Raw genomic sequence first — 230,686 nt, 5'->3', positions numbered from 1 at the left:
GCGCTTTGCGGGCTTCGAAGCCATCATGTTCACCGGCAAAGCACCCAAACTCTCCGTGGCCGTGCTGGCTTCCCAACGGCTGGATCTTTTTGATGTTCACTGGCTCAAGGGGCAGGATGTCTTCGCCACAGGCAAATTGCTCAGACGCGTTGGCAGACAGTCTCATTCAGGGCATCGCAGTATCATGCGCATTGGCCCTGCCGGAGAAAAAGGGTGTGCCTATGCATGCATCAATGTGGATACATACCGCCACTTCGGCCGTCTGGGAGCAGGGGCGGTCATGGGCGCTAAACACCTCAAGGCCATCTCCGTCATAGGGGATGCGGATTACGATCTGGAACCCGGACGCGGCGGCGGCAAGGATTATCCCGCCCTTTTCAAGGACATCTACAAGATGCTCACCGCCACGGACATGATGACCAAATACCACGACCTGGGCACGCCTTCGAATCTCATACCACTCAATGATTTGAAATCTTTGCCCTGGCGCAACCTGCAGCAAACAACCGACCCGGGGGTGGAAGAAATTTCGGGTGAACGTTTTGCGGAACGCATGCTGCTCAGACAATCCGCCTGCTCCGGCTGCCCTGTGGGGTGCATCCACATAGGTCTTCTGCGCCACCAGTACGCCACCCAGCATGAATTCCTCTACAAACAGGTAAACTACGATTACGAATCCATTTTCTCGGAAGGCACCATGCTCGGCATGGAGCGTGCTGCTGACGTTCTCGCCCTTTTGGATGAAACCGAAAAGCAGGGCCTGGACGTCATGAGCGCAGGCGTCGCCCTGGCCTGGGCAACCGAGGCGTTGGAAAAGGGAATTATCACAGAGGACGAAACCCTCACCCGTTTTGCTTTTGGTGATGTCAACGGCTACCTGGCCGGCCTGCACCACCTGGGGCAGCAAACCAGCGACTTTTACGCCGTGCTGGCTAAAGGCGCTTTGGCGGCAGGCAAAGAATACGGCGGTGAGGATTTCGCCTGCGTCCTGGGACAGGAAATGGCGGGATATGCGACCGGCGAAGTATTCTTCACAGCGCAATCCATGGGTTTTCGCCATTCCCATCTGGATACGGGCGGCTACTCATACGACCAAAAGCATAAAGAGCAGGATGTGGACAAGGCCATTTCCTTTCTGGTGGATGACGAGAAACAACGAGTAGCCCTGTGCTCGATGGTTTCCTGCCTTTTTGCCCGCGGCGTATACACACCGGAGCGCATGCAGGAAGCCCTTTCCGTGCTTGGGTATAAAGAAACTGCCGACAATCTGGACAAGGCTTCCGCCCATGTGCAGCGGCTGCGCTGGGTGCTCAAGGCGCGTACCGGCTACAATCCTGCAAAGGTCCGCATCCCTAAACGTTTTACGGAAATAACCACCTGGAAAGGGCCCATCGATACGGAATACATGAACGCCCTCCGAGCTAAATATGCGGAAGCCATCAACCAGATGATTCAGGAAGGTGAAGCCGCATTACAGACCGGGAGTGAAGAATAACTCTATCTATTGTATATAAAGTTTGTTATAAAAAGGGGGCATTTGCTCCCTTTTTTTGTTCCATACCAAGGAGACAACATGGCCGACGTTTCCCGCAGCACTACACGTGTCCAGGGCTTCAATACTCCGGAATTGGATTTTCAATTACTACGCCAAATGGGCAGCGCGGCTTACGGGGGCGCTTCCGTTGGTGAATGTCTTGCCCTGGCCCGGGAACTAGCGGAAGAGAACTTTACGGCCCTGGCCCGTGCTTTTACCAAGCAGGCAGCCGACATCGCCAAAGACGCCGCCCACCGCGCAGACCAAAAGCACGAAATAAGCGCCCGCGATCAATACCTGGCAGCGTGCAACGCCTACCGCGCAGCCGAATATTTCACTGCTCCTGACGATGCGAATCATGCCGCCATGGGCATGAAAAGCCGCGAATGTTTTCTGCATGCCATGCGCCGCATGGCGCAAACGTGCGAACCTTTTTTCATAGACCATGAAAACGCCAAGCTCCCGGGGTATTTCATGGCGCCTGCAGATGATGGCGCCCCTCGTCCTACACTGGTGACGGTAAGCGGCTACGATGGCACAACGGAAGAAAGCTGGTTTCAGATTGGGCGCGCAGCTCTGGAGCGAGGCTACAATGTCTGCCTTTTTGCCGGGCCAGGACAAATGGACACGCTGCGCTTCAATCCGGGTTGCGCTTTTGAGCCGGATTACGAACGCCCTGTGGCGGCATTGCTTGACGTTTTGCTGCAACGTCCTGAAGTCCTGCCACAACAAGTGGCATTATATGGCATCAGTTTCGGGGGGTACTTCGCTTCCCGGGCAACGGCGCATGAACCACGCATCAAGGCGCTTATCGCAAACTCCCCCATTGTTGATCTCTTTTCTTACATGACAAACCTGGCCGGCTTTGATCCGTTGCAAGACCTGAGTGACGATATGGACTTCGGCATTGCCGACCTGCCTTCCATTCCCGATGAAGAGTTCCCCCCGTACCTCAAAGACATGAGCAAATCGCTTATGCTGCGTTTTGACCGCCCTACCTATAAGGCCGTTTTTCGCAGACTCCAGGAATTCACTATCAGAGAAACCCTCGCATCCATCACCTGCCCTGTCCTGGCCATGGTCGGTGAAGGTGAAGGTGAAGGCGCCCTGCAACAATTGGAGGATTTCTGCCAAGGCGTAACCGGCCCTGTGACACGTCGCGTTTTCACTGTCGCCGAAGGGGCGGATTCCCACTGCCAACTGGGCAATTTGCGTTTGTCCGCCGCCGAAGTCTGCGACTGGTTGGATAATTTTTTCAAATAAGAAGGAGAATATAAGGTAATATTTTCTCTTTATTTCACCTCCAGCAACAAAGACGTTCCTTTCCCCACTTTTGTTGCTAAGCAGGTATTCATGCTCATTGTAATTTTCAAACTGAACAGCGTCCAAATACTTTCAGGCAATCAACATCGACAGTAATTTCACTACCCCGCCTCTTTCACGTAAACAACTACTCTCTTTTCCCGCCAGGCACAGAGTACAAATCGACACGACCATTCACTATCCATCCATATAAGTTCACATCCTCATCCAGATACCTTTAGTTGCGATGTACAATATACTTATTTTGGGAATAGTATTTCCATTCTAATAGTATCAGAAAATGAAGGGAATGGAGGAGAGAAGGAAGGAAAGAACGACCAGTTTCTTTTTTGCCTGTTCCAACACCAACAAGACCGTATCAAAAAGGGGCCAAAAGGCCCCTTTTCTATTAGCTATGACAGCCTGTTATTTTTGAGCAGTTTTCAGGTAGGTTTGCGGAATTGCCGCGTACATTGCGCAGGCCGTAACCAGCTCGCTCTTCCAGGTCTTTTCATTGGGCGCGTGGGCCTGATCTTCGTGCCCGGGACCAAATCCGATACAAGGAACGCCCATGCGCCCCATGATACTGACCCCGTTGGTGGAAAAGGTCCACTTGTCCACCAAGGGAGCGCGGTCGTAGAGCGTTTCAAAGGCGCTTACCAGACTGCGGCAAACAGGGTGCTCCTCTTCCAGGACCCAAGCCGGAAAATAACATTCGGTTGGGTACACGAGCCCGGTCCAGGCCGGCTCCGCGTAATTGTACATACTCACAGTTGCGTTGGCGGCGGCAACGGATGGCAAGTTTCGGATTTCCTGCAGCGCCTGCTCGAAGGTCTCGCCCCATGTTAGTCTGCGGTCCACGGAGATGGCGCAGCCATCAGCCACTGCACAGCGCGAAGGAGAAGTAAAAAAGATTTCGGAAACAGTGAGGCTGCCCTTGCCCAGGAACGGATCATTATGGAGATTCGGGTGCAGGGCCCTGAGTTCCATAAGAATGGGCCCCATTTTGAAGATGGCGTTGTCGCCTCGCTCAGGCGCGGAACCGTGGCAAGCCACGCCTTTGACATCCACGCGTATTTCCATGCGCCCCCGCTGCCCGCGGTAGACGTTGCAGGATGTGGGCTCGGTGCTCACCACAAATTCAGGGCGCAGGCCGTCTTCATTTATGATGTAGAGCCAGCACAGCCCGTCGCAATCCTCTTCCTGAACGGTGCCGGTAAACAAGATGGTTGCGCCTGCATCCAGGCCCAGTTCCTTTATGATGCGCCCCGCATAAACCATGGAGGCCATCCCTCCGAGCTGATCACTGGCGCCGCGTCCGAAGATGCGTTCGTCGTCCTCATGCCCCTGGTAGGGGTCGTGCTCCCATTGACTGAGGTCCCCCACCCCCACGGTATCCACATGGGCGTCAAAAGCTATGAGCCTGGGTCCGTTGCCGATAAATCCCAGTACATTGCCCATGGGATCTATCTCTACACGGTCAAAGCCATTTGCAAGCATCTCTTCGCGGATGCGCTCCACCACGCCCTGCTCGCCGCAGGACTCGCCAGGAATGGCGATAAGGTCTCGTAAAAATTTACTCATCTGAGGCTTGTAGCTTTCCGCGAGTTCGAGAATACGGCTTTTATCCAGTTCCATGGCCTGAATGCTCCTTCCATGCCGGTGCATATATGTTCAGAGGGGAAGCCCCCTCGCGAGGCTCCCCCTTTGCATTCGCTCCGACATATTTCGTTCTTAATTCTTACTTGCTTCGTCGATGGCCTGTAAAAAGGCGTCCATCATTTCCACACCGTCAGCACCGAACTTCTCTTCGATAAGCGCCTGCACCTGAGGCATGGCCTTTTCGCGGAACACGGCCTTTTCCTCGGCGGTCAGCGCGTTCACTTCCATATCCTTGGCCAGCGCCGGCAAGCCGCGATCGGAAGCCTCGATGACACGCCCCATGCCGCGACCGGCGACAATGGCGCTCTTGGCCGCATACTCAATCACATTCTGCTGCTGCGGCGTCAGGCTGTTCCAGAAGTCCATGTTCACGGCCCAAACATAAGGGGCGAACAGATGCCCGGAAAGGGTCAGATACTTTTGCACTTCATTGAACTTGGCGAACACGATGATCGGAATCGGATTCATCTGGCCATCTGCTACGCCGGTTTGCAGGGCGGTGTAAAGCTCGCTCCATGCAATGGGCGCTGGCTGGCCACCAAGGGCGCTGATGATGGTCTTGTGGGTATCCAGTCCCATGGTGCGGATCTTGAGACCGTCCATGTCAGCCGGAGTTTTGATGGGGCGTTTGGAGTTGGTAAAATGAAAAAACCCGCCCGAATCGCCAAAACCAAGAATCTTCAAACCGGTTTTTTCTTCCATGTCCTTGGCGAACTTCTTGCCAAAAGGGCCGTCAAAAACGGCATACGTCGTGGAAATATTCGGAAAGGCAAATGGAATGTCTATGATCCCCATCATGGGGTAGACAGAGGCAAAGCCCCCAACAGAGTGGATACCGGACTGGATGACGCCGCCCTTCACCTGTTGTACGACCTCTGCGTCCTTGCCAAGCTGGCCGTTGGGAAAGGTCTGGACTTCGATTTCACCATTGGTGCCGGCCTCAACCAGACTCTTGAACACGGTGGCCATGGCGCCGGTGGGGTTGTCAAAAGGATCATCCTTGTTCAGGTGATGCAGCTTCAACACCGTGGCAGCATCAGACGCAACGGGCGCCATCCCCATACAAATGGCAATGGCCAATACCGCAAGCATCAGTCGCAGGCTCGTTTTCATCCCAACTCCTCCTTGGCTGTTCAGGTTACGGTTCATTTGCCCATACCCAGCAGAATGCCCGGTATAAACATCGTCATATCGCTCCAATAAGCGACCGCAAGCAATACGGCCACCTCCACGATCAAAAACGGCCATAAGGCGCCGGCAATGCGCTCAAGTTTTTCTCCCGTAACGGAAGAAAGCACAAAAAGACACGCGCCGACGGGCGGGGTCATGAGAGATATATTCAAGGCCAGAATAATCATTACACCGGCATGCACCGGGTTCATACCAATACTTTCCGTCAGCGGCGCCAAAACAGGCGCCAGAATGATCAACGCGGCGTTGATATCCATGAACATGCCAATGCCGAGCAACAACCCAAGAATCAGCGCAATGATAACACGGGGGTCATTGGAAAGGGAAAGAAACAAGGTGGCGATGGCCTGCGGAATCTGCATGAAGGTCATCCACCAACTCAAAATCGACGCTGAAGCGATGATCAAAAAAACCACTCCCGTGACACGGGCGGTGCGTATGAGCATATCCACTATATCTGCAAACGTCAGCGCGCGGTATACCACAACGGCGATGAACAACGCATAAAACACCGCAATGGCGGCGGCTTCCGTGGGTGTGACAATACCACCCAGAATCCCGCCCAGAATAATGCCCGGCATGAGCAACGCAAGAAAACTGGATTTGAAGGTCTTGACGATATGACGCAGGCTCGGCCCTCCCTCTCCTTTCGGCAACCCCAGTCGGCGTCCAGTGGCGGCGATGAGCGACATGCACAACAGGCAGATCAAAATCCCGGGCAAAATACCTGCGGCAAACAGACCAGCAATGGAAACCCCCATCAACGAACCATAAATAACCATCAGGTTTGATGGCGGAATGGTAGGCCCGATAATTGAGCCGGCAACTGTAACGGCACAGGCATAGGGGCGCGAGTATCCCTGCTTGACCATGGCCGGCACCAGTGTATTGCCGAAGGCCGCTGTGTCGGAGACGGCAGCGCCCGTCATGCCGGCAAACAGCACAGAGGCCACCATGTTGGAGTGCGCCAACCCGCCGCGCATGTAGCCCACCAGGGATTCGGCAAACAGAGCGAGTTTTTCGGTAATGCCGGAGCGGTTCATTATTTCACCGGCAAGGATAAAGAAGGGCATGGCCATGAAGGTAAAGAGATCCAGACCTTCGAAAAAGCGTTTGGGCGCCATGGTCAAAAACTGCTCTCCACCGATCTGCAGCAGGCCGGCCACGCCTGCAATGCCCAACGTAAAACCGATTGGCACGCCCAGAAGCAAAAGGATGAAAAAAATGGCGATGACAATAATCAAGGGCCTTCCTCCTCGATATGCAGCCAGCTTTCGCCTGGGGGCTCACTGGCGCCCGGGCCATGATGGTAAGCAAGGTCGCGTATGATCAATACTATTATTTGAATGGAGGTGAGCCCGGCACAGGCTGGCACGGAAGCAAAGGGAACCATCATGGTCATGCCAAAGATGGTGGCGTATTGCTGCGCACCGTCTTCGGTCATACCTATGCCGTACACAAACAGGAAAAGGAAAAAGGCCAGGCCAATAAGGTCAAGTCCAAGACGGGCCCAGGGCTTTGCGCCTTCGGGGAAATATTGAAACAGAATTTCCAGGCCAATGTGTTCACGCCGATAAGCGCAAACCGGAACAGCCAGCAAGGCAGCCCAGATCATCACATAGCGTGAGAGTTCTTCGGTCCAGACGCCGCCCTCACCTAGAAAGTAGCGGGAGATGACCCCCCACCAGATTATCAACACCATGACGGCAACGAGCAGCGCACAAAGCCGCTCCACGGTCCAGTTGAGTTTGGAGCCTACGGTGTTGGCTATGGCGGCCGTACGTTGCAGCATGGTGCATCCTCGTCACTCAGGTTACGGGGGTGCTTCGTAGCGTACCAAAAACTGCCTTAATCCGGCACATCGTGCAGGGATAGCCCTTTGCCACGCGAACCCGCCGCAATGGGGCAAGGCCATGTCACCGCTGTATCACTTCAGAAAGCGCCCCCCCTCCGGGACGCTTCTGCTGTTGCCTGGTTCTTATGCGGCAACAATATGAGCATAGAACTCGCAGTCTCAAGCAGTGAAAAGCAGAGCAAAAAATTATCCCGATCACGCCCCTGCCATGGCCCGCGCCGGGAATCCGCCCCGCAAACTTCTGAAAATTAAGCGATGCTTATGTACAATCAAGCTATAAGGCTAGCCACAATGGGCCTACAGGTCAAGCAGCGTAGCGCCAGTGTTGCGACATTACAGCAAGGTCTCGGTATCTACCTTAAAGGAAGTGGGCGGGTAGCTGTTGACGATCTGATACTGGTCGTCAGCCACGCATTTGGGACTTGAGAGATCAAGCTGGTGTGCGGGCAGCCACATGCCCCTGCCCTGCAACAGCGTCTTGATGACAGGGCGCATGGGGTTGGCATCACTGAACCTATTGACCACCCCCAGCACGCCGTTACGCAGTTTAACCATGGTGCCAATGGGATAGACACCGAGAAAACGCACGAACTTGTCCATCAGCACAGGGTGAAAGTCGGTGTTGCGCAGCCCGTACATGACGCTCAGCGCCTTATGCTGTGAAAGAGGAGCATTATACGGGCGCTCACTGGTCAAGGCATCATACATATCCGCCATGCCCACGATGACTGCCAGCCGTGACGTTTGGGAAAACTCAAGTCCTTGAGGGTATCCACTTCCCGAATAACGCTCATGGTGTTCCATTATAATGCGCAAAACCTGCCCATCCAGACCATCTTCACCTGCAAGCATCTCATGCCCGTATTCACAGTGGCGTTTGACGTGGGAAAATTCCTTGGCTGTCAGCTTGCCCGGCTTGTTCAGGACAGAAAGGGGCACCCTGAGCTTACCGACGTCATGAAAAAGCCCCCCCAAACCGAGACAGCGTAACGCATCATCCGGCAGGTTGAGAAAACGTCCAAAGCTCACGGAGAGTACTGACACGTTGAGACTGTGAGCAAACTCGTAATCCGCATACGAGCGCAGCTTTATAAGAGTGGAAAAAGCATGGGGATTCCGCCCAAGGCTATCGAGCACCGTCTCAACAAAATTCATATTTCGTTTCAGATCGATTCGGTCGTTTTGCTTCAGGTTCTCATGCAATTCGCGGATCATATCAAAGGAGGATTCATAAACTGTCAGCATCCGCGGCACTTCCTCATAAAGAGGCACTGCCGCGGCCGCATCTACCTTTCCAGCTTTATTTTGCTGGGGCATCTTCTTGTGAATATGGCTCTGCAGCGGGAAAGGGTCTTCCGAGGCATCGGGCGAACCTTCGTACAAAACCTCGTAAAGAACGTTAACCTTGTTCTTTTCTTCAGGTTTTTCGAAGAAATAGCGCCCCTGACTGGTATCGACAAAGGCTTCTGTAAATCCCCTGTCCAGGATACCTTGCACTTGATGCTCGTCTTCGATTTCACCTTCGACGGAATATATGGAGGAATCGTCGCTCAAGGCCAGCCCAGTATCGATTACATACATGCCTGGCCGAAGCTGGTCGGTAAGAAAACGCTTGATCATGTGCCCCCCACATGTCTAGCGGTTGCATTTGTTTTACTACCATTTGCATCTATAAAGGATTCAAAAGCTGAATCCAACATATAGCACACCATCTTTTTATTTTAAAAGATACATTGTTCTATACGCCCTTCTAAAACAAAGAACAAGCCGCCCCTGCACCAGCAGGCGCCCCTTGGAAGCCTGTAATGCAGATTAAAAAACGCTTGCCGAAACAATCCAGATGGAGTCCACAGGCAAGGCCTCAAAATCTCCCCTGACTTTGACTACCTTCCAGTTGATTTTCTTGGCCACATCCATGCCTTCTACAATGCGGCCAAAAACGCAGTAGCCAAAGCCTTCGTCGGTTTCGTCCTCGTGGTCCAGTGAAGGGTTATCCACCGCATTGAAGAAGAACTCGTCCGTTGCGCTGTCCTTTTCCGGCCCACGCGCCATTGCCACGGTATCCTTTTCATTGGAAAGTCCGTTATCTGCTTCGTTCTTAATCGGCGCACGGGTTTCCTTTTTCATCAGATCCCGGTCATACCCCCCGCCCTGGGTAACAAACCCGCGTACTACCCTGTGAAACAGCGTGCCGTTGTAGTGGCCATCTTCAACATACTGCAGAAAGTTGGCCACTGTTTCTGGCGCCTTGTCGGCATAAAGCTCCAGTAAAATGTCCCCAATTGTCGTATCTAAAAGCACATGAGGATTATCCACACGTGACTCCTTGTTCTTATGATTATTTGTGTCTTTCCTACGAAAAGCACTGGTGAAGAAATTACCACGAGGCACTGTTGCTGTCAGCCAGTATCTGCTTTCCTCACCTATTCATACCTACAGACTCTAAAATATGAAGCAACGTGGCAGCCTTGATCTGCAGAATAGCCGGAACCGCCTGTTTCCTGTCAGCGGAGAACAACCGTCGCCCGCACCATCACCGCGTGCAAGGCATTTTTTGAACATAATTTCGGAAAAACATCTTGACTGCCCTTTTTGGCAGGTTTATTATTTTGAACATAATTTCATTAACAACAATTCGGCAGACACCACACCTGCCGCCAGGAGAAAGAATGGGGCGACGCAAAAAATGCCGCATCGTCAGAGGCCTGCCACAGCAGACCTTTTTCAAGCCACAAGGTGTCCCCATGCACCAACTCAAAGGCGTTACGCTGCCGGTAGAGGGGCTGGAGGCCTTTGAACTGGTGGACGCCCAAGGCTTGAGCCAGGAAGAAGCAGCCGCGCGCATGCAGGTTTCCCGACCGACCCTTTGTCGCATTCTGGCGGAAGCAAGACAACTCGTAGCGACTGCCCTCAGCCAAGGAATGGCCATACGTATCGAGGGCGGAGATTTTGACCTTGCAGACGACGTGGCGATTCTCCCCAAACCAGGACCAGGGAGCGGCAGAGGTTTTTGCCGCCGGAATACACCTGCCTGCATGCGGCTACATGAATTTTTGGATGAAAAGGGCGAATCCTTACGCCCTGAAAAAAAGGAGCAGTAGTATGAGAGGGAAAAGAACTCGTTCATTTCGCTTTGACGACAATGCGCAACAACCGTCCTCACAACCCTCACCTCCCAACAGCGGTCAAGGCCAGGGAAGAGGCCCTTGCGACGGCCAGGGGCGCGGCAGCGGTAAGGGCCAAGGCAGAGGCCAGGGGCGCTGTGGCGGACAAGGTGGCGGTAAGGGACAAGGACAAGGCCGTGGTCAAGGCGGTGGCGGTGGCCAAGGCCGTGGCGGTGGCCAAGGCGGTGGCGGTGGCCAGGGGCGTGGCGGTGGCCAAGGCCGTGGCGGTGGCCAAGGCGGTGGCGGTGGCCAGGGGCGTGGCGGTGGCAAGGCCCAGGGCATGATCCAATGGCAGCAAGCCCCTGGTTCTCAAGGCGCTCAAGGCGCTCAAGGTGGCCAAATGCGTGGACGTGTGGCAACGGCTGCAAATAACGCCCTGGGCGCCATGCGTCGGCTTCGTCTGCGTGACGGTAGCTGCTTGCGGCATACAACGCCCCCTGTGTAAGCCAAGCCCCCCTGAAACGCTTCCGCCTTGTCTCTCTAAATCCATCGTCGGAAAACAACTAAACGGTCAAACCAACATTCCAGGCGGAAGCGAGCAATCAAAAAACCCTATTTTTTACACTGTAAATGATTGACAACCGGTATCAGCAGGCGTAATCGCTCATTCGAGCAAAACAAGGAGTTTTAATGCCCCGTCCCAGAAAATGCCGCCGCATAGAGGAAGCACCCAAAGTTTCCTTTTTCAAGCCGCAGGGCATCCCCATGTTGGACCTAGTAGAGGTTTATCTGCCCGTTGAAGGACTAGAAGCCTTACGTTTGGCAGACCTCGAAGGACTCAGCATGGAACAGGCTGCCTCCCGGATGCACGTCTCCCGCCATACGTTTGGCCGTATTCTGGCAGAAGCGCGCAAAGCCGTGGCAGGCGCCCTGGTTTCGGGGAACGCCCTTCGTATCGAAGGGGGCGATTACGCGCTCAAACACCCGGAACAAGAGCAAACAACACCCACTACCGCCGCGACACGCGACGAAGAACTGGAGAATATCATGACCAAAGTTGCAGTCACGAGTGAAGGCCCCACCCTGCAGGATAGCGTAGACCCCCGTTTCGGCCGTGCCGGCGGCTTTGTGCTGGTGGATACGGAGAATATGAGCTTCAAGTACGTGGACAACGGCTCCTCCCAGGCCATGGCTCACGGTGCAGGTATTCAGGCGGCGGAAAACGTGGCCAACGCTGGTGCTCAGGTAGTGCTCACAGGCTTTGTGGGACCAAAAGCCTTTCAGGCTCTGGCTGCGGCCGGGGTCAAAGTGGGACAAAACCTGGATGGCGTCACCGTTAAGGAAGCTGTGGAGCGCTTCAAGGCCGGACAGGTTGAAATGGCCACCGCTCCCAACAAGTAGAGGCCGTATATGATTGTTTCTATTGCCAGCGGTAAAGGGGGCACAGGCAAGACCACAGTGTCCGCCTCCCTCGTTTCGGTATGGGACACACCTGTTGTGGCCTGTGATCTCGACGTGGAAGAGCCCAACCTGCACCTTTTTCTCCACCCGGAGTGGACTGAAAAAGAAAGCGTAGGCCTGGACATTCCTGTTGTTGATGCCTCGCGGTGCACCCTTTGCCGTGCATGTGTCGAAATATGCCAGTTCAAGGCCATCACCATCATGGGCGACACACTGCTGCCCTTTCCCGAAATGTGCCACGGTTGCGGCGGCTGCAAGGCTGTGTGCCCCGAAGACGCCATTTCATGGGGCAATCGGGTACTGGGCGAACTGGCCATCGGTAATACCGGCGCAGCGCGCTTCATCATGGGGCGTCTGCGCGTTGGCGAAGCCATGAGCCCGCCTTTGATGCGTGTGGCCAAGGCGAGACTGCAGGACATGTTGGCGGAAAAGAACGCAGACGCGATTATTGACGCCCCCCCAGGGGTGAGCTGCCCTGCTGTTGCGTCAGTTATTGACAGCGACTGCATAGTGCTGGTCACAGAACCGACGCCATTTGGCTTCCATGACTTCGCCCTTGCCTGGGAGGCGTTCGCGCCCTTGGGTAAACCCATGGGAGCGGTGATAAATCGTGCTGGCCTGGGTGATGCAACCGTGCAGCGTTTTTGCAAGGAGAAATCCATCCCCGTGCTTGCCGAAATACCCTTTGACCGTACCATCGCGGCTGGCTACTCCCGTGGGGAAGTAGTGGCTTCGCTTACTCCGGAATTAGGGGCGGTTTTCAGGCAGCTTCGCGACGCTGTGCGCGCCTTGCCGCAGCAAAAGGAGGCCGCCCATGTCTAATGCAAACTCCAAACCTCGCGAAATCGTTATCATCAGCGGTAAAGGAGGCACGGGCAAGACTTCGTTGACCGCCGCCTTTGCTCATCTGGCCCAGAACAAGATTCTGTGTGACCTGGACGTGGATGCTCCCGACCTGCACATTCTGCTTTCTCCAGAGCCCAGACACACCGAGCAGTTCATTTCAGGGCACGAAGCCGTCATCAGAAGCGATGACTGTACTGCCTGCGGGCAGTGTCTCGAAGTATGTCGTTTTGGCGCCGTTGTGCAAAGCGATGCAGGTTACGCCATAGACCCCCTGCGCTGCGAAGGGTGCAAGGTTTGTGTAACCCTTTGCCCTGAGCAGGCCATTGATTTTCCCGACCGCCATTGCGGCACATGGTACATCAGCGATACGCGTTTCGGCACCATGGTCCATGCGCAACTCTTTGCGGGGGAGGAAAACTCGGGCCGCCTGGTCACACTGCTCAAGCAGCAGGCCAGAGAGCTTGCCGCTGAAGCGGCAGCCTCGTGCATACTTTGCGATGGTGCCCCTGGCATTGGCTGCCCCGTGATAAGTTCCCTTTCAGGCGCCAGCCTGGCAGTCATCATCACCGAGCCAACCCCTTCTGGGCTCCATGATCTGGAACGCGTTGCAGAGCTTTGCGGCCATTTCCGCATTCCCACCGCCGTGATCATCAACAAGTACGACCTCAACGAAAGCAAGGCCGACGAGATAGCGGCCCTGTGCGAGACAAAGGGGTGGACCCTTGTGGCCAGACTGCCCCATGACGGAGCGGTCACCAGGGCCATGGTCCAGCGTCAGACCATAACCGAGGCTAACGACTCCGGTCTGGGAGCGCAGATACGCGAGGCATGGACAAAAATAGCCCGTCTGGCGGGTATCCCGCAAACCGGCAGTCTTGAAACAAACTATACATTGACAACAAAATAAGCAGCTTCAGGAGAGACAAGATCATGGACACGACCCGTATCGCTATTCCCTCAGAAATGCCCGGTGGCCTCGAAGCCACTGTAGGCGCCCACTTTGGCCATTGCGACGTGTACACCATTGTGGAAGTGGAAAACGGCGAAGTCAGCAAAGTCGGCACCCTGCCCAACGTCCCGCACCAGCAGGGCGGTTGCATGGCGCCTGTTAACCACCTGGCGGAAAATGGGGTTAAGACCCTCATCGCCGGCGGCATGGGCATGCGCCCCCTGATGGGTTTCAATCAGGTGGGCATCGATGTTTTCTACGGCGCTGGCGCGCCCAGTGTCGGTGCTGCTGTGGACGCCTTGCTGCAAGGCAAGCTGCAACGGTTCACCACGGACTTCACCTGTGGTGGCGGCGGTACGCCGCAGTCTCCTTTCTAGAGCGCAAGTAGAGGCCCATGCGCTCTATGCATTCCCTGGATCAAGCATGTATTTTCCAGGGAGACGTCTTGTTACAAGACGAAAATGCGCTGACGCCTGAGACGACAAGTCATGCGGAAGTCCCGTTCCGACTTGCCGCCTTGATCCTCCATGCGAGCGGCGCAGGCCCTTTCGCCAGGCCTGCGCCGTTTACAACGCTGGAAAGACGCGCCGAGGGGGCAATCATACAATTGCGATGCCCTGCGTCATCGCCCTGGCAGTTCGCTACACCTTATAGTATTCAACCAAGGAGAACGCGTATGCCGATCCATGAAATCGTATGCAATGCTTGCGGTTACAGCGGCGAGGTAATCTCACTTTCCGCTTCCAGCGCGCTTAGCTGCCCGGAATGCGGCGCCGCGGCGGAAAAACGCATATCCGCCACCAGCCCCCTTACAGGGCGCACAGGGCAGGCATTGCCCGGCGCAGGAGATACCGGCTGTTGCGGTTCTTCTCCGGGTCATGCAGGCTGTGCCGGCCCCGGCTCATGTTGCGGCAAAGCCTAATGCTAAAATCCCCACTCAATTAACCCGTTTCTCCCACAAGGAGCTTTCATGCGCATCATTCTCGCCTCCCCAGAAGCTGCCGCCATGCAGGATTTTGTTAATGCGCTGGAACAGGAAAGCGCCACGGTGCTGCCGGCGACTTCAGACCAGGAGCTGCTTTCTCTGACAAAGAACAGCGCCCCTCAGGCAGTATTGCTGGACGAACGTCTGCAGGGAGCGCCCTCTCTTGAACTTCTTCGTGAACTGCTGATGATCGACGCCATGATCGGCGTGGCCATCTTCTCAGACAAAAGCGAAGATGACTTTGAGGAATTTTACGAAGGATACGGTGTCCTTATGCCCCTGCCCTTTGCGCCTGGCACAGAGGACGCCACCAGGCTTGCAGCAAAGATTCGCGCCGTGCAGCTCTAACCGGCAACAATTCCCCTCCTGCCGACGCGCTTTTTTTTCTCAAGCTATTGGCCTTCCCATTCTGTTGTGCCATACTGATACAAATATAGGGGCCGTTCCGCACTGCCGCGCCTGGCCATACGGCCCCTATATCTTTGTCTCCATTACTTTTTTGCTATTACGTATGGCAACTTTTCCAGGAGATGGGCGCACCATGAAACGGCTTTTTGTCAATGCTGACGATTTTGGCCTCAGCCCTGGTGTTTGCAGAGGAATTGCCCATGCCATGAGCAATGGCATAGTCACAGGCACCACCGTCATGCCCTGTGTTCCGGGTGTGGCCTCGCTGCTCGATCAATACGGGCCTGAGCTTTCAGGCCGTCTCGGAGTGCATTTGCAGCTCACAAAAGGCAAGCCCTGCCTGCCTAAAGAGCTTGTGCCTTCCCTGGTTGCGCCGAATGGCGATTTTCCCTTGCATGAGACGGAGGTCAGCGCCCCGGACACTGAAGAAGTCATTGCAGAATTCAGAGCCCAGGTGCAAAAGCTGCGCGATCACGGAATCGAACCCAGCCATATCGATGCGCACCACCATATACACAAACTGCCGCAAGTATTTCCCGCCTATTGCCGTTTGGCCCTCGAACTGGAGGTCCCGGCCAGAGGACTCGGCACTGCCCTTTCCATGGCTCTGAGGCAACAAAACATTCCCACGGCCGATGGATTCATCAGAGAATGGTTCAAAAACGATCTCACCGCTGAACGCCTGTTGCTTCTTGTCCAGCAGACCTTTGCCCATCTCAAAGAAAACACCGGTGGCGACGACCTTTTCGTAGAGCTGATGACGCACCCGGGCTTCAATGACAGTTTGCTGTCCTCTCGCAGCTCCTACACCGCCTGGCGTGAACAGGAGCTTGAAATTCTCTGTTCGCCACAGGTCCTGGAGGGGCTCAATGATATGGATATTGAACTGGCGCCTGCAAGCATGCTGGCCTGCAAAATCCGGAACGAGAGCCATGCCTGATGCCGTCTGCCCCGTTTGTGGCAGCAACGAGGTACAATGTGAGAGCAGCGCCAACCTGGCGCAGCGATTGCTTGCGGGATACTGGCGAAAAAGCGCAGTGGCTTGCGTGTTCGTGGCGGCGACATGCGCCGTTTTCATAAACCTGTTTCTCTTCGATGAAGGCAGTATCGACAAGGACATGGCCGCCTCGCAAGCTGTACTGGCGGGCATCATTTCTCTTGCAGCCTGGGGCCTGTACCGCTATGGCAAGGCGGGAGAAAAACGCCCGACCACGTGCCGCTGCATGTTGTGCGGTCGGGAGTGGATAATACGCGGTTCTGCAAAAGATCATATATGAGGGGCGCCTGCCGCCCTGGAGCCAAGGATAATGGAAGATTACGAATACTCTGGTGAATTGCCACCAAAAATCAAGGCCATGATCCGCCAGTTCAAGCTGGCCTTGGTTATCAGCGGCGTTTTCATGGTGGGTGTTTCCGCTTTTTTGGTCTTTGTTATCCCCCGACAAAACCAGGTTGATCCATTTCCCTTTTTGCTCATCCCCCTCGGCGCCATGATGCTCAGTTGGGGCATCATCTACTTTGTTGTCCGTAAAACGATTCTCTCCAAGCTTTACAAGGCCGCGCAGGTCATGCGCATCGCCGAGTCGGAACCAATGGTAATGCGCAACCTCGGCGTTTTCGAAACAAAGGGATACCTTGTCGGCCTCTATGACAGGGATTCAATTCCGGATAATATACCTCGGGCAGAGCTGCCGCGCCCCCGTGTGCTTATCCAGGCGCGAACCAATCGCAAAAACGCGTTTAGTGGCACCAAAAACGTGCCGGTGAATGTCTGGGTAGATCCCCAAAACTCCCCACCATTTGTGGTCTTGGAATCGGAAAAGCAGATATTCTGGGGCAGTATCTCCAACAGGGAAACGCGTCTTAAAAACACACAATCCCTCAAACGCACTATTTTCGCCATCATCACCATGCTGGTCTTGTTGGCCGCCGCTTTCGCCATCTACCAGTGGCAGATGATCCAAGAAATCGACGCCGAAACGTCCCTTGCAATGCAAAGTCTGGAGTGGCCAACCACGGAGGCGCACATCAAGGAATCCTACATTCAAAAGGTGAGGATTTCCAAAGGCAAAAACAAAGTGGATGGCTTCAAGGCTGTGGTTGATTACACCTACACAGTCGGGGGGCGCTCATACAAAGGAAACGCACTTCACTTCTGCTATAATCCTACGGCAAACCCGCAAAATGCCGAGGCAATCATCAGCCAGTTGCCGGCCGGCAGCAACGTACGCGTGGCTTACGAGCCTGAAGATCCAACCGTGGCCACCCTGTTTCCGGGGTATTCCGACGCCTGCGAAGAGCTTGGCAACGAGGCCATGGAAGCGCTGATCGGCGTCTCCCTCATTTGCATAACCATGCTATTATTCATGGGAGTCCTTTTTACTTTCCAATACAAAATCCGCGCAAAGTTGCTGCGCAAGGTTGAAGAGTGGGGGATGCCGTAACACCTTTGCCTGACACGAGGAAAATACCGGTTAAGCAAGGGCGACCAGATCGTACTCCTGAGCTTCCACGATTTCCGCCTGGACCATTGCGCCGGGCGTCACGCCCTCTCCACTGACCCAGGTCACACCGTCGGCCTCTGGCGCCTGAGACCAGACACGCCCCATATGGAGTCCAGGCCACTCGTCATGAGGCGCGTCCACCAGGACCTGCATGCGCTCCCCTACGTTGTCTTCCAGCAGTTCGGCGCTTATTTCGCGTTGCAACTCCATAAGCGTATAACGCCGCTCTTCCTTGACGGATTCCGGGAGCTGTTCAGGCAGTTTTGCTGCTACCGTCCCCTCTTCTGCATGGAAGGCAAAGACTCCCACATGCTGCAGTCGCTGTTTTTCAACAAAACGCAACAGCGTAGCAAACTCTTCTTCCGTTTCACCTGGATACCCCACGATGAGGCTCGTGCGCAGCACCGCATCCGGAAACACGCCCCGTACACGCTCCACCACGGATTCCGGTGGCACCATGGGGCCTTTGCCACTGCGTGCTCCCTGGCCGGGCCGCCCCATGCGCTCCAGTACCGCCGGATGAGCGTGCTGAAAAGGGATGTCAAAGTAGGGAACAAACGGGGGGCCTGCCTGTTTCAGGAATTGCAGCAGCGTATCCGTTAGGCCGGCAGGATACATGTACATCAGGCGCAGCCAGTCGAGCCCGTCAAGCGGGAGCAACCGTTCCAAAAGCTTCATGAGTCCGTTGGGGTCGCCCCTGTCCAGCCCGTGGGCGGTCAGGTCCTGGGCGACAAGGATCAGTTCCTTCACCCCTCTGGCTAACAGTGAGCGGGCCTCGCTTTCGAGTTGTGCGTCGTCGCCTGAACAGAGCCTCCCTCGCAATTTCGGTATGGTGCAGTAACGGCAGGCATGGTCGCACCCTTCACCGATCTTGAGGTAGGCATAGCCAGGGGGGGTGCTCAGCAAACGCATGGCGCCCTCTTCCTTGTCATTCCGAAAAAAACGCTTTTCAAGGAGGGTGCGCCATGGTGCTATTTCTCCCGGTCGCAACCAAAGGCCTACCTCAGGCATTTCCTTGGCCAGTTCCTCACCATACCGAGCCACCAGGCATCCGGCCACCACAAGCAGAGGGCGTTCTTCCGCGGCGATTTCTTCCAGCGCCCCAGCGGCTTCCAGAATGGCGGCTACGGATTCTTCCACAGCAGGAGCGATAAAGCCGCACGTATTGATCAGCACGGCCTCGGCTTCTTGCGGTGCATCTACTGCCTGCACGCCACCGGGTATGGCGCCCAGCAAATATTCCGTATCCACCCTGTTTTTAGGGCAGCCAAGACTGATAGTATGTACTTTCAAAGACTTCACGGTATTCCTATAACCTCTGTCCAAGCTTTGTAACTTCGCCACAGGATGTGCATGCTATTAACTGTGGACAATTTTCGCTCCAGTCAATTACAGTATTAGCCTTGACAAGGCTACACGCCAGTACTCAGACTAACTTCACTTCTCACATGCGAAAAAGTTCATAACAAGCTGAATTACCTTAACAAGATTTCTCGTAAACAACGTATCTGACAGCCAAGATGCCTGAAAAATTTCACACCATACTGGAACGCAAAGGCAGCCATATTCTGCTGGCAGTGACGATCGTACTCATTGCCACGCTTCTTTTTCTCGTACAGTTCAATACAATGCGCGACCAGCTCGAGAATCTCGAGAATTTCGAAAAGCGCTATCAACTGGCCATAAAAACAATAAACAAACTCATACGCCTGGAAGAAACACTGACCTATTCCGTCCGTCTGGCTGCGGCAACAGGAGAGGAATATTGGGAACTCAGCTACCGCGAAGCCAAAAAACAGCATACTGTCCTGCAACGCCAATTCCTGGAGATGGCGCCGGATGCATCTATTCGTGGTTCACTGAAAAACATAGCCCTGGCAAACGACATCCTGGAGAAGGTCGAAAAACAAGCCCTGGATTTTGTCCACCAGGGTAAACTGGAAGAGGCGAAATCATTACTCAATTCCGCCAAATATGAAGCCGGGAAGGGACTTTATCTTTCTGAACTCCAGCAGTTGCAAAGAACAATAGATACGCTTGTCGATGTCTCCCTGGAGACACATTCACAACAGGCAAACACCACCCTTACTACAAGCATAGTTTCCGTCTTTGTCATCCTGATCCTTACCGTGCTGCTTCTGCTTATCCTGTCACGTTACGTCAGAATTCTCAGACGACAACGGAAAATCCTTGCGAGTAATGAACAGGAACTCACCCGTCGCGTGGATGCGGCGACATCCGAACTTCTCACCGTCAATAACAAACTGCGCGATGAAGTAGCTCAACGCGCCTCCATGCAAAAGGCCCTGGCCGAAAGTCAGGAGCGCTACCAGAGCGTCATTGAAAACATGAGCAACGGCCTCGCAATCTACAAAGCGGTGGATGACGGCAATGACTTCGTTTTCACCCATTTCAACACTGCGGCTGAAATTATTGAGAACCGCAAAAGGGAAGAGATTCTGGGGCGTCGCATTACGGAATGCTTTCCCGCCATTAAAGATTTCGGTCTCCTGGATGTCATGCGCGAGGTATGGCTCGACGGAAACCCGCGCGAGCTTCCCGCCACAATTTATCAGGACAATCTGATCATGGGCTGGCGAGAGAATCTCGTGGTCAAGCTTTCCTCTGGCGAAGTGGCCGCCATCTATCGTGACATGACGGAACAAAAACGGGCTGAAGAAGCCCTTTTACGCAGCGAAGAGCGGTTACGCCTTGCCATTCAAGGGGCAAAGCTCGGCTTCTGGGACTGGAACATCAAAACCGACGAAGTTGTCTTCAATGATCGATGGGTGGAGATTCTCGGACTTTCCCGTGAAGATATGGAGCAAGGATTCTCGCTTTGGGAAAACAGACTGCACCCTGACGACAAGGCTAACACCCTGGAAAAACTCCAAGGACACATCGATGGGCGCTATCCTATATTCCATAGTGAACATCGATTGCGTCACGCTAACGGAGAGTGGAGGTGGGTACTTGGCCTGGGATCATTGAACACAAGAACCTCTCCCAACGCTCCCCCTCATGTCAGTGGCGTCATGCTGGACATCTCAGACCGCAAAAAAACACAGGAATCCCTAGAGCAAAGTCTGCGGGAAATGACGGCGTTAAACGAACTGGCCAGGAACATAACCTCCCACCTTTCCATTGAGGCCGTGGCCGAAAAAGCCATCACAGGCATCATCAACGCAACCCAGCCGGACATGGCCCTGATATACCGTCGCAAAGATGACGAGCTACAGCTTGAAAAAATACATTGCCCTGATTGCAGTGAACTCATTCAGGAGACAACAGCTATTGGGGAGTGTATTTGCGGGCTGGCGGCGCAAAACCGCATGCTTTTATTCGTGCAGGACACCGAAAACGATCAGCGTTTGGAACACGATTCCTGTAGAAATGCAGGAATGCGTTCATTGTGCTCACTTCCCATCGTCTTTGAAGGCCGCAATCTTGGGGTCATCACCATTGGCTCACGTACGGAGCGGGACTTTTCACAACAGCACTTTTTCCTGGAGTCTTTGTCTTCTATAGTCGCCTCAGGCTTGAACAATGCGCTCCTGCATCAGGACCTGGAGCGTCATGCCAAAAATCTTGAAAAACGGGTGGAAGAACGTACGCAACTTTTACAGCAGGCCAAAGAGGAAGCCGAATTGGCCAACATGAGCAAGAGCGAATTCCTGGCCAAGATGAGCCATGAAATCCGCACCCCGCTCAATGCCGTCATCAACATGAGCGAATTGGCCCTGCTCTCCCCCCTGACCCAGGAACAGCAGGAATATCTCCTCTCGGTACGCGCCTCCGGCCAGCACCTCCTGGGCGTCATCAACGATATTCTGGACATATCCAAAGTCGAAGCGGGGCGTTTTGAATTCGAGGCGGTCGACTTCGACCTGGTGGAAACCCTGCACGCCACCATCCGCTCCCTGACGACACAAGCCAGCAGCAAAGGCTTGTACCTGGACATGCACGTCAGTGACAATTTTCAGCGCCACCTGAGAGGCGATCCCCTTCGGTTGCAGCAAGTCATCTTCAACCTGGTGAACAACGCCCTGAAATTCACCGAACGTGGCGGCATTGCCATTACAGTTGATTGCACAAGCGGCGCCTGCCATCTTCCCCCAGAGCAAGGGGGCGAAGCACACTTCGAATTGCTTTTCAGCATCAAGGACACCGGCCCCGGCATTCCTGAAGAAGACCGCGAGCGTATCTTCGACTCCTTCACCCAGGCCGACAGTTCAACCACACGACGCTACGGAGGTACCGGTCTCGGGCTGACCATCAGCAAACAGATCGTGGAACTCATGGGGGGGCGCATCTGGCTCGAAAGCACTGTGGGTAAAGGAACCACCTTTTATTTTGCCGTCCCCATGCAGGCCGGAGACCCGGCGCGCATTGTCCATCTCGACATGTCCCCCATTGAAAACGCCCCCTTGCGGGAAGGCCCCTTGCGTGTGCTGCTGGTCGAGGACAATCAGGAAAATGTAAACGTGGCAACGGCTCTGATCACCAGACTCGGCCACAATGTAACTGTGGCAACCAATGGCGCTCTTGCAGTGGAAGCCATGAAGCAGGATACATTTGATATGGTGCTGATGGACCTTGAAATGCCCGTGATGGACGGCCTGGAAGCCACCAGGCGTTTGCGGGCGGGCGAGGCCGGTTCACTGAACAAAGACGTCACTGTGGTAGCGCTCACCGCCCACGCATTATCTGGATACCGGGAAAAATGCCTGGATGCAGGTATGAACCGCTACCTGTCCAAACCCTTCTCCATTGACGAATTGACCTTGCTGCTGGGGCGCGCCACCAACGCTAAAAAACCCGTCCAGGCAGCCAGGGAAGAATACCGTAACGATGATGTCCTGAACATGCGTGAAGCCATCAACCGCTTTGGGGGCGAAGTGGAGCTTTACCGCGAAGTCTGCTTGGACTTTGTAAACAATATAGAGACCAAACTGGAAGCCATGGAAACGCTGGCCAGCGAGGGCAAATTGGACAGACTCGCCCTTCAGGCGCACACTGTGAAAGGAAACTGCGGCACCATTGGCGCCAACTCCTGCCAGGAGGCCGCCGCCTCACTGGAAGACGCATCACGCAAAAACCGCACGCAGGAAATACCGCAACTGCTCGCATTGCTGCGCCAGAAAGTGCGCGAGCTCATGAGCGTTCTCCAGGATGCCGTTCCCGACTTGGAGGGCGATGCCCCCCCTGAAAACCAGAACTCATGAGCCTGCGCAATTCCCGTGATTGCTATTCCTTGGCCTTGGGGCGCACAGTCACCACCGGCACAGGGGAGCTTTTGACGATCTTCTCCGCAACTGAACCAAAGATGAGGTGATTGATGCCGCGACGTCCGTGCGTGCACATCACCACCATATCCATGTCCTGGTGATCGATAGTCTCGAGAATTGCATCAGGGGCATACCCGATTTTCACTTCACCACGCGCCTTCATGCCCTGAAATTCCCGGGTAATGAACGTGTCCATCTGCTCCTGGGCGCCCTTGACGATGGATTTGACCACACGCTGCAAATCACCCGGCTCGACATAAATTTCCGCATACCTGTTCATGGACGGTGCAACATAAAGCACCAGCACCTCTGCATCCAGTTTTTGGGCCAGATATCTGCAATGGGCAGCCAGGTTTTCCGTGACGTCGGAAAAGTCGACAGGACAAAGAATTTTTTTGACTTCTCGCATGATCGGCTCCCTGAGGGTTTCCGGTCCGCCTGTTTCGAAGGAAAGGCCATGGCTGACCGAGATTATTCATAATTACAATAAGTCATGTGTACAAATGGTGCAAGCTTCGAATCATTTGCTCGCTCCCCTTTCTTCTGACCGCACCAGCAAAACATATCATTTTAGTATGAATTTTAACACCTTCTGTTTCATCGCCCTTTTTCCAGGGTAAGGGGCTTCCCTTCAGAGATCATAACGTTTATGTAGTGCTGCTCAAGCCCTGACGGAGGTGGGCCGTATATGCATTTATTCGCTTATTCGACTCTTCTGGTCTCGATGCTTCTTTCGTTGCTGCTGGGCGCGACCGCCTGCATGCAACGCTGGCAAGGAAAAGACAACCTGCTGGTCTGGATGGAGCGCGGCCATCTGCTGCAAAGCTTTCTCATGACCTTAGGCGTGGTCGTGTTGTTCACGGCCCTGGCTGCGCACGATTTCTCGTATTTGTACGTGGCCGAGTACACCGATACGCATTTGCCCATGTTCTATACGCTTACAGCCTTTTGGGCCGGGCAGAGCGGATCGCTGTTATTTTGGGCCTGGGCAGTGGCCTTGTTCGGGGTCGCCTTCCAGCTCACACCAACCTACAAGCGGCTGCATGGGCCTACCAGGCAGTACTACTGGATGTTCTTCTTTTTCGTGATGAGCTTCCTGTTGCTGCTGCTTTCCAACTGGAGCAATCCGTTTGTGGAGTTGGTGCCCCCCCCTGCTCAGGGGAACGGCCTCAACCCGCTGCTGCAGCACCCGGGTATGATCTTCCACCCACCTTTGTTGTTCCTGGGATATGCCGGTTTCACCATTCCTGGATGCCTGGCGCTTGCCCAGGCGCTTTCCGAATCGGCAAACAAGGAATCTTCCTGGCTGGATGGAACGCGTAATTTCACCCTTTTGTCCTGGCTGTTTCTGACTGCCGGCATCATTCTCGGCGCCTGGTGGTCTTACATGGAGCTTGGGTGGGGTGGTTACTGGGCCTGGGACCCTGTTGAAAACGCTTCGCTCATCCCCTGGTTCTCTGCTTCGGCCTTCCTGCACACCGCCGTATTGCAGCGACGCCGCGGCATCATGAAAAAGGCCAACGTCTTTCTCATGGCCCTGACCCTGATGATGAGTTTCTTTGGCACCTATCTCGTGCGCAGCGGCGTTGTGGATTCTCTCCATGCGTTCTCCAGCACAGGTGTGGGAACGCCCCTTTTGATATTCATTCTTTTTGGCGTGGGCATTTCCATTTTGGTGCACTTCGTGGGATTTGAAAATCAGCCTGAAGGACGCACGCTCAGCGGTATTTTCAGCCGTGAGGGCTTCCTGGTCATTACCGCCTGGCTGCTGCTCATTCTGGGCGCAGTGATTTTGCTGGGCACCATGTGGCCTGTTTTCTCCAAGCTCTGGAGCTCCACCCCTGTGGGGCTGGACGCCGGTTTTTACAACCGTGTCTGCCTGCCCTTCTTCTCCTTGCTGGCGGTCATGCTGTTGGTATGCCCCTGGCTGGAGTGGAAAGGCGGCCTGCGCAGGAAAAACGTATTTTTCGGGCTGGCGGGCCTCTTCGTCGGCCTGCTGATTGTGCTGTACATAGTCGGCATGACCATGCCTGTGCCGCTTTTGGCAGCGGCAGCAGCCATTGCGTGTTTGGCCGGCATCATCACCATTTTCACCACGGAAGCGCCCGCCAGAAAGCTCCGATCAGTCTGGGGCGCCTACGGCGTGCACTTTGGCCTTGCCTTGATGATTCTCGGGGTAGCGGCTTCTGGTCCTTATCAGCAAAGCATCCAGGTGGAACTGAACCCTGGCGAAAAGACCGAACTCGGCAGCTACACCTTTGTCTACGAAAAAATGAACGAAGGGCGCGGCGCAAACATGGCGTACGTCGAGGCGGAAATCCAGGTTCTCAAGGACGGAAAGCCCATGGGTTCCATGGAGCCGCAGCGCCGGCAGTATGTGAACAACAATCAGGCATTTGCCGAGGCCGACGTGCTTGAAGACCACATGGGGCTTGGCAACGAACTCTATGCAACGCTTATGGGCTCCAACAAGGCCGGCCGGGTTGCGCTTGAATTGAGTGTACACCCCCTCGTGAACTGGATTTGGATAGGCGGCACTTTGATGTGTCTCTTGCCTTTCGTGGCATTGCGGCGCTCACGCGCCTCCAAGGCTGCCGGAGACGTGTAACGAAATGTTGCTGACCCTGGAAAAGGTCGCCAAGCTCTACGGAAACAAACTGGTCTTCAAAGGCATCAGTTTCGAGCTTCCCGAAGGGGCTGTGGCCATTGTGGCCGGCCCCAATGGAGCGGGAAAATCCACCCTGCTGCGCCTGGTGGCTGGGCTGGAAACTCCCACTGCCGGGGAGGTGACGGCTACGGTTGCGCCTGGCGAGATCGGCTATCTGGGGCACGCGACGTTTCTCTATCCGCAACTTACGGCTCTTGAGAATCTCGAATTCTGGAGCCGCTTCAATGGCCTGCGCCCCACAAAGAAAATGCTGCACAGCGCCCTTGAGCGCGTGGACCTGGCCTATGCCGGTCAAGAACGCGCAGGACGCTTTTCACGGGGCATGGCCCAACGACTGAGCCTTGCCCGGGTCTTTCTGCTCGAACCCAGGCTCCTACTGTTGGACGAGCCCGGCACAGGGCTCGATGTTCGCTCCAAAAGCATACTGGCCCGGGAGATAACCGCCGCCAAAGCTCGTGGCGCAAGCGTTCTCTGGGTGAGTCACTCTCTGGAACAAGACCTCGCCCTGGCCGACATTGTCCTGGCCATTGGTGAGGGGCGCTGCCTCTACTGCGGCAGCGCAGCCGCATACCAGCCGGAGTGCTCATGCTGAGTGGCGCACTGACCATAGCGGCAAAGGACTTGCGCCTTGTGGTGGCAAGGGGGGGCGGTCTGGTGCAGGCCTTGCTCCTGGGCCTGATCCTGCTCTTTCTTTTCAGTCTTGCGCGGGTGCCGGGGCAAGAATTTGCGCCGCAAGCCGCGGCTGCCATCTTCTGGTTGGCCACGCTCTTTTGCCAGGTGCTTTTGAGCAACGCGCTTTACAGTTTGGAAGAAGTCAATGGCGCGCGCATGGGGCTTTTACTTTCCCCCACGCCCATACACGCGGTGTGGCTTGGCAAGGCCATAGCGGGCAGCATATTGTTGCTTGCAGCGCAGGCTCTTTTTATCCCTGCCACAGTCGTCTTTCTGGGGGTTGGGCTTGAAGGCGCCCCCCTGATGGGATTGGCAGGACTACTGCTCGTCGACATGGGGCTGGTGGCCATGGGCTCGTTGCTGGGCGCCCTGGCTCAAGGGCAGGCGGCGCGAGAGTCGCTTCTTTCGGTGATACTTTTTCCTTTGCTGGTGCCCGTACTGCTGGCCGGAGTCCGATTGGGGGCAATGGCGTTTTCGCCCCTTGTGGTCGATCCGGCAGGGCCGTGGCTGGGACTGGCCGCCGGCTTCGATGCCTTGTTTGCTGCGGCTGGATTGATTTTGTTTCCGTTTATCTATAGCGGTGGGGAATAAGTATAAAGCCCCCCTGCAAGGCTCTGGAGACGCAATGTTCAAGGACTGGCTTTCAATCGTGGCCCTACTGGCCGGTCTGGCCGTAGGCGCCTGCCACTGGCTGATCTGGTACTACACACCCGTGGAACTGACCATGGGTCCGGTGCAGAAAATTTTCTATATCCACCTGCCCCTTGCCTGGTGGGGGCTTATCAGTTTTTTCCTGGTTTTCATCGCCAGCATAGCCTTTTTGAAAACCCGCTCCCCAAAATGGGATCAAATAGCGGGCGCGGCAGCCGAAATCGGCGTTCTGTTCAGCACGCTTGCGCTGCTCACAGGCTCCATCTGGGCGCGCAAATCCTGGAACACATGGTGGACCTGGGACCCGCGACTGACCACAACACTTGTCATGTGGTTCATCTATGCCGGCTACCTGCTCGTGCGCTCCATGGACATGGACAAGCGGCGACAAGCCACGGTGTGCGCTGTTGTCGGCATAGTGGCGTTTCTGGATGTCCCCCTGGTCTTTTACTCTGCCAGGCTCTGGCGTAGTATCCACCCCGCCGTGTTCGTCTCCAAAGGGGGCGGTCTGGCGCCGGAAATGAAACTTACGGTCATGGTCTGCGTCGGGGTCTGGTCCCTGCTTTGGCTGGCCTTGACCACCATACGCTTCCGCCAGCTCAAGCAGAAGGAAGCGTTAGAGGCACTGGTCCGCGACGCTGTAAGCTGAGCGGTCAGCTTTTTATGCAACCTGACGCCCTTACCATGCCGGCAAGGGCGTAGATCTACAACGGGAGGTACCCGTGCAACACGCCGACTTCCTCTTTGCGGCGAACGTGGTCGTCTGGATCGGCATCGGCGCCTATGTGGCGTTTCTCGCCATCAGGCAACGCCGGCTGACGCAACGTTGTGAACAATTGGAGCTCATGCGCAATGACCAAGAATAACAAGACCAAAGACGAAGCAGCCGAGAACGCGCCCGCATCATCGCGCCGCAAGCTCGTGCTGGGGGCTGTCTTTTTCGGACTGGCCCTGATGTTCCTGGTCTCTTTTATCTATCGCTCGCAGAACCAGGGCCTTCAGGTCCATCGCCAGGCTCCGGAGCATGGCGACGCCCCACAGGCTAACGCAGGGCAGCAAGGCATGCCCCCTCAAATGAACGATGCCATGATGGGTGATATCGGCAAGCTGATGCAGCGCATGCAGGAAACGCCTGACGATGTGAACCTGCTGCTGGAGCTGGCTGACAAATTCATGGTCATGAAAAGTTGGGAAAGGGCCGAAATGTTCCTGAACCGGGCCATGGTGATCGAGCCGTCGAACCCCTTCGTGCTCTACAACCTTGGCATCGCGGCTTTTCAGCAGGACCGTCCTGAGGACGCATCCCAGTACTTTGAACAGCTCATTGCGGTGGACCCGAACCATGCCCACGCGCATTTCAACCTTGGCATGCTTTACAGCCATTTTCTGAACAAGCCGGAAAAGGGCAAGGCCGAATTTGAGAAGGTATTGGAGCTTCCCAATGTTCCTGAAGATTTGCGGCATGGCGCTGCGGAAGAGCTGGGACGCCCCCATGAGCCACAGCCTGATGCTGGAGCGGCTTCCGGGGAAGGTGCTGGCGATGCTGCCGGAGATGACGCCGGAAGCCAGAAAACAATGCCTCCAGCCGGGGCGGGGTCGTAAGCCGTATTGCCACAGTGGGCAGGCCGTTCGTTGACAGTGCGGGCAGCTTGGTGGCATAAGGCATTTTTGCTTCTTACGTAGGTCGAAACGTGGAGTCGGACTACATTTTTGTCATTTCAGAGGGTTTTTCCACGTATATCGACCTGGCCACAGTTCCATAGCCGCTATTTCGAGATGTCCCTGGCGCCTTGTACGGCAGGTAACCCTTTACTGAACTCGAGAATCTGGAGGAATGAGCATGTATCCCAAAGGTCTTATCACCGCATTAGTCCTCGGTCTGACCATGCTGCTCGGCGCAAGTCTCGCCAATGCCGCTGATAACGTCAAAATCGCGGTGCCCTCCCCTTACACTGGCCCCGCAGCCGCCTACGGCGACAACGTCAAGGCCGGTGTTGAGATGAAGGTAGAAGAAATCAACGCCGCTGGTGGCGTTAACGGCAAACAGATTGCTGTCGAGTACATGGACGAACAGTGCGATCCTAAGGAAGCCGCCACAGTTGCTTCCAAGATCGTTATGGATGACGAGATTGTAGGTATCGTCGGTCACCTCTGCTCCTCCGCTCACCTGGCCGCTCTGCCTTCTTACGTACGCAAGGGTGTCGCCGCCATTTCTCCCACCGCCACCAACGTTACCATTTCTGAAAAGAACAAGGACCGCAAAGGCCGTGTGTGGTCTTTCCGTGATGTTTACCGCGATGACTTTCAGGGCGCATTCCTGGCCTCCTACGCCAAGGATGTGCTGGGCTTGGCCAGCGTAGCCGTGTTCTACGAGAACAACGACTACGGTATCGGCCTGAAGGAAGCTTTCGTAAACAAGGCCAAAGAAATCGGCCTGAACGTTGTTGGTGAAGAAGCCTACGTAAAAGGCACCACCGACTTCACCCCGCAGCTGACTTCCCTGAAGGAAAAAAATCCTGAAGGCCTGTTCATCAGCGGTTACTACAACGAAGGCGCCCTGATCGCCTCCCAGGCCAAAAAGCTCGGCATGGACGTAGCCAAGTTCGGCGCTGACGGTCTGGACAACAGCGACTACATAAACCTTGCCAAGGATGCTGCCGAGAACACCTACCTGACCACCCCCTTCCTGGAAGAAGTTGCCAGTGAAGAAGGCAAGGCATTCGCCGCCAAGTTCAAGGAAAAATACGGTCGTGACGTGGACTACATGAGCGCCAACGCATACGACGCTGCTGGTGTCCTGGTTCAGGCCATTGCCGAAGCAGGCGCTGACCGCGAAAAGGTTCGTGAATACTTGGCCGGCATCGACTCCAAGGACAAGGCCTATCAGGGCGTAACCGGCGCCATCTTCTTTGACGAAAACGGTGACTGCCAAAAATCCGCTTACGTGAAGATGGTCAAAGACGGGCAGTTCATCCCCGCCCCCAAGCAGGTCAACTAAGGGGTTGGAACGGGACTGCTTCTGACAGACGCCATAATGAAGGATACAACAGGCTGGACAAGTTCCAGCCTGTTTCTTTAGGAAGCACGGAGGGCGGCTCACCGCCGCCCCCTTTTCCAGAAGCAGACGACACTTCCTCACCCTCTTTATTCGGAGAATCGTCTTGTTCGAACAACAACTTATCAACGGCCTGACCCTTGGCGTCATTTATGCGCTCATAGCTGTGGGTTACACCATGGTCTACGGCGTCATCGAGCTGATCAACTTTGCCCACGGCGAAATCTACATGCTCGGTGCTTTTTTCTGCGTCACCTATATCAACGTCCTGGGCCTGCCTTTCTATGTCGCAATCGTCGTGGCCATGCTTTCCTGCGCCCTGCTCGGCATACTCATCGACATTATTGCCTACAGACCCCTACGCAATGCGCACCGACTAGCGGCGCTCATAACAGCGATAGGCATGTCAATATTTCTGCAGAACCTGGCCATGATTATCTGGGGAAGCCGGCCCAAGCCTTTTGCCCAGGCTGCGGTGCCCGCCTACTTGCAGGAAACTGCATTCCACCTTGGCAGCGTGACCCTGACCTGGATGCACGTCTTCATTTTCGGCATCACCTTTTCCATGATGATCGGTCTCAACCTCATCATCATGAAGACCAAGGTCGGCACGGCCATGCGCGCGCTTTCGCAAAACCGCACCTGTTCATGCCTCATGGGCATCAACGTGAACAGGGTCATTTCCTTTACCTTTGCCCTCGGGTCCAGCATGGGTGCGGTGGCCGGGATTCTGGTGGCCATGTACTATAACACCCTTTACCCCACCATGGGCTACGTGGCCGGCGTCAAAGCCTTCGCCGCTGCTGTGCTGGGCGGCATTGGTTCCGTTCCCGGCGCAATGATGGGCGGCATTGTGCTCGGTGTGGCAGAGGCCCTGGGCGCTGGTTACGTATCATCACTGTATCGTGATGGCGTTGCCTACGCAGTCATGATCTCCGTGATCATCTTCAGGCCCTCGGGCATCCTGGGCAAAGCCATGGTCGACAAGGCATAGGGGCTTTGATCATGAGCAAAATGAAAACACTATTATTGGCCGGGCTGGTACTGGTCCTGATCTTTCCCATGACCCCGATCTCCAACGAGTATATTCTGCACGTACTCACGCTGATCATGGTCTATATGGTGCTGGCCATGGGTTTGAACATCGTACCGGGCTTCTGTGGCCTGCTGGACCTTGGTTACGTGGGATTTTACGGTATCGGCGCCTATACAGCCGGCCTGCTGACCATCCACTTCGGCCTGAACTTCTTTCTCATAGTGCCTTTGGCCGCCCTGAACGGCGCGTTATGGGGCATTCTCCTCGGTGCGCCGACATTACGACTCACAGGGGACTATTTCGCCATTGTTACCTTCGGCTTCTCAGAACTGGTGGTCCTCTTTCTGACCAACGAGATATGGTTGACCCGCGGTCCGCTGGGACTGCCCGGCATCGATCCGGTCACCTTCGACTTCTCCTGGCTTTCCACCATGCTCAATCCCAACTGGGACTGGTACTACGAGTTTGGCGGCGAAACCCCCTACTTCTATCTCGCCATCCTTATGGTGGCCTTCGTCTACTTCATCATGCGCCGCATAGAAGACTCAAGACTGGGGCGCGCCTGGTTCGCCATCCGCGAAGATCCCCTTGCTGCTGCCAACTGTGGCGTAAACATCCTGAACTACAAGGTCATCGCCTTTGCCATTTCCGCTGCCATTGGCGCGATCGGCGGCTGCTTTTTCGCACGGTGGACCATGTTCATCTCCCCCGACATGTTCAAGTTCTGGGAATCCTTTCTGGTCTTGTGCATGGTGGTGCTTGGCGGCCTGGGCAACATCAATGGCGCGCTTATCGGCGCCATCATTCTTGTGGCCCTTGGCGAAGTGCTACGTAGCGTGCTGCCGCACTTTGGCCTGCCCACAGAGACGCGTTTTCTGGTATACGGGCTGATCATGATTTTAATCATGCGCTTCAAGCCCAGCGGCTTCATCCCCAAGATCGGCGACGTGGGCATGAAGAATCCCATAATAGTCGAACTGCGTAAAAAACTGGAATCCTCCGGGGCCTGATCCGCCATGGAAGCGAAAAACGAAAGCATACTCTCGATTAAGGGACTGACCAAACGTTTCGGCGGCCTGCTGGCCCTGAACGACGTCAACATGGAGGTGCCGCGGGCGCAAATCATGGGGCTCATTGGCCCTAACGGCGCCGGCAAGACCACCATTTTCAACTGCATTACCGGTGTGTACAAGCCCACTTCCGGCAGCCTTACGCTGCACGACGGACAAAACGAATCCACCATTGGCGGGCGCAAACCCGAAAAAGTCGTTGAACTTGGCATCGCGCGCACCTTTCAGAATATCAGGCTTTTTTCCGAGCTCTCAGTACTGGACAACGTCCGCATCGGACGTCACCCTCGCACCAAGAGCAACCTGTTTGGTGCAATCTTGCGCACGAAACAGCACAAGGAAGAGGAACAACAGATCGTCGATGCCTCCATGGAATGGCTCTCATTCGTCGGCCTGGAGAATAAGGCTCTGGACCAGGCTTCCAGCCTGGCCTATGGCGATCAGCGCAGGCTTGAAATATCCCGCGCGCTGGCTACGGAGCCCAAGGTTCTCCTGCTGGACGAACCCGCTGCCGGCATGAACCCATATGAGACCCGGCAGTTGGACGAACTCATCCACCGTATTCTCGGGCTCGACGTGACAGTTATTCTCATCGAACATGATATGAAACTGATGATGAAAATATGTAAAAAACTGGTGGTACTCGACCACGGCACAAAAATCGCCGAAGGCCCGCCACAAGCCATCAAGGACGACCCTGCCGTCATTGAAGCCTATCTCGGGAGAGGGGCGGCCAATGCTTGAAGTCAAAGACATCCACACGTACTATGGTTCGATTCACGCCCTGAAAGGCGTGAGCCTGACGATCAGGGAAAACGAAATCGTCTGCCTTATTGGGGCAAACGGCGCCGGCAAGACCACCACGCTGATGTCAATTTCCGGTGTGTTGCGCCCCAAACAAGGGTCGATCTCGTTTCAAGGGCAAGATATCACCAAGACAGCCACGGACAAAATCGTCAAGCTTGGTGTTACACAAGTGCCAGAAGGCCGGATGATCTTTCCCAGGCTGAGTGTGCAGGAAAACCTCTGGATGGGCGCGTATATCCGCAAGGATAACGATAAGCTCAAAGAAGACGAAGAATGGATATATACCCTTTTTCCGATTCTGAAAGAGCGCCGCAAGCAGGCTGGCGGCACGCTTTCCGGCGGTGAACAACAGATGCTGGCCATAGGGCGCGCCATCATGGCACGCCCAAAGATTCTGTTGCTGGACGAACCCTCCCTTGGGCTCGCCCCCATTGTGGTGGAAAACATTTTTGAAGTTATCCAGGAAATCAACCGGCAGAACACCACGATCCTCCTGGTTGAACAAAACGCCCAGATGGCCTTGCAAATCTCGCACAGAGGCTATGTTGTGGCGACAGGCGAAATCATCCTGGAAGGCAATTCCCAGGAATTGATGGACGATCCCCAGGTCCGCGCAGCGTACCTGGGCATGGAATAAAGACACCACCTTTCCCTGAAAGGTGTTACCAGCGGACTTTGCCTGTGATGCGCCAACTGCATTGCGGCCATCTGCTGTTGTAGTAATTATTAACTGCTTTAGCGGCCGTCAGCGTCGCCAAAATCGGCTTGGCGCTTCGGTCACGCTAATATAAGGGAGGATAACGCCATGCAGAAGGTAAACGGCAAAGGCTTGACCTTCGACGACGTCCTGCTGCAACCCGCCTACTCAGAGGTGCTTCCCGACAGTGTCGATGTCAGCACCTGGCTCACGGCGGAAATCAAACTCAACATCCCGCTGCTCTCTGCCGCCATGGATACAGTCACCGAATCCCGGCTGGCTATCTCTTTGGCCAGGTCAGGGGGCGCCGGCGTCATCCATAAGAATCTTTCCATCGATCGCCAACGCCTTGAGGTCGAAAAGGTCAAAAAGTCCGAAAGCGGCATGATCGTCGACCCCGTGACCATTCCTCCCAACTACACCGTGGGGGAGGCGCTTGATGTCATGGCTGAATATCGCATATCCGGCTTGCCCGTGGTTGAGGGAAGCAAGCTCGTCGGTATCCTGACCAACCGTGATGTCCGCTTTGTCACCGATATGAGCACCCTGGTCTCCGAAGTCATGACCAGCAAAAACCTCGTCACGGTTCCCATGGGCACAACTCTTGAACAGGCAAAGCACCACCTGCACGAAAACCGCATCGAAAAGCTGCTGGTTGTGGATGAGGAGAACAAACTCCGGGGCTTGCTGACCATCAAGGATATTGAGAAAATCAAAAAGTACCCCATGGCCTGCAAAGACGACCAGGGCCGTTTGCGTGTAGGCGCCGCCGTTGGCGTGGGCGCCGAAACGCCCGAACGCGCCGAAGCCCTGCTTGCCGCTGGCGCAGACTTCCTGGTTGTGGACTCTGCGCACGGGCATTCGCGGAATATTCTGCGCACCATCGAGATGCTCAGGAACACCTTTCCAAAAGCCAACCTCATAGCAGGTAACGTTGGCACCTACGAAGGCGCCAAAGCGGTGCTCAAGGCCGGCGCACATACAGTAAAAGTAGGCATCGGCCCTGGCTCCATCTGCACCACACGTATCGTGGCAGGTGTAGGTGTTCCCCAGGTCACTGCAATCATGGAAGCATCCCGTGCGGCCAAGGAAATGGACCGCCACATCATAGGCGATGGCGGCATTAAATTTTCCGGAGACGTGGTCAAGGCCCTGGCGTCCGGGGCTGACACCATCATGATAGGCTCTCTTTTTGCCGGCACCGATGAAAGTCCAGGTGAGACCATTCTCTATCAGGGACGCCGCTACAAGATATACCGAGGCATGGGCTCCATCGACGCCATGCGTGAAGGCAGCAAGGATCGCTATTTCCAGGATACCGACGACGCCGGCAAACTGGTTCCCGAAGGTATCGTGGGGCGCGTTCCCTACAAGGGGCCTGTGCTCGACAGCATTTACCAGCTCATGGGTGGTCTGCGCTCCGGAATGGGCTACACAGGATGCCAAACCGTCAAAGAGTTGCAGGAAAAGGCTCAATTTGTGGAGATTTCTCCTGCAGGCTTGCGTGAAAGCCATGTCCATGATGTGATCATCACTAAAGAGGCCCCCAATTACAGGGTCGAAAACTACTAGCCCAGGGGCTTTGCCATGGAATCCATAGAAAAGGTAGTCATCCTGGACTACGGCTCACAGGTCACGCAGCTCATAGCAAGACGCATCCGCGAAGCAGGCGTGTACTCTGAAATTCATCCGTACACCATTTCCCTGCAGGAACTGGTGGCGCTGCAACCCAAAGCCATTGTCCTGTCGGGCGGTCCTTCGTCAGTATCTGATGCCGGTGCGCCAGATATGGACCCCGGCATCATCGAACTCGGCCTGCCCATTTTGGGAATTTGCTACGGTATGCAGCTTCTTGCCAAAAACCTGGGCGGCAAGGTCATTGCCTCGCAAGACCGTGAATACGGGCGCGCGGAACTGACCATCACGGACGAATCCCTGTTATGGGAAGGTCTGAAGCAACGAGACGACCGCACGGTGTGGATGTCCCATGGGGACAGGGTTCTGGAACCGCCCAAGGGATTCAAGGCCATCGCCTCCACCCCAAGCGTGGATGTAGCCGCCATGGCCGACCCTGAGCGCAAGATCTATGCCCTGCAATTCCACCCGGAAGTGGCGCATACGGATCAGGGTGACCGTATGCTGCACAACTTCCTCTTCAAGGTGGCGGATATCCAGGCAAACTGGACCATGTCCTCCTTTGTGGAAAGCAGCCTTGAAGAAATTCGGGAAAAAGTCGGGGACGACCAGGTTGTCTGCGCGCTTTCCGGAGGCATCGACTCCACCGTTGTCGCCATCATGCTGAGCAAAGCCATAGGTAAGCGGCTGCACTGCATTTTTGTGGACAACGGACTGCTTCGTCTCAATGAAGGGCAGGAAGTCATCGGGTATCTGCGGGAGCATTTCGATCTGAATCTGCACTACGTCGAGGCTCAGGATTTCTTTCTGGATCGCCTTGAAGGTGTGGAAGACCCGGAAAAGAAACGCAAGATCATCGGCCACAGTTTCATTGAACTCTTCGAAAAGGAAGCCAAGGCCATTCCCGGCGTGAAGTTCCTGGCACAGGGCACCCTCTACCCGGATGTCATCGAGAGTGTTTCCTTCAAAGGCGGCCCATCCGCCGTCATCAAAAGCCACCACAACGTGGGCGGACTGCCGGATATCATGCAGCTCGAACTCATCGAGCCTCTGCGCGAATTGTTCAAGGACGAGGTCCGCAAGGTGGCTGTGGAATTGGGACTGCCCGACTTCATCATTTGGCGGCACCCTTTCCCTGGTCCTGGCTTGGCCATCCGTGTCATCGGGGAGATCACCCGCGAACGGCTGGATATCCTGCGCCTGGCAGACAAGATCGTGCAGCAAGAACTGCGCGCCTCCGACTGGTATCGCAAAGTATGGCAGGGTTTTGCCGTATTGCTGCCGCTGAAGACGGTGGGCGTGATGGGGGACGACCGTACCTACGAGCATGTCATCGCCCTGCGTGTGGTAGACAGCGTGGACGCCATGACTGCAGATTGGACACGGCTGCCGTCTGAGCTGCTGGCCCGTATCTCCAACCGTATTATCAACGAAGTCAAGGGAGTGAACAGGGTTGTCCTGGACATTTCCTCCAAACCGCCCAGCACAATCGAGTGGGAATAACTCCAGGCGGCGCTTCTGCGCCCGTTGAGAGAGAGTGTTATGTTCGGCATCGGCACAACTGAACTTATCGTCATCCTCGTTGTGGCCCTTATCGTGGTAGGGCCTAAGAAACTGCCCCAGATCGCGCGTACCCTGGGCAAGGCCATGGGCGAATTCAAACGCGTGAGCACTGACCTGCACAGAACCATCAATACTGAGGTCGAGTTGCAGGAACGCAAAGAGCGGGAAAAAGAAGAAAAGAAGAAAAAGCTCGCTGAAAAAAAGACAGAGGAAGATGCAGCGACTGACAAGGCTGCGCCTGCGGAAAAATCCGAAGAAGATATCGCAGCGGAAAAAGCCTACGAAAGCGCAGTTGCCGCCAATACCCCTGTCACACCTGAAGAGACCGGTGCGACTGAAGCAGCGTCTCCTGACATGGCTTCCGTGGAAGAGGACCTGACTGACAAGGCGCCCGTCATTGATGTTCGCTCTGAAGACGTAAAAGAAACAGAAGCTGAACAACATGAAGCGGCTGAAAAGGTCGTGACCACTTCGGCCCCGGCTGGAGAAAAGGCATGAGCACGGGCGATAAGGACAAAGATTTGACCACGCCTCCGGATTCTCAGGAACCTTCTGAGGAAGCTCCAGAGGAATCTTCTGCGGATAACTCTTCTGCATTGCCCCCAAAGGAATCAGAAGAATCTTCCACTGAAGCTCTTGAAGAAGAGGGTGCGGCTGCGTCAGAGACTTCTTCTGATGATTCCCCAAAAGCTTCTGAACCCCCTTCTGAGGCGGCTTCTGAAGACGCGGGCACATCTTCCGGTACTGCAGGAGAAGACGAACAAGCTCCTGATGACGCCTCTGCTTCGGAGCAATCTTCCGATGATTCTTCCGCAGGGGATGCGCCCATTGCAGTTACGGACGACGATCCTTCTGCTGAAAGTGCGGGGGAAGACGATGCTGCGGCTCCACCGCCTGCGCCGCCTGCCCCACCTTCTGACGGTGCAGTAGCAAAGGGCGATGACGACGACCCGGACGACGACCCGGACGACGAAGATGAAGACGAGGATGAGGACGATGATGGAGAAGGCCAGATGAGCTTTCTCGATCATCTCACAGAGTTGCGCATACGTCTGACCCGGAGCGCCATTGCCGCCATCATTGGCTTTCTTGCCTGCTACGGGTTCTCCAAGCAACTCTTTGAGCTGCTCATGCGCCCCTTGGTTGCGGTGTTTCCTCCGGACACAAAACTTATTTACACCGCACTGCCCGAGGCTTTTTTCACCTATATCAAGGTCGCCCTTGTAGCGGGCGTGCTGCTTGCCAGCCCCTACATTTTTTATCAGATATGGAGCTTCATTGCCCCCGGGCTTTATAAGGATGAACGCAAGTATCTTATTCCTATCGCGCTTTGTTCAGGTATTTTCTTTTCTGTCGGCGCGGGATTCGGATACTCGGTCGTTTTCCCCTTTGCATTTGAATTCTTTATGGATTTTGCTACAGAAACCATCCGGCCAATGCCGAGCTTGAAGGAATATTTCGACTTTTCACTCAAGCTGTTGTTTGCATTCGGCCTGATCTTTGAGCTGCCGCTTTTCATTTTCTTCCTTGCGCGGTTGGGCATTGTCACGTCGCGCATGTTGCGCAAATTCCGTAAGTATGCGTTCCTTTGCTCGTTCGTGGTGTCCGCTGTTCTCACACCTCCGGACGTGGTGTCGCAAACATTGATGGCCGGTCCTTTGATCGTGCTTTACGAACTGTCCATCTGGGTAGCCCATGCTTTTGGCAAAAAGGCCAAACCCACTGCGGAAGAAGAAAACGAAGACGAAGAAACCACTGAAGATGAAAAGGAAGAAGCTTCCTCATAATATTCTCTGCCAGACGCCAGGGAGGCGCATGATCTCCCTGGCGTTAATGGCGGATGGAAGCTGCATCGGTCTTTGAAGAAAATGGGGCCTTGTGCCATACTGGTTCTTTGCTTAATACTCAGTCTGGCGCCATCATATTCGGGATGTGCTCAAACGCCCTCCCCCCGGTGTGCATGAACCATTTTGGCAACGCTCTGGACCTGATGTGAAAAAAAAGGCATAGACAGATTATGGGCCAACGAAACGCAGCATTCTCCCGCGAAACAACAGAAACTCGTATCAAGGCGCGGCTTGAGCTGGATGGCTCCGGTATCGTCAATGTACGCACCGGTTTTGGTTTCGCCGACCACATGCTGACCCTGATCGCCTTTTGGGCCGGATGGGACCTCGACCTTGAAGTCGATGGCGACATGGAAATCGACGCACACCACAGTATTGAAGACGCCGGTTTGTGCCTGGGCGAAGTATTGCGTCAGGCCCTTGCTCAAGGCGACGCCGTAAAACGTGTGGGATGGGCGCGGGTGCCCATGGATGAAGCCATGGCCGATGTGGCTGTGGATCTTTCAGGGCGACCATACCTGGTATACGAAGACGAATTGCTGCCCAGCATCGTAGCCCGGGAAGAAAAGGACCTTTGGCGAGAATTCTTCAAGTCCCTCGCTAATACGGCAAAGATGAACCTACATATAAGATTACTTTATGGAAGGAATGGCCACCACCTGTTGGAGTCCGCCTGCAAAGGACTTGGATTGGCGCTTGCGCAAGCCGCAGCCCTCAAGTCCGGTGACGGAGTCTTCAGTACAAAAGGGAGCTTAGACTCATGAAAACGCTCATGTCTGCGCGCTCTGTCGTTCTCGTTCTGCTCTTCCTGCTGGTGATTACCGGCTGCCACCGTCGCCCTGCCGCTGAGCCTATCGCTGCGGACCTTTCCCTGGCCATTGCCGGCTTTACGCAGCCCACGGTGGACGGTCAGGCCATGGCCAACTACGTGCCATCCGGCAGCGAGACGGTTTCTCCCAAAACGCTTACATATCTGGACAGCATAGTGCTCCAGACAATGTCTTCTGAAACCAAGCGCTCTTTTGCCACTCCTTCCCAAACCCGCGCTTGCCAGCGAGATCTGGACAACAGTTCAGACAACTCCGGCAATTTGGACTACTGGGTAAAAGTGGGGCGCTGCATGAACGCCGATTACCTTCTGGTACCGCAGCTTATGTACTGGCAGGAACGCAAAGGCGGCGCTGCCGGTTCCGACGACCCCGCCAGCGTGATGATCGACATGTATGTTGTGGATGTCAAAGAACAAGGCATTGCAACGCGTTACCGCTTTGATGAAAAGCAGGTATCCCTTGCTGAAAACATGCTGACTTTCTCCAAATTCGTAGACCGCGGCGGCAAGTGGCTGACTGCCAGGGAACTGGCCGCCTGGGGCATCGAAGACGGATTGCGGGTACTGGGTCTGAAATAATATGCAGCTTTTTCCAGCTATTGATATAAAGAATGGTGAATGTGTCCGCTTGCGTCAGGGGCTGGCCGATGAGGTTACGGTGTTCTCCAAGGACCCCGTTTCCATGGCTGAACACTGGATGGACCTGGGCACTTCCTGGTTACATATAGTCGACCTTGATGGTGCTTTCAGCGGCGATCCGGTCAACGCCGAACTCGTTGGCCGCATCTGTTCCGTCTGCGAAGCGCGGGGCGTTAAAGTGCAATTGGGCGGCGGTGTACGCGACAAGGGCACGGCCGAGGCCTATCTCAAAGCAGGCGTCACCCGCCTTATTGTGGGAACAATGGCCATCCTTGAACCTGCTGCGTTTGGTGCTCTTTGCCGTGCGCTGCCTGGTGTCATCGGGGTCTCCCTGGACGCCCAGGATGGACAGCTCAAGACCAAGGGCTGGGTGGAAGACGCCGGTCTTACTGCACTTGATGTGATCCCCAGGCTGGAAGAACAAGGCGCGACGTTCATCATCTACACGGATATCAGCCGTGACGGCATGCAGTCCGGCGTGAACCTAGAAGCACTTGATAACTTGTTGCAGAACACTTCCCTGCCGGTCATTGCGGCAGGTGGCGTGGCCTCGCTTAAAGACATCAAGGACCTTGCCCCCCTTGCTGCCAAAGGCCTCGAAGGCGCCATCACCGGCCGGGCCATCTATGAAGGCACCCTGGACGTTAAGGAAGCATTGGAATGGCTTAGTCAGAACGTGGCAACCGCCTGACACCGGACCTTTGTCCTTTCGCTCCATGAGAATACGTAAGCGCCATGGCCAAGCAGACTCTATTTTGTAAGACCACAGTCTACAACCTGCTCAAGAAGCGCGAGCCGCTCTTTAGCGGCTGGAAGATACTTGGCTTCATTGGAGCCGGCGTTTCCGGCTGTGTCTTCAAGATGCAGCGCGACGACCTGGGTGAAGAGATGTATGCTGCGCTCAAGGTCATTCCCCTTACAAGAAAGCTGGACCGCGAACACCGCTCCCTTGATTCGCTGCAGGCATCCATTGGTCAGGATGCGCGTGAAATCATCCACCTGTACAGTCTGGGCAATCACCAGAACGTTGTAGGCTGGTATAATCACGAAGTCTTCCACGAACGCGACCAGGATTCCATCATCGCCCTTGTGGCGGTAATGATGGAGTACCTGCCCAGTACGCTTTCCAGCAAGATCAAAGGGGGCGCGCTCCCCTGGCAAGAAAGCGTTCAGGTGCTCATCGATTGTCTCAAAGGGCTCGAGCATGTCCACTCCAAGAGCATCCTGCACCGCGACATCAAGCCTGGGAACATCTTTCTTACCCAGGACGGCATAGCCAAGATTGGTGACTTTGGCGTGGCGCGCAAACTCTCGGAAACCACCTTTGCCGAGACCCGCGTGGGCACGCCCCTTTACATTGCGCCTGAAGTGCTGCGCGATCCCTTTGGCAAAGGGTACGACCACCAAGTGGATATTTATTCTCTGGCCCTGGTGGGGTACGAGATGTTGCATGGCAAATTGCCTTTCGAGGACGAATGTGAAGGCAACCGCTCCTGTATGGTGAACAAGCGGATAACTGGGGAACCCATTGTTGTGGACCCGTCTTTGCCCATAGGCATCACTAAAGCCATCCTCGGCGCTCTCTCCTTCCGCCCCTCCCTTCGTTACGCCTCTGCCAAAGAATTTCGCCTGGCCTTGGAACGCACACTGGAAACCGACGGGCGTGAAACAATCATGCCCAGAGTCCAAACCGTAAAGCCTGCGCGCGCCATCAAGGAAGAAGAATTCGGAGAGCTGACGCAGAAGCGTGCGGCGCCTGAGCCCCGTAAGGAAACGCCCCTGAGGACGGAAAAGCCAAAACCCCCCGTGCAGCATTATGCGGGAGAAGATTTCTACGGACCAAACGCCAACTTTGGCCGCAGCAAGGGGCATGTCACGCCTAAACAACCACTGAGCCGTCCGGTGGTGATATTCCTGCTGGCCGCCCTGGCATGTGGCGCCGCATATATGTCAGGCAGGGTACATCTTGGCGCCAGCCCCGCAACGATATACAGCATCGTTTTTTTGTTTTTTTATATTGCGCTGCCTTTGTACTTGATCATCATTGCCCCGGCACGACGCGGCCTGATTGCTGCAGTCTTGTTTTTTGCCTCGTTCGGGGCCAGTCTGGGACTCAAAGCCGGTGTCATGAGCGCTGCAATAGACAATTTTGCCTTTGCCATGGGCGCCATATATTTGAGCATCTGGGCCTTTATAGCCTGGTTCAAGAACCGGGACTAACCCCTCTTTTCCGCTACTCTTCCGCCCCATCCCCATTTGAAGACATGTCGAACTCCGCCACGCGAACGTATTTGTGGAGGGCATAGAAAAAACCGTGTAGCGCCAGTAAAAGACCGGCTCTGCCATCCAGAAAACCAGCCCGCAACAAATATATTTTTGCAAAACGAGCCATCCCGTGGGCAATCCCCCGGGCTACGCCGCCTTTGCGCCCGTCGTGCTGCAGACTGATCGCAGCTTCCTGTGTGTAATAATTGATTTTGGCCACATGCTCCTGAAGTCCCGCATAGGGGCGGTGGACGATATCTCCGGACAGCACCCCAGTTGGCCCTTTGGGGTGAAATGAATAATGCGGCCCCGAAGCTGTCACTTCCATACGCTGTGTATGAAAGACACGTAAAAGACGATCCGGGTACCAACCACAGTGCTTCAGGTAGCGATCATAATAAAATGAACGGCGCGGGCAGGTGAAACCGGCCTTACCTTCCAGTTGCGCAGCGTCACCAAACAAAATTTCCATCTCTCGCCGCAGTTCCGGGCTCAGCCATTCATCCTGGTCCAGACTCACCACCCAGGAATCCCCAACCTGCTCCAAGGCGTAGCGAAATTGCGCTACAGGACCAGGCCACGGGCGCACCAAAACGTCTGCACCCATTTCTTGCGCTATTTCCCGTGTTCTGTCGCTGCTTTCGGAATCCACCACCACGACCCTGTCACAAAAATCCAGGGACTTAAGGCAACGTTCCAGCCAGCGTTCTCCATCCTTGGTCAGCACAAGTCCTGTCACAAACATCCGGTATATCTCCTACCTGATCATTCACCAAAGCATGACTCGCCTTGCATACCACTATCCGAAGCGATACAAGGCTAAATCTGCATGAGCCGCCATTGCGAACACTACTAATAGTCGTAGTGGCGGGCGGCAAGCAAAACATCCAGCTCCACACTGCAACCCCACACATTTTCAGATGCCGCATACACAAAACGCCCCACACACAACCACCACCTGGCAGCTGACGACCCCGTCAGAGGCCAAAGGACAACGCCTCGACGGCTTTCTGGGGCAGGCGCTTGCCGACCAGGGAATATCACGGGGGCGCATAAAATCCTGGATCAAGGAGGGGCGCCTACGCATTAGCGGCGTCACGGTCTCCAAACCTAGCACACTGCTGCAAGGTGGAGAACTGCTCGAGCTGGAAGGCATTTCGGCCGACTCTCCCCTGGCGCCTGAAGATGGCGATCTAAGCATTCTTTATGAAGACGAGCACCTGATCATTTTGGACAAACCACACGGACTGACAGTGCACCCCGCCCCTGGCCTGGAAAGCGGCACCCTGGTCCACAGACTGCTGCACCGCTATCCGGAAATGGCCTCCATGGATTCCGAACGCCCTGGCATTGTGCACCGCATCGACAAGGACACGAGCGGCCTGCTTCTTGTTGCACGCACCGAAGCTGCCCGTCTGGCCCTTGCGCAGGCATTTGAAGACCGCCAGGTGGACAAGGAATACCTGGCCCTGGTGCATGGCGTGCCAGAAAGCCTCCAAGGCGAAATTCAAGAACCCATTGGCCGGCACCCCGTCCATAAGACCAGGATGGCGGTAGTGGCAAAGGGCGGCCGCCCTGCACATAGTGTATGGAGAGTGCTCCATGCCAGCCCTGATGGAGAATGGAGCCTGCTGGCAGTACGTATCCACACGGGACGCACCCACCAGATACGGGTGCACCTGAGCCATTTGGGGCACCCCATTATGGGAGACGGCGTTTATGGCCTGCCAGCTTCCAAGCACCCACAAAACTGTCCGGAGAAATCGTTTAGGCGACTTGCTTCCCGCCAGATGCTGCATGCCTGGAAATTGGGAATGCAGCACCCCATGACGCCAGAGCGCCTCGACTTCAGGCGCCCTCCCCCTGCAGATTTCATGCGTCTTGCGCTCTGTCTGCACAAGCGCGCGCAACGGGTAGTGGTCACAGGCCTGCCCGGCTCCGGCAAATCAACCCTGGCCAGGCTGCTGCATGAAGCCGGCGCCCCTCTTTTCTGTGCGGACGCTGTTGTGGCTGATCTTTACAAACCAGGGCGCGCAGGGTGGAGCTTCCTGTTCCAACGCTACGGTGAGCGCTACCTGCTTGCCACAGAAGATTTGCCATTGGATCAACGCCCCGTTGATAAACGCGCCCTGTTTCAGGATATGCAGGCGTCCCCCTCCCTGCGCAAGGAAGTGGAGGCTGCGCTGCACCCCATGGTATTTGACAAACTGCAGCTTTTCTGGCGCGAGCATGCTGCCAAAAGCATGGCCGTGGCCGAAATTCCTCTATTGTTCGAAGCCTCGGGCGACACCGCGGCAGCGCACCGCACTGCGGCGGACAGTATTGTCGGGGTGTTCTGCCCCCATACCACCCGGCTAGAACGGCTGAAACAGACCAGAGGATGGGGCGAAGAAACACTAGCCGCCATGGATTCATGGCAATGGCCCCAACCTGCCAAGATCAACGCCTGCCAATTGATCGTGGACAATAGTGGAACCAAGCAGGATTTGGAACGCCGTACTCAAGCTCTGTTGAAAGTTCTGCGCCGCCTGCGGGCTTCTGGAGCAGCACGATTCGCGGCTCGCTTACGCAACTTATGGGGTGAAGACAAAACGTGAACGTCATTATCATCATGAACAAAAGGGCAGGCACGGTGTTCCGCGCTTTCCGCCGCACAAGTCCCAAAGCGGTGCGCGAGGCGTTTCAAGAGGCAGGGCTCGATCCCGATATCAGGCTCATTTCCCCAAGCAATCTGCCGAATGCAGTGCGCCAGGCCGTAAAAGAGCGCCCCGACACCATCGTAGTGGCAGGGGGTGACGGCACCATCAACACCGCCGCTGCCATAATCGGCGGCAGCGACATTCCAATGGCCGTCATCCCGCAGGGGTCCTTCAATCTGTTCGCCCGGCATCTGGGCCTGCCATTCAAGGTTGCCGCAACGGCGCACCTGGTGGCCCAGGGCTACAGCAAACTTTTGGATATGGGCGTGGTCAACGACCGCCCCTTCATGTTGTTTTCCTCAATTGGGGCGCACCCGGTCTATGTCAGGGAGCGCAAGCTCCTGCAGCACCGCAAAGGGTGGTGGAAACCCTTTGCCATGCTGTGGGCGGTGAGCAAATCCATTCTGCGTTTCCCACAACTCACTTTGCATCTGGAAGTCGATGGCGAAAAGAAAACGCACCGGACAGCCAGCCTTATTGCGGCCACTTCGCCCGGTGCGTTGAATTTTTTGTATATTGTGGAGGACGGGCAGCGGTTTTTGACCGATAAAACCATCTACCTCTACCTTGGTCGCCAGTCATCCAGGCTGGGCATGCTACGCAGCTTTGTAACCATTCTTTTTTCACGCGCCACGCTGGACAAGTATTTCGAAATGCACACCGTGCAATCCTTCAGCGTGGATACCGGCAAAAAAGGCCGCCACCTGCTAACGGCGCTGGATGGCGAACTGACCAGACTGCGTCTGCCGTTACAATACGGCCTGCTTCCTGCGCATCTGCGCGTGGTGCTGCCACAGCCTGAGTAGCCTTGGCAGCAACGCTAGGCCTGATTCCCCAGCACCTCCGCCACCATGGCGGGAATACTGGCAATATCGGGACAAACACGGATACCAGCAGCGGCCAGGGTCGTCACCTTACCTTCGATTCCGCCCCCGCCTTCCTCGAGAATGGCGCCTGCATGCCCCAATCGTTTGCCTTCCGGTGCTGTACGGCCGGCAATAAAGGAAAATATGGGTTTTGGATAACCGGTTTGACGTACGTGGGCCGCCAACTCCTCTTCTGCAGCACCGCCAATTTCACCCAGAACGACAACCGCCTTGGTGTCTTCATGGTAGCGCACCTGCTCCACAAGCTCGATGAAGTCGACGCCAACAAAGGGATCGCCCCCTACCCCCACACAGAGTGAAATCCCCAATCCGGCGTCTGCCAGACGTGCGGCGGTTTCATAGGTCAGCGTGCCACTGCGGGAAAACACTGCAACCGATCCCGGAGCGTACACATCAGCCGGCATGATGCCCACCTTGCAGCCGCCTGGAACAATCAACCCCGGTGTGTTGGGCCCGACAAGACGACTTTTGGAGGTGCGCAGCGCTTCCCTGACGGCCAGCATTTGCCCCTGAGGAATGCCTTCTGTAATGCACACGATCCACGGCACGTCACAGGATGCCGCCTCCAGTATGGCAGCGGCGGCAAAGGCCGCAGGCACGAAAATAATGGATGCGTCCACGTCCGGATGCTCTTCCATGGCACGGTGCACGGTGTTGTAGACCGGCACGCCCAAAACATCCTCTCCCTCTTTGAAAGGAGTTACGCCGGCAACAACATTGGTGCCGTAATCAAGCATGAGCCTGGTATGCAGTCGTGCAGCGCGCCCTGTTATACCCTGGACCATGACCTTGGATTGTTTCCCCAGCGGAAGCGGCGCCGGACCACCGGTATCCGGTACGGACTCGATGTCTTCCGTGCCTAGCACAGGAGGATCAGGCCTTTTGAAAGCCGGATAATCACCGTCCGGTTTTATGGCTTCCAGGGCCTCCAATGCGCTGGTCATGCCTTCGGAAACATGAATGCCGTGCCCCAGACCTTCTACAATCTCCCGACCGGACTTGGCGTCCGTCCCTGCCATGCGCACTACAAGCGGCTTTGCAGGGGCCTTGCCGTCCAGTGCCTCGCGCAGGGCGCGCGCCACGGCTTCACAGGAAACAATGCCGCCAAAAAGATTCAAGAATACCGCCTTGACCTGGTCGTTGCCAAAAAGCAGTTCCAGGGCAGTGCGCATACGTTTCTCGTCAGCAGCACCCCCCAAATCCATAAAGTTGGCTGCCGGCAAGCCCTTGAAATTCAGCAAATCCATGGTGGCCATGGCCAGCCCTGCTCCATTGACGAGGAGGCCGACCCACCCGTCAAAGGGCACAAAGGACAAACCCGCTGCGCGGGCTGCGTTTTCCTCTGCCGCGGCATGCTCTGGCTGGTAGTATTCCTCTAATTCAGGGCGCAAATCACGGACATTGTCATCAATCTCCACCTTGCCATCAAGAGCTGTCCACACGCCTTGGGCGTCGAGCACCAGGGGATTGATCTCAGCCAGAAGCAAGCCGTTTGCCAGGACAGCGTCATAGAGCTTGCTCACCAGGTCGCGAAACCCCGCGTAGACTTCCTTGTCTGGAGTTTCGGGGGCAAAGAGGTGAAAAAAGGCAGCGCGGATATGCTGCTCACCCAGACCGAGCCCCGCCGGAATGTTTTGCGACAAGGGGCGCTTGCCTGTTACGCCGGAGTCCTCAACATCCACACCACCAGCGCCGGCCGTAAGCACCAGGCTTTCGCGTTTACGCGAAACAGCAAAAGACAGGTAGAATTCCCGCTCGAAACTGGTTCCAGGCTCCACGCGGACCAAAGGCACTGCGTGCCCCTTGATGCGCATGCCAAACAATTTCTTACAGGTTGCCGCCACTGCATCGGCCGTATCCACGCGCAAAATGCCCCCCGCCTTCCCGCGGCCCCCTGTCTGTACCTGGGCTTTACAAAACCACGGGCCTTTACCAGGGAGGGTGAATCCGTCCTCATCACCGGGGTGCAACAACGCGCCTGCCGGCACCGCGATGCCGGCCTTCTCGAACAGGCGCTTGCTCTGGTGTTCGTTCAAAAGCATGCCGCGCTCTCCTCTTTCTGGTCAAAAAGGGATTTGCTGAAACACTCTCTAAATGAACGAAGGCGCAATGGCATGCGCCTTCTCTTGCTCCACAATAAGCCACATACGTTCATTCACGTCGCGACTGCACCCCGGCCGGGAGCCGTCAGCCCCCCGGCAAAAGGCACTTGAATCTTTCTATAGCCCCATGTCCTGATTCACCAAAACAACCGTGATCCTGGCTTTAGGAAAGGATTTCTCGGTGATAGTCCAGGTGTTGCAAATGCGGTCCGGACTCTTGCAGTCATGGCAATAGGCCGTCTTGACGCAAGGGGTTTTCTTGCTGAGCCGCATGGCATTGGTAGGGGCGGCATAACCCTTGATTCTGTTGAAGGCCTCCTGAAGATCGGTAACCAGCTTATTCCTGCCGGTGATCACCACCACATGCTTGGGCCCAAAGGTCAAAGCGCCAACCCTGTTGCCAATCATATCCAGATTGACCAGAGTGCCGTCTTCGGTCAGCGCATTTGTGCCGGTAAAATACAAGTCCACAAGCAAAGCCTGCCGGCGCAGCTCGATGGCTTGCTCCGGAGTAAGGCTCTTGTCAGATGGGTCCAGAACCTTGATGCCTTCTGGGGCGCTTTCGGGGTTGAGGGCTTCATACAAGCCGGTCTCCATGAACGTGGCGGAACCACCCCAGGACAAGCTCGCAGGATTGACGGCGGGAAGAATCTCCGAAAGTATCAGTTCCTTTGCCGCGGCGGCGTCATCCACAATGTGGGCGCCAAAATTATTGGCTTCCAGCGCTTCTTTCACGTCTTGAAGCTTCATTTTCCAAAAATCTTGCACATAATCACTCATGATATGGCTCCTCTTTGCAGTACAGAGCTTGCTGATCTCTAAAAGGTACGGTATCCGCATATGCGGAATGCAGCCGGACCGACCGGGCTGCACGAAGCAAGTTGGTATCACACAGCGGCTTGAGGGGAAAGTCCGCCTGCCGCGACACCTTAAAAACACACTAGGCGCTTGGCATAGCGGTTTTTCCCGGCCCGCAAGTCAGAGGGTGAACGTACATCATGCGTTTTTTTTGCAATCTACTCATTGGCCTGCCCCTCTTAGGGCTTCTGGTCGGTTCCAGCATTTTCCTTTACGACTCTATTTCCTCTTTCACCGCCGGCCCCACGGAATGGGCGCCGTGTTCCAGGTTTCTGCAATGGCTGTTCAGAAAATGGAACGTGTGGGACAGCATGGCGTCCTTCACGGATATGTACTGCGACCTCTCTTTTGGGGCGCACATCGCCATAGCCAGCTTTTTGATCGGCTGCATTACCATCCCCATCGCCTTGGCCCTGGCCCGCCGGCTTGATTAACATCCACTAGGCCTCCCCCATAGGGCAGAGCCCCTACTCTTTTCTTGACCCTACTCTCGCCAGTGTCTAAGGTACGAGTTAATGCTTAGTGTCTTAACTTGAGCCGGATACGGACAGATTTCCAACACTGCAACTTGTTGTTCATTGCCACAGCATCTTTTAGCGTAGACAAAGCGTCTTTATGGCGCTGTTGTCGCAGAACGCTGCATGGATAACACCAATAAGGCAAAAGGAGCGAGGACATGTCAGAGACCGGCGTTGCCGGCCCGCAACAGGCGGGGGGAGTTTTAAACGCCCCTCCAAAGACACTGAAGGGTTTTTACGATCTTATGGCGTTTACACGGCCGCCACGGATGCGCGCCGTTCAAGCCATTCTCGATGACGAGAACGTCACAGCAAGCGACATTGACACGTTGCGCAAATGCCTCAAGCTGTTGCAGGAAATGCCAGGCCAGGGGATGCGACGCACCCTTGCCCTTGAAGATACCCCTCAGGAGAATGCGGACAATGACACCATAGAGCTCGACCTGAGCTATGAGATCGGCGAACTCGAGAAGGACATCCTCTATCTGGAAAAGGGACAGCAGGCGTTGCTGGAGCGCATGCGCGAACTGCATAAGGATTTCGACAGTTATCTGCGCCAAGGCATGGACCTGATCAAGGACATATCCTTCAACAGTTTGATCTCGGACCGCGACGGAACCACCAACAATTACTGCGGTCGCTACCTCTCTTCCATACAGTCGGCGTACAATGCCGTTTTCCTGACGCGGTTCGCCAGGCGCTGGGTGACCAACCCCATGCTGCTGACCTCTGCGCCGCTGCGCGAAGGCGGTATTGTCGATGTCAGTGTTATTCCTCCCCGTACCTTTATTTACGCAGCATCCAAGGGGCGCGAGTGTCTGGATCTGACGGACCGACGCAGAAGTTTTCCCATTCCCGACGACAAGCAGGCCCTGCTCAATACGTTCAACAAAAAACTCGAGGCCTTGGTAGCCAAACCCGGCAACGAAAAGTTCGCGCTTATCGGCTCTGGCTTGCAACGCAAATTTGGCCAGACCACGGTTGCCCGCCAGGATATAAGTGGCGTGGTGCCGCCCGAGGAATCAAAGGGCTTTCTCGATGCTGTCGCTGCTCTGGTGCGCGAAGTGGACCCGGACGAAGAACATTTCCGCATCGAAGATACAGGACTCGACATAGAGATAATCCTGACCATCGAGCATGAAAGCGAGGGATTGAAGGACTTTGACAAGGGTGATGGCGTGGCCTACCTTGATGACACTCTGCTCCTCAATCTGGCCCAGGGGCCGCATCTTGTCTGTGGCGACACAGGATCAGACGTGCCCATGCTGCGAGTAACCCTGGAGCAAAGCCCGGAAACCTATTCAATTTTTGTAACCCAAAAACCGGAATTGGCAGAAAAGGTACGCGGGCTTTGCCAAAACGCTCTCATCGTACCCGAACCGGACATGCTTGTGACCATCATGGGACAGTTGTAAGACTGGCCGTCTATAAATAAATTTCAGCTCCCGGTAGCGAGTTTGAGATGTCTCTACTGCGCTGCCGGAAGCTGCTTGCGAGGATACGAAGAGAAACCGGAAACCCAAACCACAGCATACATTTCTGGCACGACGCTGCACGGGCCCGCAGCGCACGGCCGTACCGTCCGCCCCCGGCCCAGAAACGCCAGACCCTTGAAAGGATATGTATGCAACGGGGGCCATTCCTATGGAAGCACCACTTTATAAAGGCGCCATATTCGACCTTGACGGGGTCCTTACGCGTACCGCGAAAATTCACGCCCTGTCTTGGGAGGCCATGTTCAACGATTTTCTCAAATCAAAGGCCGAACAAGAGGGCAAGACGTTCATGCCCTTTGACCGACAGGACGACTACCTCACTTACGTAGACGGCAAACCCCGCTTTCAAGGGGTTAAAAGCTTTTTGCAATCCCGGGGGTACGAGATGCCCTTCGGCGATCCTGACGATGCACCCGACAAGGAAACCATTTGCGGTCTGGGCAATCGGAAAAATGACATATTCCAGGACAAGCTGCGTGAAAAAGGGCCTGAAGTCTATGAGACCTCCGTTGAGTTCATCAAGGCGCTCAAGGCCAAAGGCATTCGCGTTGCTGTCGCGTCATCCAGCAAGAACTGCAAGCTCGTGCTCGAACTGGCTGAACTCGAGCCCTTGTTCGAGGCCAGAGTAGACGGGAAAGTATCCCAAGAGCTTGATCTCAAAGGCAAACCCGATCCTGACATCTTTGTGGTTGCTGCAAAGCGCCTGGGACTGGAGCCTGGCGAATGTCTTGTCGTAGAAGACGCCATTTCCGGAGTACAGGCTGGTAAAAACGGCAACTTCGGCCTTGTCCTTGGTGTTGCCCGGGAAGTGGAAGGTGAAATGCTCAAGCGCTTTGGCGCCGATATGGTGATCAAAGACTTGGGCGAGGTGGACCTCGACGATTTGGACCGCTGGTTCACCATGGGAGTGGAGCGAGACGGCTGGGAACTCTCCTACCGTGGCTTTGATCCTGGTGAAGAAAAACTCCGCGAGACCCTGTGCACCGTTGGCAATGGCTACCTGGGAACCAGAGGGTGCTTTGCCGGCGAAAACGCCTCCTTCAATTTTTACCCTGGCACCTACCTTGCCGGAGTATTCAACAAACGAACCACAAACCTGCACGGTCGCGACATCGTGAACAACGATTTCGTGAACTGCCCGAACTGGCTTCCCATCGAGTTCAGAATAGGCAAGGGAGAATTCATCAGCCCTCTCAAGATGGAGCTCTTGCACTATAGTCAGAAACTGAAAATGCGCGAAGCCGTCATGGAGTGGACCATCGTCTGCAAGGACAGTCTGGGGCGCATCACCCGTGTGCAGACCAGACGGCTTGCCAGCATGTCCGACCCGCATATCTGCGCTCAAAGCTACGATATTACGCCCACCAACTATTCAGAGCCGATAACGGTTCGCGCCTCTCTAGACGGCAACGTCATCAACGACGGAGTGGCGCGCTACCGTCAGCTGGATTCCCACCATTTGAGCGGGATTGCAGCAGGCCCTGCCATCAGCCCGAAAAAGAATGCCGAACGCGGCGTATATCTGCACATGCAGACCAACACCTCGGGCTATGGCATAGTAATGTGCGCCAAAACCGTACTGCGTGAAGACGGGCAAAAGGTGCAGGGTGAAAAACGCATTTCCCAGGATGCCTGGAAGATCGGTGAAGAAGTGACCTTCCATGCCCAGGAAAACAAAACCTATTCCGTGGAGAAGCTGGTCAGTATCTACACTACTCTGGATACCAGCGACCCAAAGGAAGAAGCCCAGAACGCCCTGGACAAGGTGAAGAGCTTTCAGAGCGTATTTACGCCGCACGCCAGGTCTTGGGAAAACCTTTGGAAAAAGGTGGATATCAGGCTCTCCGGCGATCGCTTCACCCAGAAGGTGCTCAGATTACATACGTATCATTTGCTGGTGACGGCATCGCCCCATAACAAGGGGCTGGACGCCGGCATACCTGCCAGAGGCTTGCATGGAGAGGCCTACCGTGGGCACATTTTCTGGGATGAACTCTACATCATGCCGTTCTTTGAACTGCATCTCCCCGAAGTGGCGCGTTCGCTTCTGATGTACCGCTATCGACGGCTGGACGCGGCCAGGGAATACGCCCGCCAGAATGGATACGAAGGGGCCATGTATCCTTGGCAGACTGCGGACGATGGCGGCGAGGAAACCCAGGAACTGCACTACAACCCTGAAAGCGACAAGTGGGGGCCGGACCTCAGCCGCAGACAGCGCCACGTGTCCATAGCTGTATTCTTCAACGTCTGGCGCCACATGCAGTACAACCGAGACATGAAATTCATGCGGGAGTACGGCGCCGAAATGATGCTGGAAATAGCACGCTTCTGGGCAAGTATCGCCGCGTACGATAAGGAAGACGACCGCTACCACATCTCCGGCGTCATGGGGCCGGATGAGTTTCATGAAAAATTGCCTGGCGCCGACGAACCAGGACTCACGGATAACGCCTACACCAACGTCATGGTGGTCTGGCTTTTGGAAAAGGCCATGGAAAGCCTGAAGGCCTTGCCGCAAAACGCCATGAAGGATCTGCAGGCCAAAACCGGCTTCAGCAAGAAGGAAACCGAGCGCTGGCAAGACATTGCCAAGAAGATGAACGTAATCATCACTCCGGACGAGATCATCAGCCAGTTCAACGGTTACATGGACCTGGCAGAACTCGACTGGGAGCGCTATCGCAAACGCTATTACAGCATCAACCGCATGGACCGCATCCTCAAGGCCGAAGGCGACAGCCCTGATAATTACAAGGTCGCCAAACAGGCCGACGTATTGATGATGTTCTATGTGCTTTCACCTCATGAAGTGGTGCAGATACTCAAACGCCTGGGGCACAACGTCAGCAACGCCGAAAAATTGCTCAGGCAGAACTACGAGTATTACGAGCAGCGGACGTCCCACGGCTCTACCCTGAGCAAGGTGGTCCACGCCGTGATATCCAGCTACATCCACGCTGGCAACACTGTGTGGGACTGGTTCATGGAAGCCATGCGCAGCGACATATACGACACCCAGGGCGGCACCACCATCGAAGGTATCCATACCGGCGTCATGGCCGGCACCGTGGACGTGGTTTTCCGTCACTTTGCCGGTATCGGACTGCACAATGGCGCGCCAAACATCGAACCACAGCTCCCGACACACTGGAACGAGCTGGCCCTGCGCTTTCAGTATCAGAACGTTGAATATGAGGTGGAATACAGCCAGGAAAGCGTGCGCATCAAGTCCAGCGGTAAAAAAGGCAAACCCGTGAAAGTGACTGTGTTGGGCAAAACCGTCACGCTCGAACCGGGGCGCTTCACCACAGTAAAAAAGCCGGTCAAACCGTCCTGATCAAATACCTGACTGCAGAATAACAGAAACGCCGGTGGAGATACTCTCCGCCGGCGTTTTTTTACATCAAAAAAAGTTTGCGCCCGTTGTGCAGGCAGCGCCGCAAAACGGCACTCCCTCTTCCTTCGATCAGAAAGTCAGGTCAGAAGGTCAGGATCGCCTCAAGCGCCCTGCTTGGCCATGGCAAGGGTGACCTTGCTCTTGAGCTCGTCTAGGTCCACACTCTTGACCACGTAATAATCCGCTGCAGCGGATTTGAGGTCATGCTGGAAACTGTCATAGGCAGTGGAAAGAATAACTGGAAGCGACGGGTCTTTGCTTCGAATTTCCTGCAAAAGATCAAGCCCGGAACGCCCGGTTCCAAGATTGATGTCCAGGATGACAACCTGGGGTTCCTCTCTGGCTACGACTTGAAGAATATCTTCGAGACCGTCGGATGTGGCGACTTCGTAGCCTTCTGTCTCGAACTCGCTGCGATACAACAAGCGGATGTGTTTTTCGTCATCCACTATCAGCAGTTTTTTCTTACTCATGGAATCCACCTCGTTCAGCCTTGGTCGCCGGACTTGCGGCAACAGGCAGTCCGGGAAGTGACGGGATCGAAAATACGCAGTAAAACCACTCTACCACGTTTGCCTGTTTTCCCCCACCCTCCTTCTTACGATATATCTTTAGTATACCGATATGACAATTGCAAGGCATCAAAAAACAATCATTGTACCCATTGCGACAAAAAGATACACGGACGACAGCTTGTTTCCTTTTACGTCTCATAGTAGTCTCACTTGGATGAAGACCATGCGTGGTAGAGGAATTGCACCTTCGAATATATGTCTTTTCGCACGTAGCGCCATCCATTCCGGTTTCGGACGCTCGCAAACGCGAATGTAAAACTCAGGATCAAGCGATTCCTGTGCTCTCTTCTCTTTTCCGAAAAAAAAACCTTTGCCCCAGTACGTCGTTGTGGGCGTTATTTCTTGTTCTTTCGCTGTACATGGCGCTATTGCCTGGTTGCGGCGCACACCGCGATGGCCGCGAAGTAGTCCAGGAAATGGCGAACGCCGGCGGGTTCCATGCCATCAACTTTTACACCGATCCCTTCATCCTCCACGGTTTCCTACGTGTTGTGGGGAGCAGCCAGGACAAACCCCTGGTCGTATACGTCGAGGGAGACGGTCGCGCCTACGTCAATCGCAGAACCCCTTCCAGTGATCCCACACCGGAAAACCCCATGGGCATGCGCCTGGCCATGCTCGACCCAGCGCCGAATGTTCTCTATCTGGGGCGCCCTTGCCAATATAACGACCCTGTTGAGGCGTGCCCCATGCGTTACTGGACATTGGAGCGGTACGCCCCTGTGGTGGTGGATTCCATGAACCAGGCGCTGGACCTGGCAAAGGAGCGCATCGGCGCATCAAAACTGCATCTGGTGGGCTATTCCGGAGGGGGCGCCATCGCCCTGCTCTTGGCGGAAAAAAGGCAAGACAAGGGCGACGTGCTGAGTGTCACGACAATAGCCGGCAACCTGGACCATGCTTTCTGGACAGAACTCCACGGAGTCACCCCCTTAGAGGGATCGGACAACCCCGCAGACGCAGCGGCGCTCGTGGGCGACTTGCCGCAGCTCCATCTTGCAGGTGGAGACGATGACATCGTGCCGCCGGCTGTGGCGCGCTCGTTCATGAAAAAACTGCCTGAAGGCGCTCCCGCGGAACTCGTAGTGGTAGATGAGGCAACGCATACCTGCTGCTGGCCTGAAATCTGGCCCGGCATGCTCCGACGTTTCAGTGGCTTTTTAAGGCGCTGACGCCGCTCAACTCCCCGGCTCAGAATACTGAGGTATCGCCGCCTTCACCTTGTCCGGACTCCATCCCGGCATCGAGGACATGCTTGAGGACCGTTTGCAAAGTGTCCAGGGAAAATGGCTTTGAGATATAATCCGTCATTCCCGATTCCAGCAAACGCTCCCTGTCGCCTTTCATGGCGTGGGCGGTCATGGCCACTATGGGCACACTTTCATTGTCACGTCCTGTCTTGCCGGACCGGATAAGGCGCGTGGCCTCTATCCCGCTCATTTCAGGCATCTGAACATCCATGAAAACAACATCAAAAGCCTGTGAGGCAAGCGCTTCCATGGCTGCCTCGCCATCGGCTGCAAGTGAGATTTCACACCCCAGCTTTTGCAGCATCCGTTGTGCAACAAGCCGGTTGACGTCGTTATCGTCTACGACAAGAACATGAATATTATCGGGCAACTCTCTTTCCTCTTCCTCTTCTTGCCACAAGACAGCGGCGACATCGTCAGGAAGTAACCGGAAGCGCGCGTTGAATTTGAAAACGCTTCCCTCTCCTTCTGTGCTTTCCACCCCGATACGGCCCTGCATGAGTTCAACCAGGCGCTTGCAGATGGCAAGGCCAAGACCCGTGCCGCCAAAACGCCTGTTGTAGGAGCCATCCGCCTGGGTAAATTGATCGAAGATACGCAGCGCGTCGTCCTGAGAAATCCCAATGCCTGTATCACTGACCGAAAAAAGAAGGTCTACCGAATCCTTGTCAGCAGCGGTGCCAGTATCCTCACTGAACAGAGCAACCGCTATGGAAATTTCTCCCTGGTCGGTGAATTTAACCGCGTTGCCAGCCAGATTCAAAAGTATCTGGCGTAATCTGGTGGAATCGCCAAGCAGCACTGACGGGACCTCGTCCTCAATATGCCACGTAAGCCGCAGCCCCTTCTTTTCCGCCATATTTCCGGTAATCTCCGCCACATCCCGCACAACTGCCGGCAGCTCAAAAGGTGCGTCCATGAGCTCCATGCGCCTGGCTTCGATTTTGGAAAGGTCAAGAATATCGTCTATAATGGCCAGAAGGGCTCGCGCTGATTTCTCCATTGCCTCGGCATATTCGTCGAGTTCGGGCTCCAATGCCGAAGAACGAAGCAATTCTGCCATTCCAATTATGCCATTCATCGGCGTACGGATTTCGTGGCTCATATTGGCCAGAAACTGGCTTTTTGCCCTGTTGGCCTGCTCCGCTGCGGTTTTGGCCTGGCGCAAATCCTCATCGTAGCGCTGCCGCTGAATAGCCAAGGCATAGAGGGTAGCAAGCCGCTTCACCAGGGCGACATCATATTGCGTATACGGGCGCGCGGCATTCGCCAAAGCTATCTGCCCGACCAGAGCATTTCCGATGTGCGCTGGCACCGACAAAAACGAATCTATGGGGACATGCCCCTCCGGAATGCCGCAGGAACGCGGGTCATTCTTCGCATCGTTTGTCATCAAATCCATTTGCGCGTGCTGTACCCAATTCCTGAGTCCTTTTGGGGAATTACCATCAATGATGCAGCTGTCTTCTAGTTTGCACTTGTCCCAGACATTGTCGGTCATAACCTGGCTGATAGTCTTTCCCGTATCCGGATCAATATTGCCCACAAGACCATAAGCGCTGGTAGTTACTTCCTTTGCCGTTTCAAGCACATGTTTGGCGACATCCTCCACAGTGGCTGTGCTCAACAGCAGGGTGGCCAGTGCGGCAAGGCGAGCCTCCACGTCCTTTTGCCGACGGGCTGATGCAGCAGCGCCTACGACTTCGGAAATATCGCGGGAAATACATAAAATGCCGCTGATCGCCCCCATGGGGTTGCGCAAGGGGACTTTGCGAATGTCGAAATAGCGCTGGGCGCCTTCGACATGAAAAAGCTGGCTTGGACGGTAGGCGGTCTGCCCACGCAGGACCCTGAGATCTTCCTCCCTGTCCAGGAAAGGGTGAGGCGTTACATCGGCCTCTAAACGCTGCAGGGGCGCATGCAACATAGCGTCAGACTCCCCGACGATATCGGAGGGGTGCACCCCAAGACTGTCTGCAAAGACTGAATTCGCAAGAATTATCTTGAAATTGAGATCCTTAGCAAAAATCATATCAGAGGAGGAATCCACGATGGAGCGCAGGAGAGCCTCCGAGGCATGCAGTACATTTTCCACCTCCTTACGCAAGGAAATATCCGTTACAGAAACCTGACATTCAGAGATGTCACCATCATTGCCCATCAGGGGCGCAACATTGAGCTGTGCGGCAAATCCTTTCCCATTTTTGCATATAATAGTGGCTTCGATCTCGAACTTGCGCCCCTTGAAAATCGAGTCGAGCCCTTTAGTGAGCTCTTTTTTGGCGTCGGGATCCAAAAACAGAAAAAACGAATTGCCGATCAGAAACGTGCGCTCATACCCCAACATTTTGGAAAATGTCAGGTTCGTACGCACAATGCGTCCTTGTCTGCCCAGAGAGACATATCCCAGGGGGGCGAAATCGTAGAGATTCCTATATTGCTGTTGCGAACTCTCCAAAGAAACCTGCAGAATGCGCAGTTCCTCGTTCTGCGCCAGCAGTTCCTCCTGGTGCACGCCAAGCTCATGGATTGTGCGTTCCAATTCCGCATTTTTCGTTTCAAGCTCAGTGCTCTTCTCCAACACTTGCTGGTTGAGATGATCGCTCAACTTTTCCAGACGTCGCTTGTCCAGGGCCAAATGCGTGACATCACGACCGACAATGGCCATGGAGTGACCAGCGCCGTCTTCTCCAAAAACAGGGGCGTATATGAATTCATAAACCCGAGTGTCCCCTTCGGGAAAAACTATTTCCCGTTCCACGCGGGTCACACCGCCATGTTTCCAGGAATATTCTTCGCTTTCGGCGCAAAAGATCAGCAAATCGCGATGGTCGGGAACCAGTTCCGCCAACTCCAGCGTTGTCTTACTTTTGTAAGAGGCTACATTCAGGCCGAGCAACCGCAGAAAGGCATTGTTGCCATCTACCCAGCGCCCTTCGCCATCCTGCAGGCAGATGAGGTCCTGCATGGCATTGATGAGCGAACGAAGCTGCTCTTCATGCCTGACCAATTCCGCCTCCACTTCCTTGCGACGGCTGATGTCTAGCATTGTGGTGAAGAGGGCGTCCTGCTTCTGAAAGGTAATGGGGACCGAGTAGAATATGACAGTGAGGGTTCCACCATCCTTTTTTTTCAGCTTCACTTCAAAATTATCGGCAAGCCCTTCCGTGTTGATAAGCTCCAACAACTCAACACGCTGTTCTGGCGTTTCATAAAAGGACCAGGCAGCCTCACCAGACGCAAGTTGGCCGTGAAGATCGAACAGTTCTTCCACGCGTTGGTTATGGTACAAAATACGTGAATCATCACACGCCGTGATAAGCGCCGGCACTGGAGAAGCGTCAAGCAATGAAAATAAGGCTGAGGATTTTTTGACTTCCTGCGAAGAGCTTTGCCCCCCTGTAGCAGTATTGCCAGGAGCAGGAGCAAGAATGAGCGCCGCTTGGTTTGCAGCCAAGGGCGCCAGTATGACATGGAAATTTTGCCCTTCGCTGCCAATCTGCAAAGAGAAGCGCAGTGTTTTACGAACTTCAAGACTGTAGGTCAGTTTCTCTTGTACATGCTGCAAGGCAATGCCGGTAAGACATTTCGAAAGAGAGTCTCCCTCATGGACATCAAGCAGCACTGTTGCCTGTTCATCGGCGAACAGAACAACACCGCTCTCGTCAAGGTGAAGCGTGCCTCCGACACTTTCCTCATTCAGCATTATGGCTCCACGTCCTTGGAACAGGCAGTCAAGTCAGGCTGTTATCATCAAAAGCCTGGCCAACTGTTATTGATCTGAAAGAAATTTTGAGCGGATCGAGCCCCCATCCTCGTAGCTACCGGACTTATGGTGTGACAGTTTCTGCCCTGCCTGCACCCGTCAAACCTGTTCTTCATTCCCTTAAATGCACGCCCCCTGTCAACTCACCTCGGAAAACCGCGGCATGCGCAAGGTGAAGGTCGTGCCAGAAGCGGCTGTCTGCACATCAAGCGACCATCCCTGTTTGTGGGCCAATTTCCGGCTGATGTAGAGTCCCAGTCCGGTGCCTTTGCCACTTTCTTTGGTTGTAAAGAACGGATGAAAAATTCTTGGGAGGTCGCGCGGCTCGATTCCTGGACCGTTGTCCCGCACATACAGCCGGCACTCATCGGCATCAGAAGGGAAAGCATACCCTACACGAATCTGATGCCTGGCGTTTTCAGGCTGCGTATACCCCTCCAGGGCCTGAATGGCATTGAGCATGAGGTTTTGGACAATCAACAGGAGCTCCACCTGGCGGCCACAAAACAACTCGTCATCGTTTGGAAAATCCCTGACAAGTTCGACTCTGCAACGCCTGAGCTCGTGCCGCAACAGCAACAAGGCGTCATCCACAACAGATGCGAGTGAAAACGCCAGCACTTCCGAATCGCTTGCGTCACCAATATTAACAAGCATGGCGCGGCCAATTTTCGTGACCCGTGCGGTGAGCTTGACCGCCTCCTTGAGCAATACTCTGCTATCCGCATCCTGCTCGTTGTCCAACAACAATTCCAAGTAATTAACAATCCCGTTCAAAGGATTATTGATCTCATGGACAATGCTGGCCATGAGCGCACCGTACTCAAAAAGCTGTCCTTCCATTATCTGGGTAGCGAGTTCTTCACGTACTGCCGTCTGATCGCGCACGATACAGCAAAAATCCGACTTGCCCCCTTTTTGTTGTGACAGGGGGAACAGGGTGATTTCAAGCCAATGGTCGGCGCCGTGCGTACGGAGCACGCTATCAAAGATTTTCGGTGCGCCCTCAGCCTGGGACAATGCTGCAAATTCCCCTACCTTGCGAAAGAGTTCGTGGGGTATGAGCGCATCCAGTGGCGCTCCTTCCTGAAAGGGTTCGTTTCCCTCAAGCAGGGCAACGGCCCGCTGGTTGAATGTCATAAGCTGCAAATCCCCATCAAACGTAAGCAGAGGAAAAGTTGCATTTTCAAAGATGCCAGAGAGATGCGCATTTTTGTAATGCAATTCTTCGGCTAATCGCTCATGCTTTTCGAGCAGGGCTTCATATTCAACATTGACCTTGAAGAGCAGATTGCGATGGTTGTCATTGATGCGCTCTTGCCGACGTTGGTCTTCCTGCTGCAATTGCAGCCGTTTTTCCAGCGTGGCGATACGCTTGAACAGCTCTTCCTTGCTCATTGCAGAAAAAGCCTTGCCCTGCTCATCCCTGGTCAAAACCTAGTCCTCCTCACCCAGAAACAGCGGCACAAACGTGTCACTATGCAGCCGGGTAACGCCGGACGCATTGGCGGGAGCGATTTCGCCATACGTATAAAACCCAAAGGCGTTGGGGACACAGCCGCTTTGCTTGAAGAAAGCCAGTTCATCGGGCGCCATGGTGCCCAGAATGTGGCGGCGGGAAGCACAAGAAAAAATCATGCAGACTTGCGGTGCATTACCGGGATACGCTGCCAAAGCCTGTTCGCAGGCCTTGGCCGAGGCGGCAAGAATATCTTCACGCGCGCCTTCGGAAAGCTGCACGCTGCAATCTTCCGGTAATACTCCGACAAAGACGACGCTAGCGTTATCCTCGTCGAAAAAACCAGCGCTGGATAAAAAAGGAGTGCCTCCGTCATCTGGATAGACCATCAGTGGAAACTGTCTGTATTCCTCGACGTTCTCTCCAATATAGTTCCGGTAAAAGTCCATGGCGGGATTCTCGCCGATTTCATAAACCACGTTTGCTTCGCTACGCCCTAACCTGTGTTTTCTGCCTACGGGGCGGCGGCCATGTTCATTGCTTGTGCCATAAAGCAGCGGCCCCCCTATCAGGAGCAGGACGAGGGTGTCCTCCATGACTTCATGCCCGTAGAACTGAAACGTTTTTTCAATGACAAACCGGTCACCTGCAGTACCCCCTACAATAGTGACGCCGTCTCCCAGGAACCTGGGGAGTAGTTCATGCAAGGGAATGGCCAAGGTCGTCAAACCGTCCGGAAAGGGAACAGCAAGAACAGGCGCCACACCCAATTTGGCAACAGCCTGTTCATAAGCCTCTTTGATGGCATCCTGGGGGCGAGACGACAGATTTCTCCCAACGCCTGCCGCAAAACGACACTTGTCGGCGCCGAGAAACGTCACCTGGGCTGTGTCCCGTCCTGGCCCTGCATGCAAGGATACTTCTCCATCCGTCGTGCATCCCAGAACATCAATGTCCGGGAAAAATTCCTGGATTGTTTCGAGAAATGCGGAAAAGTCCCCTTCCATGTGCGAGGTAAGCACAACCGCTACCTGCGGCGAAAGGCCCCGCAATGCATCCAGGCGCTCAAGAATAAGCTCTCGAATATCGCTTGCCGCGGGCTGCTCATCCGTTTGCAACGTCAGACTCTTTATCATTCCGATTTCCATTGAAAAAACCGCATGCTCTCAAAAAGCGCAATCGGCAAGGTTTAGGGATGTTGCCTGCAACAGCAGGCACCCTGCGTCGGGTCACTTAAGAAGAGGACTCTAGGGTAACATTGCAGAGCCCTCGTAAACACGTTGAAAAAGACATTTCTACAACAGGTGGACGATAATTTGAACAGGTGCCAACATAGCTCAGATCAACCAGAGAGGGCAATGCCGCCATAACAGCAGCAGCGGCCATGTATTCCCTCTACCAGCAGCTTTGATCCACATCTTCAAGGCGTGAGACATCAAATCCCTGTTCCTTTGCAATACGCTCAAAGGTATTTCTGGTCTGGGTATCAATTGCCGGGGTGCGGGAAAGCAACCAGAGTGTATCTCGGTCCCGAGAGCCAACAAGGGCGTGCTTATATGCCGCATCCACCCATATAACGGTATACTCTCCCCAAAACGGGCGCATGAATGTGACTTCCAAGCGGCTGGGATCACCCTCAAACCGTTTTCTGGCCATTCCCTTTACGCTGTCGAGCTCGCCTTCACGCATACAGCTGTTGACCACCGTAACATTTCCGTCATCACGCAGGGAGTATGCTGCAGTGGTGCAGGTACATCCTTTTTCAAACCATTGGGGAATGGAGGCGATGGAATACCATTTTCCCATATAGCGCAGCAGGTCGAGTTTTGTTTCTGTTTTCAAGGGTGGGGCCGCTCTCCCCGTTGCACACCCCACCACAGCCATGGACGCCAATAACAAGACGAACAGGCAAAAAACCATTCGCAACTTGAAAACATAATACATATTAATCTCCTGACATAATGGGTTTTTCTGCATAAATTCACGTTATTCTAGCATGCGCCGCACAGATGGCAAAGAATTGAAGCCAGTTTCTTTGTCGGCATACTGGACTCTCGCTTCATGGTGGCGTACTGGAAACAGGAACAGAATATACGTGGAGCAAGATTTCAGCTCCACTGGACAGAGGGCGGCATTTGGCCTACAAGGCCAGCTTTACATCCCCATAACCTGACAAGGGAACCGAGAGCGGCGCATTCCCCCTGGCCCAGGCTGCGGGGGCTCCCAAATCCATCATGAAATTTCACGTCACCTTTTCCATCATGCTCGCCGTCATGCTCATTGGCTTTGCGGTGACGTATCTGTTCATGCCCAGGGCCAAAATTCTGGCCAGGGTATACCGTATCCTTTCCTATCCAGGGGGGCACAGCCGCCACAAACGCCCCATTCCGCTGCTCGGCGGACTTTCCATGTACATTTCGTTCCTGACGGCCTTCGTCATCTATACACTGTACGCGCTTTTTGCAGGATCCCTGGATCCGGAACCGACCTGGATGCAAATGATCTCCCTTTTTCTGGGGGTCACATGGATGATGGTCTTGGGCACGCTTGACGACAAGATTCGCATGCGCTGGAAGGTCAAGCTCCTGGGCGAATTTGGCGGTATCCTTATCCTGCTGCTGGGCGGGCACGGGCTTCATTCCGCAACCATTCCCTTTGTGGGATTCGTGGAATTCGGCTTTTGGGGCATTCCTCTATTCGCCCTGGTTGTGCTTACAATCACCAACGCCATCAACCTCATTGACGGTATAGACGGCCTGGCCGGCGGCATCTGCTTCTTCGCAGCGTTAGTTTCGGGGATCATTGGTTTTGCAAAGGGTGACCTGTTTACGGCGACCATATCCTTTGGTCTTTGTGGTGGCATACTGGCCTTTCTACGCTTTAACTTCCCCCCCGCAAGCATCTTCATGGGCGATGGCGGCAGCCTGATGCTGGGCTTCCTGCTCTCCACCCTGGCGACGTCCAACGCCGCCATCGAGACAGGTCAACGTTCAGGCACCATGGTGATGTTGCTGACACCATTTTTGCCCTTTGGTATCGCATTGCTGGATGTATTTCTGGCCATTATCCGTCGCTCCGTGAGTGGTCAAAAAGTTTTTCTGCCGGACACCAATCACCTGCACCACCGTTTGATGGAAACCATTGGCCGACCCAGAGCAGTGGTGACCATTCTCTACGCTTTCAGCGCCCTGCTTTCGGGCATGACGCTTGCTTTGGTTCTTGGGCCCAGGAAATATTACTTCACTGCCTATGTCACCTTTTCCGGCATCATCCTGGCGGCCCTTGTCGTCATGGTGCTCAGGCTATACCTGAACGAGGGTATCCCACGCATTCTGCAGAACCGCCCTCATTTTCAGTTCCTGGCAGCGTTCACTTCGTTCATGGGGAAACGTATCCGCCGCGCCCGGAACCGTGTGGAACTGTTACAGCTTTTGGAACGGGGCGTAGAAGATCTCGACTTCGATACCGTATCAGTGACCCGCGGTGAAGAAACCCTTTTTAGCTGGCGCAATGAAAGCCCTGTGCATCCAAACAGCCCTCGTGACGATCGCAGCAAACGCCTTGGGAAAAGCGGCCTTGAAGTTCACTGGACCGTTCCCATGCACAAAAGCACATCCTATCAAAAATATTTGAAATTAACCTGGGACGTATTTCTACAGGACGTAGAATCCAGGCTCGTCTTGTTGCATGAGCATTGTGAGGAACGCAATTCCAGCTACGCTGCCAGTGACTCTGCCGGTTAAATCTGAACGAGGACCACAATTGCCTTTCGCCCTCCCTTCTTCGACTCGTGGCCACTATGCGGCTTTTTTTCTCGTTCTTTTCACATCATTTCAGGCCACATTCCTCTTTCCCGATACAACACTTGTACTTGGTGAACGCACCAACCTTTTCACCGCTTTGCTATGCACCATCAGCCTTGCAGGCGCCTGGCTGTTTACCGATGGCCTGGCACAACGGGTCAGAAGCAGAGGGTTCTGGATTTCTCTTGGGCTCATCGTTTTAGGAGCATTGAGCATTGCAACCAGTCCCGACAGGGTGGAAGCGTTCTACCGCGGTTCCGTGGCTTTGTTTTCAGCCTTGGGCGGTTACTGGTGCGGCCGCATTGTCCTGGCAGACGCAGCGTGGCGGCGGATTTACGCCTGGTTCTGCCTGGCTTTGCTGGCAATTCTCGCCATATTTTGCATCGGTGGCGTTCTCACGGATGGGAACATCAACGACCTGCTCAACGGCACGGGCAAGCACCCCCTTGCCAATCGCATAATGTTACTCTGGTTCGCACCCTTACTGCTCATCGTATCAAAAGGGCTGACAAAACGCATTCTTGCAATATGCATAATGTTGCTAAGCTATGCTGCCATCTTCATTAGCGGCTTGCGCACTGCAGTACTGATGCCAATCGTTCTTGGTTTGGCATCCATCATGCTGGGAGTACTACCTCTTCGCTGGGTATTGGTCGCCCTTGCGGCCTTCATCATAAGCGCCACTGCTTTTTTTGTTTCCTCACCGGAACAACTGCAAGAAATCAGCAGCAGCAAAAATGAAGAAATCTACTACCGTGTGGAAAACATCCCTTTTTCACTGCACATAATCAGCAAGCACCCCTGGTTAGGCATAGGTTTGCGCACCGATCGAAGCCCCTACTACGAGGATTACAACATTTCTCTTACTGCAGTGGACAAGCGCACCTTCAAAGAGTCCATGCAAAATATCGTGACATCTGAAAACAGCATCATGACCCTGTTCGTGGGCATGGGCATACCTTTTACTCTTCTGTACATTGCAGCTGTGGCCTGGACTTACGGGTGCCTCATGATCTCAGTGGTCCGGTTGCCATCGGCCCAAAGCCTGGCCATGCTCGGATTGTTCCTGCCCATAACGGCAGGCATCACCTATTTTCAACTTTATGATGGCATCATGTATCCGCAGGTAGTCTGGTTTTTTCACCTGCTTCTCGGCATGGCTCCACGGCGCCCTGTACCGCCGCAGCCCAAAAACACCGGCATCGAGATGGGGGAGCCTGTCGACGCTTAGACCATACATGCAGCCTACAATTGAGACATTCTAGGCTGCGCCCTGCCCGCAACAGAGGCTGTCCTTCGTTGCACTGCAAAATCGGCAGACTAATCCCTTGCGGCATCAGGCTTACCTCGCGTACGATCTCCGGATTGAACATTTTTATCTTACCCAGGTTGGACTTCCAAGGAACGCGCATGATGAAAAAGGCGCTCCTGATTATATCTCCATCAGACATATAAAGACTACTGAGGTATGAACGCATGATCCTGGTTACCGGCGGCGCCGGTTACATTGGCTCACACGTAAACAAGGCGCTGGCGGCTTTGGGACGTGAAACTCTGGTGCTGGACAATCTTTCCAACGGCCATGATTCCTTCGCCAAATGGGGTGTTTTCGAACAGGCCGACCTTCTGGACGCCGCCGCCCTGCAGCAGATTTTCGACATCTACCCCATCACGGGGGTGATGCACTTTGCCTCTTTCTGCTACGTGCGCGAATCCATGGAGAATCCCGCAAAATACTACCGTAACAATCTGCAAGGCGTGCTGCATCTGCTCGACGCTATGGTAGCGCATGATGTGCCCAACATCATTTTCTCTTCCACCTGTGCGGTATACGGCTTCGCGACCCAGGTTCCCCTGCTTGAAGACCACCCCCTTGCACCCATCAATCCTTACGGGCGCAGCAAGCGGATGATCGAGCAGATTCTGGCCGACTACAGCATGGCCTATGGACTGCAATACGCCTGCCTACGCTACTTCAACGCAGCAGGCGCTGACCCGGATTGCGAGATAGGCGAATGGCACGATCCTGAAACACACATTATTCCCGTGACGTTGGATGCGGCCATGGGCAAGGCCCCAGCCCTCACAATTCACGGGGGCGAGCACCCTACACCGGATGGCACCTGCATCCGTGACTACATCCATGTGAACGACCTGGCCACTGCCCACATAAAAACCCTTGAATACCTGGAAAAAGGCGGTGAAAGCCTGGCCATGAACCTTGGCAACGGTGGAGGGTATTCCGTCCGCCAAGTTGTTGAAACCGTGGAACGCATCACGGGCAAGAGCGTGCCCCACTCTTATGGCCCCGCCAATCCTGGCGACCCGCCCCAGTTGGTGGCGTCGGCGGAGCATGCCAAAAATCTGCTGGACTGGCGCCCAAAATACCCCGGCCTGGACGCAATCGTGGAGACGGCCTGGGCCTGGCACCAAAGGCTGTACCGGGAGTTCAAGCAGTAGTTGAGAATCCCTCTCTTCCCTGCCTGATGCCGCCCCATTCTATCCATAAGTATTTATAGCCTTACAGAATCACATTTCCTAATATTAACTTGTTTACCGCTCTCTTTTTGCCAACTAGAGGGGTATCGCTGCCGCCACTTCAGGCTCACAGGCAGGGAATACCATCAAGGAGGGAGCGCCATGCCTCGCGTCAATGTCGGAACCTTGCACCAAATCAACGCGTTTCTGGACGGGGAAACCATTTATCTTGTCGGCTCGGGAGTTGCCCCCACCTCTGGGTGGAAGCACGACTTTCAAAACAGCCTTTCCTCCGAAATGGGGGAGCACTATGTCTTTGTCTCGTTCCCACCAACGGGCATGGTGCTGCAGGTGCTCACCCCTTTTGTGGCCGTAGAAAAAATTCCCAAAAAGGAACACCCCAGTGACAGTATTCGGGTCCTCTACCGCAAACCGGATAATTCAGTGGGAGTGGATCAGATTCCCATCAAACCGGCCACAGCCAGCGACATGGGCCTGGTGCAACACTTAAGCCCCGTCACCATTTACCCTGCCGACGATCCGCGGATCGATGCCGCCCCGGACAATGAATTCGCCGATCAACCTTTTGAAGTGTGCGACAAAGGAAAGGGGACCGTTTATCGCCGTGTTATCGCATCTTTCAACAATCCTTTGGACTGTTGGTTCAGTGGCAGCAGCAATGAATGGATTCTTGAAGTCAGGGTGGGAACGCCACAGGACATCAAAGGAGCTGTCGAGGATTGCCTTAAATTGGGCGCAGTGGCGGCAGCAGTAGCTGCCATTGCAGCAGTCATGGTAACAGGCGGTGCGGCTCTGGCGGCAGCTATCGAAGCCTTCATCGCCGTGATCAAACCATGCCTGGCCGCCAAACTGAGCAATCTCGCCAGCGTCACTGTGCATCACAAGCACTCCTGCAATTAAGCAGACGCGCAAAAACACGACAGGGGGGCCTTGCCCCCCTGTTTGAAGATGTGCATATCCTTGAAGATCAATCGAAAAAAGCGCCGAGCGTGGGATCAGCCAGACAAGCCTTGACGTGCTCCAGGTGGCGCGGGTCCGTCCTGGGTGATGAAAGCTCGGGCAGTGCGTCAAATTCAAAAAAGCCCACGTCTTCCGTTTCATCGCTGGGGCGGGCTTCGCCGCTCTCGATCTCACAGATCATGACCACTTTATACGCGTGGAAGAACTCCAGCGGCCGGCCGAGTCGGTTGGCGTCATATACCCCCACCACCCGAGTAGGGCGCACTGTAAAGCCACTCTCCTCCCACACTTCACGCGCGACCATGTCCGAAGGCTTGTCGCCCACGTCTGCCCAGCCGCCCGGCATGCACCAGCGGCCGTCCATGCGCTCCTTTACCAGCAAAATGCGTCCATCCCGGATCACCGCCCCTCTGACATCAACCTTCACCGTGGCGTAGCCCGGTTGATTAAGAAAACTCTCCAAAACGTCAGCACACTGCAGATGCCCGCATTCGGAAACGATTTCCGAAGCAAGCTCCATAAGCTGCTCGTAGTTGATGCGATCGTAGTGCCCTTCTGTGAGTTGCAGGCCGGTTTGGCTGATGGCTTGCAGTCGTCTGGCCCAATCCAGCCAACGGGCTTGGTGCTCCTTTAGTTCTTCCTGGCTCATTTCGGTTACTTCTGTCTTCGGCATAGTATTCTCACTGTTGCTGTTCTCAATAGCCACCTGCGTAAGAGGTACTACTGATTCTGCACCATGTTCTGCAAGGCGTCCACCTTGTGGCGCGCCAGGCTCCCTCTGCAATAAAGGAATGATGAACCAGAGGCACCCTGCCAAAAACAGGGCGCTGCCTATGCTTCCATAAATATCTCTAGCCATTACGGTTGATATGGTGAAAGCAAAAGCCGAAAAGAGAAAAACGAGCCACCCCAACAACTGGCCCTTGCGGGTCTGCAGCATGGCATCACCTGTATTCCGCTTTTGAGATTGGACAAATATGGAGACTTGACACCCAGGCTGGGCAAATTTCTTTGCCAGCTCATGGGAACTTGACAAGGATTTTTCGCCGTGTCAAGAATGGTCCGACCAAAGACGAGGTACCGATGCACCCCAGAATGACACGTGAAGACTACACAACCAGTAAAACGAACGAGAACAGGCATTATTTCTCCTATGCAGCTTTTTTCCCGCATATAAAAACAGGAAAATAATCCTGCGTAGCACTTTTTATAGGTAATACCAATGAGCACCGTACACCATCACATTTTCACCCCAGCCAAGAGTGGGCGCAGCAGCGAAGAAGTGGCCTTGCAGATAGAAGCCGCCATCCTTGATGGCAGTCTCCGCCCTGGGGATGGACTTCCCAGTGAACGCGAGATGCAGCAGCAATTTCAGGTTGGCAGAGGCGCCATCCGGGAAGCTCTTCGCGCGCTCAAGGAAAAGGGACTGCTGGAAATTCGCAAAGGCGCCAAAGGCGGCGCTTTTGTCAAGGAAATCGACGTATCCAACGTCAGCGAATCCTTGGCGTTGTTTCTTAAGCAACACCCCGTGGCGCCTGAACAACTGATTGGATTTCGCGAAAGCATCGACCGGACGGTCACATCCCTTGCCATAGCCAGAAACGATAAGGAATCCGCGCAGCAAATGCTTAACAGTGCGCTTCGACTGCGCGAGACGGCGCTGGAGCCTGAACCGGACATGGAATTACTGGGCGAGATGGACCGCGAGTTGAACCTGCAACTGGGGCGCATGAGCCGCAACCCGATCTTTGAGTGGGTGATGGGCGCCTTGCAACAGGGATTCAGTTCCTACGACTACGCGCTCTACGAAGATGAAGATTTTCGCCGCCAGACAGTGGACAACTGGGTGGAAACCGCAAGCCGCATAGCAGAAGGCGAACCCATGCTGGCTCTTTCGAGCATTGGCAACCACTACGTGCTGCTGCGGCGCTGTGTGAAAAGGCGCAACCAGAACGCGAACAAGACAGCGGAAGCCTAAGCTGCAGTGTGTTCTGTAACTGGAATAGCTAATCAGGCCGACGACAGCACACCAGGAAACAGCAATACGGTGTGCTTCAGAAAGCAAACTGTCTGAACATAGGTTTTGCAGACATTTCCCAAGATGGAGGACGCATGGCTAAGCATTACGATTACATCATCATCGGAGGCGGTTCCGCAGGAAGCGTACTTGCCAACCGCCTGAGCGCCAACCCAGACACCAAGGTACTGGTCCTGGAAGCTGGCCGCCCTGACTATAAACTGGATTTCCGTATCCACATGCCGGCCGCCCTCACCTATCCTTTGGCTGGCAGGTTTTACAACTGGTGGTACGAGTCCGAGCCAGAACCGTATATGAACAACAGGCGTATCTATCAGCCCCGTGGTAAGGTTCTGGGCGGCTCCAGCTGCATCAACGGCATGATATACATCCGCGGCAACGCCATGGATTATGAAAAATGGGGCCGGGAGCCGGGCCTTGAAAATTGGGACTACGCACATTGCCTCCCCTACTTCAAGCGTTTTGAATACCGCTGCATGGGCGCCGACGAATACCAAGGCACGGGCGGCCCCCTCTACCTGACCACGCCCAAATGCGACAACCCGCTTTTCGATGCCTTTTTCCAGGCTGTGCAGCAAGCCGGCTACCCCTTGACCAAGGACGTCAATGGCCAGCAGCAGGAAGGGTTTGGCCGGTTCGACGGCACCATATACAGAGGGCGCCGTTGGAACGCGGCCCGCGCCTATGTGCACCCCGTAAAAAATCGCCGTAACCTGACCATCAAACTGCGCTCCCTGGCTCGCAAGATTCTTTTTTCCGGCAACAGGGCCGTGGGCGTGGAGTATTCCCGTGGCAAACGCGTGCACAAGGCCTACGGTGCAGAAGTCATTTGCTGTGGTGGCGCCATCAACTCACCACAATTGCTGCAACTTTCCGGCATCGGCAATGCGGACGACCTCCGCGCGCTGGGCATAAACCCTGTGCATGACCTTCCAGGCGTTGGTGAGAATCTTCAGGACCACCTGGAACTGTATGTACAGTACGAGAGCAAGGAGCCGGTAAGCCTGTTCCCTGCCCTGCAATGGCAAAACCAGCCCAAAATCGGACTGGAGTGGCTGTTTGCCAACAAGGGCACCGGCGCCAGCAACCACTTCGAGGCAGGCGGCTTCATCCGCTCCAACGATCAGGTGGAATACCCGAACCTGCAGTACCACTTCCTGCCCATCGCCATCCGTTATGACGGTTCGGTCGCAAACCAGGGGCACGGCTACCAGGTGCATGTCGGCCCAATGAATACGGACGTGCGCGGCCACGTGAAGCTTAAATCCGCCGACCCCACGGTCTATCCGGAAATACTGTTCAACTACCTTTCCACGGAACAGGAGCGTCAGGACTGGATCGACGCCATCCGCGTGACCCGCAAGATAATGACCCAGCCCGCTTTTGACCGGTACCGCGGCCAGGAGCTTGCCCCCGGCGAGGACGTGGAGAGCGATGAGCAGATTCTGGACTTTGTGGCCAGAGAAGGCGAAAGCGCCTACCACCCCAGCTGCACATGCAAAATGGGCACGGACGATATGGCTGTTGTGGACGCGGATCTGCGCGTGCATGGTGTCGAAGGGCTCCGCGTGGTGGACGCCTCTGTCATGCCGTATATCACCAACGGCAACATCTACTCCCCTGTAATGATGATCGCCGAGAAATCCGCTGACATCATTCTGGGCAACACCCCTCTTGAAGCTTTGCACCACGGCTTTCACCAACCCGGAAAGCAACAGGCTGAAACAACGGAGGCCTAATCCATGATGCGCAAGAAGATGTATATCGACGGGCAGTGGGTCGATGCCATCTCCGGCAAGACCAGCTTCAGCCTCAACCCTTGCAACCAGGAGCAGATTGCCGAAGTGCCCTGCGCAGATCGCGAGGACGCCAAACGCGCCATTGCCGCGGCAAGACGGGCCTTTGACCATGACGGCTGGCCCCAGACTCCAGCGGCGGAACGCGGCGCCATGCTTTTCAAACTGGCCGAACTCATTGCCAGAGACCGCGAGGAACTCGCAGAACTGGAAACCCTGGACACCGGCAAAACCCTGGAAGAATCCCGCTGGGATATGGACGACATAGCCGGCATCTTCCGCTACTACGCCGGCCTGGCCGACAAAGACGGAGGGGAAATCATCGAATCCCCGATTCCGGACAGCTCCAGCCTGGTGGTTCGCGAACCCGTGGGGGTTTGCGGTCAGATATCTCCCTGGAACTACCCGCTTCTGCAAGCGTCCTGGAAGATGGCTCCGGCACTGGCCGCGGGTTGCACAATCATCATGAAACCCAGTGAAATCACACCGCTGACCGCAATAAAGGTAACCGAACTCGCTGCAGAAGCCGGCTACCCCAAAGGTGTGGTGAACCTAGTTCTGGGCCCCGGTTCAAGCGTGGGGGATGAACTCGCATCCAACCACGACGTGGACCTCATCTCTTTTACGGGCGGCATCGTCACAGGTAAAAAGATCATCCAGGCCGCCAGCGGCAATGTGAAAAAGCTGGCCCTGGAACTGGGCGGCAAAAATCCCAACATCATTTTTGCCGATGCCGATTTCGACACGGCTGTGGACTATGCGCTCAACGGTGTGTTTTTCCACGCAGGACAGATTTGCTCTGCAGGGGCGCGGTTGATGGTTGAAGACGCCATCCATGACGACTTCGTCGCAGCCCTCAAAGAACGCATGGAAAAAATAAAGGTTGGCCCGGGCATGGCCGAAGATACCCAGATGGGTCCGCTTATCTCCGCAGAACATCTGGCCAAGGTGGAAGAATACTGCGAAATAGCCCGGAAAGAAGGGGCAACCCAGCTTGTAGGCGGCGCACGCCCCAGCGAACCCGAATTGCAAAAAGGATATTTCTTCCAGCCCACCCTGTTCTCGGAATGCCGTCACGAAATGCGCATAGTGCAGGAAGAAGTATTTGGCCCGGTCATCAGCGTGGAGCGTTTTCATAGCGAAGAGGAAGCAATTCGCCTGGCCAATGGCACGGTCTACGGGCTCTCGGCCGGATTCTGGACCCGCGATCCGGACCGTATCCACAGGGTTTCACGCGCGCTGCGTTTTGGCACCGTATGGGTCAACGACTTCAATGTTTACTTCACCCAGGCGCCATGGGGAGGATTCAAACAATCCGGTATGGGGCGCGAACTTGGACATATCGGCTTGGAAGAGTATACAGAAGTCAAACACATCTACCAGAATCACAATACTAAAGCTCTGAACTGGTTCGGTATTTAATCCGCATAAAGACCCAGATCGAAGGCAGGGCGCCCTTTGCGGCAGCATGGGGCGCCCAATGTACAACTTTAACCAAGGAGTTCTGATGTCTGGTTACGGCAAAAAATCCGTATCAATTTTGTCCCTGGTTCTCATCCCCGTCCTTCTACTCACCATTTTTTGCGGCGCTGCTTTTGCAGAAAAAAAAGACGTCCGCTTTGTCTACGTCGGCTGGACCGGTGTAACGATCAAGACAGAAGTCGCCAAATCCATTCTTACCTGTCTGGGCTACAACGTAGACGCCACGCTGGTTTCCGTGCCCATCGCCTACAAGGCAATGGCCATGAACGAAGCCGATGCGTTCCTGGGCAACTGGATGCCCTCCATGAAGACCATCGCCGACAAGTTTTTTAACGAAGGCACTGTTGAGCAGTATGTAGCCAACATGCCAGGCGCCAAGTACACCCTTGCAGTCCCCACCTACTGTTATGAAGGTGGCCTTAAGAACTTCAAGGATATCGCAAAATTCGGCGACAAGCTCGAGTGGAAGATTTATGGCATCGAAGAAGGAAACGACGGGAACGAAATCATCCAGAACATGATCGACAAGGACATGTATGGCCTTGGCAAGTTCGAACTGGTGCCCTCCAGTGAACCTGCCATGCTCGGCCAGGTGCAGTCCTTTGCCAAGGAAAAACAGTGGATCGTGTTTCTGGGGTGGGCTCCGCACAGCATGAACGAGCGCATCGACATGAAGTACCTTGATGGCAGCACCGCCGATACCTTTGGTGAAAATGACGGCACCGCCACCGTTTACACCAACCTGCGCACTGGCTACGCCAAGGAAGCGCCTAATGTCGCCAAGCTTCTGAAAAACATGAAGTTCCCCGTAGCCATGATGAACCAGATCATGCTTTCGCTCTACAAGGACGACACCCAGAAACCCTTGCAGGCTGCCGTAGCATGGCTGAAAAAGAATCCTAAAATCTGCAAAGAATGGCTGCAGGGCGTTACCACGTATGACGGCGCCCCTGCCCTGCCTGCCTGGGAAAAATGCCTTTCCGGCATGTAACCCGACAAGCAGCACGTAACGCTTATAAAGCCGGGGAGCGACAACGCTTCCCGGCTTTTTTTGGCTCTTGACCTTAGTCAATTGCGGGGCAATCTTATAGGCATACCAAAGTCTCACCCTTTTTCATTGAAACAGACCAGGAGTAGTCATGAGCACAGACACCGCAGGCGCCATTCTGCAGCGCGACAAGAAAACATGGGCGCTCAAGCCACACACACCACTAGGTATCATCACCCCGGCAGAAATGGAGCGCATTGCCCAGGCCGCCGGGCGCCATGGCGTGCAAAGCATCAAAATGACATCCGGGCAACGCTTCATTCTTCTTGGCGTGCCTGAACAAGAGCTTGCGTCTCTGAAGGAAGAACTCGGCCCCTTGGGTGAACTCTGCCGCAACTATGTGCAAGCCTGCCCGGGCCTCCCCCATTGCAAGTTCGCCAAGCAGGATTCCATGGACATGGGGCGCCAGATAGAAGCCCTTGTTTTTGGCAAGACCTTTCCCGCCAAGGTGAAAATAGGCGTGTCTGCTTGCCCGTTCTCATGTGGGGAAAGCCAGGTCCGCGACATAGGCCTCATCGGCACAGCAAAAGGGTGGCGCATATACGTTGGCGGCAACAGCGGAACCAGACCACGCATTGCCGACAGGCTTTGTGAAGGTCTCAGCACGGGAGAAGCCGTGGAAGTGGTGCAACGTTTTCTCGAACTCTATTCCAAGAAGGAGCAAAGCAAAAAACGCATTGCAGTCTTTGTGGCCAAGCACGGCGTAGAACAACTGCGCAAGGAGCTTGATATGTGTTCCTGAGTCAGTCGCAGGCTTCCTTGCACAGTCGCCCATGCCATTGTATACCTGCCGCAAGTTCCAATCCGTGAGGTATACCTGACATGTACCGACGCACCATATCCATGACGCTCTTCAACCGCCCACACTACTTGCGTAAAGTGCTGGGCGCCATGTCGTGCTGTTACGGCATCGAGCGGTACAAGCTGATCATCTGCATCGAACCGGGCAACGAAGAAGTGCTGCAACTCGCTCAGGGAATCGATTTTGCGGACAAGACCATCGTAAAGAACGAAAAAGTCCTGGGGTGTCCGGTGAACGTCTTCCAGGCCCTCTCCTATGCGTTTCTGGAAACCGACTACAACATTCATATAGAAGACGACCAACTCCTTTGGAAGGATGCGCTGCTTTTCTTTGAGCATTGTCGCAAGACCTATGCCGATGATCCGGAGATCCTCAGCGTAACGGCCTACAATTCTCAGGAGTGCCCTGCCAGTGCGTATGGCCGCGTGGCCCGCAGAAAATGGTTCACCCCCTGGGCGTGGGCGACATGGCGGGACCGCTGGGAAGATGGCATGAAGGACCTTTGGGACTTTGACTACTCTTACGGCAACTGGGATTCGAGCATCAACACCCGTGTACGCAAAGAACGCGCGGAAATATTTCCCATCCTCGCCAGAGTACAGAACATCGGCGTGGAAGGCGTCCACATCCCATCCAAAAAGTGGGGGGAAACCTTCCACTTGAACTCTTTTTGGGCGGGCAAGGTGAAACCTACCAATGCGGCGGACTGGACCGAAGATCCTTCATGGTCCTGGGAGCCCAACGATTTTCCCGAAGAAGTGCTGGCCGAGTTTCCTGAAGAGTGGCTGCACGCTGCCAACATTTCATTAAAAAGGTAATTACCAAGGGCTGCAGCGTCATTTTTCTTCTATAGCCCTTCTTCCATTGTTTGACGCAACAGAACACAGCAAGTGCAGAGGGACCCTGCCCCTTTATGGGCGCCCACAGGAATCTGCCCTAGTCGATAACCTGCAGCAGCAAGAAAGGTATTCGAAACTACCATGACCGAACAACTGCACGCCTTGCAACAACGGTGCAACGACATGATGCCCTGCATGATCGAACTGCTGGAGGAAGTCGTACGCATCAACAGCTATACCTGGAACAAAAAAGGCGCCGACGCTGTCTCCTCGATTTTTTCCCGCGAACTGCAAGCCTTGGGTTTTTCGGTCGAGCATATACCCCACAGTGAAGTGGGAGACACACTTGTGGCGTTGTCACCCGCCGCTCTAACCGCGCCGGCACAAAAACGCATCTTGCTCTGCGGACACCTGGATACAGTGTTCCCACCCGAAATGGGGTTTGATTGCTTTGAAGAATGGGACGGGCAACTGCGGGGGCCTGGTGTCATCGACATGAAAGGCGGCCTCGTAGCCGCGATCTATGCCCTGGAAGCGATACAGCATCTTAACAGTCTTGAATCATTACCCATCAGTTTCGTGATCAACACGGATGAAGAAGTGGGCTCTCCTTTTTCCACTGCAATCATCCAGCGCGAGGCCGCCAAATCTGCACTTGCGTTTGTTTTCGAGTGTTGCGGCCTGGAGGGGCAGGTTGTCACAGCACGCAAGGGGAAACACGGCTTCAGGATACAATGTACCGGCAAGGCAGGTCACGTAGGGCAAGCCGGCCTGGCAAAACCTAGCGCCATACTGGAACTCGCCCACAAAATAATTGCCGTGGAGGCGCTCAACGCCCCCGACCGTGGCCTGACGTGCAATGTGGGTTGCATTACCGGCGGCACGACACCGAACACCATCCCGGAAAACGCTGTGGCAGAAGTGGATTGCCGCTTTGTCACCGAGTCCGATGCGCGTTTCGTGGATGCGTCAATTGACCACATCGTGTCCCAGGTGACGACACCCGGAGTTGCATGCTCCTTGGAAACAACTGGAAAGCGCCCTCCCATGGAGGCCAGCGAAGGCGGATTGCGGCTGTTTTCCGCACTACAGCACATTGGCGATACATTGGGCGTCCCCGTCAAGCAAGAACGCCGGGGGGGCGTCTCCGATGCAAATACCATTGCCGCCATGGGCATACCTGTTCTCGATGGATTAGGGCCTTCAGGGGATCAGGACCACTCCACCCGGGAATATATGGTCATCTCCTCCCTACCCCAACGTACAACGCTGGCAGCAGCAGGTATTCTCCATCTAGGAGCGCGTTTTTCAGTGTAACACGCTTATCCGCTGCATTCTTTCTGGCACAGTGTTTATTGCCGTAAAGGTTATTTCCAATTGTACTTTACTCTTTCTTAACCCCGGAGTTGATAGTGTGCCAGCACACTATCCCAACATTTTGGGAATGGCAGCAAAAAAGCATGGGACACTTTACAATTATGTGTAATCTCACGCTCTGCTCTAGCCAATTCGTGTTGTTTTTGCTATATTAATAGAGTTGTGCTTGGAGCCGGGTCCTTTTCCCGGGCATTCCAGGTAGTTCCAGGGGCCTCTATCCAAAAGGCCGGTCCGCGGCCCGAGGCCCTTGTGCTTTTCTCACCACAACAGAAACAACAAGGGTTTGCATGCAGAAAAAAACGGGCGAAACCGCCACCATCACGTTACGCGGCAAAACGTATGAATTGCCTGTCATCGAAGGCACCGAAGGCGAGATCGGCGTTGATATCACGAAGTTGCGGCAGGAAACGGGCATCATCACTCTGGACCCCGGCTTCGGCAACACCGGCGCCTGCAAAAGTGACATCACTTTTGTGGACGGTGAAAAGGGAATTCTGCGCTATCGCGGCTACCCCATAGAGGAAATTGCCGAAAAGAGCACATTTATCGAAACAGCCATGCTGCTGATTTTCGGCGAGCTGCCCACCAAGACGGAACTGGACAGTTTCAGGGAAACACTGTGCAACGAGGAGCTGCTCCACGAGGATTTGCTCCACCATTTTGACGGTTTTCCTCCAAACCCCCAGCCCATGGCGACTCTGTCCGCCATGATCAATTCTCTCGGCAGCTATAACCTTGATCTCTACAATATTGAAAGCGACGAGGAATTTCGCTCCGCCACTGCGAAGATCATTTCCAAGGTGCGCACCATTGCGGCATTCAGCTATCGCAAATCCCGCGGCCTGCCTTTTATGTACCCCAACCCAAAGCTGCGTTATTGCGTAAACTTTTTGCACATGATGTTTTCGCTCCCCAACCGGCTTTATAATCCTCCACTGGGAGCTGTTAGAGCGCTGTCGCTGTTTCTCATCGTCCATGCTGACCATGAACAGAACTGCTCCTGCTCCACAGTGCGCATGGTGGGTTCCACCAAAGCGAACCTCTTTGCCTCGATTTCTGCCGGCATCTGCGCTCTTTGGGGTCCTTTGCACGGAGGGGCGAACGCTGGTGTGGTGAACATGCTGCAGCAACTGCGCGACGGCCAGGCCGACATTAAAAAAGTTATTGAAGACGTTAAGCAAAAACGCTTTCGCCTTATGGGCTTTGGCCACCGTATCTACAAAAGCTTTGATCCGCGCGCGAAAATCCTTAAAAAAGCCGCTCACAACCTTTTGCGCAACATGGGATCCAATGATGAGATGCTCCTCATCGCTCAAGAGCTTGAAGATCTTGCGCTCAACGATGATTACTTTATCGAGCGCAAACTTTATCCCAATGTGGACTTTTATTCCGGCATTATTTTGCATGCGCTGGGTATTCCGGTAGCGATGTTTCCTACTATGTTTGCCATAGGACGTATGCCGGGATGGATAGCACACTGGTATGAAGACCAAAAACAGAAAACACGTATTCATCGTCCTAGACAAATCTATACTGGTCCAGTTAAGCGTGAATACGTTCCATTGGAAGAACGTACAAGGGAAGGCTCGGACGAGGATCAGAAGAATATTTGGAATTGATCTCACAATCCAAGGCAAAATCGAGAACTAAAGCTCTACGCCTAATCAACTATCCGTTACAGTAACTATGGCCCTCTTTTGCCATGTATGGCAAAAGGGGGCTTATTTTTACTATGAAAATAGTAGCAAAACCAAAAGTACAAAATAACCTTAATTTCACGATGTGGGCATTTGAACACACCTGTTGAACACTTGACATTCTCTGAACGATGAGTATCAAGTTCCAAGCAGTAACAACACTATAAATTGTAAAGTGGAGGAACGTATGGAGTCTTACATCAAGGAGGCTTTGGAAATTGTCAAAGCCCAGGCCAGCGTGCGCGTCATGACCGATGAAGAAATCACGGACATGGTCAGCCGGCTCGCTGCAGGAATCAAAAGCATCAGCGAAGGTGACGGCGCGGTCAAGGGTGCTCAGGAACCTTTCATGGATCCTAAAAAGGCCATTAAAGAGAAAACCATCACCTGCCTCGAATCCGGAAAGCAATTCAAGGTCCTCACCAAAAAGCACCTTGCTAAATATGGCCTAACACCGGATGAGTACAGAGAAAAATGGGGTTACAAAAAAGGTACGCCTTTGGTCTGCAAAGCACTGCAGCGTGAACGGCGTAAAAAAATGAAAGAAATGCGCCTCTGGGAAAAACGTAAGGGTAAAACGAACTAAACCAGACGATCAGAATGATCATAGAGTGCAGAGGGGGACTCTGATGCAGCACTCCACAGCAGTAAATAAATAAAAAAGCTCTCGAAAGTTTTTCACCTGTCGAGAGCTTTTTTTTACAAATTGAGTTGACAAAACAAAACAGATCGTTCATAAAAATTAACAACAGGTCACAAAATGAAAAACAAGACAGAATTTTCAAACTTTTTTCAGCAGGTATGCGGTGCTTTGGGAATCAGTTCGCAACAGGAACTGGCCAAAGTCCTCGGCGTAAACCGTTCGGCAATAACCCAAGCCAAACAGCGCAATACAGTACCTGACAAATGGCTGCACATTCTTGCTCGCGACTATGCTCTGGATCCTTCCTGGTTGGCGGGTGGACCGGCTAGACAATTGAATAAGTCTGCTGCCACGCCATATTCCGCCGCTGCTGAAACAACTAGTGAACCTGAACGTGAAGACTTTGACGCCTTCTGCAAAGTTCCCAAAGTGAGCGCACGCTTATGTGCAGGGGGCGGTTCCTTTGAGGTGGATGGTCGTATTGAAGACTATTACGCATTCAAACGAAACTGGCTTCAGAGAAAGGGAACTCCGGGTGAAATGGTTTTGATGGATGTCTTTGGCAACAGCATGGAACCCGAAATCAAAGAAGGCGACACCGTACTGTTGGACCAGCTCCAGAAAAGCGTAATCGCCGGGGGTGTATATGCTGTGGGAGTAGAGGACACGGTTATGGTCAAACGGGTTGAGAAACGCCCGAACGCCTTGGCCCTCCTTAGCGACAACAAAGACTACTCACCCATAATTCTTCAAGGCGATGAACTCGAAAACGTACGGATCATTGGCAAGGTCGTCTGGATCTGCCGAGAATACCGCTAGACTCTCTTTTTTTGACCAATATGTTAAGTTTTATAAACAACAACGCAACAAAAGCAACGAGGCAAGTCATGCAAGAACGTTACTGCTCCTGTGGTGCTAGGATCATTGTTCAGTTCACCAATGCTGAAGCTGATTGGAAGACCGTTTTCTGGGCACGACAGCAATTCAATGGCGTACGCCTGTATGTCTGCCCCTCGTGCGGTACCTTCCTGGATATCGATGCGTTGGATTAGAATATCTTGCGCTAAAAGCGCGGCAAACAAGGGCGGAAAAGAATCTCGCTGGAAGGGAACGCTGGTGTGAATGCGTGTACGCATACGACAGAAGCGTTCTCATCTCTCAATATGGAGGGCGCTTCAATTGTCAGAGTGTTGCAGCATATAGTGGAAGAACGTCTGGACATAGCGTCCTGAGGTGACTTCAGGAAGTGGGAACATGGGCAACTGGTCGGCAGGAAAACTCGAAACAAAGGCGACATAGAGTTGTCTGGAGCTCGTTTCAAGAGCCGGCCCCAGTTCGTTTTCCCAAATCTGTTCCTTCTCGGATTGTTCGAGGTCAAATGTTCTGCACTGCAAAGGGCGGTACTCAAACAATGAACAGCTGTTTTCCAGGAGGAGTGGACATGCCGCCCCTGCCGTGGAAAGGCAATAGTCGCCGGTGTCCTGTCCCAGATCGTATGCCACGGCGCGCTCTTTGCGGGAAGTTTCAACAGATCGCGCGATGAGATCAAGGCGTTCCTGGCTGGTAAAAACTGTGTTTATCCGCTGACTTAGGTACACAGACTCAAGAAGATGCAATTTGATGGGGGTAAAGCAACAATTCGTGTGTCCTTTACCGCAACAGCATTCGCCCACTGCGTCTTCGTCGGAAAGCAGTGTTTCTGCCTTATGGAGCAATTTGTGGTAATCATCCATAAAAGGTCTTAAATCCACAAGCTGCTTGAACTCAAGGGAAGGTTCGCGGACCGTCAGCGGCTTGCTGCCCTTGCCATATTTTCGAATGGTCCACCATTGGTCGAAATTGGCAGGCTTGGACTTCAGACCTTTGAGCTTTTTTCCGGCAAGTTTATGCCCGAGTCCACGGCGTAGCAGGTAGGCATTGAGCACGGTGCCCGTTCTTCCAATGCCGTGGCGGCAGTGAATCAGGACTTTCTTGCCAAGGTAAATGGCTTCGTCCAACCAGGCCAAAGCGCGCTCCAATTCGGCAAGCTCGGGGGCTTCTTCATCCGGAACGGGCATGTAATAGACCTCAAAGCCTTCTTTTTCCTCTACGGAATGAAGGTCGCAGAACTCTGCGCACAAGTTAAGTATTGCGTTGACCCCTTGCTTCTTGAGTGATTCAAGCTGTTCAAAGGACATGGGCGCATGTCCTACGGCAAGTTGTTCGGTTACCCAGGTCAATGTATATGCTTCAGAATTCTTCGGAGCCTTCATCGGCTACTCCCGGTGGTCGAGAAATTCCTGAACCAGGGCTTCCACCTGCTTTTCGTCGCGCAGCCCCATATCCATAAGCCTCGTTCGCGCCAACAGGTAGCCGAGGGATGCCAACCGTTTCTGAATCACTTCTTCGGGTTCACGTGAAAGCTTCGCATCGAGCATATCGCCCCGCACGGTTGAGCTGAATCCGAAATGCTCGAGGACGGCCTTTATGAGTTGGAGGCGCAGCATGCGTTGATTGAATTCACCACCGCCGCCTTTGAATCTGAAATTGATGTAGTTGTTGTTCGTATCGGGCCCGCATATCGCATCCAAAACAGAAAAGTGATACCCGAAGCGAATCATCATATGCAGATAATCCGACGAGATGACGGCATAGCTGGCAAGCAGCATGGAATCATGTTTGAATATCCCAGCCGCGATGCGGTCCATGGCTTCCCAATCCACATGCAATAGATTGCTGTTCCAGGGCACATCCTTGGTCGCCAGCCCAAACCAGAATGCCCACATGGGCAGGCTCTGGATATCGTCAGGCGTCACTTCATCGCTCAAGGCAGCGCTCTCAAACAGCCCTCCCCCCAAATCCAGCACATAAATGACAATGGGCAGATGCGATTTCAACTGTTTGGCATTGGTCAGCCCCCGCCCGCCTTTTCCCACCAGTTGAAACATTTCGCCCACGCTCTTCTCGTGGGCAAAACGCACGACATCATGCAAAGAGCGGCAATTCTGGGGAGCAAACGTCGCTGCAGTGGGATCAGTCAACGTCAGGCGTACAAGATGGGGGGTGATCTTATGCAGCCGCTCCGCCACAGGGCCGCGACTGCGTTGCGATTTGTTGGCGGAGCTTTTTTCCAGCACCTCTACCCTTCCAGGATACACAGCACCCTTATCCGCATGCACAGTAACCAGCTGCCCTTCAGGCAGACTGGCATACGGGGCGTCAATCCCCACGATCACGGGGAGGCCATATTCCCTGGCTACTGAAGCGAAATGGCTGGCTCTGCTTCCGCTACGGGCAACCACCCCCACTATACTGCCCGCAAGTCTGGCAAGCGCCGGGGTCAAGGTTTGCACAACCAGGACAGTGTCGGGAGGTACGGAAGATACATCCATAACGGAACGCAAATGATAGACAGTGCCGACGGCAACGCCCCCGCTGGCCGACTCCCCCCCCTGGCAAATAGGCGAAACATCAGGTTCCGGATGCTCAAATTCGGTCAAAGCGGTGTCCCGCTTCAAATTCAAAGGGCGTGCCTGGAGAAAAAAAAGATTGTTTCTATGGTCCAGGGCCCACTCAATGTCCAATGCGGCGCCAAACCTGTTTTCCAAAAGCAAGGAGCGCTCGGACAGAAGATGCGCGTTTTCCTGGGAAAGCAGTAGCGCCTCGTCCTGTGAGGAAAGCGTGGGGGTACTGCGCGTAAATCGTTGGACTTCAGGCCGCAAGCTTCCATCAACCAAAAGCGCACCCTGCCCTGGCACCGAGTAGATTGCGCCAGCAGGCTGCCCTTGCCAATCCTCGTCTTCAGTATAAACAACACCCGCCGTTTTGGCCTTGACCATGGGCATGACCAGCACCGCCATGGGTGTTTCCTGATCTGCCAAACCGTTTCGGATGCGATACGTCAGCGCCTTTTCTCCATACTTGCCTGCAAGCACCCTTTTGTAGGCCTCAATAGCGCCGTGCGGCTGCACGTCCAACTCGCTGGTATACTGGCCGGCAAACGACACATCGCTATCCTCGGCAAGGGCGCTGCTACGGACAGCAAGCCGTGGCACATCCTGCCCCTGCACACCGACCAGCGAACTCACGGCGTTTTTGATCTCCTGCTCCAACGAGGCGGGGATGTGTGCCGCCATGATCATTTCTTGCAGCTCAGAAGAAATGGCAGCAAGTTCGTCAGGTTCATGAAGCCTTATCTTGCGCAGCTTTCTGTCCAGTTTTGGCCGCAGTTCATTGCTTTCAATGAAAAAATGAAAAGCCTTCACCGAGATGATGAAGCCGGGAGGAACATTGAACCCGCTCATCTGCGCCACCCGGGCGATGTTCGCAGCCTTGCCCCCTACAAGCTCTGAAGCTTCCGCCGCCGCATCCATCCAGATAACATAGGGCGGACTCGGGTCAGGAGCTGGCAAATCCAGCCCCATCTGCACATAGAAGTCAATTTTTTTGTAATAGTCCATCAGGTCGAGATACCTGGTGGGACTCATAAGGGTGAGCTGCTCGGTCATGGTCTTCACAGCACCGCTCAGGCGGCTGCAAAGCCAGACAATGCGCGTCCAATCGACGTGCTCCTGCCCGTAATGTATCTCTTCAAGCTCGGCAATGAGTTCAAGGCACAAGTTATCCGATCGCAACAGGTTCTTGAATGCATTGTACTTGTCACGCAACAATGCACTCGGCGCGAACATCTGGTACGTCCAGTGCCTGAATAACTGCTTGATATCCATATTCTATTTTAGCATTACTGGTTCAGGACCTGATCCACCTTACGCTCCAGCTCATCCTTGTCGATGGGCTTCACGCAGTATTCGCTTGCTCCCAGCTTGACGGATTCCCGAGCCGTTTCCAAAGTGGGGTAGCCTGTAAGCATGATGACCCTGATGTCGGGGTTGACTTCCTTGAGTTCCTCAAGAACCTCCACGCCAGTCATCTTCTTCAGTTTGATATCGAGTATGGCCAGATCTACGACATTGTTGCGCGCGTGTTCCAGCGCATCTTCTTCTTCTGTAAATGTAACGACTTCATGCCCTTTACGCTCAAGTATTCGTTTAATGAGCACAACGGCATCCATGACGTCGTCGAGCACCAGCACTTTTCCCATTATTTTCTCCTAAGCTGCCGCGTTCAACTCTTCATCGTGTTCCGATTTGCCCTCGTAATCCAATGGCAGTTCCACCATAAAAACCGTGCCCTTGCCAGGAACGGTTTCTGATGGAGGCTCTGCCCCCGGCACGTTGAGCGGACACAAATCCGACGGCGGCGGACTGTCAGCCCAGATCTGCCCCCCATGATCCTCTATTATGCCAAAAGAAACGGAGAGTCCCAACCCCGTTCCTTCACCTACTGCCTTTGTACTGAAAAACGGGTCGAAAATCTTCTTCAAGTCATCCCTTGCAATGCCCTGTCCAGTATCAGCCACCCACACCCGTACGACCTGCTTCGGGCTATCGAGCCTGGCTTTTACATAAATGAGCCCCCCACCTGGCATGGCGTCACGGGCGTTATTGAAAAGGTTGATCCAAACCTGCTTCAACTTTTCCGGGTCTGCGCTGATGACGGGCAACCTGTCATCCAAATCCATGAGAATCTCTACCCGATCCAGAGAAAAGGTGTGGCGCACAAGGGATGCTGCTTCCATGATAGTGTTGTTGAAACAGATATCACGTTTGGAACTGAAAGTCTGGCGCGAAAAGCCAAGCAGGTCGGCCACGATCTTCCTGCACACCTTGGCCTGCTTTTCTATGGTCAGCAGATCCTGATGCAGTTGCCCATCCTGGGGGGCATCCTCCTGCAGTAACTGGGCATACCCCAGTATGACGCCGAGCGGTGTATTGATTTCATGGGCGACCCCTCCGGCCAGCTTGCCCAGGGACTCCATTTTTTGCGCCTGGATGAGTTGCTCCTGGTACTGTTTGATTCTGGTAATGTTACGGGCAGTTCGCAGCAGACCAATGATCTTCCCTTCCCGGTCAAAAACAGGAACCTTGACGATGTGCAGCCAGTATTCCTTGCCATCCCGCTTGAAATGCATCTCCCTGTGCGTTGTGTTGCCAGATTCGAGAACCGCTTTATTTTCCTCGAACATGGCAGACGCCATATCCCGGGGAACGAACACCTCGAGGTCGGATTTGCCCACCAATTCACCGGTGCGCATCCCCAGAAAATCTGCATAGGCCTTGTTCACGGCCAGATACTCGAGGTTTTCATTAAGCAGACAAACAAAGTCAGGGGTCACGTCAAGGATTGTGCTCATGAGTTGCTGCTGCCTGGTCAGCACCTGCTCAGCTTCCTTCAATTCCTCGAGATGGGTTTTCAAGGTCAAGGCCATGACGTCAAAGGTCTCTGACAAATCCTGGATTTCATCCCCTTTGTTCATCTTGTACACCATGCAGCGCTTGCAGGACTCGGCCTTCTCCACCAGCGTCCCTTCCTCGCATTCCGGGCACAGCGTGCCAGCCAGGTACCAGCAACGTCTGCGCTCGTCTCCATACGCGGGGCAATGGTCCAGGTTGCAATTCATTATTTCCCAGCAATTGCGCGCCAGGGAGGGGCCTGTTTGCAATTCCAGGCTGCCCTTCACCACTTCTTCTGCATATTCGCGCAAAATGCCGAGCCGACGCGTGACCTTGCGCGCGAAGATGGTGCTTGTCAGAATGGCCACGACAAAGGCACCCCCCGCTATCAGCAGAATGGTCCAAAGCAGTTTGTTTACTACTGCCTGCACCCGTCCGCGGGATAAGCCTATGCGCACAGAACCGAAATCGTTTCCTTCTATGATGACAGGGGTTGCGAAGTCATAGATAAGGCTGCTTCCCGTATCCAGCAGTTTGATGGAAACCCCGTGCTCCGGCGCCAGGTTCACTTTACGCAACTGAACGGGAAAGCCCTGACTGAAGCTGTGCACGATTATGTTGCCGTCCACATCCTTGATGAACGCGTACTCCACATCTTCAAGCCGGCTCATCTCGTCCACCATGTTTTTCAGCCGCAGCAGGTCCTCCGCCAGCATGGAATCGGCAACGCGCACGGAAAGAGACTCGGCCAGAACCTTGCCTCTTTTTTTGCTTTCATTGATCAACGCCTGGGCCGCCATCCGACTAATGACGCCGGAAAGCAGCAAGGAAACCACTATGATGATGAGCGAACTGCCCAGAATAATCTTGGTGCGAAATCGCATCCTTGCAAAAAATCGCATGCGCTCCTTGCTCCCGGCTTAGAAAAGCCCCAGTTTCTGAGCCAGTTCCCTGATGGGATCGTAATCACTGTCTCTGGCGGGAATAATGCCGCTGACGCGCGCCCTGTCCAATATTGCTGCATGCTCCGGCAAGCGGATATCCAAAGTATACATGGCAGCGCTGATCTTCTCCACAATCTCGGGGTCGAGTCCCTTGCGGGAGGCGAAGACCCAGCCCGGATAGGCCCGCGTTTGCGCCAAAACCCGGATTTTTTCCACATCGATTTTGCCGTCCAGAACCGAAAGCGTACCTTCACGTATGGAGCCGATGTCGTAGGCGCCAGCATAGACAGCCAATACGACCTTTTCCTGTTTTCCCCCAGGGCCGGGAGCAAATGCAATCTCGGAGAAATCCGTTTTATGCAGTCCATGATCGGCAAAAAGCCCCAATGGGAACAGAAAGCCGCCCGCGGATGAGGGATCCACAGCAATCCATCGTTTGCCGCGACAATCTTCTATTCTGCGAATGGCGTCGTTATCGGCATTCACAATAATCTGCCCACGGAAATCAGGGTTGCCATCGGGCTCCACTATCCTGGCGAAGGCTCTGCCGCCAAACTCTGCAATTTGAATATAGACGAAAGGGTTGGAAAAGGAGATGTCAATCTCCCCCCGTTCGACCATTTTCAGGTGATCGTCAAAGGTATCGGGAAAAATCTGATGCAATGGCAGGCCAGTGGCTTCGCGCAGGTATTCAACAAGCAACCGATGGCGACGGTAGGAAATAGTATGTGAGTACTGGGGCAGGTATGCGTAGGTGATTCGGGTCTTGTCCTTGGCTACCGAGGTCTGCTCCCGCTTGCTCATGTCCACGCGGGTAACGTCCTCATCGGAGCAACCGCCAAGTGCAAGCAGAACCACCAGAAAAAGCACCGGCGCCATGTATCGATAGACAGTATTCGTCAATAGCAATCCCCTTCCTGCTTTGTGTCTGTAAATAGCACGAAATACCCCTTGGCGAAAGAGTCTTTATCCCTCTGCCGTGATACATGGCGCTGAAAAATATGGAAGAACGCTAAATGCGTCGCTCACCCCCTGCGGCAAGCACGCCTGTTATTTAACGATAGTTGCTGCAAAAGTCAGCCGCCATACCCTTGCTAAGTAAGGCTCCAAAAGGTAGGTATCCTGACTGATTCAATGCTGTTCGCCCCAACTAGCAAGGAGCTCCGGAGCATGGAAGAAAGGTTCAGTGTTCAGATTTCAAATATAGTGATTATCGTTTTTTTCATTGCAGTCGCCCTGGTTGCCGGCGCCACGGCCTGGAGCTTCCGATCCGGCTTCATGTGGACGGGAATCTGTCTCATTGCAGTGGCTGCCCCCATTGCAATTTTTTTCTGGTACATGCTGTATGTCAATCCGCAGCGCGCCCAGATTACGCTGACAGAAGACGCCATGCTGATAACCGCCCCTCCGTTTCTGGAGGCGACGGTTCCCTACAAAAGCATGAGCCGGGCCTTCATGGCCGATATCAAAAGCGACAGCCGTCTTGCATCCAAAGAGGACAAACGGATCATGCGCTTTTTCGGGTACATCTGCGGGAGCTACATAATGGAAAGCGGTGGTGAGGCCATCATCCTTACCAACAAAAAAGAAGTTGTCTGCCTTGAAAGTGATGGTCTGTACATCCTGTTGGGTCCTGACGGCATGAAGCGCTTCAAGGAGACCATGGCAGACAGGGGCATCAAGATAGCCGGCGCGTAAGCGATATTTTTTCAGGTCTCCGGCTGCCCTTTTTGTGCGCCCCCCTACTCAGTGCTGTGGGAGTGTGCCTGCGGTGGTGCGCTTTCCTGTGCAGCGTCTCCCTCTTTCTTCACAATGTCCATGTAGGTCATCATCTGTTCGCCAGACTTTACGTCAGCTTTTACCCTGCGGCTGATAGGGCCGAATACGGGCAATTTGGGTTTGAGCCGCGCAAAGATGATGCGCACGATGATGTAGGTGGGTACGAAATAAAAAGCCGCACTCACTATGGTGTCCGTGAAAGGAAGCGGAAAGTCGATTTCCTTGAACCTGAAGTCCAGCCATCCCAGAGCAAAAAATGCCGGCCAGATAGAAGAAGCGAACAGCGTAATGCCGGTGAAGAAATTCTTGCCAAAGGCCTCGTTCGCCAGGTCATTGCAGGCTTTGTAGCTCTGCTTATCCTTGGCGGCCAGGGCTTTGAGCGAAAGATTGAAATTGCGCACCATATCCTGGCTCTGCTCGTTCAAAAAACGCCGGTTCAGAAAATAAATACCAGCCATGGAGAGCTCACCGATAATGGTCGCAATGAGCGCCACCCATACCAAACCGAGGGCGAATCCGATTTCGGCATTGCCCGGAAGCCTGAATATCCAGATCATTACCGGATCGATAAAGAGATAGAAACCATCTAGGGAATACATTGGCGTCCTCCGCTGGGCACCGCCTTACGCTGCCATGGCTGCCCGGTCAATCCAAGCATGGACCGGACACGACCGGAAATCAAGCATGAAAAAAGGCCGTACGGCTCGCGCCGCACGGCCTTGCAGTTCACGTCTTCGTAACGATTTAGTACGGGGGCACTATGCTGTAGCCCAGGAAGCCCTTGGTGGTGTAGCGCAGGCCCACATAGACAGCGAGAACGATGAAGAGGCGCTTCAGCCAGATGTCCGGTATATACTTGGACGTACGGGGGCCAATAAGGGAGCCGATCACGATACCAACGAGCTCGGCGCCGACCAGGCTCCACTGAACCGGAGTGCTCTTAGCAATCATGTAGCTGGCGATGGAGTTGATCATGCCGATGAAAACCGCCATGGCCGAGGTACCGGCGACCAGATACATGGGCAGGCCAGCAACGGAGGTCAGGAAGGGCACGAGCAGGAAGCCGCCGCCAACGCCCAGGAAGGAGGCCAGAGCAGCGATGATGAAACCGCCGATAACAGGAATCAGGGGGTTGAAGCTGAACTCGACGCCGAAGAAGGTGAATTCGCAACGGGTCGGGGAGAATTTCTTAACCTTGACGCCCATTTCAGCCATGTCCACAGCGCCGCCTTCACGCTGGGCTTTCACGCTTTCCTGGAAGGCCTGTGCAGCCGCCTTGGCAGCCTTTTTCTTGCGCTGACCAGCAGGGGTGGTTTCGTAGAACAGGTAGCACCCCAGGAAGAGCACAAACAGCCCGAAGTAGCCGATGTAGGCCTTCAGGTTGATCTTACCGGCGGTGAGGATGGGAACCAGCCAGCTACCGGCCACGGAGCCGATGGCCAGCGCCACGCCCAGCGGCAGCACCAAGCGCCCCATCTTGTAGTAGTTAAAGGTCGAAAGACCGGCCGAACACCCCACGAGCCACTGGTTGGATACGCGGATGGAGTCGGTGACGACCTTGTTGATCTGCAGGTCCTTGCCAAAACTCTTGGCATAGTCGCCAAGACCGTAAACCGTGATGTGGCCGACACCAGCCATGATGCCGCCGAAAGCGCCAACCGTCGAGAAAATCCAACCTACCCAGACCGCCCAGATCAGACCAATGATAAGGTTGATCGGGGGCGCCCCAGGAATGCCCAAATAGCCGGGCTCTGCAGCAGCATCGATCTTACCGGCCGCCTTGGCCTGCTCGATAGCCTGATCCAGTCCTTCAACAGCCCAGCTGTTGCTGTGAAAAAGCAAAACGACTGCAACGACAGCCAGCCCTAACAGTAGAAACCGTTTGTTCAGAGTCACAGACCCACCCTCCTTGCGAATGGTCTTGTCATACATCCTGTCACACCTCAGCCTGTCAGCGTTTTGAAGGGAACATCCCTTCATCTTGGATACATCTTATTGCGTCCACGTCTGTTGTATCGTGCCTCGCCGCAGCACATGCAGCGCAGACGCTCATCTGCTATGGCCGTACAAACGTCAGGGCATGGCCAGTACATCCGGTAACACACGCCGGGTCCAGGCCCTGATCAATACGATCCATACAGTAATCGCACTTCATTATTTTGCCGGTTGCCTCATTGTACTGCGGCACGCTCCAGGGGCAGGCCTCAATACAGTTTTTGCAACCGTCACACAGCTCCGTTTTCACATAAACCAGGCCATCCTCTTCACGAATGGTCATGGCGCCTGTTGGGCAGGCCGGCACGCATTCGGGCTTTTTGCAGTGAAAACATGGCTGGTATTTGGTGCTGTACGTGAGCTTTCCGTTCTTATCCGTTTCCGGCCCGGAAACAATTATCCTGTTCAGCTGCAACCCCTGAGGCACGTTGTTCTTCAACTTACAGTGCACTTCACAGGCGTGACAGCTGATGCACCTGCCCTTATCAAGCTTGATACGATATTTACTCATGATTCACCTGTCTTCATGCTGATCGTGTTACAGCTTCTTCAGCAGAAAAATAACTGTCGTAGAAGCCTGCCTGCCCACTATCGAACCGCAACCACCCTTTCTCGTCAATACCCGAAGACAATATTGCAGAGTCTTTGTCAAGCATAATCGTGCTTGTTATTTTTTTCTCATGAAAAGTACATTTTTTTCTTATTTTCAGCGATATAAGCATCAGTTAAGTTCTTTTTTTCACATGGATTTTTCCTTGCCACCCGCCCACAGCCTTGCTAAATGGGTAACAGGTAGAAAAGTCTTTTGGACGATGAATATTTGTTAATGTCTGATTCGACACCGCAGGAGAGAGCAAGATGGGCAAAAAAGAAGTATACAGTGTCTGCGGCATGTGCACCGTGCGCTGCCCGATCAAAGCAACCGTGGAAGACAACGTTTGCACCAGCGTTATCGGCAATCCCCATGCTGCAGGTCTGAAAGGCGCTCTTTGCGCCCGTGGGGCTGCTGGTCCAGCTCTTATTGCTGACGATGAGCGGCCGCAACAGCCCATGATTCGCGAAGGGGAGCGCGGTGAAGGCAAGTGGCGCAATGTCAGCTGGGACGAAGCGTTTGATTACATTGCTGAACGCCTGAATTCCATTCGCAAGGAGCACGGCGATCAGTCTGTATTGTTTTCAGACCGTGGTGGTCCTTTTCGTGATGTGTACAGAGCGTTTCTTCGTGGAATCAACACGCCGAACTACTGCAATCACGATGCAGCCTGCGCGCGCAATGTACAGCACGCCGCATTGTCCGTATTTGGCTTTGGCCGCAAATCCGTGGCCTACGATCTAAAGAACAGCAACCATGTTGTTTTGCAGAGCCGCAACATTTTCGAAGCCATAAACGTCAAGGAAGTGAATGACCTTCTGGACGCCATGGGCAACGGCTGCAAGCTTACGGTCATTGATATCCGCGCAAATGTGACCGCTGCAAAGGCAAACAATTTCTTCCTTATCCGACCGGGTACGGATTACGCGTTCAACCTCGCCGTGATCCACCTGCTCTTGTATCGAGACATTTACAACAAGCCTTACGCAGAAGCGCTCATCAAGGACCTGGACAAACTCAAAGCCTTTGTAGAGCCCTATACACCGCAATGGGCAGAGAAGGAAACCGGAGTCAAAACCGAGGCCCTCGAGTATTTCGTGTGGCAGCTCGCCGGTGCAGCGCCTTCCGTTATCTGGCACCCGGGGTGGATGACAGCCCGGTACAGCGATTCCTTCTATGTTTCCCGTACAGCGTACCTCATCAACGCGCTGCTGGGCTCTGTCGGCGCAAAGGGCGGCCTGCCCTTCGTCAACAATCCCGGCTTATTTGGGCGCAAAGGCCTCAAACAGCTCATGGATCTTTTTCCAAAGCCGCAGGGCAAGCGCGTGGACGGTGTCGGCTGGGAGGAAGAGCGCAAGCACTTTGATTCCGGCCCGGGGCTGGTCAATCTTGCCTACGACGCCATAGTCACTGGCAAGCCCTACCCGATCAAGGCCTATATCGCCCACAGGCACGACCCCTTGATGGCCTTCCCCGACCCTGCTGAAGTCCGCGAGAAATGGAAGAATCTGGACCTGCTCGTTTCCGTGACCTTTTCCTGGTCTGACACGGCCTGGTATTCTGATGTTGTACTGCCCCTTTCTCCTTACCTTGAGCGGGAAAGCACCATCGCCAGTAAAAACGGGCTCAAGCCACAGTTCTTTGTTCGCAAAAAGGCACTGGAGCCACGCTTCAACAGCAAAAGCGAATGGGAAATCTACTGCGGCTTGGCCAAGCGCATGGGGCTGGACCCCCTTGCCTTCGACAAGATCGAAGACATCTGGAACTACCAGCTGCAAGATACCGGTGTAAGCATTGAGGATTTTGACGCCAAGGGTTTTGTGGAACTGGCGGACAAGCCCTTGTATCGAAAAGCGGAAAAAGGGTCGTTCAAGACTCCTTCCGGCTTTATACAGTGCATTGATGAAAAGCTCGAAGCCGACGGCATCCCCTCTCTCAAGCCCTATGAATCCCCGAAAGGACCTGAGAAGGACCGCTTCCGCATCACCTTTGGCCGCTGCGGCTTGCACACGCAAGGGCACACTGTCAACAACCCCCTGCTCTACGAGCAAATGCCTGAGAACCTGCTCTGGATCAACAAGGACGTTGCTGCAGCCAAAGGCATTGAAGACGGCGAATATGTCCAGATCAGCAGCTCCAAGCATTCCGGCAAAATCAAGGCTTTTGTCACCGAACACATTCACCCCGAATGTGTTTTCATGATCCATGGGTTCGGCCACACACTGCCCGTTGAAAGCCGCGCAGCCGGCAAGGGAGTGGCGGACAACGCCCTCATGGATTCAGGAATAGAGAACTACGACAAGGCAGGCGGTGCAATTGCCATGCAGGAGCATTTTGTCAGCGTGGAACCCATCCGTTAACCTTGCTAACGCGCTCCTGCGCTGCCCTACACCCCCGGCAGCGCAGGGGCGCCTCACCTAAACACATGGGAGGCCCCTATGAGCGACCAGATGATTGCCGTGAATTGCCCCCACTGTTCGAGCAGCAATGAAGTGGCCTTTGATGGCACATTCAAACCCAAATTCAAGATTTGCAACGCCTGCTGGAAGCGCTTTGTCTACGAAAAAACCCGCGATGGCATGGAAGTGCACAAGGCCAGCGAAGCAGAAAATTGCAGCAACCCGGAATACCGCGAGACCGAGATGTCTGCAGGTGACGAAGAGTAGACACATCCTTTTGGGTATCTGAGGTATTTGGCAGGCGCGCTCCCAGCGCGTCGCCTCTTTCCATCCCCTTCTCGTAGTGCGTCCATATTCTACACCCATTTGGTAGAGTTTTATCCAGCTTTCCCAACCGCTCCATATGCTTGTCTTTCCTGCGTCCTCAGGCTAAAAGAACGCATGCCAGGTTACAAAGTACATCTCACCGGCGCCGCCGTTCTTGCAGGGGGGGCGCTCACCGCGCTCTATACTATGGGGCCCTACCATCCGGAACCGCTTCAGGCCGCGGCCCTGGTTGCCACCTGTCTGTTGGCCGCACTGTTCCCGGATGTGGACACAAGTTCCAAGGGACGCCCCTTGTTTTATGGACTTTTGGCGGGGGTGGACATGGTCTTGATCATTAACCAGCAATACAAATGGGCGGCCATTGTTGGCCTTGTGGCCATGCTGCCAGCCATTGGCAATCACCGCGGGTGGACCCACACATGGTGGGCCATGATCCTGGTGCCCCTGGTCATCCTTGCGCTTCCCCTGGTGTTGTTCCAGTTCACCTGGCAAAGCCTGGCACCCTACTTCGCCGCTGCCGTGCTTGGCTATTTCTCCCACCTTGCACTAGACAGGGAGTTCTGACTTTTCCTAAATAAAAACCGCCTTCCGGTACTGGACCAGAAGGCGGCGTGTGCTTTCCTGTATATATCCCTATGAGTGTTGCTTTTTCCTGCGTAGCACCCGTGGCAAGGTAAAAACGTTTAGGATCAGGCTGATCCCACAAAGTATACCCAGCCACTTGGGAACGCTGCTCCCACTGACAGCCGCCTGTTGCACAGCTTCTTTGCCTTCCTGGCCACCATCCGCCACCGGCACAGCCTGGTCGACCCTGTGCCCCATGCCGTCTTCCGCTATGATTCGCCATTCCCCGGAGGTATCCGGCAAAAAGACAAAGCACCCGTTCTTGTCAGCACGTCCATTCTGGAATTCCAGTTTTGCGTCATGCGGCGCAAAAACAAGTACCGAGGCATAAGCCAGAGCCTCGCCTGTGGAATACTGAAAACAGGTCACTACCGATTTTCCTTCCAGCCTGGAAACGCCTCCAGCACCGTGGGCCTCCACCTGCTGCCCCAGAGCCGGCAAGGTCAAGGCCGTCAGCACAAGAATATAAAACCAGCGCACCTGCTACTCCGCAACAGGAAAAGCCAAGACGGAGCGAATGATGTGCTTTTCGTAATCCTTACCCTCTACAGGAGCAGCATACTGAACGCGGATCATCCAAAATCCAGGTTCCGTAAGGGTGATTGCAGCCTCGCCCTCACCATAGGGTTCTGTAAAAAAAGCGTAGGAGTTGGGCAGATCAGTGAAACCGTCGTAGGTCGCGGTGACCATCTCCGGCAGAACGGGCTTGCCATTGAACAAAATTCTTACCCGTATGACATCGCCGGCCTTTGCCTCCAAAGGATTATCAAGGGGTACTATTTCCAGGGCGTCTCCGACTATGGCGTCCCAGCCCTCACTGCTGCCATCGACGGGGAGCAGTGTTTTGCAGAATTTTTCGTACAAACGCGCCTCGACAACACCCTCCAGGGTATCGCGACCGCCACGCTTCATACCTTGGGTGGTTTTGCTCCAGATATCGCCCTTGCGATGCCCGCGGATCATGGCGGCGCCAGGTCCCTCCAGCGTCACAACACCGTCATAGGTGGCATACGCTTCGTTCGCCACAACCGGCACATCTTTGCTGTTGTAGCTTACAGCCACTTTTTCTGCGATTTCCAACTCCTCACTTTTCATGAATACGTGGGAGGAAACTACACTTACGGGCAGTTTCTGCCCTGCCGTGTATGCCTTCCAAGATTGCGGCACCACTATGAACTCATGTGCGCTGGAAACCTGCGCATGCAGCAGCAGTCCCAACACAAGTGCGAGAGCAAGCACAACACTGTTACCCTTTGTCATTTCATTCTCCTCTTTTGTGTATGAAAGTCAAAATTGTGCTATCCTTGGTATACTTCACAAAAACCTGTGTCAATAAACTTTGGGTAACATTCTCAGGGCATACCAACAAAAAAAACGCCTTCCGGTGCTGGACCAGAAGGCGGTGTGTGCGTGTCAGACGTTTAGGCGCTATCAGGAAGGGCGCAAATACACGACATAGATTTGTCCGGCATGATGCAGGAATCCCCAAGGCACACGACCCATATTGATATTCCTGTCCAGCCCTTGCTGGATGACGTTTCGGTCCAAACGATACCCCTCGATGACCCATTCGGAAGCGCTCATAGTGGGCGAATTGACAAGGAGTGTTAAAAATTGTTGCGAGGTGGAGCCCATGCCAAAGGGCAACATTCCCTGATTCACATAAGGCTGGATTTCATTCTTCAGACTCTGCAACGAAAGCCTTGAAGTGATTATGGCCCACTGGTTGATAGGTTGGTCATCCAGAATATAGATGACCCAAAAATCCCCTCTGTATTGCGAAAGCCCCATGGGGGTGTACCCGTTATTGGCCATTCTGTTGAGGCCTTGCTCCAACTGGTACTGGTCAGCGTACTTCTCCAAATACCACCCTTGAGGGGTATCGCCTACATTCAAGTAAAGGATGTTGCACTCCCCCTGGAGAAACGACATCCCTACAGGAACATAACCGCTGGCGAACATGGCGTTTATTTCCCGTTCCAACACCTGCATGTTTGGATTGTGCGCCTTGAACTGCCAGGAGAATGCTTGCGCTGCGCCCACCTGAAAAAACAACACTGCAGCAACGCACAACAACAGCACTTTTTTCATGAAGTCCCCCTCCCCATTTGTTTCGGTAACATGGTGTTTCCACTCACACCTTACGCTACACATACCTCAAAAACAAAAGCTATTCAACGAGCGTATGCAAGCCGCACCATTGCCTCGTACAATGGCAGACAGCAATGCAGACATCACACTGGCATATCTGAGGTAGCGAAACAAAACGAATGGAAAGTTGTTGCTATTTACGTCTGAAACGCCGCCATTCAAGAAAGTAAGCCAGGCCAGTAAGAGCAATTACGCCCAGCCATTCAAGAAAAAGCGTGAAGAAATCGATACGTATGGAGACCAGCGGGCTGTCGGGCTCAGGCGTGGTAAAGAGAAATGTATAGCCGTAGGGCAATTCCGTACCGCCGGAGGGCCCTTTGGTAAAAATCACCCATGGGGGGAAAAGGGCCGTGACAAAAAGCAGCCCGACGCCTATCGCCAGAATGATTACAGCTGTTCTACTCATGCGGTAGCCCCACCTTTGCCGCTGCCATAAAAGCAACCGCTTGCGCGGTTGCCGCCACCCACTGGTACATCTCTCGGCATCGTCAGTACCAGATGCCCTTGCATACATCTTGACAGCTTCGCCCCGCAAGGGCAATGCCACTGTGTACGCGATATACCTGCCCAGTGCACTTTTGTGCGTCCCACCACAAAAATTAAATTTTTCCATGGAACTGACCAGACCTTACGAAATAATTAGCGAGCTGATTCCCCCCGCGTCTCCCCTCTTTGCTGTCTACATGCCCCACGCCACCCTGGTGGCCGGCAAGGCCATCGCTGCGGGTGCGGCTTTGGGGCTGAACGAACAGAGGCTTCGCTTTGTGGAAGAAGCTGCGTTACTTCACGATATCGGAATACTGCGAGTAAACGCGCCCAATATCCATTGTCACGGTGAATTGCCCTATCTCATGCATGGCATAGAGGGGCGCAGGATTCTTGTAGCCAAAGGTTTGCCGGAACACGCCCTGGTGGCCGAAAACCATGTAGGGGCAGGCATTCTGGCCAGTGAGATTGAAGCCAACGGCCTGCCGCTCCCTGTGCGGGACATGCTACCCAAAAGCGTCGAAGAAAAACTCGTCTGCTGGGCAGATCTATTTTTTTCCAAGACACCTGGCAAAGTTTGGTTTGAAAAACCCTTGGAGCAGGTGCGCCGCACGGTTGCGGCGTATGGTGAGGCCCCCTTGGCGCGCTTTGAGGAGATGCACCGGCTGTGCAGTCCTTAGCTTTTGTTTGAACCAACAACCCCGGAGATGTAGATGGACCGTTTCGCCCCTTTGCGGGAACATGTAGCCAAACTGCCGGTGGAGCGCATTTACCGAACCATATATGATGAAGACCTCAATGTCGTAGTAGAGGGATTCGAGCCATTAGCCCTGGAAACACTGGCTGATTTCCGTCGCGCTGACTTCTCGGGAAAAAGCGTTGTAGACATGGGGTGCAACTTCGGCTTTTTCAGCTTTGAAGCCAGACGCCTTGGTGCGCGCGACGTACTGGGCGTGGACTTTGACCCTGCAGCCTTGGAAGGCGCCCGCATTTTGCGCTCCATATTCGGACTGGACGCGGTGGATTTCATGCCTCTTGATTTCCACGAACGCCCCTCACCGTTGCAAGGGCGTCTCTTTGACATGGTGATGCTGGTGGAGTTCATCGGCAAGGGGTACACGCGTTCCGGACGCATTCTGGAACTACTGGAATACGTGGAACAATTCACCGAAAAGGAATTGCTGCTGACCGTACGCCGCGAGTACGACATACGTGCGGACCTGGGTATGGAGGAGGATGCGTTCCTGGCCTTGTATCCGGATGCGCCGGTCTCGCAAGGCGTTTTTCACATCATGAAGTACGTATTGGATTTCTACGCCCCCCGCTGGCAGGTGGAAATAATCACACCACCCAACAAAGGGCATGAAAAACTGCGGAAGTTTCTGAGATTTTATAAATAAAAGCTAACCGCCCCCGACTGCCGGAAACAAACCGACCTTGTCTCCATCCTGCAGGGGGCGCTCCAGCCCGACATGGGCGTTATTGCAAAAAATCAGACGCACCTGTTTGCTGCCATCGCCCTTGCTCAGTCCAAGCGCTGCCAAGACATCTGCGATGGTGGCGCCCTCTGGCAATTCCAGCTCCGGGGGGGCGGGCTGGTATTTGGACAGGGTGGCGAAGCATTTGACATGAATTCGCATCATGCATTTCCCTCCTCTTCCCCTGCATCCTCTGGCGCACGTACTTCAAGCAACACCAAATCATCGGACTGAGGAAACCCCAGTTCATGCGTCGTGGGGTCAAGACGGCGCCCCCGAACGGATATCCCCTTGCTCCCTTCCCAAAACTCAGGGGGCAATTCGCGCAACACCTCCGCAGCCCGTGTCATGGGCAGCAGCACGCCTCTGCGGAACAGATGTGCAGCCAGTTCCTGTCGCAACAGATTGAATATTTTGAGCCACACCACAACAGGGCGCGCTTCGTTGTCGCACGCTTCCACTTCCTTTTGCTGGCTGATGGATTCGCGCAATTTGGAAAGCGGGCCGGCTTTACGCATTACAGCGCCAACCAGGCCCGGCATGGCTGCCGAAAGCGCGACAACACACCCATCGTGCACCCGTGCAGTTTCCACATCATCAACAGGGCGGCAATCGCAAAACACAGTTTGCACCCGTTCTGCGGCAAAACCAGGATCAAGCCCTGCGTCCAGAATAAGGAATTCCCCCAGGCTCACACCATTGCGGGATTGCAGACCAACACCGCTTTCCAGCAGCGGGTTGAGCAGGCGCAACTTGTCCTCGGCAATATCCAGTAGTGCTATGCGTTCGTATTCCATGCAGGTGGGATACCTTGAAAAGGGGCGGAGGGCCAGAGCCCAGCCGCCCTTTGTTGTGACGTTTGACTAGAAGTTGAAGACGGAATCCAGCTCTTCGTCGCTCACGTCGAAGGTGACGCCATGGGGCGCCAGCTTCTCGCGACGGAAGTAACGCGGGAGTCTGTCATCAAACTTGGTAAAGCCGGCGCGTGCATTGAAGTCGCGCTCGTTGCGCAGAATGCCCTTGCCGTATTCCACTACGTCATCTGCCGTCAGATTCCAGTCGTACTGGGCGTTGAGCAGATCGATGAGCGCCTGGAAGGTCTCGGGCTGATCCAGAACCGCAAAAGCGATGAACAGGCACATGCCCGTGGCGTCCACAGCGGCAGTGGCGATCTGGAGGTTGCGGGAGAGCTCTGCCTGACCAGTGGCGGAAAGCGCATCCACATCGCCGCCCACCTTCAGGATGTTGGTGGCAACGGCATAACCGGCGGTGTGGTCTGCACCCATGGGGGTGGTGGCGTAGGTAACGCCAACGCCCTTGACGCCGCGGGGGTCGTAAGCCGGCATGGCCTGATTTTTCACGACAGGGGCGCGCTCAATGCCGAAAGCCTTGGCAGCGGCGGCGGTACCTGCACCCAGGATGCGTCCCATGGGGGTGCCTTCGCCAACTTCCTTCACCAGGCGGATGGCGCCTTCAGCGTCGCCAAAGGGAATGACGCCGGCTTCCATGGCAACACCGATGGTTGCGCCCATTTCAATGGTATCCAAGCCGTAGTCATCATCCATACGGTCCAGCATGGCGACGACATCCAGATCGAAAATACCGCAGTTGCCGCCGTGGGACCACACGGTCTCATACTCGGGCTGCTTGGTCAGGTAGTTGCCATCGGCGTCATGATAGATGCCGGAGCACTTCATAACGCAACCGCGGTGGCAGCCATGGGTGGGGTTGCCGCCACGCTTGGTCTCAAGCTCCGCCTGGGCTTCGCCGCTCAGCTTCACGGCTTCATCCACATGCCCTTTGGAGAAGTTGTATCCAGGATAGGCGCCGGCTTCGTTGATGACGTTAGTCAGAACGTTGGTGCCGTATGCGGGAAGTCCTTCACCCGTTACAGGGTGCTTCTTCAGGCCTTCCACAAACAGCTTGTTGGCTGCCTTGAAGGCATCGGGGTTCGCGGGCTGGCGCATTTTAGTGCCTGCCGCGTCCACAAGGATGACCTTTACTTTCTTGACGCCCATGACAGCGCCAACACCGCCGCGCCCTGCATGACGGGTGGGGCGTCCTTCGGGGTCGGTAACGGCAATGGTGGAGTTGGCCATGCGCATTTCACCAGCGGTGCCGATGGAAATCATGCTGCCGTTTTTCAGGTATTCATCCAGGTACTTGTCCATCAGCTGATAGTTGGTGAGCATGGAAACGCTGTCGTCGCGCTCGATCTTCACACCATCCTTGTTGATGCGGATGACGTACATGCCTTCCTCAGGACCTTCGCCTTCCAAAACTACAGCAGCATAACCAAGCTTACCCAGAATCTGGCCGGCCTGGCCGCCAGCATTGGCTTCCTTGATGCCGCCGGTCAGCGGGCTCTTGCACCCTACAGAAAGGCGGCCAGAGTTGGCTGCTGCGGTGCCGGTCAGCAGACCTGGGCAGAACACCAGCTTATTCTCAGGGCCCAGTGCGTGGCAGTCAGCAGGCACTTCCTTGTTTATGATGGCAGATGTGAGAGCGCGTCCGCCCAACCCGGCGTACTCGCCCAGGGTTTCTTCGCTCACTTGAGGGCCACCAGCAGCGCCCATGTCGATACGCAGTATCGTTTCCATTACGTCCTCCACAATTAACTTTGGTTTCAAATAGTTCGACGTATATTTCAAACAACTTCGAACCAAAACTTACCATTTCAAACTTTAGAGGACAACAGTTTTATGCTTAAATTAACATTTATCGGCAGAAATAAAACCCCCGGAACCCCACAAATAGCAGGGGCCGGGGGGGGCATCCATTTTATGGCAGGGGTTATTTTCTTACAGCATCCCACACGAGAATGAACGGTTCGTCAAACTTCCCATTATCGGCGATGAACGATTTGATGGCTGCAGAAATGTCAGTCTTTGCGGCAACCAGATACGTGGTGCTCTCCTCACGGGTGACGTTGCCGTCGTGCAGAGAGCCCCCCGCCGTGTTGGGGAGAATGGTATAGCCCCCGGCATTCTCCAAAAACATTTGCTCCAGGGCTTCGTAATCTTGAACGGTCACCCTACCCAGCGCGTTGACGACAACCATATGCACCTTCATGTCTGCATCAGCCACAGCCTGGGAACAAAATACGCCCCCTAAAAGGGCAACCAAAGCCAACAGAAACATGCTCCGCTTTGCAAATGACCTCATTTTTACCTCCATTCCTGAAAATTATTATTCCTTACGAACCCACTTCTGCAGTTTTGGATCTTTTTCCACCTGCAATTCAAACAGCCAGACCATGCGATCGAGAAACCAGAACTTGCCCAGATAAGCAAAAACAAGCCCCAACAGCATCGGCCAGAAAGCCCCCCGCCAACTGGCAATAAGGCCAAGAAGAAAGCCGCCTCCTGCCAATGCTTGCAGCAGAAACACCACCCGCGAAAAATGCGCGGGCATATCCAATTCCTTTCGCCTTGCCCACAGTCGCTCGCCAAAGGTGCACTTGCTGGACCAGGTTTCCGTATTGCGCGGCCGTGGAAACAGGCCGGGATTCACGCCCAGCCAGATGCAAATGCCGACCAGGGGCAACACAAACCACCCACCTATCCAGAGATGAGACCATACCGCGAGATACAAAAAGGGCAGTGTGGCTGCCCTTGTCCAGACACTCCACGGATTGGCGTGGCGCTCCCAGGTATCCTCACGCATCAGGTAGGTGCGCTTCATGTCTGCGTCTCCAGGCAAAATTTCATTATTCCCCTTTCTTAAGGCAGAATGTCCTTGTGTGCCAGAAACTTTTGCCAGCAGAGCTTCGAAAGTTGTTTACCAGGAGCACGCACTCCGCCCCCTGCGAAATTGTATTCAGGCATCCCCTTGCGCGAGCGTAAAAGTTTTTTGCAACTCCCCTTGACCCAAATCTAATACGCGTGTATTAATACATGCGTATCAAAAAATCGGTGTCATTCCTGAAAAATGGCCGCAACATCCTAGTAAGCACAGGTTGCTAGCGAACGTATCGCCAAGGGCAACAACCAAGCAGGAGGAGTAAAATGCTCACGCCCGTCGAACTCAAGGGAAGCTATTTTGAAATCGGCAAAGGATGGGGCGAAATCTTCAGCCAAGAGATTGAACAGGTCATCGCAACCGAACTGTCCATAGTCGCAGCCTTTTTCAATGGCAGCACCGACGCCGTGGTCGCAGCGGCTCAAAGATACATGCAGGCGGCCACCGCTTATGACCCCGAAGGGGTGGAAATTCTACGCGGTTTTTCAGCAGGGGCAAAGGTTGATTTTGAAACGATTTTCGCCCTTCGCTCCCTTTTTGACCTCCTCTGCTCAGGGGGCGCTTCGCAAGGCATGTGCACTGCATTGGCAGTAAGCGGTGCTGCAACAAAAGGGGCGCAGACCATTCTTGCCCAAAATGTGGACTGGCACCCTGACCTCCCCGTGGCGCTGTTTCGGATCACCTGGCCCAATGGAGTTAAACAATTATCCCTCTCCATGAGCGGGATTTGGGAATACACGCTTGCATCACATGAAGCAGAGGCCCCGTTCGGCATCCTGTCCACCTTGACGGTGACGCCCCAGGAATATGCCGACACTCCACGCATACCCATCAGTTTCATAATGAACAGAGCGTCTCGCCAGAAACGGCTGGAACACGCCCTTTCCACCTTTACCAATGCCAAATCCACCATGCCAAGCTACGTGCTGGCGAACGGTAAAGGCGAGATGATCAGCATTGAACTGGGGTTACACAGTAATGAAATCCTGTACCCGGAGCGCGACATGCTGGTGCATACCAATCATTACCTTGCAGCAAGGTATGCCCCCAAAGATGTTTTCCTCCCTTTCGTGCCCGACTCTCCCCGCAGGTATGCGCGTATGAAAAAGCTGTTGGATGCGCACTATGGCGCTATAACCACTGAGCATGTTGCAAAATTCTTATCCGACCACAACAATCACCCCAAGGGAATATGCGCCCACGTTGATCCAGAGTCCCAATTGCCCCCCTCTTCCACGGTGGCGTCGGTTATCATGCTACCGAAGGAGGGCGCCATGTTCATTGCCACGGGAAATCCCTGTGCAAACAAATACAATCGCTACGAACTCACGCCTCAATAACCTTTCAGGATAACGAACAAAAAGACATGAGCAAGGATACAGAAGAAAAGATATTACGGGCAGCAGTGGGCGAGTTTGCCGAACATGGCTATCAGGCTGCAACGGTGCGCAACATTGTGGAGCGTGCCGGTGCCAAAAACCTCAACGCCGTTGTCTACTACTTTGGCAACAAGCAGGAGCTATACAAGGCGGTTCTCGAGTTCATGTTCCTTGAGGCGGCAAAATTCAAGGAAGAAAGCGACACGGCTGTCCCTGATGCACTGGAAGTAAAAGAAAAGATCGCCGGCATGATCCGCTTTTTGTGCAGGGCCTACTATTGCGTCGACACCAGGCTGGACAAGGATTTGTATGAAATATTCATAAAAGAAGCGGGCAACCCTTCGCCCTTCTTTGCTGCGATGGTGAGCCGCCACCTCAAGCCGGGTCGTGATTATCTCTGCTCCCTGCTCAGGGAATATCTTGGCCCCCGTGTTCCGGACACGGTTATTGATGACTGCGAATACAGCATTACCGCACAGATACTCTACGGCGCCCTTGGTTGGTCCATTATCCAGGGCACCGCGCCTGAACGAAAACCATTCGGCGAGGACGTGGAATCATTTGCGAATCATGTGGTGCGCTTCTCCCTGGCGGCGCTTGCCGCCATTAAGGAACAGGAAGGCGCATAGCGTTCATATGTAAGGTTAGTATCTGCGCCCCCTCCTTGCGCTCCGCAACGTTTTCCACCACTCTGCACCCATGCGCCCGGAAAATGCATTCCATATAGCAGACGCCCACGAACACCCCATGTGCGAACATGTCGCCGCCCTCTTTCGCACGTACGAGAACTGGCTGGGGCAAGAGGGCATAGACATCTGTTTTCAAAACTTTGAGGAGGAGCTGGCGGGTCTTCCAGGAGAGTACGCCCCCCCGAAAGGAGCACTCTTGCTGGCTCTTTCTGGCCAACACCCCGCAGGATGCGTGGCCATGCGCCCCCAAGGCATTATAGGCTGTGAGATGAAGCGGCTGTACGTGCTGCCGCAATATCGCGGCGCAGGACTGGGGCGTCAGTTGGTCACCTCTATTATATCCAGGGGGCAAGCCGCCGGATACAGGCACATGGTTCTGGACACTTTGGAAATAATGGCCGGTGCTCAGGCGCTGTATGAACGTCTCGGCTTTGTGGATTGTTCAGCATATTACCCCAACCCCCTTCCCGGCGTACGCTATCTGCGCCTTGATTTATCCACCTTTTCCTGATCCATCCACCTTTTCCTGATCCATCCCCCTCTCCTGCCTTGATATTTTCACGCATCAATGTGCCTTAGGCACATTTTATTGCTTTATCACAAAAATCTTCACTTGGCTGTCGCACATTTGTAACACAGGCATCGCAGTATTCCAAAATCGAGAGACGCCACAACGCTTCTGCGCCCTTAAAGCTTAAGCAGTCGCCGTTTCGGCGTCATTACATCATGCTGACACAATATTTATATGGAGATTCTTCCAGCTGCGGCCTTGATCGCCACGGAGACATTGTTCTTGTTCAGCGCACGACACGCGACCGTGACACAAACGCAAACTCACGATGCTATTAAACGCATCGTGCTGCCGATTGGAAGATTTTCTGCGAAAGCCACCTTGTACATACAGACAAGGCGGCTCCTGACGTTTGCGTCAGGCAACCGATGAAGCGAGAACGACTGTGAGCCAAATGATTTTCATTGCCCTGCTGCTGCTCTCTCTGGTGGCGTTTTACCTGGGAAGCAAAAAAGCCGTCCGGGTGGCAGGTGGCCAGGGCAAACTCAAGGACCTGCATTCGCGCCCTACGTATTATGGCGCTTTGATCGCCTTCTGGTGCTTCATTCCTGCCTTCATTGTCTTTTCCGGATGGCAGCTTTTTGAAACGGAAATCATCACCAAAATGGTGGTTGCCGAACTGCCCCAGGAAATGCAGGAACTGCCCCATGAGCGCCTGGTTCTGATCGTTAACGACATCAAAAATACGGTGTCGGGAAACATTGTCTCCGATCAGGAAAACCCCGTTATCATCAAGGCGGCTAAGCAGTTCAGCCACTTGCAGACTATCTCCGACTATTCTCTTGCTGTCGCAGCCTTGTGCCTGGTGATGCTGGGCGGCATGGTGGGGTGGCGTAAGATAAGTCCAAAATACCGCGCGCGAAATGACGTGGAGAACGTGCTTAAAGTCGTCCTCATCGTCTGCTCTACCATCGCCATTTTTACCACGGTGGGCATTGTGCTTTCCGTGTTGTTCGAAGCAATCCGGTTCTTCAAGGTTGTGCCCATCACCGACTTTCTTTTTGGCCTGGAGTGGAGCCCGCAAATGGCCATCCGCAAAGACCAGGTCGGTTCTTCCGGCGCATTCGGCGCAGTACCGGTATTTACGGGCACATTCCTCATCTCGGGCATTGCCATGGCCGTCGCCATCCCCATCGGGCTGATGTCCGCCATCTACATGTCCGAATACGCCAGCAAAAAATTCCGCTCCATCACCAAGCCGATGATGGAGATTCTGGCCGGCATTCCCACCGTTGTTTACGGCTTTTTCGCCGCCCTTATGGTGGCCCCTGTGATCCGCGACGGTGGAGGCATGATCGGTCTGGAAATAGCTTCGGAAAGCGCTCTGGCCGCTGGTTTGGTCATGGGCATCATGATCATACCCTTTGTGTCATCCCTGTCGGATGATGCCATCAACGCCGTGCCCCAATCCTTGCGCGAAGGCTCTTACGGTCTAGGCGCGATGAAGTCTGAAACCATACGCAAGGTCGTGCTGCCTGCGGCTTTGCCCGGTATTGTGGGCGGTATCCTGCTCGCGGTGTCCAGAGCAATCGGTGAGACCATGATCGTGGTCATGGCCGCCGGTCTCTCGGCAAATCTGACCGCCAACCCCTTTGCCGCAGTGACGACGGTTACGGTGCAAATCGTAACCCTCCTCATAGGCGACCACGAATTCGACAGCCCCAAAACCCTGGCGGCATTCGCCCTGGGCCTGGTGCTGTTCATCATGACCCTTATCCTGAACGTTATCGCGCTGATTGTGGTGCGCAAGTACAGAGAACAATATGAGTAATCAGATTAGTAGCGAAAAACCGCGCCCTAAATCCCAGCGTACAGATCCGTTGACCCCGGAACAACGCCGCAAGATCCTCAAGCGGCGGCGCAGGGCGGAAGCACGCTTCAGAGCTTACGGATTCAGTGCCATTGGGCTGAGCCTGCTGTTGCTGGCAACACTTCTCACCAGCATTATCAGTAATGGTTACAGCGCTTTCCAGGAAACCTACCTGAAGTTGGAGATATTCCTGGACCCTGCGGAGTTGCCCAAGGACAACCTCCAGGCAGCCAACTATCTGGGGCTGGTCAAGGATTCCATCAGGAACCTGTTTCCTGAAGTGACCGGACGGAGCGCCAAGCGCCAGCTTACCGACCTGGTGAGCCCCGGCACGGCGTTTCAGCTTCGCGATATGGTGCTGCACGACCCCTCGCTCATTGGCAAGACGTTTTCGCTTTGGACCCCTGCCGATGATGATGTGGATATGTGGATGAAGGGCAATATTGTCCAGAATCCCGAAAACGGCGCACCGTCACGATTAAGCGACAACCAGTTTGCATGGCTGGAGAAACTCAAGGCTGACGGCAGGCTTGAGCTGCAGTTCAACAAAATATTCTTTACAGCGGGCGATTCCCGCGAGCCTGAACTCGCCGGCATCTGGGGCGCAGTCTGCGGCTCCTTTTACACCCTGCTGGTAACATTGCTGCTGTCCTTCCCCATTGGGGTCGCGGCCGCCATCTATCTGGAAGAATTCGCGCCCACGAACAAGTGGACCGACATCATCGAAGTCAACATCAACAACCTGGCGGCAGTACCATCCATTGTGTTTGGTCTGCTGGGGCTGGCGGTCTTTCTGAACTTCTTCGGACTCCCGCGGTCCGCCCCGCTTGTTGGTGGTCTGGTTCTGACACTGATGACGCTGCCCACGATCATCATTTCCAGCCGTGCGGCCATCAAGGCCGTGCCTCCCTCCATTCGCGAGGCTGCGCTGGGAATTGGATCGTCCAAGATGCAGGCCGTGCTGAACCACGTACTGCCACTTGCCCTGCCGGGCATTCTCACGGGCACCATCATCGGCATGGCCCAGGCACTGGGAGAAACTGCGCCGCTTCTGATGATCGGCATGGTCGCCTTCATCGTGGACATTCCCCAAGGGTTGACCGACCCGTCCACAGTGCTGCCGGTGCAGATTTATCTCTGGTCGGACAGTCCGGAGCGCGCCTTCATGGAGCGCACCTCGGCGGCGATCATTGTTCTGCTTGGTTTTCTCATAATCATGAACGCCATTGCGATCATTCTGCGTAAGCGCTTTGAACGACAATGGTAATTAGTTTTTCGGGTCAACCCTGCCGCGCATGCCTGGCGGTAGGCGAGACATATATGTGTGGAGGCAGAGCCATAGAAATTTCATATGGCCTATTTGAACATGTCAAAGGAGGATTCAATGCGTAAGCTCATCGTTGCAATTTCCGTTATGGCCATGCTGTTGGGCGGTGCCGTATTCGCCCAGGCCGATTCTGCCCGCGATTACATCAGCATCGTGGGTTCTTCCACCGTTTATCCTTTTGCTACCGTAGTTGCCGAGCAGTTTGGTAAGACCACCAAGTTTAAAACCCCCAAAATCGAGTCCACCGGTTCCGGCGGCGGTTTCAAGCTGTTCTGCGCTGGCGTTGGCGTTCAGAACCCCGACGTTACCAACGCTTCCCGCCGCATGAAAAAGTCCGAGTTCGAAGCCTGCCAGGGCAATGGTGTTAAGGAAGTTACCGAAGTCAAAATCGGCTACGATGGCATCGTTGTTGCCAACTCCCGCTCTTCCAAGGCTCTGAAGCTGACCCGTAAGGACCTGTTCCTGGCCCTGGCCAAGAACGTGCCCGATCCCAGCGGCGCTGAAAAGGTTGTTCCCAACCCTTACAAGACCTGGAAAGACGTTAACAAAGACCTGCCTGCCACCAAGATCGAAGTGCTGGGTCCTCCTCCGACCTCCGGTACTCGTGACGCCTTTGTTGAACTGGTGATGGAAGAAGGCGCTGAAAGCTTCCCCTTCATCAAGGCCATGGACAAGAAGGATTTCAAGGGTGTTGCTCACACCGTGCGTGAAGACGGCGCTTACATCGAAGCCGGTGAAAACGACAACCTGATCGTGCAAAAGCTGGAAGCCAACCCAGACGCTCTGGGCATCTTCGGCTTCAGCTTCCTGGATCAGAACACCGACAAAATCCAGGGCTCCTTCATCGAAGGCGTGCAGCCTACTTTCGACGCCATTGCTGATGGTTCCTACCCCGTGTCCCGTCCTCTGTTCTTCTACGTGAAGAAAGCCCACGTGGGCACCATCCCCGGCATCACCGAGTACGTTGCCGAGTTCACCAGCGAAAAGGCCTGGGGCCCCGACGGCTACCTGGCTGACAAGGGCATGATCCCCATGCCTGACGCCGAGCGCGCCAAGTTCAGCAAGGCTGCCAAAAACCTGACTCCGCTGCAGGCTTCTGACTTCTAAAGTGCTTTACAAAAGCACAGTTAGCTAGATATCCGATTCCAGTGGTTACCTTGGTCGGGCCGGTTTTTCCGGCCCGACCTTTCACCACAAGCAGATTTCGCAGACTACAACGTTACCGGTGAACACTATGGCACAGCTTCAGGAAGCCCCCGCAGAATACGCAAAACAACAACGACATCCCCGCCATGCGTTGCGAAAACGTGAACGTTCACTACGGTGACAACCACGCCATTCACGATGTCAGCCTGGATATCGCCCGCCATCAGGTCATGGCCTTTATCGGGCCTTCAGGGTGTGGCAAATCCACCTTCCTGCGTTGCCTGAACCGCATGAACGACCTTATAGATATTTGTCGTGTCACCGGCACCATCACACTTGACGGCCATGATATTTACGATCCCAACGTGGATGTGGTGAACTTGCGTATGCGCGTGGGTATGGTGTTCCAAAAACCCAACCCGTTTCCCAAAAGCATCCTTGAAAACATCGCTTACGGACTGCGCATCCACGGAATTTCCAGCTCCAAAAAGGAAACTGTCGAAATAGCAGAAAAATCTTTGCGTCGTGTGGGCCTGTGGGATGAGGTCAAGGACCGTCTCGACATGCCTGGCACCGCCCTTTCCGGTGGGCAGCAGCAGCGCCTGTGCATCGCCAGGGCCATCTCCGTGAACCCCGAGGTGGTGCTCATGGACGAACCCTGTTCAGCCCTGGACCCCATAGCGACGGGGAGAATCGAGGAGCTGATTCTCGAGCTCAAAGAGCTCTACACGATTGTCATCGTAACTCACTCCCTGCAGCAGGCAGCCCGCGTATCCGACATGACCGCTTTCTTCCACCTGGGAGACCTTGTGGAGGTCAATCCCACGGAGCAAATGTTCACCCGTCCCCAGCAAAGACTCACGGAAGATTACATCACAGGCCGTTTCGGCTAGCCGCAGCCCTTTTTCGCGACCTGCCTGGCGTACATTGCGCCTGAATACGATATAGTAAATCCCCGCCGCCCTGCAGACGACGGGGATTCATTTTTGCGGAATATAACAGCAGAGCTAAGCCAGTCGTTCTGCCAATTCGCGATACTGCTGTGCATCCTGGGCAATACGGTCAAGCGCCTGCTGCCAGAAAGCAGTGGTGCCGATATCCTTTCCCAAGGAGCGTTGCACCACTTCCTCACACTCTGCCGCGCCTGTGAGCCGGAGCAGTTCCTCATATTCAGGCAGAAAGGCGTCTCCCTTTTCTTCAAGCTGGGCAGCCAACCCAAGGCTGAACAAAAAGCCGAATGTGTACGGGAAGTTGTAAAATGAAACGCCTGTAATGTAGAAATGGAGCTTGGACGCCCAGAACATGGGGTCCAATGTCTCCGGATCAAGCCCCTGGCCAAAGCTGTTCTTTTGTGCGTCCAACATCAACTCCTTGATGCGGCTAACGCCCACTTCCCCTTCTTTGCGGGCTTCGTAAAAAGCCTTTTCAAAATCATAACGCATGCGAATGTCGCACATGAATGTCACGGCGTCGCTGCATCGTGCGTTGAGCACGGCCAATCTGGCCCTGTCATCCGTATCAGGTGAAGCCAGTACGGCATCCTGCAGAATCCGTTCGGCAAAGGTTGAAGCCGTCTCCGCCAGAGTCATGGGGTAGCGTGCAGCAAAGGGGCGCTCCTTGCTCAGACAACGTCCATGAAAAGCATGCCCCAGTTCGTGGGCAAGGGTCTGCACGTCTCCCATGCCCCCCCCAAAACTCATGAACACGAATGACTCCCGGCTTTGCAGCGACGTGGTGCAAAATGCGCCAGGTCGCTTACCCGGCCGTTTTTCGCTCTCCACATGGCGTTTTTCAAGCATTTCACGCACAAAAGCACCCAATTTGGGATAGCGAGCATCCATGGAGGCAGCAACGAGGGCGCACCCCTGCTCCCAGGAATAGCGTTCGCTTTTTGCCTGGGGCAAGGGGCATTGCAAATCCTGAAATCCCAGGCGCTGCTTGCCCAGGCACTGGGCCTTTGTCTGCATAATACCCAAGGCTATGGCTTTGTTCTCGGCAACACTCTGCCACATGGCGTCTACGGTACGACGTTGCACCCTGGCGTCAAAAAATGGCTTCTCTAGAAAATCATCAATGCCACGGTGGCGATACATTGTCAGCCGCGTGCCTGAAATGGCGTTCAACGCAGCCGCTGCCACATGCTCCACCTCCTGCCAGGCCTGATTGGAGCGTACCAGGGCAAGTTTGCGCACCTCGGCGTCTTCATCCTCCAATAAGGCGCGTTTCTGGGCCATGGGTACCTGCTCCTCCTTCCCGTCCGGGGTGGGCATGAAGAAGGTCAAACGTCCAGCAAGTTCGTTGTAAAGCCGCCCCCATGCGCCTATGCCGTCAACACCAAGGTCTGCAGAAAGAATCTCAAGAGACGGCTCCAGACTCCAGGCTGCCTCCTGTCTGAGACGCGAAAGCTGAAAACCGGCGCCTGCCAGTTCGGGACGTGCCAAAAGCGCTGCAAAAGGCCCATCCTCCACTGTTTTCAAGGCGGCAATGACAGGCGCCATGGCCTTGGAGAAAGCCGCCCCAATCATGGAGATTGCGGCATCTGCGGCCTTATAGGCCTCATTGGTCACATCCGCTGCGCTCAAACACCCTATGTATGATGCGACGTGTGAAAAACGCTCCATCAATTGTTCATCCAAAACAAAGAGGTCCACCCAATCGGGGACATTTTCCTGTGTGATGGCGCCCAATTGCGTGGCCTTGACGCCCAGATCTTCCAGCCCGTTTCTCAGGGACAGGAGATGTTTTTTGTACTCGGGTCCGTCAAATGCAGGAAAATAGCTGCCAAGGTCCCAGGTGGCGGTCATATGCGCTCCTTATGCTTGTATTGCCTACTGCAAAATGTGTTGGTCATCTTCAATTCGTTCACCGGTCCATGGGCGGTTTTTAGGACATGCACCAGCCTCCCGCCACGTGCCTGCAAGCTACTCACCCATGGTGAGTTCGCGTGCAATGCGCTCTGCTACGAGCCGTTCAATTTATTAAGATGCCTCCAGCGGATAAGAGTTGCAAGCCTTATTCAGTCTGTGTATGTTCCGTGCCCGGCGGATGGATGCGGCTGCAAATGCCGAATCCGAAAAAAAATCCGCTTGACATGCCGCGCAAGATGAGTCAAAAGCATTGGTCTTTGAGAGCGGGAATAACTCAGTGGTAGAGTGCAACCTTGCCAAGGTTGAAGTCGCGGGTTCAAATCCCGTTTCCCGCTCCAAAATTGAGGCGGCATAGCCAAGTGGTAAGGCAGAGGTCTGCAAAACCTCCATTCTCCGGTTCAAATCCGGATGCCGCCTCCACATACAGCACTCGCGGGAGTAACTCAGTGGTAGAGTGCAACCTTGCCAAGGTTGAAGTCGCGGGTTCAAATCCCGTCTCCCGCTCCAGATTACCAAGCCGGCCTTTGGCCGGCTCAGCTCATTGACAAACCCCGCTTTTTGCAAAGTGGGGTTTGTTTTTATGAACCGATTTCTTTTCAGGCCGCTGCCAGCTGGGATGTTGGCTCGATCGGCCCCAATCGAACGAGACAGAGAGACTGAGGAAGAAAGTACAGGCATTTGGGCTGCAAATATTTGTATGACAGCCCCAAAGGGGCCAGCAGCAAGGCCATTTTCTTCATGTTTTGACATGTGGCGGAAAGCAGGCTTTGAACCTGGACCTTAGCCAGGCCGCAGAACCGAGCATAGCGATGCCCGTGCAGTTGTTTGGCGTCGGCAAAGCTGCGCTCTACGGTCTCTTTCCGGCGAGCATAGATTCTTTTTCCGAATTCCGTGAGCCGGTGCGCATCCACCGTATCCACGTATTCCCGCCACACATGGCGTGTCACTGTTTTCTTGCAATTCCGGTTTGTTGTGCACTCTTTCAGTAACGGACAGCGGCGGCAAACCTTTGGTAACGAGTCATAGAGACGATATCCTTCGCGGTTGGTGGTGGAGTAGTGAAGCTCCTGGCCTTCGGGGCAAAGATAGCAGTCCTTGTCCGGCAGGTATTCAAAGGCGCGTTTGGGGAGCATCCCTTTGCGACGAGTGGGACGACGATAGCCAATGACACCATAAATATGCTTTTCTTCCAGCGTCTTGCAAATGTGTGAGGTGAAATATCCTGCATCGAGGCCGACGTGCTTCACAGCAAAGCCGAAGCGGTTGATTTGTCGGTCCAGCCGATCGAGATAGGGCATGCTGTCATGCACCGAGGCCGGAGTTACGTAACTGTCGGTGATAATGTTGTGTCGGCTGTCCACAGTGCGATGATCCAAGTAAAAGAAGCCCTTAGGCTTGCCCTCGCGTACCATGTACCCGCTGTCCGGATCGGTTGTGCTCTGCTTGATCCGCTTGGACCCCGCTTCGCGGTTGTCCTGCTTCAGCGGTTTCTTTCCATGCCTGCGCCTGTCTTCCTCCACGGCGTCTTCAAGTTCGCCCAAGTATGACTTCGTGCTTTGGGCAACGAGCTTTTCCGTAAATTTATGCTTGTTGGCGTTGGCTTTCAGGTGGGTGGAATCGGTGTAAAGCGTGTGTCCGCCGACAAGCCTCTTTTTCATGGCCTGGAACACTATACCGTCAAAAATGTCCTGGGCAACGCTGGTGTCGTTAAATCTGCGCCGCCGGTTTTGGCTGATGGTGCTGGCATCGGGCACTTTGTCCTGCAATCCCAGGCCAAGGAACCAGCGATAGGCAACATTGACCTGGATTTCCTTGACAAGCTGACGCTCGCTGCGGATGCCAAACAGATAACCGATGAATAGCATTTTGAAGAGCACCACCGGTTCAATGGCCGGACGGCCATTGCCCTCGCAATACAAATCCTTGGTGAGCTCATGAATAAAGGAGAAATCAATAACCTTGGCAATTTTGCGAAGCAGATGATTCATGGGGACAAGTTCGTTGATCGAAACAAACTCCATTTTCACCTGCTGATTTTTGGGCGGCTTTAGCATGAAGATAGTATAAGAAAACCCTCGCCAATTGGCGAGGGTTTGTCAGCATTCTGAGCCGGCCTTTGGCCGGCTTTTTTTGTGTTCTGAGCAAAGCAGTTTACCCCCGTCTTGGATTTCATACCACCATAGTGGTTTTCATCCCGGGACGGTTGTGGTATTGCCCGAAACCGCGCACAGCACAACGCATCAATCGCCTTGGCACCCCTGCAATACGCCGGGCAAGGAGAAGCCCCCAATGAACAATATCATTAAGAACGCCCCCCTTGACGAACTGCTGGACCTGGCAAAAGAACGTTTCCAGGTTGGCTTTGAAACCGTTGCCGCAGCTGGTGAACGGGTCGAAGTACTGCAGATCGTCAACATGCAGGAATATGTGGAGGCCCTGGCAAACTTCAAGGGAGAAGGTCCTTTGGAGCTGCCTTTCTGGGCCAAAATATGGCCTTCCAGCCTTTTGCTTGGGCACTATCTCGACCATTTGCCCAACGATGGCCACTCTTTGCTTGAAATAGGCGCCGGCATTGGCGTCACTGGGCTTATTGCCGCCAAAAAAGGCTTTCAGGTAACCCTCTCGGATGTTGATGAAAACGCATTGCTGTTCGGCCGCATCAATATTCTCAAGAACGGGTTGGAGGACAAGGCCCGCGTGGTCTACGTAGACTTCACAACCACCAGCCTGGACCAGCGCTTCGACTATATTCTGGGGTGTGAAGTACTCTACCGCGAAGACGCCTACCGCCCGCTGGTCAAATTCCTGCTGCACCATTTGGAGCATAAGCCGGAAGCCGAGATCGTGCTGGCCCTGGACTACATTCGCAAGGCCAAAAAATTCTTCCAGCTCGCGGATCGGGAATTCATGATGCAACAGCAAACCGTCGGGTGCAAAGGCGGCGAGGACGGCTCTGAACGTCATCTCTGCACCATTCACCGACTGAAACCCAAAAAACAATTATGATCAGACTCGCACCCTGCCCCAAAGGATATACCAGGGATCAGGACAAGGCCTTTCCTCCTGCAGAAACCATACGCCGCGTCAAGGACCTCCTGGCCGGCCAAGGCAAGTCCATCCTGGCGCGCACAAGGCGTATTGATACGGGACGCCTTGGCATTCCCGTTTTTCTGAGTGAATGCGGGGCAGACGCCCGCGCCGTGATGCCTACGCGCAAGCAAATGGGCAAAGGCGCTTCCCCAGAGCAGGCCGAAGCTTCTGCATTGATGGAGCTTGTGGAGCGTTACAGCTTCTTTACCCGCTGGAATACGCCTGAAGCCTTTCAGGAAATGACCTTCACGGAAGCCGAAGCCCGGGCCAAAGAGCAAGGCCGCGCGCCCGTCATTTCCATAGATCGCATTCTCAAGTCCGTGAACGAAGACCTGGACAAAGACCTTGCCCGTGAAATCATGGACCTATGGACATGGCATTTCCACCCTGCCACGTCACTTCATGAAGAACGTGAGGAACTCCTGCCCCTGGACTGGTTCAAGATCCTTGGGGAATTCAACGGATCCTCAGCCGGCAACACCCAGGAGGAATCCATATTACAGGGCGCCTGCGAATTGGTGGAGCGCCACGTATGCGCCATTAGCGACCGCACACGCGAGGCAATGCCCACCATAGACAAAAGCAGCATCACGGATGAAGTGCTGCTGGGGCTGATCCGTCGCTTCGAGGATAACGGCATCGAAGTATTATTAAAGGATATGACCCTTGGCATGCCTGTGCCCACGGTTGCCGCGCTCTGCCATGATCCATCGACCTTTCCTGAATATTCCGAAATCGTATGGACCGCAGGCACTGCGGCTTCGCCTGCCAAGGCCGCAATCCGCGCCCTTACCGAGGTAGCGCAATTGGGGGGCGATTTCGAGACTGCATCTGTCTACGAAGCATCCGGCTTGCCAAAGTTCTCGAGCCTCGACGAGACCGCATGGCTACGAGAGGGGCATGTGGTTGCACTGGATTCCCTTCCCGACATCGAAACCCATGACTTCCGCGATGAGCTTCTGGCACTGGTCAATGGGCTGGCAGATCAGGACTTCACGCTTTACAGTGTGGACATGAGCGACCCTTCCCTGGGGCTGCCCGCACACTATAATATCGTGCCCGGCTTCCAATTCCGCGAACGCGATATCCACGCCAGTCTCGGTCTTTTTGTGGGGCGCAAGCTGGCGGAAGAAGCGCCTTTGGATGAAGCCATAGCCGGATTGGATCGTCTGGAGGAAATCTACCCCGATGCGCACTTCATTCCCTTTTTTCAGGGGCTGCTGCAATTGCGCCTTGGGGACTGCGAAGCTGCGCACAAGGCCTTTGACACGGCCGAAACGCTGCAACCCGATGCAGACAACAAGGCGCTGGCCGCCTTTTATTGCGGCTACGCACTGACGCAGAACGAGGATTGGGAAGCCTCCGTGGCCCCCCTTAGCCGCGCCATCGATTACTGTGCCGAACACAAAGAATTCTTCAATCTTCGTGGGGTGGCCCGCTTCAAACAGCAGGCGTATGAAGAAGCCGCCGGAGATTTTCAGCAGGCCCTTGCGCTGGACAAGGGCTCGGCAATGGACCTTGCCAACCTTGGGCTGTGTCACAAATTCATGGGTGATGCGGACAAGGCGCGGGAATATCTGGAAGCAGCTTTGGAAGTGGAGCCCGGGCTCGACTTTGCCCGACGCCATCTGGAGGAGCTGGACTGAAGAATTGTCGCCTGTTTGCCATAGATGACAAAGGCATTGACAAAGACAGCCCATGCCCTTAGAAACTCAGAATGGTTTGCGGCATTAGGAACCAAAGCACAAAGACCCCATTGCCACTTGCAGAGTTTTTTAATCAAGGGTAGCCGGCTCGGGATACGGGCCACAATTTGACTTATACCATAGGCTAGTGTAGCAGGTCGCAACAACTAAAAATTTGTGTGAGGAGGAATCCACATGGCAACTGTTGAGTACGGTGGAAAGACCTTTGAAGTGGACGAGGACGGTTTCCTGCAAAGGTTTGAAGACTGGTGCCCCGAGTGGGTTGAGTACGTGAAGGAAAGCGAAGGCATCAAGGACATCAGCGACGAGCACCAGAAGGTCATCGAGTTCCTTCAGGACTACTATAAGAAGAACGGTATCGCTCCCATGGTCCGCATCCTTTCCAAGGTTACCGGTTACAAGCTGAAGCACATTTACGAGCTGTTCCCCTCTGGTCCTGGTAAGGGCGCCTGCAAAATGGCTGGCCTGCCCAAGCCGACCGGCTGCGTGTAAATCTCCTATTTACACCAGAATTGAACGCAAAAGCGGAGGCTTCGGCCTCCGCTTTTTTTATGTCTTCTAAAAACCTGGCAGTATCAACAAACAAAACAACCCGCCCCCCTAAAGCCTAAAAAGCAGCACCTTCTGAGCGATTCAGCGCAACTGGATGTCCTGGCCAAAGTCCTCTGCGCCCGTGACAGCGCCCTACTTGTTGCCACAAGCATTTAACTTTATTATATTTTTCAGAAAACTATGGCGTCAGAGCTGCTCAGCATTTTTAAACAGCTTCTCCTTACGTCCTTCAAAAACCAGGGCGGAACGCAAGGCAGCAACAGCAAGGGCCGTGACGCTGAGAATAATGACCACCCCCTTGCGTAAAGCCCACTTCTCCGATTCCCCCATGCCAAGGGCCCAGGTGTACCCCTGCCCTTGAGCAAGCCACATGCCCACGGGCAGCAACACCAGCCCCAACACCAGGCCGATTATTTCCAGCCAGAAAAATGTCTTGCCGAGAATGAGCAAAAACAGGGTGGAATCGCGAACAATTTTGAGCGTCTTAAGCTGGCTCTCCAGCTTCTCCAGGCGCTTTTCAACTTTTTCCAACATATCCGAGGCCCTGCGGAAATTGTCGGCCATCTGAAAATGCTGGGTAAGCGCCCAGTTCAGATTGCGTGCGCAATAATTGAAATCCTTGTTGAATTCCACCAGGATCCTTGGAAACGGGAACCAGGACGCTTCGTGTCTGATAACTTTAAGCCGCTCCATCAAGGCCTGATAGCGGGCCTTCATCCGTCTGCTTTCCTCATCCACAAGCTGCATCAGTTCCTTGCTCACGACCTGGCGCCCCTGCGCCACACGGCAATAGGCTACGTAGTTTTTAATCTCCGCCTGGTGCTTGAGATTTGCTATCCGGTCGTTGAGCTTTTCAGCAATGGGGTGTTCATCGCTGAACCACTTTGTCAGTTCGCCCGAAAGCTCATTCAGGTTTTCCTTTTCTTCTCCAGCCTTGGTTTCAGCAATGCTCCACGGTGTGTACAACGAACTGAGCAATTGCAAATGCCCACGTTCCAGTTCGGCATCGATAAGCATGCGGTTGAAAACATGGGGATCGCGCTGGAACAAATCCTCGAAAAAACCCATTGCCTGTTCGGCAAACCCCATTTTCACCAGGCACACACCCTGCCGATACACGGCTTCAAGCCAACGGGGGCAAAGCGAGACCACATTCTTGTACATTGAGCTCGCCTGTTGGAGCTTGCCCTGAATTTCAAGACAACGCGCCTGGAGAAAAACCTGACTGGCCTGCTGCAAGGGGGTGGTGGAAATTGTCTCTGCCTCCTTCCACAAGGACATGGCGCGTTGCGGATCATTCTTTTCAAGAGCCACAAACCCTTGCATGGCGCGAATCTTGAAATCTCGCGGGCTTTTCAGTGAAGCGTGGTTCAAAATGCGTTCGCCTTGAATCAGCTCCCCTTCGCGCAAAGAGCCCAACGCCTCCGTAACAGGGGTGTGTTCCTGCGGTACGAGCTGTTGCAGCCCCCGCGGATAGTCCTTGCCCAGGCTGCGCCCAACTGCCAAAGCCATGCGCAATTGGACCGCGTTGTTGATTTCAAACATGGCCCGGACAATCAGCCCTTCGGTGCTCTTGGCATGCAGCAGTTGCGCCGGCCCGGATTCGGGGTTCTCCTCCAAAACCCTGTCAATGCCGTTCAGCCCGGCATTGATGGTGTCAAGGTCCAGAGTGGCCAACTCTTCCCAAATGTTCAGCTCCAGGTCGTTCAGCATCCGGGAGGGGCATTCCTGAAAAGGATGGCTGCGCAGTCCACAATAAAAACAATTTGTTTCCTTACCCAACACCAAACGCCTGGGCAATTCCACCTGCATCGTGCCCACATTCTGATCCAAGTCCTGTGAAAGGGTGACGTTGCACCAGTCCTCCAAACTGTTTTGCGTCACCGAAAAACGCACCTCATTTATGCGAAAGCCATCGCCCAGCAAAAACGCTGTGCGGTACGTCATGTGTGGATAATCAGGCATGAGCTGATCCCAATCCAGTGAAATCTTTTGGGGAAGCTCAGCGTTGAAGTTCATGCCCTTGCGTTCCACAATGGCCATGACACACGGCCAATAGGCGCTCGACTCCTCATCCTTGAGTCGCTGAATAAAATACAGATATTCCTGGCACCACCCCTTGAGTGTCCGCAAATTCTCCATGGGGGCGAGCACAAAGGTTTCACTCATCATGAATCGCAACTTCATGCGTTTGATGAGATTTTCCAACTCAGGATAAAATTCACGCCACCCGTTCTGAAAGACCTTGTCCAGCGGATTGCCCAACGGCTTGAGGAGCAGGTACCACCCCATGGAGGCCTGATAGGGAAGCCGTGAGTCGGCCTGCATCACCCCCCATTCCAGGTTGGCGATGCCGGAATAATGTTTTTTTTCCTTAAAGGTGATTCCAGGAAATCCCTTGATCCGCTCCTGTACCTTGGGATGCACCCAAACCTCAAATTCATCTGGAATGATAGCTTGTTGCGATGCCAGGGCGGAATCCACATTCATGCCGACATCAAGCTTGTACCCCACGAGCATTTTGGCGGGAAAAATCTGAATAAAAACAGGCAAGGGGTTGAATCGCACCCACACCTCAAGGCGCGCCAGGGCCTGAATCACATCATTGGAAAAAAAGAACCAGAGGGACTGGTCATGCTCGCTGGCGACCATCATGCCGCCATAGTCGGCCAGAGTCTGGGGGACGGCCTGGTTCAGATCCCCTTTCCAGGCAACCCAAACACCAAAGCCGTTACTGACCATACGCGCTTCGGTGAAGCGCGGCAGTTTCTTGACAAGTTTTTGCAGTTCAACGGCCATGTTTGCCCCATTGCTTCCAAGTGGGAAGCAGCGTCAATTGCTTCTTCGTGCCACCAAGGTGATGCTGTTTCCCATCACACACTCCCCGCCCCACACAGTGCTTCGGCCACCAGCGCAGCAATACGCTGTCCTTCTTCCTGACGTCCGCGCTTGTAACAACCTTTTACGTAAATATCCGTCTTTTTGCGCAATACTTTTTCAGTCTGCTCACGCTCCTGACCGGCAAGGGCGGCATCGTCCAAAAGCTTGCAGAGGGCATAAATGCGGTAAAGATCTTGCCCAAGCATACTTGCAGAAAGCTGATCCTGACGCCCCCCGTTACGTATGGTCAATGCTTCTGGGAGCAGGCCGATATCGTACTGCAACAGGGCGCGCAACCACAGGTCATAATCCTCGCAGGCCCGCAACCGCTCGTCAAAGGGGCCCACGGCCTCCCAAAACAGCTGTGTGAACATGGTGCAGGACGGGCTGACCATGCAGCGCTCCAGGGACTTTGCGAAAAAGCGTCCTCCCTGTTTTCTGTGCTTTTTTCCGGGATTGACCCGAACGCCGCCCCGCATCCATATTTCCTCTGTCTGTGAAATCTCCAAATTGTGACGCCTCATGAATGCCAATTGGCGTGCAAGCTTGTGCGGCAGCCAGTGATCATCGGAATCCAGCAGCGCAATAAACTCTCCGCTGGCCCGCTCTATTCCTGCATTGCGAGCAGCAGAAACCCCCATGTTTTCCTGTCGCAATACAATCACCCTGGAGTCTTCCGCTGCCAATTTGTCGAGCAGCGCATCTGTAGCGTCCGTGGAACCGTCATCCACCACCAGGCACTCCAGACGGGTATGGCTTTGCTCAAGCACGGAGCGCACTGCGCCCTCTATCCAGGCTGCACGCTGCCAGGTAGGGATAATCACGGAGATCAACGGCTCCGCGCTTTCTAGAGCAGTATCCATCGTGGTATTTTATAAAGCAAAAACCGTTCCAGGCAAGGTTTTCCCCCGAAACGGTTCATACGCGTTATTACCCACTTTACGGGTATCCAGTCGAAAAATCGGCATCAGGCCACAGCGGAAATCAGGACGCCACCTCCCGTCACTTCTATGTGCCCTGCTCCAGTGACCTGCAGATGGCCGCCTCCCTGCACCTGTATATGTCCACTGCCTTCAACCTGCACGCTGCCAGGGCCCGAGATCATGACTGATCCCGGAGCTGAACTGACCTGCACACTGCCGCCAGGTGGTATTGCAATATCGCCGGGGGCGGAACTGATATTCATGGCTGTATCCTTTTTAGAAAATATATGACAACACTATGCCACTGGCAAGGATGAAAACCAATGATTACCGTGCAAAGCTACAATTAGGTAACATTTGTGTTTCACTTTCCTTGACAATGTTTTTATATCAATTAGAAATTCCCCCGTCCCTTCTATATCTGGTGGAATAAAAAAAGTGGGAAAAAGGCAGGGCGAAGGCGTCTTGCCGGTGTTCATAAACAATACCTAAGGAGTTGTTATGAAACGTCTAGTAGTGCTGTGCTGCTGCCTGGCAATGCTGTGTCTGGCAGGAACTGCCGCCGCCAAGACCTTGAACATGGCTCTTGACGCTGACCCCGTATCCCAGGACCCCCATGTGCAGCTCTCGGGCGGCATGCTCGAGTACTCCCACCTGGTTTTCGATCCACTGGTACGTTGGAGCAAGGACATGAAAATCACGCCCCGCCTGGCGGAAAAATGGGAGCGTGTTGACGACCTGACCATGCGTTTTCACCTGCGCAAGGGCGTTAAATTTCACTCCGGCAACGAATTTACCGCCAAAGATGTGAAATTCACCCTGGAGCGCTTGAAAAAGAGCCAGGATTACAAGGGCCTGTTTGAACCCTTTGCTGGTGCTGCAGTAGTGGACGACTACACCGTGGATATCAAGACCCACAAGCCCTATGGCCTGGTGCTTGCCATGTGTACCTACCTTTTTCCCATGGACAGCGAATTCTACAGCGGCACTGACGAAAATGGCCAGCCCAAGGACGCCATCGTCAAGACCGGCCCCAGCTTCGCTCTCAATCATGAATCCGGCACCGGCCCCTACACCGTGGCCGAGCGCGAGCAAGGCGTAAAGACTATTTACAAGCGCTTTCCCGGCTACTGGGACACCAACTCTCCCGGTAATGTCGACGAAATCGTACTGACCCCGATCAAGGAAGACGCCACCCGCGTGGCCGCCCTTCTGTCCGGTGATGTCGACTTCATCGCCCCCGTACCGCCTCAGGATCTGGAACGCATCAAGGAGAACAAGGACCTGAGCCTGATTACCATGTCCGGAACGCGCATCATCACCTTCCAGTTGAACCAGAAGCGCCGTGAAGAATTCAAGAACCCCAAAGTGCGCCAGGCTATTGTCTACGCCGTCAACAACGTAGGCATCGTGGAAAAGATCATGAAGGGTTTCGCCACTGCAGCCGCCCAGCAGAGCCCCAAAGGCTACGTAGGGCATGTGCCTGAGCTGACCCCTCGCTACGACCTGGAAAAGGCCAAGAAGCTGATGGAAGAAGCCGGCTACAAGGATGGCTTCACCGTAACCATGATCGCCCCCAACAACCGTTACGTCAACGACGAGAAGATCTCCGAGGCCGTGGTATCCATGCTCTCCAAGATCGGCATCGATGTAGACCTGAAGACCATGCCCAAGGCCCAGTACTGGGATGAATTTGACGCCCAGGTGGCCGACATCCAGATGATCGGCTGGCACTCCGACACCGAGGACTCCGCCAACTTCAGCGAGTACCTGCTGATGTGCCCCAACAAGGAAAAGGGTTACGGCCAGTACAACAGCGGCAATTACTGCAACCCCAAGCTGGATGAACTGGTCCTGGCCAGCCAGACCGAGACTGATCCGGCCAAACGCAAGGAAATGCTGCAGAACGTTGAGCGCATCGCCTTCGAAGACGCCGCTTTCGTGCCCCTGCACTGGCAGGACCTGTCCTGGGCATCCAAGACCAACGTTGACATCGCTCCTGTTGTCAACGTGATGAACTTCCCCTACCTTGGGGACCTGGTCATTAAATAGCTATCGCGTAATGTAAGCCAAAGGGCGTCCGGCAAGGGCGCCCTTTATTTGCGCCCACGCAACGAGAAAAAGCATGTTCGCATTCGCTGTCCGCAGAATTCTTCAGGCCATGGTTGTCATGGTCGTCATCAGCCTGATCGGTTTTTCCATTAAATACGCTTTCGGCGACCCCGTGCGCGACCTCGTCGGCATCTCGGTTTCCGTGGAGGAACGCGAAGCCCTACGCGATGAACTGGGGTTGAACGATCCTTTCATGGTGCAGTGGGTCCGCTTCATGAAAAATGCGGTCCAGGGCGATTTGGGGCGCTCCTTTTTTTTCAAGAAGCCTGCAACCGAAGTCATCGTCAAGAAGGCCCCCGCCACTCTGGAGCTTGTATTTGTCAGCTCACTGCTCATCATCCTCATCTCCATACCAGTAGGCATATACGCTGCCGTGAAACCAAACACGCTGCTATCGCGATTGCTTATGGGCATCAGCGTGGTCGGCGTTTCCATCCCCGTATTTCTCACGGCAATTATGCTTATCTACCTGTTCGCTGTTGAGCTGCATTGGCTGCCTTCCTATGGCAGGGGGGATACGGTCGAAATATGGGGATTCTGGGATACAGGGCTGCTCACCAAGGACGGTTTACTGCACCTCATTCTGCCCAGCCTGGCGCTTTCTTCCATCATGTTGCCGCTGTTCATTCGCCTGATCCGGGCCGAGATGAAGGAAGTACTCGAAACAGAGTACATAAAATTTGCCCGCGCCAAAGGTTTGCGCCACTGGCGGGTGCTCTTCGTGCATGCATTCAAGAACACGCTTCTTCCCGTCATCACCGTGGGGGGCGTACAACTGGGCACCATGATCGCGTTCACAATCCTCACGGAAACGGTTTTTCAGTGGCAAGGCATGGGCTTCATGTTTCTCGAAGCAATCGAGCGGTCGGACACTTCGCTGATGGTTGCCTACCTAGTTTTCGTGGGCTTCGTATTCGTGGTTGTGAACACCATGGTCGACATAGTCTACGGCATCGTGAATCCTATGGTGCGCATTTCTGGCAGGAAATAACATGAGCATGTGGACACGTTTTAAAAAATCCTATTTTCTTTACAGCTTCCTGCGCGATCCTATTGCCGTGGGCAGCTTCGCCCTTCTTTTGGTGCTCGTGGTCGCCGGCTTTTCAGCCCCTGTTGTTGCGCCACATGATCCTTACGATTCCACCACCATTGATGTGATGGACTCCGAAATGCCGCCGATCTGGATGCAAGGGGCGGATTCAAGCTTTCTGCTGGGAACCGACGCCCAGGGACGCGACATGCTCTCCACCATCCTCTACGGCATGCGCGTTTCCATCATCATCGGCCTGGGCGCAGTGGCGCTGCAAGCCCTCATTGGCGTCATTGTGGGACTTGTTGCCGGCTATTCCGGCGGGAGACTGGAATCCTTTCTCATGCGCATAGCAGATGTGCAACTTTCCTTTTCCACCTACATGGTGGCCATCTTTCTCGGAGCCATATTCCAGGCGGTATTCGGCGTAGGCCAATACGAGGATATTGCGGTTCCGTTCCTGATCATTGTCATAGGCCTGGCGGAATGGCCGCAGTACGCCCGCACCGTGCGCGCCTCCGTGCTGGGAGAAAAGAAAAAGGAATATGTCGAAGCCGCCCGCGTCATCGGATTGCCAGCAAAACGCATCGCCATCAGACATATTCTGCCCAACACACTTACCCCTGTACTGGTTATTTCCACGGTCCAGGTGGCAAACGCCATTATGAGTGAGGCCGCGCTTTCCTTCATCGGCCTGGGCATGCCGGCGACCAAGCCGTCCTTGGGGTCGCTCATCAAATCCGGCTTTGAATACATCTTCTCCGGTTCCTGGTGGATAACACTGTTCCCAGGGCTGGTGCTTGTCGTGCTCATTCTGGCCATCAACCTCCTGGGCGACTGGCTGCGCGACTTCCTCAACCCCAAGCTGTACAAGGACTAACCCGTGCAGGAATCCAAACCACTGCTGGACGTCTCCAACCTTACCGTACGATTCGCTCTCAGAGGGGGCGATCTCATCGCGGTGAATAACGCCAGCTTTTCACTCGATAAAGGCGAACGCCTCGGCCTGGTCGGGGAATCGGGCGCCGGAAAATCCGTTACCGGCTTTGCAATCATCAACCTCATTTCCAAACCAGGTTTCATTGCAGACGGCTCCATACACTTCATGGGGCAAGACATTGCAAAGCTCAACGAAGAAGAATTGCGCCAGATTCGAGGCAATCGTATCTCCATGATATTTCAGGATCCTATGATGACCCTGAACCCCGTGCTGACCATCGGCGAACAAATGGTGGAGACGCTCAAGGCCCACCAGCGCATCAGCACTCGCGAAGCTCAGGCCGTAGCCATCGAAAAGCTCAAAAAGGTGTACATCACCTCCCCTGAAAAAAGACTGGCCCAATATCCTTTTGAACTTTCAGGCGGCATGCGGCAGCGCGTGGTCATAGCCATAGCCCTTCTGACCAACCCTAACCTGATAATAGCGGATGAGCCTACAACAGCGCTGGATGTGACCATTCAGGCCGAAATCATGGAATTGCTTCTGGAACTCTGTGAAAATGAAAAACTGGGGCTGATCCTCATCACCCACGACCTGGCAGTAGTATCCCAGGTGACCCAGCGCATAGCCGTCATGTACGCAGGGCGCATTGTTGAACTGGGCCCCACCAGCCAGATAGTCAGCGCCCCCCAACACCCATATACGCAAGGGCTGCTGGCCGCCCTGCCCCAGGAAGAAGGCGTAAAGGGTAAACGGCTTGCCCAGATACCAGGGGTCATGCCCAACCTTGCGGAGATACCGAAAGGCTGCCCCTTCAATGACCGCTGTTCCATTGCCACTGGTCGTTGCAAGGGTGAAGTGCCCCTGCTTGCAGAGACGCCCTATGGGGGCTTTGCCGCCTGCCATCAAGTTCATGAAGGCAAACGCGAGGAGGGGCTCTCATGAGCGACCACCCCCTGCTGCAGATAAAAAACCTGAACAAGCATTTTGATATTTCCGGCGGTCTGCTTGACCAACTTTCGCTCAAAGGGGGCAAGCTGCAACGCAAGACGACCGTTGTCCGCGCCGTCAACAACGTCAGCTTTGCCATCAAGAAGGGAGAGACCCTTTCCGTGGTCGGCGAATCCGGCTGCGGCAAGTCCACCCTTGCACGGACCGTCATCGGCCTCTACCCCCCCACATCCGGAGAAATCCTCTACCGAGGCAACCGCATCGACAACCTCACCCCGGAAAAGCAGCTCGATTATCGCACACGCATGCAGATGATCTTCCAGGACCCTTATGCATCGCTGAACCCGCGTATGAAGGTTTTCCAGACCCTTGAGGAGCCGGTGCGCTTTCATAACAAGGCCAGCAGCGATGCCGAAGTAAAGGAGCGGGTGGCGGAAGTCATGCGGCAGGTTGGCGTGGATCCGGGCTGGTCGCAGCGCTATCCCCATGAATTTTCAGGTGGGCAGCGCCAGCGCATCAGCATAGCCCGCGCCCTGGTTCTTGACCCGGAATGTATCATCGCGGACGAACCCATCTCTGCGCTGGACGTCTCCATCCAGGCGCAAATCCTCAACCTGCTCATGGATGCCCAGGATGAGCGCGGGCTCACCTACCTTTTCATCAGTCACGATCTTTCCGTGGTCCGCCACATATCCACCCGCGTGGCCGTCATGTATCTGGGCACGCTTTGTGAGTTGGCCGAGACCGAAGAGCTCTTCACAACCCCCAGGCACCCATACACTCAGGCCCTGCTCTCGGCCATTCCGCAACTGGGGACCTCAGGGTTCAACCACGTCAGATTGCAGGGCGAAATCCCCTCCCCCATAAACCTACCTGAAGGGTGTGTGTTCAATACACGCTGCCCCTATGCCAATGACCGCTGCCGAACGGAAATCCCCGAACTGCTGACCTTTCCCTCCGGCGCCACCGTGGCCTGCCACGCCGTGGAAGAAAAGCGGATATAGTAAAAATCCAACGCCAGCAGGCAGGGGGAAAGGCTTTTCAAAAGTCTTCCCCTTCCTGGTACGCATACAGAACGTTGGGTGCGCTTACAGCAAGCGCCCCCAACGTTTTTTCGTCTTGATCGGATCTAGGCTCGAGAAAAAGAGAATATCAATCGGGGAAGGGAGCGTTTGTCAAAAAAAGCTCGCTGCCCTTCCCCATGAATCTCGGTGCGGATTACCCTTGGCTCTTGCTGAGCGCCTGGTCCAAATCGGCGATAATGTCGTCTGGATGCTCGATGCCCACGGAAATGCGAACCAAATCCTGTGGCACGCCTGCTTCTTCCAGTTCGTCGGGAGTCAATTGCGCATGGGTAGTTGTTGCGGGGTGAATCACCAGCGTTTTGGCGTCCAGAATATTTGCCAGATGGGAACAAAGTTCCACGCTGTTGATAAACGTGCGCCCTGCTTCAAGGCCCCCCTTCACGCCAAAACCAAACACGGCGCCCGGTCCCATGGGCATGTAACGCTTGGCGCGCTGGTGGTCCTTGTGACTCGGCAACCCAGCATAGTTTACCCAGCTTACAGCAGGGTGGGTTTCCAAAAATTCAGCGATTTTCTGTGCATTTTCACAATGGGCGCGGGCCCGCAGAGCCAGGGTCTCGATGCCTTGTAAAATCAGATAGCTATTCATGGGGGCAAGGGCTGCGCCCACATCGCGCAGCAACCCGGTGCGCACCTTGGTGCAAAAGGAGGTACAAGGCGTGCCCTCAAGTTTGCAAAGCGCGTCCCAAAAGTTCAAGCCATGGTATGTCGGGTCAGGGGATGTAATTTCAGGAAATTTACCACTGGCGCCCCAGTCAAAAGAACCACCTTCCACGATTGCGCCGCCAATGCTGTTGCCGTGCCCGCCAATAATCTTGGTAAGCGAATAGACCGCAATGTCGCAGCCGAAATCAAAAGGGTTGCAGATCGGAGGGGCGGCAACGGTATTGTCGAGGACAAAAGGAATGGCATGGTCGTGGGCAACGCGGGCAATGCTTTCGATGTCGTCAACATTGCAGCGTGGATTGCCGATGGTTTCCGAAAAAAGCATGCGCGTATTTTCATCAATGGCGGCGGCAAAATTCTCGGGCGAAGAAGAATCAACGAAGCGAACTTCAATGCCAAAACGGGGCAATGTATGCTCGAAAAGCGTATGGGTGCCCCCGTAAAGATTGGACCCCGATACGATATTCTGCCCTGCCGAGGTGATTGACGCCACGGTGTAGAAAATGGCGCTCATGCCGGAAGCAGCGCATAGAGCAGCCGGAGCACCATGCAGTGCGGCAAGGCGTTTTTCCAGCACATCCGTGGTGGGATTCATGATCCGGGTATAAATATAGCCGGGTTCCTCCAGAGAAAAAAGACGCGCCGCATGGTCCGTATCCCTGAAGACATAGCTGGTGGTTTGGTGGATGGGTACTGCACGGGCGCCCGTATCGCTGTCGGGCGTATGCCCTGCGTGCAGGGCCAACGTTTCCAGATGCTGATTTTTCGACATGTCAGACTCCTTTTTGTTGCAGCACATGCATGCTTACGTGATTCACCCGTAAGAGTCTATTAGAGACCCGTTTTTGACGACACGTCGTAAATATTTTTTGGGGGAATCTATCGCCTGTGCTGGTATCCTGAGCAAATCATACCAACAATCCTGGCATGCTAGCTTCTTGAAGTGACAGCTTTTTTTCGGTCCTCATTTCTAATTGAAGAATACCGGACATATACAAAATTGCAAATCGTTTGAAATCTGCGTATGAAGTCTGCCAAATACGTGGAGGCCATTGCCCGCGGGGACGCATCCCGAGGAGCCTGGTCACGAGGAGCCTGTTTTTCTTCATGTCTGATTCGATAAGCGATATCCACCTCAAGGCGCTTGTCGTCGATACGGACCCGACGGTCTGTGAAACGCTTGCCCAAACGCTCAAAGGCGCAGGATACGAGCCGGAGATTCATCTTCACTCCAAAAGTGTGCTCTCTGCCCTGGCAACTACCTCCTATTCTCTTGCATTCATTGAAGTTGATCTGCCAGATATAAACGGTGTGGATTTGGCCAGGACTGTCAAGCGCTCTGGCCAACTGGAAGAACTCATTCTTATGGGAAGCAACGGCAGCCAGGAGCGCGTTGCCAGCGCGCTCAAACTTGGCGCCTGTGATTACCTGCAAAAGCCCTTCGACACCAATGAACTGCACATGCTGTTGGTTCGACTTCGGGAGCGTTGTTCGTTACAGCGCCGCATTCTCGAAGCCAAACAGCACCACTATAATCTCATCCAAAGCATTCCCCTGCTCGTTTTTTCCCTGGACAGAGAATTCAAGCTGTTGTTCATCAACCAGGCCTGTTCACAAATTCTTGGCTACACCCCGGAAGAAGCAATGGCGGAGCCGGGGTGGTTGCTGGACCGCATCCACCCTTTGGAGCGGGACCAGGTACGCGACGCCTTGAACATCTCGTTTACCCAGGGTGCGCCCTCCTCTTTGGAATGCCGCATGATCCATAGCAAAGGCAGTGAAGTTCACGGCATCATTCGCTCAATGCCGCAAGGGACGGACGAAGCCAGCCAATTCTGCGATCCGGACGGCATAGCCGTTGTCGAAGGTATTTTCGTGGACATCACTGACCGTGTTTTCCTGGAAAAAGCCCTTATCCAAAACGAAAAACTGAAGACGCTGGGGGTCATATCATCTGAAATGGCCCACGAAGTGCGCAACCCCTTGATGAGCATAGCCGGCTTTGCAAAGCGGCTGCAGAAAAAGCATCCAGACATGCCGGAAGTAGGCATCATTCTTCGGGAATCTTTGCGACTAGAGCGTCTTTTGAACCGCATCCGCGACTATTTGAAGCCTGTGGAGGCACGCCCTGTTGCGTGCTCCTTGAACAGCGTGCTCGGAGAATGTCTGAGTATGCTGTATCCGGAAATGAACGAACGTGGCATCTGGTGCAAGTTGGAGCAGTTGGAAGATGCGCCCCAAGTCATGGCGGACCCCAATTATCTTTCCCAAGTATTCATCAACATCGTCCGTAACGCTCTGCACTCCTTGGAACGCGACGCTGCGTTCATCATTACCTCCCGGGAGAACACGGACAACGTGCTGGTGGAATTCAAGGTGCCCTCGCAAGGGGAAGTGGAGCTGAACACCGAGCACCTGTTCATGCCTTTTGATGAAGGGGGGCACAGTTACGGTCTGCCCCTTAGTTATCGCCTGGTCAAAGACATGGGCGGCATGCTTTTGTACAACCTGGATTCCGGGTTTGACATTTTTACCGTCAGTTTGCCCAAATGCAAGGACGACTCTTGCAAGGGGCGCCCGCTAGGCACTGAAGGTAAGGGTAAAAAAGGAAAAAATGTTTTCGATGAATCCAGTGGTGTCATGCCCCGCCACCGTTTTGACGACCTCTTTGAAAGGTTTTGCCGGACCGCAGCACGCAACGAAGAGAGCATTTCCCTGCTGATTATCGATGTGGATCGGTTCGAAGAATACTCCCGAAACCATGACGCCGGTCAGGCCACCCGCTGCATCCGCTCTCTGGCAAAGACCTTTGATGCAACGCTTCGAAACCCTTTTTGGCTGCTCTCTCAATACGGAGCCCAGGAATTCATGGTGATGATGCCGGATTGCCCCGCTGCGAAGGCTGTAGGCGAGGCCGAGAAGCTGCGGCATGCTGCAGAAGCCCTGGCGGTTCCTTTTGGCATTGAAGCCGATACAAGCGATGTCATCACTGTCAGTATTGGAGTCAGCACATTTTTTCCCGCCAATGGCTGGACCTGTGAAGACATGCTGGCGCAAACCAGCAAGGCGCTGTTTCTGGCCAAACAAAACGGCCGCAACACAGTATATGCCCTTTCTGAGCAGGATTCCGCCCGACAGTCCAGCGCCTCAGTTGAAAAACAATCGTAGCATTCTTGAGTACCCCTCTGCTTTCTGGAACACCGCGCGCTCTTCTCACTACTTTCTTTCAAGTCCGACACATTTCTTTTTATTCTGCCCATGCAGTAGATTAGAGCCTACGCAGAATTTTCCCTACAATATTGTGGGATTTTTTCTTCTTGCGCTCTGTTACAGTCGTGTTACAATTCATATAAATTCACAAAGTTGACTATTTATAGAACGACGTATTGACATTTTTCTCCACGGGGGGGGGAACCATGTCCAGATCTTCTACGTTTTCTCGAGGTCTTAGCATTTCAAAAAAACTTTTAGTCATCAGCATCTCCTTTTTAGTACCCATTGCCGTCCTTGTGTATTTTGTCGTAACTGGCATTAATTACGACATTCGTTTCTCCACGCTTGAATTATATGGCAATGCCTATCAGCGGCCGCTGGAAAACCTGTTGTCTGATTTTCCCTGTTTGAAGCAAAATTGCCTGGCGAAGCTTGCAGGCCAGCAGGAAGCCCAAGCAAAGGTTTCAGAGCTCATGGCGTCCATAGACAGGACCTTTAGCGACCTTGAGCATGTGCAGACTGACATTGGCGAAGACCTGCAGTTTACCGAGGAGGGACTTGCCATTCGTGGGCGAGAAGCATTGCTGCTTCCCCTTGTGAAGAAGCGCTGGAAAGATTTCCAAAAAAGCTACGCCTCCATGCAGCCGCAGGACATCACCAAAACACTGGACGGTTTTATTGCCGATGTGCGGAATATGATCGCTCATGCTGGTGACACATCAAACCTGATTCTCGATCCGGATCTGGACAGTTACTACATCATGGATATCACACTGCTGGCCCTGCCCCAGACCCAGCAACGGCTGGCGGAAGTTCTGGCATTAGGGGGGCAGATTCTGGAGGAAGATACTCCAACCTCAGAACAGCGCATACAGATGGCTGTTGCCGCATCGCTTTTACAACAGGCCGATCTGGACAGGGTCCTTGGGAGTACGCAAACCGCCCTCAATGAGGACCAGAATTTTTACGGCACCATGGATTCACTGCAAAAAAACATTCCCCCCGCATTGGAATCCTACGTTGCCGCCAACAAGAAGTTTATTTCCATGATCCGCGACATCAGCGCCTTCAAGCCAATCGAATTTACCAGGGCGGAATTCCAACAGGCCGGGCAAAAAGCCATTGAAACAAGTTTTTCCTTCTGGGATGTTGCCGCCAAAGAACTGGACATACTGCTCGCACGGCGGATTCAGGACTATGAGAACAACCGTACGCTTATTCTTGTCATCGCCCTTGCCATTTTGGTGCTCACCAGCCTTTTGGTTTTCTTGATGGCAAGGACCATCATCCGGCCGGTGCGCTCCATCCAGGGATTCACGGAAAATGTGGCAAAGGGTGATCTGCAGGCCTGCATGGACGGCGCATTTTCAGGAGAATTGCAGGACCTCTCCCAAAACGTGTCGGTCATGGTGGCGGAACTCAAAGACAAACTTGGTTTTGCAGAAGGCATTCTCAAGGGCATCACCATGCCATGCATAGTGGCGGACACGGATTTCAAAATTTCCTATGTGAACTCCATCCTCCTGACTTTCTTGGCCAAGCAGGGTTCTCCAGAGGACTACATAGGGCAAAGTGTCTCCACCTTTTTTTCCCACCACGATGAACTGGCGCAAGCAATGAAAAAAACGTTGCAGGAGCGGGAAAGCCTGACCAACAAGGAATTCAGTGGCGCCCGTGAAAATGGAGAGCGCTATTTTATCAAGATGGATGCCTCACCTATCTACAATCTGGACAAGGAGTTGATAGGCAGCTTTGCCCAGTTTGCCGTACTTACTGACGTAAAGCTGCAGGAAGAACGGCTGCAAGAGCAGAACGCCCTTATCAGTCGGACCGCCCAGGAAGCTGACGACATTGCCCGCCAGGTGGAAGGAGCTGTGGAGGATCTGGACGCTGAAGTAAAGACCGCCAACGACGGCGCGGCCGCACAGCAACAACGCAGCGCAGAGGCAGCCTCCGCCATGGAAAAGATGAACAACACTGTCATAGATGTTGCCCGCAACGCTGCAGAGGCGGCAGAGCACGCAGACCAGACCAGGCTCAAGGCCCAGGATGGAGCGAAGGTCGTTGGCACTGCTGTCTCCGCCATTTCAAGAGTTTCGGAGCTTTCCCAAAAGTTGAAGCAGGATATTGGTCAATTGGGAGATCAGGCTGAATCCATCGGTCGCATAATGAATGTCATATCCGACATAGCAGACCAGACAAACCTGCTAGCCCTGAATGCGGCAATCGAGGCGGCACGTGCTGGAGAAGCCGGTCGCGGCTTTGCCGTGGTGGCAGACGAAGTGCGCAAACTTGCAGAAAAGACCATGTCCGCCACCACTGAAGTGGGGCACGCCATCAATAGTATTCAGGATGGTACCAGGCTGGCCACCCGCGGCATGGAAGATGCGACACAAGCAGTTGATAATGCAACACAACTGGCTAACGAGTCAGGTGAAGCACTGCAGGGAATCGTCTCCCTGGTGGACATAACCTCTGACCAGGTGCGCAGTATTGCCGTGGCATCAGAAGAGCAATCCACCGTCAGCGAAGAAATAAGCCACCACGTAGAAGATGTTTCTCGCATTTCCGAACAGACCAGCCAGGGCATGGCCAAAGCTTCGCAATCCGTCACCAGCCTGGCGGAACAGGCGACGCAACTGCGCGCCCTCATTGCCGCCATGCACAATTAATATCCAACCGCCCCTGTTATATACATTCTATACAGGGGCGGCTTGCCTTTACCCATAGTGCTTTGTAAAGTCCCTGCACCATGCGCAGAAAAGAAATGCTCACCTTCCACTCCAGGAAAGAGCGTATAGCTTACGTGGCTAAACGTTTTTCTCCTCTGCTTTGCCCTGGCGAAGGGCGTGTTCTGGATGTTGGCTGTGACCAGGCATACCTGAAAGAACTCTGCCCCGAGGCGCAATACACAGGTATTGATATGGCGCCCCCCGCCGACATTGTGCAGGACCTGGCCTGCACCCCGATTTTGCCCTTTCCTGACAGGAATTTCCATTGCGTCATTTGCATAGATGTTCTTGAACATCTTGAATCCCTGCATAAAATTTTTGAAGAAATAATTCGCGTATGCAGCGGGTTCGCGGTCATATCCTGGCACAATTGCTGGGTAAACGCCCGTCGCCCCATTGATAGAGGGCATGGATCCTTCAGCCATTACGGGTTACCAGTTGATCCTCCTGGAGACCGGCACAGATGGTTTTTCAATATCTCTGAGGCCTGGAATTTTGTTCAGGAACAACAGACTCGCCTGCCTTTTACCCTGGCAGAAGCCTGGGTGATGGAAAAGCCCCGTCCATATCCTGTGCGCCTGCTGCGGAAAATGCGCTACCTCAATCCGCGTGATTACGACAATCGCTACGCCCACACCCTCTGGACCGTGCTGGCCAGGCGTTAACCCGCCCAGTATCAGCCTGCAGAAGTAGTTGCCCATGTCCGCGCGTATCGCTCTCATGCTCCCGCGATTCAGTCGATACGGCGGGGTCGAAGGTTTTGGCTACCGCCTGGCCAGGGACCTTGCCGCGCTCGGGCATCACGTTGATTACATTTGCGCCCGCGCCGAAACACCTGCCCCCGCTGGTGTTACCCTACGCATAGTGGGGCGCCACGGCTTGGTGCGCTCGGGCAAGATGCTCTGGTTTGCACTGCAGGCTGAACGGTTGCGACGTCGTGGTAATTACGATGTGAGCATAGGCTTGGGTAAAAGCCTGCAACAAGATCTGCTGCGTGTTGGCGGCGGGCCGCTGACACCCTTTTGGCGACTATCCGAACGTGCATGGTCGACGGGTCTCCCCCGCTTCTGGAAAAAGTTGCGCAGACGTTCCAGCCCGGCAAACCGTCTGACCCTGGCAATAGAAAAACAACAGTACGCGGGGCGATCGCGCATCGTTGCCGTCTCCCACGCGGTTGCCGCCTGGATTGTGGAAGCATATCCAACCGTGCGCCGTGAGGACATCCAGGTCATATACAATGAGCCTGACAAAGAGCGTTTTTTTCCGCTCCCCACTACTGAGCGAGACGCCGCCCGCATTGCTCTGCGCCGCGCCGCAGGTGCGCCCTCAGACGTTTGCTGTATTGGCATTGCCGGGTCGAACTTCCGGCTCAAAGGCCTGGCACCTTTGATAAACGCCCTGGCATTGCTACCTGACGATATTCACCTCCTCATCGCAGGGGGACGTTCACCCGAAGCCTGGCAAAAGAAAGCGGCGTCGCTTGGTCTACACAACCGCGTGCACTTTTTGGGCAAGGTGGATGCAATGCCAGCCTTTTATCAAGGGCTGGACGCCTTTGCCCTCCCTTCCTTTTATGATGCCTGCGCCAACGCTGTACTTGAAGCTGTGGCGTGCGGCATCCCCACGGTTTCTTCCGCCGCCAATGGCAGCAGCATTATCCTTCCTGAAGAACACGTGGTTACAGATCCCACCAATGTGGATATGCTTGCCCATTCTCTGGAGGTTGCCCTTAGCTCCCCGCCTCCACAGCATATTGCCTGGCCGGAAAACACCGCCCGTGGAATGGAGCCATGGATAACCATGGTGCAAGAAATGGCTGACACTGCAAAAAGGAGAGGCGCATGAGCCAGTCTGCCTCCAAACAATGCAGAACTGAGTCCCGGACCAGCACCCTGCCCCTGGTAGCTGTCGTGACGATGTTATTGCTTTTCGCTTTGCCTGCGTTTGCGGCGCAATCAGGCAGGATTTTGGAAGAAATACCCCCATACGGAGTAATAGACTGGAGCGCTCTTACCATTACCGCCACAGGGCAGGGTTTTCCACCGCAAGATGAGCTTGAAACACCACGGGGGCGCACCATGGCTCGGCGGGCAGCCCAACTCGACGCCCGCCGCAACCTGCTGGAAGTGTTCAAAAACGTACGTATCGATTCGCAGACTTTGGTCCAGAACTTCATCGTAAGCCAGGACGTGGCTGTAAACCGTCTTGCCGGTGTGCTGGAACGCAGGGCACAAGAATCGACGAGTGAATTGTCTGGTCACGGTATTGCCATACAGCTGACTGTCCCACTGGGTAAGCAAACACTGCAAGCTTTACGCGAGCGCGGCTATGAACCACCAAAAAAAGCGGATACGGCAGAATCGCAGAAGACAGCAACGCAGCAAAACAAAGCCGACTCCTCGCCATGGCGCATCCGCGCTGCTGTGGAGAATAGCAGCCCGGACTACAACGGCGTGATTATCGACGCCCGGGGCTTGGCAGTCGCCCCTAGCCTGCACCCTGTTTTTGAAGCGGCATTCAATGCAATCCCGTCCTTTGCTCCGGAAGCGCCCCCCTTATATTTCAGGAGCATTGAGGCAGCCATGAACGCGCACACCATGGGAGATACGCCTCTGCTTCTCAAGGCAGAGAAACTGACCCCATCAGGCAGCGTCGTACTTTCAGAGCAAGGGGTGGATACGCTCCACTTCATGCTCTCGCAGCGCTCCTCCACTCTGGTGCACGGGGCTTTCGCTGTGGTCTACTGACCAGTACAATGAATGGCCATGTCACACGTGTACAATAAAACAGAACGCGCTTACCGCAGCGGGTGCCGCCCAAGGGCTGGGGAACAGGCCTTCCAGGTGGTGCTCGAAGAAAGCGACCTCTGGATCGTGACCGACTCCCCCGCAAACGCCACGGCATTGCGGGACAGGGCGCTGACGGTATTGCAACAGCTACGCGGGCAGATCAAAGGGTACATTGCCCTGCACCCCGCATTTGGCCACAGCTACTCGCCTGTCGCTGTAAGCACAGAAGCTCCCAGTATTATCAGACGCATGGCTGAAGCTGCGCAACGATGTGACGTGGGGCCCATGGCTGCGGTTGCTGGCGCCGTTGCCCAAAGTGTTGCCGAAGCCCTTGCCAAAGAAAAATCGGCTGCAAAGATCACTGAAAGCCTCCCCAATATTCTCGTGGAAAATGGTGGCGACACCTATCTTTTTTCCGACAAGGAACGCCTGGTCGGCTTTCTGCCTGACCCTGAAGGCAAAAGCACACTGGCGCTCCGCCTGCCGGCCGGAGCTTTTCCCGTCTCACTTTGCAGTTCATCAGCCACCATTGGTCACTCCGCAAGCCTTGGACAAGGAGAACTGGTCGCTGTACGCAGCAAAAGCGGCTTTTTTGCCGATGCTGCGGCCACTGCCTTGTGCAACTTGCTGCAGAAGCCCAAGGATCTCGACAAGGTGCTTGCGCAGGCCCAAAAATGGTCCACCCCCCTGCCGGAGGCCTCTTATCCTGAAGATGTTGTTGAGGGCGTTTTTGCACAATGCAAAGGGCAGATTGCGGTCTGGGGCGACATGGAGCTGGCAGCACTCTGAACACATGCACCAAAAAAAAGGCTGCCCCAAAACGGAGCAGCCTTCGTGCTAGCGTAATACTACCGTAAATCCGCGACTATTTGAGCAGTGCCTCGGCGCCGGCCTTGGCTACTGTTTCATCTTCATCCACGGAACCGCCGCTGACGCCAATAGCGCCGACAATGACATTGTCTTTGGTCACCAGGGGCAAGCCACCGGCAAAAATGACCAGGCCATTGTTGCTCACTTCAATACCGTACAGGGATTTTCCTACCTGGGAGGCTTCGCCCAGAGTTCTTGTCGGCATGTTGAAATAACGCGCGGTGACAGCTTTTTTGATGGCAATGTCAACACTACCGATGAATGCATCATCCATGCGATAAAAAGCTTTCAAATTACCGCCGGAATCAACCACGGCAATATTGACGGGAACATTGATTTCCTTGGCCTTGGCCAAAGCCGCGTCCAGAAGGGGCTGCACCTGCTCAAGAGTCAACTCTCCAGGAAGCGTTTTTACAACGTCTCCTGCAAATGCAGTGGAAGCCAATGTTAAAACCAAAGCTACGCCCACAACAAACTGCAATAACCTATTCATACTTCCTCTCCATAGTTATAAATGAAATACCTGAAGAGGTGCTATTCCTGTTCATCTTAAGAGTCAACATAACAGTCAATTAAAAAATACTTGAGCAAAAAAGTAGAGAATTGAAAAATATGATTATGCACAAGACAACAAATCTGTTTTCAAGATAATATCATACAAAAATGAAGCAGAACGATACCCTTTTACATTTTGATAGGCCATAACACATCATATAAACTCGTAAAATAAAATAGCTGAAGTTAACTTCAAAAGAAAGCACATGAGGAGAGAAAAGGAACTCCCGTGAGGTATTGATATATGTGTTTTTTGCTGGGCATGCGCGAAGCAAAACAAGTGCTGCCATTTTCTCCGGAAAACAGTTCACGCCCGTTCATTTCAGGTGGTGGTCATACAGGGGAGATGGGGTGTCGCGACAGGCAGACCGACAAGAAGGATAATACGAAAAAATCAACAAGTTAGAACAGACAGAGAAATTATTTGACAAAGTCCTATTAATTTCTAGACTTTTTTTAAAATAATCGCAAGGACGAGGAGAGGTAAAAGCACTATACTTTTATCCACACTCTAAATATTAGCAATATTTGAGAAAAATATCAAGCGTTTTCGCAGGGCAAAAAGCGATTTTCTTGACAAAGGCACCCCGCCGCCATGAATAGCGCTTCTTGACAGCGGGAGTGCCTGCCTACTTCAATGTAAAGCAAAGTTCAATTGAATAGATGAGATAGAGAATAGCTGCTGTTCCTGGCACCTTGCGGTCTGCCGGACAGCAGCAGTTGGGCTAGTTGCGGGCCTGGCCTGAAGCGCCAGGAAAGCGATGCAACATTTCAGCAGTTCGTGACAATTGCCGGCCAAGGGGAGTTTCCAAATTCATTTCCCGCTCAACATTGGCAATGCCTTTGAGAACAGTTGAATGTTTGCGATTGAGACGGTCACCGATGTCTTTGAGCGACAAATCGGTATAACGGCGCGCCAGGAAAAACGCCATGTTACGGGCCATCACGGCCTGGCGTTGGCGGCTTTTGGATCTGAGTGACTGGGATGAAATCTCAAAGCTTTTGCAAATGAAATCAAGGATACCCTCAATACTGAGGCGCGCTTCGTCACTTGCATATTGCCCAAGCACGTCCCAAGCCATTTCCTCGGTGATGTGACGATTCAACAAACGGGCTTTGAGCACCAGGTTCTGCAGACAGCTTTCGAGCTGCCGCACGTCGCTATCGATTCTTTCTGCCAAAAGCTCAGCCACGTTTTCAGGCAAATCAACCTGAAAAGACTTTGCCTTATGGGCCAGAATACGCCGTCTGGTTTCCAGATCGGGTTTTTCGATGACGGTAAGAAACCCGGAGCAAAACCGCGAGGCAAGTTGCGAATCCAATTCCTTGATTTCCCTGGGCAGGAAGGAAGAGGAAAATACAACCTTGGAGCCGTTATTTCGCAAGGCTTTCAAGGTTGCCAGCAATTCATCCTGCATACGGGCCTTGCCCTGAAAAAAGTGCACATCTTCAAGAAGCAGCAGGTCAACGGTATCGCGGAATCTTGCCTTGAAACTCTCGATGTTGCCGGATTTGAGAGCCATGACCATTCTACGGGCGAATTCCTCTGCAGTCAGGTAGGTAACGCGCGGGTGACGGCAATTGGCCATGGTTCCCAGATGCGCCCCCACTGCTTGAAGGAGATGCGTTTTGCCAAGTCCAGCGGGTGAACTGATAAAAAGGTTGTCATTAGGCAGGGTCTGGCTGCAGATATTCCGCGCTGCGGCATACGCCAGCTCGTTGCTAGGGCCAACAACAAAGTCGTCAAAGTGATATTGCCACTTTGGCATTTTGCTGGCAGCTGGCTGCTGCGCCACAGGGAGGTCCAATTGCTCAGTGCGTGCGGAATCGCTCGCAGAAGCCGGCAACGGACCGGGAATTGGTTTAGGCTCCCGCGAGGCCATCGCGTTCACCTGCAGTGTTGGACGTGTACCCGTAACTTTTTCTGCAGCTTTCAGGATTTCCTCGCCAAGACGACTGGATACCCAATTCGCCACAAAACCATTGGGGGCCTCAACCGTGAGCACGCCATCGACATAGCTGCCCAATAAAGGTTTTATCCAGACTGCAAAAATACCGGGGTTGGTTGCAGCCTTGAGAACTTCTTGGATTTCTTGCCAGATCGTTTCCATGCGCCTGGAAATACTTCCGTGGTGACAATACGGCAAGGCGAGAAACAGCAGCGTGAGAGTTGCTGCAGGCGATTTTTTTCCCTAGCCCCACAACTTAATAACCACTTAAAATCAATAACAAACTTAAAACCCGCATTCTCCCGCGAAGGACCTGAGAACCGGCTTCCCACCTAGGTTGTCAGTGCTGCGTCAATTTTTTTTCCACAGCAACTTAGAATCATTTTCCACAGGCAATACATTTCATATCTTCCAAAAACTCACTAATTCTAAATGATGTTTATTCATTACAAACTTGTAACATACAAAAGTGCTTGACTACAGACTAATTCTCTGAAGCCGCATCATTCCCCGTTTTTTGACCCCCAGCGCAATGGCCACTGAAAACCTATGTTTTAAGTGGGTTATGAAAGATTTACCTTACATTAACCGGGATGTTACAATTATGTGCCGCTTATGTTTTTTTCGAGACTTCGTGATCGGAAACCTGATTAGGCGGTGTTGTCAGTAGTTTCTATGTCATTTTCGTTTCTCGATCGTAAAAACGAAACGCCAAAACAGCATATACCGTACGCCAGGGAGAAAAAGATAGCACCTTAATGGGGCGTGAGGCGAGCTGTCAGAGGTGGGAAATGTGCTGCATGGGCATTCAATGGGTGCCAGAAACGCATGGGCTAACGACTAGCGCCCTTCTTCAGTTATATAGCAGATACCCCGGCAAAACCCAGTATTATAGTTTTATTTATTATCTGAATGCGTTGCGCCGGAATCCCGCAGCGGATACTTACCGCATGTGAACTTTTCCCCCTCTGGGCAATACCCCAAACGTTCGCACTTGGCCCCGGCATGGGAAAAGACGACGGGGAGCGCTTCCTTGCTCAATGCAAGCATCTGATCCGCCATGGCGCGTATTTCCCACTGCGCCCGCGTGCAGCAACGAAGTTCGAAAAAATGTAGCAAACTGCGGCAGTTCATGCTCACCACTATCTTGCTCTCAGCGGCCTGCGGCAACACAAAGCGCGCATCTTCATTGGCTTTTGGCCCCTTACGCCCCGCGGCTTCAAGCAGTTCTTTCAGATCGCGATAAGCCTCGCCCACCTCGGCGAGAAATTTCTCAAACCGTTCCTTTGCTTCGGGTATTCGTGCAATGGCGGGAGGAAGAATATAGTCGAAATCGCTGCCGTCAACGTAGCGCTGGCTTTGTTGGGAATAGGAAGCAATACGATGGCGCACGAGCTGGTGCGTACAGGCGCGGGAAATGCCCTCTATGGCAAAGGTGAAGCTGACATGCTCTATGGGGCTTTCATGGCCCGATTCCATAACCTTGCAGATGAAATCGGCCTGTTTTTCACGCTCCACGCTACCGGAGACGAGCTCGTCCCAGAGTTCCCCGACAAAACCGGGATAGTAACACTGGCGGAAGGCGGCATAAATAAGAGACATTGCTTCCGGTGTATAGGAAAGCAGGCGCACGCGACATGGTTTTTGCGGCATGTGCACTCCGGCGGCCTCTGAGAATGGCTCAGAGCAGCTGTTTGAGGTGTTTATAGGCTTTGGCGGTGGCCATGCGCCCGCGTTGGGTACGCTTCAAAAAGCCACACTGTATCAGGTACGGCTCATAGATTTCTTCTATGGTGCGGACTTCTTCCGAACAGGCGGCCGCCAGGGTCTTAACGCCCACGGGCCCGCCCCCGTAATGATGGATAATCACGTTCAGGATGACACGGTCCATCTGGTCCAGGCCCAGCACGTCAACGTCCATGCGCTCAAGCGCCTGGTGAGCAAGATCGGCATCCACTGTGCGCGCCCCTTGCACGGAGGCGAAATCACGCACTCTCCTAAGAAGTCTGTTAGCGATACGGGGGGTCCCCCTGGAGCGTCTTCCAATCTCAAGCGCGCCCTCTTCGCTGATATCGACGTCCAGGATGCCGGATGCGCGCTTGACTATGCGGGCCAGCTCTTCAGGAGAGTAGAATTCCAGACGCAGCACGACGCCGAAGCGGTCGCGCAAAGGCGAGCTCAAAAGCCCTATGCGCGTGGTGGCTCCCACAAGGGTGAACTGTTCGAGATCGATCTTTACCGTACGCGCGGCAGGCCCCTGCCCTATGACCAGGTCGAGCTTGAAGTCTTCCATGGCAGGGTAGAGAATCTCTTCCACGGCTGCAGGCATGCGGTGAATCTCATCCACGAAAAGGATATCGCGGTGCTGCAGGTTGGTCAGGATGGCGGCCAGGTCGCCACTACGCTCCAACACAGGGCCGGAGGTGGAGATGATGTTGACCCCCAACTCCGCCGCCATGATGCTGGCAAGGGTTGTCTTGCCCAGGCCGGGATTGCCATAGAACAATGTATGGTCCATGGCCTGCCCCCGTTCACTGGCGGCCTGCAGATATATACGCAGATTGTCGCGCAGGTCGTCATGCCCGATAAAACTATCCAGACTCCGTGGCCGGATGTTGTCATCAGGACCGGCAGATGCGCCCAAAGGCGTTCCGTTTGGCGTGCAGGCGTCGTTTGGCATCAGCGGTTCTTGGCCATGGCTTTCAGGGCCAGACGCAGAGCGCCGGCCACATCCATATCGGGTTCATCCTGAAAGACCTGCTCCAAGGCAGGGCGAGCTTCAGCTTCGGAATATCCCAGATTGAGCAGTCCCGCCAAGGCGTCACGAAAGGCTGTGGCTGCGGATTGCGACGCTCCGGGAAGGCCATCGCTCACTTCGGATTTGAGCTTGTATTTGAGCTCGAGAAAAATGTGCTGCGCAGACTTCTTGCCTATGCCGGGCACCTGGGTAAGCACTCCCGGATCATCCCCTGCAACCACCTGGCGCAAATCATCCGGTGAAAACACGGAGAGCGTGGCCAGAGCCGTCTTTGGTCCTAGCTTGGAGATGGCAAGCAGCACGTTGAAGGTGTTGCGTTCGTCCGCGCTGGCAAATCCGTAGAGGTCCAACGCATCCTCACGCACAATGGTGCTGGTATGGAAGAAAACCTCTGCGCCTTTTTCCGGCAAACGAGAAACGCCCTGGGCCGTGAGATGCACTTCGTAGCCCACCCCGCCAGCCGTCAGCACTACGCAGGAGCTCTCCCCCCTGTCCAACAACCTGCCTTCAAGATATGCAATCATACTGGCCCTCGCACGGGGCGCTTGCTTGCGCCCGCGAGCATGCTTCACGGGGTATATCCCTTGGAACGCATACAACTGTCGACCATTTCCTCGATGCGGTCTTCACGGTCATCGCTGTCAGAAAGATTCCCCGTGGACTTCTGGGCTTCGAATAAACAGTTGTTGTAATCGCGTTCTTCATCTTGCGCATTCAAGTCGGGGTGATGATAAACATCGCGCCCTGCACCGCATCCTGCAGTCATAAGCAGCATGCACACGAGTGATGTCACGAGCAATACACGCATAGCTGTCCTCTCTTCCAGGTCCTCTGCGCCAGACTCACAGCTTGGCCAGCCTGGCCAGACGGCGATTGTTCAAATGACAGATTGCCACGGCCAGCGCATCGCTGGCGTCTTGCGCCCAGTTGGGGCGACACCCCAGAACCTGCCCAACCATGAAGGCAACCTGGGATTTATCTGCGCGCCCCGTGCCTACAAGACTTTTTTTGACACTAGGGGGGTCATAACCTGAAACGGCAAGACCATGCACCGCACAGCAGGCCATGGCCGCGCCCCTTGCCTGCCCCAGCTTCAGCGCCGAGGCAATGTTCTTATACGTGAATACGTCCTCGATTGCAGCCTCAGAAGGGGCATTGGCTTCGATAATCTTTGCCAACCCTTTGAAAATATGCCCCAAACGATCGCTGATGGGCGCTTTGGCATTGGGGCGTACAACCCCCGCAACCACAAGAGATAACTGCCCGGACACCTCGCGCACCAAGCCATACCCGGTGCAGCGCGATCCAGGGTCTATCCCCAGCACGACGAGGGATTCGCCTTGCTCTGACACGGACGTGCTAGTCCTCGAGCTGGGCCATGACTTCGTCAGAGAGATCGAAGTTGGCGTGCACTTTCTGGACGTCGTCGTTATCTTCAAGCATGTCGATGAGTTTCATCATCTTGCGGCCATTATCTACATCCAGGTCAACGCTGTTTTGCGGCACCATAGACAGCTCGCTCTCCTCAAACTCCAGGCTGGCGTCTTCGTAGGCCTTTTGCACGGCTTCAAAATCATCGGGCTGGCAGTGCACTTCCCAGCTGTCGCCGTTATCCACCACATCTTCTACGCCGGCATCCAGACCGATTTCCATCAACTGGTCTTCGTCAGCCTTTTCCTTGTCAAAGGTCAGCACACCCTTGCGGTCGAACATCCAGTTCACGCAGCCGGACTCACCCATGGAGCCGCCATTCTTGGAAAGGATGTGGCGCACTTCAGCAACGGTACGGTTACGATTATCCGTGGCAGACTCGATGAGCAGTGCTACACCGCCTGGTCCGTACCCTTCATAGGTGATTTCTTCGTAGCTTTCGCCCCCAAGTTCACCAGTACCTTTCTTGATGGCCTGGTCGATCTTGTCCTTGGGCAGGTTGATGGCCTTGGCCGCTGCAATTGCCTGGCGCAGCCTGGGGTTGAAGTTGGCGTCGCCACCGCCGCGGGCAGCAATGATGATTTCCTTGGCGGCCTTGGTAAAGGCTTTGCCCCGCTTAGCGTCCTGGCGTCCCTTGCGGTGCTGGATGTTTTTCCATTTACTATGTCCGGCCATATTGCCTCCTGCCGACGCGCTGCGCCGGGTGGTTCTTTTTTGGTTACAGGTTGATCTAACGCCCTGCCGTCAAATTTCTTTATGAATTTTCTGACGCAGGTTTCTTAAAGCCCATACCGATATAAAAAAATTCTTTGCTCTCGCTGCGCGAGCTTTGCGGTTTGAACGACTTCACCGTCTCAAATCGTTTGCGCAGCTCCGCCATATACGTGTTGCAATCCGGTCCCATGAACACCTTGACCACAAAGGCGCCCCCTGCCCCAAGCCATTCTTCTGCCAAAGCAAGCGCCATCTCTGCAAGTTCCATGGAACGTGCCTGGTCCGTAAACTTGACGCCTGTGGTCTTGGGTGCCATGTCACTTATCACGGCGTCAAAAGGGGCATTTTTTTCAAGAGCTTCCATCAATTCGGGATCCTGTTCCAAAACGTCTGCCTGCAGCAGGGTCACATTGGGCGGAAACTCCTGAACGCCCTCGTTTTGCGCAGCAAGAATATCCTGGATGTCTACCGCAAGCACGCGGCCTCCGCCGCCCACTTTTTTAGCGGCAAAAAGTGTCCAGGAGCCAGGCGCAGCGCCAAGGTCCAGGATACGGGCGCCTTGCTTTAGTATCTTGAAGCGTTTCTCGATTTCCTGCAGTTTGTAAACAGAACGCGCAGGATAGCTTTCCTGCTTTGCACGCTTGAAATAATGGTCACGATACGTTTTCATAAGGAAACGGTGCACGCGTCTCAGTAAAGAAAGGGCGCGATATTTTCTGGGGTATGTTAACTACTTTGAGCAGCAAAGATTGTAAGACTTTTTTGCTCTGCGTTAGTATATGCCACGTTAAAGGACGCGACAGTAGCGTAAATAACCCTTTTCGCCAAGAGCGCAACAGGTCCCTTCATGCCCCAATCATCCAAACCGCCCCACTCTGCATCTGCCCCCCGTCCTGGCCGCCCCCACAGGCTGCACGTCGTCAACGAACTCGGGCGGCGCCAGACACTTGCCGCCGGGCTGCAGCAGTTTACGTGCCTCAGTGGCAAAGGACAAACCCCCCTGCTATTTCTAGGGGTGGGGCCGGAACCGGAATACGCTATCCAACTCTCTGCCGGCGCGCGTGACATCTATTATATAGAAGCGCCTTCCTTCACGCAGCAAATGCCCACAGCCTGGCATGACTCCATACCTGCAGGATGGCACAGTCTTTCCCCTGCCGATGCGGCATTCTCCACCATCCTGCAGCGCGCCATTCAGGAAGGAAGTGTTTATTCATACAGCCACGTGAGCAGACTCTTTCCGTCATTTTGGGGGAGCATTCTCGCCCAGGCGCAAAAAATGGCGCTGGGCATTGCCGATCGGGCAAATACCTCCAAAACGGTACTGTTGCCCTCCTCTACCAATGCCCTGCTCGTGCATGAATTGCGACACGGTTTCGAAGCGTGCGGCATGCAGGTTCGTGAACTACCAACAGGCGATGGGGACCAGGCAAACCTTGTCCAGGCGTTACAGGAAGAAACCCCCGCCCTTTTTTGCAGCATCAATTTTCACGGGCTGGATGCGTACGGCGAACGCTTCCACCTGCTGCAGGCGGCTGGAGTCCCCGTGGCCATTTGGTGCGTGGACAACCCATGGCATCTGCTTTCAGGGCTCAAGACCCCCTTCTGGCGGCAGGCTGCGCTGTTTGTTACAGATGCATCCTTTATTGATGATTTGGAAGCATACGGCGCCACAAGCGTTCACAACCTGCCCCTTGCTGCCTGGCCTGAAGCGTTCTCCCCCCCTGAAAATGCCCGCCATCAAAAGGTACAGGAGCACGCACTCTTTGTAGGGCGCGCTTCCTTTCCCGGTAAGCGCAGCTTCTTTGCCGGCATGCACCCTCCGCAGGCACTCTGGCGTGAGGCCATGGCGTACATGGAATCAGGCCACCGCCCCGACTATACATGGTGGCGCTCCCACCTTGAGGAAACCCCCTTGTGGCCTGGGACACAGGCCCGGCTTGCAGGGTGCTGCGCGGAGGAGGCCAGCCAGGAACTACGTCTGCGCTGCCTCCGTGCTGCAGCTGCGGCATTGCCTCTGCAAGTGTATGGTGATGACGACTGGCAGGAGTTGCTACCCGAATTGGCCGACAAGGCGGCGTTTGCCCCACCTGTAGACTATTACGGCCAGCTTCCATCATTATATAACAGCGCCCGCTATACCCTGAACGCCACAAGCTTGCTGTTGCCAGCAGGGCTGACGCAACGTCACTTTGATGTATGGGTGGCTGGCGGTTTCCTGCTCAGCGACGCAACCCCGGGCCTGGAACTGTTTTCTCAGGAAATCACCGCCCCTGTCACGGTGGATGGCAGTTGGAGCCGCCCTGCTTTGGAGCGCACGCTCGAACGCCTGGAAACGGAGCGCGACCTAAGGAAACAGCTGCAACACGCCTGGCGTGATGCGCTACTGAGCAACCACACTTACCGCCACAGGGCGCAGCACATTATCGAATGCTGCAGCACTGCATTTTAACAAACTGTTCCGTAAATATTTCTTGAGGTCTTCCGGCTGTCTTTGCTATAAGGGTTCCCTTCAGCGGGGATGTAGCTCAGCTGGGAGAGCGATGCGTTCGCAACGCATAGGCCAGGGGTTCAATCCCCCTCATCTCCACCAGAAAATCAAGCGCTTGTGGCAAAGGCCCCAGGCGCTTTTTTCTTGGACACATAAACTTGAGCACATTTTTCAATGTTCGAGGGGTATTCAAGGAGCGCTATTTCATGAAACATCATCACGGGAGATTCATATTTGCATCAGTCTTTCTCTCTGAAATGCAGGGCGCAGCATCCATGAACTTACATGCCCAGGCAAAATAACGAGAACCGCTCATTCCCTGCGCGTTTTTCCATGCTACGTGCACCGTGGTCACCATGAAAAAACAACGAGACTTTCCGATTCACAATTGAATCAATTTTTATTGTTTTATTCAAACATGTTACAAAAACTTATGATTCATATTTGAATCAAATATTACTTCTTTGCTGTCACCACATTGAGCCAACAGTCCAAATTACCAGCCTTTCTTTCCAAAGGCATGCTATCTGCTTCCTGCCCCATGGAAAATTGCAGCATAGCGATATATAGTGATTCAAAACGCCCTATTTTTTAAGCTAGGTGCGATCATATTTGCAAACCAAGGAGTTGAACCAATATGGCTATCCAGAGCCTGAATCCGGCCACCGGAGAAGTTCTCGCCACCTTTGATGAGTATTCACCTGAACAAACACAAGAAATTCTCGATTCCACGGCTGCTGCGTGGGAAAAATGGAGGGCCCTCAGCTTTGCCAAACGCGGGGAGCTCCTGAAAAGCGCTGCAGAGGAATTGCGTAGGCAAGCGCCCTGGCTGGCAGAAGTCATGGCCCGGGAAATGGGCAAGCCCATCAAGCAGGGCGAAGGGGAAGCCCTTAAATGCGCTGCGGTCTGCGACTATTATGCGGATGAGGGGGAGGCCATGCTAGCCCCTGCACCTGTTGAGGGCGTGGGCAGAAAAGCCTTTATCACCTATGAGCCCCTCGGCACGGTCCTCACCGTCATGCCATGGAACTTTCCCTTCTGGCAGGTCTTCCGTATTTCCGCCCCCTCTTTGATGGCGGGCAACGTGGTGGTGCTCAAGCATGCCTCAAACGTGCCGCAATGCGCCCTGGCCATAGAACAAATTTTCAAGGACGCCGGCTTCCCAGAAAACGTATTCCGCTCTCTGCTTATTGGGGCGCGGCAGGTGGAGTCTGTCCTGGATCATCCTTCCGTATTTGCCGTGAGCCTGACAGGGAGCGAGCCCGCAGGCCGCAAAGTGGCTTCTGCTGCCGGCGCGCGCCTGAAAAAGTCTGTTATGGAGCTGGGCGGCAGCGACCCCTTCATCGTATTGCCCGATGCCGACCTGGACGAGGCGGTGAAGATTGCGACCATGTCCCGCTGCGGCAATACCGGCCAGACCTGCATCGCAGCCAAGCGCTTTATCGTGCTGGATGCGGTGTACGACGACTTTGTCGCCAAGCTGGTTGCAAGCTTCGATAATCTGGTGGTTGGCGACCCCATGGACAAGGGCACCGACATGGGCCCCATGTCTTCCACACATCTGCGGCAAGAACTCCAGGACCAGGTGGACCGCTGCGTACATGCTGGCGGCAAAATACACATTGGCGGAGCAATCCCTGAGGGCCCAGGCGCCTTTTACCCACCCACAGTAATTACGGATGTCCCCACTGACTCCAGCGTTAGCCAGGAAGAACTCTTTGGCCCCGTGGCCTTGGTATACCGCGTGGCCAACGTGGACCAGGCCGTGGCCCTGGCGAATAACACGCCCTTTGGCCTTGGCGGCTCTGTTTGGTCAAAGGACGAAGACGGCGCTGTGGAGGTTGCGGTCCGCATCAATACAGGCTGTGTGTTCATCAACAGTCTGGTGCGCAGCGATGTGCACCTGCCCTTTGGCGGAATCAAGAATTCAGGATACGGGCGCGAGCTCGGCGCATACGGTATCCGGGAGTTCGTCAACGTCAAGCCCATCTGCATAGGCTAGCTTCCTTTATCTACCAACGCCTTATACCCCCTGCATGTGAGCGAGTCGCATGCAGGGGTTTTCTGTTGCTTTCCTTTACGCCCCCTTGCGAACAAGGCCTTTTCCAGTGGGTATGATATCTGATACTAGATCGCCATGCTTGAAATCGACGACTTCCTGTCCATTCTGGACTCCGTCAGCTACGCCGTGGTCGCCTTCGACCTCGACTGCAAGGTGCTCTATCTGAACAAGGGCGCCAAAGTCTTTCTACATAAACGAGGGCGGAACGTGGAAGATTGCCTTGGCGGTCCTGGCGAGAAGATACTCCCCCTTGCCACGCCCAAGGTCCGCAAGGCTCTGGCGTCTCCGGAATTCAAGGCCGGGGTCGGACGCATAGTCGATAAGGGAAACCAGCTTTTTTTCGAGATCACCCCCTTGATGCAGAAGGGGAAGCTTGTAGGCGCCGTTATCAGTTTGCAACGGCCGGAACGTTTCGAACCAATGGCCTGCAACCTCGAAGCGTATCAAAACCTTGCACGCAGACTGCAAACCATATTCGATTCCTCCAGCGACGGCATCTGGGTTACGGACGGTGAGGGCGTGGTGCTGGACATCAACCGCGCCTCGGAAAAAATGAATGGTTTCAACGCCGCAACCCTCAGGGGGCAGAATATTCGCAGTATTCTGGAGCGCGGTCTTATCGATGATTCCGTCACCTTACGGGTGCAGCAAAGTCAACGGCAGCAAACCATCATTCAAAACGTCAAAAAAACGGGCAAGCAACTGCTTGTTACCGGCACCCCCGCCTTTAATGACAGGGGGGAACTGTTTCTTGTGGTGGCCAATGAACGCGACATTACCGACCTGAACACCCTGCAAGAAAGTCTGGAGCAAGCCCGCCGTGCTCAGGAGAAAGTACAGCGTGAGCTGGATGGCCTGACCATGTTGGAGTACGAGCGCGGTGGTGTCGTGGCCGAGTCGAAATCCATGCGTCGCGTTCTGATGACCTGCCACAAGCTGGCCCAATTGGAGGCGACGACCTTGCTCTTGCTTGGTGAATCAGGCACCGGCAAAGGACTCCTGGCGAAATTCATACACAAAGGCGGCCCCCGCAAGGACAAGTCGTTTATTTCAGTCAACTGTGCTGCCCTGCCCGATACGCTGTTCGAGGCTGAGCTCTTTGGCTATGAAAAGGGCGCCTTTACTGGGGCATTGGAAACAGGGCGCGTTGGATTGATGGAACTTGCCGGTGACGGCACCCTGTTTTTGGACGAAGTTGGCGAAATTTCTCCCTCTGGCCAGGCAAAACTGCTGAAGGCCCTTGATGAACGCGAGTTTCTCCCCCTGGGTAGCAATAAATCGCGCCCTCTTGAATGTAACATCATCGCCGCTACCAACAGAAACCTTAAAGCCATGACGGAATCCAAAAAATTCCGCGAAGATTTACTCTACAGGCTCAAGACGTTCACGGTCTCCATCCCCCCCCTTCGGGAGCGCCGCGAAGACCTTTTTGAGCTTGTGACCCTGCTGCTGAAAGAAAACAACGAACGCTACAACACCAATAAACGCATTACGCCCCGGTTCCTGGACCGCCTGCAGCAATACCCCTTTCCTGGCAACGTACGCGAGCTCAAGGGGCTTATACGACAGGGGGTGGTCATGTGCGACGACACCATCCTCGATGACTTTCTGGACGATCAGATCGGCAGCAAATCAGAACCTCAGGACGGGGATTCCAGTACTTCGCTGCCAGATGCAGTGGATGCGGTTGAGCGTGAAATGCTGATCAAGGCGCGGGCAGTTTGCCATGGCACACGAGAAATGGCCGCTTACCTTGGCGTAAGCCAGCCGACGATAGTGCGCAAACTGAAACGACACGGCATCCGCCCGCCCCAAAGTAATGACCATGCAGGGTGATGCAAAAGCAAATCACTCTGTATTTTAATTCTTTTTGCAGCGCTCCCACCTCCACTCGACACTCCTTTGATTTAATTACACTATTTTTATCTTTTTTTGTAAAATTCTGTAGCAGCATTTTTACACTTTTCTAAAAACTCAATAATTTCAATTGTATTCATTTTTGAATCGTTTTTCGCTGCGCATAAAAGCTTTCTGGTCACATTCGATTCACACTTGAATCGATCTTAAGAAAGTGAGACCGCGACAAGAGCATAATATGCTGAAATATATGCTACAACAGGATATAGGCATACAGGTTGTAATAACGTCTTTGGCAACTGCAACTATAGCGAGGATGGAAATGAATACGCAGACACAAGACTTGATGGAGAGAAGAACAAAGGCTGTCGCCAAGGGCGTTTTCAATGCTGCCCCTATTTTTGCTGCAAAAGGGGAAGGCGCAATTGTGACCGACGTGGATGGTCGTGAATTCATCGACTTTGCCGGCGGTATCGGTGTCATGAATGTGGGGCACTCTCACCCAAAGGTTGTCGCCGCCATCAAGGAACAGGCTGAAAAGCTGCAACACTCCTGTTTTCACATCTTCATGTATGAAGGCTACGTGGCCCTGGCCGAAAAGCTGGCTTCCCTTACGCCTGGTGCGTTTCCCAAAAAGGCAGCCCTTTTCAACAGCGGTGCGGAAGCAGTGGAAAATGCGGTGAAGATAGCCCGCCACGCTACAGGCAGGGACGGTGTGGTGGTTTTTGAAAACGGATTCCATGGCCGCACCTTGCTGACCATGACCCTGACAAGCAAGGTAAAACCCTACAAATTCGGTTTTGGCCCCTACGCGCCAGAAGTCTATCGCATTCCCTACGCCTACTGTTACCGCTGCCCTGTGGGCAAGGAATATCCGTCCTGCGGTGTTGCCTGCGCAGACCTGTTGCGCAAGGCGTTCATCAACAGCTTCGCCGCAGAAAACACTGCCTGCGTGCTGGTGGAGCCGATTTCTGGTGAAGGCGGCTTCCTCACACCTCCCAAGGAATACTTCCCCAAACTGAAGGCCATCTGTGAAGAATTCGGCATTGTGTTCATTGCCGACGAAGTGCAGACCGGCGCAGCCCGTACCGGAAAAATGTTCGCCATGGAACACTGGGGCGTGGAACCCGACCTTGTGTGTATGGCCAAGTCCATTGGCGGCGGCATGCCCATATCCGCAGTGGCGGGCAAGGCAGAACTCATGGATGCCCCGCAAGTGGGAGGCCTGGGTGGCACCTACGGCGGCAACCCGGTTTGCTGCGCTGCGTCTCTTGCGGCTCTGGAAGTGATTGAAGAAGAAGGGCTTGTGGAAAAGTCTGCTGCCTTGGGCGCAAGACTTTTTGCAGCTTTTGAAGACATGCAAAATAAATACTCCATCATTGGAGATGTTCGCGGCAAGGGCGCGATGATTGCCCTGGAACTGGTGCACGACCGCGAAACCAAGGAGCCTGCTGCCGACAAAGCCAAGGCCCTTACGGCCCACTGCATTGAAAAGGGCTTGATGCTGCTTTCCTGCGGTAACTACGGCAACGTCATCCGCACGCTCATGCCCCTGGTCATAACCGAAGAACAACTCGACAGGGCCATCACCATTATCGACGAAGGTTTTGCCGCCATCGCTTAACCCCCCATAAGTATTAAGGAGAGACGGTATGAAACGTACGCATTTGCTGGCTGTTGTCCTGATTATGTGCATGGCCCTTCCGACCATGGCCTTTGCAGAAACCGTCGTGAAGGTAGGCAACATTTTGCCCCTTTCCGGCCCGTCCGCATCCGTGGGGCAGCAAGGAAAACAAGCCCGCGAAATGGCAATAGAAGAAATCAACGCAGCCGGCGGCATCAAGTCGCTTGGCGGCGCGAAGATTGAACTGCTGTACGCCGATTCCAAGTCCGACCCCAATGTTGGCGTTACCGAGGCCGAGCGCTTCATTAACACCGAAAAGGTTCACGTACTGACGGGTGCCTGGAACTCCGGCGTCACCTATCCTTCCACCGCGGTTGCCGAACGTTACGGCATCCCCTACATCGTGCCTGTTTCCGTGCGTGACACCATCACCGAGCGTGGCTTCAAGAACGTTTTCCGCATTGCCGCCAAAGACTCCTGGTGGACTCGCGACCAGTTCACGTTTCTTAAGGACATGCAGGAAGAATTTGGCGAAACCCTTTCCACTGTCGCCTTTGTCTACGAAAATGGCGACTGGGGCACCGGCTTTGCAGCTCAGTGGAAAGAACTGGCCAAGAAAAACAACATGGAAATTGTGCTTGATGAGCCCTATTCCTCCAGCGCGACCGACTTGACCCCGCTGGTCAACAAAATCCGCCGTGCCCGCCCCGATGTATTGCTGCTCGTTTCCAACGCTGCTGACGCCATTCTGCTGACAAACACCCTGGCCGACTACAAAGTGAGCCCCAAGGTCATCCTGGGTTCCGGCGGAGGCCATGCCGACCCCACTTTCCTTTCCGGTTGCGGCGAAAACGCTCGCTACATCTTTGACATCGTGGAATGGGAAGCCGACGTCAACAAGCCGGGCGCCAAAGAAGCCAACGCCAAATACCGCGAAAAATACGGCAACAACCTGACTGGCGAAGCAGTGGACGCTTACGTTGCCATGTACGTGCTGGCAGACGCCCTGGAACGCGCTGGCTCCCTGGAGCCCGATGCAATCCGCAAAGCTCTGGCCGAGACCGATCTCAAATCCGGCCCCGGCATGATCATGACCTATGACGCCGTCAAGTTCGACGAATCCGGCCAGAATGAAAACGCGGCCCTCTCCATCGTCCAGATCAACGATCTGGGCAACGGTCTGGAGCGCATCACTGTTTGGCCCAAGGGCGCACGCCGAGACGGTTACACTCCCGTCTTCCCCATGCCCAAAAAGTAGTTCCTCCATCACGTGGGGCAGGGTTTTTACCCTGCTCCACAAAAAAGCCTGGAGCCTTTCATGGACTTGGTCTTCATCGCACAGGATTGCATCAACGGCGTGCTCATGGGCCTGATCTACGGCCTTGTTGCCTTGGGGCTGACGCTCATCTTCGGGGTGCTCAAGGTCATCAACTTCGCGCACGGCTCGTTTCTCATGGTCGGTATGTACGTGGCATACTGGACCGTCACTCTCTCAGGCCTGCACCCATATCTGGCTCTGGTGATAATCATTCCGGCAATGTATCTCTTTGGCTACTGGATCCAGCACCTGCTCATCCGCCCTATTTTTATTGCCGAAAAGAACGTCCGCGAACCCATCACTGTCATTATCGTCACAACCGGACTCTGGTACGTCCTGGACAACCTGGCCCTGTTGCTTTTCGGGCCTGACTACAGAGCGCTTTCACCGAACCCGCTCCACGGAAAGATGCTCGAGTTCGGCGAAATTTTCGTTTCCGTGCCCAAATTATACGGCGCAATCGCCACAATTCTGACTGCCGGCGTACTTTACCTGTTTCTGCAGCACACCCGGCTGGGCAGAGCCGTACGCGCCACCAGCCTGGACCGCGAAGCCGCCAGCTTGATGGGCATAGGGCAGTGGAAAATATTCAATATCGCCTTTGGCATCGGCACAGCCATCGCCGGAATTTCTGGCGCCGTGCTCACACCATTTTACAATGTCTACCCCACGGTTGGCATTCCCTTCGACATCAAGTCGTTCGTCATCGTGGTGCTGGGAGGATTAGGTTCCATCTGGGGCGCTTTAGTCGGCGGGGTCATTGTTGGACTCATCGAGTCCATCGGCCCCAACTTCATGGCCTCCACCTGGACCGAGGGCATTGTCTACGCCCTCTTCCTGCTGGTTCTTTTTGTGAAACCATCTGGCCTGTTTGGACAAAAACAGGACTGGTAAGCCAAAAGGCGAGCGACACATGACCCAACAGGATTTCAAACGATACAGTCTTATAGCCGTCACGGTGGCGGCCTTCGCCCTGCCCCTTGTGGTGCGCAGCGCGACATACCTGCATATTCTCATCATCCTCTATCTTTACGCCTACATGACCACCACTTGGAACCTTGTTGGCGGTTTTGCCGGCGTACTGCCTCTCGGGCACGCAGTTTTTGTAGGCATCGGCGCCTATGCATCCACCGTGCTCTGGCTGCAATACGGCATCAGCCCCTGGATAGGTATGCTGGTGGGAGGGGTGATAGCGGGCGCCATTGGCTTTTTGATTGGCAAGCCCACCTTGAAGATGCGCGGCGCGTACTTTGCCCTCTCTACCATGGCGTTTGTGGAAGGTTTCCGCGTCATGGTGGAAAACATTGATATGCTCGGCCCCTTGAAGTTGAATGGTCCGCGAGGCTTGAACATCCCCCCTATTGGTCAGGATGGTGGAAATCTCTGGGCATTCCAGTTCGCAAGCAAGGAGCCCTACTACTACATCATCCTCATCATGTTGATTGCCGTAGTATTCCTTACCTATGTCATCTCTCGTTCCAAAATGGGGTACTATCTCAAATCCGGTGGGGAAGAGCCCGAAGCGGCTCAGGCACTTGGAATCAATGTTGCGCGATACAAGGTGCTGGCCATGGTGCTTTCTTCAATGCTCACCGCATTCGCAGGCACATTCCTGGCGCAGCTCACCCTGTTCATCTATCCAAAGAGCGTTCTGACTTTGGATCTCTCTTTTGAGCTGGCCTTTATCGCCCTCATAGGTGGACGAGGCTCCATTGCAGGGCCGATCATTGGCGCGCTGCTGTTGCGCCCTGTCACTGAATTCAGTCGCATATACTTTTCAGCGACCTTGCCTGGGCTCCACCTCATCATCCTTGGCCTGGTGCTCATCGTCGTCATGTTATATCAGCCTCGTGGCCTTACAGAACCGCTCACCAAACTCTTCAACCGCATTGTCAATCGCTTCACCACTGCGGCACAGGAGGAGCAACAATGAGCAGCATGCTCCAAGTACAAAACCTTACCATGCGTTTCGGCGGTCTCATTGCCGTAAACGACCTGAGCCTGGATATAGACCGGGGGCAAATTCTGGGGCTGATCGGCCCCAATGGCGCCGGCAAATCAACCGCTTTTAACTGTGTTGCCGGACATTATGCCCCCACTTCCGGAAAAATCATCTTTGACGGTGAGGATGTAACCGGGCAAAAGTCCTGGGATCTTTGCAAAAAAGGTCTTGCACGCACCTTCCAGATCGTAAAACCGTTCCAGTCCATGAACGTATTGGACAACGTCACTGTCGGCGCATTTGCTCTGACAGACAAACGGGCTACGGCGCAAAACAAGGCCATGGAAGTTTTAGATTTGCTGGGTATGGCTGACAAACGTGACGCCATGCCCGGTGCGCTAACCATCGCAGACCGTAAACGTCTGGAAATTGCCCGTGCGCTGGCAACAGGCCCTAAATTGCTGCTTCTGGATGAAGTAATGGCCGGCCTGCGCCCCACAGAGGTGGACGAGGTCATCGAGATCATCAAAAATCTCCGTAAGACTGGCGTAACCATCTTCGTCATCGAACACATCATGCGCGCCATCATGGCTCTTTCTGATGAGATCGTGGTCATCCACTTCGGTCAGAAAATCTGCCGCGGCAAACCGGAACAGGTCGCCAGTGACGAGAATGTAATCAAGGCGTACCTGGGAGAAGATTATGGCACTGCTTGAAATCAACAATATCAACGTGTCCTACGGCGATGTGCAGGTGCTTTATGGCCTGGATATCTCGGTGGAAGAAGGCGAAGTGGTTTCAATCATCGGTGGCAATGGCGCAGGAAAATCCACCATGCTGAAGACCATTTCCGGACTCCTGAAGCCCTCTTTCGGCACAATCACCTTTGCAGGAAAGGCTGTCCACTCGCTCCCTCCGGAGGATGTGGTCAATACCGGACTGATACAGGTGCCGGAAGGCAGGCGGCTTTTCTCCCTTATGACCGTAAAGGACAACCTTCTTGCCGGCGCGCACAACAAGCAGGCATACGCCAAGCGTGAACAAACATTGAAAGAGGTGTACGCCCTGTTTCCGCGTCTTGAAGAGCGCCAAGGGCAGGCGGCAATGACGCTTTCTGGCGGTGAGCAACAAATGGTGGCTATTGGTCGCGGGCTCATGGCCTGCCCAAAACTTTTGATGCTGGATGAACCCTCCCTTGGCCTGGCTCCCATCCTGATAGCGGAAATTTTTCGCACCATCCGCATGATCGCCAACAAGGGGCTCACCGTTTTGTTGGTCGAGCAGGATGTAAAGCACTCACTGAGCCTTTCCGATCGCGGCTATGTATTGGAGCACGGCCGCATCGTCATGGGCAGTCCTGCTTCGGAACTTCTGGAAAGTCCGTACATAAGAGAGGCATATTTGGGAATTTAAAGTACTTCTCTTCTCTCCTGAAATACAAAAGGCCGGGCTTATTTACCCGGCCCAGAATGCTGACAAATCCTCGCCAATCGGCGAGGGTTTTCTTATACTATCTTCATGCTAAAGCCGCCCAAAAATCAGCAGGTGAAAATGGAGTTTGTTTCGATCAACGAACTTGTCCCCATGAATCATCTGCTTCGCAAAATTGCCAAGGTTATTGATTTCTCCTTTATTCATGAGCTCACCAAGGATTTGTATTGCGAGGGCAATGGCCGTCCGGCCATTGAACCGGTGGTGCTCTTCAAAATGCTATTCATCGGCTATCTGTTTGGCATCCGCAGCGAGCGTCAGCTTGTCAAGGAAATCCAGGTCAATGTTGCCTATCGCTGGTTCCTTGGCCTGGGATTGCAGGACAAAGTGCCCGATGCCAGCACCATCAGCCAAAACCGGCGGCGCAGATTTAACGACACCAGCGTTGCCCAGGACATTTTTGACGGTATAGTGTTCCAGGCCATGAAAAAGAGGCTTGTCGGCGGACACACGCTTTACACCGATTCCACCCACCTGAAAGCCAACGCCAACAAGCATAAATTTACGGAAAAGCTCGTTGCCCAAAGCACGAAGTCATACTTGGGCGAACTTGAAGACGCCGTGGAGGAAGACAGGCGCAGGCATGGAAAGAAACCGCTGAAGCAGGACAACCGCGAAGCGGGGTCCAAGCGGATCAAGCAGAGCACAACCGATCCGGACAGCGGGTACATGGTACGCGAGGGCAAGCCTAAGGGCTTCTTTTACTTGGATCATCGCACTGTGGACAGCCGACACAACATTATCACCGACAGTTACGTAACTCCGGCCTCGGTGCATGACAGCATGCCCTATCTCGATCGGCTGGACCGACAAATCAACCGCTTCGGCTTTGCTGTGAAGCACGTCGGCCTCGATGCAGGATATTTCACCTCACACATTTGCAAGACGCTGGAAGAAAAGCATATTTATGGTGTCATTGGCTATCGTCGTCCCACTCGTCGCAAAGGGATGCTCCCCAAACGCGCCTTTGAATACCTGCCGGACAAGGACTGCTATCTTTGCCCCGAAGGCCAGGAGCTTCACTACTCCACCACCAACCGCGAAGGATATCGTCTCTATGACTCGTTACCAAAGGTTTGCCGCCGCTGTCCGTTACTGAAAGAGTGCACAACAAACCGGAATTGCAAGAAAACAGTGACACGCCATGTGTGGCGGGAATACGTGGATACGGTGGATGCGCACCGGCTCACGGAATTCGGAAAAAGAATCTATGCTCGCCGGAAAGAGACCGTAGAGCGCAGCTTTGCCGACGCCAAACAACTGCACGGGCATCGCTATGCTCGGTTCTGCGGCCTGGCTAAGGTCCAGGTTCAAAGCCTGCTTTCCGCCACATGTCAAAACATGAAGAAAATGGCCTTGCTGCTGGCCCCTTTGGAGCTGTCATACAAATATTTGCAGCCCAAATGCCTGTACTTTCTTCCTCAGTCTCTCTGTCTCGTTCGATTGGGGCCGATCGAGCCAACATCCCAGCTGGCAGCGGCCTGAAAAGAAATCGGTTCATAAAAACAAACCCCACTTTGCAAAAAGCGGGGTTTGTCAATGAGCTGGCCATTGCTGTCTGTCAGAATGATGCAATTGCTGGTGGGGTGAATGTTCTCCAGCAGCTCCTGCATCACGGGCTTGGCAGTGGAAAGCAAAAACTCGTTGCGTTTAAGAATGTTGTTCAACTCTTCGGCGCTGAGACGTACGGAAGGCAGCCCCGTATACGGGGCGCCGGCGGCTGACGAGCGCTTCCAGGACCGGATGATATGGGGCCTGATGTGGGTGAACTGGCCGACTATTCCTTCATGAAACTGTTTACGGGCATCATATATCTTTTGCCAGAACAAGGTCTGTGGGCCGCCCGGGGCGACAAAGTTACTGTAAAAGTCAGAGTGCTCACGGAACTCCTGAAGTGTATCATCAGGAGGATTGCAATTATTGGTGGGTAATGGTGTCTGCATGCTTCACTCCATTCACTTCATTATAGTGAACAATATCACAAGCGACAGAATAGCACCGTATACATCGTAATTTGTACGCCAGCGTACACTCTCAAAGAAGCTCACACAAGCCACCTGCCCTCCTTCAAGTAAGGGCACCTAATCCCGACGCCACGACTTTGGGCTGATCCCGCGCAGACAGTCGCATTGTATGCCGCAGACAGCTGACACGATCTTTACATGTTTCGTGACATGTAAAGGGGCAATTAACATGTAAATACAGGCGTAAATTATCTATTTCATCCATAATTTCAGACATATATTGATGTGCAACGTGTTGGCATGTCGCTTGCCTACAGACGAATAAAAACAGGAGCGAGCCATGAGTTCAACGTTGCAGAAAAGGTTGTTCATCAATGGGGTGGAGACGCTTGTTTTCGCCCCGGCAAAATCCACTTTAGCTGAAGTGCTCAGAGAGCAGCTGCACCTGACCGGCACTAAGGTCGGTTGCGGACAGGGGCAGTGCGGCGCCTGTTCCGTGATTCTGAACGGCAAGGTTGTCAGGTCCTGCATCACCAAGATGAGCCGGGTTCCTGAGGAGTCCTATGTCACCACGATCGAAGGCATTGGTGCGCCGGGCAACCTGCATCCTCTGCAAAAAGCCTGGGCCCTGTATGGCGCGGCGCAATGCGGGTTCTGCTCGCCGGGATTCATCGTCTCGGCCAAGGGGCTCCTGGACGAGAACGACACCCCCACGCGCACCGATGTCAGGAACTGGTTCCAGAAACACCGCAATGCCTGCCGCTGTACCGGCTACAAGCCGCTTGTGGACGCGGTGATGGCCGCTGCCGAGGTCCTTCGCGGCGATGCGCCGGAAGAGAGCCTGGAGTTCAAGATGCCCGAAGACGGGCGTATCTGGGGCTCCAAGTACCCCCGCCCCACTGCCGAGGCCAAGGTCACCGGCACGCTGGACTACGGCGCGGACCTGGGCCTGAAGCTGCCTGACGACACACTGTGTCTCGCCTTGGTGCAGGCCGAGGTGAACCACGCCAATATCCTCAGCATCGATACGTCCAAGGCGGAGACAATGCCCGGCGTGCACGCCGTGCTGACAGCCAAGGACGTGAAGGGCAAAAACCGCATTTTCGGTCTGGTTCAAAGCCCGTACCACAAAGGTGACGGCTGGGAACGCCCCATCATCAGCGATACCAAGGTGTTCCAATATGGCGATGTCCTGGCTGTGGTATGCGCCTCGACCTATGAAGAGGCCAATGCGGCGGCCAAGGAAGTGGCCGTGGAGCTGGAGATGCTGCCTGCATACATGAGTGCGCCTGAAGCCATGGCGGACGACGCCATAGAGATCCATCCCGGCACGCCCAACGTGTACTTCACGCAGCCGCTGATCAAAGGCGATGAAACCGCCCCCATATTTGAACGCGACGACGTGGTGGTGGCGCAGGGTGATTTTGTCACCAGCCGGCAGCCGCACATGCCCATCGAACCGGATGTCTCGTTCGGGTATATGGGCGAAGACGAACTGCTGCACATCCACAGCAAGTCCATTGCCGTGCACCTGCACGCCTTCATGATCGCCGAAGGCATCGGGCTGACGCCTGACAAGATCGCCATGGCCTCCAACCCCATGGGCGGCACCTTCGGCTACAAGCTGAGCCCCACTTCCGAAGCCCTGGTTGGCGCCGCCGTGCTGGTCACCGGAAGGCCCTGCTTCCTGCGCTACAACTACCACCAGCAGATGACCTACACGGGCAAGCGCTCCCCGTTCCACATCAGCGCGCGCATGGCTGCGGACAAGAGCACCGGGCGCATCCTGGCCCTGGAGCATGATTATGCGGTGGATCACGGGCCCTACTGCGAGATGGCCAGCGTGCTGACTGGACGCGGCATCCAGTTCATCGGCGCGGGCTACGACATTCCGAGCATCCGCGGCATGGGCCGCACCGTCTGTACAAACCACGCCTGGGGCGCAGCATTCCGCGGCTTCGGCGGGGTCCAGTCGTACTTTGTCGGGGAAACCCTGGTGGAAGATCTGGCTGAGGCCCTTGGCCAGGACCCCTTGGAGTTCCGTTACGCCAACTGCTACCGCGAGGGCTCCACAACGCCCACCGGCGCAACGCCGGACGTCATTGCGCTGCCGCAACTGCTCGATGCGCTGCGCCCGAAGTACAAGGAGGCCAAGTCGCGCACCGCCAGGAACTCCACCGAAGAGATCAAGAAAGGCGTAGGCATTGCCGTGGGCGTCTACGGCGCCGGCGCGGACGGCATGGATACGGCCGAGGTCTTTATCCAGTACGACCCGGACAACGGCGTGACCCTGGGGTGCTCGTGGGAGGACCATGGCCAGGGCGCGGACATCGGCGCCGTGGGCACGACGCACGAGGCCCTGCGGCCCATGGGCGTTCCCGTGGAAAAGATCCGCTTCAGCTGGCCGGATTCTTCAAAGCAACCCCCGGCAGGGCCGGCCGGCGCGTCGCGCTCCCAGGTGGTTGTGGGCGGTGCATTGCGCGCCGCATGCACTGCCATGCTGGAGACGCTGAAGAAGGCCGACGGCGGCTTCATGACCTATGACGAAGCCGTGGCCGCCGAAAAGCCCACGCGTTTCGAAGGCACCTACTCCTCACAGGGCAGCGTCTGCGATCCGGAAACCGGCCTTGGCGATCCTTTCGTGAACTGCATGTACACGATCTACATGGCCGAAGTCTCGGTGGAAGTCGCCACCGGCAAGGTCAAGGTGGACAGGGTTTCCTGCGTTGCGGACCTCGGCTCCATCAACAACCGGCTGGCTGTGGACGGACAGATATACGGCTGCATCGCCCAGGGCATCGGCCTGGCCCTGAGCGAGGACTTCGAAGACATCAAGAAGCACTCCACCATGATCGGCGGGGGTTTTCCCTACATCGAAAGCATCCCGGACGACATGGAGATCGAGTACTTCGAAAACAACCTGCGCGAGCATGGCCCCTTTGGCGCTTCCGGCGCCGGCGAAGGCCCCATGGTCAACCCGCACATGTCGGTCATCAATGCCATTCATGACGCATGTGGCGCCCGGATATACCGGCTGCCGGCAACTCCGGAACGAGTGTTGGAAGCCATCCGTAATGCGCAATGATGCTGCGCTGCCGTTCCTGAATAAAGCTGTAGCCTTCAAAGACAACTGTTGTGGATGGCATCTTGCGATGCCAGAGAACGCAATCGTGTAACACAAAGAGGCGAGCTATGATTACTGCGTTTCAATTGGCCAAGATTATCTTCACCGGCGCTGGCGCACTGGAAAAGGTGCCTGAGACGATCAAGATGCAGGGGTTGGAAAAACCGCTGATCGTGACGGACAAAGGCGTCGTCAAAGTTGGCCTGGCGAAAAAGGTGGAAGATATCCTGACCGCTGCCGGCATCCCCTTCGCCCTGTATGACGAGACCGTGCCGAACCCCCATGAAAAGAATGCCGAGGATTCCTTCGCCCTCTACAAAAAAGAAGGTTGCGACTGCCTGATCGGTCTTGGCGGCGGCAGCTCCATGGATGCGGCCAAGGCGTGCGGCATCCTGGCCACCAACGGCGGCCCCTTGGGCAACTTCCGCGGCATGGGGCTCCTCAAGGCCGACCTTCCTTTCTACATCGCCATCCCCACCACCGCGGGCACGGGTTCCGAGTCCACCTGCGCCGCGGTCATCACCAACACCCAGGAGGATCACCACTGGAAGATGGTTATCCTGGATGGCCGTCTGCTGCCCTCCGTCGCCATCATCGATCCGCTGCTGATGACCGGCCTGCCCCCGGCAATCACGGCTTCCACCGGCATGGACGCCATGACGCACGCCATCGAAGCGTACATCTCCATCGGCGCCATGGAGTACAGCAACGCCATGGCCCTTGGCGCCATCGAGCTGATCTTCAAGTACCTGCGCCGCGCCGTGGGCAATGGCAACGACATCGAAGCGCGCGAGAAGATGGCTTACGCCCAGACCATGGCCGGCATCGCGTTCAGCAACGGCGGCCTGGGCCTGGTCCACTCCATGGCGCACCCTCTGAGCGCGTTCTTCAACTTCCCCCACGGTTTCGCCAACGCCGTGTGTCTGCCTACGGTGCTGGAATACAACAAGATCGTATGTCGCGAAAAGATGGCCACCATCGCCAGGCTCAGCGGTATGAGCGACCTTGGCCCCTATCCCGAGGATGCGGCTATCCAGGCCGTGCAGCGCCTCAATGACGACATCGGCATCCCGAGGACCATCACCGGTGTTGCAGCACAGATCGGCGCGACGGTCGATAGCAAGGATATCGAAGCCATGTCCAAGGACGCCCTTGAAGAGGTCTCGACCATCACCACGCCAAGGGTGCCCTCGTTCAACGATGTCGTGGGCCTGTACAACAAATGCTGGTAGCCGCCAGAAGAGGGTGACGGCTTCTTGGGGAGAGGAGCATGCCATATGTGCTTCTCTCCCCCCACGCAAGAGCAGCCACCCACGCATTGTGCAGCGTGCCGGGCTGAGGCTTCGTCAATACCCTGGGACAATGGAGGCCGCTTCGCCTTCCCGGTTTCTCCACCGGAGCCACGCCCTTCGCACCTGTCGCGGCGGCTGCTTATGTTGAGGGCTCCTACTCCGGAAGCGCGTCGTGTCTGATCATTCCGTTCCAGGAAAAAGAACATTGCTCGCACATGATGGGCCTGAGCCCACGCCACGATCCAGCAACAGAGCAATGTCAAAGGCATCAGGGTGAGAAAAATGAAAAGTTCCGATGGAATAGCTATCGTGGGCATTGCCCTGGCTCTGGCGCTGTTCACTGTTCTTCCCGACAATGTCGCGGCCGTGAATGAGTTCGCGCAAGCGCACGGCTTTTTCATGAGTTTTCTCAAGTTCGCAATACTGGGCACCCTCGGCGAGATGGTGGCCCTCAGGATCACCACTGGGAAATACCTCCAACCAGGTTTCGGCGTGCTGCCGAGAGTTCTGATGTGGGGCGTCATCGGCCTGCTCATCCACACGGCCTTTACGGTGTACGCCTCGGGCACGCCGGTGTTCCTCGAACAGGCCGGGTTCTCCGTCGCTCCCGATGATCTGATCAACGGCAGTTTTCTGGTTCGCCTGGGGCTGGCCTTCAGCATAAGCACGCTGATGAATATCCTGTTCGCCCCCCTGTTCATGATGGCTCACGCCGTGGTTTCCATGCACATCGAAAAGACCGGCGGCACGTTGCGCGGCCTGTTCTCGCCGCTGCCTGTCAGCCACCTGCTGGATGAAATTGACTGGAACATGTTGTGGGGTTTTGTTTTCAGAAAAACCATTCCGTTCTTCTGGATCCCCGCCCACACGGTGACATTCATGCTCCCTCCGGAACTCCGGGTGCTGTTCGCTGCCGCCCTGGGTGTTGTGCTCGGTGTGATTCTGGCCTTCGCGAGTTTGAAAAGCGTGCCGGCGACAACCTAAGCCCGCACGCGTGCGCTGGGCATAGGACATCGGCAGCGCTTCCATCGAGAGTTTTTGGGAGTGTCAGAACCTCACCAGGTTGGCGGGCGTCGAACTTGAGGTACTCTGTCATTCGCAATAAAGCGGTTTGCAGGTCAGTATGGCCTGCAAGCCGCTTGAATATATGTGTCTCAGCGGTTCCGACTACTTTGTTAAATTCTTTATATGCAGACCAGAATGCAACAAAGAAGACCAGCTTCTGACCAGATTTCATCCACCTTAGTCCTGCCGCCGAACCGACCGAGTAATCGGAATCACTTCTCTTTCTTATTGTGCCTCTTGGTATTAATGCACGATACTCACAGGTCTAACCATGCGACACTTATTTTTGCTGATAGAATGAGAGAGCAGACAACCCCAAAACCGAGACGAAAGGCGAGGCCACCTGGGTTATGACCGAAACAGTTTCTGATTGCCGCAGTTACTTTGCTACCCAGTTGCTACCCTGCAAAGAATAAAAGAAGAGGATTTATGCGGAAGTGTTCGCATAATGAGAATTAGCGATATATTTGGCAGGGAGTTGCAGGATACTTGGCAGTGATCCGGGATATAGCGGGATTAAGTGGAATATAATGGGATAAAATGACGTTGCATTAGCATGCAGTGCCTTCGCAGTTCATGAGCGAACAAGACGAGGACGGAGGTACGTCCTGCGGCCGCCTCCACCTCATAACTGATGGATGGTACAAACTGTAGCCATTGCCAAACGCATCCTTGAAACGTGGCCTACCGAAACGCAGGAAGAAGCTGGATAACCGGGACTCCCCAACACGAGCCGTCGGGATTCTTCCCGGCGACCAAACCGCAGATGAACAAGTGGGCGACCGCGAGCATGGTGTCTGAATCGGTGGCTTCATCCATCAGCCCCAGTTCGCGGGCCGTCCGCAGCAACGCTTGGGCCTTCTCCATGCACTCCTCGGATGTCATTTGCTTGTTCACGCCGCTTCCCCCTTGCGTTGCGTCTTCTTGTCCATCATGCGAAGATTATGCTCCTGCTCCACTTATGAGCACCACCCTATGTCCTGCGGACGGGAAGATGATCGCGATTTCTTTTGCTTGTTTCATGCTCTGGACGATTGTCGAAGGATTAGTTGCGACGGGCCTAAACCCGATTGGGACAGCTATGGGACACGGCTTCCTCGTCGGGTTGGTCGTCCAGGCTTTTCTCGCTTTGCATGCTTTTGTGATGAATATCCGTCAGGTCTTCTGGCCGAGGTGCGGTCATCCTGACGAATATTGTTCGGCCGACCGTTGATAGCCGTTCCGCTAGTCCTTTCTTGGCTTGGTACTTCAATGACGTAGGCGGGTGGTGGGGCCCCCTCCCGCTTGCGCGGCAACCCCACATAGCGCTCCGGCGCTCATCACGCCGTGCTACGGCCGGGGGAGTATCACCGTGTCACACCCGCCTATCCCCATATTTACGATGAGGGGAGTGAAGGTCAATTCGTATCGACTTGACGCTTGAGCTCCTGGATAAGGATCGCGCGGACACCGCCTTTACCGAGGTCGAATTCTTCGGCCAACTCGGCAACGCTGGCTCCTTCTTTAGAACGCTTCAATACAAGTTGGTCACGCAGCTCGCGCGCCCGGTCATCCTCTGGGGTGACTTCAGAAGAAATGGAAGGTTGGCTATGCATTAGCCTGCTTAGGCTCTGAGCTTTGGCGAGCGTTCGCACGAGCTTTCTTCAGCACGTTGCACACATGACGCTCCGTGACCCGTACCTGCAGGGCTATTGCGTTGAGAGAAAGGCCCTTTGCCCGAAGACGGATGATTTCGCGGTTTCGTACAGCCGCATGGGTTTTCTTTGCAACAGGGATGTTGCGGAGGCGATCCCCTCCATAGATTTCCACGATGCGGAGTGCGTTTTCTTGCCCCAATTCTCGGGCAAGTTCGTTGTCATCTTCGATTGTTTTGGGAATGTAGAGAGACGTCGAACCGCCCCACCGGCTCATCAGCTTAAGCACTGCCTCCAAGCTAATGCCGGTTTCCAGCATAAGATTTTGCATGGACTTGGGCAGATCATTGTACGAGATATTGTTCAACGCCTTTTCCTTCCCTTCCTTCGTGCGTCCGAGCTCAAGGCCGCGATGACCGCTTGAAGCTGCTCGGGGCTGGCCCATTCGATTTTTTCCGGTCCACCTTGGCGCTTCAGAATACCGAGCGCATATGACCAGGGAACGTAGCGCTCTTCGCGTTTTCCCTTGTCGGCAAGTAGCGCCTCGATCTTGCGCAGGAGAGGCCCACGGGATGTGCTGAGAAGGTTGTGCGGCTGTCCTGGGTGTGGTTTGCCCCGTTTGGGCTTGAAGCCGCATCTTTCAAGATGTGCCAGGACAGCGCGACGGCCGGGGCCGTCCAGCTTTGCTGCTGACTCGACTCCGGCCGTCTCGTGGAGGATTGCCCTGTACGTTGCATCGTCCAGTCCAAGCTGCTTCTTGGCCAAATGGATTTTTGCCAATTCCCTGCGCCGTGCGTCTCGTGCCTGGTTCATACTATGACCTCCATCATAGTTGAATACTGAAGCCGTTCAGAGGGGCAACCCTATTACCCACGATATTTCAGATAATCCTCCGGGTCGGTCCCGAAGAGCCGGCAGATTTCCCTTTCTTCGGCCGTGATGGCAGCTCCAGGCATACCCTTCTGCTCAAGAGAGCCGTGATGTATGCCTTCCCCGATCTGGGAATTCTTTGTGCGGAGATATTCTTCGGGGTCGTTTCCGAATATGCGGCAGATTTCCAGCTCGTCTTCCGAGAGGGCCGCGCCGTGAGCCGTCTGCACGTTCGGGCCGTGATGATATTGATTGAGGGCGGTCATTTTCAGGTTGGGTTGATTCGTCAGCCCCGCCGAAACGAGCTTCTGAATACGCTGGCCGCTCTTGCTATACAGAAAGACAGGACTCAGGAAGCGATACTCCTTCCGGGCGATTTGTCCGATTGCCTTTGAAGTCCATTCAACCCGCCCCCACAGTGCGCCGTCACGTATTTCAAGCTCTGTGATCCATCCGGCAGCGGGAGCGTCCAGGCCATTGGGAGCCCTGTGCTCCGATGCATGCTCCCAATCGATGGGCAGTGGCCCATTATGCTGGTGAAAAGCGTGCAGCACGGCCGTGGCCTCTGCCGGGCCGAAGGCCCAAGCCCTGCCATCGCGCCCCGTCACCGCAGGCCCCGGGGGAAGTAGCTCGACCCACTCGGGCGCTTGAAGGGGGAGCTCGATATTGTTCAATGATGCTCGCACGTCCATTTGCTCTGTCTCCTTTTTGACCAGGCCGGCGTCTGGATGTCAGCACGCCGGCCTGAGTTCCTTGGTTTGAAAAAAGTTCACTGCCAGCTTTCGAGTCTCAACTTGAATTGGTGCTTGGTTTCCGGAAGGAGCCGAGTGACGAAGCCGCTCGTATGTTGAAGGTGTTCGCGAGACAAGCCGCTATCGTGCGCAGCCTTTTGCAGCGTGTCGTACCACGCTTGATCGGCCTCAAAGATGTTCATGAGAACGGTCTTGACGGCTGTAAAGAAAGGCTCTCTGGCCTTCGCGCCAGCCTCGTGCAGAGCGTCCCGAATGGCGTTGTCAGTTTCCTCGATCTTGTTTTTGGTTCGGGGAATGGCCTCCGTCTTCATGGTGGCCACGATCTCTTTGACCTCTTCCATTTCCTGCTCGATCTCCCGAACCTTTTTGCGCAGGGGAAGAACATCGTCGCCATCGGCTATGCCCTGCGAGACTTCCCGAAGAATGGCCTGCTTGCGCATGGGCAGCTCACTGGACAGTTGCCTCTCGTAGTTGTCCAGCTGCTTGTTGAGGCGCTCCAGTTGGTTTTGCAGCTCTGTCCGCTTCGCCACGACCGGCAGGACGGTCTCTGCGAATTGCTCACGGATAGCCGGGTACATGCCCTGAACGAACTCGTTGCCGAACTCCATTATGAATCTCCTATGCGTTTAATACCCGTTTAATCGCTTCCCAGATCGCCGAAGCGGGCCTTTCCCGACCCTCGGCCCATCCGCGTTATTTTCAAGTGCCCAGAAGGCTTTCTGTGCATTCCCGGTTGACAGGAAAGCGGGTGCTTTCTCGTTGGATAATGGGCGTGCGCGACACGGTGATGAATCTCCCGGCCGTAGCACGAGCGCAAATGCGCCGGAGCGCTTTATGGGGTTTCTGGCCTTAGGCCGGACGGGAGGCCCCACCGCGCGCCCCTCTCCCGGGCTTCATTTTCCGCAACCACATTGAACTCCACTTTTTGTGACTTCCTCGATTTAAAGATGGTTCTTGGCAGTCAAGTGGTGGGCTACGGCCCGGATCGCGTCTTCGGCTTCCTGCATGAAAAGCCCAAAACCGTACATCGCTTCATCGGTGAACGCATCCTCGTTCCCCCTGTAGGCAACAGCTTGGCCAAGAAAGGCGATGGCGGAAGCTGTTCTGTAAAGCGTACCCGCGGCATGTAGACCGCTGGTTTGAACGTTGTCCTCAATCAGTATGGATTGATGCATTTTTGCGCCTCCATTCGGCTCTTCGTCTTCATTGGTTTTACCGCCCACCAGCTGCTCCATGGCCAATGTGAGCGATGCAAATTCGAACTGGGATTCTGAGTCCTTATCCATGGCGACAGTCTCAACCTCAGTCATGTGCACCGCCTTGCTTGTGTGCGCCTCGAATGATGGGAGGCACATAGATGACTTCGCCGGTATTGGGATCGGCCACGGTCCTGGTGAGCCTGTTCCAACTCGGCGCACGTAAGCCCGTATCCCTGGACAGCCACCAACGAGGGGTGTTCTCAGGCCCACGCCGTTTCAGCTCCACGAGATAGCCCGCGCCTTCCAATGCCCGAAGGTAGCTACGGAGATTGTTTTCGGCAGACAGCTCCGTGCCGTCGCAAAGCAATGTAAGCAGGTCATCGAGGCTGAACTTCTCCTTGATGCGCATGGCGCGCCACGCCCTGGCGCGGAGGCTGCCTTCATTGCGCTTGCGCCCTTTGCGCGGGCCGCAGGTGATTTCCTCGTCTTGTTCAAGGGTCGAGCGCCCGGCCTCCGTGATTTCATGGACTCCCTCGACCGTGCGGATGTATCCACGAGCCCGCAGGCACCGAAACGTCTTCTTGAGCTGAGGCGTAGCCAACCCCAAGGCGGCAGCGACCTCGGCTGAAAGGCGCGGGCCTTCCGCCAGTTGGCGCAGTACCGGCAATCCGTACCAAGTCATTGCCGGGCCTCCAGGTGCGCCTTCGGGGTCTTCGTGCCGACTGTGAGAGGAGACCTGGAGCGCCAATCGTGGGCCAGAGTCGTGCCGCGCACGTGCTCCAGGCCTATGGACTCATGGCCGTTGAGCTTGGCGATTCGCTCGATAGAAGCAATGATGTTGAGGACCTGTCGCATGCGCCCACTGGAAAGGCGGTGGATCTCGGAAGCCAAATCCGCCTGAATCTCTACTTCCGCTAGGGCCTTGCAGGCTTGGGCGACATCGGCGAGCGATGCGGGTTTGAACTCCACAACCTGGGCAATCCGGCCGCTGATCTGCTTATGCTTGGCGATGGAAGATTGAATCCTCTCCATACCCACCAGAACCACCGTGACTTCCGCCCGGTCCGAGAAGTCGCGCACCTTTTCCAAGACTTGCGCCTTGTTGTGCAAGGTGAACTCGGCTTCATCAATGACCAGGGGAATGTTTGAAGTAGTGATTTCCTTGAGCGCCGAACGGAACATCTGTTCCGATGTGCCGTACGCCTCGATCCCAAGAGCCCGGTGCAGCTCCACGAGAAAGTAACGCGGCGTCCAATCTACATTGGCGCGAAGAAGCACAGCGCCGGATTCCGCCGCCCAACGGCTCACTACCTGCGTTTTGCCATATCCAGGCTCACCATGAACGAGCAGCATGCCGGCTTCAGCTGCACCGCGCTGCTCCACTGCGCTTACAGCCGCAGTGAACTGTTTGTAATTCTCCGTCTTCACGAATACTTTTCGCATGGACCTCCTCCAGGTCAGCTTTCGCCCCCGCAAGCAATGGACTCTGCCTGCCAGGCGATACCCAGCGATACGTAATGGTCGTGCAAGTCCGCGTACTCCTCACTCTGCGCGTACTGGCATAACCATGCGTAATCCGCCTCCGACCGTTGCTCGGGGTGACGCATCAGCCATTCATATTTTTCGTGTGCAAACTGGAAATTCGGCCGTGTTTCGATCTTAACAACCTGTTGCCTGGCATCTGCCAGATCAAGAGCTTCCGCTGCTTCGGCAACGGCTTCAGGCTGCACACTGTCGGCAACTGTGAATGCTTCGTATGCTTGGTTGTCCGGAAGCTCGACACGCACGCCGGGCGCGACCTCTTCCAGTTTGCGGGAAAGGCGGGCGACCTGGCCTTTCTTGCGGCGCTCACGTGCTGCGGCAACTTGGTTTTCGGGGAAGTATGGGGTGCTATGGGCGTTCAGCTCGGCTTCACAGATTTTTTCACCCTGGGTTGTCCAGACATACACCTTTGAAGAATCCCAAATATCGTAGCGAACTTCCACGATATCTTGATGGAATTCTTCAAGCTCGACCGAGAAGTATTCGCCGTTGAAAAGACGAACGACGCCATTGCGCACCTTGCGGCGCTCACCCGGCATGAACAGTTCTTCGGCATACTCGGGAGGGACGCGACAAGACTCCCATCCTTTGGTCTCGAAGTCCTGCCACATTTCATCCGGCGTCATGTGGCGGCGCTTGCCACCTTCCTCAATCAAGGGCAGCTTCTTGTGCTCCGTAGAGTTGTATTCCTCAATGCGAGCAAGAAGATGCTTGAGGAATTCGGGCCATGTGGGTAGCAAGGCCGAATGGCCTTTGCTTTTGAGGTCTTTTCGGGTGATTTTATAAACTTTCTGTGCCGCGTCCCGGTCTACATCCTTATGTGTGCAGGACGGCAGTCGCTTGGCCAGCGGCGTGCAAATTGTCTGCACGCCGCGTTCCATTAAGCCCTTGCCCTGCGGCCGGCCTGGAATGGAATTGGTCATCTCAATACCGAGACGGGCCATCATGCCTTGCCCTTCGGCCCTCATAAGCTGGTTCTTGTAGCCTGATCCATTGTCGCAGTAGAATAAAGCGGGCACACCACCGAAGCAGCACGCCATGCGGAGGGCGTCGAGGATCGTCAAGCCGCTTTCCGAAAGCCCTACGGAAACGCCGACAGCGCGCCGTGTGGCTACGTCCAGGATAATTGTGATTTCCGGCTTGAACGGTTGGCCGTTCAGTGGGTTCTGAATCTCGGCATCGAGGGTGGTGCCGTCCGCGGTATAGACGTCCCCCGGAAGAAGATTGTCCGTGGTGCGCATTTTGTGGGGCCGCAGCTGGAGCAGGGCATTTCCTGTAACGCGGCCCGCTTGGCGCGTTGGCACTCCCATCTTTTTAAGGAAGCGGTACACCGTATGAATTGAAGGCTTCTTGCCTTCCCACTCCATACGGCGCAGGCAATCCGCCACGGACGGCTTCTGCCAGGTCTGATACAGGCTCAGAAAGGCGTCCGCCCACGGCGGCACGGACATGTCTCGTTGTCTATGAAGGGGAACCAGGCCGGCAGGGCCATCGGCAGCATATTGGCTGCACCATCGGTAAATGCTTTGATAGGATAAGCCCCTGTCATCACGTTTCCCGGACCGGTCATTCGCCACCCGCACCAGATATTGAAGATGTGGCGACAGCTGACCAGTTTTCGCGGCCTCAACGAGGTTTCGTACGGCAGTTTCTTTGCCTGCCACACCGGCCAGCTTCTCCACTTCGCGCACAAAGACGAGGCGCGCCTCCATGGTGCGGCGCTGACGTTCGGTTATCTGTGAAAGCCTGGTGCCGTCTCGGGCGACGAGATTGGTAAGATTGTCTGGATCAGGACTTGGGGCGGCCTCGCCGGGGTCCCGACGGGAAAGCAATTCTTTCATGATGTGCTCCCGCCGTCCTTTGGGCATGGAGGAAACAAGCCATTCGTTGCCGCCACCGCGCCCGGCCTTGGGTCTGGATTGCCACCCCTCACTTTCAGCGCGTCGAACAATTGTGGAAACCGCAACGCCTTCAAGCCGTGCGAGCTCTTTTGAGGAATAGGCTTCCTTAATCTCAGCGAGCACGGCAAACCATCCTAAGCGGCTTCTTTTTGGTCGCCACGACGTGGATCCTAAAGGTACTTTTCCGGGACACCGAGTTCCCTCAGCTTGTCTAGAACACGAGGGGAGTGTTTATCTCCACGGACAGTTGCCCATACAAGCTGCCGGCTTGATTTGATTTCGCGTGCTATATCGGCCATGCTAATGTTTTTGAGCATGAGGTGCCCACGAATCTTGTGAGAGACTCTGTTACGCTTCACACCATATTCGATCCGATTCATAAGTTGTCCTCCAGCTTCCGTTTCCGTCTACGCGCCTCTCGCTCTGTGATGCAGGCCCGCCCATAGTCGCGGAGTTTCCTATCCTCAGTTCCCATCACATCCAATCCCAAGCTAGAGAGTATGACTCGCATTGGTTCATGATTTCCCGTAGCGGCGCAGAAAACGACCACCGCCAACAGTGATGGGGTGTGTCCCCGGTCTCCCGGTGCGAGCCATTTGTCCAACGTGGCCTTGCTGATGGTTGTGCAATTCCCGGCCGTGAGTCGTAGACCGCCAGAAGCGGCAATGGCATTGATCTTATCAACAAGTAGCTTACGCCCCTCTTCGTCCTGGGCCGCAGCACGATTCATCGCCGCTCTGATCGAAGGCATGAGTCCTGCCAGATGGCTGAAGTCGTGCTCATCGCTCCCGAAGAGGGAAAGCTGCGTCAGCATTGGCAACACCGTCCACGCGGTTCGAGGTTTTGTGTCCAATCTTCAACAAAGGGTGGACGTTGACCGGGTTTTGGTGAGGGGGTAGAACGAGTCATAAGTTTTTCTGAACCTGCGTTGTTGCGTATGCATTCAGGCACTAGTTAACAACGTTTGTTGTTGTGGTCAACCATAAACGTTGTTCTCTCAAAACTCTCACACCTATTCCGCTAAATAAAACGGACTCGGCCGATGAAAAAAAAAGAAAAATCTTCAGAAGAAATAAGCGAGAGGCTTCCCAAGAAGATCCATCGTGAACCCTGGCGGAGGGGAAAAGATGGTTTTTCCCCTGCAACGAGGATGAGAAAGATCAGGGAAGATAGTGGCTTAAGCAGGCGGGCGTTAGCTTTTGAGCTGGAAGTATCCCTCACTACAATTCAGAATTACGAAGAAGGAAGGCTTCCTTCATCTGAATATCTAGTTAAGTTTTCAGACTTTTTTGACTGTTCGATAGATTGGCTGCTAACCGGCGAACTGAGAAGTCCGATTCACAACTACTTAATGGCAGCTGTGGAGCTCGCAGGGGCTGTGCAAATTGATTTAAACCGAATCATTGAACCAGATTTACTTGCAGAAATGGTTTCCAATAGCCTCAATGAATTCATGGTAGGCGCAAAATATGAAGATATATTCGATGCTGCCAAACACGACTACTTTTATTCAAGAATTCAGAATATTTTTATCGAACTTTATTATAATACAAATGCCTATTCTTCAGATGCCAGCTTATCGGATGAAGCGGAAAAGATAGCGGGGAAGCCGCTTAAATCATTTATGCTCGAAGACTATGTGAAAGTTGAAAGCCATTTCATAGATATTCTCGGCAAGTGTAACCATAACACCACTTAGGATTGGCACAGTCTATCTCATTGATTTATCATCCATACCAAAGTGGTAGCGTGACGTAATTAATGCAATGCATGTGGCTTTAAAATAGCTCAACTTAATGAACCTTCGCGTTGGTTGCTAAAATCGCGCAAAAGAACGAAAGAGTTCTGTCGCACCGAAACCTTCTCTAGCTAGCTAGTGTCACTTACTTTTTTCCTTTTGCAGTCTTGTTTTGCGGAATGCAAAAGTTTGGGCAGCCAACCTTTGCACTTTGCGCAAGAGGTTTGTACCTATGGTACTGACTTAACAGCCTGTAGTAACTGCATTTTTATGAAATAGCCGCTAAAGAAGCCTTTACAATATATAAAAAACCGCTCTCAACTATCCTGCAAAAGGCTCAGGGTTCACTCTCAACTATCCTGCAAAACATGGTGCTCCTCTGCCTTCGTGGGTCTGGCTCTAAGGTATTCAATACAATTAACTTTTTTTGGTTTTAAGAAAGTTTTGCGTCCTCTCAACTAAAACGCAAACTTACACATAAGCCCTCGAATCTTTTGAAGCCACCTGTCAGACTTGAACTGCGGCCTGCTACGAACCTATTACTCTCCCAACAACTACGGATCCTTGGGATTTTTCACCGTCTCCTTTGGAGCGAAGGGGAGGTGGCAGCGATGATCAATCTGCTTTGCGCTTTCGGTTGGGAATCCCTGGAGAGGGTTGGGAAGAGGGTTGGGAAAGAAAAAGGGCTTACGGAGTGAATTTCCGTAAGCCCTTGTATTCTTTGGTAGCGGGGCAAGGATTTGAACCTTGGACCTTCGGGTTATGAGCCCGACGAGTACTTGTTGCCTCCCATTTCATCTACTCGCTTTTCACCTTATTTTCTTGACTTTTTCGATTTCGCTGTTACATTCAGATGCACTGAATGTGCCTGTTTTTCCTCTCTGGTGAGTACCCGGTGAGTACCCGTTTTTTGAGCGCAACCTGGAGTGAGCAATGGCAAAAGAGAAAATCACCAAGCGTTTCCTGGATGCTTTGGAGCTGGGAAATAGGCAGTACATCTTCGACACAGAGCTTCATGGTTTTGGGGTCCACGTGGGTGCGCAGGAGATTTCCTTCTTTGTGCAATACCGCGCCGGCTTCGGTCGTAAAGGCAAAGCCAAGCGCGTTCGCTTCGGGAAATTTGGGCCCCTCACTGTTGAGCAGGCGCGCAAAAAGGCGCAGCAGCTTCTTGCTCAGGCCACCCAGGGCGAAGACCTGTCGCGCAAGCACCAGGAAGAAGTCCCCGTCCCGACCTTTTCCGAACTTTGGAAGGCTTACATCACCGCGAAACCCAACTTGAAAGGGATGACCACAGACAAGAATCGCTTTGAAAAGCACCTGAAGCCATTGCTTGGGGCGCTACCTGCCGACAGATTGAAGCCCGCCCATGTGCAGCATATTCGACTCGGCATGGAGGCCGACCACAAGCCGGCCACCGTCCGCAATACGCTCGAACTTCTTCGCCGGCTTCACAACTTCGGTGTGGCGCAGCAACTCTGCCCTCCCCTCTCCTTCAAGATCAAGCTCCCGAAAGTGAACAACACAAAGACTGAGGACCTGACTCCTGAGCAGCTAAAACGCCTTTGGCAGGCAATAGAAGAGGAAGAGAACTTCCAGGCTGCCAACCTCATGAGACTGGCATTGTTCACCGGTATGCGAAGGGGCGAACTCTTCCGTCTTCAATGGGAGCACATCGATACAGAACGTGGCTTTATCCGGCTTGTCGACACAAAAGGGGGCGTGGACAACGTCATCCCCCTCAGCGCGGACGCTCGTCACGTGCTGGAGCAGCACCCCCGCATTGATGACTCCCCTTACGTCTTTCCGGGGCGTAACGGGCAACAACGCGTGGATATTAACAAACAGGTGAACCGCATCAAAGAACGCGCCGGCCTCCCCAAAGACTTCCGCGCCCTGCACGGTTTGCGGCATGTCTACGCCTCCGCCCTCGCCTCTTGCGGCAAGGTCGACATGTACTCACTGCAAAAACTCCTCACGCATAAAAGCCCGGCCATGACGCAACGGTACGCGCATCTTCGGGATGAGGCCTTGCGCAATGCGTCAGATTTGGCGGGATCTCTTCTGATTGTGGAAGATGGGAAATAGTTCCCTTTTTGGTAACTTTCTTGTTGACCCCCACTAGCCCCGTGCTTACAGTCAAAGAGAAGGAACGGGATGCGAATCATCAGCCGTCAGGCACTCATTCAATTTGCGCAAAAGCACGCGGATGCCAAGGAAGCCCTGGACGCATGGTATCATGACGTGAAAAAGAGCGACTGGGAGAGCTGGACCGACATCAAACGCCAATACCCCACGGCCTCTCCGGTGGGGAATGATCGATACGTATTCAACATCAAAGGAAATCATTACCGGCTCGTTGTAATCGTCAAATTCCGTTTCAAGACGATATATATTCGGTTTGTTGGCACGCACAAGGAATACGACACCATCAACACGACAGAGGTGTAATATGCTCAAGCTTATCAAAACAGATGCAGAACACGCCATTGCCCTGCAGCGTGTAGATGAACTGTTTGCCAATGAGCCTCCGGAAGGCTACTCCGAGGACCAGGCCAACGAGCTGGAGCTGCTCATCCACCTGATAGAAGTGTATGAGGAAGAGCATTTCCCCATAGACCTGCCAAGCCCGGTTGCAGCCATCACCTTCAAAATGGACCAACTCGGCCTGAAACAAGCCGACCTTGTGCCCTACTTCGGCAGCAAGAGCCGAGTATCAGAAATTCTAAGCGGCAAACGACAGCTTTCACTCGCCATGATGCGTAAATTGCACACGGGGCTAGGCATTCCAGCGGAGGTGTTGTTGCAGGAGTTAAAAAATGTAGACTATATTCACTTTTCGCATAAAAACAGCATGATACGGCAACATATGTAGCAACAGGTGCAAACTTCCACCACGAAACATATTTATGGCATTTATACTTTCAACAAGGATCACCTGTTGATTTCTACAAAGAGACAAATCTGTAAGAGAAGCCGTACCCATCTTCAAACGCCAGGATCGGCACTAAACGCACAGGTTATCTTGAAACTTGCATAATTTTGTTCTTAATATTTAATCCGATGAGAAATCCCCCGGCTTTGCCGGGGGATTTCTCATCGGATTAATGTGTATGCGAGTCCTGAGAGCAGCATTCTGAATTGATTTGCCCACCACTTATTGCAGCTTGTCCGGTCTGCGTAAAGATACAGTTGCTGCTCCTTGATGCGGTTCTCCATTTCTCCTCTGGCGCAATATCTTTCGTATAGATCAGATGGGTCACCTTCCAAGCTTGTCACAACAAACCTGGGATTTGCGCCTTTTTCGAGGTGCTCCGCCTTTACCAGCACACGGCGTTCACAATCCCAGGTTTTCGCACCGTATTGCACTTCGCCAAAGAGCTTTTGCTTCTCTCCTGTTTCCTCAAACAGAATATGCGCTTCGCATGAAAGCCTGTCAGACTTGTCAAGAACGCGCTTGTTCTTGGCCAGCCCCAAGATATAATCAACCTTGTTTCGATCGCACCAACGCATGGTTTTCCAACGACAAAAACCACTGTCTGCACGAAATGTTATTTTGACTTCAGGCCACTTTTGGCGAAGTCGCTTGACCAGCAAGGCAAGAATGGCCCAGGAGTGCTTGGCTCCGTCAATCTTGCTGGGGCGCAAGTAGGCGCAAAGCAAATCCTCTCCGCAAAATACGTAGAGCGGGAGAAAGCAATAGCTGTCGTAATATCCGTGGAAAAACCGGCCTTCCTGTTTGCCGTGTACGCGATCGTCTGTGGCGTCGAAGTCGAGCACCAGCTCTTTGGGCGCTGTGTCGAAGGATTCGATGAAGGTTTCGACAAGCACTTGATTTACAAGCCACATCGTCCTCCGATCCATACTGTTTTCGAATCGGTTCAGCGTAGAGCGGCTTGCAAGGGGACAGTCCCTATCAAGAGCTGTCTGGAAAACTGTATCATGACGCAACTGGTCATGATCGTTGCGGTCTTCATAGCCAAGAGCGATCGCGAAGACTCTTTGACGAAGCATTTGTTCAAGAGAGTGCCGAGATTTGGATTTGCAACGCTCGTCAGGGAGCAGCGAGGCAACTCGACGGAGCAAGCCGATGAGCGAGTCGGCCTCACGCAGAAGCAGCACCCCTCCGTCAGAAGTAATCTCGCCTCCACTAAAAAGAGCCTCGAGTTTTCGTCCTTTTGCGTCTGGAAAAGTGATGGGATCTGTTTTACACTTTGTCATGGCGGGCGTCCTTTTAGATTTTAGTGTAAGCAGCCAAAATCTACCAAAAACAAGGACGCTCCGCCATACTTTTATGAGATATGCGGGCTAGCTGCGCAAGCTCTGCCTGGGCAGATTGGCCCTTCCAAGCTGGCTCCGCGATGGGAAGAATACTTTGCGCTGATTCCCATCCCTAGACCGACGAGGTAGTTTGAATGCACGTCTTTGACCTACGGGAACGACTGATCGAGGACTATGCTCGTTTTGTGCGTAGTTTCATCACCATCAAGGATGAGCGGATCGCGGAGTATGTGAATCAGGAGCTTCAGGAAGGAGCTTTGTGGCCTGAGCCGCTTATCCAGTTAAATCCAGCCTTTGATCCTGGGGAATCCATCGATGAGTTGGCGTCTTCAGGTGTTATACACCCTGAGTGTCGCAATATATTCCGAATAAAGAAAACGCCGTCGGACTATGGCAAACCGTTGCGGCTGCATCGGCACCAGTCGGAAGCCGTTCATATTGCAGTACATGGAAAGGATTACGTGCTCACGACGGGTACCGGGTCTGGGAAAAGTTTGGCGTATCTTTTGCCCATTGTGAGTCATGTTCTGCAACATGGCGCGGGGAATGGCATTCAAGCAATAATTGTATATCCGATGAATGCTTTGGCCAACAGTCAGATCGGTGAGTTGGAAAAGTACATCAACTACGGCTACCCTGACCAGAAAGGGCCGATCACATTCAAGCGATACACAGGGCAAGAGTCTGACGAAGAGAAAAATGAGATCGTTTCCAACCCCCCGGACATTCTCCTGACAAACTACGTCATGCTTGAACTCATACTAACGCGACCCCAGGAAGATAAGCTCGTCAATGCTTCGCGTGGGCTGCGTTTTCTAGTTCTTGATGAGTTGCACACCTATCGAGGGCGACAAGGCGCAGACGTGGCGATGCTTGTGCGTCGTACACGCGAAGCCATGGGCGCCTCCCAGTTGCAATGTGTTGGCACGTCCGCCACGTTGGCAAGTTCTGGTTCCTGGGACGAGCAACGCGTCGAGGTCAGCAAAGCGGCCTCGCTCCTTTTTGGCGCAACGGTCGCTCCAGAACATATCATCGGGGAAACACTTCAGCGAATAACCGCAGAATGTGACGTCGAGTCTCCTGATTATAAAGAGCAATTGCGCCTCAGAGTTGATAATCAGCCGCCTGATACGTTTGATGATTTCATTCACGATCCGCTGGCCATTTGGATCGAGAACAATCTTGGTATAAAGCGGGAATCATCCAGTGAGAGATTGTTGCGGCAGATTCCTTCCAGCATAAAGGGCGAGAATGGGGCTGCCGCAATACTGTCTCAATTGACAGGCTTTGAAAATAATACTTGCGTCAAGGCTATCCAAGACACGCTCGACGTGGGCTTCAAAATCATACATCCGGATACAGAATTGCCGACCTTTGCATTTCGGCTGCATCAATTTGTAAGTCGTGGTGATACAGTATACGCTTCTCCTGAATCCGAAGCCTCCAGGTATATAACACTGCAAGGGCAGCAATTCGTCCCTCATGACAGAAGCAAAGTCCTTTTGCCTGTTGTATTCTGCCGTGAATGCGGACAGGAGTATTACTCTATTTGGAGGAATGATTCGTCTGAAGAGGGTGACACTTTTTTTACCCCTAGAGATTTCACTGACAGATCCTCAGAAAGTGATGCGAACGCTGGATATCTCTACATCAGCGAAGTTAATCCTTGGCCAGAAGAGGATACCCATGAATTCATTCAGCGATTGCCTGACGATTGGGTTGATGCTTCAGGCCGCGTGCAGTCACAAAGAAAGAAGCATCTTCCAGAAGCAATCCAAGTTGAACCACACGGAGCAATCGGCGATTCCGGCATTGCAACATGGTATATCGACGCCCCATTCCGTTTTTGCCTGAATTGCGGGGTCTCATACGGATTCAGGCAGCGCAGTGATTTCGAAAAGCTCTCTGCACTCGGGAGCGAGGGGCGTAGCACAGCGACAACCATTCTCGCCCTGTCCGCCATACGTCACCTCAAGGATTTCACGGTTTCCAAAACCGCAAAAAAGCTGTTGAGCTTCACGGATAACCGGCAGGATGCCTCACTCCAGGCTGGTCATTTCAACGATTTCATCGAAGTCGGCCTGTTGCGCTCGGCTTTATATCGCGCCACCCTTGAGTCTGGCGACGCAGGCATTTCACATGATCAGCTGTCGTACAAGGTTTTTGGCGCCTTGGGCCTGCCATTTGAGGAATACGCCCAGGACGGCTCATTGCGTGGGTTGGCACGCGAAGAGACAAACCGTGTGCTCAGAGACGTATTGGGCTACAGACTTTATCGCGACCTCAAACGGGGCTGGCGCATTACGGCGCCCAACTTGGAACAGGTCGGCTTGCTCAACATCGAATACCCATATCTTTTAGAGGCATGTCGGGACGCTGAAATCTGGGTTGACTGCCATCCTGCTCTCGCAAACGCCTCTCCTGAGGAAAGAGCCGAAACTTCCGCTGTACTTCTGGACTACATGCGCCGCGAGCTTGCAATAAAGGTAGACTACCTTACACAAACTTACCAGGAAGGGCTTTTGCAACGCAGTCGTCAGCGTCTACAACCACCTTGGGGCGTTGATGAGAATGAGCAAGTCAGGGACATGATACACGGCGCTGTCCTCTTCCCCAGATCACGCCGACGCAGCGACTATCGAGGTGATATTTATCTTTCTGCTCGCGGAGGCTATGGGCAATATCTCAGGCGCTCCTCGCTTGCGCAGCAGCACGATCGGAAGTTGACACTTGCAGAGACCGAGAGAATTCTGTCGGAGATGCTGGAACGCCTACGGCAGCATGGCTTGCTCGAAATCGTTCGCGAAGCCGATTCAGAGGAAGACAATCCCCCTGGTTACCAGCTCAACGCCGCGGCCATGGTCTGGAAAGCCGGCGATGGAACGTGTGGCTATCATGATCCCATTCGACGGCCAACACAATCGGCACAGGGAACACAGACAAACGAGTTTTTCATTGAGTACTACCGATCCGTTGCCTTGGAGACCTTGGGCATCGAAGCACGCGAACACACTGCCCAAGTGCCCTACGAACAGCGTGAACAACGCGAGGAACGTTTTCGCGAAGGGTCATTGCCTGTCCTGTTCTGTTCACCGACCATGGAACTCGGCATTGACATAGCTCAGCTCAATGCCGTGAATATGCGCAATGTACCGCCTACCCCGGCCAATTATGCCCAGCGTAGCGGGCGCGCCGGCAGAAGCGGACAACCTGCCCTGGTGTTCACCTACTGCTCCTCGGGCAGTCCACACGATCAATACTACTTCAAACGCCCAGAGCAGATGGTTTCCGGTGCTGTCTCTCCACCCCAGATAGATTTGACCAATGAGGACCTCATCCGCGCCCATGTTCACGCGGTTTGGCTTTCAGCGGCACAATTGAGCCTTGGCACATCGCTCAAGGAGCTTCTTGATGTCAGTGGGGATGAGCCTTCCATGGAGCTTCTCGATTCCGTTCGGGATACCATTCACGCGGATTCCCACAAGCGCAAAGCTGAGCAACGCGCTGCTGTCATTCTCGATTCAATCAGGGAGCAACTCAAGTCCTCTGACTGGCATACCGATGATTGGCTTCATGAGAGTGTATCTCATATTCCCATCAGTTTGGAGCAAGCATGTGAACGCTGGCGCAATTTATATCTTTCTGCTTTGCGCCAGGCCCAGAAACAGGACAAAGTCATCCGCGACGCATCACGATCGGCACCTGACCGCGCTCTTGCGGAGCAGCTGCGCAGAAATGCCGAGGCACAACTTCGTTTGCTTACAGAGAGCAAGAGCCTGATTCAATCCGATTTCTACTCCTATCGATACTTTGCCAGCGAAGGATTCCTTCCGGGATACAACTTCCCCCGACTGCCCTTGTCCGCCTACGTTCCTGGACGAAGGATTCGGCGTGGAAGAGATGAATTTCTGTCCAGACCGCGCTTTCTCGCCATATCCGAGTTCGGTCCGCGCTCCATTATCTATCATGAGGGTTCACGCTACATCATCAACCAAGTCATTCTACCTGCTCGTGATACTGAAGAGCTGCATACGGCAGCTGCAAAGGTCTGTCAGCACTGCGGCTATCTGCATCCCCATGCGGAAAGTGAGATATACGACACTTGCGACCAGTGTCACAGGGACCTGCACGCCCCGATACGGCAGCTTTTCCGGCTTGAAAACGTGGTTACCAAACGGCGTGACCAGATCAACTGCGATGAAGAAGAGCGTCTGCGATTGGGGTATGAAATCAAAACGGTTTTGCGGTTTGCCGAGCGAGGCGGCAAACCGTCCTACCATGTTGGTCATGTGAAAAGCCAAGGACAAAACCTTGTTCAGTTGTGCTATGGAAGTGCCGCAACTTTGTGGCGTATCAACCTTGGCTGGGCTCGAAGGGCGGATAAAAACCAGTGCGGCTTTGATCTGGACATCGAGCGCGGGTATTGGCGACGCCACGAAGCCGAAGGAGAGCAAGATAGCGATCCCATGACGCCCAAAACCGCCAAGGTCATTCCCTACGTGGAAGATCGCAAAAATTGCCTGCTGGTAGAGTTCACTCGTGAATTGGAACAAGGTGTCATGATCACCATGCAGGCCGCGCTTAAAAACGCCATCCAGGCGTATTATGAGCTTGAGAGCAACGAACTGGCCGCCGAGCCGCTTCCTGATCGAACGAACCGCCAAAGAATTCTGCTTTACGAATCCACGGAAGGCGGCGCTGGCGTGCTGCGAAAAGTGCTCGATGACAAAAATGCTCTGCCCCGTATCGCCAAAGAAGCCTTGCGGATTTGCCATTTTGATCCTGAAACGGGCGCTGATCTTCGCAGGGCGCCTCACGCCAAGGAAGATTGCGAGGCTGCCTGCTACAACTGCCTGATGTCCTATACGAATCAGATGGACCACTCGATGCTCGATCGACATTCGGTCAAAGAGCTGCTGCTGGAAATGACCTCATGCAGCGTGGAAACATCTCCCGGAGTCCGCCCCCGCGCTGAGCATCTCCAAGCGTTGCTCAATCTTTGCGCCTCGCAGTTGGAGCGGGAGTGGTTGCAGCTCATCGAGGCCAACAACTTGCGGTTGCCCTCGCATGCGCAGAAGCTGATCGAGAATTGTGGAACGCGCCCGGACTTTTTATATGAAAAGCAACAAGTCGCGGTGTACATCGATGGGCCGCCTCACGATTATCCCGATCGTCAGGAGCGCGACAAGACGCAGACGAACTGCATGGAAGATACCGGATGGACCGTCATCCGCTTTGGCTATCGCGACGACTGGAAAGCCATCATCGATCGCAACCCTGGGACATTCGGAGGTCGAGCGTGAGATTTGCTGTCGGCTCCCTTATCGAGGCCAGGGGGCGCGAATGGGTTGTTCTGCCGGAATCCAGTGAGCAATTGATCCTTGCCCAACCATTGGGGGGCACTGACGACGAGGTAACCGGCATCTGTACCAACCTGGAGCAGGTTGCGTCGGCACAATTCAAACGGCCAGACCCCAACTACCTCGGCGACTATCACTCTTGCACGATGCTTCGCAACGCACTGCGCCTGGGCTTTCGCTCCAGCGCCGGTCCGTTTCGCTGTTTCGGGAAAATCGCTGTTGAGCCTCGCCCTTACCAGCTTGTGCCTCTGTTGATGGGCATGAAGCTGGACCCCGTGCGCTTGCTCATTGCCGATGATGTTGGCGTGGGAAAGACCATAGAAGCCATGCTGGTTGCCCGCGAATTGATCGACAGGGGCGAGTGCAGGCGCTTGACCGTCCTCTGTCCGCCGCACCTGGCCGAGCAGTGGCAGAAAGAGCTTCGAGAAAAGTTCCACATCCCTGCCGAACTGGTTTTGTCCAGCACGGTGCGGCGACTGGAGAAGCGCTGCGGCATCGGCGAATCCCTTTACGAGGTCTACCCTTATACCGTCACATCCATCGATTACATCAAAGCTGACCGCCGACGCAGCGAGTTCATCCGCACTTGTCCGGAACTGGTCATCGTTGACGAAGCGCACGGCTGCGCCCAGGAAGAGGGCCGGCACCGCGGCCGGCATCAACGCTACGAGCTTGTTCGCGAGCTCGCTGCCAACGGTGGCAGGCACATGATTTTCGTCACCGCCACCCCGCACAGCGGCAAAGAGGCCGCCTTCCGCTCCTTGCTCGGCTTTCTTGATCCCGAATTCACGCAACTTCCTGAGGACATTTCCGGCAAGGAAAACGAACCGGTACGGCGCAGGATCGCGGCCCACTTCATCCAGCGTCGCCGCAAGGACATCAGGGTCTTTCTGGACACGGAAACCGTTTTCCCGGAGCGTGAGCAGCCGGACGAAGACCCCTACTACACGCTCACTCAGGAGTACAAACAGCTTTTCGAGCGTGTGCTGCATTACGCGCGCGAGATCGTTCATGATGAGACTGGCGGCCGTCATCGCATGCGCGTCCGCTGGTGGTCGGCCCTGGGCCTTCTGCGCGCTCTGGCCTCCAGCCCGGCTGCAGCAGCGGCTACGCTTCGCAGCCGGAGCGCCGCGGCAGAAACCAAAACTGCAGAAGAGGCCGACGCCGTAGGCCGTCGTCTGGTCATGGATCAGCATGATGCCGATTCTCCGGACGCCAGCGACATCACACCCGGCGCCGGGCACGCGCAGGGGGAAGAAACGGATTCGGCCATGAGCCGCCGACGTCTGCTCGACCTGGCCCGAGAAGCGGACACTCTTCATGGCGCGAGCGATGCCAAGCTGCAAACCGCCATCCCCTTGATCAAGGAACTCCTGAAGGACGGTTTCCAGCCCATTGTCTTCTGTCGCTTCATACAAACCGCCGAATATGTAGCTGAAAGCCTGCGGGGCGCCTTGCCCAAGAAGGTGGCTGTAATCGCGGTGACAGGCAAGCTCCCCCATGAAGACCGCGAGCAGCGCGTGCTCGAACTCGCCCAATCCGCACAGCGCGTCCTGGTCTGCACAGACTGCTTGAGCGAGGGCATCAACCTGCAGGAGCATTTTGACGCTGTTTTCCATTACGACCTGAACTGGAATCCCACGCGCCACGAGCAACGCGAAGGCCGCGTGGACCGCTTCGGCCAGCCCAAACCCATCGTGCGTTGTCTGACCTTGTACGGCATCGACAACCAGATCGACGGCATCATCCTCAACGTCCTGCTCAAGAAGCATCGCAGCATTCACAAGTCCCTTGGCATCTCCGTGCCCGTGCCGGCCGACAGCGACACCGTGATCGAAGCCATTTTTGAGGGGCTCTTGTTGCGCGAACAGACTGGAACTCCCGACCAATTACTCCTGCCGGGGTTCGATGCATTGTTGAAAAGCGATGCCGCCAACAAACGCTTCCAGACAGAATGGGACAACGCCACCGAGCGAGAAAAGCGCTCCAGGACCATGTTCGCCCAGGAAGCCTTGCAGGCTCGTGTGCAGGACATTGCCCGGGAATTGCAGGCCGTGCGGGACGCCGTGGGCACGAGCAAAGATGTTGCAGCCTTCGTGCGACAAGTCCTGGGGGAGCACGGCGCTTCGATTGTCGAGCAGCCCTCGTATTCCGTGTTTGACGTGAAAAATGCCCCGCAAGCCCTGCGCGAGCTGTGCAATAATCTGGAGACCTTCAGGGCGCGCTTTGACTTGCCCGTTGGTGACAATGTGCTCCATCTCTCACGCACGCACCCCATTGTGGAAGGTCTGGCCACGTATGTACTCAATGCCGCGCTCGACAACGAAGAAAGCGCCATCGCCCGGCGTTGCGGAGTGATCAGGACGAATGCTGTTTCCCGCAGGACCACGCTCTTGCTCTTGCGCCACCGCTTTCACATCATTACGCGCAAGGACGACCAGGAGCGTCAGCTTCTTGCTGAAGACAGCCAGATCGTGGGCTTTACAGGCGCCCCCACAGAGGCGGTCTGGATCGATGCAGACCAGGTCGATGCCTTGCTCATGGCCAAACCCACGCGCAACATCATCCGTGAACATGCGGCAGGCTTCATCCAATACGTGCTTGACGACATCCAGACCCTGGAGCCACGGTTGGAGCTCTACGCCCAGGAGCGGGGGGAAGAGCTGCTGTCTGCACACCGCCGCGTGCGAGACGTGGCAAAGTGGAAAGGCATGCGCCATGAAATGCGGCCGGAACTGCCCCCGGATGTCCTCGGCATCTACGTCTTCCTTCCGGATGGCGGGGGGCTGTAATGAGCAGCAACAGGGACAACTTTCCGAGCATCCGGACGGAAGGGGCAATCCTGCCCATGGACCTGTTGCGGCGCATCCTTGATGCTGACCGCGACATCCCCGGCATCCGCCCCGAAGACTACCACCTGGCCCCATCAGAACGCCTCAACGAAGTGGCCACGCGGGCCTGGAACCGCCTGCAGGGTGCGTGGCAAGGCTTCAAGGAGGCCATGGAAAAGCTGCCGGAGTCCGACAGCGGCACAAGCCTCACCCGCGAACGCTGGCTGCTCATCCTCTTCCAGGAGCTGGGCTACGGCAGGCTCACCACGCGCAAGGCTCATGAAAGCGGCGGCCGAAGCTACCCCATCAGCCATGCCTGGCAGAACACGCCCATCCATCTGGTTAGTTTCCGCCAGGAGCTGGACAGACGCACGCCGGGACGCGCCGGCGCCTCGCGCGTCAGTCCGCACAGCCTGGTTCAGGAGTGGCTCAATGCCTCGGCCGACCACCTCTGGGGGCTCGTCTCCAATGGCCTGAGCCTGCGCCTTCTGCGCGACAATGTCTCACTCACCCGCCAGGCCTACGTCGAATTCGACCTTCAGGCGATGATGGACGCCGAAGCCTACAGCGATTTCTTGCTTTTCTTTCTGCTCTGCCACCAATCCCGCGTTGAAGTGCCAGAGGGCAAGACCCCGGAGCATTGCTGGCTGGAGAAATGGTACACTACGGCCATCGAGCAGGGCGTGCGCGCGCTGGATCAATTGCGCGACGGTGTCCAAAGGGCCATCGAGGCCCTGGGCGGCGGATTTCTGGCCTGCCCCGCCAATGTCGCCTTGCGCGAAAAACTGCGCCGGGGCGATCTTGCCACGCAAGACTACTACCGGCAGGTCCTGCGCCAGGTCTATCGCCTGCTCTTCCTCTTTGTCGCGGAAGACCGTGAATTGCTCGCCGATCCAGCGGCTCCGGCCGAGGCCCGTGCGCTCTACCAGAACCACTATGCCACCACGCGTATCCGTGCCCTGGCCGGAAAGACACGCGGCACGCGGCACCCCGATCTCTGGCGGGCGCTGCGCCTCGTGCTCGAGAACTTGTTCGCGGGCTGTCCCGAACTGGCCCTGCCGGCCTTGGGCGGGTTTCTCTTCGCACCGGCCGCAACCCCGGACCTCAACGGGCAGGATATTGCCAACGCCGATCTGCTCAGGGCTGTTCGGGCCTTGACCTACACCGTGGAAGGCAACATCCGTCGCCAGATCAATTACCGCAACCTCGGCCCGGAGGAGCTGGGCAGCGTGTACGAGTCCCTGCTGGAAATGCACCCCGTCATCCACATGGACGCCTCCAGGCCCGAGGACCGCTTCGTGTTGACAACGGGCGCCGGCTCCGAGCGCAAGACCACGGGCTCTTATTACACGCATTCCAGCCTGGTCAATTGCCTGCTCGATTCCGCCCTCGACCCAGTGCTCGACGAAGCCGTGCGCCAGGAAAATCCGGAAAACGCGCTGCTCAGGCTGAAGGTCTGCGACCCGGCCTGCGGCTCCGGCCATTTCCTCATTGCTGCGGCTCACCGCCTGGCCAAACGCCTGGCCGCCATCCGCTCGGGGGAAGAAGAGCCCGCGCCCGAGCACTATCAGCATGCCCTGCGCGACGTTATCGCCCGCTGCATCTACGGTGTGGACATCAATCCCATGTCCGTGGAGCTGTGCAAGGTCAGCTTGTGGATGGAAGCCATGGAACCGGGCAAGCCCCTGGCCTTTCTCGATCACCACATCAAGTGCGGCAACAGCCTGCTCGGCGCTACGCCGGCGCTTCTGGAACGCGGCATCCCCGACGAGGCCTTCAAACCCATCGAAGGCGACGACAAGGCCCTGTGCGCGAAATGGCGCAAGGAAAACAAGCGCGAACGCGAGGGCCGCAAGGAAGACCCCAAGGGCAGCGTGAAGAAACAGGCGAGCTTGTTGTTTGACGCAAACGAGCCCTACGTGCGCCTGGGCGACCTCGCGGCCAGCGTGGACGCCATAGACGCCCTCTCGGACGACACGCTGCAAGACGTGCAGGCAAAGGAACGCCGCTACCAGGAACTGGCCACCTCCGCGAGCTACCGCCAGGGGCGGCTCTGGGCGGACGCCTTCTGCGCCGCCTTTGTCTGGAAAAAGACCAAGGAGTTCGACTACCCCGTCACCGAGTTCGAATTCCGCAAAATACGCAACAACCCGCACGCCACAGCGCCCTGGATGCACGACGAGATCATCAGGCTTTCCGAACAGTACAAGTTCTTCCACTGGCACCTGGAATTCCCCGATGTCTTCAAACCCAAGCCCAAGAAGGATATCGCCGAGGACGACGTCACCGGCTGGAGCGGGGGTTTTGACTGCGTGTTGGGGAATCCGCCGTGGGAGCAAATACAATTTGAAACCAAGAACACCTCTACTTGTGAAGCAGACTTAAGTCTCACAAAGCGTTATATAGAAGCGATATCATGTTTTATGTCTAACTCTGGCAGATTACCCTTAACCGCAGTCGGGAAAACTAACACCTATTCTTCTTTTGTTGAACTTTCTCTCCAACTACTCTCAGAAGATGCATTTACTGGGCTTGTCGTACAAGCAGGAATCGTAACAGATAAGACAAATGGCATCCTTTTTCAAAAAATTGTTAAAGACAAAGCACTTATCTCTTCAATTGGCTTTGACAACACTAATAAGACTTTTTTCCCAGATGCAAAATCATCACTGAGATTTTGCCTTCTGACTTTAAATAAAAACAAAAAAAATGAAAATACCGATGTTGTTTTCGTTTTTTTAGCTAAGACTCTGGAAGAGTCTAGAGCACCGGAAAGACGTTTTGCATTGAATACAAATCAAATTTTGAATTTGAACCCGAGAACCGGTACTGCACCAGTCTTTCTTTGTCCAAAGGATGCTCTAATTACGAGCATGGTGTACAACCGGTTTCCAATTGTCAAAGATGAATGCTTGACCACGAATGACAGCTGGAATGTTGAGACGCGCCAGGGGCTTTTTAATATGGGATCACATAAACATTTATTTCATAACTACTTTGAGCCCCATCTTCTCCCTTTATACGAAGCAAAGATGACAGAATGGATTGATCACCGCGCTTCAACGTATAATGACAGTGATATCTTAGAAGGAGTTGACAATAGACACAAAGAGAATCCATTGTTCACAAACTCACCTCGCTATTGGGTGACACCAGAATCGGTTCATAAGCAAATTGGGAAAAGATTCCATGGAGGATGGCTCCTTGGTTGGCATAGAATTACCGACACAAACACTATGTCACGCTCAGTGATTCCTGTAGTATTGCCTGTTAGTGGTGTGGCCGATGGAATTGGTTTAGTGTTTTCTAATCATCCCTTACTTCCAGTATTTGCTGCAATGATGTCAAGTACAATATTTGATTATATAGCCCGGCAAAAAATTGGAGGAACTCATCTCGACCAGTATCATTTTGAGCAATTACCGGCAATTTTGCCGAATTATTTCGTGGAAACGGCTTCATGGAACATGAAATTTGATTGTTCACAATGGCTAGCTTTGCGTATTTGTGAACTAGTTTACGTTTCATGGGACCTGCAGTACTTTGCAAAGAGCTTAAGCTACTATGGTTCACCATTTAAGTGGGACAACGAAAGAAGATTTATTTTACGCTGCGAACTGGATGCCGCCTTTTTTCATCTCTACCTGCCCGCTACGTCTGAAGGAGATTGGCACCAGGTTGAAGGCGTGACGGACGAGGAACTGTCCCGCCTCACGGACGCTATCCCGACCCCTCGCCACGCAGTGGACTACGTCATGGAGACCTTTCCCATTGTCAAACGCAAGGACGTGAAGGCGCACGGCCATTATCGCACTAAAGACACCATCCTCGAAATCTATGACGCCATGGCCGAGGCCATGCGCACGGGCAGCCCCTATCAGACCCGCCTGGACCCGCCCCCAGGGCCGCCCGTGGATGAAAATGGCGACTTCATCCCCATGGAGCGCTGGGATCGCGAAGCCTGGCCATCACACATTCACCCCCCCAGGGAAGAAGCAAGGCCAAAGCGCACGCGCCCCTTGAGCAGGGAGGATTTGCCTTACCTAGATTATCTCGAATCCGAGCGCACAGCCTGGGTCTTTCTCCTCGCCCCGCATTTTGTTCTCCTCAAGCCCGGGCTGTCGTTTGATGATTATGTGATCATGGCCCTCTTTGCGACCACGCCAGAGCTGGGCCGTGACCTGCTCCAGGACGCAGAGCAGCGGATGCTGCAGCAGGCCTTGGAGGCCGCGGGCCTGCACGACCTCCCCAGCGGGGATACCATCAAAAAGAACATCGTCAAAGATTTGTTAGAAAAGAATGGATTGCAAATCGATATCAAGACGCGAACATGTCGCCTCGCCCAGGATTTCAATCTGCGAAACGTTCCAGAAGTCGATACTATTGCGCATTACGCTTATCTTATTCTTGACAGAGACAGGGCAAGTAGGGAGAATTCGATAGACAGAGAAAAAAGCAAGACCATGCACAAAGAGATTGATCGACTGCTTAAGGCTTCGTAGGAGGGGAAATGACCGCAGGACTGGGAGCACGACTGCATCTCGTGGCAGGTGAACCACGGCTGTGGCTTCGTCGGCTCGTGCTCCTGAAGGCGCCTGACTTCTCCGCCGTCATTCGCGACATCCCCTTGAAGCGGGGCCTCAACATCGTCCTTGGCTTTGGCGAAGAAACCGAGGACACTTCAGACGAACTCGGGTCCTCATCCTTCATTCGCAGCGGCCACTCCGTGGGCAAGACCACCTTTTGCCGCCTCGTGCGCCATATTCTGGGCGAGGACACCTTTGGAACAAAGCGTGCGCAAGAGCGCATCCGCTCTTGCTTTCCCCAGGGCTGGGTAGCGGCGGAAGTTGTGGTGGACGGCTCCTCCTGGGCCGTAGCCCGCCCTTTCTCCACGAATTCCCTGCCGAAAACAAAGCCGGAAGCGCGTGTTGAAGACCTCTTTGCACCGAACTTCGCGGGCGTGCGCATGGATGAGTACCAGGCTGCCCTGGCTCGCCTGCTTCCGCCCCATTGTGACCTGCCAAGCATGACCTTTGAGTGGCGGCATCTGCTCGCCTGGCTCAGTCGTGACCAGGAAGCCAGGCTGCGCAATTTCTGGACCTGGCGCGAGTCCGATGCTGAATCCGGCGTGCGCTTCAAAAAACCCGTGGAACACCCCAAGCATCTGGCCAGGGGCGTACTCAAACTGCTCTCTCCGGAAATCCAGGAACTCGAAGACCATGTGACCGAGCTGCACGTGTGTCACAAGCAGGCAGTGGACGAACGCGAGCAACTGGAGAACGAACCACGACTTAGGCAAATGGACCTGAAACGCAGGCTAAGCCAGTTGCTCCCGAATAATCCACCTTCCCCCATCGACAATTCCAAGCCCATGTTCAGCCTTGAGATGCTCGTGAAGAATGAACTCCTTCGCTTGCGTTCAGAAATCAAAGCCCGGGAGCAGGATCTGGATGCCACGGATGACAAGATATCACGGCTCGATTCCGTTCTGCGAAGCAAGGAAAAAGAGATTTCCCTGCTTTTGGCGGCAGAAGAACGACGAGATGCGATGATCGAAGTTTTAAAAGACGATGATGATCCTGATGAAAAAAGGTTGCAAAAGCTTGAGCAGGAAATGAAGGATCAATGCGCATATGTTCCTGAAATCAAGATCGAACAATGTCAATATGCCATAGACTACCTTGCGAAGCGTAGAGCACGAAAAAATGTTTCAAAAATTGGGACATATAAAGACCAGATGCATGGCCAGAGAGCTGCACAGGAGTTACAACAAGAAAATGAAGCCGCCAAAGCTGATCTTGCGCAAGAACGTTCAGAGCTCTCAAGCATACAAGCTTTCAAGGATAAGCTGCGCCTGGACAGAACGCGAATCAGAAGCGAGTTGGACGATCTGGAAAGGAAATGCGAGGACCTGAGCCGCATCTGTGAAGAGTACGGCAATAATGAAGCCATTCTCGCCGGCACAGTGGAGAACCACGAGCTGAGCAAGGCGCAAGAGGAAGAAGCAACCCTCGCCGTGGACCTTGCCGACGCAGAGGCCCGGCTCAAGAAAGCCAGGCAGGACGCCCTCGTCCACGGCGATACCGTCCGCGAGGTCTTTTCCGACCTCGTGCGATACACCTTCGGGGCGGCGTATTCCGGAGATATCCAGCACGACAACGATCTCTGCTTCCGCGTGCTCGAAAGCGGCGAACAAGCCGGCGCCGTGGTGGACACCCTGGCTACCATCCTGGGCGACATTACAGCCATGCTCTGCGCCGGCCATGGTGCCTCGTATCACCCCGGCTTCCTCATCCACGACAGCCCCCGCGAAGCCGATCTCAATCACCGCCTCTACACACGCCTGCTGACCCTGATGTGGACAGTGACCAGTGACTGTGGCGGCCCGGTGGAAGCACCCTTCCAGTATATCCTGACAACGACTACCAAACCTCCTGACGATGCGGCAAAGAGCATCTGCTTGCAAATGAAGGCCTGGCCGGAGAAAGAGATGTTGTTGGGAAGAAGACTGAATTGTCAATCTGAACTGGAGCAAGGTGTTCTTGAATTTTCAACACAATAATACAGGAACGTCTCAATGAAACTATCGGAAACTGAAGCTGGAATAAACTGGATCAAGCAGTTTCCAGAGTCAGAACAGTATTTGGCTATCAGCCTGATAGACTCTCTAACGCGTGTTACGAGAGATGAATTCTGTCAAGACTTAATATCGTTAATTGCGCAATGCGCAAAGGACGCTGATGGGCCAATAGGCTTGTACGCTGAAAGAGAGCTTCATGGAAATCCGCTGTATAAAGAGCAAGCATTGCATGATGGAAAGAGCAAGCGGGCCGTAGGAAAAGGACCAAAACTATTAAAAAATCCATCTTCGGAAGTCGGCAGTGAAGGTATTGTTTCAAACATAATAACTTCGTTGTGCCGCCAAGACAAAAGCAAATTCTTGAATCACCCAGGACCTGATGAAATAAGATCAAAAAAAGTGCGCAAATTTTACTTGATTTCTGATTTGATTGGAAGTGGCAAGCGCTGTTATGACTATTTACAAAGCGCTTGGCGGGTAAAAAGCGTAAAAAGTTGGCGTTCAATGAAGCTTTTATCTTTTACTGTTATTGCCTACGCAGCCACGCAACAAGGCGAGAAGTCCGTGAAGTCTCATCCTTGTGCTCCCCTCGTGAATTACGTCAAACCTTGCCCTACCATTGACTCTGAATTCGACTCAGAATATGCCTATAAAATGAAAGGGTTCTGCATGCGTAATGATCCGCATGGAAAGCCTACATTAGGCAGCGTAGGGTTTAAGGGTACAGGCGCGCTGATCATTTTCCCGCATGGATGTCCAAATAATGCACCATTGTTGCTCCATAAAATAGTTGAGGGGAGCCGCATTGAGCCGCTTTTTAGAGAGGGCGTAACCTTTGATATTGGACATGCATTTGTTGGTCAAGATCGAATTGGTGCACTGAAGATGCAATTGGCGAATATTAAAGAAGGTGAACTTGCAAAAGGCGAATGGGTATTTCAGACCAATGAGACTGGGCGGGCATTGATTCTTTTTTTAGCTGCAACGAAAAGGCGATCATATAATGAGCAGGCTGTTGCCCTTAGGACGAAGTTTTCCGTTCCGGAAGTCCGAATATTAAATAAACATGCCTTGGACCTTGGGCTTGTCAACCAAGAAGGCAGGTTGACTGAAATTGGCTACCGGATGCTTCGAAAGGCACGCTCGCTAAAAGAGCCAAGGGAAACAATTGCGGATAACAGCGATTACATGTATTATCCAAAATCACTGAGGGCGCCGAGAGGTGATTCTAGTTAACACCTGTTTTCAGGTGGCGGCGGTCCGTTATCCCGGGCCGGCAGGGAGCGCAGATTACTGCGTATCCTCGAATAAGCTCCTGCTTAGAAGCAACTTTTGGGACAACCCTCGGGCGCTACGGTGTCTTGCTAGGGCTGTCCCAAATCTTACCTCATGCGAGTCAAAGTAGATGTCCACTTGGCGCCCTCAGGAATACAAAAAGCACGGTCAACTAAAGGGTGTTGACCCTGACGTCTTGTCCAACGCTATTCGAATCGGCGATTCCATTGCTACAACTAATCCCAATCTGCCACCGATTTTTACACTTAAGCATTTTTCAGAACTAGTCGATGTTCGTTATAACTATCTGCGAAATATCATCTCTCGAAAACATGAGAATCCATATCGGACCTTTAGAATTCCCAAAAGCGATAATGTTGCCAAATCGAGAGGTTTCAGAGTTATCTGCGTGCCTGACTGGCCTTTACTGAAAACGCAACAATGGATTACAAGGAATATACTGGCTCATGTCAAACCGCATCATGCAAGTTTTGCATTTTCCAAAGGAAGTAGTATTTATTGTGCTGCCAAATTGCATTGCGGGTGCAAATGGCTAATCAAACTCGATGTGAAAAATTTTTTTGAGTCAATATCTGAGATAAATACTTACAACATCTTCAGAGGCTTTGGGTACGAGCCCCTTTTAGCCTTTGAACTCGGGCGCATATGCACCAGAATAGGAAGTCAAAGCAATTTTTACGATCGGCAATGTTGGGTAAATCGAAAATTCAATGCTAAAATCTTGCCAATAAAAGCTTATTTCAATCATAAAATTGGGCATCTTCCCCAGGGAGCACCTACAAGCCCCATGCTTTCCAATCTAGTAATGCAGCCGTTTGACGAAAAGGTTTTATCAATCGCCAATCAACACGATTTGATCTACACACGATATGCTGATGATATTTGCTTATCAACTATGAACAATCACTTTTCTCGGAAGTCTGCTTCACAAGTTATTGGCACTATATATTCAATGCTCTGGGAGTACGGACTGTCACCTAATACAACTAAAACACGGGTCTCTCCACCTGGTGCAAGGAAGATTGTGTTAGGGCTTATTGTAAACGACAAAGCCCCACGCCTTACCCGGCATTTCAAATCTCGACTGCGTCAGCATTTTCATTACTTGCTCCATCAAGATTTTGGCCCTTCAAAACATGCACATAAGCGCGGGTTTGATACGGTTTGGGGCTTGCGTAATTACATTCAGGGGCTTTTGGCATATGCAAAACAAATAGAACCAGATTTTGCTGAGACGTATCATCAAAAAATGAAAAAAATCGAATGGCCATTTTGACTACCCTAGATGACTTTTTTGTCTCCAATTTGCCATCATCCTCGTCTCTTGCTTGCGCGGTCGACCTCCGAAATACTTTAGGAGTTTTAATTACTGTCAGAAAGTTTTTATACTTTATCCAGGTCATTTGTGTAGCGGAGCTATATTTAGACATTTTCTGGATAAACTTTTAAAATTATTTGGCATTAGCCCGTATTCAGTTTAATGACACAGCCCTTAAAGGGTGGACGAAGTGACCCGCGCGAGCTGACACAGAGCTTCCGCACCCAGGATCATATCCAGCGCATTGTAGCCGCCTGTCAGGCTTTCGATGACAGGGAAAGCTTTGCCCGGGTGGTAGGCAATGACGAGATCCGGGAGAAAAGCGGCAGCCTCAGCACCCCGCTCTACGTTCGGGCTGACAACGGAAACGGTAATGGCAACGGCGCGATCGAAACCGTCAGCCTCAAGCAGGCCATTGCAAACTGGCAGGAAAGCTCGCGAGTTCTCAGAATGTCCATGGAAGAACTACTCGGCAATTTGTGATTTTATTAACCTGATAGGTTAATACTTCTTGACGGAGATCAGGTTTGGACATATTCTTCAACACCAGGAAGCGGGAGAAAGAGTTCAATGAGGGAGCGCAGCTCGACAGGATTCACGGAGCCAAACGAGCCAAGAAGATTCGCCTTCGAATGAAGGCATTGCGAGCTGCTGAAACCCTTTACGACTTAGGACCACCGTACTCGAAGCCTGAACGGTGTCACGAATTGAAAGGAAACCGAAGGGGCCAGCTCTCCGTGGACCTGGACCACCCCTATCGTCTGATTTTCACTCCCGCTCATGATCCGGTCCCCACACACGAGGATGGCGGACTGGACTGGGCCCAGGTGACCGCCATCAGAATCCTGGGAGTGGAGGATACCCATGAGTAGCGCGCAAAATAGCAAGTTCGTCCCTGATTACCTGGTCACACCCGGCGAAGTGCTCGAAGAGTACCTCGAAGAACTCGGCATGACCCAGGCCGAGCTTTCAGACAGAACGGGTCTTGCCAAAAAGACCATCAACGAGATCATCAAGGCCAAGTCGCCCATCACGCCAGAAACGGCCTTGAAGCTGGAGCGGACCCTGGGCCGGCCATCGCATTTCTGGAGCAACCTGGAACGGCAGTACCAGGAGGATCGTACACGGCTTGCAGAGCAAGAGCGCATGGAATCGTATCTGGAATGGCTCGCCCAGGTCCCGGTCAAGGATATGGCCAAGCTGGGGTGGATACCCAAGCTCAAGGACAAGTTCGAACAACTCGACGCGGTGTTGCGCTTCTTTGGCGTGTCATCACCCCGGCAATGGGAAACAGTCTGGCGCGAGTACCAGGTCGCCTACAGACAGACTGAGCGCTTTGAGAAATGCGCAGAAGCAGTCTCAGCATGGCTGCGTCAAGGTGAACACCAGGCGCAGCAGATCGAGTGTGCCCCATATGATCGCAAACGTTTTCTGGCCGTCCTCGACGAAGTGAGAGGATTGACCAGGGAGGGCCCAGAAGCATTTGTCCCAAAGCTCGAGGAGCTGTGCGCCTCTACCGGAGTTGCGGTGGTGTTCGTGCCCGAATTGCCAAAAATTGGCATCTGGGGGGCAACACGCTGGCTTGGTGACAAGGCGGTCATCCAGCTCAGCCTGAGATATAAGAGTAACGATCACCTCTGGTTCACTTTCTTCCATGAGGCCGGGCATATCGTCAAACATGGCCGAAAAGAGGTCTTCATAGAAGGTAAAGGTCTGAACGGAGAGAAAGAGGAGGAGGCCAATGCATACGCCCGCGATAAGCTCATCCCACCGGCCCAGATGCGTCGATTGATGAAGAGCGGCAGGCCTACCCTGGCAGCCATTAAGCGCTTCGCTGAGGACATCGGCATTGCGCCGGGTATCGTGGTGGGGCGGCTACAGCATGACGAAGTCTTGCCTCGTGATACTGGTAATCGTCTGAAGATCTTTTTTACGTTTGTTTAATAACATGCCGTAAATGAATAGGGGGATGTTGTGCGATGGACTTTGTCGCCTAATGACCAATTCGCCTTGATGGATAAGATTCACTCGGCGTTGCGTCATGCTTTCAGAAAACCAGCGCAGCATGAGCCGCAGCTTGTAGCTAATCTAGTGTGGCACCTGCCAAGTCATATGAACACCGTCACGCTCTCTGGTGGTAATTCATTGAAGACGGGCGGTGTGTTTGTGCATGCGCAGCCACGTGTGACAGCCCCGAGCTTTCCTGACGCGAAGCGTAGATCTGTGGAAATTGGTGATCTCCTACTGTTGCGGACGAGATACCAAGGCGGATCACTTGTTGATCGACGAGCTATGCTCTTGCAAGCCAAGAAGATAAACAATCTGTCGACAAGGACCGACAACAAAAACCAGCACCACCTATATGGGCTCTTCGACGTTTCGTGTGGAATTCATTTTCCGACAACGATGTCGCCAAGTGGTGCAGCAATGAGATAGATCATGGTTATAAAATTTGCCGGATTTCTATACCCCCTGGCCCTTGCACGTGCAGCTTGGAACAGGCCGTTTAGTCCCTCTAGCCGAGCATTTGTGTGCCATGATCGCCAACGATAGAGGATACGGTCCAAGTGCTTTTCGAAAGTGCGCAATGCTATCCTGACCGAGCTGAGAAGCGGCTCTTCCTGTACTTTATTGCAGGCATAATTGATAAAATTCGTCGCTCGCCATTTCGCCGCATGGCTGGTTTCCGCTTGCCGTATTCACCGCAGCTGTTCCTTGATTCGATATGCGATACCAGTCGCGTATGCTTCACTCTCCAGCTCCTGAAGCGCCTCAGCCTGTGTTTATGTTTTGGCAGTTTCACGCCCTTTGAGTATAGTGCGCGGTGATTTTTGGACAGAAATAGCCCTTGCTTTTAGGTGTGAATCTCCGTGAAGATCTGCAACGGAGGTTTGAGCAGATGCGTAAGAGCTATTCAAAGGATTTCAAGGCAAAGGTGGCTTTTGAGGCTATGCGTGAGGATCGGACATTGGCGGAACTGTCAAAAATATATGATGTTCACCCGAATCTGATTCGCAAATGGAAAGAGCAGGCACTTGCGTCCCTGCCCGAGGCCTTCGCCCGCGGCAAAAGCCAGGACCAAAAGGACTTTGAAGCCAAGGAAGCCGAATACCTCAAAACCATCGGCCAGCTTACCATGGAACGCGATTACCTCCAGAGGGCGTTCACCAAGATTCAACCAGAGCTGAAAAAAAAACGAAACCGCTCGTGAACCGCGTCGAGGAATTGCCAGTGAAGCGCCAATGCGAGTTGATCGACCTGCCGCGCTCCTCTTTCTACTCGCGGTCGGCAATGCCTGGCCCGCCCGAGCAGAATATGCTCCTTGAGCAGGCGCTTTTTGACATCCACGAGCGTTATCCGTTTTACGGCTATCGCAAGGTGGTGTGCGAACTGCGACACTACGGCGTCTACACCAGCCAATGTGGACTGCGCGAAAAATCAAGACAGATGTTGTAGCAGTTTTTAGGTGCTTTTCTCCTTGGTTGACGCCAATCTGGTCGGCTCTACCGCGCTGTCCGCCAGTGGCCCGCTACTTTTCTCCTCAACCGCAGAACCAGGCCGGCGGCGCTGGGGTTGCGAACGGCACGCTCGCGAATATGCCGTGGCTGCAAGCCCTGTGACGCCGGCCGGCGAGGACGCCACCGCTACGTCATACCTTCATCAAGCTGCCTCCCTCAGTGCCGCGAAGTACACTTCATCCGGCGTCTGATAGCCCAGGGACTGGTGGAACCGTCGGCTGTTGTAAAAAGAAAAATACCGCGCCACACCGCGCCCCAGTTCCGGCACACTTTCGTAGTCATTCAGGTAGATGTCCTCATATTTCAGGCTGCGCCAGAGGCGCTCGACATAGACGTTATCCAGCGCCCGGCCCTTGCCGTCCATGCTGATGGATATGCCGTGGCCAGTGAGAACGCCGATCCATTGCTCGCCCGTAAACTGGCTCCCCTGGTCCGTGTTGAAGATTTCAGGCGGCCCGTATCCATGTATGGCATCTTTTAAGGCATCGACGCAGAACCTGGCGCTGAGCGCATTGCTCAAGCGGTGGCTCAGCACGCGCCGGCTGAACAAATCGACAATCGCTACGAGGTACATGAAGCCCGCCTCAGACCGGATATAGGTGATATCCGTGGCCCAGACCTGATTTGGCCGTGTGATATCCAGACCGGCCAGAAGATACGGATATTTCGTATGTTCTTTGTTTGGAGCGCTTGTGTTCGGTCCGGGATAAATCGCTCGTATCCCCAGCTTGTTGCGGGCAGTTCTCACCTGCCATTGGGCTGCGTGAAAAGTCAAGACAGATTTTGTAGCCGTTTTTAGGTGCACTTCTCCATGTCATTAACGCCAATCTGCTTCCACTCCTGCCATCTTCCATTGACCAGCGACGTTTCACTACAAGCAACCAACCAGGCCGGCGGCGCTGGGGTTGCCAATGGCACGCTCGCGAATATGCCGTGGCTGCAAGCCAAGTGACGCCGGCCGGAGCGGACGCCGCCTCTTCGTCATTTCCTCAAGCTGACCTCCCCCCATTTTTTGGACCAGGCTCTATGAGAGGATTGTCACCCAGGTCTGGGTTTCAGCAGGGGGACGGTGGAGGGAGGGCGTAGCCCGACCGGAGCCGGCCCCCTGCCGTGCAAACTCCTCAGGCGTCAGATTGCCCAGCGAACTGTGCGGTCGCAGGGTGTTGTACTGTAAAGTCCCCGTTCTTAGGGCAAATAATCCTGAGAGTTCTTCCCCTCTTTGGTGTGAAAACTCATGCTGAGGCGACTTACATTTCAAGTCCACCCATATCCTTACCCAACTTTAGAAGCACACGCGCTATTTCCCTTTCGGCGTCACGTTCTCCAAAATAGCGTTCAAGCGCATTAACAACGGCTCCAAGTTTTCGTAATAATTGTTGAGATGTTCTATTTGGCACTGATGTTCTCGAAGAGTCTCCGAGATTTGCTGAAAAACCACGTCCTGCTCTGATAGTCGCTGAGAATATTCCATTTGCATCTTCTCCAGCCCCTCCAGCAAGTGTCGCTCCAGTTCGGTCATGCTCATGGTTCATTGCTCCAGCTTGATGGCTTTGCGGTCGCCAATGGTCCAGCCGCTCTTTCCAGTCGCGTTCTTTGGCAACACGATGAATCGCCCCTCTCTCGTCTCGAGTAATTGAACTCCCCAGGTATCCTGCTCCAGCAGAGAGATTGTCTTTTCCAGGTTCACCTTCTGGCGTCGCAGCTCGGTTATCTGATTCCATTGACTTTCCATGTAACTGCTGGTTGCCTCGCTGAGGCCCCATGCTCCAAGCGCCATACCGATCATCAGGCATGCGCCCAGTGCCACTGACTTCAGCCAGCTCGCTATCATGGCCTTTTGCAGCTTCCCTGTTTGTTGCTCCAGGCGTTGGAGACGGCTCGACACGGTTTCGGTCACGTTCTCGGCCAGGCTGGTGATATCGTTTTCGATTGTAGCCAGTGCGTTTCTCGATGACTCGCTCAAGCTGCGCCGCAAGCTCTCGAACTCGCTCTTCGCGATCTGCTCCAGCGTCTCGCGCTCCTCGCTGATCCTGACTTGGAGCTTGCTCCTCAAGTCGCCAATGCTCACAGTAGACGCCTCCTTTCATCCGAAATCGATTCCCCGAGGCGGGATCCAAGACGGTGAGGTAGTTCTTTCCAATTCGTGGGGTTTCCAGTCCTGCCTCGTGAAGTGAAAGCACCAATTCTGTACGATTGGTCACGATGCCGTTTTCGATGCGTTGGGCAATGTACTCGTGGATGAGCTTGCGCGGGTCTTCAACTGGTGCATCTGGTGAGATAACGCCCCTACGAATATCACGGGCTCTGGCCAAGTCGGTGTGGATCGGCTTGTAGGCCCGCGCACGCTCCGGATCATCCGGCCGCTTCCACCCTTCGCGCCAGTTGTAGAGATCGCGAAACACGTCGAAGTCCTTTTGCCAGCCCGGGGGGCACGGGTTGTACGCCTTGCCCTCATGCAACTCCATGCGAGGAATTACGAAATGGAGTTCGTGGTGGCCGGCGTGGGTATGTCGAACCCAGAGGATATCGTACTGATCCGGTTCGAGCCCTGCGAAGGCCACGGACTCGAAGGAATCCATGAGTTCCTTTTCCTTCTCCGGGGTAATTTCATCGCCAGGCGCGTTCGAAAGCACGCCGGCTGTAAACTTCCAGACGCGATCCTGCGAGTCGATGAGTTGTTTTGTCATCTCGGGATCACCCCGCAACAAATCCGGGGGCTTTGCATCGCGGCCGGTATAGTCCGTCCGGACGAGATAGTTCACGGGCGCGCTCCCTGTCCCTTTTCCATGTGGAAAGACCTTCATGTACATTACGCCCCCTTTCGGAGTTCGCGCAGAATGGCTTCAAGACGCATGACAACGTGAACGGTGTCGATGCCGTCCTTATAGGTGTTCACCCAGCGGGCGAGCTGGTTAACATTGTTTCCGATACGCCCCAGCATGCGGATTCGCTCGCGCTCGCTGGCCGTCTTCCGGACCCGGAATTCGAGAAGACGCCGGCGAATAAGATCCGCCAAAGTCATACCGGCGTCAGCGGCCTTGAGCTCGAAGAGTTCTTTTTCTTCCTTGGAGACGCGAATTTTGATCCACTGATCGCGGCTCATTTTTTCTTACTCGCCGTTGACGTTGCAGGGTTCCAAGGGGCGCAGCCCCTGGCCAGCCCCTGAGTGGGTGTGCCCACGAAGGGTAGGCTGGCCTTGCCCTCTTGAATCCAAGGGCACTGGTCTTTTTGCGCCATTGGAGGTGGCGGCCCTGTTTTCCTTTGCAACCTGCGAAGAATGCGAATTTTCGAATTTACTTCCATCCGACGCGCTTGTTGTCAGCTCGAGTTTCTTCGATTCTTCGCAAACTTCGCAGAGGTGAAATATTTTTTTCGTTCTCCCTCCTTTTGGAGGTTTCTTCTCCTCGACACGGATTTTTCCTGAAGCCGAAAGAGCGTTCATGGCCATGGTCATCTCGGTTCTGGAGATGTGGTTGCCGAAGGCCTTGTACAAGCCCGTCGTATCAAGGCTACCCCCGGCTTTACCAAGCGCATCCATTATACGCTGCTCCAGCGTATCGCCTTCCATGCTGCCGAAAATGAATGCAGCCGAATCTTCGCAAAATCTCCAGAAATCCAGAGCTGCCTGGAGATGCATAGCGCTGACGACGCTTTCACCATCAAGCAGTCCGTATGTTAGCGCGAGCCGTCGCACATAGACCTCGGCACGGTTGAGGATCGCCCCCAGCAATGCAGGGCGGTCATCCGAGATTTTGGGATACGTTTCTTCCCAGAGGTCACGGGCTTTTTTATCAAAACGGACCCGGCCAAGCTTTTGGGATGATTCTAGTGATGCAAGCACCTGCTTTTGAAATCTGCGCAGCTCCACCGATTCAAGCTCTTCAGGAAAAGCAACCTTTTTGGGGCGGCGAACACAAAGCCATAGGAAACGGTTGGCAAAACCGTTGAAGGCCTCGGTGGCGTCGAGTTTCTTCAATAGCTCGTGCAAGGTGATGTGCGAAACGATCCCAATATGAGGGGCGGTGGCCGTGATCTTGTTTGTCTTGGTCAGCGGTTCGACTTTATCGCCATCGAACAGCGCGCGGATGATCGTGGAGAGAATGTTACCTTCCCTGCGCGTACAGGAAAGCGCGCCGGCGAATTCCTGATCAAGCACAAAAAGGCGCTTGTCTTCCACACCAGGATCGACCAGCACCATTTTCCCAGAGCCGCTACGCTTGTCCACGATGTACTCTTCCTGCGGATCCCGGACCGCGAAGATGAGGCCCTCTCCACTTGAAAGCGGGCCGGGAGAAACATGGGCAGTGCTCCATGTGTCCGACTCCCCAAAGCTGAAGAGTTCACGCACGGGGCGCGCGGACGTTCCTTTTCGCGCCTTGGAACTTTGCCCCACAATGACGGCGTTCAGCCGCGCATGTTGTTTTTCGCCTGCGAGCATGAACGGACCACGCCCCACTTCAATGCCGAAACGACAAAGAAATGTGACCAGCACCGCTACAGGATCGGCTTCAGAATTACGTGTGGCCATGCGGGCAAAATCACCGGCCAGACCATAAAACATGGCCGGACCAGGCACGGGCCAACCATGTATGTTCATGTTCAAAAATGGATTTCTGTCGAGTTCCTGCTCGCCAGTCCGCTTTCCGGCTTCAAGGCCGCTGCGGATGGTAGCATCTATTTCACGGTCTTCCAGGCCGGAGCGTTTTGCTTCATTGGCCAGCTCGGCAACGTCCGTGCTTTCATCCGCCTCTCCGAATACAATGCGCTTCCCCAACGTAAAGGCAGCAGCGTTGAGCGTGGTATTTCGTTGCCCTTTTGTAAAAGTGGAAGCCCTTGGTCGCTCTCCATGAGGTGCAGCATTATTTTCCAGTAACGCCACCAACCAATTTGGAGGCGGCGCAAGCGGTAGATCTTGAACCCATTCGTATGGCTTGCCGCTCTGGTGAATCGATGGCGAAAGGATCACATAGCCACCGCTCCCTTTTATATCCAGGCCGGCGCCAAGCATCTTCACAGAATTTTTAACGATTCGCTCCGGGGGCAGAGCGAAAAACAGATGCCAGCCGCCACCTCCGGACTTTTGTTTCAGGGTTGCAGGCAGCGCTCCATGGGTTTGCTCCAATAGTGCCAGGCTTTCAGGTCCGTCCGGCATATCGACGTCGAGCACAAAGCTTCGGTGTCCTGTGGGCGAGCCGATGTTTGCATCCGGGGTTCTTCTCCACCATTGTGTAATGATATTTTGATCAACGGATGCATCCTTAAACCCGTGTTTGGTTAGCGGCCTCTTGCCAGCACAGGGGAAAACCGGGATTCCAAGCTGTGCGTATGCCAGGGCAGCCTGTGCTCGCGTCATGCGGTTGACGTCCAGCAAGCCGCTCATTGTTTTGCCTGGGTTGCATTTTCAGTCTGTCCCTCCAGCCAGGAGTCCAATTCTTTTCTGTCGTACAAAATTGTCCTTCCTACCCTTTTGAAGGGGATACCGATGAGCTTTGTCACCCTGTCCTTGTTGAGCACCGAGGGCGAGATGCCGATGTAGGCGGCGGCTTCCTTTGTGCGCAGATAGCGTTTTGTCTCTATGCTGATCCCTCCATTGGATTGTTTTGGCGGACGATAGCACAGCGCGGTCTTCGCGTCAAAGTTTTTTCCAAATATTTCAACATGTTACAATAAATAAGGTCTCAGTACCGAGAATTCCGCGCTTTGGACTTCGCAGAACCGGGCAGAACTGAGAAAAGTATAACATCTTAAAATATAAAGAAGTAAAAACGGAAAGGTCGATGCGCGGGAATCTCCTCCAAAAAATGGAGTCGATTCAACCGAAAAAAGCGTGGAAAAAGCAGGGCCTTCCAGAGGAGCCTGGACACGTGGGGGGAAAGCGGCAGTGACAAAAAAACAGGGGACGGGAAAAGAAGGGGAGGCTGATCACCCCTCTACGTATAGTGGACAGGATAAATCACAAGTCCAGACCGCACCTGGGGGCTCAAGGTATGGCGGAGAGAACCAAGACTATTGCAACAAAGCCAACAGCAGCATTCATATAAAGTAATCGCTTCCCCTCTCTGTCATTCTTTTCAGATGCCGGTATATTGTCTTCTCTGAAGCATTCGGATGAAAAAATGACTTTGTGTATTTCATCTGAAAAATTCTCAAACCTCTCTCACCATTACCAAGTGACGTCCAATATTCTGACAGTGCGTGGCAGAGACAATCTCCAACAGGTTCGGAATACGAGTGGAAGGGAAGAATACGGATACTAATTTTCATAACACAAAAGTAAAAAAATCTATAAATGCTTCTTTCGCGTGAAAACTTCACAAGCATTGCACACAATCCGTACTTTACATTATTTATATAAAATATAGATGAAACAAATGCAAAGCAGGAAAAAAAAGATGTACATAGGGCTATTACAAGAGACGGAATCCCCCACGCCCTATCCTGAACAAGATAAAGAATTCCCAAGAAAAGGGTCATTGAAAACAATATCAATGCACCCCAGTGAATTTTAGTCAACAAATTGTCGTCTAATACAATTTTTGCAGGCTTTTTTTTAGCGGAAGTAAGAATCAACATTCGGGCACTCATAGAGGGCACTTTTAGTATACGATAGTCATTAATACTCCAAAAAGCAGCAATGGCAGATCAAATACCACAGAATGCAACATCGCGACAAGTAGGGGCACATTTTCAATATGGTGAGTACCCGGTGAGTACCGGAAAAGAAAAAAGCCCTTAGGAGTGTTTCCTAAGGGCCTGATTTCTTTGGTAGCGGGGGCAGGATTTGAACCTACGACCTTCGGGTTATGAGCCCGACGAGCTACCGAACTGCTCTACCCCGCGACGTTGAAGAAAGGAATTTATGCGTCTCAAATACTTTTGTCAACACCTGGTGTTTACTTTTTTTAATTTTTCTCATAGAAATTCTCCCCATGGACATCAGCAACGTTTCCGTAGTCATCCCGGCCTACAATGAAGAGGACAATCTGCCCACTGTCTATAAGGAAGTGGCCAGCGCCATGGCCAATGTGGGCAAGGATTGGGACTGTCTCATCATAGATGACGGCAGCTCTGACACCACGTTACAGGTGCTCAAGCAGATGGCTGCAGCGCACCCCGAGCATGTTCACTACCTTGCCTTTGCCAGAAATTGCGGCCAGAGCGCTGCGTTTGCCGCCGGCTTTCAGACTGCAACCGGAGACGTTATCGTCACCATGGACGCCGACCTGCAGAATGACCCCTCCGACATCCCGGCCATGCTGCAAAAGTTTGCTGAAGGGTACGACATGGTCATAGGCTGGCGTGCAAACCGTCAGGACACATGGGCAAAGCGCAAGGCATCGCGCATAGCCAACTTCATCCGCAACTGGGTTAGCCAGGAAACCGTAAAGGACACGGGCTGCTCTCTCAAGGTAATGCGCGCGGACATGGCCAAGCGGCTGCCCATGTTCACCGGCATGCATCGTTTTTTACCCACGCTGATGAAGATGGAAGGCGCCACTGTGGCTGAAGTGGTGGTCAACCACCGCCCCCGCCTGCATGGCAAGTCCAAATACGGTGTCTGGGACCGCGCCCTCACCACCTGGAGCGATCTGCTGGCAGTGCGCTGGATGAAAAAGCGCCACTTTCGCTACGAAATCAGAGAGCAACGCTGACCGCCATGCTCATGGCCGCCCTGATTTTACTGCTTCTGGGCGTACCCCTGCAATTGGCCTATTGCGCCCGTCTTGCCCTTAAACCTGCCGCTGACAACCGCCTCTGGTTTATCCTCGCCATGCTAGGCGGTATCCTGAATATCTCTTCCGCCGCCTTGTTGCGTGACCCCCTGCTGGCAACGGGACAGGCCGCTGTGCTTGGTATTTACTTTTTTACGCGCCCCCGCAAACCTACGTCCCCTTCCTCCCACGACGAAGAATAGTTTCCTATAATTCCTGCTGCGCCCCTAAAGTTCCCCTCGCGTATGCCGATAAGTATGCTGAACAGGTGTATTACGAGGAAAGCCATGGCACTTACAAACTTAGAGAAATACCTCATTTTCGACACAACTTCCCAGTTGTTGCAGCAGGATATACTTACCAACAACTATCTCCTCGGCTCAACAGTTGGGGCGTCCTTGCGCGATATGGTGCTCAACCAACAGCGCATACAACCTCTGACGCAGCCCTATGACGAAGCCATCACCGGTACGCTGCGCGCCGACGCGGCCGCTGTAAGGCAGAATTCCCGCAACGTCAGCGAAGCAGCCAGCCTTATGGGCACAGGGGCGAGCGCCGTTGCTCAAATGTATGACGCCCTCGAACAAATGGAAGGCATCATCGATGACCTGGACTCAGGGGATCTGACATATTCATCCAGCGTAGCAAATGACTTCGACGCCCTTGTTGCAAAGATCACCGGCCTTATCGAGAGCACGGATTTCAACGGCATCAATATGCTGGACAGTTCCCAATGGGGGACCGAACAGATCGACTCCAACGGCCAGGTCTACATCCAGGCTTACAAGGATGGAGGATTCAACCTCACGTTCCACCCTCTGGACAGCCTGACCATTGACGGCAACACATGGAGTGATTTCGACGGCACCGCCCTCTCTGCAGACCCGGACCGTCAAACGCAGCAAGATATGGTGGACGACTTCCTGGCATCGATCTCCACTTTTCAGGAAATGTACGAAGGGCGCCAGGCCAGCCTGGAATTTCAGGTATCGGAACTGGAAAACCAGGCCGATCTGTTGGAGCAAGCTGCGCAGAACCGTCGCCAATCCACCACCACATCATCCACTTCGGTGGAAGACCTGTTGCTGAATCTTCTCCTTGGCAGCAGCAGTATCGTAGACGAAGACGCCTGAATATCCCTTGTAGACTTCCGTCCGCCCCCACGTTACCCACTGGACAGGAGGCCACATGCCCGGATTGCGACTCTATTGCCCTACGTGTGATCGACATTACTCTCCTGAGATTTTTTCCTGCCCCCACGCTGCAAGCGGTCAAGACCATGCTCTTCGCCGCGAATGGCAAGAGCCCCCTTCTCCAGAGGCGGTGCTCCGCGCCTGGGATAGTGGCGAACAACGTACCTTTGCTATCTTTGCCCCGTGGCTGGCTTCCTGGCAGATCATGGGAGCTGCCAACTACACCGCGGTACTGCAGCGTATTGAGCAATGCCTGCAAGAGCAGGAAGGCAAGAACTTCGCTGTCACGCCGGTGATGCGGTGCGACGCACTTGCCACCGCAATGGGGCGCACGGGCGCACTTTTTTGCAAGGATGAAACAGGCAACGTTACCGGCTCACACAAAGGGCGCCACCTCATGGCCACCCTGCTCCACCTGGAAGCGCTGCGCCACAACAAAGGGGAGGCAAAACCCCGGCTGGCCATTTACAGTTGCGGCAACGCCGCATTGGCGGCTGCTGCCGTTGCACGAAGCGGAGGCTACCAACTGGAGACCTTTGTCCCGGCCGACGTTGCACCTTCCGTAATCGCCATGCTGGAAGAACGGGGGGCGCTCGTATCCCCCCAATCACGATCAGCAACGGGACAGGGAGACCCATGCTATCTCGCCTTTGCAGCAGCACTGCAAAATGGCGCTGCCCCTTTTTCCTGTTCCGGTGCAGACACCTGGAGCAATATCGAAGGTGGCATGACCCTGGGGTGGGAGCTTGCCCTGCAACTGCGCGATAAGCAAACGCAGGTGCAACACGTCGTGCTGCACATTGGTGGGGGCGCCCTGGCCAGAGCCATGGTCCTTGCCCTGCGCGAAGCAAAATCCATGGGCCTGCTGCCTGCATTGCCCATTTTCCATGCAGTGCAGACACCTGGCGCGTTTCCCTTTGTCCGGGCTTGGTTTATTTCACTGGAGCATTGCTGTCGGGCGCTTGGGCATCCGCTGGACTTCAGCTACGACCGCAAAGCCTCACCAAACGCAGAGATTTCAAGACTCCATGCGTATCTTGCAGTTTCACACCAAACACTGCAGCAAGCAGCCTTGCTTGTGAAAAATCATTTCCACACCCCTGGTGTACAAAAAGCATTGCATGAAACCGCAACCGAAAAACAGCGATTCATGTGGCCTTGGGACGCAACTGGGGCGCCCCACAGTCTTGCAGAGGGCATCTTGGATGACGAAACCTATGATTGGCGCGATGTAATGCTGGGCGTGCTGGAGACAGGTGGCATAGCATGCGTGGCGACAGAAACCCAGGTGGCTGCGGCAAACGCCCTGTGCCAGCAGCATACAAGCATGTCCCCTTCCCATACAGGAAGCGCAGCTCTTGCAGGCCTGCTGCACCTTACCGAGAGCGGTATCATACCAGAAGGAGACGCCGTCGCCCTCCCTGTTACAGGGATACTGCGCCCCGAATAGCAACCATCAGGGCCAAAGGTTTTTTGGCAATGTAACAGCTTGAGTGGCGCACCGGTTATAGGCTATGGATTCGCTTTGTATGCGCCTCTTCCACTTCAACCCAAAATGATTGCTGATGAAAACCGCTCTCCGAAATCTTACCACTTCTGGTGGTCGCTCCTCGTGGGAGGTGGTTTATACGCAAAGCGGACTCATAAAGTCCGCTCAAGTGGCGGCACACACGGAAGAAGAAGTGGCGAACCGGGTGGCAGGATTCAATACCGCAGAGCGCCAGATCATACTTGTTCTCCACCTGCGCAAAGGTTTTTTAAAAAGCAAGAGTCACGCAGTCATCCATGAAAAGCACAGGGTGCCAAGCCTGTCTCTGCGGCATAATCTCAATGTATTCCTGCGCAACAGCTATTCCAATGGGGACGCTATTGCCAAGGAACTCGAAAAAATGTTGCAGGAGGAAGAGCGCGAAGAAAAACTGCGTTCCTTTCACATCGAAGAACGCCCCCAGGATTTGTGGTTCGTGCTCAAGGAAATCAAAACAAACGTCCAGTCAAAACCAGTACTTGTAGCATTTGTCAGTGCAGGCAGAAGCTGGGAAGATCAGCGCAAATTTTATGTGGCGCCCCTGGTTGACTATGAAAGTCAGCTCATGCTGCTGCAGGTCGAATACGATCCGCAAAGCCCCAACAAGCTGGCGCTCCAGGAAATATTCACGCGATTCAAGATTCGGCGTGTGCCGTGCTGGATCATGGCGACACCTGTCAAACGACAAGGCAAACCTGGCATACAAATCACCCGGTTTGAAAATTTTCGTGATGCTTATTTTTCACAGCAAGCGGAAGAAGGACGTTCTGGCATGGACAGTGGCAAGGCTGATGACGTGGAAGAGGCATTTACCAGCTATGTACTATGGGGCATAAAACAAACCTCTGGCGCCCTGAGCGCTACACAAATCTCCATCTAATATTTTTCAAATTTGTATTTGTGCGACTCCTGTATTTACCTTATTTGTAGTTCACACGGAGCGCCGCGCTCTCTCCTCTTCAGAATACCTTTTATATTCAGCACCATGCAGATATGGCCCAGGAACTGCTATAAGATTCCGGGGGGCAACGTGTATTTGTTTGTTGCTATCACAAATTTTCTGACCCGGATGAAAACATGAATGCTTCGATTTCTGTTCGGCTGATGACAACCGTCTTTTGCGGTCTTACGCTCATGGCCCTCTTCAACCTGGGAATCCTCAACCACGTTCTGGAAACCGCCGCACAGGCCAATGTCCAAAATGGTGAAGAAAGCAATATTTTGCTGCTGGCCGCAGGATTGAACATCCTGGCTGCAGCCATGATCGGCGGCCTCATTTGGTGGCTGCTGCACACCAATCTGATACGCCCCTTGGCTATTCTTGTGCGCTTTGCGGGGCAAGCTGCCTCCGGAGATTTCTCGGCAAAAGCTGAAGGCTCTTTCATCGGCCTTTTGCATGTGCTCCGCGAATCTTTGGCAACCATGCTTTCGAACCTTGAAGAACAGGTTCGCATTTCGGAAGCAAAAGCCAACGACGCACTGCAAATGGCTGAAAAAGCGCAAACAACGCTAGACCACGCCAACAAGCAGCATGACAAGGAAGAATCCCGGCGGTTGGGAATGCTACATGCAGGCGAAACTCTGGATGACGTCTCAAAGAAAATTCAAGAAGCCACCCAGGCCCTGCACGAACAGTCTCAAGGCGTCAGCAAGGGCGCACAGGTGCAACAAGAGCGGATGGACGAAACCGTCAGCGCCATGGAACAAATGCTGGCCTCCATCAACGACGTTGCGAAGAACGCCAACGCGGCATCTGTAAGCGCTTCAGATACAAAAGAAAAAGCTACCAGCGGTGCCACAGTCGTGCGCAATTCCGTGGAAGCCATTGCCGAAGTGCGAGAGCGCACCGACAAGCTCAAACAGACCATGCAGGAACTCGGCACCAGGGCCGAATCCATTGGCGAAGTCATGCACGTTATTTCCGACATTGCCGACCAGACCAATCTGTTGGCGCTCAATGCCGCCATCGAGGCGGCCCGGGCAGGAGAAGCCGGCAGGGGCTTTGCTGTCGTTGCCGATGAAGTCCGCAAACTTGCAGAAAAAACCATGAACGCGACCAAAGAGGTGGGCAGCGTCATTCAGGAAATTCAGCACGGCACATGGGACAGCATGGCCACAATGGATGAAGCAGCCCAGGCAGTGGAGCGCGCCACCACCCTTGCTGAATATTCCGGCCAGGCCCTGGAATCCATTGTTGCCCTGGTGGATTCCACCACCAGCCAGATGGAGTCCATTGCCTCGGCATCAGAACAGCAGGCCCATGCCAGCGCCGCCATCAAGGAGGCAGTGGACACGGCCAACGAAATTTCCATGAGCACCACAGACGGCATGCGTCAATCCACCGAAACCATTGCCTCCTTGACAAAGGAAATCGAAGAACTGATCAAGCTAAACGGATTGTTCAAACTGGTGGGGCAAGGCAAGGTCCAGGATGCCGTGGAGGGTATTGCAGCCAGCCAGCCCATGCAAAGTATGCAACGGGAGGCTTTGGAAAAGGAAATGCACAAGGCCATGGACAAAAACAAGATGTTTGAACTGATCTATGTCACGGACAGCAGGGGCAAACAGGTCACAGAAAACCTTGGCCCGAGAGGCTCCAGCACTTCCGGCGCCCGTTCAGTGCTGGGCAAGGACTGGAGCAACCGCCCTTGGTATCAAGGGACGGTTGAAAAAATGGAAACGTATATTTCTCCGGTTTATCTTTCTGAAGCTTCGGGAGAATACTGCCTGACGATCGCGACCCCAATCTGGAACGACAATAAACACGTTGGCGTGCTGGCAGTGGACATACGCGTGTTCGGCTAACTAAAAAGCGCCTTGGCGCCGCCATGATCTGGGCCAAAACAGATATATTCAGAATTCGTGGTCTTCATCTCGAAACTTGTTTTGAATGGCTTTGATGACATCGTAGATATCAAGAAGCGCCTGGATCATGTCCGGGTCAAACTGGGTGCCGGAATGCTCCTGCATATACTCCAGTACAGCATCCTCTTCCCAACTGTCTTTATAACAGCGTTTTGAGCTCAGTGCGTCAAAAACATCTGCGACAGCTACAACCCTGGCAGCAACAGGTATTGCATCTCCAGCAATGCCCTTGCCCATTTGCACGTTTTCTGCATTGATATCTTCGACCTCTCCAGGGTAACCGCCGCCATCCCAACGTTCATGATGCCCGAGGATGACATCTTTAGCCATTTTATCGAGTGCAGAAGCAGGCTGGGCAAATAGTCTTGCTCCATAAATAGTGTGCAACTGCATTACCTTGAATTCTTCCGGGGTCAGTTTTGCCGGTTTCTTAAGGATAGCGTCGGTAATACCTACCTTGCCCACATCATGAAGCATTGATGTTAACCTGAGGATGTCGCAAACGCGTCTGCGCGTTTCGTCCGCAACCCCCTTCATCAGTGCCCAGCGATTATAAATTTCACCTGCATAGGCGCTCACGCGCAATACATGTACTGCAGTTTCTTTGGGATCATGCAACTCTGCCATCCGCATCATGCGCAGCACCAGTTCCCTGGTCATGTGTCCGCGCTCTATGGTGCTGGCGGCGCTTCTGGTCAAAAGCGGCAGGTATTCTCTACTGGCTTCACTAAAGGGGGTGATGCGCCCTTCTGCATCCATGGCGTTGATGAGCTGCATGACACCAACTAATCTCGATGCCGCTGCATAGAGTGGTATCGCAAGGATTGATACAGTACGATAGTTGTTTACTTCATCAAAATGCGTATTGAATTCAAATGGGCACCCTTCCGGCAAGTTGTACGCATTTCTTATATGCACCATTTCGCCCATCACTGCTGCATGCCCGACTATTGAGCTTGAATCCATTGCCACAGTGTAGTCAGCATACTTCAGTTCATTCCCTTCCTGGCTACCAATAAGGGTATCATTATGTACATAGCTGAACCTGAGTCTATCACCTTCCACGAGGAAGATAGTCCCAGCATCCGCATTACAGATACGACGCGACTCATATAAAATTTTGTCAAGAATCGCATCAACATCTTGAAACGCATTGACATCTTCAGTTATCGTCAAAATTTCATTAACGATATCCAAAGGTTTCTGATTTATACATGAGGATTTCACGCTCTCCCCCTTGCAACGCACGAGACCGCATCATAATCTGGACCCCGGGCTCATACTCTCTTTGGGTATTTTTTGGTTAGCTTTGCTGACACACAATACGACTTAGCATATATCATACCCCATTCTGCTTAAAAAAGCTATTTTGTTTTTGCTTCCATAATAAAGCTACATTCTGCAGGGATAATGATCTGATGCGAAATCCAGAAAAAAACAAGTCCCCACAATTCACTTTGAAGCTGTTTGTTTCGGGTCAAACGGCCAAATCACAAGTTGCCCTGGCAGAGTTGCGCGATATTTGCGTAAAAAAACTTGCAGGACACTACTCAGTAGAAGTGCATGAAGTTCAAGACGATCCAGAACTTGTGGATATGCAATTTGACCTGGCGACAAAGACGGTTATTGAAGAACTGCCCCTCTCTTTGCAGCAAGCATTGGAAAATCTTGCTGAAAAGGAAAACATTCTTATAGGTCTCAACATCTACACCAACTGACTTTTGAAGCAGTACACCAAAAAAAAGACCACCCAGTTTTCCAGGGTGGTCTTTTTGGTTACTCGATTGTTGCTTGGCGACCAATGGCATCCACAACGCAAATTCAGCTGGCTATACCGCCCTCTTCTATAAGCTGCTTGAAATAGGCAATCGTTTTTTCCAGGCCAACCTCAAGGGGGACCTTGGGCTCCCAACCAAATTCATTCTTGGCTTTTGTTATGTCCGGCCGCCGCTGTGTCGGATCATCTTGAGGCAGGGGCTTGAACTCTATTTTAGAAGAGGACCCTGTCATGGAGATGATCTTTTCAGCCAGTTCCAGGATAGTGAACTCCCCGGGATTCCCCAGATTGACAGGACCGCAGCATTCATGGGGCGATGCCATAAAACGAATGAATCCCTCTATCAGGTCGTCCACGTAACAAAAAGAACGCGTCTGTGCGCCTTCGCCATAGACCGTGATGGGTTCATTACGCAGTGCCTGCAAAATGAAGTTGGACACCACTCGCCCGTCATTTGGGTGCATGCAAGGGCCGTAGGTATTGAAAATCCGTGCAACTTTTACACTCACCTTATGTTGCCGGTAGTAGTCGAAGCACAGTGTTTCAGCGCAGCGCTTGCCTTCATCATAACAAGAGCGTGGACCAATGGGATTTACGTTGCCCCAGTAGGTTTCCGGCTGGGGGTGGATTTCAGGGTCCCCGTAGACTTCAGAAGTAGACGCTTGCAACATTTTGGCCTTGGTCCGCTTGGCCAGGCCGAGCATATTGATGGCGCCATGCACCGAGGTTTTCGTCGTCTGTACAGGGTCAGACTGGTAATGAATGGGGGAGGCAGGACACGCCAGATTGTATATTTCGTCCACTTCCACATACAGCGGAAAAGTCACGTCATGACGCATCAGCTCAAAGCGAAAATCATCCAGAAATTCTTTTACATTGGAACGGCTGCTTGTAAAAAAGTTATCAAGGCAAATGACCTCGCACCCATCTTCAAGCAGGCGCTTGCAAAGGTGGGAGCCCAGAAACCCCGCTCCACCTGTAACCAGAACACGTTTGCGCAGATGCATGTATTTTCTCCTTGGGGAATAAAACGCTCTGCCCTGGCGACCCAACCAGCCTGCACAGGGCAAATCAACTTGGGACAAAGCTGCGTTTCTGTCAATCTCCATGCAGTCTCTTGCTTTTTGCTTGCGCCAAAGGGGTTTCAAAGACTTTCCCTAAAACACATATTATCGAAAGCCTGTCAGCGATACCAGGGGCATACGCATGCCCGATTTCGCCCGATACTAAAGATGACTTGAAAAATTATGCAGGGCCGCTTAAAGGTGGACGGAGTAACACGATAGCCAACGAGCCTTCCATGTCTTTCTGCGCCGTCATACAGCTCTTCTTTCTGCTGTTCAGGCGGCATCATGAAACGACTCGGTCAAATAACCGCCCTGTGCTTGAGCTGTCATGGGGTGCGAACAGAGGAATATATGGTCTTCGGGAGATTCCTGCGACTTTTTGGTAAAAACCTGGCAATGGATTTGGGGACAGCAAATACCCTCATCTACGTTTCCAAGCGCGGTATAGTGCTTAACGAGCCCACAGTGGTAGCCATTGACGATCGCAGCGGCAAAGTCATTGCCGTTGGTGCTGAGGCTAAAAGCTACATGGGGCGGGCGCCCCAGGGCATTTCAATCATTCGCCCCTTGAAAGATGGCGTCATCGCGGACTTTGAAGTCACCAACCGTATGATATCCTCTTTCATCCGCAAGATAACTACCGGCATGCGCATTTCTTCGCCTGCAATGGTTGTTGGCATTCCCCCATATATCACCAACGTTGAAAAACGCGCCGTCATCGATTCCGCCCATGAAGTAGGCGTGCGGGATGTACGCCTGGTGGACGAGGCCATGGCCTCGGCAATCGGCGCCGACCTGCCGGTACACGATGCTGTCAGCAATTTTGTGGTTGATATCGGCGGCGGGACCTGCGACGTGGCTGTCATTAGTCTTTCAGGCCATGTTTGTGGCGAATCCCTGCGCGTTGCTGGCGATGAAATGAACGAGGCCATCCAGAATTACATGAAGGACAACTTTCGCATGCTCATAGGCGAAAGCACTGCTGAAAATATAAAGATGACAATCGGCTCAGCAGCACCACTGGATGAGCCCCTGGAAATGCAGGTATCGGGGCGCGGCATAACTTCCGGTATTCCCACCACAGTCACCATCACCGATACAGACGTTCGCGAAGCCATCATGCCCACGGTCAGGGCCATTCTTCAGGCTGTGCGCAGAACCCTGGAAAAAACACCGCCCAACCTCATAGAAGACAGTACCAGGAACGGCATTTTGCTTGTTGGTGGTGGCGCGCTGATCCGCAATATGGACAAGGCTATCCATGATGAAACAACCTTGCCGGTCATTGTTGATGAAGATCCACTGACAACTTGTGTGCGTGGCGCTGGCAAAATCATTGAAAACCGCAAGCATTTCGAACCGGTATTCATCAGCTGAGTCAAATATGCGGTAGCATGTCCACTGGGTAGCGGTCCCAGTTGATTTTTCCCTTTCCCTTCTGCTTTCTGAGCAGCACATACAATGCGCCGGCGCCGCCATGCTTGGGTAGCGCCGTGCAAAAAGCCAGCACCACCCGTTTCATCGGGTCCTGGGTCAACCACAACTGCACCCGCTCCCGTAACACGCCGTACCCTTCAGGGGAATTTTTCCCCCTGCCGGGAATAAGCAACAAACACCTGCGCCCTTGCATGTAACTCTCTTTTATGAACTGGATGAGGGCGACCCACGCCTGCTCGGAATTGAAGCCGTGCATGTCCAGATGCGCCTCGGGGCTGTAAAAACCGGCCTTCAACCGCACCTGTAGCTTCACATCCAGCCCGACGACGTGTCCGTTGATATACTCTTCTGTATTCTCTAGCTTGAATTCGACCTTCCCGTTGACCAAATCCGCGAGCTTGTTGGTTACTTCAGCATCTTCATCCTTATGAGAAGGGGGCGTTTGAGAAGACTGCAATGTATTCGCTTTTTTTGCGACCACGCGCCCCCTGTTTTTGTCCAAAGGCTCCACGCCGTTCATGGCCTGCAAAAAAAGCTCCTCCTGCTCCACAGGCTCGGGCATTGGGGCTGCAGCGGCCTGCGCTGCGGCCTTGGGTGGAGGAGGCGCTGCCTTTCCTGCTTTGGTGTTTCGAGCTTTTCCAGACAGGGGCGCTTTGGCTTCCTTCTGCTTTCCTTTGCTCCTTTTTTTGGGGAAGCTCTTTTTATCCAAAGAAAGGAATGGGTTCTCGTCATTCTTGTGCATGATAGTTCTCCAAGCGCCTTTGCGCCAGACACAAAGCTACACAAGCCCCTACCCATTGTGCAAGCCGCTTACCCACAGGAATCCATAATTTCCTTTTCACTTCCAAAAACATTGACGCTCGGAAACGAATGCGGCAGATAATAAGGTATGCAACAAACTCAGGACTTGTTTGCCGGCATTGCAACACCAGCGCTTCCTCGCGTTCTTTTGGTTCTTCCTCCCCATGCCGGGGCAGACGATCTTCCCTTTGCCGCCACTGTGCACGACAGGCAACTGCCCTTTACCGTAAGCACGGCTTTCGGTGCTTGCGAGGCCCTCAGGCTGGCCAAAGAAGAACGCTGCGACGTTATCATTTCGGAATACCTGCTTGGCAAGACCACTGTCTTTGACATTTTAGCTCATGCGCCACGGGACATGGTCATCGTGGTCACTGCGGATGGTGACGAAGTCACTGCCATCAATGCATTCAAGGCCGGCGCCTGCGATTACATCATCAAGGACGCTTCCGGCGAATATCTTGATCGAATCCCTGAAGCCATCGACAGGGCTCTTCGTTCACGAGCAAGTCACAGCTTGTATCAGACCCTCATACACGCAATGACCAGCATCCATGACTCTGTTTTCATAACAGATATGAATGACACGATCATTTTTACCAACAATGCTTTTTGTAAAACCTACGGATATGAAACAGGCGAGATCATAGGAAAAAATGTTGTGCAGGTCTGGGGGGAAGAAACAAAGTCCGAATTCATCCCGGCAAAGAAGATCGCTGCCAGTGGGCATGTGGCAGCGAAGGACACCTCCAACCTTCGCAAAGACGGGACAACGTTCCCCGTCTCCTTGTCCCGCTCTGTTGTTCATAACGAAGAAGGCGAAGCCCAGGCTGTTGTCTGTGTCGCCAGGGACATTACAGAACGTGTACATGCGGAGCAGGAACTCAAAAATTCGCTGAACGAAAAGGAAGTGCTGCTTCGCGAAATCCACCACAGGGTAAAAAACAACCTGCAGATCATCTCCAGCCTACTGAACCTGCAGGCGGGATTTCTTAAAGATCAACACACCCGTGACGCCTTGCGTGAAAGCCAGAACAGGGTGCGCTCCATGGCGCTCATCCACGAACGCATCTACAGGTCAGGGCGGCTCAGCAAAGTCAACTTTCCTGAATATGTGCAAAGCCTCGCCAACCATCTTCTTTCCAGCTACAGGGGAGCTCGCGGGGTCACCATCCAGGTGGAGCAAACCGAACTGCTCATCAATGTGGAGCTTGCAGTGCCCTGCGGCCTCATTGTCAATGAACTGCTCTCCAACTCTCTGAAGCACGGCTACCCCAAAGGGCGCAATGGCGCCATCCATGTTCGTTTTTCAGTTGACGAAACAGACCAGAGCGTCCTGACGCTGGAGGTTGCAGACGATGGTGTCGGCTACCCGGCCAATCTCGACCTCGATAATACCGAAAGCCTGGGATTGCAGCTCATCAACATGCTGAGCCAGCAGCTTAAAGGCAGCCTGACTATCATTCACGATACCGGCGCCCGCAGTTTGATAAAAATTCCCCTGGCAAATTGACGCTCGCCCCTCTTTTTCACCATTTTCAAAACCATTGGCCCCATGCTAAAGAGACCCATGCGAAAAAATAACCACCATGGCATCATCTGTTTGATATTGTTGGCCACAGTTCTGTTTGTCAGCGCCTGCCAGCCAAAAATCAATATCTTCCCGGACCAGTCAGAACCTCTTGAAGAATTCACGCTGCAAGGCGATGGGGCGGACAAAATCCTGCTGGTACAGGTGAACGGTACCATCAGTACTTCCAGCCGGAGCGGCCTGCTTGTTGAGCGCCCCAGCCTGGTGCAGGAAGTGACCTCGCGTCTGCGGAAAGCTGCAGAGGATGACGCAGTCAAAGCTGTGGTTCTGGCCATAGACACACCCGGCGGTAGCGTTACGGCCAGCGATATTTTGTATGAAGAGATCATGCGCCACAAACAAAAAACAGGGAATAAGACCGTGGCGCTATTGATGGGGCTGGCGGCATCTGGGGGGTATTACACGGCTGTTGCTGCAGACAGCATCATAGCCCACCCTACAACCATTACCGGGTCAATCGGCACCATCTACATCCGCCCAGACGTTGCTGCGCTCATGAATAAAATCGGTGTGAAGGCAGAGGTAACGAAGTCAGGAAAATACAAGGATATTTCTTCCTGGTTCAGGGACAGCACCGAGGAAGAGCGCGCAATCATGCAGCAGATGATCAACCAACTCAATGCGCGCTTTCTGGAACTAGTGCGCACCCGTCGCCAGCTGGACGATACGCGCATGCATACCATTGCTCAGGCGCGGGTCTTCACTGCCGCCCAAGCCAGAGAACTGGGACTCGTGGACGGCATTGGCTACGCCCAGGAGGCCTTTGACCAGGCCAAAAAGCTCGCAGGTCTCGAAAAAGATGCAAAGGTCGTCACCTACCGCCGCAGAGAATTTGCTGACGATACTCCATATAACAACATGGAAGCAGCTCTTGGAGGGAAATCCCCTCTCATGGAAGGGGCAGGCAGGCTTTTGCAAGCCCTTGAACCAGGATTTCACTATCTCTGGCTACCTGGTGCAGGATTTTAACATTCTGCGCAATTGCCCCCTGCGCAACATAGCAGTGTTGGCGCAGTGCGCCAGGTCATACCAGAAACAATGGACCATTCTGCTATAGCAGGCAGCGTTATATTTCTAAAGCAAACCAGGCATTGGGAGCGAGAGACAACGACGCAACAGCACATTTTGCAGGTGCGCCATCGCGCTTTTATTTTTCGTCTTGCTATTTCAACTTAATCCCATGTTTCTTCAAGAGCTCGTAGAGTCTTGCTCGAGACAGTTTGGACATGGAGCACGCCTTGTCCAGATCGCCATCTGAAATTTCGACCAGCTTCTGAAAATACTGCCCTTCAGCCGTGGATACCGCAACATTGCGCATTTCCTTATAGTTAGGAAACTCGGAAAACAGCGACATGAAGTCGCCCAGTCCAGGAGATTGTGGCGCTGCGGCCTCCTGGTCAGGCGCGTTGTCCTTAACCGTCTCCCCAGGCTTGATCTTGGACTTGGCCCTGAGGATACGGAACTCGACAGGCAAATGGTGGTAATTAAGCACATCGCTGTCTGCGGCATTGGCAATGCTGCTATGCAAAACATTGAGAAATTCTCTCACATTTCCTGGCCAGGAGTAGCTCGTCAGGGTCTCCAGAAAATCCTTGGAGTAATTTTTTTCTTTATATCCATATTCTTTAGAAATCTTGGGGAGAAATCGTTCAAGAAGAAGAGAGATGTCCTCCACCCGCTCACGTAAAGGGGGCAGATGCAAGTGTATGGCGCGCAGCCTGAAATAAAGGTCCTTCCTGAACAGGTTCTTTTCGACCATGTCCTCAAGATCGCGGTTGGTGGCGGAGATGAGCCGAAAGTTGCTGGTCTCCTCCTTTTGCGACCCAATCATTATGAACCTGCCCTCTTGGATCACTCGCAACAGGGATTTCTGCACTTCCAGACTCAAATCCCCGATTTCATCAAGGAACAAGGTGCCGCCATCCGCCTGTTTGATGAAACCGGGCTTGTCATCTTTGGCATCTGTGAACGAACCTTTTTTATGACCAAAGAGCAAGCTTTCCGCTAGCGTATTGGGGATGCAGGTACAATCCACAACGACAAAATTCTTGTTTCTCCGTGGTGAGTTGGAGTGTACGGCCCTGGCGAACAACTCTTTGCCCGTACCGGTCTCACCGGTTATGAGAACGCTTCCAGAGGACTGCGCAGCACGGTATGCGGTATCGAGGCAATCTCTGATCTTGGCGCCTTTACCTACTATCAGCTCAAACTGATCATCCTCTTCGTTACGGGAGCGCTCAAGCTTGTTTTCTCTGAATTCAAGAGCCCTTTTGATGAGCAGCTTCATCTCATTGTAAGAGGGGGGCTTCTGCAAATAATCCCAAGCGCCACTCGTAAGGGCCTTTTCTGCGCCCGCCTGATCTGCGCTGCCGGTAAGGATGATGATCTCAGGCCTGGAGGGAACAGTTTGAAAGTCAGAAATCCTTTCCAGCCCATTGCCTTTGGAAAAATTTACGTCGAGGAATATGAGATCGATCTCGGAACGCGCAGCTTCCTTGATCCCGTGATCAAGATTCTGGCTGGTCGCACTTTCGTAACCGAGACGTTTCACCATTTCTGACATTACGTCACAAAAAAAAGGATCGTCATCTACTATAAGTATCTTAGGCATAAATAGTACGCACCTTTTAGCAACAAATCGCTCCACCCTTTCGGGCTGCTAAAACCCCGCATATATACTGGGACATTGTATTAAAATCCCACTCCCTGGAGCAAACAGCTCTAGCATACTGCACCAGCTTACTGTCGAAGAAAATACCCGTTGGAAACTACGAACAATATTTTTAATGATTTATTGACACGCATCATGGTGCCCTATCATAGACACTAATAAGCTTTTGCCTTGGCCTTGAAGAGCACACAGTGACAAATGACCTAGAATTGTCGTTTCAACTTTGATGACAATAGCATACTGAAACAAAAAATACTACTGCAGTCAGAAACAAGGCGCCCTGGGCGACAAAGGGCCGAGACTAGAGCTGGACAGGAAAAATTTTCCTGAAAAATTAGAATGATAAATACAGAATACACTCAGGCGAAATGATCGACAAATCGCAGAGATCTATCCAGAGTTCCCGGTTTTATCTCACAATACTCTTTTTATATAAAAGACAATATTTACCCGGAACCCATTTTTCATAATTATTTTGACGAAAAGCGTTTCAAAGTGTAGAGAAACTCAAAAGCCTTTTGACGGTTGGCAATGAAAGGCATGCTGTAAGATTTCTCTTCACTTATATTTTACTGGATGCTTTTTTCGCTCTACGCAGCTTATCTTTTTGGAGAGACTTTTTTAACAACCAATACACATTTTTAACACACACTCTTCTGCTAGCTTTTGTTTGCAGACCGCAACAAGATGCAAAACATATGAAAGAAAAACTTTTTCCATAACAAAACTTTTTTATAACTAGGGTCACATTTAAGGGCTGCTACTCAATGCACAGCAAAGCATCTTTTCATTTTTTCTCAGCAACCTTGACGTTGAATTTCCCCCATTGGAAAAGTATTTATTCTCACTTCAGACGTTAAAGTAAATGTTTGTAGTTACGTTGTAGAGTGTTCTGGCCAAGCAAAGGAAATGGGAAAACACATTTGGGGCATCATCTGACGGCGTTGCCATAACTAGATTGTAGCTGGACAAGGAGGTCTCCGTGAAATTTCAGATGGGCAGAGTTGTAATAACTTCTTTTGTCATACTTTTGGCAAGCTTTATAGCAGCGCCCATGGGCTTTGCAGCTGAAAAAGTGTCCCCCTCCTTTAACCTCGGGCCCGGTGATGTGCTGGCGATATCAGTTTGGCGCGACGAAGAGCTTAACAGACAGGTACTCGTAAGACCGGATGGCATGATTTCATTCCCGCTGATTGGGGATATCGTCGCCGCAGGCAAGACCGTGGATGAGCTCAGGCAGGAAATCGAAGAGAAAATTGTCGAGTACGTGCCCGATACCAAAGTCACTGTCATGCTTATTGAACTGGCCAGTCCCAAGGTGTTCGTGGTTGGACAGGTCAACCAGCCCGGAATGTTCATCATGACTGGCGATACGACAGTGATGCAGGCCCTGGCCTGGGCAGGCGGACTGACGCCCTTTGCGTCATCCGGCAGCATCAGAATAATACGTACTGGAAACGGTCACACCGCCGTACTTAATTTTGACTACGATGACGTCGAAGACGGCGAAGATCTGGCCCAAAATGTGATTCTTCAACCGGGCGACACCATCGTCGTTCCCTAACGATGGGGCCCTGCATGCACTATGCAGCCAAAGCCATTGCCATTACGGCCACAATAGGCATCTGGCTCTGTAGCTGCGGCGCTCTTTTCGCGGCGGATGTCACCATTACGCCCGGCGTTGTCATTCGTGAAACGTATGACGACAACCTCTTTCTCGACAATGAATCCGACCTGGAAACCCGCTTTTCGCCAACCATCTCCATAGAATCAGAAACGCAAAGATCTTCGTTGCGTCTCAACGCCCAGGCGAACGTATTCCGGTACACGCACCTGAAGGACTACAATCGCATTGAATACAGCGCTAACGTGAACATGGCCTACGCCATCAGCCCAACCATCACCTGGGGCGCTACAGCCAAGTACAATCAAGACGATAGTTTTTCAGAAGAACTTGAAACGACAGGAAGAATCATCTCCGCCGTCACCAGATGGGCATACGCCGGACAAACAAGCCTGAGCTTCACACTGGACCGACGCAACAGCCTTACCTATTCAATAGGGGGCGGCATCACCAGATATGAACAAGACAAACAACTCAAGAACGACAGACTCGACTCCTCTTTGCAGTGGACCCATGTTCTCACCCCAAGAACAAGCCTTCTCTCCACGCTTTCCGGCAGTATTGAGCACGCCTACGACGATACGCAAGATATTCTGACATCCTACGGACGGTTCCTGGCCGGTTTCCAATACGCATTCCGTGAAAATCTGTCTCTCAGCATGCAAGGGGGCGCTACCCTTGTAGATACACGATCAAAACAAAAGCTGATAGTTTCACAAACAAACAATTCTGGCGACATAGAGGAATTCTACCTGGGAGAGGAAAAAACCACTTCCCAAAACCTGCATTTCAGCGCCAATGTAACCTTGAATTGGCAACCGTCCAAAACATCAAACCTAAGCGCCACATTTTCTGAATCCACAGGGCAAGACATAAACGCCGTCCAATACACGCAAAGCCGCCTGAACCTGTCTGCCGCCAAAGATATCACTGAGCGTCTCAAAGTGTCCCTAAGCACCTCGGGGTTCGTCACGCAATATGACTCCGGCGACAGAAGCGGCAGCCTGAACCTCTTCCTGACACCGGCAATCTCATACCGGCTTGCAGAAGACACATCCATCTCCTTGAATTATTCATACTATCGAAATTGGGATACCTTGCAGTGGGATTCGGAATGGCGTAATAGAGTATATTTGGAACTTTCCTCGAATTGGCCATTCAAGCCCTGACAACACCTTGACGGGACGCTAGCAAATGGAAGAACAAGTCAATATTGATTTTATATACGGAGCTTTCAAAAGGCGGAAAAATCTGATCATTATCCCCGCCTTGGCCATTTTCATCATTGCCACGATTGTGGTGATGCTGCTCCCCCCAATATACAAATCATCTTCAACAATTCTTGTCGAAGCCCAGGAAATTCCTACAGAAATGGTCATGTCGACTGTCACTGGTTACGTTGAAGAACGTATGCAAACTATTACGCAAATAGTGCTTAGTCGTGACAATGTCCTTACTTTGATAAAGAAATACAATCTATTCTCTGATTCTGAGAGCAGAATGACGCCTGAAGAGCAGGTGGAATCTTTTAGAGAAAGTGTCGCATTGACACCAATTCAGGCAGATGTCGTCAACCCTGAATCTGGCAGACAATCCATTGCGACCATTGCATTCGAGCTTTCCTTCTCCGGAAAAAACCCTGCCTCTACAGCGCAGGTCGCAAATGCCCTTACGTCTCTTTTTCTCGAAGAGAACTTCCGCAACAGAAAAGAAAAGGCTACCACTACCTACGATTTTCTGCTCCAGGAACTTGATGATCTTCAAAAACAAATAGATGATAAAGAAGAAAAGATTGCTGAATTCAAAGATAAGCATCTTCTTTCACTTCCAGAAATGCTTCAAGTCAACAGATCGTCGATTGATCGTTTGGAGCAAGAGAAGGATATCATCCGTCACAAGGTCATGAACCTGCAAGACAGAAGAGCCTACCTTGAAGGTCAGCTCGCCCTCATAGATCCGAACAGCGCAACAAAGCTTAGCACTGGAGAATTCGCCTCCCCTGAAGAAGAATTATATACCTTACGGCGCAAATACATCACCCTCAGATCGCAATACTCTGACAAACATCCTGATGTCATTGCCCTCAAGAAGAATATCGACGCCCTCGAATCCGTGGGGGGCAGTTCTGGAGCCCTGAACGAGACCGAAGCCGCCCTTGACAGGGCCCGGTCTGAGTTGGCGATGGCCGAGCAGTCTTACACGGACAAGCATCCAGAAGTAATCCGGTTGAAAAAACAGGTTAAAGGGTTGGAGGACCAAGTTGCACAACTCAAAAACAGTGCGAATTTGTCTTCTCAATTTCAGAGAGGTAATGACGCCGTACCAAGAGCCAACCCTGCTTACATCAACCTGCAGACCAACATTACAGCCACTGAGCAGGAAATAGCTTCTCAACAGTCTTTACTTGAGAGCACCGAAGAAGAACTCAAGAAACTCCGCGCGCGGCTTGAAAACACGCCCCGTGTTGAGCAGACATACTTACGGCTGCAGCGTGACTATGACACCTTGCGTGCGAAGTATCAGGACACGCAGGTCCGGCTCCAGGCTGCGAAGGAAGCGAAAAATCTTGAAGAAGACAGGATCGCAGAAAAACTGACGATTATCGAACCGCCCCGTATTCCTGAAAAGCCTTACAAGCCCAAACGTCTTCTGCTCATTGCCATTTGCTTTGTTTTGGCAACGGGCACAGGCATGGGGCTAGGGTTTGGCGCCGAGGTGCTTGATAAAAGCGTTCACAGCGCTGAAGATGTGTCCATAGTCACCCATTATCCCGTGCTTGCCACAGCCCCATACATTGCAACCCCAAGGGAAATTGTTCGCAACCGGCGGCGCAAGATTTTACTTGTTCTTGCCACTCTTATCACCATTGGAGGTGGATTGGCGGCAATCCACTTTTTTTACCAACCGCTTGATGTACTCTGGCAAAGAATTCTTCACAGAATCGACTTCATGTAGTCTTGCACAGCAGTGAATTGAAGAAACGATAATCAGCACCTTCTGCATTCAGGAAAAAGCATGAGCAAACTTGCAAAAGCTATGGAAAAGGCGAGGCAGGTACGTAGCCAGCGCCAGGACAATATTCGACAGCCTGAACCTATAGATGTTGAAACGCCCGAGTATATCCAGCAGCCCTCGCATGCCGAGTCTTCAAGCCATCTCTATCCTTCTCCCAAAATGGAAGATACAATAGCGGAGACTCCGTATCCATCATCAACAGATGCTTTGGACACTACCTTTGGCAGCACAAAAGTCCTTTCGACAGATGACAGGCACCTTGAAAACAATCGAATAATCACGCATCGCAGCTCGCCTGCGGTCCTGGATAGCTACTACGTATTAAGAACGCAGATACTACAACGCACAAAGCATAAGCGTTGGAACACGCTCATGGTGACGAGCCCCCGCCCAAGAGAAGGGAAGAGCGTAACCAGTGTGAATCTGGCAATGACCATAGCCTGTCAGCCGGGGTATACTTCCCTTCTCGTTGACGCAAACTTTCGCACGCCCATGGTGCGCAGTCTGCTCGGCTTGACCGGGAGCGATGCCGGACTCACAGACTATCTTGTTGATGATACAGTAGAAATTCCGAATCTGCTGGTCAATCCAGGAATCGAAAAAATGGTAGTGCTCCCATCAGGCAAACCGCTGCTTGGCTCCACAGATTTGCTTGCCACCCCGCGGATGGAGCACCTGGTCCATGAAATCAAAAACCGCTACCCTGATCGCTACGTAATATACGATTGCCCTCATTTGCTGGAGATGCCCGACGCACTGGTGTTTGCGAATTATGTTGACGCCATTCTGCTTGTAGTCGAAGCTAACCGCACAAGAAAAGAAGACCTCGAAGAAGCTTGCAGACTTCTTGAGGGTAAAAATGTCCTTGGTTCATTCCTCACTAAACTCGGGTAACCTTGGGTCAACCTGCACAAGTCTCATATTAATCAACAGGATTATCCATGTACGAGGAATTTTTCGGGTTAAAAGAGAAACCATTCTCGATAGTGCCCAACCCCGCAATACTGTACCCTGGGGAAAAGCATACCCTTGCGCTGACGTATCTTGAATACGGCCTGACCGAAGGCTCCGGCTTTATTCTTCTTACGGGCGAGGTAGGCACGGGAAAAACAACCCTCATTCGCCATTTATTGAACGACATTCAAAAAGAAATGAATGTTGCTGCGCTGTTTAACGCCACGTTCAGCGAAGACGACCTGGTGCGCTTCGTCATGCAGGAATTTGAAATCGAACCGCTCTATGACGAAAAAGCAAAGAACATGGAGGCGTTGAACGACTACCTCATAGAAGCCTACAGCAGAAACCAACGCTGTCTGCTCATAGTGGACGAAGCCCAAAATCTGTCGCATCGCACTTTGGAAGAAGTCCGAATGCTTTCCAATCTCCAGGCCGAAGACCATACGTTATTGCAGATTTGTCTTGTCGGACAACCTGAATTGCGAGAGCGCTTGCAACAGCCGGAACTTTCGCAACTGGCGCAACGCGTGACAATCAGCTATCACCTTGGGCCGCTCAGTCAGGAGGAGGTGCACAATTACATCGAGCACAGACTCAGGGCGGCAGGGGCGAAACGCCTGAACCTCTTCGACAACGCAGCTATCGATGCCATCTATGAGTATTCAAAAGGGATACCGCGACTGATAAACGTGCTCTGTGACTCCTGCCTTGTCTATGCGTATGCCGACGAATTGCCTCAGGTCACTGCCCCCATGGTCAAACAGGTGCTGGAAGACCGTTTCCAGGAAGGCTTGCTACCCGCTGCGACATTGGGTTCCCCGGCGCGACTGCGCTACACGGAAGGGGGAGGCGATTATGATGCGCTTACTTCCCGGCTTGCAGCCCTGGAATCAAGCTACGATAAAATGTGGGCAACGGTGCAATGGCAGGGGCAGGAGTTGGAAAAACGCATCGATAAAGAGCGAGACGTGGTCGTGCGCACGTTGAAAAAGCTTCTGGATGACGAAAGAAAGAAGAATGAGCGCTTGCTGGTCCAGCTTGGTAAAATGCATGAGGAACTTGCCAGCAGAAAATCAAACCCGGTGGCTCGAGAAGAGTTCTCCCTAAAACAGGAAGCACCGGAACCACAAAAGAAACCAGGACTTTTTGGTAAATTTCGGGGACGCTAGCTGACCGGCTTCAAGCATGTGCGCGCATCGAGCCTCTCTACGCCACAGGAACGTGTTTGCTTATTCATTTCTTTTTTTGATTTTTTTTGCGCGCCCTGTAATGTACGCTGCAGGAAGGGGCGGACGCCTGCCTGATCAGTGGTGATTTGCTTACGCTTCCAAAAAAAGCGCTTTCCTGTACAACCTATTTTGAAA

General features: G+C 53.9%; 197 protein-coding genes, 6 tRNA genes and 1 pseudogene (1 of these 204 running past the window's edge). 129 read left to right on the top strand and 75 right to left on the bottom strand.

Translation table 11 applies throughout. The annotated features are described in order from the left end of the window. Both ACZ5EH_RS16175 and ACZ5EH_RS16170 read left to right on the top strand, forming a co-directional pair. Positions 1-1,495 carry the 3' portion of an aldehyde ferredoxin oxidoreductase N-terminal domain-containing protein gene (locus tag ACZ5EH_RS16175; RefSeq protein ID WP_464274906.1) on the top strand. Its footprint begins 299 nt before the window's first position, so 1,495 of the gene's 1,794 nt are visible here — the last part of the coding sequence; its start codon lies beyond the left edge, outside the window; its stop codon occupies positions 1,493-1,495. A gap of 78 nt (positions 1,496-1,573) precedes the next feature. Further along, positions 1,574-2,797: an alpha/beta hydrolase gene (locus ACZ5EH_RS16170; protein WP_464274905.1), complete on the top strand. Its 1,224-nt coding sequence runs from the start codon at positions 1,574-1,576 to the stop codon at positions 2,795-2,797. A gap of 465 nt (positions 2,798-3,262) precedes the next feature. Here the strand turns inward: ACZ5EH_RS16170 and ACZ5EH_RS16165 are convergent, their stop codons facing one another. From ACZ5EH_RS16165 to ACZ5EH_RS16140, 6 genes are all read right to left on the bottom strand, one after another. Further along, complete coding sequence (locus ACZ5EH_RS16165; RefSeq protein WP_464274904.1) at positions 3,263-4,474, bottom strand: YgeY family selenium metabolism-linked hydrolase; 1,212 nt, start codon at positions 4,472-4,474, stop codon at positions 3,263-3,265. Between the two features lie 96 nt (positions 4,475-4,570). Beyond that, positions 4,571-5,611, bottom strand: a complete 1,041-nt coding sequence (locus ACZ5EH_RS16160) for a TRAP transporter substrate-binding protein (protein ID WP_464274903.1) — start codon at positions 5,609-5,611, stop codon at positions 4,571-4,573. A 32-nt stretch (positions 5,612-5,643) separates the two neighbouring features. After that, the gene (locus tag ACZ5EH_RS16155) at positions 5,644-6,933 is read right to left on the bottom strand and encodes a TRAP transporter large permease (RefSeq protein ID WP_464274902.1); all 1,290 of its coding nucleotides are present in this window, start codon (positions 6,931-6,933) and stop codon (positions 5,644-5,646) included. Beyond that, the gene (locus tag ACZ5EH_RS16150; protein WP_464274901.1) at positions 6,930-7,481 is read right to left on the bottom strand and encodes a TRAP transporter small permease; all 552 of its coding nucleotides are present in this window, start codon (positions 7,479-7,481) and stop codon (positions 6,930-6,932) included. The genes ACZ5EH_RS16155 and ACZ5EH_RS16150 overlap by 4 nt, the downstream gene beginning before the upstream one ends. Before the next feature lie 396 nt (positions 7,482-7,877). Next, a complete protein-coding gene (locus ACZ5EH_RS16145) occupies positions 7,878-9,164 on the bottom strand; it encodes an HD-GYP domain-containing protein (protein ID WP_464274900.1) in 1,287 nt (428 codons plus the stop codon). A gap of 192 nt (positions 9,165-9,356) precedes the next feature. Then, on the bottom strand, positions 9,357-9,860 hold the full coding sequence (locus ACZ5EH_RS16140; protein ID WP_464274899.1) for a peptidylprolyl isomerase: 504 nt from the start codon (positions 9,858-9,860) through the stop codon (positions 9,357-9,359). 353 nt (positions 9,861-10,213) lie between these two features. Between ACZ5EH_RS16140 and ACZ5EH_RS16135 the strand changes: the two genes are divergently transcribed. Further along, positions 10,214-10,645 carry a DUF134 domain-containing protein gene (locus ACZ5EH_RS16135; protein WP_464274898.1) on the top strand — a complete coding sequence of 144 codons (432 nt, stop codon included), beginning with the start codon at positions 10,214-10,216 and terminating at the stop codon, positions 10,643-10,645. Between the two features lie 67 nt (positions 10,646-10,712). Here the strand turns inward: ACZ5EH_RS16135 and ACZ5EH_RS16130 are convergent, their stop codons facing one another. After that, positions 10,713-11,135: a hypothetical protein gene (locus ACZ5EH_RS16130; protein ID WP_464274897.1), complete on the bottom strand. Its 423-nt coding sequence runs from the start codon at positions 11,133-11,135 to the stop codon at positions 10,713-10,715. A 203-nt stretch (positions 11,136-11,338) separates the two neighbouring features. On the opposite strand from ACZ5EH_RS16130, the gene ACZ5EH_RS16125 reads away from it, so the two are divergent. The 9 genes from ACZ5EH_RS16125 to ACZ5EH_RS16085 all read left to right on the top strand — a co-directional run bounded on the left by ACZ5EH_RS16125 (position 11,339) and on the right by ACZ5EH_RS16085 (position 17,741). Further along, complete coding sequence (locus ACZ5EH_RS16125) at positions 11,339-12,049, top strand: DUF134 domain-containing protein (RefSeq protein ID WP_464274896.1); 711 nt, start codon at positions 11,339-11,341, stop codon at positions 12,047-12,049. 9 nt (positions 12,050-12,058) lie between these two features. Then, positions 12,059-12,931 carry a 4Fe-4S binding protein gene (locus tag ACZ5EH_RS16120; protein ID WP_464274895.1) on the top strand — a complete coding sequence of 291 codons (873 nt, stop codon included), beginning with the start codon at positions 12,059-12,061 and terminating at the stop codon, positions 12,929-12,931. After that, complete coding sequence (locus ACZ5EH_RS16115; RefSeq protein WP_464274894.1) at positions 12,924-13,862, top strand: ATP-binding protein; 939 nt, start codon at positions 12,924-12,926, stop codon at positions 13,860-13,862. The genes ACZ5EH_RS16120 and ACZ5EH_RS16115 overlap by 8 nt, the downstream gene beginning before the upstream one ends. Before the next feature lie 23 nt (positions 13,863-13,885). After that, positions 13,886-14,281 (top strand): NifB/NifX family molybdenum-iron cluster-binding protein, encoded by a 396-nt coding sequence (locus ACZ5EH_RS16110; RefSeq protein WP_464274893.1) that lies wholly within the window; start codon positions 13,886-13,888, stop codon positions 14,279-14,281. 299 nt (positions 14,282-14,580) lie between these two features. Further along, on the top strand, positions 14,581-14,826 hold the full coding sequence (locus ACZ5EH_RS16105; protein WP_464274892.1) for an FmdB family zinc ribbon protein: 246 nt from the start codon (positions 14,581-14,583) through the stop codon (positions 14,824-14,826). Positions 14,827-14,874: 48 nt separating this feature from the next. Next, positions 14,875-15,237, top strand: coding sequence for a response regulator (locus tag ACZ5EH_RS16100; protein ID WP_464274891.1), 363 nt, complete (start codon positions 14,875-14,877; stop codon positions 15,235-15,237). 193 nt (positions 15,238-15,430) lie between these two features. Next, positions 15,431-16,237: a ChbG/HpnK family deacetylase gene (locus tag ACZ5EH_RS16095; protein ID WP_464274890.1), complete on the top strand. Its 807-nt coding sequence runs from the start codon at positions 15,431-15,433 to the stop codon at positions 16,235-16,237. Next, positions 16,230-16,574, top strand: a complete 345-nt coding sequence (locus ACZ5EH_RS16090; RefSeq protein ID WP_464274889.1) for a hypothetical protein — start codon at positions 16,230-16,232, stop codon at positions 16,572-16,574. Before ACZ5EH_RS16095 ends, ACZ5EH_RS16090 begins: the two co-directional genes overlap by 8 nt. A gap of 30 nt (positions 16,575-16,604) precedes the next feature. After that, entirely contained in the window at positions 16,605-17,741 is a 1,137-nt protein-coding gene (locus tag ACZ5EH_RS16085) for a DUF3592 domain-containing protein (protein WP_464274888.1), read from the top strand. 30 nt (positions 17,742-17,771) lie between these two features. Here ACZ5EH_RS16085 and rimO read toward each other — a convergent pair whose 3' ends face one another. Beyond that, on the bottom strand, positions 17,772-19,103 hold the full coding sequence (rimO, locus tag ACZ5EH_RS16080; RefSeq protein WP_464274887.1) for a 30S ribosomal protein S12 methylthiotransferase RimO: 1,332 nt from the start codon (positions 19,101-19,103) through the stop codon (positions 17,772-17,774). A gap of 218 nt (positions 19,104-19,321) precedes the next feature. On the opposite strand from rimO, the gene ACZ5EH_RS16075 reads away from it, so the two are divergent. Then, complete coding sequence (locus tag ACZ5EH_RS16075; RefSeq protein ID WP_464274886.1) at positions 19,322-23,026, top strand: ATP-binding protein; 3,705 nt, start codon at positions 19,322-19,324, stop codon at positions 23,024-23,026. A gap of 22 nt (positions 23,027-23,048) precedes the next feature. Here the strand turns inward: ACZ5EH_RS16075 and ACZ5EH_RS16070 are convergent, their stop codons facing one another. Beyond that, positions 23,049-23,498 (bottom strand): universal stress protein, encoded by a 450-nt coding sequence (locus ACZ5EH_RS16070; protein ID WP_464274885.1) that lies wholly within the window; start codon positions 23,496-23,498, stop codon positions 23,049-23,051. A gap of 279 nt (positions 23,499-23,777) precedes the next feature. Here ACZ5EH_RS16070 and ACZ5EH_RS16065 point away from each other — a divergent pair, with 279 nt between their 5' ends. The 19 genes from ACZ5EH_RS16065 (at position 23,778) to ACZ5EH_RS15975 (ending at position 42,478) form a co-directional block, all read left to right on the top strand. Further along, on the top strand, positions 23,778-25,697 hold the full coding sequence (locus ACZ5EH_RS16065; RefSeq protein ID WP_464274884.1) for a heme lyase CcmF/NrfE family subunit: 1,920 nt from the start codon (positions 23,778-23,780) through the stop codon (positions 25,695-25,697). Positions 25,698-25,701: 4 nt separating this feature from the next. Then, on the top strand, positions 25,702-26,349 hold the full coding sequence (gene ccmA, locus ACZ5EH_RS16060) for a heme ABC exporter ATP-binding protein CcmA (RefSeq protein WP_464274883.1): 648 nt from the start codon (positions 25,702-25,704) through the stop codon (positions 26,347-26,349). After that, positions 26,343-27,020, top strand: coding sequence for a heme exporter protein CcmB (locus tag ACZ5EH_RS16055; RefSeq protein ID WP_464274882.1), 678 nt, complete (start codon positions 26,343-26,345; stop codon positions 27,018-27,020). The genes ccmA and ACZ5EH_RS16055 overlap by 7 nt, the downstream gene beginning before the upstream one ends. A 34-nt stretch (positions 27,021-27,054) precedes the next feature. After that, positions 27,055-27,729 carry a cytochrome c biogenesis protein gene (locus ACZ5EH_RS16050; protein WP_464274881.1) on the top strand — a complete coding sequence of 225 codons (675 nt, stop codon included), beginning with the start codon at positions 27,055-27,057 and terminating at the stop codon, positions 27,727-27,729. A gap of 73 nt (positions 27,730-27,802) precedes the next feature. Continuing rightward, positions 27,803-27,946, top strand: a complete 144-nt coding sequence (locus tag ACZ5EH_RS16045) for a CcmD family protein (RefSeq protein ID WP_464274880.1) — start codon at positions 27,803-27,805, stop codon at positions 27,944-27,946. Then, on the top strand, positions 27,933-28,682 hold the full coding sequence (locus ACZ5EH_RS16040; RefSeq protein WP_464274879.1) for a tetratricopeptide repeat protein: 750 nt from the start codon (positions 27,933-27,935) through the stop codon (positions 28,680-28,682). Before ACZ5EH_RS16045 ends, ACZ5EH_RS16040 begins: the two co-directional genes overlap by 14 nt. A 238-nt stretch (positions 28,683-28,920) precedes the next feature. Continuing rightward, positions 28,921-30,078 (top strand): ABC transporter substrate-binding protein, encoded by a 1,158-nt coding sequence (locus tag ACZ5EH_RS16035; protein ID WP_464274878.1) that lies wholly within the window; start codon positions 28,921-28,923, stop codon positions 30,076-30,078. 163 nt (positions 30,079-30,241) lie between these two features. Then, entirely contained in the window at positions 30,242-31,129 is an 888-nt protein-coding gene (locus ACZ5EH_RS16030) for a branched-chain amino acid ABC transporter permease (RefSeq protein WP_464274877.1), read from the top strand. 11 nt (positions 31,130-31,140) lie between these two features. After that, a complete protein-coding gene (locus ACZ5EH_RS16025; protein WP_464274876.1) occupies positions 31,141-32,181 on the top strand; it encodes a branched-chain amino acid ABC transporter permease in 1,041 nt (346 codons plus the stop codon). Between the two features lie 6 nt (positions 32,182-32,187). Continuing rightward, positions 32,188-32,985 carry an ABC transporter ATP-binding protein gene (locus tag ACZ5EH_RS16020; protein ID WP_464274875.1) on the top strand — a complete coding sequence of 266 codons (798 nt, stop codon included), beginning with the start codon at positions 32,188-32,190 and terminating at the stop codon, positions 32,983-32,985. Then, positions 32,978-33,685, top strand: a complete 708-nt coding sequence (locus tag ACZ5EH_RS16015; RefSeq protein WP_464274874.1) for an ABC transporter ATP-binding protein — start codon at positions 32,978-32,980, stop codon at positions 33,683-33,685. Before ACZ5EH_RS16020 ends, ACZ5EH_RS16015 begins: the two co-directional genes overlap by 8 nt. Positions 33,686-33,853: 168 nt before the next feature. Beyond that, on the top strand, positions 33,854-35,317 hold the full coding sequence (gene guaB, locus ACZ5EH_RS16010) for an IMP dehydrogenase (protein WP_464274873.1): 1,464 nt from the start codon (positions 33,854-33,856) through the stop codon (positions 35,315-35,317). Between the two features lie 15 nt (positions 35,318-35,332). Further along, positions 35,333-36,883 (top strand): glutamine-hydrolyzing GMP synthase, encoded by a 1,551-nt coding sequence (gene guaA / locus ACZ5EH_RS16005; RefSeq protein ID WP_464274872.1) that lies wholly within the window; start codon positions 35,333-35,335, stop codon positions 36,881-36,883. A 39-nt stretch (positions 36,884-36,922) separates the two neighbouring features. After that, positions 36,923-37,441, top strand: a complete 519-nt coding sequence (tatB, locus tag ACZ5EH_RS16000) for a Sec-independent protein translocase protein TatB (RefSeq protein WP_464274871.1) — start codon at positions 36,923-36,925, stop codon at positions 37,439-37,441. A gap of 515 nt (positions 37,442-37,956) precedes the next feature. Next, complete coding sequence (gene tatC / locus ACZ5EH_RS15995) at positions 37,957-38,730, top strand: twin-arginine translocase subunit TatC (RefSeq protein ID WP_464278315.1); 774 nt, start codon at positions 37,957-37,959, stop codon at positions 38,728-38,730. A 230-nt stretch (positions 38,731-38,960) separates the two neighbouring features. Beyond that, positions 38,961-39,554, top strand: a complete 594-nt coding sequence (gene hisB, locus ACZ5EH_RS15990; RefSeq protein ID WP_464274870.1) for an imidazoleglycerol-phosphate dehydratase HisB — start codon at positions 38,961-38,963, stop codon at positions 39,552-39,554. Beyond that, complete coding sequence (locus ACZ5EH_RS15985; RefSeq protein WP_464274869.1) at positions 39,551-40,198, top strand: hypothetical protein; 648 nt, start codon at positions 39,551-39,553, stop codon at positions 40,196-40,198. Before hisB ends, ACZ5EH_RS15985 begins: the two co-directional genes overlap by 4 nt. A gap of 1 nt (position 40,199) precedes the next feature. Beyond that, positions 40,200-40,949, top strand: coding sequence for a 1-(5-phosphoribosyl)-5-[(5-phosphoribosylamino)methylideneamino]imidazole-4-carboxamide isomerase (gene hisA / locus ACZ5EH_RS15980; RefSeq protein WP_464274868.1), 750 nt, complete (start codon positions 40,200-40,202; stop codon positions 40,947-40,949). Positions 40,950-40,993: 44 nt separating this feature from the next. Beyond that, a complete protein-coding gene (locus ACZ5EH_RS15975; protein WP_464274867.1) occupies positions 40,994-42,478 on the top strand; it encodes a serine/threonine protein kinase in 1,485 nt (494 codons plus the stop codon). A 13-nt stretch (positions 42,479-42,491) separates the two neighbouring features. Here the strand turns inward: ACZ5EH_RS15975 and ACZ5EH_RS15970 are convergent, their stop codons facing one another. Beyond that, positions 42,492-43,268, bottom strand: coding sequence for a glycosyltransferase family 2 protein (locus ACZ5EH_RS15970; RefSeq protein WP_464274866.1), 777 nt, complete (start codon positions 43,266-43,268; stop codon positions 42,492-42,494). A gap of 175 nt (positions 43,269-43,443) precedes the next feature. On the opposite strand from ACZ5EH_RS15970, the gene coaE reads away from it, so the two are divergent. Both coaE and ACZ5EH_RS15960 read left to right on the top strand, forming a co-directional pair. Continuing rightward, positions 43,444-45,120 carry a dephospho-CoA kinase gene (gene coaE / locus ACZ5EH_RS15965; RefSeq protein WP_464274865.1) on the top strand — a complete coding sequence of 559 codons (1,677 nt, stop codon included), beginning with the start codon at positions 43,444-43,446 and terminating at the stop codon, positions 45,118-45,120. Then, entirely contained in the window at positions 45,117-46,028 is a 912-nt protein-coding gene (locus ACZ5EH_RS15960; RefSeq protein WP_464274864.1) for a diacylglycerol/lipid kinase family protein, read from the top strand. The genes coaE and ACZ5EH_RS15960 overlap by 4 nt, the downstream gene beginning before the upstream one ends. Positions 46,029-46,042: 14 nt before the next feature. Here the strand turns inward: ACZ5EH_RS15960 and sucD are convergent, their stop codons facing one another. Then, positions 46,043-48,151, bottom strand: coding sequence for a succinate--CoA ligase subunit alpha (sucD, locus tag ACZ5EH_RS15955; RefSeq protein ID WP_464274863.1), 2,109 nt, complete (start codon positions 48,149-48,151; stop codon positions 46,043-46,045). A gap of 177 nt (positions 48,152-48,328) precedes the next feature. After that, the gene (locus ACZ5EH_RS15950) at positions 48,329-48,991 is read right to left on the bottom strand and encodes a lactate utilization protein (protein WP_464274862.1); all 663 of its coding nucleotides are present in this window, start codon (positions 48,989-48,991) and stop codon (positions 48,329-48,331) included. Between the two features lie 218 nt (positions 48,992-49,209). Here ACZ5EH_RS15950 and ACZ5EH_RS15945 point away from each other — a divergent pair, with 218 nt between their 5' ends. From ACZ5EH_RS15945 to ACZ5EH_RS15935, 3 genes are all read left to right on the top strand, one after another. Continuing rightward, the gene (locus tag ACZ5EH_RS15945; protein WP_464274861.1) at positions 49,210-49,503 is read left to right on the top strand and encodes a hypothetical protein; all 294 of its coding nucleotides are present in this window, start codon (positions 49,210-49,212) and stop codon (positions 49,501-49,503) included. Positions 49,504-49,745: 242 nt separating this feature from the next. Next, a complete protein-coding gene (locus ACZ5EH_RS15940; RefSeq protein WP_464274860.1) occupies positions 49,746-51,002 on the top strand; it encodes a trehalose 6-phosphate synthase in 1,257 nt (418 codons plus the stop codon). A 229-nt stretch (positions 51,003-51,231) separates the two neighbouring features. Beyond that, positions 51,232-54,423, top strand: coding sequence for a beta-phosphoglucomutase family hydrolase (locus ACZ5EH_RS15935; protein WP_464274859.1), 3,192 nt, complete (start codon positions 51,232-51,234; stop codon positions 54,421-54,423). A gap of 161 nt (positions 54,424-54,584) precedes the next feature. Here ACZ5EH_RS15935 and ACZ5EH_RS15930 read toward each other — a convergent pair whose 3' ends face one another. Next, positions 54,585-54,956 carry a response regulator gene (locus tag ACZ5EH_RS15930; RefSeq protein ID WP_464274858.1) on the bottom strand — a complete coding sequence of 124 codons (372 nt, stop codon included), beginning with the start codon at positions 54,954-54,956 and terminating at the stop codon, positions 54,585-54,587. A 518-nt stretch (positions 54,957-55,474) separates the two neighbouring features. On the opposite strand from ACZ5EH_RS15930, the gene ACZ5EH_RS15925 reads away from it, so the two are divergent. Then, positions 55,475-56,230, top strand: coding sequence for an alpha/beta fold hydrolase (locus tag ACZ5EH_RS15925; protein ID WP_464274857.1), 756 nt, complete (start codon positions 55,475-55,477; stop codon positions 56,228-56,230). 19 nt (positions 56,231-56,249) lie between these two features. On the opposite strand, the gene ACZ5EH_RS15920 is transcribed toward ACZ5EH_RS15925, so the two are convergent. The 4 genes from ACZ5EH_RS15920 to ACZ5EH_RS15905 form a co-directional block, all read right to left on the bottom strand. Continuing rightward, the gene (locus tag ACZ5EH_RS15920) at positions 56,250-60,014 is read right to left on the bottom strand and encodes a PAS domain S-box protein (protein WP_464274856.1); all 3,765 of its coding nucleotides are present in this window, start codon (positions 60,012-60,014) and stop codon (positions 56,250-56,252) included. A gap of 198 nt (positions 60,015-60,212) precedes the next feature. Next, positions 60,213-61,508, bottom strand: coding sequence for a two-component system sensor histidine kinase NtrB (locus tag ACZ5EH_RS15915; RefSeq protein WP_464274855.1), 1,296 nt, complete (start codon positions 61,506-61,508; stop codon positions 60,213-60,215). 3 nt (positions 61,509-61,511) lie between these two features. After that, the gene (locus ACZ5EH_RS15910) at positions 61,512-62,669 is read right to left on the bottom strand and encodes an FIST signal transduction protein (RefSeq protein WP_464274854.1); all 1,158 of its coding nucleotides are present in this window, start codon (positions 62,667-62,669) and stop codon (positions 61,512-61,514) included. A 259-nt stretch (positions 62,670-62,928) separates the two neighbouring features. After that, the gene (locus tag ACZ5EH_RS15905) at positions 62,929-63,477 is read right to left on the bottom strand and encodes a lipocalin family protein (RefSeq protein ID WP_464274853.1); all 549 of its coding nucleotides are present in this window, start codon (positions 63,475-63,477) and stop codon (positions 62,929-62,931) included. Between the two features lie 290 nt (positions 63,478-63,767). Between ACZ5EH_RS15905 and ACZ5EH_RS15900 the strand changes: the two genes are divergently transcribed. From ACZ5EH_RS15900 to ACZ5EH_RS15885, 4 genes are all read left to right on the top strand, one after another. Further along, positions 63,768-65,276: a glycosyltransferase family 4 protein gene (locus tag ACZ5EH_RS15900; protein ID WP_464274852.1), complete on the top strand. Its 1,509-nt coding sequence runs from the start codon at positions 63,768-63,770 to the stop codon at positions 65,274-65,276. A gap of 19 nt (positions 65,277-65,295) precedes the next feature. Then, a complete protein-coding gene (locus ACZ5EH_RS15895; RefSeq protein ID WP_464274851.1) occupies positions 65,296-66,567 on the top strand; it encodes an O-antigen ligase family protein in 1,272 nt (423 codons plus the stop codon). A gap of 245 nt (positions 66,568-66,812) precedes the next feature. Continuing rightward, positions 66,813-67,796, top strand: a complete 984-nt coding sequence (galE, locus tag ACZ5EH_RS15890; protein ID WP_464274850.1) for a UDP-glucose 4-epimerase GalE — start codon at positions 66,813-66,815, stop codon at positions 67,794-67,796. 180 nt (positions 67,797-67,976) lie between these two features. Then, entirely contained in the window at positions 67,977-68,735 is a 759-nt protein-coding gene (locus ACZ5EH_RS15885) for a hypothetical protein (protein ID WP_464274849.1), read from the top strand. Positions 68,736-68,802: 67 nt separating this feature from the next. Here ACZ5EH_RS15885 and ACZ5EH_RS15880 read toward each other — a convergent pair whose 3' ends face one another. Further along, positions 68,803-69,735, bottom strand: a complete 933-nt coding sequence (locus tag ACZ5EH_RS15880; RefSeq protein ID WP_464274848.1) for an NUDIX hydrolase — start codon at positions 69,733-69,735, stop codon at positions 68,803-68,805. A gap of 282 nt (positions 69,736-70,017) precedes the next feature. Here ACZ5EH_RS15880 and ACZ5EH_RS15875 point away from each other — a divergent pair, with 282 nt between their 5' ends. The 11 genes from ACZ5EH_RS15875 to ACZ5EH_RS15825 all read left to right on the top strand — a co-directional run bounded on the left by ACZ5EH_RS15875 (position 70,018) and on the right by ACZ5EH_RS15825 (position 81,569). Then, positions 70,018-70,773, top strand: coding sequence for a FadR/GntR family transcriptional regulator (locus ACZ5EH_RS15875; protein WP_464274847.1), 756 nt, complete (start codon positions 70,018-70,020; stop codon positions 70,771-70,773). A 134-nt stretch (positions 70,774-70,907) separates the two neighbouring features. Beyond that, complete coding sequence (gene betA / locus ACZ5EH_RS15870) at positions 70,908-72,572, top strand: choline dehydrogenase (protein WP_464274846.1); 1,665 nt, start codon at positions 70,908-70,910, stop codon at positions 72,570-72,572. A 3-nt stretch (positions 72,573-72,575) separates the two neighbouring features. Continuing rightward, the gene (gene betB / locus ACZ5EH_RS15865; RefSeq protein WP_464274845.1) at positions 72,576-74,051 is read left to right on the top strand and encodes a betaine-aldehyde dehydrogenase; all 1,476 of its coding nucleotides are present in this window, start codon (positions 72,576-72,578) and stop codon (positions 74,049-74,051) included. A gap of 85 nt (positions 74,052-74,136) precedes the next feature. Continuing rightward, the gene (locus tag ACZ5EH_RS15860; RefSeq protein WP_464274844.1) at positions 74,137-75,102 is read left to right on the top strand and encodes an ABC transporter substrate-binding protein; all 966 of its coding nucleotides are present in this window, start codon (positions 74,137-74,139) and stop codon (positions 75,100-75,102) included. A 148-nt stretch (positions 75,103-75,250) separates the two neighbouring features. Then, complete coding sequence (locus ACZ5EH_RS15855; RefSeq protein WP_464274843.1) at positions 75,251-75,901, top strand: NAD(P)/FAD-dependent oxidoreductase; 651 nt, start codon at positions 75,251-75,253, stop codon at positions 75,899-75,901. Positions 75,902-75,981: 80 nt separating this feature from the next. Continuing rightward, on the top strand, positions 75,982-76,779 hold the full coding sequence (locus ACZ5EH_RS15850) for a glycosyltransferase family protein (protein WP_464274842.1): 798 nt from the start codon (positions 75,982-75,984) through the stop codon (positions 76,777-76,779). 162 nt (positions 76,780-76,941) lie between these two features. Further along, the gene (locus ACZ5EH_RS15845) at positions 76,942-78,117 is read left to right on the top strand and encodes a M20 family metallopeptidase (protein WP_464274841.1); all 1,176 of its coding nucleotides are present in this window, start codon (positions 76,942-76,944) and stop codon (positions 78,115-78,117) included. Positions 78,118-78,464: 347 nt separating this feature from the next. Continuing rightward, positions 78,465-79,796, top strand: coding sequence for a citrate synthase (locus ACZ5EH_RS15840; RefSeq protein WP_464274840.1), 1,332 nt, complete (start codon positions 78,465-78,467; stop codon positions 79,794-79,796). 265 nt (positions 79,797-80,061) lie between these two features. Then, positions 80,062-80,460: a Ros/MucR family transcriptional regulator gene (locus tag ACZ5EH_RS15835; RefSeq protein WP_464274839.1), complete on the top strand. Its 399-nt coding sequence runs from the start codon at positions 80,062-80,064 to the stop codon at positions 80,458-80,460. Positions 80,461-80,634: 174 nt separating this feature from the next. Further along, positions 80,635-81,336, top strand: coding sequence for a LexA family transcriptional regulator (locus ACZ5EH_RS15830; protein ID WP_464274838.1), 702 nt, complete (start codon positions 80,635-80,637; stop codon positions 81,334-81,336). A 68-nt stretch (positions 81,337-81,404) separates the two neighbouring features. Then, complete coding sequence (locus ACZ5EH_RS15825; RefSeq protein WP_464274837.1) at positions 81,405-81,569, top strand: hypothetical protein; 165 nt, start codon at positions 81,405-81,407, stop codon at positions 81,567-81,569. A 123-nt stretch (positions 81,570-81,692) separates the two neighbouring features. On the opposite strand, the gene ACZ5EH_RS15820 is transcribed toward ACZ5EH_RS15825, so the two are convergent. The 5 genes from ACZ5EH_RS15820 to ACZ5EH_RS15800 are packed head-to-tail and all read right to left on the bottom strand — an operon-like array spanning position 81,693 to position 88,612. Beyond that, a complete protein-coding gene (locus ACZ5EH_RS15820; RefSeq protein WP_464274836.1) occupies positions 81,693-82,769 on the bottom strand; it encodes a protein-tyrosine phosphatase family protein in 1,077 nt (358 codons plus the stop codon). A 3-nt stretch (positions 82,770-82,772) separates the two neighbouring features. Continuing rightward, positions 82,773-85,184, bottom strand: a complete 2,412-nt coding sequence (locus ACZ5EH_RS15815) for a PEP/pyruvate-binding domain-containing protein (RefSeq protein WP_464274835.1) — start codon at positions 85,182-85,184, stop codon at positions 82,773-82,775. Between the two features lie 53 nt (positions 85,185-85,237). Beyond that, the gene (locus ACZ5EH_RS15810; RefSeq protein ID WP_464274834.1) at positions 85,238-85,597 is read right to left on the bottom strand and encodes a response regulator; all 360 of its coding nucleotides are present in this window, start codon (positions 85,595-85,597) and stop codon (positions 85,238-85,240) included. Between the two features lie 9 nt (positions 85,598-85,606). Further along, on the bottom strand, positions 85,607-87,691 hold the full coding sequence (locus tag ACZ5EH_RS15805) for an ATP-binding protein (protein ID WP_464274833.1): 2,085 nt from the start codon (positions 87,689-87,691) through the stop codon (positions 85,607-85,609). An 18-nt stretch (positions 87,692-87,709) separates the two neighbouring features. Then, complete coding sequence (locus ACZ5EH_RS15800; protein WP_464278314.1) at positions 87,710-88,612, bottom strand: phosphate/phosphite/phosphonate ABC transporter substrate-binding protein; 903 nt, start codon at positions 88,610-88,612, stop codon at positions 87,710-87,712. Positions 88,613-88,903: 291 nt separating this feature from the next. Here ACZ5EH_RS15800 and ACZ5EH_RS15795 point away from each other — a divergent pair, with 291 nt between their 5' ends. Then, positions 88,904-89,431 carry a PH domain-containing protein gene (locus ACZ5EH_RS15795; protein WP_464274832.1) on the top strand — a complete coding sequence of 176 codons (528 nt, stop codon included), beginning with the start codon at positions 88,904-88,906 and terminating at the stop codon, positions 89,429-89,431. A 44-nt stretch (positions 89,432-89,475) separates the two neighbouring features. Here ACZ5EH_RS15795 and ACZ5EH_RS15790 read toward each other — a convergent pair whose 3' ends face one another. The 3 genes from ACZ5EH_RS15790 to ACZ5EH_RS15780 all read right to left on the bottom strand — a co-directional run bounded on the left by ACZ5EH_RS15790 (position 89,476) and on the right by ACZ5EH_RS15780 (position 92,018). Then, positions 89,476-90,111: a hypothetical protein gene (locus ACZ5EH_RS15790; RefSeq protein WP_464274831.1), complete on the bottom strand. Its 636-nt coding sequence runs from the start codon at positions 90,109-90,111 to the stop codon at positions 89,476-89,478. Positions 90,112-90,256: 145 nt separating this feature from the next. Beyond that, the gene (locus ACZ5EH_RS15785) at positions 90,257-91,444 is read right to left on the bottom strand and encodes a sulfite exporter TauE/SafE family protein (RefSeq protein WP_464274830.1); all 1,188 of its coding nucleotides are present in this window, start codon (positions 91,442-91,444) and stop codon (positions 90,257-90,259) included. 124 nt (positions 91,445-91,568) lie between these two features. Further along, a complete protein-coding gene (locus ACZ5EH_RS15780) occupies positions 91,569-92,018 on the bottom strand; it encodes a 4Fe-4S dicluster domain-containing protein (protein WP_464274829.1) in 450 nt (149 codons plus the stop codon). Positions 92,019-92,365: 347 nt separating this feature from the next. On the opposite strand from ACZ5EH_RS15780, the gene ACZ5EH_RS15775 reads away from it, so the two are divergent. The 3 genes from ACZ5EH_RS15775 to ACZ5EH_RS15765 all read left to right on the top strand — a co-directional run bounded on the left by ACZ5EH_RS15775 (position 92,366) and on the right by ACZ5EH_RS15765 (position 95,389). After that, complete coding sequence (locus tag ACZ5EH_RS15775) at positions 92,366-94,459, top strand: molybdopterin-dependent oxidoreductase (RefSeq protein ID WP_464274828.1); 2,094 nt, start codon at positions 92,366-92,368, stop codon at positions 94,457-94,459. Between the two features lie 78 nt (positions 94,460-94,537). Beyond that, positions 94,538-94,765, top strand: coding sequence for a hypothetical protein (locus ACZ5EH_RS15770; RefSeq protein ID WP_464274827.1), 228 nt, complete (start codon positions 94,538-94,540; stop codon positions 94,763-94,765). Between the two features lie 174 nt (positions 94,766-94,939). Beyond that, positions 94,940-95,389, top strand: a complete 450-nt coding sequence (locus tag ACZ5EH_RS15765) for a metal-dependent hydrolase (protein ID WP_464274826.1) — start codon at positions 94,940-94,942, stop codon at positions 95,387-95,389. A gap of 69 nt (positions 95,390-95,458) precedes the next feature. Here the strand turns inward: ACZ5EH_RS15765 and ACZ5EH_RS15760 are convergent, their stop codons facing one another. The 4 genes from ACZ5EH_RS15760 to ACZ5EH_RS15745 all read right to left on the bottom strand — a co-directional run bounded on the left by ACZ5EH_RS15760 (position 95,459) and on the right by ACZ5EH_RS15745 (position 98,006). Continuing rightward, complete coding sequence (locus tag ACZ5EH_RS15760; protein ID WP_464274825.1) at positions 95,459-95,929, bottom strand: hypothetical protein; 471 nt, start codon at positions 95,927-95,929, stop codon at positions 95,459-95,461. Between the two features lie 3 nt (positions 95,930-95,932). Then, on the bottom strand, positions 95,933-96,709 hold the full coding sequence (locus tag ACZ5EH_RS15755; RefSeq protein ID WP_464274824.1) for a DUF4198 domain-containing protein: 777 nt from the start codon (positions 96,707-96,709) through the stop codon (positions 95,933-95,935). A 171-nt stretch (positions 96,710-96,880) separates the two neighbouring features. After that, the gene (locus ACZ5EH_RS15750) at positions 96,881-97,540 is read right to left on the bottom strand and encodes a hypothetical protein (protein ID WP_464274823.1); all 660 of its coding nucleotides are present in this window, start codon (positions 97,538-97,540) and stop codon (positions 96,881-96,883) included. Positions 97,541-97,733: 193 nt separating this feature from the next. Beyond that, positions 97,734-98,006, bottom strand: a complete 273-nt coding sequence (locus tag ACZ5EH_RS15745; RefSeq protein ID WP_464274822.1) for a hypothetical protein — start codon at positions 98,004-98,006, stop codon at positions 97,734-97,736. Positions 98,007-98,211: 205 nt separating this feature from the next. Between ACZ5EH_RS15745 and ACZ5EH_RS15740 the strand changes: the two genes are divergently transcribed. After that, positions 98,212-98,766, top strand: a complete 555-nt coding sequence (locus ACZ5EH_RS15740; RefSeq protein WP_464274821.1) for an HD domain-containing protein — start codon at positions 98,212-98,214, stop codon at positions 98,764-98,766. 33 nt (positions 98,767-98,799) lie between these two features. Then, positions 98,800-99,486: a methyltransferase domain-containing protein gene (locus tag ACZ5EH_RS15735; protein WP_464274820.1), complete on the top strand. Its 687-nt coding sequence runs from the start codon at positions 98,800-98,802 to the stop codon at positions 99,484-99,486. A gap of 3 nt (positions 99,487-99,489) precedes the next feature. On the opposite strand, the gene ACZ5EH_RS15730 is transcribed toward ACZ5EH_RS15735, so the two are convergent. From ACZ5EH_RS15730 to ACZ5EH_RS15710, 5 genes are all read right to left on the bottom strand, one after another. After that, positions 99,490-99,729 (bottom strand): MoaD/ThiS family protein, encoded by a 240-nt coding sequence (locus tag ACZ5EH_RS15730; protein ID WP_464274819.1) that lies wholly within the window; start codon positions 99,727-99,729, stop codon positions 99,490-99,492. Next, positions 99,726-100,361: a hypothetical protein gene (locus ACZ5EH_RS15725; RefSeq protein ID WP_464274818.1), complete on the bottom strand. Its 636-nt coding sequence runs from the start codon at positions 100,359-100,361 to the stop codon at positions 99,726-99,728. Before ACZ5EH_RS15725 ends, ACZ5EH_RS15730 begins: the two co-directional genes overlap by 4 nt. A gap of 66 nt (positions 100,362-100,427) precedes the next feature. Then, positions 100,428-102,164 (bottom strand): aldehyde ferredoxin oxidoreductase C-terminal domain-containing protein, encoded by a 1,737-nt coding sequence (locus ACZ5EH_RS15720; protein ID WP_464274817.1) that lies wholly within the window; start codon positions 102,162-102,164, stop codon positions 100,428-100,430. 193 nt (positions 102,165-102,357) lie between these two features. Next, complete coding sequence (locus ACZ5EH_RS15715) at positions 102,358-102,729, bottom strand: hypothetical protein (protein WP_464274816.1); 372 nt, start codon at positions 102,727-102,729, stop codon at positions 102,358-102,360. Positions 102,730-102,753: 24 nt separating this feature from the next. Then, the gene (locus tag ACZ5EH_RS15710) at positions 102,754-103,248 is read right to left on the bottom strand and encodes a DUF6653 family protein (RefSeq protein ID WP_464274815.1); all 495 of its coding nucleotides are present in this window, start codon (positions 103,246-103,248) and stop codon (positions 102,754-102,756) included. Between the two features lie 323 nt (positions 103,249-103,571). On the opposite strand from ACZ5EH_RS15710, the gene ACZ5EH_RS15705 reads away from it, so the two are divergent. From ACZ5EH_RS15705 to pstB, 7 genes are all read left to right on the top strand, one after another. Further along, entirely contained in the window at positions 103,572-104,645 is a 1,074-nt protein-coding gene (locus ACZ5EH_RS15705; RefSeq protein ID WP_464274814.1) for a C45 family autoproteolytic acyltransferase/hydolase, read from the top strand. 26 nt (positions 104,646-104,671) lie between these two features. Further along, positions 104,672-105,313: a TetR/AcrR family transcriptional regulator gene (locus ACZ5EH_RS15700; RefSeq protein ID WP_464274813.1), complete on the top strand. Its 642-nt coding sequence runs from the start codon at positions 104,672-104,674 to the stop codon at positions 105,311-105,313. 118 nt (positions 105,314-105,431) lie between these two features. Continuing rightward, the gene (locus tag ACZ5EH_RS15695; protein ID WP_464274812.1) at positions 105,432-105,884 is read left to right on the top strand and encodes a GNAT family N-acetyltransferase; all 453 of its coding nucleotides are present in this window, start codon (positions 105,432-105,434) and stop codon (positions 105,882-105,884) included. A gap of 454 nt (positions 105,885-106,338) precedes the next feature. Continuing rightward, positions 106,339-107,715 (top strand): phosphate ABC transporter permease subunit PstC, encoded by a 1,377-nt coding sequence (pstC, locus tag ACZ5EH_RS15690; protein WP_464278313.1) that lies wholly within the window; start codon positions 106,339-106,341, stop codon positions 107,713-107,715. Beyond that, entirely contained in the window at positions 107,708-109,021 is a 1,314-nt protein-coding gene (gene pstA / locus ACZ5EH_RS15685; protein WP_464274811.1) for a phosphate ABC transporter permease PstA, read from the top strand. Before pstC ends, pstA begins: the two co-directional genes overlap by 8 nt. Before the next feature lie 117 nt (positions 109,022-109,138). Further along, the gene (locus ACZ5EH_RS15680; RefSeq protein WP_464274810.1) at positions 109,139-110,188 is read left to right on the top strand and encodes a PstS family phosphate ABC transporter substrate-binding protein; all 1,050 of its coding nucleotides are present in this window, start codon (positions 109,139-109,141) and stop codon (positions 110,186-110,188) included. A gap of 185 nt (positions 110,189-110,373) precedes the next feature. Then, positions 110,374-111,120, top strand: coding sequence for a phosphate ABC transporter ATP-binding protein PstB (gene pstB / locus ACZ5EH_RS15675; RefSeq protein WP_464274809.1), 747 nt, complete (start codon positions 110,374-110,376; stop codon positions 111,118-111,120). Positions 111,121-111,234: 114 nt separating this feature from the next. Here pstB and ACZ5EH_RS15670 read toward each other — a convergent pair whose 3' ends face one another. After that, a complete protein-coding gene (locus ACZ5EH_RS15670; protein ID WP_464274808.1) occupies positions 111,235-113,031 on the bottom strand; it encodes a M3 family oligoendopeptidase in 1,797 nt (598 codons plus the stop codon). 326 nt (positions 113,032-113,357) lie between these two features. Between ACZ5EH_RS15670 and ACZ5EH_RS15665 the strand changes: the two genes are divergently transcribed. The 3 genes from ACZ5EH_RS15665 to ACZ5EH_RS15655 all read left to right on the top strand — a co-directional run bounded on the left by ACZ5EH_RS15665 (position 113,358) and on the right by ACZ5EH_RS15655 (position 113,601). Then, positions 113,358-113,432, top strand: a tRNA-Gly gene (locus ACZ5EH_RS15665). 7 nt (positions 113,433-113,439) lie between these two features. After that, positions 113,440-113,514: transfer RNA gene (locus tag ACZ5EH_RS15660), tRNA-Cys, on the top strand. A 12-nt stretch (positions 113,515-113,526) separates the two neighbouring features. Beyond that, positions 113,527-113,601 (top strand) — tRNA-Gly (locus ACZ5EH_RS15655). Positions 113,602-113,690: 89 nt separating this feature from the next. Here ACZ5EH_RS15655 and ACZ5EH_RS15650 read toward each other — a convergent pair. Next, complete coding sequence (locus ACZ5EH_RS15650) at positions 113,691-115,148, bottom strand: IS1182 family transposase (protein WP_464274022.1); 1,458 nt, start codon at positions 115,146-115,148, stop codon at positions 113,691-113,693. Positions 115,149-115,383: 235 nt separating this feature from the next. Between ACZ5EH_RS15650 and ACZ5EH_RS15645 the strand changes: the two genes are divergently transcribed. The 3 genes from ACZ5EH_RS15645 (at position 115,384) to ACZ5EH_RS15635 (ending at position 118,382) form a co-directional block, all read left to right on the top strand. Beyond that, entirely contained in the window at positions 115,384-116,100 is a 717-nt protein-coding gene (locus tag ACZ5EH_RS15645; protein WP_464274807.1) for a class I SAM-dependent methyltransferase, read from the top strand. Then, entirely contained in the window at positions 116,097-117,830 is a 1,734-nt protein-coding gene (locus ACZ5EH_RS15640; RefSeq protein ID WP_464274806.1) for a YcaO-like family protein, read from the top strand. Before ACZ5EH_RS15645 ends, ACZ5EH_RS15640 begins: the two co-directional genes overlap by 4 nt. A 234-nt stretch (positions 117,831-118,064) precedes the next feature. Beyond that, positions 118,065-118,382, top strand: a complete 318-nt coding sequence (locus tag ACZ5EH_RS15635) for a TusE/DsrC/DsvC family sulfur relay protein (protein WP_464274805.1) — start codon at positions 118,065-118,067, stop codon at positions 118,380-118,382. Between the two features lie 246 nt (positions 118,383-118,628). Here ACZ5EH_RS15635 and ACZ5EH_RS15630 read toward each other — a convergent pair whose 3' ends face one another. The 3 genes from ACZ5EH_RS15630 to ACZ5EH_RS15620 all read right to left on the bottom strand — a co-directional run bounded on the left by ACZ5EH_RS15630 (position 118,629) and on the right by ACZ5EH_RS15620 (position 122,508). Then, entirely contained in the window at positions 118,629-121,241 is a 2,613-nt protein-coding gene (locus ACZ5EH_RS15630; protein ID WP_464274804.1) for a tetratricopeptide repeat protein, read from the bottom strand. Between the two features lie 74 nt (positions 121,242-121,315). Further along, positions 121,316-122,185 carry a glycosyltransferase family 2 protein gene (locus tag ACZ5EH_RS15625; RefSeq protein WP_464274803.1) on the bottom strand — a complete coding sequence of 290 codons (870 nt, stop codon included), beginning with the start codon at positions 122,183-122,185 and terminating at the stop codon, positions 121,316-121,318. A 104-nt stretch (positions 122,186-122,289) separates the two neighbouring features. Next, positions 122,290-122,508 (bottom strand): hypothetical protein, encoded by a 219-nt coding sequence (locus ACZ5EH_RS15620; RefSeq protein WP_464274802.1) that lies wholly within the window; start codon positions 122,506-122,508, stop codon positions 122,290-122,292. Between the two features lie 238 nt (positions 122,509-122,746). Between ACZ5EH_RS15620 and ACZ5EH_RS15615 the strand changes: the two genes are divergently transcribed. The 5 genes from ACZ5EH_RS15615 to ACZ5EH_RS15595 all read left to right on the top strand — a co-directional run bounded on the left by ACZ5EH_RS15615 (position 122,747) and on the right by ACZ5EH_RS15595 (position 128,282). Next, entirely contained in the window at positions 122,747-124,297 is a 1,551-nt protein-coding gene (locus tag ACZ5EH_RS15615) for an ABC transporter substrate-binding protein (protein WP_464274801.1), read from the top strand. A gap of 73 nt (positions 124,298-124,370) precedes the next feature. Further along, on the top strand, positions 124,371-125,348 hold the full coding sequence (locus tag ACZ5EH_RS15610) for an ABC transporter permease (protein ID WP_464274800.1): 978 nt from the start codon (positions 124,371-124,373) through the stop codon (positions 125,346-125,348). A 7-nt stretch (positions 125,349-125,355) separates the two neighbouring features. Then, complete coding sequence (locus ACZ5EH_RS15605) at positions 125,356-126,267, top strand: ABC transporter permease (RefSeq protein WP_464278312.1); 912 nt, start codon at positions 125,356-125,358, stop codon at positions 126,265-126,267. Positions 126,268-126,270: 3 nt separating this feature from the next. Next, complete coding sequence (locus tag ACZ5EH_RS15600; protein WP_464274799.1) at positions 126,271-127,272, top strand: ABC transporter ATP-binding protein; 1,002 nt, start codon at positions 126,271-126,273, stop codon at positions 127,270-127,272. Beyond that, positions 127,269-128,282 (top strand): ABC transporter ATP-binding protein, encoded by a 1,014-nt coding sequence (locus ACZ5EH_RS15595; protein WP_464274798.1) that lies wholly within the window; start codon positions 127,269-127,271, stop codon positions 128,280-128,282. Before ACZ5EH_RS15600 ends, ACZ5EH_RS15595 begins: the two co-directional genes overlap by 4 nt. Before the next feature lie 214 nt (positions 128,283-128,496). Here ACZ5EH_RS15595 and ACZ5EH_RS15590 read toward each other — a convergent pair whose 3' ends face one another. Further along, positions 128,497-129,801 (bottom strand): O-acetylhomoserine aminocarboxypropyltransferase/cysteine synthase family protein, encoded by a 1,305-nt coding sequence (locus ACZ5EH_RS15590; RefSeq protein WP_464274797.1) that lies wholly within the window; start codon positions 129,799-129,801, stop codon positions 128,497-128,499. A gap of 335 nt (positions 129,802-130,136) precedes the next feature. Here ACZ5EH_RS15590 and ACZ5EH_RS15585 point away from each other — a divergent pair, with 335 nt between their 5' ends. The 6 genes from ACZ5EH_RS15585 (at position 130,137) to ACZ5EH_RS15560 (ending at position 138,552) form a co-directional block, all read left to right on the top strand. Next, entirely contained in the window at positions 130,137-132,197 is a 2,061-nt protein-coding gene (locus ACZ5EH_RS15585) for a diguanylate cyclase (RefSeq protein WP_464274796.1), read from the top strand. Positions 132,198-132,445: 248 nt separating this feature from the next. Beyond that, positions 132,446-134,914 (top strand): methyl-accepting chemotaxis protein, encoded by a 2,469-nt coding sequence (locus ACZ5EH_RS15580; protein ID WP_464274795.1) that lies wholly within the window; start codon positions 132,446-132,448, stop codon positions 134,912-134,914. A gap of 80 nt (positions 134,915-134,994) precedes the next feature. Beyond that, entirely contained in the window at positions 134,995-135,639 is a 645-nt protein-coding gene (locus ACZ5EH_RS15575; protein ID WP_464274794.1) for a class I SAM-dependent methyltransferase, read from the top strand. Positions 135,640-135,673: 34 nt separating this feature from the next. Continuing rightward, positions 135,674-136,819, top strand: a complete 1,146-nt coding sequence (locus ACZ5EH_RS15570; protein ID WP_464274793.1) for a glycosyltransferase family 4 protein — start codon at positions 135,674-135,676, stop codon at positions 136,817-136,819. Continuing rightward, positions 136,816-137,721: a hypothetical protein gene (locus tag ACZ5EH_RS15565; RefSeq protein WP_464274792.1), complete on the top strand. Its 906-nt coding sequence runs from the start codon at positions 136,816-136,818 to the stop codon at positions 137,719-137,721. The genes ACZ5EH_RS15570 and ACZ5EH_RS15565 overlap by 4 nt, the downstream gene beginning before the upstream one ends. 18 nt (positions 137,722-137,739) lie before the next feature. Continuing rightward, on the top strand, positions 137,740-138,552 hold the full coding sequence (locus tag ACZ5EH_RS15560) for a UPF0280 family protein (protein WP_464274791.1): 813 nt from the start codon (positions 137,740-137,742) through the stop codon (positions 138,550-138,552). A 76-nt stretch (positions 138,553-138,628) separates the two neighbouring features. Here ACZ5EH_RS15560 and ACZ5EH_RS15555 read toward each other — a convergent pair whose 3' ends face one another. From ACZ5EH_RS15555 to ACZ5EH_RS15515, 9 genes are all read right to left on the bottom strand, one after another. Then, positions 138,629-139,126, bottom strand: a complete 498-nt coding sequence (locus ACZ5EH_RS15555; protein WP_464274790.1) for a GlcG/HbpS family heme-binding protein — start codon at positions 139,124-139,126, stop codon at positions 138,629-138,631. 787 nt (positions 139,127-139,913) lie between these two features. Then, entirely contained in the window at positions 139,914-141,299 is a 1,386-nt protein-coding gene (dnaA, locus tag ACZ5EH_RS15550; RefSeq protein WP_464274789.1) for a chromosomal replication initiator protein DnaA, read from the bottom strand. A 735-nt stretch (positions 141,300-142,034) separates the two neighbouring features. Continuing rightward, the gene (thyX, locus tag ACZ5EH_RS15545) at positions 142,035-142,790 is read right to left on the bottom strand and encodes an FAD-dependent thymidylate synthase (RefSeq protein ID WP_464274788.1); all 756 of its coding nucleotides are present in this window, start codon (positions 142,788-142,790) and stop codon (positions 142,035-142,037) included. Between the two features lie 28 nt (positions 142,791-142,818). Next, on the bottom strand, positions 142,819-143,817 hold the full coding sequence (ruvB, locus tag ACZ5EH_RS15540) for a Holliday junction branch migration DNA helicase RuvB (RefSeq protein ID WP_464274787.1): 999 nt from the start codon (positions 143,815-143,817) through the stop codon (positions 142,819-142,821). Continuing rightward, entirely contained in the window at positions 143,817-144,419 is a 603-nt protein-coding gene (ruvA, locus tag ACZ5EH_RS15535) for a Holliday junction branch migration protein RuvA (protein ID WP_464274786.1), read from the bottom strand. Before ruvA ends, ruvB begins: the two co-directional genes overlap by 1 nt. Before the next feature lie 44 nt (positions 144,420-144,463). After that, positions 144,464-144,703: a hypothetical protein gene (locus tag ACZ5EH_RS15530; RefSeq protein WP_464274785.1), complete on the bottom strand. Its 240-nt coding sequence runs from the start codon at positions 144,701-144,703 to the stop codon at positions 144,464-144,466. 34 nt (positions 144,704-144,737) lie between these two features. Beyond that, on the bottom strand, positions 144,738-145,247 hold the full coding sequence (gene ruvC / locus ACZ5EH_RS15525) for a crossover junction endodeoxyribonuclease RuvC (protein ID WP_464274784.1): 510 nt from the start codon (positions 145,245-145,247) through the stop codon (positions 144,738-144,740). Positions 145,248-145,254: 7 nt separating this feature from the next. Next, positions 145,255-146,001, bottom strand: coding sequence for a YebC/PmpR family DNA-binding transcriptional regulator (locus ACZ5EH_RS15520; protein ID WP_464274783.1), 747 nt, complete (start codon positions 145,999-146,001; stop codon positions 145,255-145,257). Between the two features lie 79 nt (positions 146,002-146,080). Beyond that, entirely contained in the window at positions 146,081-146,710 is a 630-nt protein-coding gene (locus ACZ5EH_RS15515) for an RlmE family RNA methyltransferase (protein ID WP_464274782.1), read from the bottom strand. 177 nt (positions 146,711-146,887) lie between these two features. Between ACZ5EH_RS15515 and ACZ5EH_RS15510 the strand changes: the two genes are divergently transcribed. The 11 genes from ACZ5EH_RS15510 (at position 146,888) to ACZ5EH_RS15460 (ending at position 160,310) form a co-directional block, all read left to right on the top strand. After that, complete coding sequence (locus ACZ5EH_RS15510) at positions 146,888-148,492, top strand: glycosyltransferase family protein (RefSeq protein WP_464274781.1); 1,605 nt, start codon at positions 146,888-146,890, stop codon at positions 148,490-148,492. A gap of 65 nt (positions 148,493-148,557) precedes the next feature. Continuing rightward, positions 148,558-148,633, top strand: a tRNA-Ala gene (locus tag ACZ5EH_RS15505). Between the two features lie 535 nt (positions 148,634-149,168). Further along, the gene (locus ACZ5EH_RS15500) at positions 149,169-150,533 is read left to right on the top strand and encodes an NAD-dependent succinate-semialdehyde dehydrogenase (protein WP_464274780.1); all 1,365 of its coding nucleotides are present in this window, start codon (positions 149,169-149,171) and stop codon (positions 150,531-150,533) included. Between the two features lie 135 nt (positions 150,534-150,668). Next, positions 150,669-152,429 (top strand): sigma-54 interaction domain-containing protein, encoded by a 1,761-nt coding sequence (locus tag ACZ5EH_RS15495; RefSeq protein ID WP_464274779.1) that lies wholly within the window; start codon positions 150,669-150,671, stop codon positions 152,427-152,429. A gap of 343 nt (positions 152,430-152,772) precedes the next feature. Then, positions 152,773-154,074: a 4-aminobutyrate--2-oxoglutarate transaminase gene (gene gabT / locus ACZ5EH_RS15490; protein WP_464274778.1), complete on the top strand. Its 1,302-nt coding sequence runs from the start codon at positions 152,773-152,775 to the stop codon at positions 154,072-154,074. Between the two features lie 28 nt (positions 154,075-154,102). Next, positions 154,103-155,332 (top strand): ABC transporter substrate-binding protein, encoded by a 1,230-nt coding sequence (locus ACZ5EH_RS15485; protein ID WP_464274777.1) that lies wholly within the window; start codon positions 154,103-154,105, stop codon positions 155,330-155,332. 60 nt (positions 155,333-155,392) lie between these two features. Next, positions 155,393-156,286 carry a branched-chain amino acid ABC transporter permease gene (locus ACZ5EH_RS15480; RefSeq protein WP_464274776.1) on the top strand — a complete coding sequence of 298 codons (894 nt, stop codon included), beginning with the start codon at positions 155,393-155,395 and terminating at the stop codon, positions 156,284-156,286. Positions 156,287-156,305: 19 nt separating this feature from the next. Continuing rightward, positions 156,306-157,325 (top strand): branched-chain amino acid ABC transporter permease, encoded by a 1,020-nt coding sequence (locus ACZ5EH_RS15475; RefSeq protein ID WP_464274775.1) that lies wholly within the window; start codon positions 156,306-156,308, stop codon positions 157,323-157,325. Next, on the top strand, positions 157,322-158,050 hold the full coding sequence (locus ACZ5EH_RS15470; protein WP_464274774.1) for an ABC transporter ATP-binding protein: 729 nt from the start codon (positions 157,322-157,324) through the stop codon (positions 158,048-158,050). The genes ACZ5EH_RS15475 and ACZ5EH_RS15470 overlap by 4 nt, the downstream gene beginning before the upstream one ends. Beyond that, a complete protein-coding gene (locus ACZ5EH_RS15465; protein WP_464274773.1) occupies positions 158,037-158,747 on the top strand; it encodes an ABC transporter ATP-binding protein in 711 nt (236 codons plus the stop codon). The genes ACZ5EH_RS15470 and ACZ5EH_RS15465 overlap by 14 nt, the downstream gene beginning before the upstream one ends. Positions 158,748-158,852: 105 nt before the next feature. After that, the gene (locus ACZ5EH_RS15460) at positions 158,853-160,310 is read left to right on the top strand and encodes an IS1182 family transposase (RefSeq protein ID WP_464274772.1); all 1,458 of its coding nucleotides are present in this window, start codon (positions 158,853-158,855) and stop codon (positions 160,308-160,310) included. Here ACZ5EH_RS15460 and ACZ5EH_RS15455 read toward each other — a convergent pair. Further along, the gene (locus ACZ5EH_RS15455) at positions 160,247-160,768 is read right to left on the bottom strand and encodes a hypothetical protein (RefSeq protein ID WP_464274771.1); all 522 of its coding nucleotides are present in this window, start codon (positions 160,766-160,768) and stop codon (positions 160,247-160,249) included. The two genes, ACZ5EH_RS15460 and ACZ5EH_RS15455, sit on opposite strands and share 64 nt — an antisense overlap. 361 nt (positions 160,769-161,129) lie before the next feature. Between ACZ5EH_RS15455 and ACZ5EH_RS15450 the strand changes: the two genes are divergently transcribed. The 3 genes from ACZ5EH_RS15450 to ACZ5EH_RS15440 all read left to right on the top strand — a co-directional run bounded on the left by ACZ5EH_RS15450 (position 161,130) and on the right by ACZ5EH_RS15440 (position 166,189). Then, positions 161,130-163,874, top strand: a complete 2,745-nt coding sequence (locus ACZ5EH_RS15450) for a molybdopterin-dependent aldehyde oxidoreductase (protein WP_464274770.1) — start codon at positions 161,130-161,132, stop codon at positions 163,872-163,874. 107 nt (positions 163,875-163,981) lie between these two features. After that, complete coding sequence (locus ACZ5EH_RS15445) at positions 163,982-165,145, top strand: iron-containing alcohol dehydrogenase (RefSeq protein ID WP_464274769.1); 1,164 nt, start codon at positions 163,982-163,984, stop codon at positions 165,143-165,145. A 342-nt stretch (positions 165,146-165,487) separates the two neighbouring features. Next, positions 165,488-166,189 (top strand): Mpv17/PMP22 family protein, encoded by a 702-nt coding sequence (locus tag ACZ5EH_RS15440; RefSeq protein ID WP_464274768.1) that lies wholly within the window; start codon positions 165,488-165,490, stop codon positions 166,187-166,189. A gap of 765 nt (positions 166,190-166,954) precedes the next feature. Here the strand turns inward: ACZ5EH_RS15440 and ACZ5EH_RS15435 are convergent. Beyond that, on the bottom strand, positions 166,955-167,167 hold the full coding sequence (locus ACZ5EH_RS15435; protein WP_464274767.1) for a hypothetical protein: 213 nt from the start codon (positions 167,165-167,167) through the stop codon (positions 166,955-166,957). 97 nt (positions 167,168-167,264) lie between these two features. Here ACZ5EH_RS15435 and ACZ5EH_RS15430 point away from each other — a divergent pair, with 97 nt between their 5' ends. Further along, positions 167,265-167,483, top strand: a complete 219-nt coding sequence (locus tag ACZ5EH_RS15430) for a hypothetical protein (RefSeq protein ID WP_464274766.1) — start codon at positions 167,265-167,267, stop codon at positions 167,481-167,483. A gap of 184 nt (positions 167,484-167,667) precedes the next feature. On the opposite strand, the gene ACZ5EH_RS15425 is transcribed toward ACZ5EH_RS15430, so the two are convergent. The 10 genes from ACZ5EH_RS15425 to ACZ5EH_RS15380 all read right to left on the bottom strand — a co-directional run bounded on the left by ACZ5EH_RS15425 (position 167,668) and on the right by ACZ5EH_RS15380 (position 174,982). Then, positions 167,668-167,865: a hypothetical protein gene (locus tag ACZ5EH_RS15425; protein ID WP_464274765.1), complete on the bottom strand. Its 198-nt coding sequence runs from the start codon at positions 167,863-167,865 to the stop codon at positions 167,668-167,670. Then, positions 167,858-168,271 carry a Mor transcription activator family protein gene (locus ACZ5EH_RS15420; RefSeq protein ID WP_464274764.1) on the bottom strand — a complete coding sequence of 138 codons (414 nt, stop codon included), beginning with the start codon at positions 168,269-168,271 and terminating at the stop codon, positions 167,858-167,860. Before ACZ5EH_RS15420 ends, ACZ5EH_RS15425 begins: the two co-directional genes overlap by 8 nt. Continuing rightward, positions 168,268-168,717 carry a gp16 family protein gene (locus ACZ5EH_RS15415; RefSeq protein ID WP_464274763.1) on the bottom strand — a complete coding sequence of 150 codons (450 nt, stop codon included), beginning with the start codon at positions 168,715-168,717 and terminating at the stop codon, positions 168,268-168,270. Before ACZ5EH_RS15415 ends, ACZ5EH_RS15420 begins: the two co-directional genes overlap by 4 nt. Before the next feature lie 53 nt (positions 168,718-168,770). After that, positions 168,771-169,466 carry a phage protease gene (locus ACZ5EH_RS15410; RefSeq protein ID WP_464274762.1) on the bottom strand — a complete coding sequence of 232 codons (696 nt, stop codon included), beginning with the start codon at positions 169,464-169,466 and terminating at the stop codon, positions 168,771-168,773. A gap of 77 nt (positions 169,467-169,543) precedes the next feature. After that, entirely contained in the window at positions 169,544-170,134 is a 591-nt protein-coding gene (locus ACZ5EH_RS15405) for a hypothetical protein (protein WP_464274761.1), read from the bottom strand. 333 nt (positions 170,135-170,467) lie between these two features. After that, positions 170,468-170,836, bottom strand: coding sequence for a hypothetical protein (locus ACZ5EH_RS15400; RefSeq protein WP_464274760.1), 369 nt, complete (start codon positions 170,834-170,836; stop codon positions 170,468-170,470). Beyond that, on the bottom strand, positions 170,829-171,407 hold the full coding sequence (locus tag ACZ5EH_RS15395; protein WP_464274759.1) for a winged helix-turn-helix domain-containing protein: 579 nt from the start codon (positions 171,405-171,407) through the stop codon (positions 170,829-170,831). The genes ACZ5EH_RS15400 and ACZ5EH_RS15395 overlap by 8 nt, the downstream gene beginning before the upstream one ends. Further along, entirely contained in the window at positions 171,404-172,168 is a 765-nt protein-coding gene (locus ACZ5EH_RS15390) for an AAA family ATPase (RefSeq protein ID WP_464274758.1), read from the bottom strand. The genes ACZ5EH_RS15395 and ACZ5EH_RS15390 overlap by 4 nt, the downstream gene beginning before the upstream one ends. Before the next feature lie 14 nt (positions 172,169-172,182). Continuing rightward, the gene (locus tag ACZ5EH_RS15385) at positions 172,183-174,291 is read right to left on the bottom strand and encodes a Mu transposase C-terminal domain-containing protein (RefSeq protein ID WP_464274757.1); all 2,109 of its coding nucleotides are present in this window, start codon (positions 174,289-174,291) and stop codon (positions 172,183-172,185) included. A gap of 253 nt (positions 174,292-174,544) precedes the next feature. Then, entirely contained in the window at positions 174,545-174,982 is a 438-nt protein-coding gene (locus tag ACZ5EH_RS15380) for a hypothetical protein (protein ID WP_464274756.1), read from the bottom strand. Between the two features lie 228 nt (positions 174,983-175,210). Here ACZ5EH_RS15380 and ACZ5EH_RS15375 point away from each other — a divergent pair, with 228 nt between their 5' ends. Continuing rightward, positions 175,211-175,867 (top strand): helix-turn-helix domain-containing protein, encoded by a 657-nt coding sequence (locus ACZ5EH_RS15375; protein WP_464274755.1) that lies wholly within the window; start codon positions 175,211-175,213, stop codon positions 175,865-175,867. A 761-nt stretch (positions 175,868-176,628) separates the two neighbouring features. Here the strand turns inward: ACZ5EH_RS15375 and ACZ5EH_RS15370 are convergent. Then, positions 176,629-176,713, bottom strand: a tRNA-Met gene (locus tag ACZ5EH_RS15370). 126 nt (positions 176,714-176,839) lie between these two features. Here ACZ5EH_RS15370 and ACZ5EH_RS15365 point away from each other — a divergent pair. The 3 genes from ACZ5EH_RS15365 to ACZ5EH_RS15355 all read left to right on the top strand — a co-directional run bounded on the left by ACZ5EH_RS15365 (position 176,840) and on the right by ACZ5EH_RS15355 (position 178,778). Further along, positions 176,840-177,991, top strand: coding sequence for a tyrosine-type recombinase/integrase (locus ACZ5EH_RS15365; protein ID WP_464274754.1), 1,152 nt, complete (start codon positions 176,840-176,842; stop codon positions 177,989-177,991). Between the two features lie 69 nt (positions 177,992-178,060). Further along, on the top strand, positions 178,061-178,354 hold the full coding sequence (locus ACZ5EH_RS15360) for a type II toxin-antitoxin system HigB family toxin (RefSeq protein WP_464274753.1): 294 nt from the start codon (positions 178,061-178,063) through the stop codon (positions 178,352-178,354). Between the two features lies 1 nt (position 178,355). Beyond that, positions 178,356-178,778: a helix-turn-helix domain-containing protein gene (locus ACZ5EH_RS15355; RefSeq protein WP_464274752.1), complete on the top strand. Its 423-nt coding sequence runs from the start codon at positions 178,356-178,358 to the stop codon at positions 178,776-178,778. Positions 178,779-178,999: 221 nt separating this feature from the next. Here the strand turns inward: ACZ5EH_RS15355 and ACZ5EH_RS15350 are convergent, their stop codons facing one another. Beyond that, on the bottom strand, positions 179,000-180,124 hold the full coding sequence (locus tag ACZ5EH_RS15350; protein WP_464274751.1) for an IS1380 family transposase: 1,125 nt from the start codon (positions 180,122-180,124) through the stop codon (positions 179,000-179,002). A 194-nt stretch (positions 180,125-180,318) separates the two neighbouring features. Between ACZ5EH_RS15350 and ACZ5EH_RS15345 the strand changes: the two genes are divergently transcribed. The 9 genes from ACZ5EH_RS15345 (at position 180,319) to ACZ5EH_RS15305 (ending at position 199,513) form a co-directional block, all read left to right on the top strand. Next, the gene (locus ACZ5EH_RS15345) at positions 180,319-185,487 is read left to right on the top strand and encodes a DEAD/DEAH box helicase (protein WP_464274750.1); all 5,169 of its coding nucleotides are present in this window, start codon (positions 180,319-180,321) and stop codon (positions 185,485-185,487) included. After that, entirely contained in the window at positions 185,484-188,336 is a 2,853-nt protein-coding gene (locus tag ACZ5EH_RS15340; protein ID WP_464274749.1) for a helicase-related protein, read from the top strand. Before ACZ5EH_RS15345 ends, ACZ5EH_RS15340 begins: the two co-directional genes overlap by 4 nt. Before the next feature lie 56 nt (positions 188,337-188,392). Further along, positions 188,393-192,877, top strand: a complete 4,485-nt coding sequence (locus ACZ5EH_RS15335; protein ID WP_464274748.1) for an Eco57I restriction-modification methylase domain-containing protein — start codon at positions 188,393-188,395, stop codon at positions 192,875-192,877. An 8-nt stretch (positions 192,878-192,885) separates the two neighbouring features. Beyond that, positions 192,886-194,937 (top strand): hypothetical protein, encoded by a 2,052-nt coding sequence (locus ACZ5EH_RS15330; protein WP_464274747.1) that lies wholly within the window; start codon positions 192,886-192,888, stop codon positions 194,935-194,937. 15 nt (positions 194,938-194,952) lie between these two features. Beyond that, positions 194,953-196,191 (top strand): phosphoribosyltransferase-like protein, encoded by a 1,239-nt coding sequence (locus tag ACZ5EH_RS15325; RefSeq protein ID WP_464274746.1) that lies wholly within the window; start codon positions 194,953-194,955, stop codon positions 196,189-196,191. A gap of 169 nt (positions 196,192-196,360) precedes the next feature. Then, positions 196,361-197,527 (top strand): reverse transcriptase family protein, encoded by a 1,167-nt coding sequence (locus tag ACZ5EH_RS15320; RefSeq protein ID WP_464274745.1) that lies wholly within the window; start codon positions 196,361-196,363, stop codon positions 197,525-197,527. Between the two features lie 204 nt (positions 197,528-197,731). Continuing rightward, complete coding sequence (locus ACZ5EH_RS15315) at positions 197,732-198,052, top strand: hypothetical protein (protein ID WP_464274744.1); 321 nt, start codon at positions 197,732-197,734, stop codon at positions 198,050-198,052. Between the two features lie 44 nt (positions 198,053-198,096). Further along, the gene (locus tag ACZ5EH_RS15310; RefSeq protein ID WP_464274743.1) at positions 198,097-198,441 is read left to right on the top strand and encodes a type II toxin-antitoxin system RelE/ParE family toxin; all 345 of its coding nucleotides are present in this window, start codon (positions 198,097-198,099) and stop codon (positions 198,439-198,441) included. Continuing rightward, positions 198,434-199,513, top strand: coding sequence for a HigA family addiction module antitoxin (locus ACZ5EH_RS15305; protein ID WP_464274742.1), 1,080 nt, complete (start codon positions 198,434-198,436; stop codon positions 199,511-199,513). The genes ACZ5EH_RS15310 and ACZ5EH_RS15305 overlap by 8 nt, the downstream gene beginning before the upstream one ends. 446 nt (positions 199,514-199,959) lie before the next feature. Here the strand turns inward: ACZ5EH_RS15305 and ACZ5EH_RS15300 are convergent. Next, positions 199,960-200,385: pseudogene (locus ACZ5EH_RS15300) on the bottom strand (transposase); the annotation flags it as partial. 83 nt (positions 200,386-200,468) lie between these two features. On the opposite strand from ACZ5EH_RS15300, the gene ACZ5EH_RS15295 reads away from it, so the two are divergent. Both ACZ5EH_RS15295 and ACZ5EH_RS15290 read left to right on the top strand, forming a co-directional pair. Next, complete coding sequence (locus ACZ5EH_RS15295; RefSeq protein WP_464274741.1) at positions 200,469-200,780, top strand: transposase; 312 nt, start codon at positions 200,469-200,471, stop codon at positions 200,778-200,780. Next, positions 200,777-201,025, top strand: coding sequence for a hypothetical protein (locus tag ACZ5EH_RS15290; protein ID WP_464274740.1), 249 nt, complete (start codon positions 200,777-200,779; stop codon positions 201,023-201,025). Before ACZ5EH_RS15295 ends, ACZ5EH_RS15290 begins: the two co-directional genes overlap by 4 nt. Before the next feature lie 204 nt (positions 201,026-201,229). Here the strand turns inward: ACZ5EH_RS15290 and ACZ5EH_RS15285 are convergent, their stop codons facing one another. Beyond that, entirely contained in the window at positions 201,230-201,835 is a 606-nt protein-coding gene (locus ACZ5EH_RS15285; protein WP_464278311.1) for an IS3 family transposase, read from the bottom strand. A gap of 63 nt (positions 201,836-201,898) precedes the next feature. Here ACZ5EH_RS15285 and ACZ5EH_RS15280 point away from each other — a divergent pair, with 63 nt between their 5' ends. Further along, on the top strand, positions 201,899-202,039 hold the full coding sequence (locus ACZ5EH_RS15280; protein ID WP_464274739.1) for a hypothetical protein: 141 nt from the start codon (positions 201,899-201,901) through the stop codon (positions 202,037-202,039). A gap of 295 nt (positions 202,040-202,334) precedes the next feature. Here ACZ5EH_RS15280 and ACZ5EH_RS15275 read toward each other — a convergent pair whose 3' ends face one another. From ACZ5EH_RS15275 to ACZ5EH_RS15255, 5 genes are all read right to left on the bottom strand, one after another. Then, entirely contained in the window at positions 202,335-203,849 is a 1,515-nt protein-coding gene (locus ACZ5EH_RS15275) for a relaxase/mobilization nuclease domain-containing protein (protein WP_464274738.1), read from the bottom strand. Positions 203,850-203,896: 47 nt separating this feature from the next. After that, complete coding sequence (locus tag ACZ5EH_RS15270) at positions 203,897-204,190, bottom strand: plasmid mobilization protein (protein ID WP_464274737.1); 294 nt, start codon at positions 204,188-204,190, stop codon at positions 203,897-203,899. Between the two features lie 6 nt (positions 204,191-204,196). Continuing rightward, entirely contained in the window at positions 204,197-206,467 is a 2,271-nt protein-coding gene (locus ACZ5EH_RS15265; RefSeq protein WP_464274736.1) for a bifunctional DNA primase/polymerase, read from the bottom strand. Continuing rightward, positions 206,464-206,646 (bottom strand): helix-turn-helix transcriptional regulator, encoded by a 183-nt coding sequence (locus tag ACZ5EH_RS15260; protein ID WP_464278310.1) that lies wholly within the window; start codon positions 206,644-206,646, stop codon positions 206,464-206,466. The genes ACZ5EH_RS15265 and ACZ5EH_RS15260 overlap by 4 nt, the downstream gene beginning before the upstream one ends. Before the next feature lie 1,204 nt (positions 206,647-207,850). Next, a tRNA-Met gene (locus tag ACZ5EH_RS15255) sits at positions 207,851-207,927 on the bottom strand. A gap of 89 nt (positions 207,928-208,016) precedes the next feature. On the opposite strand from ACZ5EH_RS15255, the gene ACZ5EH_RS15250 reads away from it, so the two are divergent. The 6 genes from ACZ5EH_RS15250 to ACZ5EH_RS15225 all read left to right on the top strand — a co-directional run bounded on the left by ACZ5EH_RS15250 (position 208,017) and on the right by ACZ5EH_RS15225 (position 214,325). Beyond that, positions 208,017-208,739: a glycosyltransferase family 2 protein gene (locus tag ACZ5EH_RS15250; RefSeq protein ID WP_464274735.1), complete on the top strand. Its 723-nt coding sequence runs from the start codon at positions 208,017-208,019 to the stop codon at positions 208,737-208,739. A gap of 5 nt (positions 208,740-208,744) precedes the next feature. Further along, the gene (locus ACZ5EH_RS15245) at positions 208,745-209,002 is read left to right on the top strand and encodes a hypothetical protein (RefSeq protein WP_464274734.1); all 258 of its coding nucleotides are present in this window, start codon (positions 208,745-208,747) and stop codon (positions 209,000-209,002) included. 84 nt (positions 209,003-209,086) lie between these two features. Then, positions 209,087-209,932, top strand: coding sequence for a flagellin N-terminal helical domain-containing protein (locus ACZ5EH_RS15240; protein WP_464274733.1), 846 nt, complete (start codon positions 209,087-209,089; stop codon positions 209,930-209,932). Between the two features lie 55 nt (positions 209,933-209,987). Next, the gene (locus ACZ5EH_RS15235) at positions 209,988-211,442 is read left to right on the top strand and encodes a pyridoxal-phosphate dependent enzyme (protein WP_464274732.1); all 1,455 of its coding nucleotides are present in this window, start codon (positions 209,988-209,990) and stop codon (positions 211,440-211,442) included. A 115-nt stretch (positions 211,443-211,557) separates the two neighbouring features. After that, entirely contained in the window at positions 211,558-212,400 is an 843-nt protein-coding gene (locus tag ACZ5EH_RS15230; protein WP_464274731.1) for a hypothetical protein, read from the top strand. 197 nt (positions 212,401-212,597) lie between these two features. Beyond that, the gene (locus tag ACZ5EH_RS15225) at positions 212,598-214,325 is read left to right on the top strand and encodes a methyl-accepting chemotaxis protein (protein ID WP_464274730.1); all 1,728 of its coding nucleotides are present in this window, start codon (positions 212,598-212,600) and stop codon (positions 214,323-214,325) included. Positions 214,326-214,373: 48 nt separating this feature from the next. On the opposite strand, the gene ACZ5EH_RS15220 is transcribed toward ACZ5EH_RS15225, so the two are convergent. Next, a complete protein-coding gene (locus ACZ5EH_RS15220; RefSeq protein WP_464274729.1) occupies positions 214,374-215,582 on the bottom strand; it encodes an HD domain-containing phosphohydrolase in 1,209 nt (402 codons plus the stop codon). A gap of 221 nt (positions 215,583-215,803) precedes the next feature. Between ACZ5EH_RS15220 and ACZ5EH_RS15215 the strand changes: the two genes are divergently transcribed. Beyond that, positions 215,804-216,103 (top strand): circadian clock KaiB family protein, encoded by a 300-nt coding sequence (locus ACZ5EH_RS15215; protein ID WP_464274728.1) that lies wholly within the window; start codon positions 215,804-215,806, stop codon positions 216,101-216,103. A gap of 103 nt (positions 216,104-216,206) precedes the next feature. Here ACZ5EH_RS15215 and ACZ5EH_RS15210 read toward each other — a convergent pair whose 3' ends face one another. After that, the gene (locus ACZ5EH_RS15210) at positions 216,207-217,169 is read right to left on the bottom strand and encodes a UDP-glucuronic acid decarboxylase family protein (RefSeq protein WP_464274727.1); all 963 of its coding nucleotides are present in this window, start codon (positions 217,167-217,169) and stop codon (positions 216,207-216,209) included. Positions 217,170-217,580: 411 nt separating this feature from the next. Here ACZ5EH_RS15210 and mreB point away from each other — a divergent pair, with 411 nt between their 5' ends. Beyond that, positions 217,581-218,606 (top strand): rod shape-determining protein MreB, encoded by a 1,026-nt coding sequence (gene mreB, locus ACZ5EH_RS15205; protein WP_464278309.1) that lies wholly within the window; start codon positions 217,581-217,583, stop codon positions 218,604-218,606. Position 218,607: 1 nt separating this feature from the next. Here the strand turns inward: mreB and ACZ5EH_RS15200 are convergent, their stop codons facing one another. After that, a complete protein-coding gene (locus ACZ5EH_RS15200; RefSeq protein WP_464274726.1) occupies positions 218,608-219,408 on the bottom strand; it encodes a Smr/MutS family protein in 801 nt (266 codons plus the stop codon). Between the two features lie 147 nt (positions 219,409-219,555). On the opposite strand from ACZ5EH_RS15200, the gene ACZ5EH_RS15195 reads away from it, so the two are divergent. Both ACZ5EH_RS15195 and sppA read left to right on the top strand, forming a co-directional pair. Continuing rightward, positions 219,556-220,977, top strand: a complete 1,422-nt coding sequence (locus ACZ5EH_RS15195) for a sensor histidine kinase (RefSeq protein ID WP_464274725.1) — start codon at positions 219,556-219,558, stop codon at positions 220,975-220,977. Between the two features lie 57 nt (positions 220,978-221,034). Then, the gene (gene sppA, locus ACZ5EH_RS15190) at positions 221,035-222,024 is read left to right on the top strand and encodes a signal peptide peptidase SppA (RefSeq protein ID WP_464274724.1); all 990 of its coding nucleotides are present in this window, start codon (positions 221,035-221,037) and stop codon (positions 222,022-222,024) included. Between the two features lie 193 nt (positions 222,025-222,217). On the opposite strand, the gene ACZ5EH_RS15185 is transcribed toward sppA, so the two are convergent. Continuing rightward, positions 222,218-223,666, bottom strand: a complete 1,449-nt coding sequence (locus tag ACZ5EH_RS15185; RefSeq protein ID WP_464274723.1) for a sigma-54-dependent transcriptional regulator — start codon at positions 223,664-223,666, stop codon at positions 222,218-222,220. Between the two features lie 1,042 nt (positions 223,667-224,708). Here ACZ5EH_RS15185 and ACZ5EH_RS15180 point away from each other — a divergent pair. Genes ACZ5EH_RS15180 through ACZ5EH_RS15160 form a run of 5 tightly spaced genes read left to right on the top strand, consistent with a single transcriptional unit; the run spans position 224,709 to position 230,491 of the window. After that, positions 224,709-225,290, top strand: coding sequence for a polysaccharide biosynthesis/export family protein (locus ACZ5EH_RS15180; protein ID WP_464274722.1), 582 nt, complete (start codon positions 224,709-224,711; stop codon positions 225,288-225,290). A gap of 14 nt (positions 225,291-225,304) precedes the next feature. Continuing rightward, the gene (locus ACZ5EH_RS15175) at positions 225,305-226,519 is read left to right on the top strand and encodes a hypothetical protein (protein WP_464274721.1); all 1,215 of its coding nucleotides are present in this window, start codon (positions 225,305-225,307) and stop codon (positions 226,517-226,519) included. Positions 226,520-226,544: 25 nt separating this feature from the next. Continuing rightward, positions 226,545-228,305, top strand: coding sequence for a GumC family protein (locus tag ACZ5EH_RS15170; protein WP_464274720.1), 1,761 nt, complete (start codon positions 226,545-226,547; stop codon positions 228,303-228,305). Positions 228,306-228,365: 60 nt separating this feature from the next. Beyond that, positions 228,366-229,259: a polysaccharide biosynthesis tyrosine autokinase gene (locus ACZ5EH_RS15165; protein WP_464274719.1), complete on the top strand. Its 894-nt coding sequence runs from the start codon at positions 228,366-228,368 to the stop codon at positions 229,257-229,259. Between the two features lie 47 nt (positions 229,260-229,306). Next, entirely contained in the window at positions 229,307-230,491 is a 1,185-nt protein-coding gene (locus ACZ5EH_RS15160; RefSeq protein WP_464274718.1) for an XrtA/PEP-CTERM system-associated ATPase, read from the top strand. The last annotated feature ends 195 nt before the right edge of the window (positions 230,492-230,686 follow it).

It is taken from the genome of Desulfovibrio biadhensis (genome assembly GCF_055388615.1).
Note: the sequence above shows the minus strand (reverse complement) of the source record. Positions and strands in the feature narration are given on the sequence as shown.

Coding starts and splice junctions, on each gene's coding strand:
- hisA (WP_464274868.1), top strand. CDS start 40,200: ATGCAGCTTTTTCCAGCTATTGATATAAAGAATGGTGAATGTGTCCGC.
- ACZ5EH_RS15240 (WP_464274733.1), top strand. CDS start 209,087: ATGGCACTTACAAACTTAGAGAAATACCTCATTTTCGACACAACTTCC.
- ACZ5EH_RS15455 (WP_464274771.1), bottom strand. CDS start 160,768: ATGCAGACACCATTACCCACCAATAATTGCAATCCTCCTGATGATACA.
- pstA (WP_464274811.1), top strand. CDS start 107,708: ATGAGTAATCAGATTAGTAGCGAAAAACCGCGCCCTAAATCCCAGCGT.
- hisB (WP_464274870.1), top strand. CDS start 38,961: ATGGGCCAACGAAACGCAGCATTCTCCCGCGAAACAACAGAAACTCGT.
- ACZ5EH_RS15680 (WP_464274810.1), top strand. CDS start 109,139: ATGCGTAAGCTCATCGTTGCAATTTCCGTTATGGCCATGCTGTTGGGC.
- ACZ5EH_RS15885 (WP_464274849.1), top strand. CDS start 67,977: ATGCCTCGCGTCAATGTCGGAACCTTGCACCAAATCAACGCGTTTCTG.
- ACZ5EH_RS15635 (WP_464274805.1), top strand. CDS start 118,065: ATGGCAACTGTTGAGTACGGTGGAAAGACCTTTGAAGTGGACGAGGAC.
- ACZ5EH_RS15555 (WP_464274790.1), bottom strand. CDS start 139,126: ATGAATAGGTTATTGCAGTTTGTTGTGGGCGTAGCTTTGGTTTTAACA.
- ACZ5EH_RS15475 (WP_464274775.1), top strand. CDS start 156,306: ATGACCCAACAGGATTTCAAACGATACAGTCTTATAGCCGTCACGGTG.
- ACZ5EH_RS15335 (WP_464274748.1), top strand. CDS start 188,393: ATGGACCTGTTGCGGCGCATCCTTGATGCTGACCGCGACATCCCCGGC.
- ACZ5EH_RS15970 (WP_464274866.1), bottom strand. CDS start 43,268: ATGTTTGTGACAGGACTTGTGCTGACCAAGGATGGAGAACGCTGGCTG.
- ACZ5EH_RS15785 (WP_464274830.1), bottom strand. CDS start 91,444: ATGTATGACAAGACCATTCGCAAGGAGGGTGGGTCTGTGACTCTGAAC.
- ACZ5EH_RS16020 (WP_464274875.1), top strand. CDS start 32,188: ATGGAAGCGAAAAACGAAAGCATACTCTCGATTAAGGGACTGACCAAA.
- ACZ5EH_RS15230 (WP_464274731.1), top strand. CDS start 211,558: ATGAAAACCGCTCTCCGAAATCTTACCACTTCTGGTGGTCGCTCCTCG.
- ACZ5EH_RS15725 (WP_464274818.1), bottom strand. CDS start 100,361: ATGGAATACGAACGCATAGCACTACTGGATATTGCCGAGGACAAGTTG.
- ACZ5EH_RS15350 (WP_464274751.1), bottom strand. CDS start 180,124: ATGACAAAGTGTAAAACAGATCCCATCACTTTTCCAGACGCAAAAGGA.
- ACZ5EH_RS15810 (WP_464274834.1), bottom strand. CDS start 85,597: ATGGGAAAAGTGCTGGTGCTCGACGACGTCATGGATGCCGTTGTGCTC.
- pstB (WP_464274809.1), top strand. CDS start 110,374: ATGCGTTGCGAAAACGTGAACGTTCACTACGGTGACAACCACGCCATT.
- guaB (WP_464274873.1), top strand. CDS start 33,854: ATGCAGAAGGTAAACGGCAAAGGCTTGACCTTCGACGACGTCCTGCTG.
- ACZ5EH_RS15625 (WP_464274803.1), bottom strand. CDS start 122,185: ATGGATACTGCTCTAGAAAGCGCGGAGCCGTTGATCTCCGTGATTATC.
- ACZ5EH_RS15215 (WP_464274728.1), top strand. CDS start 215,804: ATGCGAAATCCAGAAAAAAACAAGTCCCCACAATTCACTTTGAAGCTG.
- ACZ5EH_RS15830 (WP_464274838.1), top strand. CDS start 80,635: ATGAAAAACAAGACAGAATTTTCAAACTTTTTTCAGCAGGTATGCGGT.
- ACZ5EH_RS16050 (WP_464274881.1), top strand. CDS start 27,055: ATGTTCAAGGACTGGCTTTCAATCGTGGCCCTACTGGCCGGTCTGGCC.
- ACZ5EH_RS15465 (WP_464274773.1), top strand. CDS start 158,037: ATGGCACTGCTTGAAATCAACAATATCAACGTGTCCTACGGCGATGTG.
- ACZ5EH_RS15510 (WP_464274781.1), top strand. CDS start 146,888: ATGCCCCAATCATCCAAACCGCCCCACTCTGCATCTGCCCCCCGTCCT.
- ACZ5EH_RS15940 (WP_464274860.1), top strand. CDS start 49,746: ATGTCAGAGACCGGCGTTGCCGGCCCGCAACAGGCGGGGGGAGTTTTA.
- ACZ5EH_RS15405 (WP_464274761.1), bottom strand. CDS start 170,134: ATGGAGTTCGGCAACGAGTTCGTTCAGGGCATGTACCCGGCTATCCGT.
- ACZ5EH_RS15815 (WP_464274835.1), bottom strand. CDS start 85,184: ATGTTCGCGCCGAGTGCATTGTTGCGTGACAAGTACAATGCATTCAAG.
- ACZ5EH_RS15390 (WP_464274758.1), bottom strand. CDS start 172,168: ATGCGAAAAGTATTCGTGAAGACGGAGAATTACAAACAGTTCACTGCG.
- ACZ5EH_RS16110 (WP_464274893.1), top strand. CDS start 13,886: ATGGACACGACCCGTATCGCTATTCCCTCAGAAATGCCCGGTGGCCTC.
- ACZ5EH_RS15650 (WP_464274022.1), bottom strand. CDS start 115,148: ATGCTAAAGCCGCCCAAAAATCAGCAGGTGAAAATGGAGTTTGTTTCG.
- ACZ5EH_RS15480 (WP_464274776.1), top strand. CDS start 155,393: ATGGACTTGGTCTTCATCGCACAGGATTGCATCAACGGCGTGCTCATG.
- ruvB (WP_464274787.1), bottom strand. CDS start 143,817: ATGCCAAACGACGCCTGCACGCCAAACGGAACGCCTTTGGGCGCATCT.
- ACZ5EH_RS15315 (WP_464274744.1), top strand. CDS start 197,732: ATGACACAGCCCTTAAAGGGTGGACGAAGTGACCCGCGCGAGCTGACA.
- ACZ5EH_RS15305 (WP_464274742.1), top strand. CDS start 198,434: ATGAGTAGCGCGCAAAATAGCAAGTTCGTCCCTGATTACCTGGTCACA.
- ACZ5EH_RS15715 (WP_464274816.1), bottom strand. CDS start 102,729: ATGAGGTCATTTGCAAAGCGGAGCATGTTTCTGTTGGCTTTGGTTGCC.
- ACZ5EH_RS15845 (WP_464274841.1), top strand. CDS start 76,942: ATGACCGAACAACTGCACGCCTTGCAACAACGGTGCAACGACATGATG.
- ACZ5EH_RS16120 (WP_464274895.1), top strand. CDS start 12,059: ATGATTGTTTCTATTGCCAGCGGTAAAGGGGGCACAGGCAAGACCACA.
- ACZ5EH_RS15975 (WP_464274867.1), top strand. CDS start 40,994: ATGGCCAAGCAGACTCTATTTTGTAAGACCACAGTCTACAACCTGCTC.
- ACZ5EH_RS15950 (WP_464274862.1), bottom strand. CDS start 48,991: ATGAGTGATTATGTGCAAGATTTTTGGAAAATGAAGCTTCAAGACGTG.
- ACZ5EH_RS15560 (WP_464274791.1), top strand. CDS start 137,740: ATGTCACACGTGTACAATAAAACAGAACGCGCTTACCGCAGCGGGTGC.
- ACZ5EH_RS16040 (WP_464274879.1), top strand. CDS start 27,933: ATGACCAAGAATAACAAGACCAAAGACGAAGCAGCCGAGAACGCGCCC.
- ACZ5EH_RS15265 (WP_464274736.1), bottom strand. CDS start 206,467: ATGAGCGGCTTGCTGGACGTCAACCGCATGACGCGAGCACAGGCTGCC.
- ACZ5EH_RS16075 (WP_464274886.1), top strand. CDS start 19,322: ATGCCTGAAAAATTTCACACCATACTGGAACGCAAAGGCAGCCATATT.
- ACZ5EH_RS15320 (WP_464274745.1), top strand. CDS start 196,361: ATGTCCACTTGGCGCCCTCAGGAATACAAAAAGCACGGTCAACTAAAG.
- ACZ5EH_RS15515 (WP_464274782.1), bottom strand. CDS start 146,710: ATGAAAACGTATCGTGACCATTATTTCAAGCGTGCAAAGCAGGAAAGC.
- ACZ5EH_RS15485 (WP_464274777.1), top strand. CDS start 154,103: ATGAAACGTACGCATTTGCTGGCTGTTGTCCTGATTATGTGCATGGCC.
- ACZ5EH_RS16160 (WP_464274903.1), bottom strand. CDS start 5,611: ATGAAAACGAGCCTGCGACTGATGCTTGCGGTATTGGCCATTGCCATT.
- ACZ5EH_RS15775 (WP_464274828.1), top strand. CDS start 92,366: ATGGGCAAAAAAGAAGTATACAGTGTCTGCGGCATGTGCACCGTGCGC.
- ACZ5EH_RS15445 (WP_464274769.1), top strand. CDS start 163,982: ATGATTACTGCGTTTCAATTGGCCAAGATTATCTTCACCGGCGCTGGC.
- ACZ5EH_RS16065 (WP_464274884.1), top strand. CDS start 23,778: ATGCATTTATTCGCTTATTCGACTCTTCTGGTCTCGATGCTTCTTTCG.
- ccmA (WP_464274883.1), top strand. CDS start 25,702: ATGTTGCTGACCCTGGAAAAGGTCGCCAAGCTCTACGGAAACAAACTG.
- ACZ5EH_RS15365 (WP_464274754.1), top strand. CDS start 176,840: ATGGCAAAAGAGAAAATCACCAAGCGTTTCCTGGATGCTTTGGAGCTG.
- ACZ5EH_RS15640 (WP_464274806.1), top strand. CDS start 116,097: ATGATCAGACTCGCACCCTGCCCCAAAGGATATACCAGGGATCAGGAC.
- ACZ5EH_RS16055 (WP_464274882.1), top strand. CDS start 26,343: ATGCTGAGTGGCGCACTGACCATAGCGGCAAAGGACTTGCGCCTTGTG.
- ACZ5EH_RS15935 (WP_464274859.1), top strand. CDS start 51,232: ATGGAAGCACCACTTTATAAAGGCGCCATATTCGACCTTGACGGGGTC.
- ACZ5EH_RS16090 (WP_464274889.1), top strand. CDS start 16,230: ATGCCTGATGCCGTCTGCCCCGTTTGTGGCAGCAACGAGGTACAATGT.
- ACZ5EH_RS15270 (WP_464274737.1), bottom strand. CDS start 204,190: ATGAGCCGCGATCAGTGGATCAAAATTCGCGTCTCCAAGGAAGAAAAA.
- sppA (WP_464274724.1), top strand. CDS start 221,035: ATGCGAAAAAATAACCACCATGGCATCATCTGTTTGATATTGTTGGCC.
- ACZ5EH_RS15705 (WP_464274814.1), top strand. CDS start 103,572: ATGCTCACGCCCGTCGAACTCAAGGGAAGCTATTTTGAAATCGGCAAA.
- ACZ5EH_RS15825 (WP_464274837.1), top strand. CDS start 81,405: ATGCAAGAACGTTACTGCTCCTGTGGTGCTAGGATCATTGTTCAGTTC.
- ACZ5EH_RS15645 (WP_464274807.1), top strand. CDS start 115,384: ATGAACAATATCATTAAGAACGCCCCCCTTGACGAACTGCTGGACCTG.
- ACZ5EH_RS16115 (WP_464274894.1), top strand. CDS start 12,924: ATGTCTAATGCAAACTCCAAACCTCGCGAAATCGTTATCATCAGCGGT.
- dnaA (WP_464274789.1), bottom strand. CDS start 141,299: ATGGAAACGATCTGGCAAGAAATCCAAGAAGTTCTCAAGGCTGCAACC.
- ACZ5EH_RS15375 (WP_464274755.1), top strand. CDS start 175,211: ATGAAAAAAAAAGAAAAATCTTCAGAAGAAATAAGCGAGAGGCTTCCC.
- ACZ5EH_RS15235 (WP_464274732.1), top strand. CDS start 209,988: ATGCCCGGATTGCGACTCTATTGCCCTACGTGTGATCGACATTACTCT.
- ACZ5EH_RS15945 (WP_464274861.1), top strand. CDS start 49,210: ATGCGTTTTTTTTGCAATCTACTCATTGGCCTGCCCCTCTTAGGGCTT.
- ACZ5EH_RS15695 (WP_464274812.1), top strand. CDS start 105,432: ATGTGCGAACATGTCGCCGCCCTCTTTCGCACGTACGAGAACTGGCTG.
- ACZ5EH_RS15820 (WP_464274836.1), bottom strand. CDS start 82,769: ATGAAGGCTCCGAAGAATTCTGAAGCATATACATTGACCTGGGTAACC.
- ACZ5EH_RS15415 (WP_464274763.1), bottom strand. CDS start 168,717: ATGAACCAGGCACGAGACGCACGGCGCAGGGAATTGGCAAAAATCCAT.
- ACZ5EH_RS15175 (WP_464274721.1), top strand. CDS start 225,305: ATGCACTATGCAGCCAAAGCCATTGCCATTACGGCCACAATAGGCATC.
- ACZ5EH_RS15400 (WP_464274760.1), bottom strand. CDS start 170,836: ATGACTGAGGTTGAGACTGTCGCCATGGATAAGGACTCAGAATCCCAG.
- ACZ5EH_RS15925 (WP_464274857.1), top strand. CDS start 55,475: ATGGCGAACGCCGGCGGGTTCCATGCCATCAACTTTTACACCGATCCC.
- ACZ5EH_RS15450 (WP_464274770.1), top strand. CDS start 161,130: ATGAGTTCAACGTTGCAGAAAAGGTTGTTCATCAATGGGGTGGAGACG.
- ACZ5EH_RS15605 (WP_464278312.1), top strand. CDS start 125,356: ATGTGGACACGTTTTAAAAAATCCTATTTTCTTTACAGCTTCCTGCGC.
- ACZ5EH_RS15565 (WP_464274792.1), top strand. CDS start 136,816: ATGAGCCAGTCTGCCTCCAAACAATGCAGAACTGAGTCCCGGACCAGC.
- ACZ5EH_RS15470 (WP_464274774.1), top strand. CDS start 157,322: ATGAGCAGCATGCTCCAAGTACAAAACCTTACCATGCGTTTCGGCGGT.
- ruvA (WP_464274786.1), bottom strand. CDS start 144,419: ATGATTGCATATCTTGAAGGCAGGTTGTTGGACAGGGGGGAGAGCTCC.
- ACZ5EH_RS16125 (WP_464274896.1), top strand. CDS start 11,339: ATGCCCCGTCCCAGAAAATGCCGCCGCATAGAGGAAGCACCCAAAGTT.
- sucD (WP_464274863.1), bottom strand. CDS start 48,151: ATGCTTTTGAACGAACACCAGAGCAAGCGCCTGTTCGAGAAGGCCGGC.
- ACZ5EH_RS16135 (WP_464274898.1), top strand. CDS start 10,214: ATGGGGCGACGCAAAAAATGCCGCATCGTCAGAGGCCTGCCACAGCAG.
- ACZ5EH_RS15590 (WP_464274797.1), bottom strand. CDS start 129,801: ATGTCGAAAAATCAGCATCTGGAAACGTTGGCCCTGCACGCAGGGCAT.
- ACZ5EH_RS15170 (WP_464274720.1), top strand. CDS start 226,545: ATGGAAGAACAAGTCAATATTGATTTTATATACGGAGCTTTCAAAAGG.
- ACZ5EH_RS15530 (WP_464274785.1), bottom strand. CDS start 144,703: ATGCGTGTATTGCTCGTGACATCACTCGTGTGCATGCTGCTTATGACT.
- ACZ5EH_RS16105 (WP_464274892.1), top strand. CDS start 14,581: ATGCCGATCCATGAAATCGTATGCAATGCTTGCGGTTACAGCGGCGAG.
- ACZ5EH_RS16085 (WP_464274888.1), top strand. CDS start 16,605: ATGGAAGATTACGAATACTCTGGTGAATTGCCACCAAAAATCAAGGCC.
- betB (WP_464274845.1), top strand. CDS start 72,576: ATGATGCGCAAGAAGATGTATATCGACGGGCAGTGGGTCGATGCCATC.
- ACZ5EH_RS15750 (WP_464274823.1), bottom strand. CDS start 97,540: ATGAAAAAAGTGCTGTTGTTGTGCGTTGCTGCAGTGTTGTTTTTTCAG.
- ACZ5EH_RS15585 (WP_464274796.1), top strand. CDS start 130,137: ATGTCTGATTCGATAAGCGATATCCACCTCAAGGCGCTTGTCGTCGAT.
- ACZ5EH_RS15595 (WP_464274798.1), top strand. CDS start 127,269: ATGAGCGACCACCCCCTGCTGCAGATAAAAAACCTGAACAAGCATTTT.
- ACZ5EH_RS16165 (WP_464274904.1), bottom strand. CDS start 4,474: ATGGAACTGGATAAAAGCCGTATTCTCGAACTCGCGGAAAGCTACAAG.
- ACZ5EH_RS16035 (WP_464274878.1), top strand. CDS start 28,921: ATGTATCCCAAAGGTCTTATCACCGCATTAGTCCTCGGTCTGACCATG.
- ACZ5EH_RS15575 (WP_464274794.1), top strand. CDS start 134,995: ATGCGCAGAAAAGAAATGCTCACCTTCCACTCCAGGAAAGAGCGTATA.
- ACZ5EH_RS15840 (WP_464274840.1), top strand. CDS start 78,465: ATGCAGAAAAAAACGGGCGAAACCGCCACCATCACGTTACGCGGCAAA.
- ACZ5EH_RS15855 (WP_464274843.1), top strand. CDS start 75,251: ATGAGCACAGACACCGCAGGCGCCATTCTGCAGCGCGACAAGAAAACA.
- ACZ5EH_RS15745 (WP_464274822.1), bottom strand. CDS start 98,006: ATGAGTAGAACAGCTGTAATCATTCTGGCGATAGGCGTCGGGCTGCTT.
- ACZ5EH_RS15570 (WP_464274793.1), top strand. CDS start 135,674: ATGTCCGCGCGTATCGCTCTCATGCTCCCGCGATTCAGTCGATACGGC.
- pstC (WP_464278313.1), top strand. CDS start 106,339: ATGATTTTCATTGCCCTGCTGCTGCTCTCTCTGGTGGCGTTTTACCTG.
- ACZ5EH_RS15835 (WP_464274839.1), top strand. CDS start 80,062: ATGGAGTCTTACATCAAGGAGGCTTTGGAAATTGTCAAAGCCCAGGCC.
- ACZ5EH_RS15520 (WP_464274783.1), bottom strand. CDS start 146,001: ATGGCCGGACATAGTAAATGGAAAAACATCCAGCACCGCAAGGGACGC.
- ACZ5EH_RS15770 (WP_464274827.1), top strand. CDS start 94,538: ATGAGCGACCAGATGATTGCCGTGAATTGCCCCCACTGTTCGAGCAGC.
- ACZ5EH_RS15930 (WP_464274858.1), bottom strand. CDS start 54,956: ATGAGTAAGAAAAAACTGCTGATAGTGGATGACGAAAAACACATCCGC.
- ACZ5EH_RS15580 (WP_464274795.1), top strand. CDS start 132,446: ATGTCCAGATCTTCTACGTTTTCTCGAGGTCTTAGCATTTCAAAAAAA.
- ACZ5EH_RS15765 (WP_464274826.1), top strand. CDS start 94,940: ATGCCAGGTTACAAAGTACATCTCACCGGCGCCGCCGTTCTTGCAGGG.
- ACZ5EH_RS15345 (WP_464274750.1), top strand. CDS start 180,319: ATGCACGTCTTTGACCTACGGGAACGACTGATCGAGGACTATGCTCGT.
- ACZ5EH_RS15185 (WP_464274723.1), bottom strand. CDS start 223,666: ATGCCTAAGATACTTATAGTAGATGACGATCCTTTTTTTTGTGACGTA.
- ACZ5EH_RS15850 (WP_464274842.1), top strand. CDS start 75,982: ATGTACCGACGCACCATATCCATGACGCTCTTCAACCGCCCACACTAC.
- ACZ5EH_RS16100 (WP_464274891.1), top strand. CDS start 14,875: ATGCGCATCATTCTCGCCTCCCCAGAAGCTGCCGCCATGCAGGATTTT.
- ACZ5EH_RS15195 (WP_464274725.1), top strand. CDS start 219,556: ATGCAACAAACTCAGGACTTGTTTGCCGGCATTGCAACACCAGCGCTT.
- ACZ5EH_RS15805 (WP_464274833.1), bottom strand. CDS start 87,691: ATGCGATTTTTTGCAAGGATGCGATTTCGCACCAAGATTATTCTGGGC.
- ACZ5EH_RS15615 (WP_464274801.1), top strand. CDS start 122,747: ATGAAACGTCTAGTAGTGCTGTGCTGCTGCCTGGCAATGCTGTGTCTG.
- ACZ5EH_RS15900 (WP_464274852.1), top strand. CDS start 63,768: ATGAAATTTCACGTCACCTTTTCCATCATGCTCGCCGTCATGCTCATT.
- ACZ5EH_RS15735 (WP_464274820.1), top strand. CDS start 98,800: ATGGACCGTTTCGCCCCTTTGCGGGAACATGTAGCCAAACTGCCGGTG.
- ACZ5EH_RS15670 (WP_464274808.1), bottom strand. CDS start 113,031: ATGACCGCCACCTGGGACCTTGGCAGCTATTTTCCTGCATTTGACGGA.
- ACZ5EH_RS16025 (WP_464274876.1), top strand. CDS start 31,141: ATGAGCAAAATGAAAACACTATTATTGGCCGGGCTGGTACTGGTCCTG.
- ACZ5EH_RS16130 (WP_464274897.1), bottom strand. CDS start 11,135: ATGCCGCAAGCAGCTACCGTCACGCAGACGAAGCCGACGCATGGCGCC.
- ACZ5EH_RS15160 (WP_464274718.1), top strand. CDS start 229,307: ATGTACGAGGAATTTTTCGGGTTAAAAGAGAAACCATTCTCGATAGTG.
- ACZ5EH_RS15910 (WP_464274854.1), bottom strand. CDS start 62,669: ATGATAAAGAGTCTGACGTTGCAAACGGATGAGCAGCCCGCGGCAAGC.
- ACZ5EH_RS15755 (WP_464274824.1), bottom strand. CDS start 96,709: ATGACAAAGGGTAACAGTGTTGTGCTTGCTCTCGCACTTGTGTTGGGA.
- ACZ5EH_RS16015 (WP_464274874.1), top strand. CDS start 32,978: ATGCTTGAAGTCAAAGACATCCACACGTACTATGGTTCGATTCACGCC.
- ACZ5EH_RS15425 (WP_464274765.1), bottom strand. CDS start 167,865: ATGCATAGCCAACCTTCCATTTCTTCTGAAGTCACCCCAGAGGATGAC.
- ACZ5EH_RS15730 (WP_464274819.1), bottom strand. CDS start 99,729: ATGATGCGAATTCATGTCAAATGCTTCGCCACCCTGTCCAAATACCAG.
- ACZ5EH_RS15395 (WP_464274759.1), bottom strand. CDS start 171,407: ATGACTTGGTACGGATTGCCGGTACTGCGCCAACTGGCGGAAGGCCCG.
- ACZ5EH_RS15325 (WP_464274746.1), top strand. CDS start 194,953: ATGAAACTATCGGAAACTGAAGCTGGAATAAACTGGATCAAGCAGTTT.
- ACZ5EH_RS15330 (WP_464274747.1), top strand. CDS start 192,886: ATGACCGCAGGACTGGGAGCACGACTGCATCTCGTGGCAGGTGAACCA.
- tatC (WP_464278315.1), top strand. CDS start 37,957: ATGAGCTTTCTCGATCATCTCACAGAGTTGCGCATACGTCTGACCCGG.
- ACZ5EH_RS16145 (WP_464274900.1), bottom strand. CDS start 9,164: ATGATCAAGCGTTTTCTTACCGACCAGCTTCGGCCAGGCATGTATGTA.
- ACZ5EH_RS15410 (WP_464274762.1), bottom strand. CDS start 169,466: ATGGACGTGCGAGCATCATTGAACAATATCGAGCTCCCCCTTCAAGCG.
- ACZ5EH_RS15630 (WP_464274804.1), bottom strand. CDS start 121,241: ATGGCCGTTGAACTGCAAAAACTTGTCAAGAAACTGCCGCGCTTCACC.
- ACZ5EH_RS15200 (WP_464274726.1), bottom strand. CDS start 219,408: ATGCACAAGAATGACGAGAACCCATTCCTTTCTTTGGATAAAAAGAGC.
- ACZ5EH_RS16170 (WP_464274905.1), top strand. CDS start 1,574: ATGGCCGACGTTTCCCGCAGCACTACACGTGTCCAGGGCTTCAATACT.
- ACZ5EH_RS15210 (WP_464274727.1), bottom strand. CDS start 217,169: ATGCATCTGCGCAAACGTGTTCTGGTTACAGGTGGAGCGGGGTTTCTG.
- ACZ5EH_RS15710 (WP_464274815.1), bottom strand. CDS start 103,248: ATGAAGCGCACCTACCTGATGCGTGAGGATACCTGGGAGCGCCACGCC.
- ACZ5EH_RS15740 (WP_464274821.1), top strand. CDS start 98,212: ATGGAACTGACCAGACCTTACGAAATAATTAGCGAGCTGATTCCCCCC.
- ACZ5EH_RS15790 (WP_464274831.1), bottom strand. CDS start 90,111: ATGTATTCCCTAGATGGTTTCTATCTCTTTATCGATCCGGTAATGATC.
- ACZ5EH_RS15920 (WP_464274856.1), bottom strand. CDS start 60,014: ATGCTGAATGAGGAAAGTGTCGGAGGCACGCTTCACCTTGACGAGAGC.
- ACZ5EH_RS15875 (WP_464274847.1), top strand. CDS start 70,018: ATGAGCACCGTACACCATCACATTTTCACCCCAGCCAAGAGTGGGCGC.
- ACZ5EH_RS16095 (WP_464274890.1), top strand. CDS start 15,431: ATGAAACGGCTTTTTGTCAATGCTGACGATTTTGGCCTCAGCCCTGGT.
- ACZ5EH_RS15495 (WP_464274779.1), top strand. CDS start 150,669: ATGCTTGAAATCGACGACTTCCTGTCCATTCTGGACTCCGTCAGCTAC.
- tatB (WP_464274871.1), top strand. CDS start 36,923: ATGTTCGGCATCGGCACAACTGAACTTATCGTCATCCTCGTTGTGGCC.
- ACZ5EH_RS15460 (WP_464274772.1), top strand. CDS start 158,853: ATGCTAAAGCCGCCCAAAAATCAGCAGGTGAAAATGGAGTTTGTTTCG.
- ACZ5EH_RS15610 (WP_464274800.1), top strand. CDS start 124,371: ATGTTCGCATTCGCTGTCCGCAGAATTCTTCAGGCCATGGTTGTCATG.
- galE (WP_464274850.1), top strand. CDS start 66,813: ATGATCCTGGTTACCGGCGGCGCCGGTTACATTGGCTCACACGTAAAC.
- ACZ5EH_RS15355 (WP_464274752.1), top strand. CDS start 178,356: ATGCTCAAGCTTATCAAAACAGATGCAGAACACGCCATTGCCCTGCAG.
- ACZ5EH_RS15430 (WP_464274766.1), top strand. CDS start 167,265: ATGATCGCGATTTCTTTTGCTTGTTTCATGCTCTGGACGATTGTCGAA.
- ACZ5EH_RS15860 (WP_464274844.1), top strand. CDS start 74,137: ATGTCTGGTTACGGCAAAAAATCCGTATCAATTTTGTCCCTGGTTCTC.
- ACZ5EH_RS16070 (WP_464274885.1), bottom strand. CDS start 23,498: ATGCGAGAAGTCAAAAAAATTCTTTGTCCTGTCGACTTTTCCGACGTC.
- ACZ5EH_RS15720 (WP_464274817.1), bottom strand. CDS start 102,164: ATGGAAACGATACTGCGTATCGACATGGGCGCTGCTGGTGGCCCTCAA.
- ACZ5EH_RS15880 (WP_464274848.1), bottom strand. CDS start 69,735: ATGCTGCAGACCCGCAAGGGCCAGTTGTTGGGGTGGCTCGTTTTTCTC.
- ACZ5EH_RS15245 (WP_464274734.1), top strand. CDS start 208,745: ATGCTCATGGCCGCCCTGATTTTACTGCTTCTGGGCGTACCCCTGCAA.
- ACZ5EH_RS15905 (WP_464274853.1), bottom strand. CDS start 63,477: ATGTATTATGTTTTCAAGTTGCGAATGGTTTTTTGCCTGTTCGTCTTG.
- ACZ5EH_RS15780 (WP_464274829.1), bottom strand. CDS start 92,018: ATGAGTAAATATCGTATCAAGCTTGATAAGGGCAGGTGCATCAGCTGT.
- ACZ5EH_RS15250 (WP_464274735.1), top strand. CDS start 208,017: ATGGACATCAGCAACGTTTCCGTAGTCATCCCGGCCTACAATGAAGAG.
- ACZ5EH_RS16150 (WP_464274901.1), bottom strand. CDS start 7,481: ATGCTGCAACGTACGGCCGCCATAGCCAACACCGTAGGCTCCAAACTC.
- ACZ5EH_RS15700 (WP_464274813.1), top strand. CDS start 104,672: ATGAGCAAGGATACAGAAGAAAAGATATTACGGGCAGCAGTGGGCGAG.
- ACZ5EH_RS15500 (WP_464274780.1), top strand. CDS start 149,169: ATGGCTATCCAGAGCCTGAATCCGGCCACCGGAGAAGTTCTCGCCACC.
- ACZ5EH_RS15225 (WP_464274730.1), top strand. CDS start 212,598: ATGAATGCTTCGATTTCTGTTCGGCTGATGACAACCGTCTTTTGCGGT.
- coaE (WP_464274865.1), top strand. CDS start 43,444: ATGCCGCATACACAAAACGCCCCACACACAACCACCACCTGGCAGCTG.
- ACZ5EH_RS15295 (WP_464274741.1), top strand. CDS start 200,469: ATGCGTAAGAGCTATTCAAAGGATTTCAAGGCAAAGGTGGCTTTTGAG.
- ACZ5EH_RS15360 (WP_464274753.1), top strand. CDS start 178,061: ATGCGAATCATCAGCCGTCAGGCACTCATTCAATTTGCGCAAAAGCAC.
- thyX (WP_464274788.1), bottom strand. CDS start 142,790: ATGCCGCAAAAACCATGTCGCGTGCGCCTGCTTTCCTATACACCGGAA.
- ACZ5EH_RS15620 (WP_464274802.1), bottom strand. CDS start 122,508: ATGAATATCAGTTCCGCCCCCGGCGATATTGCAATACCACCTGGCGGC.
- ACZ5EH_RS15280 (WP_464274739.1), top strand. CDS start 201,899: ATGTCATTAACGCCAATCTGCTTCCACTCCTGCCATCTTCCATTGACC.
- ACZ5EH_RS15985 (WP_464274869.1), top strand. CDS start 39,551: ATGAAAACGCTCATGTCTGCGCGCTCTGTCGTTCTCGTTCTGCTCTTC.
- guaA (WP_464274872.1), top strand. CDS start 35,333: ATGGAATCCATAGAAAAGGTAGTCATCCTGGACTACGGCTCACAGGTC.
- betA (WP_464274846.1), top strand. CDS start 70,908: ATGGCTAAGCATTACGATTACATCATCATCGGAGGCGGTTCCGCAGGA.
- ACZ5EH_RS15165 (WP_464274719.1), top strand. CDS start 228,366: ATGAGCAAACTTGCAAAAGCTATGGAAAAGGCGAGGCAGGTACGTAGC.
- gabT (WP_464274778.1), top strand. CDS start 152,773: ATGAATACGCAGACACAAGACTTGATGGAGAGAAGAACAAAGGCTGTC.
- ACZ5EH_RS15800 (WP_464278314.1), bottom strand. CDS start 88,612: ATGGCGCCGGTGCTTTTTCTGGTGGTTCTGCTTGCACTTGGCGGTTGC.
- ACZ5EH_RS15380 (WP_464274756.1), bottom strand. CDS start 174,982: ATGCTGACGCAGCTTTCCCTCTTCGGGAGCGATGAGCACGACTTCAGC.
- ACZ5EH_RS15440 (WP_464274768.1), top strand. CDS start 165,488: ATGAAAAGTTCCGATGGAATAGCTATCGTGGGCATTGCCCTGGCTCTG.
- mreB (WP_464278309.1), top strand. CDS start 217,581: ATGGTCTTCGGGAGATTCCTGCGACTTTTTGGTAAAAACCTGGCAATG.
- ACZ5EH_RS15795 (WP_464274832.1), top strand. CDS start 88,904: ATGGAAGAAAGGTTCAGTGTTCAGATTTCAAATATAGTGATTATCGTT.